This window comes from Butyrivibrio sp. DSM 10294, assembly GCF_028539135.1.
Lineage (GTDB): Bacteria > Bacillota > Clostridia > Lachnospirales > Lachnospiraceae > Butyrivibrio.
Genome location: NZ_JANSWL010000088.1, coordinates 1 through 230,686 on the forward strand (window position 1 = coordinate 1; position 230,686 = coordinate 230,686).

General features: G+C 42.9%; 182 protein-coding genes, 1 tRNA gene, 1 riboswitch and 1 other annotated feature. Of the genes, 167 read left to right on the forward strand and 16 right to left on the reverse strand.

Annotated elements, in window-relative coordinates; translation table 11 throughout:
• The 49 genes from NXH67_RS16170 to NXH67_RS16410 all read left to right on the forward strand — a co-directional run.
• Window positions 1–1,239 (forward strand): hypothetical protein (locus NXH67_RS16170; RefSeq protein WP_272798057.1); only part of this gene is annotated, 1,239 nt, incomplete at its 5' end.
• 25 nt (window positions 1,240–1,264) lie between these two features.
• Window positions 1,265–4,885 carry a hypothetical protein gene (locus NXH67_RS16175; protein ID WP_272798058.1) on the forward strand — a complete coding sequence of 1,207 codons (3,621 nt, stop codon included), beginning with the start codon at window positions 1,265–1,267 and terminating at the stop codon, window positions 4,883–4,885.
• Window positions 4,886–4,902: 17 nt separating this feature from the next.
• Window positions 4,903–5,748 (forward strand): CIS tube protein, encoded by an 846-nt coding sequence (locus tag NXH67_RS16180; RefSeq protein ID WP_022777301.1) that lies wholly within the window; start codon window positions 4,903–4,905, stop codon window positions 5,746–5,748.
• A gap of 21 nt (window positions 5,749–5,769) precedes the next feature.
• The gene (locus NXH67_RS16185) at window positions 5,770–6,216 is read left to right on the forward strand and encodes a hypothetical protein (RefSeq protein WP_272798059.1); all 447 of its coding nucleotides are present in this window, start codon (window positions 5,770–5,772) and stop codon (window positions 6,214–6,216) included.
• A gap of 21 nt (window positions 6,217–6,237) precedes the next feature.
• Window positions 6,238–6,651, forward strand: coding sequence for a CIS tube protein (locus NXH67_RS16190; RefSeq protein ID WP_272798060.1), 414 nt, complete (start codon window positions 6,238–6,240; stop codon window positions 6,649–6,651).
• Window positions 6,652–6,672: 21 nt separating this feature from the next.
• A complete protein-coding gene (locus tag NXH67_RS16195) occupies window positions 6,673–7,827 on the forward strand; it encodes a phage late control D family protein (RefSeq protein WP_272798061.1) in 1,155 nt (384 codons plus the stop codon).
• A gap of 19 nt (window positions 7,828–7,846) precedes the next feature.
• Entirely contained in the window at window positions 7,847–8,659 is an 813-nt protein-coding gene (locus NXH67_RS16200) for a phage baseplate assembly protein V (protein WP_022777298.1), read from the forward strand.
• A 17-nt stretch (window positions 8,660–8,676) separates the two neighbouring features.
• Entirely contained in the window at window positions 8,677–9,126 is a 450-nt protein-coding gene (locus tag NXH67_RS16205; protein ID WP_022777297.1) for a GPW/gp25 family protein, read from the forward strand.
• A 3-nt stretch (window positions 9,127–9,129) separates the two neighbouring features.
• Window positions 9,130–12,198 carry a hypothetical protein gene (locus NXH67_RS16210; RefSeq protein WP_272798062.1) on the forward strand — a complete coding sequence of 1,023 codons (3,069 nt, stop codon included), beginning with the start codon at window positions 9,130–9,132 and terminating at the stop codon, window positions 12,196–12,198.
• A gap of 20 nt (window positions 12,199–12,218) precedes the next feature.
• Window positions 12,219–14,309: a baseplate J/gp47 family protein gene (locus NXH67_RS16215; protein ID WP_272798063.1), complete on the forward strand. Its 2,091-nt coding sequence runs from the start codon at window positions 12,219–12,221 to the stop codon at window positions 14,307–14,309.
• Between the two features lie 14 nt (window positions 14,310–14,323).
• A complete protein-coding gene (locus NXH67_RS16220; protein WP_272798064.1) occupies window positions 14,324–15,379 on the forward strand; it encodes a phage tail protein in 1,056 nt (351 codons plus the stop codon).
• 49 nt (window positions 15,380–15,428) lie between these two features.
• Complete coding sequence (locus NXH67_RS16225; RefSeq protein ID WP_272798065.1) at window positions 15,429–15,728, forward strand: STAS domain-containing protein; 300 nt, start codon at window positions 15,429–15,431, stop codon at window positions 15,726–15,728.
• On the forward strand, window positions 15,725–16,405 hold the full coding sequence (locus tag NXH67_RS16230; protein ID WP_272798066.1) for a cell division ATP-binding protein FtsE: 681 nt from the start codon (window positions 15,725–15,727) through the stop codon (window positions 16,403–16,405). Before NXH67_RS16225 ends, NXH67_RS16230 begins: the two co-directional genes overlap by 4 nt.
• Window positions 16,395–17,270: a sensor histidine kinase gene (locus NXH67_RS16235; RefSeq protein ID WP_022777291.1), complete on the forward strand. Its 876-nt coding sequence runs from the start codon at window positions 16,395–16,397 to the stop codon at window positions 17,268–17,270. Before NXH67_RS16230 ends, NXH67_RS16235 begins: the two co-directional genes overlap by 11 nt.
• A gap of 35 nt (window positions 17,271–17,305) precedes the next feature.
• Entirely contained in the window at window positions 17,306–17,923 is a 618-nt protein-coding gene (locus tag NXH67_RS16240) for an SH3 domain-containing protein (protein ID WP_022777290.1), read from the forward strand.
• Between the two features lie 20 nt (window positions 17,924–17,943).
• Window positions 17,944–18,165, forward strand: a complete 222-nt coding sequence (locus tag NXH67_RS16245) for a hypothetical protein (RefSeq protein ID WP_022777289.1) — start codon at window positions 17,944–17,946, stop codon at window positions 18,163–18,165.
• A gap of 20 nt (window positions 18,166–18,185) precedes the next feature.
• The gene (locus NXH67_RS16250; protein ID WP_022777288.1) at window positions 18,186–20,585 is read left to right on the forward strand and encodes an ATP-binding protein; all 2,400 of its coding nucleotides are present in this window, start codon (window positions 18,186–18,188) and stop codon (window positions 20,583–20,585) included.
• A 32-nt stretch (window positions 20,586–20,617) separates the two neighbouring features.
• Entirely contained in the window at window positions 20,618–23,203 is a 2,586-nt protein-coding gene (locus NXH67_RS16255) for a hypothetical protein (RefSeq protein WP_272798067.1), read from the forward strand.
• Between the two features lie 17 nt (window positions 23,204–23,220).
• Window positions 23,221–24,942 (forward strand): PP2C family protein-serine/threonine phosphatase, encoded by a 1,722-nt coding sequence (locus tag NXH67_RS16260; protein WP_272798068.1) that lies wholly within the window; start codon window positions 23,221–23,223, stop codon window positions 24,940–24,942.
• A 59-nt stretch (window positions 24,943–25,001) separates the two neighbouring features.
• Window positions 25,002–32,588 (forward strand): hypothetical protein, encoded by a 7,587-nt coding sequence (locus NXH67_RS16265; protein WP_272798069.1) that lies wholly within the window; start codon window positions 25,002–25,004, stop codon window positions 32,586–32,588.
• 132 nt (window positions 32,589–32,720) lie between these two features.
• Complete coding sequence (locus tag NXH67_RS16270; protein ID WP_272798070.1) at window positions 32,721–35,468, forward strand: hypothetical protein; 2,748 nt, start codon at window positions 32,721–32,723, stop codon at window positions 35,466–35,468.
• 15 nt (window positions 35,469–35,483) lie between these two features.
• The gene (locus NXH67_RS16275) at window positions 35,484–36,083 is read left to right on the forward strand and encodes a hypothetical protein (RefSeq protein ID WP_272798071.1); all 600 of its coding nucleotides are present in this window, start codon (window positions 35,484–35,486) and stop codon (window positions 36,081–36,083) included.
• Window positions 36,084–36,088: 5 nt separating this feature from the next.
• Window positions 36,089–38,107, forward strand: a complete 2,019-nt coding sequence (locus tag NXH67_RS16280; RefSeq protein WP_272798072.1) for an ATP-binding protein — start codon at window positions 36,089–36,091, stop codon at window positions 38,105–38,107.
• Window positions 38,108–38,169: 62 nt separating this feature from the next.
• Window positions 38,170–38,685: a hypothetical protein gene (locus NXH67_RS16285; RefSeq protein ID WP_272798073.1), complete on the forward strand. Its 516-nt coding sequence runs from the start codon at window positions 38,170–38,172 to the stop codon at window positions 38,683–38,685.
• On the forward strand, window positions 38,682–39,491 hold the full coding sequence (locus NXH67_RS16290; RefSeq protein WP_272798074.1) for a response regulator: 810 nt from the start codon (window positions 38,682–38,684) through the stop codon (window positions 39,489–39,491). The genes NXH67_RS16285 and NXH67_RS16290 overlap by 4 nt, the downstream gene beginning before the upstream one ends.
• A 112-nt stretch (window positions 39,492–39,603) precedes the next feature.
• Window positions 39,604–41,550 (forward strand): beta-L-arabinofuranosidase domain-containing protein, encoded by a 1,947-nt coding sequence (locus NXH67_RS16295; RefSeq protein WP_272798075.1) that lies wholly within the window; start codon window positions 39,604–39,606, stop codon window positions 41,548–41,550.
• Between the two features lie 82 nt (window positions 41,551–41,632).
• Window positions 41,633–42,718, forward strand: a complete 1,086-nt coding sequence (locus NXH67_RS16300; protein ID WP_272798076.1) for an HD-GYP domain-containing protein — start codon at window positions 41,633–41,635, stop codon at window positions 42,716–42,718.
• 182 nt (window positions 42,719–42,900) lie between these two features.
• A complete protein-coding gene (locus NXH67_RS16305) occupies window positions 42,901–44,376 on the forward strand; it encodes a DUF6937 domain-containing protein (protein ID WP_272798077.1) in 1,476 nt (491 codons plus the stop codon).
• Window positions 44,373–45,740 (forward strand): MFS transporter, encoded by a 1,368-nt coding sequence (locus NXH67_RS16310; protein ID WP_272798078.1) that lies wholly within the window; start codon window positions 44,373–44,375, stop codon window positions 45,738–45,740. Before NXH67_RS16305 ends, NXH67_RS16310 begins: the two co-directional genes overlap by 4 nt.
• 147 nt (window positions 45,741–45,887) lie before the next feature.
• Window positions 45,888–46,577 (forward strand): anaerobic ribonucleoside-triphosphate reductase activating protein, encoded by a 690-nt coding sequence (locus NXH67_RS16315; protein ID WP_272798079.1) that lies wholly within the window; start codon window positions 45,888–45,890, stop codon window positions 46,575–46,577.
• Window positions 46,578–46,761: 184 nt separating this feature from the next.
• The gene (locus NXH67_RS16320; RefSeq protein ID WP_022777274.1) at window positions 46,762–49,167 is read left to right on the forward strand and encodes a ribonucleoside triphosphate reductase; all 2,406 of its coding nucleotides are present in this window, start codon (window positions 46,762–46,764) and stop codon (window positions 49,165–49,167) included.
• A gap of 172 nt (window positions 49,168–49,339) precedes the next feature.
• Window positions 49,340–49,666: a zf-HC2 domain-containing protein gene (locus tag NXH67_RS16325; protein ID WP_022777273.1), complete on the forward strand. Its 327-nt coding sequence runs from the start codon at window positions 49,340–49,342 to the stop codon at window positions 49,664–49,666.
• 22 nt (window positions 49,667–49,688) lie between these two features.
• Window positions 49,689–51,890: a DNA polymerase I gene (gene polA, locus NXH67_RS16330; protein ID WP_272798080.1), complete on the forward strand. Its 2,202-nt coding sequence runs from the start codon at window positions 49,689–49,691 to the stop codon at window positions 51,888–51,890.
• 6 nt (window positions 51,891–51,896) lie between these two features.
• Window positions 51,897–52,523, forward strand: coding sequence for a dephospho-CoA kinase (gene coaE / locus NXH67_RS16335; RefSeq protein ID WP_022777271.1), 627 nt, complete (start codon window positions 51,897–51,899; stop codon window positions 52,521–52,523).
• Window positions 52,520–54,688, forward strand: coding sequence for a cell division protein FtsA (locus NXH67_RS16340; protein ID WP_272798081.1), 2,169 nt, complete (start codon window positions 52,520–52,522; stop codon window positions 54,686–54,688). Before coaE ends, NXH67_RS16340 begins: the two co-directional genes overlap by 4 nt.
• Window positions 54,689–54,781: 93 nt before the next feature.
• The gene (locus NXH67_RS16345; RefSeq protein WP_272798082.1) at window positions 54,782–55,579 is read left to right on the forward strand and encodes an MBL fold metallo-hydrolase; all 798 of its coding nucleotides are present in this window, start codon (window positions 54,782–54,784) and stop codon (window positions 55,577–55,579) included.
• Between the two features lie 103 nt (window positions 55,580–55,682).
• Window positions 55,683–56,768, forward strand: coding sequence for a hypothetical protein (locus NXH67_RS16350; RefSeq protein WP_272798083.1), 1,086 nt, complete (start codon window positions 55,683–55,685; stop codon window positions 56,766–56,768).
• Between the two features lie 15 nt (window positions 56,769–56,783).
• Window positions 56,784–57,572, forward strand: coding sequence for a hypothetical protein (locus NXH67_RS16355; RefSeq protein ID WP_272798084.1), 789 nt, complete (start codon window positions 56,784–56,786; stop codon window positions 57,570–57,572).
• A gap of 30 nt (window positions 57,573–57,602) precedes the next feature.
• Window positions 57,603–58,265, forward strand: coding sequence for a hypothetical protein (locus NXH67_RS16360; protein WP_272798085.1), 663 nt, complete (start codon window positions 57,603–57,605; stop codon window positions 58,263–58,265).
• Between the two features lie 67 nt (window positions 58,266–58,332).
• Window positions 58,333–58,605: an ACT domain-containing protein gene (locus tag NXH67_RS16365; RefSeq protein WP_022777268.1), complete on the forward strand. Its 273-nt coding sequence runs from the start codon at window positions 58,333–58,335 to the stop codon at window positions 58,603–58,605.
• Between the two features lie 41 nt (window positions 58,606–58,646).
• Window positions 58,647–60,011: a PFL family protein gene (locus NXH67_RS16370; RefSeq protein WP_272798086.1), complete on the forward strand. Its 1,365-nt coding sequence runs from the start codon at window positions 58,647–58,649 to the stop codon at window positions 60,009–60,011.
• Between the two features lie 347 nt (window positions 60,012–60,358).
• A complete protein-coding gene (locus NXH67_RS16375) occupies window positions 60,359–60,745 on the forward strand; it encodes a GntR family transcriptional regulator (protein WP_272798087.1) in 387 nt (128 codons plus the stop codon).
• Complete coding sequence (locus NXH67_RS16380; protein ID WP_022777265.1) at window positions 60,742–61,647, forward strand: ABC transporter ATP-binding protein; 906 nt, start codon at window positions 60,742–60,744, stop codon at window positions 61,645–61,647. The genes NXH67_RS16375 and NXH67_RS16380 overlap by 4 nt, the downstream gene beginning before the upstream one ends.
• Window positions 61,619–63,793: a hypothetical protein gene (locus NXH67_RS16385; RefSeq protein WP_272798088.1), complete on the forward strand. Its 2,175-nt coding sequence runs from the start codon at window positions 61,619–61,621 to the stop codon at window positions 63,791–63,793. The genes NXH67_RS16380 and NXH67_RS16385 overlap by 29 nt, the downstream gene beginning before the upstream one ends.
• 84 nt (window positions 63,794–63,877) lie before the next feature.
• Window positions 63,878–64,687, forward strand: coding sequence for a carbohydrate ABC transporter permease (locus NXH67_RS16390; RefSeq protein WP_242830329.1), 810 nt, complete (start codon window positions 63,878–63,880; stop codon window positions 64,685–64,687).
• Between the two features lie 29 nt (window positions 64,688–64,716).
• The gene (locus NXH67_RS16395; protein ID WP_272798089.1) at window positions 64,717–65,634 is read left to right on the forward strand and encodes a carbohydrate ABC transporter permease; all 918 of its coding nucleotides are present in this window, start codon (window positions 64,717–64,719) and stop codon (window positions 65,632–65,634) included.
• Window positions 65,635–65,648: 14 nt separating this feature from the next.
• Window positions 65,649–67,226: an HlyD family efflux transporter periplasmic adaptor subunit gene (locus NXH67_RS16400; protein WP_022777261.1), complete on the forward strand. Its 1,578-nt coding sequence runs from the start codon at window positions 65,649–65,651 to the stop codon at window positions 67,224–67,226.
• Entirely contained in the window at window positions 67,226–68,509 is a 1,284-nt protein-coding gene (locus tag NXH67_RS16405) for an ABC transporter permease (protein WP_272798090.1), read from the forward strand. The genes NXH67_RS16400 and NXH67_RS16405 overlap by 1 nt, the downstream gene beginning before the upstream one ends.
• Window positions 68,484–70,946: an ABC transporter substrate-binding protein gene (locus NXH67_RS16410; protein ID WP_272798091.1), complete on the forward strand. Its 2,463-nt coding sequence runs from the start codon at window positions 68,484–68,486 to the stop codon at window positions 70,944–70,946. The genes NXH67_RS16405 and NXH67_RS16410 overlap by 26 nt, the downstream gene beginning before the upstream one ends.
• A gap of 97 nt (window positions 70,947–71,043) precedes the next feature.
• Here the strand turns inward: NXH67_RS16410 and NXH67_RS16415 are convergent.
• Window positions 71,044–71,114: transfer RNA gene (locus NXH67_RS16415), tRNA-Gly, on the reverse strand.
• A gap of 119 nt (window positions 71,115–71,233) precedes the next feature.
• On the opposite strand from NXH67_RS16415, the gene mscL reads away from it, so the two are divergent.
• From mscL to NXH67_RS16480, 13 genes are all read left to right on the forward strand, one after another.
• Window positions 71,234–71,722: a large conductance mechanosensitive channel protein MscL gene (gene mscL, locus NXH67_RS16420; RefSeq protein ID WP_022777258.1), complete on the forward strand. Its 489-nt coding sequence runs from the start codon at window positions 71,234–71,236 to the stop codon at window positions 71,720–71,722.
• Between the two features lie 112 nt (window positions 71,723–71,834).
• Complete coding sequence (locus NXH67_RS16425; protein WP_272798092.1) at window positions 71,835–72,434, forward strand: flavin reductase family protein; 600 nt, start codon at window positions 71,835–71,837, stop codon at window positions 72,432–72,434.
• Entirely contained in the window at window positions 72,431–74,950 is a 2,520-nt protein-coding gene (locus NXH67_RS16430) for a response regulator (protein ID WP_272798093.1), read from the forward strand. The genes NXH67_RS16425 and NXH67_RS16430 overlap by 4 nt, the downstream gene beginning before the upstream one ends.
• The gene (locus NXH67_RS16435) at window positions 74,940–75,866 is read left to right on the forward strand and encodes an HAD family hydrolase (protein ID WP_272798094.1); all 927 of its coding nucleotides are present in this window, start codon (window positions 74,940–74,942) and stop codon (window positions 75,864–75,866) included. Before NXH67_RS16430 ends, NXH67_RS16435 begins: the two co-directional genes overlap by 11 nt.
• Window positions 75,867–75,887: 21 nt before the next feature.
• Entirely contained in the window at window positions 75,888–76,280 is a 393-nt protein-coding gene (locus NXH67_RS16440) for a pyridoxamine 5'-phosphate oxidase family protein (protein ID WP_022777254.1), read from the forward strand.
• A gap of 32 nt (window positions 76,281–76,312) precedes the next feature.
• Entirely contained in the window at window positions 76,313–77,920 is a 1,608-nt protein-coding gene (locus tag NXH67_RS16445) for an Mbeg1-like protein (protein ID WP_272798095.1), read from the forward strand.
• A 26-nt stretch (window positions 77,921–77,946) separates the two neighbouring features.
• Complete coding sequence (locus tag NXH67_RS16450) at window positions 77,947–80,007, forward strand: SpoIIE family protein phosphatase (RefSeq protein WP_272798096.1); 2,061 nt, start codon at window positions 77,947–77,949, stop codon at window positions 80,005–80,007.
• A 239-nt stretch (window positions 80,008–80,246) separates the two neighbouring features.
• On the forward strand, window positions 80,247–81,332 hold the full coding sequence (gene mnmA, locus NXH67_RS16455) for a tRNA 2-thiouridine(34) synthase MnmA (protein WP_272798097.1): 1,086 nt from the start codon (window positions 80,247–80,249) through the stop codon (window positions 81,330–81,332).
• A gap of 26 nt (window positions 81,333–81,358) precedes the next feature.
• Window positions 81,359–83,263, forward strand: coding sequence for an alpha-L-arabinofuranosidase C-terminal domain-containing protein (locus NXH67_RS16460; RefSeq protein ID WP_272798098.1), 1,905 nt, complete (start codon window positions 81,359–81,361; stop codon window positions 83,261–83,263).
• Between the two features lie 12 nt (window positions 83,264–83,275).
• A complete protein-coding gene (locus tag NXH67_RS16465) occupies window positions 83,276–84,226 on the forward strand; it encodes a type I phosphomannose isomerase catalytic subunit (RefSeq protein ID WP_272798099.1) in 951 nt (316 codons plus the stop codon).
• An 11-nt stretch (window positions 84,227–84,237) separates the two neighbouring features.
• Complete coding sequence (locus NXH67_RS16470; RefSeq protein WP_022777249.1) at window positions 84,238–85,146, forward strand: ROK family protein; 909 nt, start codon at window positions 84,238–84,240, stop codon at window positions 85,144–85,146.
• A 5-nt stretch (window positions 85,147–85,151) separates the two neighbouring features.
• Complete coding sequence (locus NXH67_RS16475; RefSeq protein WP_272798100.1) at window positions 85,152–86,117, forward strand: radical SAM protein; 966 nt, start codon at window positions 85,152–85,154, stop codon at window positions 86,115–86,117.
• 237 nt (window positions 86,118–86,354) lie between these two features.
• Window positions 86,355–87,194 (forward strand): AraC family transcriptional regulator, encoded by an 840-nt coding sequence (locus NXH67_RS16480; RefSeq protein WP_272798101.1) that lies wholly within the window; start codon window positions 86,355–86,357, stop codon window positions 87,192–87,194.
• Window positions 87,195–87,278: 84 nt separating this feature from the next.
• Here the strand turns inward: NXH67_RS16480 and NXH67_RS16485 are convergent, their stop codons facing one another.
• A complete protein-coding gene (locus NXH67_RS16485; protein ID WP_022777246.1) occupies window positions 87,279–88,301 on the reverse strand; it encodes a LacI family DNA-binding transcriptional regulator in 1,023 nt (340 codons plus the stop codon).
• A gap of 4 nt (window positions 88,302–88,305) precedes the next feature.
• Complete coding sequence (gene uxaC / locus NXH67_RS16490; RefSeq protein WP_272798102.1) at window positions 88,306–89,724, reverse strand: glucuronate isomerase; 1,419 nt, start codon at window positions 89,722–89,724, stop codon at window positions 88,306–88,308.
• A gap of 285 nt (window positions 89,725–90,009) precedes the next feature.
• Between uxaC and NXH67_RS16495 the strand changes: the two genes are divergently transcribed.
• The 11 genes from NXH67_RS16495 to NXH67_RS16545 all read left to right on the forward strand — a co-directional run bounded on the left by NXH67_RS16495 (window position 90,010) and on the right by NXH67_RS16545 (window position 102,828).
• Complete coding sequence (locus NXH67_RS16495; RefSeq protein WP_022777244.1) at window positions 90,010–91,512, forward strand: UxaA family hydrolase; 1,503 nt, start codon at window positions 90,010–90,012, stop codon at window positions 91,510–91,512.
• 298 nt (window positions 91,513–91,810) lie between these two features.
• The gene (locus NXH67_RS16500; protein WP_272798103.1) at window positions 91,811–93,493 is read left to right on the forward strand and encodes an ABC transporter substrate-binding protein; all 1,683 of its coding nucleotides are present in this window, start codon (window positions 91,811–91,813) and stop codon (window positions 93,491–93,493) included.
• A 156-nt stretch (window positions 93,494–93,649) separates the two neighbouring features.
• Entirely contained in the window at window positions 93,650–94,606 is a 957-nt protein-coding gene (locus NXH67_RS16505) for an ABC transporter permease (protein WP_022777242.1), read from the forward strand.
• A gap of 12 nt (window positions 94,607–94,618) precedes the next feature.
• On the forward strand, window positions 94,619–95,494 hold the full coding sequence (locus NXH67_RS16510) for a carbohydrate ABC transporter permease (protein WP_022777241.1): 876 nt from the start codon (window positions 94,619–94,621) through the stop codon (window positions 95,492–95,494).
• Window positions 95,495–95,608: 114 nt separating this feature from the next.
• Window positions 95,609–96,331, forward strand: a complete 723-nt coding sequence (locus NXH67_RS16515; protein ID WP_022777240.1) for a rhamnogalacturonan acetylesterase — start codon at window positions 95,609–95,611, stop codon at window positions 96,329–96,331.
• Window positions 96,332–96,341: 10 nt separating this feature from the next.
• Window positions 96,342–97,985, forward strand: coding sequence for a glycoside hydrolase family 43 protein (locus NXH67_RS16520; protein WP_272798104.1), 1,644 nt, complete (start codon window positions 96,342–96,344; stop codon window positions 97,983–97,985).
• 3 nt (window positions 97,986–97,988) lie between these two features.
• On the forward strand, window positions 97,989–99,848 hold the full coding sequence (locus NXH67_RS16525) for a family 43 glycosylhydrolase (protein ID WP_272798105.1): 1,860 nt from the start codon (window positions 97,989–97,991) through the stop codon (window positions 99,846–99,848).
• 22 nt (window positions 99,849–99,870) lie between these two features.
• Window positions 99,871–100,710 (forward strand): sugar phosphate isomerase/epimerase family protein, encoded by an 840-nt coding sequence (locus tag NXH67_RS16530; protein ID WP_272798106.1) that lies wholly within the window; start codon window positions 99,871–99,873, stop codon window positions 100,708–100,710.
• A 124-nt stretch (window positions 100,711–100,834) separates the two neighbouring features.
• Entirely contained in the window at window positions 100,835–102,124 is a 1,290-nt protein-coding gene (gene dinB / locus NXH67_RS16535) for a DNA polymerase IV (RefSeq protein WP_022777236.1), read from the forward strand.
• A gap of 14 nt (window positions 102,125–102,138) precedes the next feature.
• Window positions 102,139–102,402, forward strand: a complete 264-nt coding sequence (locus NXH67_RS16540) for a hypothetical protein (protein ID WP_022777235.1) — start codon at window positions 102,139–102,141, stop codon at window positions 102,400–102,402.
• Between the two features lie 39 nt (window positions 102,403–102,441).
• A complete protein-coding gene (locus NXH67_RS16545; protein WP_272798107.1) occupies window positions 102,442–102,828 on the forward strand; it encodes a hypothetical protein in 387 nt (128 codons plus the stop codon).
• Window positions 102,829–102,847: 19 nt separating this feature from the next.
• On the opposite strand, the gene NXH67_RS16550 is transcribed toward NXH67_RS16545, so the two are convergent.
• Both NXH67_RS16550 and NXH67_RS16555 read right to left on the reverse strand, forming a co-directional pair.
• Window positions 102,848–104,950 (reverse strand): cyclic nucleotide-binding domain-containing protein, encoded by a 2,103-nt coding sequence (locus tag NXH67_RS16550; protein ID WP_022777233.1) that lies wholly within the window; start codon window positions 104,948–104,950, stop codon window positions 102,848–102,850.
• A gap of 118 nt (window positions 104,951–105,068) precedes the next feature.
• Entirely contained in the window at window positions 105,069–106,280 is a 1,212-nt protein-coding gene (locus NXH67_RS16555; protein WP_272798108.1) for a nucleotidyltransferase, read from the reverse strand.
• 164 nt (window positions 106,281–106,444) lie between these two features.
• Between NXH67_RS16555 and NXH67_RS16560 the strand changes: the two genes are divergently transcribed.
• The 36 genes from NXH67_RS16560 to NXH67_RS16735 all read left to right on the forward strand — a co-directional run bounded on the left by NXH67_RS16560 (window position 106,445) and on the right by NXH67_RS16735 (window position 140,592).
• Window positions 106,445–107,638 (forward strand): acetate/propionate family kinase, encoded by a 1,194-nt coding sequence (locus NXH67_RS16560; RefSeq protein ID WP_022777231.1) that lies wholly within the window; start codon window positions 106,445–106,447, stop codon window positions 107,636–107,638.
• A 217-nt stretch (window positions 107,639–107,855) separates the two neighbouring features.
• Entirely contained in the window at window positions 107,856–108,716 is an 861-nt protein-coding gene (locus tag NXH67_RS16565; RefSeq protein ID WP_022777230.1) for an AraC family transcriptional regulator, read from the forward strand.
• A gap of 153 nt (window positions 108,717–108,869) precedes the next feature.
• Window positions 108,870–109,052, forward strand: coding sequence for a 50S ribosomal protein L32 (rpmF, locus tag NXH67_RS16570; RefSeq protein ID WP_022777229.1), 183 nt, complete (start codon window positions 108,870–108,872; stop codon window positions 109,050–109,052).
• Window positions 109,053–109,185: 133 nt separating this feature from the next.
• Window positions 109,186–110,187, forward strand: coding sequence for a phosphate acyltransferase PlsX (gene plsX / locus NXH67_RS16575; RefSeq protein WP_272798109.1), 1,002 nt, complete (start codon window positions 109,186–109,188; stop codon window positions 110,185–110,187).
• Window positions 110,188–110,245: 58 nt separating this feature from the next.
• On the forward strand, window positions 110,246–110,482 hold the full coding sequence (gene acpP / locus NXH67_RS16580) for an acyl carrier protein (protein WP_022777227.1): 237 nt from the start codon (window positions 110,246–110,248) through the stop codon (window positions 110,480–110,482).
• A gap of 115 nt (window positions 110,483–110,597) precedes the next feature.
• A complete protein-coding gene (gene rnc, locus NXH67_RS16585) occupies window positions 110,598–111,287 on the forward strand; it encodes a ribonuclease III (RefSeq protein ID WP_022777226.1) in 690 nt (229 codons plus the stop codon).
• A 6-nt stretch (window positions 111,288–111,293) separates the two neighbouring features.
• Window positions 111,294–114,851, forward strand: a complete 3,558-nt coding sequence (gene smc, locus NXH67_RS16590) for a chromosome segregation protein SMC (RefSeq protein ID WP_272798110.1) — start codon at window positions 111,294–111,296, stop codon at window positions 114,849–114,851.
• On the forward strand, window positions 114,851–115,765 hold the full coding sequence (gene ftsY / locus NXH67_RS16595) for a signal recognition particle-docking protein FtsY (protein ID WP_272798111.1): 915 nt from the start codon (window positions 114,851–114,853) through the stop codon (window positions 115,763–115,765). The genes smc and ftsY overlap by 1 nt, the downstream gene beginning before the upstream one ends.
• A gap of 54 nt (window positions 115,766–115,819) precedes the next feature.
• On the forward strand, window positions 115,820–117,043 hold the full coding sequence (ilvA, locus tag NXH67_RS16600) for a threonine ammonia-lyase (RefSeq protein WP_022777223.1): 1,224 nt from the start codon (window positions 115,820–115,822) through the stop codon (window positions 117,041–117,043).
• 7 nt (window positions 117,044–117,050) lie between these two features.
• Entirely contained in the window at window positions 117,051–117,929 is an 879-nt protein-coding gene (locus tag NXH67_RS16605; protein WP_022777222.1) for a YitT family protein, read from the forward strand.
• 3 nt (window positions 117,930–117,932) lie between these two features.
• A complete protein-coding gene (locus tag NXH67_RS16610; protein WP_272798112.1) occupies window positions 117,933–119,021 on the forward strand; it encodes a glycoside hydrolase family 25 protein in 1,089 nt (362 codons plus the stop codon).
• A 22-nt stretch (window positions 119,022–119,043) separates the two neighbouring features.
• Window positions 119,044–119,910 carry an AraC family transcriptional regulator gene (locus NXH67_RS16615; RefSeq protein ID WP_022777220.1) on the forward strand — a complete coding sequence of 289 codons (867 nt, stop codon included), beginning with the start codon at window positions 119,044–119,046 and terminating at the stop codon, window positions 119,908–119,910.
• A 129-nt stretch (window positions 119,911–120,039) separates the two neighbouring features.
• Window positions 120,040–120,384: a YlxM family DNA-binding protein gene (gene ylxM, locus NXH67_RS16620; RefSeq protein WP_022777219.1), complete on the forward strand. Its 345-nt coding sequence runs from the start codon at window positions 120,040–120,042 to the stop codon at window positions 120,382–120,384.
• A 3-nt stretch (window positions 120,385–120,387) separates the two neighbouring features.
• Complete coding sequence (gene ffh, locus NXH67_RS16625) at window positions 120,388–121,761, forward strand: signal recognition particle protein (RefSeq protein ID WP_022777218.1); 1,374 nt, start codon at window positions 120,388–120,390, stop codon at window positions 121,759–121,761.
• A 102-nt stretch (window positions 121,762–121,863) separates the two neighbouring features.
• A complete protein-coding gene (gene rpsP, locus NXH67_RS16630) occupies window positions 121,864–122,109 on the forward strand; it encodes a 30S ribosomal protein S16 (protein WP_022777217.1) in 246 nt (81 codons plus the stop codon).
• A 62-nt stretch (window positions 122,110–122,171) separates the two neighbouring features.
• Complete coding sequence (locus NXH67_RS16635; protein WP_026515957.1) at window positions 122,172–122,399, forward strand: KH domain-containing protein; 228 nt, start codon at window positions 122,172–122,174, stop codon at window positions 122,397–122,399.
• Window positions 122,400–122,464: 65 nt separating this feature from the next.
• Window positions 122,465–123,322: a tRNA (guanosine(37)-N1)-methyltransferase TrmD gene (trmD, locus tag NXH67_RS16640; protein WP_272798113.1), complete on the forward strand. Its 858-nt coding sequence runs from the start codon at window positions 122,465–122,467 to the stop codon at window positions 123,320–123,322.
• Complete coding sequence (gene rimM, locus NXH67_RS16645) at window positions 123,319–123,831, forward strand: ribosome maturation factor RimM (protein ID WP_272798114.1); 513 nt, start codon at window positions 123,319–123,321, stop codon at window positions 123,829–123,831. Before trmD ends, rimM begins: the two co-directional genes overlap by 4 nt.
• Before the next feature lie 130 nt (window positions 123,832–123,961).
• The gene (udp, locus tag NXH67_RS16650) at window positions 123,962–124,738 is read left to right on the forward strand and encodes a uridine phosphorylase (RefSeq protein ID WP_272798115.1); all 777 of its coding nucleotides are present in this window, start codon (window positions 123,962–123,964) and stop codon (window positions 124,736–124,738) included.
• A 53-nt stretch (window positions 124,739–124,791) separates the two neighbouring features.
• Window positions 124,792–126,036, forward strand: a complete 1,245-nt coding sequence (locus NXH67_RS16655; RefSeq protein ID WP_272798116.1) for a BMP family lipoprotein — start codon at window positions 124,792–124,794, stop codon at window positions 126,034–126,036.
• 148 nt (window positions 126,037–126,184) lie between these two features.
• Window positions 126,185–127,729 (forward strand): ABC transporter ATP-binding protein, encoded by a 1,545-nt coding sequence (locus NXH67_RS16660; RefSeq protein WP_022777211.1) that lies wholly within the window; start codon window positions 126,185–126,187, stop codon window positions 127,727–127,729.
• Entirely contained in the window at window positions 127,729–128,892 is a 1,164-nt protein-coding gene (locus NXH67_RS16665; protein ID WP_022777210.1) for an ABC transporter permease, read from the forward strand. Before NXH67_RS16660 ends, NXH67_RS16665 begins: the two co-directional genes overlap by 1 nt.
• Window positions 128,892–129,833 carry an ABC transporter permease gene (locus tag NXH67_RS16670; protein ID WP_272798117.1) on the forward strand — a complete coding sequence of 314 codons (942 nt, stop codon included), beginning with the start codon at window positions 128,892–128,894 and terminating at the stop codon, window positions 129,831–129,833. Before NXH67_RS16665 ends, NXH67_RS16670 begins: the two co-directional genes overlap by 1 nt.
• A 5-nt stretch (window positions 129,834–129,838) precedes the next feature.
• Window positions 129,839–130,261, forward strand: coding sequence for a cytidine deaminase (locus NXH67_RS16675; protein ID WP_022777208.1), 423 nt, complete (start codon window positions 129,839–129,841; stop codon window positions 130,259–130,261).
• Between the two features lie 145 nt (window positions 130,262–130,406).
• Window positions 130,407–130,757 carry a 50S ribosomal protein L19 gene (rplS, locus tag NXH67_RS16680; RefSeq protein ID WP_022777207.1) on the forward strand — a complete coding sequence of 117 codons (351 nt, stop codon included), beginning with the start codon at window positions 130,407–130,409 and terminating at the stop codon, window positions 130,755–130,757.
• A 69-nt stretch (window positions 130,758–130,826) separates the two neighbouring features.
• On the forward strand, window positions 130,827–131,423 hold the full coding sequence (lepB, locus tag NXH67_RS16685; RefSeq protein ID WP_272798118.1) for a signal peptidase I: 597 nt from the start codon (window positions 130,827–130,829) through the stop codon (window positions 131,421–131,423).
• A gap of 31 nt (window positions 131,424–131,454) precedes the next feature.
• Complete coding sequence (ylqF, locus tag NXH67_RS16690; RefSeq protein WP_022777205.1) at window positions 131,455–132,327, forward strand: ribosome biogenesis GTPase YlqF; 873 nt, start codon at window positions 131,455–131,457, stop codon at window positions 132,325–132,327.
• 36 nt (window positions 132,328–132,363) lie between these two features.
• Window positions 132,364–132,900 (forward strand): signal peptidase I, encoded by a 537-nt coding sequence (lepB, locus tag NXH67_RS16695; protein WP_022777204.1) that lies wholly within the window; start codon window positions 132,364–132,366, stop codon window positions 132,898–132,900.
• On the forward strand, window positions 132,897–133,658 hold the full coding sequence (locus tag NXH67_RS16700) for a ribonuclease HII (protein WP_022777203.1): 762 nt from the start codon (window positions 132,897–132,899) through the stop codon (window positions 133,656–133,658). The genes lepB (NXH67_RS16695) and NXH67_RS16700 overlap by 4 nt, the downstream gene beginning before the upstream one ends.
• Complete coding sequence (gene fliK, locus NXH67_RS16705; RefSeq protein ID WP_272798119.1) at window positions 133,655–135,421, forward strand: flagellar hook-length control protein FliK; 1,767 nt, start codon at window positions 133,655–133,657, stop codon at window positions 135,419–135,421. Before NXH67_RS16700 ends, fliK begins: the two co-directional genes overlap by 4 nt.
• A gap of 16 nt (window positions 135,422–135,437) precedes the next feature.
• Window positions 135,438–135,728, forward strand: a complete 291-nt coding sequence (locus tag NXH67_RS16710) for an EscU/YscU/HrcU family type III secretion system export apparatus switch protein (RefSeq protein ID WP_022777201.1) — start codon at window positions 135,438–135,440, stop codon at window positions 135,726–135,728.
• A gap of 52 nt (window positions 135,729–135,780) precedes the next feature.
• The gene (locus NXH67_RS16715; RefSeq protein ID WP_026668543.1) at window positions 135,781–136,146 is read left to right on the forward strand and encodes a YraN family protein; all 366 of its coding nucleotides are present in this window, start codon (window positions 135,781–135,783) and stop codon (window positions 136,144–136,146) included.
• A 17-nt stretch (window positions 136,147–136,163) separates the two neighbouring features.
• On the forward strand, window positions 136,164–137,030 hold the full coding sequence (pgeF, locus tag NXH67_RS16720) for a peptidoglycan editing factor PgeF (protein WP_272798120.1): 867 nt from the start codon (window positions 136,164–136,166) through the stop codon (window positions 137,028–137,030).
• A gap of 35 nt (window positions 137,031–137,065) precedes the next feature.
• Window positions 137,066–137,761 carry a response regulator transcription factor gene (locus tag NXH67_RS16725; protein ID WP_022777198.1) on the forward strand — a complete coding sequence of 232 codons (696 nt, stop codon included), beginning with the start codon at window positions 137,066–137,068 and terminating at the stop codon, window positions 137,759–137,761.
• Window positions 137,758–139,284 (forward strand): sensor histidine kinase, encoded by a 1,527-nt coding sequence (locus tag NXH67_RS16730; protein ID WP_272798121.1) that lies wholly within the window; start codon window positions 137,758–137,760, stop codon window positions 139,282–139,284. The genes NXH67_RS16725 and NXH67_RS16730 overlap by 4 nt, the downstream gene beginning before the upstream one ends.
• A 117-nt stretch (window positions 139,285–139,401) precedes the next feature.
• Window positions 139,402–140,592 (forward strand): InlB B-repeat-containing protein, encoded by a 1,191-nt coding sequence (locus tag NXH67_RS16735; RefSeq protein WP_272798122.1) that lies wholly within the window; start codon window positions 139,402–139,404, stop codon window positions 140,590–140,592.
• Between the two features lie 77 nt (window positions 140,593–140,669).
• On the opposite strand, the gene NXH67_RS16740 is transcribed toward NXH67_RS16735, so the two are convergent.
• On the reverse strand, window positions 140,670–141,869 hold the full coding sequence (locus tag NXH67_RS16740) for a ribose-phosphate pyrophosphokinase (protein WP_022777195.1): 1,200 nt from the start codon (window positions 141,867–141,869) through the stop codon (window positions 140,670–140,672).
• 177 nt (window positions 141,870–142,046) lie between these two features.
• Between NXH67_RS16740 and NXH67_RS16745 the strand changes: the two genes are divergently transcribed.
• The 4 genes from NXH67_RS16745 to NXH67_RS16760 are packed head-to-tail and all read left to right on the forward strand — an operon-like array spanning window position 142,047 to window position 146,483.
• Window positions 142,047–143,396 (forward strand): DUF512 domain-containing protein, encoded by a 1,350-nt coding sequence (locus NXH67_RS16745; RefSeq protein ID WP_272798123.1) that lies wholly within the window; start codon window positions 142,047–142,049, stop codon window positions 143,394–143,396.
• A 26-nt stretch (window positions 143,397–143,422) separates the two neighbouring features.
• Window positions 143,423–144,751 (forward strand): ribosome biogenesis GTPase Der, encoded by a 1,329-nt coding sequence (der, locus tag NXH67_RS16750; protein WP_022777193.1) that lies wholly within the window; start codon window positions 143,423–143,425, stop codon window positions 144,749–144,751.
• Window position 144,752: 1 nt separating this feature from the next.
• Window positions 144,753–145,430 (forward strand): glycerol-3-phosphate acyltransferase, encoded by a 678-nt coding sequence (locus tag NXH67_RS16755; RefSeq protein ID WP_022777192.1) that lies wholly within the window; start codon window positions 144,753–144,755, stop codon window positions 145,428–145,430.
• Between the two features lie 27 nt (window positions 145,431–145,457).
• Window positions 145,458–146,483 carry an NAD(P)H-dependent glycerol-3-phosphate dehydrogenase gene (locus NXH67_RS16760; RefSeq protein ID WP_022777191.1) on the forward strand — a complete coding sequence of 342 codons (1,026 nt, stop codon included), beginning with the start codon at window positions 145,458–145,460 and terminating at the stop codon, window positions 146,481–146,483.
• Window positions 146,484–146,555: 72 nt separating this feature from the next.
• Here the strand turns inward: NXH67_RS16760 and NXH67_RS16765 are convergent, their stop codons facing one another.
• A complete protein-coding gene (locus tag NXH67_RS16765; RefSeq protein ID WP_272798124.1) occupies window positions 146,556–147,116 on the reverse strand; it encodes a folate family ECF transporter S component in 561 nt (186 codons plus the stop codon).
• Between the two features lie 66 nt (window positions 147,117–147,182).
• A riboswitch (THF riboswitch) is annotated at window positions 147,183–147,284 on the reverse strand.
• 198 nt (window positions 147,285–147,482) lie between these two features.
• On the opposite strand from NXH67_RS16765, the gene NXH67_RS16770 reads away from it, so the two are divergent.
• The 19 genes from NXH67_RS16770 to NXH67_RS16860 all read left to right on the forward strand — a co-directional run bounded on the left by NXH67_RS16770 (window position 147,483) and on the right by NXH67_RS16860 (window position 174,697).
• On the forward strand, window positions 147,483–148,121 hold the full coding sequence (locus NXH67_RS16770; RefSeq protein ID WP_022777189.1) for a DUF4867 family protein: 639 nt from the start codon (window positions 147,483–147,485) through the stop codon (window positions 148,119–148,121).
• Window positions 148,105–149,133, forward strand: a complete 1,029-nt coding sequence (locus tag NXH67_RS16775) for a LacI family DNA-binding transcriptional regulator (RefSeq protein WP_272798125.1) — start codon at window positions 148,105–148,107, stop codon at window positions 149,131–149,133. Before NXH67_RS16770 ends, NXH67_RS16775 begins: the two co-directional genes overlap by 17 nt.
• Before the next feature lie 163 nt (window positions 149,134–149,296).
• Complete coding sequence (gene xylB, locus NXH67_RS16780; protein WP_272798126.1) at window positions 149,297–150,820, forward strand: xylulokinase; 1,524 nt, start codon at window positions 149,297–149,299, stop codon at window positions 150,818–150,820.
• 91 nt (window positions 150,821–150,911) lie between these two features.
• Window positions 150,912–152,390 carry an L-fucose/L-arabinose isomerase family protein gene (locus NXH67_RS16785; RefSeq protein ID WP_022777186.1) on the forward strand — a complete coding sequence of 493 codons (1,479 nt, stop codon included), beginning with the start codon at window positions 150,912–150,914 and terminating at the stop codon, window positions 152,388–152,390.
• Between the two features lie 162 nt (window positions 152,391–152,552).
• Complete coding sequence (locus NXH67_RS16790; RefSeq protein ID WP_272798127.1) at window positions 152,553–160,028, forward strand: leucine-rich repeat protein; 7,476 nt, start codon at window positions 152,553–152,555, stop codon at window positions 160,026–160,028.
• A gap of 69 nt (window positions 160,029–160,097) precedes the next feature.
• Window positions 160,098–160,380, forward strand: a binding site (T-box leader).
• A 77-nt stretch (window positions 160,381–160,457) separates the two neighbouring features.
• Window positions 160,458–161,684, forward strand: a complete 1,227-nt coding sequence (gene tyrS, locus NXH67_RS16795) for a tyrosine--tRNA ligase (protein ID WP_272798128.1) — start codon at window positions 160,458–160,460, stop codon at window positions 161,682–161,684.
• A 195-nt stretch (window positions 161,685–161,879) separates the two neighbouring features.
• Window positions 161,880–162,239, forward strand: coding sequence for an ArsR/SmtB family transcription factor (locus NXH67_RS16800; protein WP_022777183.1), 360 nt, complete (start codon window positions 161,880–161,882; stop codon window positions 162,237–162,239).
• 24 nt (window positions 162,240–162,263) lie between these two features.
• Window positions 162,264–162,479 carry a cation transporter gene (locus NXH67_RS16805; RefSeq protein ID WP_022777182.1) on the forward strand — a complete coding sequence of 72 codons (216 nt, stop codon included), beginning with the start codon at window positions 162,264–162,266 and terminating at the stop codon, window positions 162,477–162,479.
• A gap of 81 nt (window positions 162,480–162,560) precedes the next feature.
• Window positions 162,561–164,459, forward strand: coding sequence for a heavy metal translocating P-type ATPase (locus tag NXH67_RS16810; RefSeq protein WP_272798129.1), 1,899 nt, complete (start codon window positions 162,561–162,563; stop codon window positions 164,457–164,459).
• 21 nt (window positions 164,460–164,480) lie between these two features.
• Complete coding sequence (locus NXH67_RS16815) at window positions 164,481–166,553, forward strand: serine hydrolase domain-containing protein (protein ID WP_272798130.1); 2,073 nt, start codon at window positions 164,481–164,483, stop codon at window positions 166,551–166,553.
• A 113-nt stretch (window positions 166,554–166,666) separates the two neighbouring features.
• Window positions 166,667–167,497, forward strand: coding sequence for a purine-nucleoside phosphorylase (locus NXH67_RS16820; protein WP_272798131.1), 831 nt, complete (start codon window positions 166,667–166,669; stop codon window positions 167,495–167,497).
• 24 nt (window positions 167,498–167,521) lie between these two features.
• Window positions 167,522–168,823: an amidohydrolase family protein gene (locus tag NXH67_RS16825; protein WP_272798132.1), complete on the forward strand. Its 1,302-nt coding sequence runs from the start codon at window positions 167,522–167,524 to the stop codon at window positions 168,821–168,823.
• A 27-nt stretch (window positions 168,824–168,850) separates the two neighbouring features.
• The gene (locus tag NXH67_RS16830; protein ID WP_272798133.1) at window positions 168,851–170,521 is read left to right on the forward strand and encodes a MutS-related protein; all 1,671 of its coding nucleotides are present in this window, start codon (window positions 168,851–168,853) and stop codon (window positions 170,519–170,521) included.
• A 24-nt stretch (window positions 170,522–170,545) separates the two neighbouring features.
• On the forward strand, window positions 170,546–171,034 hold the full coding sequence (rnhA, locus tag NXH67_RS16835; protein WP_272798134.1) for a ribonuclease HI: 489 nt from the start codon (window positions 170,546–170,548) through the stop codon (window positions 171,032–171,034).
• A gap of 18 nt (window positions 171,035–171,052) precedes the next feature.
• A complete protein-coding gene (locus NXH67_RS16840; protein ID WP_272798135.1) occupies window positions 171,053–171,682 on the forward strand; it encodes a metallophosphoesterase family protein in 630 nt (209 codons plus the stop codon).
• 95 nt (window positions 171,683–171,777) lie between these two features.
• Window positions 171,778–172,431: a fructose-6-phosphate aldolase gene (fsa, locus tag NXH67_RS16845; protein WP_022777173.1), complete on the forward strand. Its 654-nt coding sequence runs from the start codon at window positions 171,778–171,780 to the stop codon at window positions 172,429–172,431.
• A 110-nt stretch (window positions 172,432–172,541) separates the two neighbouring features.
• Window positions 172,542–173,042, forward strand: coding sequence for a hypothetical protein (locus NXH67_RS16850; protein ID WP_272798136.1), 501 nt, complete (start codon window positions 172,542–172,544; stop codon window positions 173,040–173,042).
• Window position 173,043: 1 nt separating this feature from the next.
• Window positions 173,044–174,159 (forward strand): DUF6765 family protein, encoded by a 1,116-nt coding sequence (locus tag NXH67_RS16855; protein WP_272798137.1) that lies wholly within the window; start codon window positions 173,044–173,046, stop codon window positions 174,157–174,159.
• Between the two features lie 4 nt (window positions 174,160–174,163).
• Window positions 174,164–174,697: a DUF308 domain-containing protein gene (locus tag NXH67_RS16860; protein ID WP_272798138.1), complete on the forward strand. Its 534-nt coding sequence runs from the start codon at window positions 174,164–174,166 to the stop codon at window positions 174,695–174,697.
• Between the two features lie 201 nt (window positions 174,698–174,898).
• On the opposite strand, the gene NXH67_RS16865 is transcribed toward NXH67_RS16860, so the two are convergent.
• A complete protein-coding gene (locus NXH67_RS16865) occupies window positions 174,899–175,627 on the reverse strand; it encodes an ion transporter (RefSeq protein WP_272798139.1) in 729 nt (242 codons plus the stop codon).
• 3 nt (window positions 175,628–175,630) lie between these two features.
• Window positions 175,631–175,792: a hypothetical protein gene (locus tag NXH67_RS16870; protein WP_022777167.1), complete on the reverse strand. Its 162-nt coding sequence runs from the start codon at window positions 175,790–175,792 to the stop codon at window positions 175,631–175,633.
• 127 nt (window positions 175,793–175,919) lie between these two features.
• Between NXH67_RS16870 and NXH67_RS16875 the strand changes: the two genes are divergently transcribed.
• From NXH67_RS16875 to NXH67_RS16890, 4 genes are all read left to right on the forward strand, one after another.
• A complete protein-coding gene (locus tag NXH67_RS16875) occupies window positions 175,920–176,801 on the forward strand; it encodes an aldose 1-epimerase family protein (protein ID WP_022777166.1) in 882 nt (293 codons plus the stop codon).
• Between the two features lie 116 nt (window positions 176,802–176,917).
• The gene (locus NXH67_RS16880) at window positions 176,918–178,465 is read left to right on the forward strand and encodes a sodium:solute symporter family protein (RefSeq protein ID WP_022777165.1); all 1,548 of its coding nucleotides are present in this window, start codon (window positions 176,918–176,920) and stop codon (window positions 178,463–178,465) included.
• Between the two features lie 81 nt (window positions 178,466–178,546).
• On the forward strand, window positions 178,547–179,389 hold the full coding sequence (locus NXH67_RS16885; RefSeq protein ID WP_272798140.1) for an amidohydrolase family protein: 843 nt from the start codon (window positions 178,547–178,549) through the stop codon (window positions 179,387–179,389).
• Window positions 179,390–179,521: 132 nt separating this feature from the next.
• On the forward strand, window positions 179,522–180,337 hold the full coding sequence (locus NXH67_RS16890) for an esterase/lipase family protein (RefSeq protein WP_272798141.1): 816 nt from the start codon (window positions 179,522–179,524) through the stop codon (window positions 180,335–180,337).
• 55 nt (window positions 180,338–180,392) lie between these two features.
• Here NXH67_RS16890 and NXH67_RS16895 read toward each other — a convergent pair whose 3' ends face one another.
• The 4 genes from NXH67_RS16895 to iorA are packed head-to-tail and all read right to left on the reverse strand — an operon-like array spanning window position 180,393 to window position 184,546.
• Window positions 180,393–180,827 (reverse strand): ACT domain-containing protein, encoded by a 435-nt coding sequence (locus tag NXH67_RS16895; RefSeq protein WP_022777162.1) that lies wholly within the window; start codon window positions 180,825–180,827, stop codon window positions 180,393–180,395.
• 49 nt (window positions 180,828–180,876) lie between these two features.
• On the reverse strand, window positions 180,877–182,178 hold the full coding sequence (locus tag NXH67_RS16900) for a phenylacetate--CoA ligase family protein (RefSeq protein ID WP_022777161.1): 1,302 nt from the start codon (window positions 182,176–182,178) through the stop codon (window positions 180,877–180,879).
• Between the two features lie 32 nt (window positions 182,179–182,210).
• Window positions 182,211–182,789, reverse strand: a complete 579-nt coding sequence (locus NXH67_RS16905) for an indolepyruvate oxidoreductase subunit beta (RefSeq protein ID WP_272798142.1) — start codon at window positions 182,787–182,789, stop codon at window positions 182,211–182,213.
• 2 nt (window positions 182,790–182,791) lie between these two features.
• Window positions 182,792–184,546, reverse strand: a complete 1,755-nt coding sequence (gene iorA, locus NXH67_RS16910; protein ID WP_272798143.1) for an indolepyruvate ferredoxin oxidoreductase subunit alpha — start codon at window positions 184,544–184,546, stop codon at window positions 182,792–182,794.
• A 196-nt stretch (window positions 184,547–184,742) separates the two neighbouring features.
• Here iorA and NXH67_RS16915 point away from each other — a divergent pair, with 196 nt between their 5' ends.
• Both NXH67_RS16915 and NXH67_RS16920 read left to right on the forward strand, forming a co-directional pair.
• Entirely contained in the window at window positions 184,743–186,377 is a 1,635-nt protein-coding gene (locus NXH67_RS16915; protein WP_272798144.1) for a class I adenylate-forming enzyme family protein, read from the forward strand.
• A 100-nt stretch (window positions 186,378–186,477) separates the two neighbouring features.
• Window positions 186,478–189,633 (forward strand): response regulator, encoded by a 3,156-nt coding sequence (locus NXH67_RS16920; RefSeq protein ID WP_272798145.1) that lies wholly within the window; start codon window positions 186,478–186,480, stop codon window positions 189,631–189,633.
• A gap of 50 nt (window positions 189,634–189,683) precedes the next feature.
• Here NXH67_RS16920 and NXH67_RS16925 read toward each other — a convergent pair whose 3' ends face one another.
• Both NXH67_RS16925 and NXH67_RS16930 read right to left on the reverse strand, forming a co-directional pair.
• Window positions 189,684–190,814, reverse strand: a complete 1,131-nt coding sequence (locus NXH67_RS16925) for an alpha/beta hydrolase (protein ID WP_272798146.1) — start codon at window positions 190,812–190,814, stop codon at window positions 189,684–189,686.
• Window positions 190,815–190,930: 116 nt separating this feature from the next.
• The gene (locus NXH67_RS16930; RefSeq protein ID WP_272798147.1) at window positions 190,931–193,405 is read right to left on the reverse strand and encodes a beta-mannosidase; all 2,475 of its coding nucleotides are present in this window, start codon (window positions 193,403–193,405) and stop codon (window positions 190,931–190,933) included.
• Window positions 193,406–193,561: 156 nt separating this feature from the next.
• On the opposite strand from NXH67_RS16930, the gene NXH67_RS16935 reads away from it, so the two are divergent.
• The 4 genes from NXH67_RS16935 to NXH67_RS16950 all read left to right on the forward strand — a co-directional run bounded on the left by NXH67_RS16935 (window position 193,562) and on the right by NXH67_RS16950 (window position 200,082).
• Entirely contained in the window at window positions 193,562–196,129 is a 2,568-nt protein-coding gene (locus tag NXH67_RS16935) for a heavy metal translocating P-type ATPase (RefSeq protein ID WP_272798148.1), read from the forward strand.
• 13 nt (window positions 196,130–196,142) lie between these two features.
• Complete coding sequence (locus NXH67_RS16940) at window positions 196,143–196,580, forward strand: dUTP diphosphatase (RefSeq protein ID WP_022777153.1); 438 nt, start codon at window positions 196,143–196,145, stop codon at window positions 196,578–196,580.
• Window positions 196,581–196,670: 90 nt separating this feature from the next.
• Window positions 196,671–198,140, forward strand: coding sequence for a glutamate--tRNA ligase (gene gltX, locus NXH67_RS16945; RefSeq protein WP_272798149.1), 1,470 nt, complete (start codon window positions 196,671–196,673; stop codon window positions 198,138–198,140).
• Window positions 198,130–200,082: an ATP-dependent helicase gene (locus tag NXH67_RS16950; protein WP_272798150.1), complete on the forward strand. Its 1,953-nt coding sequence runs from the start codon at window positions 198,130–198,132 to the stop codon at window positions 200,080–200,082. The genes gltX and NXH67_RS16950 overlap by 11 nt, the downstream gene beginning before the upstream one ends.
• Here NXH67_RS16950 and NXH67_RS16955 read toward each other — a convergent pair.
• Window positions 200,013–200,375 carry a DUF1292 domain-containing protein gene (locus NXH67_RS16955; RefSeq protein ID WP_022777150.1) on the reverse strand — a complete coding sequence of 121 codons (363 nt, stop codon included), beginning with the start codon at window positions 200,373–200,375 and terminating at the stop codon, window positions 200,013–200,015. The two genes, NXH67_RS16950 and NXH67_RS16955, sit on opposite strands and share 70 nt — an antisense overlap.
• A gap of 132 nt (window positions 200,376–200,507) precedes the next feature.
• Here NXH67_RS16955 and NXH67_RS16960 point away from each other — a divergent pair, with 132 nt between their 5' ends.
• The 25 genes from NXH67_RS16960 to NXH67_RS17080 all read left to right on the forward strand — a co-directional run bounded on the left by NXH67_RS16960 (window position 200,508) and on the right by NXH67_RS17080 (window position 230,279).
• Window positions 200,508–202,478, forward strand: a complete 1,971-nt coding sequence (locus tag NXH67_RS16960) for an alpha-amylase family glycosyl hydrolase (RefSeq protein WP_272798151.1) — start codon at window positions 200,508–200,510, stop codon at window positions 202,476–202,478.
• The gene (pepT, locus tag NXH67_RS16965; RefSeq protein ID WP_022777148.1) at window positions 202,459–203,709 is read left to right on the forward strand and encodes a peptidase T; all 1,251 of its coding nucleotides are present in this window, start codon (window positions 202,459–202,461) and stop codon (window positions 203,707–203,709) included. Before NXH67_RS16960 ends, pepT begins: the two co-directional genes overlap by 20 nt.
• A 36-nt stretch (window positions 203,710–203,745) precedes the next feature.
• Window positions 203,746–205,200: a tRNA (N6-isopentenyl adenosine(37)-C2)-methylthiotransferase MiaB gene (miaB, locus tag NXH67_RS16970; protein WP_022777147.1), complete on the forward strand. Its 1,455-nt coding sequence runs from the start codon at window positions 203,746–203,748 to the stop codon at window positions 205,198–205,200.
• Window positions 205,201–205,281: 81 nt separating this feature from the next.
• The gene (gene mutS, locus NXH67_RS16975; protein WP_035787746.1) at window positions 205,282–207,924 is read left to right on the forward strand and encodes a DNA mismatch repair protein MutS; all 2,643 of its coding nucleotides are present in this window, start codon (window positions 205,282–205,284) and stop codon (window positions 207,922–207,924) included.
• The gene (gene mutL / locus NXH67_RS16980; RefSeq protein ID WP_022777145.1) at window positions 207,924–209,978 is read left to right on the forward strand and encodes a DNA mismatch repair endonuclease MutL; all 2,055 of its coding nucleotides are present in this window, start codon (window positions 207,924–207,926) and stop codon (window positions 209,976–209,978) included. The genes mutS and mutL overlap by 1 nt, the downstream gene beginning before the upstream one ends.
• Window positions 209,978–210,907 carry a tRNA (adenosine(37)-N6)-dimethylallyltransferase MiaA gene (gene miaA / locus NXH67_RS16985; protein WP_272798152.1) on the forward strand — a complete coding sequence of 310 codons (930 nt, stop codon included), beginning with the start codon at window positions 209,978–209,980 and terminating at the stop codon, window positions 210,905–210,907. Before mutL ends, miaA begins: the two co-directional genes overlap by 1 nt.
• Entirely contained in the window at window positions 210,897–212,195 is a 1,299-nt protein-coding gene (locus NXH67_RS16990; protein WP_022777143.1) for a methionine gamma-lyase family protein, read from the forward strand. The genes miaA and NXH67_RS16990 overlap by 11 nt, the downstream gene beginning before the upstream one ends.
• A 94-nt stretch (window positions 212,196–212,289) precedes the next feature.
• Window positions 212,290–213,006, forward strand: a complete 717-nt coding sequence (gene radC / locus NXH67_RS16995; protein ID WP_022777142.1) for a RadC family protein — start codon at window positions 212,290–212,292, stop codon at window positions 213,004–213,006.
• A gap of 10 nt (window positions 213,007–213,016) precedes the next feature.
• Window positions 213,017–214,021: a rod shape-determining protein gene (gene mreB, locus NXH67_RS17000; RefSeq protein ID WP_022777141.1), complete on the forward strand. Its 1,005-nt coding sequence runs from the start codon at window positions 213,017–213,019 to the stop codon at window positions 214,019–214,021.
• The gene (gene mreC, locus NXH67_RS17005; protein WP_022777140.1) at window positions 214,021–214,890 is read left to right on the forward strand and encodes a rod shape-determining protein MreC; all 870 of its coding nucleotides are present in this window, start codon (window positions 214,021–214,023) and stop codon (window positions 214,888–214,890) included. Before mreB ends, mreC begins: the two co-directional genes overlap by 1 nt.
• Window positions 214,891–214,899: 9 nt before the next feature.
• Window positions 214,900–215,424, forward strand: a complete 525-nt coding sequence (gene mreD / locus NXH67_RS17010) for a rod shape-determining protein MreD (protein WP_022777139.1) — start codon at window positions 214,900–214,902, stop codon at window positions 215,422–215,424.
• Window positions 215,417–218,275, forward strand: a complete 2,859-nt coding sequence (locus tag NXH67_RS17015; RefSeq protein WP_272798154.1) for a penicillin-binding transpeptidase domain-containing protein — start codon at window positions 215,417–215,419, stop codon at window positions 218,273–218,275. Before mreD ends, NXH67_RS17015 begins: the two co-directional genes overlap by 8 nt.
• A 15-nt stretch (window positions 218,276–218,290) precedes the next feature.
• Window positions 218,291–219,415 (forward strand): FtsW/RodA/SpoVE family cell cycle protein, encoded by a 1,125-nt coding sequence (locus tag NXH67_RS17020; protein WP_022777137.1) that lies wholly within the window; start codon window positions 218,291–218,293, stop codon window positions 219,413–219,415.
• A 4-nt stretch (window positions 219,416–219,419) separates the two neighbouring features.
• Window positions 219,420–219,815: a methylglyoxal synthase gene (mgsA, locus tag NXH67_RS17025; RefSeq protein ID WP_022777136.1), complete on the forward strand. Its 396-nt coding sequence runs from the start codon at window positions 219,420–219,422 to the stop codon at window positions 219,813–219,815.
• A complete protein-coding gene (locus NXH67_RS17030) occupies window positions 219,799–220,761 on the forward strand; it encodes a D-alanyl-D-alanine carboxypeptidase family protein (protein ID WP_022777135.1) in 963 nt (320 codons plus the stop codon). The genes mgsA and NXH67_RS17030 overlap by 17 nt, the downstream gene beginning before the upstream one ends.
• Window positions 220,762–220,908: 147 nt before the next feature.
• Window positions 220,909–221,328: a hypothetical protein gene (locus NXH67_RS17035; RefSeq protein ID WP_022777134.1), complete on the forward strand. Its 420-nt coding sequence runs from the start codon at window positions 220,909–220,911 to the stop codon at window positions 221,326–221,328.
• 105 nt (window positions 221,329–221,433) lie between these two features.
• Window positions 221,434–222,987 (forward strand): HlyD family efflux transporter periplasmic adaptor subunit, encoded by a 1,554-nt coding sequence (locus tag NXH67_RS17040; protein WP_272798155.1) that lies wholly within the window; start codon window positions 221,434–221,436, stop codon window positions 222,985–222,987.
• A gap of 81 nt (window positions 222,988–223,068) precedes the next feature.
• Complete coding sequence (locus NXH67_RS17045) at window positions 223,069–223,581, forward strand: cell division protein SepF (RefSeq protein WP_022777132.1); 513 nt, start codon at window positions 223,069–223,071, stop codon at window positions 223,579–223,581.
• An 86-nt stretch (window positions 223,582–223,667) separates the two neighbouring features.
• Window positions 223,668–224,771, forward strand: coding sequence for a 3-dehydroquinate synthase (gene aroB / locus NXH67_RS17050; protein WP_022777131.1), 1,104 nt, complete (start codon window positions 223,668–223,670; stop codon window positions 224,769–224,771).
• 19 nt (window positions 224,772–224,790) lie between these two features.
• Complete coding sequence (gene lspA / locus NXH67_RS17055) at window positions 224,791–225,330, forward strand: signal peptidase II (RefSeq protein WP_022777130.1); 540 nt, start codon at window positions 224,791–224,793, stop codon at window positions 225,328–225,330.
• Window positions 225,330–226,262 (forward strand): RluA family pseudouridine synthase, encoded by a 933-nt coding sequence (locus NXH67_RS17060; RefSeq protein WP_022777129.1) that lies wholly within the window; start codon window positions 225,330–225,332, stop codon window positions 226,260–226,262. Before lspA ends, NXH67_RS17060 begins: the two co-directional genes overlap by 1 nt.
• 45 nt (window positions 226,263–226,307) lie before the next feature.
• Window positions 226,308–226,943 carry a cytidylate kinase-like family protein gene (locus NXH67_RS17065; protein WP_272798156.1) on the forward strand — a complete coding sequence of 212 codons (636 nt, stop codon included), beginning with the start codon at window positions 226,308–226,310 and terminating at the stop codon, window positions 226,941–226,943.
• 235 nt (window positions 226,944–227,178) lie between these two features.
• Complete coding sequence (locus NXH67_RS17070) at window positions 227,179–227,769, forward strand: DUF6033 family protein (protein WP_022777127.1); 591 nt, start codon at window positions 227,179–227,181, stop codon at window positions 227,767–227,769.
• Between the two features lie 62 nt (window positions 227,770–227,831).
• Complete coding sequence (locus NXH67_RS17075; RefSeq protein WP_272798157.1) at window positions 227,832–228,185, forward strand: cupin domain-containing protein; 354 nt, start codon at window positions 227,832–227,834, stop codon at window positions 228,183–228,185.
• A gap of 687 nt (window positions 228,186–228,872) precedes the next feature.
• Window positions 228,873–230,279, forward strand: a complete 1,407-nt coding sequence (locus tag NXH67_RS17080; RefSeq protein WP_272798158.1) for an MATE family efflux transporter — start codon at window positions 228,873–228,875, stop codon at window positions 230,277–230,279.
• Window positions 230,280–230,686: the final 407 nt, after the last annotated feature.

Below are 230,686 nucleotides of genomic sequence, written 5' to 3' on the forward strand. Positions count from 1 at the left end.
GAAGAAAAACCTCAGTATGAGATGAGCAAGGACGATACGTATAACAAATATGCGGAAATGTCCAAGAAGGATCCGGAGAAGCCTGAAGAGAAGCCTCAGTATGAGATGAAGAAGGATCAGGCAACAAATAAATATGCTGAGAAGTCCATAAAGGATTCGGAAAAGCCTGAAGAAAAACCTCAGTATGAGATGAGCAAGGACAATGCAACTGCCAAATACGCAGAGAAGTCCAAGAAGGATCCCGAGAAACCTGAAGAGAAGCCTCAGTACGAGATGAGTAAGGATAATGCAACTGCCAAATACGCAGAGAAGTCCAAGAAGGACTCGGAGAAACCAGAAGAGAAGCCTCAGTACGAGATGAAGAAGGACAACGCAACTGCCAAATACGCAGAGAAGTCCAAGAAGGATTCCGAGAAGCCCGAAGAAAAACCTCAGTACGAGATGAGTAAGGATAATGCAACTGCCAAATACGCAGAGAAGTCCAAGAAGGATTCCGAGAAACCCGAAGAAAAGCCTCAGTACGAGATGAGTAAGGATAATGCAACTGCCAAATACGCAGAGAAGTCCAAGAAGGATTCCGAGAAACCCGAAGAAAAGCCTCAGTACGAGATGAGTAAGGATAATGCAACTGCCAAATATGCAGAGAAGTCCAAGAAGGATTCCGAGAAGCCTGAAGAAAAGCCTCAGTACGAGATGAAGAAGGACAACGCAACTGCCAAGTACGCAGAGAAGTCCAAGAAGGATTCCGAGAAGCCTGAAGAAAAGCCTCAGTATGAGATGAAGAAGGATAACGCAACGGCAAAATATGCAGAGAAGTCCAAGAAGGATTCCGAGAAGCCCGAAGAAAAAGCTCAGTACGAGATGAGCAAGGACAATGCTAATGTCAAGTATGCGGAGAAGTCCAAGAAGGATTCCGAGAAGCCCGAAGAAAAAGCTCAGTACGAGATGAGCAAGGACAATGCTAATGCCAAGTATGCGGAGAAGTCCAAGAAGGATTCCGAGAAACCGGAGCAGAAGCCTCAGTACGAAATGAAGAAGGACAATACTTCGGCTAAATATGCGACTAAGTCCAAAACAGATTCGGAAAAGGCTGAACAGAAACCTCAGTATGAGATGCAAAAGGACGGCACCAAGAATAAGTACGCCAAAGTTTCTCCAAAGGACAGCGAGAGAGCTCCTCAGGTCATCTGGCCACCCACGAGAAGAGCGCTGATGGCAGAAGCTCTTTCCAAAAAATAAAACAAAAACGATAAGGACATAACCTATGTTGACGATCAAGGCTCCATTAGAGATTACAGCGAAAACTTCATACGTCAAATGTTCAGAGAATTTCTATCACAGGATCATGGGCAACTACTCTCTGATGGAGACCCGCGTCGACGAAGAGGACCTGCTTCATATCACTAACACTCCTCCTGAGATCTATGTAACTGAGGGGGAGGGAATATCAAGTGTCCTTAATCAGTCCGTAAGAAACGAGAACAACTACAACAAGGTTGAGATTCTAAACAATGTTTTGAACCGCATAGTTGCCTCTGCGTCAGTTAATCTTACTTACCAGGACAGAGTATTTATCACGGATTCCTTATACAGACTGGGCATAAGAGACGATCACAAATTCATGAACGCTTTTTATGAGATGTCACAGCAGACAAGGGATGTAAATGCTCTGATCAATCTATATCTGGAAAAAAGCGAGAATCTGCGCACTATGCTGGAGGCGGTGAACAACTACAACGAGAGCCGAAGGACCACGGAAAGACAGCTCCTTGACAGAGAAAATCAGAAATATGTCACTGATGTATCTGTTTCCAATAATGAATCAAGAGCTGAAAACATCAGCGTAACTAATGTAAGAAACGCAGAGATTCGCTACGAAGGCAGCGAAGGAGAAGGCGAGACAAAATCCGGTGAAACTGCTTTAAACGCCCTTGAGAGAGAAAGAATAAGCGAGAGGGAAAGACTTCAGAAGGAAAGGGAGAATTACCTCTTCAACACAATTTTTGACAGATTAAGCACGGGTGCTATTTATCAGATAGTTTCCAATTTCAACCGCTCCGAGAACTACAATGAGATGGAAAAGGCAGAGTACTCCATATCAGATCAGACCTACGCAGCCCAGAACCTTCTTCTTTCAGTGATGAGAGAAAGGGTTTTCCCCGGAGACAGCAATCTTGTCCTTCTTAATACCAATACCTATGAGGAGGAGCTTGAGAGCTTTATAACCTCTGCCGAGAATGTGAGAAATGAGATCAGCAGCGCAGTTCTCATGAGACTTCTGCAAAATATATACAGAACCGGTTTTGACAAGTTCTACTTTGACAGGAATACATATTTTAAGTTTGAGGATACCTTCTATAAGGCCTCCGATGAGATTGTCACCAAGCTGATAACCAATATCGGAGCATCACAGATAAAGAACGAGATATCCAGGCAGGTTATCAATGTAAATGAAAGTCAGATCAGTAACGAGTTCCGTCTCTTTGACTATGCCACTATGAATGAGCTCTCCAGAATTGACATAGAGAGCATTCAGGAAATGATCGATCAGCTCACCGTTTACAGCAGCAGAACCGGCCAGCTTCTTGAAGAATATAACAGCGCTTCCTTCAGCTACAGAACCGGTGAAGTCACATCTGAGAAAAAGGAGCTTACAAGGCTTCAGCTGGAGGTCTTAAGGATACTGGGACAGGTGTCTGACAGCGAGACCATAAGGACTATATCGGAAAAGATCCTGGAGACCGCAGGACAATCCGGTGACATATATAAAGTCCTCTCCGAATATATTGAGTCCATGAATAGCACGGATATTATAAACGAGTTTATCCGAAAGCTGATAACGGAAAATAACATTCAGGGACTTATCAGCAGCGGCGAAGCCGGAGAGAGCAGCGAAGAGATCAGAAATGCAGTCACCTTCCTTCGAAATGAGATCCACGAAGATGAAGAGACCAGAGAGATTCTTAACCGGTATCTCAGTCTCTACGGCGGCAGCAAAGAGCAGTACAGTTTAACACAGAGCAATAGCTTTAGTAACAGCGTGATTCAGCTCATAAACCTCATTACGGGAAAAGAAGCTGTATCAGAGCAGATTGAAAATCCCGAGATCATCAAAAATTTCATCATTGGTGACAGCAACGTAACCATAGAAGAAATAAGGGGAGCTGAGGAACTCAAAAAAGCAGCTCTCTTCCTCAGAGATGAGGTTGCGGCAGGCAATAATATACAGGAGATACTAAACAGATATTCCAATATCATCGAAGGTGCTGCACCTTCCGGGGACATATTTGAGAATACCGTGCTAATGAGTGAAAATCTTCAGCTGATCCAGCTTCTTGGAGGCGAAGAGAGCGCAGATTTTTCACTGGAGAATCTGGAACTTATAAAGAACTATATTCGAAGTTCCATGGAGATAACAAATAAAGATAAGAAATACTACCTTGATACCATAACCTTCCATGAGCTGGAAGCATTGGAAAAGCTCACTACTACAGTCAAGGCCGAAACCGACAGGAAGCAGGAGCTTATCAAGCTTTTAAAGGAAAGTAAGAAGGTTAAGGTTTCCGAGGAAAAAACGCAAAGAATAAAGGAGATTATCACAGAGCTGGGAATTACTCCCGAGATGGTCACTGTTTTCTTTGAAGAAGATCAACGGGAACTACCGGGAGCAGGTGAGTCCGAAGAGATTTCTTCTTCCGGTAAAAATACGAAGGCGCCTTTCGAAAGAGCAGAGCTTATTTTCGAAAGAGTCACTGAGGAAGAAGGACAGGCCGAAGGAAGTAACCTTTTTATAAACAGGAACGAGCTGATAGCTCTTATCAAAGAAAACACCAAAGAGATGCAGTCCCTGACTATGACCAGGGAAAACGTCAGAGACTATATCCGGCAGATAAGAAGTGAAGGTGAAAAGAGGACCTCCGGCTATGTGGAGAGCGGCTCAGGCTATGAGTTATATAAACCTGTAGCTGAGAGCGATACTATCCCTTCTTCGGAAATCTCGGTGGAGCCGTCAGAGACAGAGAACCCTCCGGTAAAGGAAGGCGATAATGTTACAGATGCCGATATCAGGAAGATAACCGAGAGTGTCAACAGGATTGAGGCCCTGAATGAGCAGAGAAGGACCAAATACATAGAGGAGATCAGCAAGATAAGGGAGAGCCTTGAAGAGAGCGGACCAAGAAAGCTGCCCTTCGAAAAGACAAGACAGGTAGCAGCTCTTACACTGGAGTCCCCCGAGAAGCTCATGGAGACCCTGAATCATGAGAAGGAGATCCGAAGCACCAGGGAAAAGGAAATCCTCTCCCGTATAAAGGATATTTTCCCGGAGCAGTCCTACGAGATCTACAGACTTCTTGAAAAGTATCAGAGAAATGAGGAGAACCCGGAGACTCCTGAGGGCCTTAGAACCGCAGAAGTGGGTGAGCTCATCTACGACATCAACCATGCGTCGGAACCTTCTCCGGAGCCTGAAAAAGAGGGTAAGATCGAAGCTTCTGAGGAGATTAAGGCTGAAAGAGCAAGAGTAAGACTTGACAGAGGCGAGGTTCTTACTGAGGAACACGCCAATATAAGGCCCGTTGAGACGATTCATAAATATCAGGAGAGCCTTACCAGCGATGAGATCAACGAACAGCTTCAGCTCATGCAGCATAATATCTCAAAGCAGATCAAGGAGGACGTTAAGTCCGACGTGATAACCTCCAATAATTACATAAACTCCAGAGAGGTTATTACTAACAGTAATGTCTCTGAACAGATAAATGCAGTGAATATTCAGAGAATGATAGACAGCAAGATCCAGTCAGAAATGAATACCATCAGCAACCGGGTTATGAACAAGATAGAAAGACAGATGAGAAATGAGAAAGCAAGGCGCGGCTATTGATAAAAGGAGGTATGTGAATGGGATTACTTCAGGATGCTACGGGAATTCTTTCCGATAATGCGACACAGAAAGCAGTTCTATATATCCTAAAGCCCGATCTGTACAGCCAGGTGACCTTGACAGATATCGGCAATGAAGCGAATAAACTGGTGGAGAAGCTCAGTAAATCAGACAAGGTTGCGGCAAGTGCCGGCGAGATGCTCAAAAAAGCATCCGGCTGGGGCAGCAAAAAAACCACTGACAAAATATATGAAGAGTCTTCCGATACTAATAAATTCATAAAAATGTCAGTTCAGTACAATCCTGCTACAATAAGACTTTATTCTCTTACCGGTAAACAGCAGAATTTCAATAACGCAAGTGGTCTGAATCACATGGAGGTTGCAAATTTTACGGGAAAGAGCAAATTGTCATTTGACCTGGTCTTTGATGACATGGATCCGGCGGATGCCTTCATGCTGGAGAATCTTACTCCCAATGTGGGAAATGTCTACAACAAGGCCAAGGATCTGACCACCCATGGACTTGATGGGCATTCGGTGAGAAAGAGAATGGATGCTCTTTTATCACTCATTTCAAGCTGTCATGCGCAGCAGGTGATCTTTAGCTGGGCGAAGATGCATTTTCGCGGAACTCTTACGAACGTAAACAATCATTTCACCATGTTCAACACAAGAGGCAATCCTGTCAGAGGAACTGTGCATCTGGAGATAACTCAGGAAGCCAGCAAAAACGGTGAGCTGGTCTACAAACAGGATTACTGGGATAAGGCATTTTATGCAAAATTTGATAAGGGCGCGGTTGGCAAGAGAAGTACTTTTGATGCTCTGACCAACAACAACTTCCTCAATTTAAATCTTTAAAAAAGATAGGATGCAGAGTCTATGGATTTTTTAGGATACGCGGCAGACTCCGTTAAGGGAGCTATAGGAATAAATGAAAAGGCTGTTCTTGAAATATGCGATTTTTCCGGAATAATGCCCAAGGAAGCAAATGCTCCCAGACCAAGTAACGGCACGAAAACTGGCTTTTCCGGCGTCGGTAAGTTCAATATTGATACGGTCAAGGATGCCGTAAATAATGCCAAGGGCAAGCTTAAAGATGCCGTCGGAGAGGATAATGCTCAGGAAGGCGAATTCATCGACGTGGAAAAGGTTCAATGGTACAGATACCATGTTCAGTTTAATCCTGAGGACATCACCATAAACGGCTATGGCGGTGAAGAAGTGCCTATACAGGATTTCGGAAAAAAGAGAGAGGACAAAGCGCCGAAGGAGATTCCCAGAGATGCCAATAATATCCCCATACCTCCAAAGCTTGGTAAATACTGAAGGCCAAAGCCATCAAGCCGTATGGCGGCAGCCAACTCCCGTATTGATATGAACCTCAAGCTTGTATTGGATAAAGCTGATGTAAAGGAAGCTTTTTTTGCTGAAAAATACACTCTGGGGCAGACTTCACTTGTTAAACAGGGGCTTAAGATGGCCTTCAAAAATGATCCCGATGCGTACTCGGTGCAAAAGGACGTGGAGGCTCTGACAGCAATAGTAAGAGATAAGAGCAAACGTCTTTGCAGATTTGTCTGGGGAGACATGATCTATGAAGGGCTGGTCCATAGTGTAAATGCGGAGTATACCATGTTTAATGTGGACGGGACTCCCTGCAGGGCAGTGATCAGCATAGGAATAGTACTTTTGGATAAAGAAGAATTGCCATCCTCCGAAAAGCATTGGAGAAAAGTATATAAAAGCAGTTTCGGAGAATAGCATTTGTGATTGTGGGGGAATATGGCAGCACTTGATTTTGAAAGCTTATACAAAAGATATAAGAATTTTTACTATCCTTCCGTAAGGATTTATCTTGGTGATCAGGATCCGATACAGGATAAGAAGATGAATCTTTCCATAGTGGATGTGGATGTACAGATCACCAGCGATCTGAAGGCAAGCATTGCTTCCTTTTCAATTGCGGGCATGTACGATCCGGATACAGGAGCCTTTTCGGTGGGAAAGACCAAGAAATACCTTATTCTGGGGATCCCTGTGAAGATTCTCATGGGTTACTCCGCAGATATGACGGAGGTGTTCAGGGGCTATGTAGCAAGAATTGAGTTTTCCTACAACGATGAGTCGCCTATGGACATTAACGTCAAGGTAACGGCCATGGATGTCAAGGGAATCATGATGGCCAACAACAGTTCAAAGAGGCTCAAAGCAAGCTATTACAGCGATGCCGTCAAGGAGATACTGAATCAGTCTCCTTATCAGACTCTTCAGAACAATGAGGTCATTACCAGCATCGATGTCACCGATACTCCGGATAAGCCGCCGGGAGGTACACAGCAGGACAATTCAGTGGACCTTAGGATCGAGATGGTGGCTGAAAGCGACTATGATTTCGTCTGCAAGGCGGCCAAGAAGTTTAATTATGAGTTCTTCTCGGTGGGCGGAAATATTGTATTTCGAAAGGCCAAAGCCAACACGCAGGAGCTGGCGGAATTCTTTCCCTCAAATATTATTATTACCTACGATATCAGCTATGACATAACGGGACTTCCCGGTGAAGTTAAGGTAAGAACCCTTGATATAGGTAAGGCCAGCAAGATTGAGGTCAAAAAGAAAAACAACGGAAAGTTTTCACTGGGAGGCAAGGCAAAGCCCATTGTTTCGGGACAGTCCTATGTGTATATAGATTCCACAATAAACACTCAGGCCGATGCTGAGACGAGAGCAAATTACCTTTTGGAGGAAATGTCCTACAGACTGGGAAGTATCAGAATGACCATCGTGGGAATTCCGGAGATAGTACCGGGAAGATTCATCACCCTCAAAGGTTTCGGAGATGCACTGTCCAACAAGTATTACATAACGGATGTGCACCACACCTACACCTTGGGCGGAAAGTTTTTGACAGAAATAGAAGGAAAGGCATCAACATTATAAGTAACCGGGGGAAGACAAAATGCCGTTTTTTGATGTGGTCGACGAAGTAGCCAGGCACCAGGTAGAAAAAAGTGCCATGGGCGATAACAGAATAATGGGAGCTCTGGTCTGTACCGTGACCAAGAACTATGAGAAAGAGAAACAGGGCTTTGTTCAGGTAAACATCACGACCAGGGACTATGAGGAAAACAAGCTGGTGTGGGCAAGGATGGCCCTTCCCTACGGCGGACAGAAGTGGGGAGAGTATTTTATTCCCGAGGTTGGGGATCAGGTGATCGTCATCTTCGAGCAGGGGAATATCGAGAGGGGCTTTGTGATAGGGGCGGTTCCAAAGACCAATTCCACCTTCATGAGCAAGGCTTTTGATGAGAATAATGATATAAAAAGGATACAGTCCAGAAACGGCAACAAAATAGATATTATCGACAATCACGAAGGAGAGGGAGATAACGACAGGATAACCATCACAACTGCCAAGGATAATCACAAGTTCCAGATGGACAATGAAAAGAAGTTGATCCTTCTCTCCGATAAAGATGGAAACAACAAGATAGAGATTAAGACGGAAGACGGCCAGATGACAGTACTTGCCGCACAGAAGCTGACCGTTAGGGTGGGAGACAACATTAAGCTCTTCATGAACGGAAGTAATGGAACCGTTACACTTGAAGCCACCAAGGTCAAGGTAGAAGCCACCAATACCGCAGAGCTCAAATCAAACAACAGAGTTACTATTGAAGGCGGTAACGTCTCGGCAAACGGTAATTCAATGCTTAAGCTTTCAAGCTCCGGTCCCGTATCAGTTGAGGGAACACCGGTTAAGCTTGGCTAGTGATATGGAGGAAATGTATGGAACAGACATTTTTGGGTACCGGAGTTACTTTTCCAATCCAGATAGACCCGGCAACGGGGCGCTTTAAGATGAGCGCAGGGAAGCAGTCGGTGAAGGAATCGGTGTATCTGATACTGATGACGCAGGTTACCGAGAGACTTACAAGACCCTCCTTCGGTACAAGGAGCGCCTCTTACGTATTCATGGACATGAATCTCACAGAGCTTACTATTATGAAAAGAGAGCTTGAAGAGAGCGTCCTGACACAGGAGCCGAGAATATCGGATGTTAATATCACAACCGAAATGCAGGCACAGCAGGGATATATTCTGATAAATATCGACTATACACTTGCAGAGACCAATCAGACTGACAATATGGTATTCCCCTTCTACATGAATGCGGAACCTGAACCCTCTGAGGAAGAAGAATACTACGAGCCTCTAATAATCGACATGGAAGAGTAACCTATGAACAATGCATTCAAACCACAATCTATCGAAGAGATTGAAAACAGAATAGAAAGACTGGCAAAAAGCTATACACCTGAGTGGAGATTTAACAGATACAATCCCGACGCAGGCTCCGTGATAGCACAGATATTCGCAAGGCAGCTGGAGGAGAACAATCGTCTCATGAGTCAGATGCCTGAGCGATATCACATGGAGTTCGTAAATATGCTGGACTCCAACTTAAGACCGGCACAGCCTGCAGCCAGCATGGTCATCTTTAACCTTGACGGCAATTCCATTATGGGAACCCAGGTGCCGAAGGGGACAAGGCTTACCGCGGATTCGCCCTATACCGATTCGGGTTTTGTGATATATGAGACAGAAAGAAATCTCTATGTCACCGAGTCCAGGATCAAATGCGCATTTATGACAGATGCGGAAAAAGGGTCTCTCACCCCTATCTACGGAGACATTGCGGTACCTCAGATAATCCCGACTCAGGACATAATAATGGAAAAGGATCTGACGGAGGAGCCCCAGGAAGGAGAAAGCCAGAGCACCCATACATTGGAACCTCTGGATGAGAGCTTCAAGATCAAGCCTTTTACACTTTTTGGCGAAAAGCAAAATGTCGGAAAGAGCGTACTCATCATATACCACGACAGACTTCTGGAAGGTGTGAACGAACCGATATATGTAAGACTGGAAGGAGCAAAGGCTCTTATAGAAAGAATCGAGAAAAAAGAGTTTTTGTTTAAATATCCCGAGAAAAAGAGTTTTACGGAATTTGACAGTGTAAAGCTCCTTGAGGACGGAATGACCTATGAGCTTATAAAGAGCAAGCCCTCCAATAAAGTCAGGGTGGGAGGCACTGAGATGTCGGCGGTGATCCTGGAGTGTCAGGAGATAATGACCGATTATCTGGAGATTGAGAACATTCAGATTTCAGCGGCCGGTGACAGCAGAGCTCCTGAGTATGTGGGAGACGGAGCTGTTGAATTAAATTCCGAGAAATTTGAGCCCTTCTCGGACACACTCTCTGTGTATAACGAGTGCTACATAGGCCACAATCCCTGCTTTTCCAAGAGAGAAGCTAGAGTATTTCTGGATTTCAGGGTGTCCTTTAAGGAAAATCATATAAGACTTACACCGGAGCAGGAGGACGCAGAGCTTGCCATCATCAAGTTAAAGCCAAAGAAGACTCCTCTTGATGCCCAGGCAGCGGCGGTTGTGGATGAGATTTCCATCGAATACTTCAACGGAATCGGCTGGAAGAAGCTTAAATGCGACTCCGAATACGAAGGACTGTTCGTAAACTGTGAGGATGGAAATTACAAGCTCTCCTTTATCTGCCCCTCGGACTGGGAGGAATCAGAGAGTGGTCCCTACAGCGGAAGATGTCTTCGAATGAGGATAACCAAATCCGACAACTGCTACCTTCGCCCGGCGCTTCATACTTATCCGACAATAGAAAAGCTAAAGATAACATATTCCTATGAGGGTAAGTTTGTATCACCCAGTAAACTGGAGAAAATAGCAGGAACCACCAAGGAAGACATTACCTACGCACTTACATCAAATAAGCCCTTCACGGCTTTTTCGGGGATAGATTACCATGAGGATGCACTTTTTATCGGACTTGATAAAAAGCTCACCGACGGCCCCATAAGCATCTATTTCCAGCTGGCAGATTCCAGCAATCAGAACGCGGTGAGATGCAACCTTGAATACTATAGTCCCACAGGCTTTGCCCAGATGAGGTTTACGGATCTCACAGAGGACTTCACAAGGTCCGGAACATTGATGTTTCTTCCACCCTCCGATATGCAGGAGTGCAGCCTTGAGGGCAACAATCTCTACTGGATCAAGCTAAAGAGGAGCAGGGCCCAGAAGAGTGATTTTAGCGATATTTTCCTTCCGCATATCGTAAGACTCTGTCTTAATGCAGTGATAGTCACCAATGTGCAGACCAGCGATGAGAACGATTACTACATCGAAGAGGTCATGCCCAATATGACGGTGGCTCTGGGGGCTCAGAATATCCTTGACGCTTATGTATGGGTCAATGAAAGAGGTTATACAAGAAAAGAGGAAATGGACAGACTAATGGCCCAGGAGCCGGAAAGAGTAAGGGCCGAGTATGATTTCCTGGGAAGAATATCCGCTTTTTACGTACTGTGGAACGAGGTTGAAAGCTTCGACGACGCCGTGGACAGAAGAAGCTATCGCATAGACAGAATGCGGGGCAATATAGTCTTTTCCGACGGAGCCAAGTGCGATATTCCAAGAGTTACCGACGATATAGCCTTTAAGGCAAGAATCAGAAGTACCGACGGCGAATACGGCAATCTCGCTGAAGGAATGATAACGGATCTGGTGGGTGCAGCGCCGTTTATAGATTCCGTGTCCAATCCCATAAGAGCCCATGGCGGCAGCAATCTGGAGACTATGGACCACGCTCTTATGAGGTGCGCAGGCATCATGAATTCCAGATGGCGCCTGGTATCCGAGAATGATTACATCAGATTTGTAATGGAGTACTCGGACAGCATAGACAAGGTTAAGGTAGTGGTGGGAGAGACCATAGACGGTGTGGTTAATCCTTCGGATATCTCTGTAGTTCTTTTGATGAAGGATTTCGCAGACGGAGCCTTTTCCTATCACAGGATCGCAGGGGGGCTTAAGAAGGAAATACTTAAGAACTGCGAGCTTACGGTCACTGAAGAAAACCTCCATATCGTGGAGCCTATATTTGTGGATATTTCAGTAAATGTCTGGGCTATGGTCATGGATATGGATGACAGCTTTGAGGTTCAGAATGAAGCCAAGAATGTGTTGGCTGAATATCTGAATCCCGTATCAAGTCCGGAGCATGAGGGCTGGGCCATTGGAACGCTCCCCAAGCAGTCACAGATACTTATGAGACTGGGAGTACTGAGGAGCAGAGCGGTTATCCAGAGAATCACCATCACGGCCAGGTACGTGGACTGCGAAGGGGAACATGAAGTGGATGCCAAGGATATCAAGCTGACACCCTTTATGGTTACAAGAAGCGGCAATCACAAGGTTATTGTTACCAATAAATAAAAGATGGGCAGGACGAAAGAATGCTGAATGTTGAGGATTTAAAGGGCAGAACCTATGAAGAGAGGATGGAAGATGTGATGAGGGAGCTCCCCATCAGGTCTTCCGAATGGACCAATTATAATGCCTCCGATCCCGGTATTACCATAATTGAGAATCTCACGGCTTTTTCCGCATTGCAGGGAGCTGAGATCGTCAACTTAAGCTACAGAGCAAAAATGGCACTGCTTAAGATGGCAGGTTTCGTTCCCGCCAGAGGAAAGTGTGCAAGAGTGCTTCTCTCGGATGAAGAGATCACACGGCCCGGGATCCTCAGAGCCGGACAGAGGTTCCATATAGGCGACCTTTGCTTCGAAACAAATAAGGATATTTCCGTTGGCTGCGGCAGGATCACAGATGTATTCGCATGTAGCGGCGGAGAGTTCAGGGATATAAGCTATGTGTTGGACAAAGAGATCAGCGTTCCCGCCAAGCTCTTCGGGGATTCGCCAAAAGCCGGAAACAGTGTGTATTTCATTATTGACGGTGATATAGCAGCTCTTAAAGAGATAATCCTATATATAAAAATGGTGGAGAAGTCCTATCGAAACAAGACAGTGGACAGACTTGAGCACATATTCGCCGACCTTGAATGGGAGTGCTACACCGCAGAGGGGTTTGTAAAGATAAGTGCAAGGGATTTTACCAATGCCTTTGTAAACAGCGGTGAGATCAGAGTTGCCCTTCCTGACAGGAAACCGGAGATCTGTGATGAAGCGCCGCAAAAGGGCTATTGCATAAGGGCCACCTTAAAAAGAGCCGACTATGATATTGTCCCCAAGATAACAAATGTGTTCGGATTTTTGTTTGAGGTCTGGCAGAAGGATACCAGGTCCTTCAGCACCACCTCCAACAAAAACGATCTTATAAAGGTTACATCGCCCATTGGTGAGGATGTACATTACCTCATCTTCGGAAAGGAGAACAAGGGCTCTTCCTACAGAAGATACGAGCTCACAACCGAAGATTACAGAAATGGACGATTTGTTAACTACGAAAAAAACGATGACGGAAGCGTAAGTTTTACTTTTTCGGAAGAAAAGCACGGCTACGCTCCCATAAAGGTAAAGGACGCAGTCAGAGTAATCCTCTACAGCGAAGAGGTAATGCGGCGCTATAACGTAGGTAAGGTAATAGGTTACGATGATCAGGAGATACAGCTTCCGATAAAGAAGATTGTTCACGAGACCTTTTTCCTGATAGCACGAAGAAAGGATGAGAACGGCTATCTCTACGATTTTGTAAGACCTGAGAAAAAAGCTGACGGAGCCCTCTATTATCACCTTCTTGAGGGAGATGGGAGAATAATCATAGAGGATGCCGGAGATTTCATAGATGCGGATCTCTTCATGGGTGGTGTTTCGGTTACCGCCGGCAATCTGGGAAACATAACCGCCGGAAACAGACTGTCCATCGAGGGTGACAGCGGTATTCATTTCTATAATCCCGGTGCTGCCACAGGCGGGTGCTTCAGAGAGAATCTGGATCAGGTGAGGGAGAGGTTCCTTATGGATATGAGAACTCCCTACAGGGCAGTCACCGCAGCGGATTACGAGAAGCTGGCCATAACAACCCCGGGCCTGTGCATCAAAAAGGCCAAGGCAATCATGTCAGAGAACGAGAATCTGGTAAGACTGGTGATCCTTCCGGAGTCCGATGAGACTTTTCCGAAGCTGTCCAATATCTACATTGACAGGGTAAAGGCAAGACTTGAGGACAGGAGGCTTATCACCTCCAAGTTCATGATAATCAAGCCCTCCTTTGTTCCGGTGGGAGTCAAGTGCACAGTCTATGTTAAAAGACATTATTTGGACTGCAGGAAGCAGATAATCGAGAGAATACGCACTATTCTGGATTATATAAACTCCGATCACAACTTTGGCGATAAGCTGCAGTTTGAGGATGTATTTCACGGTATCGAGGATCTTGAATGCGTGGAATACGTGTATGAATTATCTCTGTTTTCGGAGAACAATAACCTGGCACAGCTAAAGGAATTTGATATTTATCCGCGTCAGGATGTGCTATGTTATCCGGGAGAGATAAACCTTGAGATAGTATCATCTGACAGATAAGACGGGGAGAATTAATGGCTAACGACATTTGGTATTCAATCAGGAATAACAGAATAAAAAAGAGTCTGGTGAAGGGCTTCACCCAGGGAGCAGACGGGGAGCTGATCCTTGATGAAAATGAGCTGGAACACAGTGTTTTCCTGCATCCTCTGGATGGAGTGGAGCCCGGCTCAGAGTGGGGGCGGTTGTCCTGCGAACTACTTTTGGCAGAGCAGATAGTATGTTATATTTATGTTATAGCATTTGATAATTTGGATTATTACGTAGATAAAGACCATGGATCACTGTGGGATTATCTCAAGGATCCTTCCGAAAACAGCTATTCCAAGTTTAAGCTCCTTCAACAGCTAGGCGCCAAGAGGTTTGTCAACACAAAGGACGGACTTCTGTATGAACTCTCCGGCAGGTATTTGTTCATAGCGCTGGAGATGATAGGAAGCGGCAGCGCCTGTGTTGGAAAAATGAGAGTCGGAGTCAGGGGAGATGTGTTTATGGACACCTTCCCGGCGGTATATCACGACAGGAACAGTTTTTTCCACAGATATATATCCATTTTTTCAAGTGTTTACAATGACTACAGCGATCAGAACGAGAAGCTCTACGAGATTCTGGACCTGGACAAGTGCGATGCCTCGCTTCTTGAGATGTACGGCTCCTGGTTCGGAATAGATCTGAAGGGAGGATTTCTTCCGGAGAAGACCCTGCGTCAGATTGTAAAGGAAGCCTATCAGCTGAATCGCATGAAGGGCACCAAATGGGCTCTTCAAAGAATCGTGGACATACTGGTGGGCGAGGATTCGGTAATTGTGGAGAACAGGCTTCAGGACGGCGGCATTTTTGATGTTACAGTGATGATAAATCAAAAGCTGTCGGAGGATCTGAGGCACCAGCTGATGTTTTTGCTTGATCAGTTCAGGCCTCTGCGAACGAGAATAAGGCTTCTTCAGATGGAGAAAGAGGCTGTTGTGGATGGCAACAGCTATCTTGATATGAATGCGGCAATTCCGAAGCAGAAGCATGTTGTACTGGACGAAGAGGCTATCTATGACGGAGCAATCACTCTCATGTAAGGCTTAAAAGAAGCCGGATAATAAACTATCGCTTATAGAGGAGAAAAATATGACAGTTGAGGAAGTAAAGTTTGAGGATAAGCTTCAGCTTAATGTCAAGGGCAAGGTTGATGCCATATCTGCGCCGGAGTTTCAAAACGCTGTTTTGAAGGCGTTTGTAAAAAGCTCCAATATCATCATCAATTTCAGCGAGACCACCTATGTATCCAGCGCGGGGCTTCGTGCACTGATCATCGGGCAAAAGACCGCTCAGTCCAAGGGTGGCAGCATGTCCATAATCAATGCCAATGAAGGTATCGTTGATGTGCTTCGGGTCACAGGACTTGAGAAAATTCTGAGTGTAAGATGATAAATATTTCTAAGGTTTCTAAAAACTATATAACCGATCATGGCAGGATCGATGTATACAACGATTTTTCCGAGGTGATAAACGACGGGGAATTCATTGTGCTTACGGGAGAAAGCGGTTCCGGAAAGACCACGCTTCTCAAGATGCTTCTCAAGGAGGAAGAACCGGACCTTGGCAGCATCTATGTGGACGGTGAGAACCTCAAGGGAATTAAGCGAAGAAACATTCCCTTTTACCGGAGAAAAATCGGTGTGGTCTTCCAGGATTACAGGCTTATTCAGGAGCTGTCGGTATACGACAATCTTCTGACTGCGATTCTTGCCACCGGCGGTGCGGCCACCGGGGCGGAGAAGAAGATTGTGGATGTGCTCACGATGCTGGGAATCGACAGCCTTCATAAAAGACTTCCCAAGGAGATGTCGGGTGGGCAACAGCAGAAGGTATGTCTTGCAAGGGCCATGATAAACAATCCAAGGTATCTTCTGGTGGATGAGCCAACAGGAAATCTTGATCCGGCATCCTCCGCAGAGATACTGCGGCTCTTAAGTGTGATACACGACCATGGAGTGACAGTTATAATGGCAACTCATGATATGAGTGCACTTTCAATAAAAAACAAGAGACAGATAAGTCTTGATAAAAATATTACTGGTGGGGGTAAGTTATATGTCTCGTGAACAAAAGATCGCTTTGATTTTGGCATGTGTGTTTTACGCAGCAACAGTATTCGGATTCTTTTATTTTTCACTTACGCTGATAGTGCTGATGTTTATGGCAGCGACCATCAGCATGACCTACTTCGCATACCTGTGCTACAAGGCCCACAACGATTACACGGGTGCTGAGCATCTGCAGCAGGAGATAGGTCTTCTGAAGGCGGAAATCGAGCAGAAAAACAAAGAATTTGAGGCAGTGATCAATGACAAAAATGAGGAGATTGAGAGAGCAAAACAGAGCATAGAAGAGCTTACGGAGAAGGCGGAAAGCGCTGAGAAATCATCAAGAGAAGCACAGGAGGAGCTTTCCAGAAATGTAAAGGCACAAAAGACAATGGATAATCTCTATGAGAGTCTTCTTCCGCCGGATGACGAGGACGCAGCGGATGTGGACATCATTGCAGTGGCAAGAAGGGCCATTGCAGAGCTGGACGAAGACGCCAAGGCAGTGGGACTTAAAGTCACCATTTCCAGTGCTGTGGAGAAACTGATAGTTCACGCCAGTGCCAAGAGACTTCTTATCATGTTCAGGAATATCATCGATAATTCAATCAAGTACATGAAGAAGGCAGGAACACTGGTGGTTACTATATCCACCATCGAGGATGACATATTTATAGTTCTCAAGGATACCGGCAACGGACTTCCCGAAAACGAGACCAAGCACATATTTGAGCTTAATTTCCAGGGCTCCAACCGAATCAGCGGAAACGGCCTCGGACTTACTCAGGCCAAGGCAATTGTGGAACACTACGGGGGCACAATCTACGCCAGAAGCCCGCAGGGCAACGGAATGGGAATCTATATTCAGCTTCCTACTACCTGATAATTGGTTTCGGACTAAACATTGAGGGGATAGATATGAAACATACTTCCAGATTATTTATGGCCTTATTTGCTTTCTTTGTTGTGGTGGCATTTGGGGCACTGTACATGCTAAGCGATACCGGTTCTGTTTTTAACAAAGACAACAGAACTCCGGGGGCTTCGCCTGCCGTAATGAGTAAGACAATTGTCGGAGATGAATCAGCAACCTCTTTATCAATTAAGGATGATTTCAGTGATGAAGAGACTGTGGAAGCATCGGAGCTGTTATCGGATGCGGATGCCGCGGCAGATGAAGGAACAGTTCCTGAGGCAGCTGAGTCAGATGCCGGAGCTTCAGTGGAAGATACTTTGGCAGAAGCGGAGAATACAAGAGAAAAGAGATATTTTACCTTCACCACGGGAACGAGATATACGATCTTAAGGCTTCGCTCTGCACCGTCATTAGATGCGGATATTTTGGCCAAGTTGAATAAACGTACTCCCGGCTATGTAATCCTTCCGGGAAATGAGTGGTGTAAGGTTGTTATGTCCACAGGCACTGTTGGATATTGTGCCACAGAGTATCTGAATATGGTGGAAGTAAGCGAGGAGGAATTTCCTGCGGAATTTATCCAAATGGTTGAGCCTCCACAGGAAGACCTTGATTATTAAATCCCATGGAGGTTTGTTATATGAACCTGGATGATATGATCAACAAGCAGAACAGACGACAGGATGAGATAAGAAAACAGCCTTCGCCCGATGAAGAAGAGGAGACCTACACCTACGCCGTTAGGAAAAAAACTGGCTTTATTAACGATTCGGAAGGCGGAATTTTTGACATAAAAAAACAGACGGGAATCAACACGGCAAAAAGCGTTTTTGATAAAGGAACATTCAGAACAGGCAATTAGCGATTTTGAGGGGAAGAGCTATGGCTAGTTTTAACAATGATCTTAACGTGCAGCCCTTTGAGAGCTACAACGAATACATGCAGTATATCTTTGACTGTGTAAACGGCTCTCTGGACGGCTACATTGGAAAGTTAAAAGTTTTATATGCCAATGGCGAAGGCGGATACAAAAACATTTTGTATCCCGATATTGAGATGGCTTCGGATGCCTGTAAAAACAGACTGATCGAATCTTATAAACACAGAATGGGAGTCAATGATTCCGAAGATGACGAAGAATCGGAATCAGAAGGCTTTAACGATGAGGAAGATCAGGATTCTTCATCGGAGGAAGACGAAGAAGAGGAGGAACTGGACAGCGATCTTCTTAATCTTCTGGGAAATTTTGCTTCGGATTATTCCTCGGAAGGAGAGGATAAGGAAAAAGAAGAAGTTGAATCCAATGTATGGACCGAGATAAACAAAGATATCAAGATCCCTATTTTGGAGAGGCTCAGAGTAATAGACGAAAGAGCAGAGCTTACGCTTAAAAAGGGTATTGAACTTCCCTTTTACGAGCTGTGCAAGAGACTGTCCTATGAGCCTTTTACCAAGTTTTGTTTCGCCTGCGGAATCCTGGCTTCCACCCAGACTGATTACGCCGGTGTATTTCATATTGTAAATGAAAACGGCAATCTCTCGGCACCTACGATTGAGTCTGCAGCCAAGGTGTTTTATGGTGATGCCTTCTCAATCACCAATGCCTATGGTGATATGAGTGCCGCTCTTGAGCAGCTTTTACCCATCCTGCCGCTGCAGGTTGCGGGAAGCATGCCTTTTTCCACAATTATTTCCCCAGACAAGAGAATAATAGACTTTCTGTTCGGCCGAAATCCTCTGCTTTTGGATGAGAATTACAGCCGTTTTATGTATATGCTAACAGACGACAAGGAGCTGGATCCCATAATGGCCAACGTAGGAAGGCTTGAGGCTATGAAGACCTCCTATGAGGACGGAGTAAGGATCTTTTATTACTACGGAGATGACGGCAGCGGAAGGCGCTTCTTCGTAAAGCATTTCTGCAGAGAAAAGGGACTGAGGGCCATAGCCATGAACTGTAATAAGCTCTTTAACTATGATTTCCAGTTCGTGGACAGGGCGCTGTGGTCGGTGACAAGAGAATGTATATTGACCAAGAGCTGCTGCTGCCTCACGGAGCTTAATTACAGAGATGAGGAAAAAGAGAAGTTCTTCGGATACATGGATCTTGCCTTTTCCAAGCTTACGGAGAAGGACGTTCTTGTTTTTGCCATGAGTAAGCTCTATATCGATTTCAGAGAAGTTACCAAGAGTCAGTTCACAGATTTAGAGCTCCCGACACCCAATACCGGTGAGAGGCAGGCCTGCTGGGAGTATTTTGCAAAAGCTTATGATCTGGCGGAGGATGTGGATCTTTTGGAGATGTCAACGAAGTTTCTGTTTACTTCCGGCAAGATTCACGACGCCCTTGTAAAAGCCAAATCCCTTTCAAATATGGACAGGGAGGACAAGATATCAAGGTCCAACCTCTTTAAGGGGTGCTACGCCCAGATGAGCTCCGAGCTGTCTCAGAAGGCAACGAGAGTAGAGGCCAAGTTTGGCTTTGACGATATCGTTATGAACGAAAGCCAGCGAGAGACCATATCCCATGCCATTGAGCAGATGACCTACAGAAAACAGGTCTATGAGAACTGGGATTATACCAAGAAGTATCCCTACGGCCGAGGACTTACAGTTCTTTTGTTCGGTGCTCCCGGTACCGGTAAGTCAATGATGGCACAGGTTATCGCCCATGAGCTTAACCTTGAGCTGTACAGAGTAGATATTTCAAAGGTTGTGGACAAGTATGTCGGTGAGACCGAGAAATCACTGTCTATGATATTCAGAGAAGCCAAGAAGTGTAATGTCGTCCTTTTCTTCGATGAGTGCGATACCATTTTTGCAAAGCGTTCCGATGACGGTGGCTCCAACCAGGCCTCCGCCAACAACAAGACGGCCCTGCTGCTTCAGGAAATGGAAGCTTATGACGGTGTCTGTGTACTGGCAACTAACTACAAGCACAATATCGATCCGGCGTTCTTCAGACGTATGAAGTATATCGTCGAGTTCCAGTTCCCGGATGTGGATACCAGAGAAATGCTCTGGAGAACAACAATACCGAAGAATACGCCGCTTGCTGAGGATGTTGATATCAGATTCCTGGCGGAGAAGTTTGAGTTTGTAGGTGGTAATATCAAGAACTGCATTTTGAATGCGGCTTTCCTTGCGGCAGCGGATCCCAATGCCGGAGGTCAGGTACATATGAAGCATTATCTGAACGCCATTAAGTACGAATTTGTTAAGGTTGGCAAGGTATTTACCAAGTCCGACTTTGAACCCTATTCGGAGGACGTGGGGCTTTGATCATAGGATGAATGCCTTCGAGGAGTGAGCTTATGAAACTTGTGAAAAAATTCAAGAACTTAAAAGCAGCGGCAAAGAGAGTATTCATAGGGCTTATGGCACTATGTCTCATTTGCACTGCGACGGGTATTGGAAGCATATTTGCTTATGCGGATGATGAGGGAAGTTTTTTGACAGAACCTGAGCCGGAGCCCGAGCCGGAACCTGAGCCTGAACCAGAGCCTGAGCCGGAACCTGAACCTGAACCCGAGCCTGAGCCTGAACCAGAGCCTGAGCCGGAACCTGAACCTGAACCTGAACCAGAGCCTGAGCCCGAGCCTGAGCCGGAACCGGAACCCGAGCCCGAACCGGAGCCTGAGAATCCTGATACTCCGGAGAACCCTGAGAATCCTGAAAATCCTGAGAATCCGGAGAATCCTGAAAATCCTGAGAATCCTGAAAATCCCGAAGACCCTGAGAATCCTGAGGATGACCCGGAGCTGGATGATCACGATCATGAGTATGTATACACCTCCAATGAGGACGGGACCCATATAAAGGAGTGTAAGGTAGAAGGCTGCACCGAGGAGAAGGTAACCGAGGACTGTACCTATGAAGATGGCTATTGTATCTATTGCCATTTCAAGGAACCCAAGAAGCAGGAAGAGCCGGAGAAACCCCAAAAAGGAGAGCTGGATGATTCGGTAGTCATCCGTTACAACGGCGAGGATCTAAGGGACTGGTATAACGTCTCAGTATCAATAACCGCCGATGGATATTCAATTTCCGAAAAGGACAAGGATGATTACGAGGATAGCTATGATGTCCACGATCCGGGAAGGAATGTACTGGAGCTGGATTTCAGGAACAACGAGACGGGAGATGAAAAGACAGGGACTCTCTATGTAAATATCGACTATGATTCTCCCAAGGGCTCAATAATCTCCGACAATTATAAGTCAAGCAGCTTCCAGAAAAAGAACAATGTGGCTTTCTATGCCAATGAAAATGGCAGGATCACTATATCAGCCAAGGATGAACTCTCCGGCGTTGATACCATAAACTACTATGTTTCCGAGGAGCTTTTTACTTCGATAGCCGATCTCAATAATGTTATGAGCGTGGAGCAAAGGGCCTGGAGAATCTATTCCAAGGGCGATTCCATAATCGTCAAGGTTGACAGGAACAACTATATCTATGCAAGAATAACGGACAATGCTGGAAATGAGACCTATATTTCCACGGGTAAGATAATTTGCGATACAGTAGCCCCTGAGGTTAAGAGCATTGTACTATCTTCGCCCAGAAGCGGTTCGGGGACTCTTGTGCTCCTGGTGGGAAAGGACGAAGAGAGCGGTGTGGACAGATTCAAGCTTATCTGCCGAGAGACCTCCAAGGATCCGGAGCCGAGTAAGAAATTTATACAGGACAACGGTGTGCTTATAACAGTTTCGGAAGAGGATGGAAGTAATTACGGAGGTATGTACACCTTCGATAATCTTGCAGCAGATAAGGAATATGACTTCTTTGCCATTGCCATAGACAAGGCAGGGAATGTCAGCAGTGTAAGAAGCCTTACAGGAAACGGCAAGTCCGGCGCCGCCGGTGATGTATCAGGCAACGACGCCAAGGACTCAGGCGCAGGCTCCGGAGGAGCGGGACTTACTCCCGCACCTAACGGCATAGCAGGCTCGGGACCTGCCTCCGGTCAGGGAGGCGGAAGCGGCGCTGCCGGTACCGTATACGGAAACAGTGCCGGAAGCATCACCTTCGAAGAACCTTTAACCGGAAGCACTGCCGCAACGGAACCGCTTTCCAGGGAGATAAGCAGAACTCCCTATATCAGCGACGCAACAGGAAGCACCAAGATAGGAATTGCCGCAACAGGCGGATGGGACAGGATCACCGGCGAGATCAGTAAAGCCGATTATGATTCCACCATAGAAATCGAGATGAGCGGCCTTTCGAATATTCCCTACAAGGTTTTTGAGACCATGAGGGATAAAAAAATATTGGTAAAGTTCAAGATGCCGGAAAATGTCATTTGGAGTGTAGACAGTCAGACCCTCTTTGAGGAAGATTTTACTGACAGGGATCTTGGGGTAAAGGTTGGAAGTAAGGCCATACCTGACAAAGTATTAAATGATGTTACAGATACCAATCCCCATTTTGAATTTGATGTTAACTACGACGGTGACTTCGGCTTCAAGGCCGGTCTGTCATTTCCTGTGGGAAGCGCATACGCAGGACTTTTCGCCAATCTTTATCATTATGACAAGGATGACGGCGAGCTTAAGCTGTTGGCATCGGATACCGTCAGCTCAGAGGGAGTGGCCACCTTTGAACTTGACCATGCATCAAGCTATACGATTGTTCTGACCTCCATTCCTCTTATGCAGGCGCAGGAAGAGATCCAGATATCCAAAAAGCAGAGCATTACCGATGATGATGCTTTGGAAACGGAGGATATTTCGCTTAGAATGCCAGATCTGTTCGGCCTTAAGGGAAGAGTCAGAGTATATCTTTTCATTATCGCTGCCATAAGCGCTGCACTGTGTGTTGCAATACTTTTCCTTCCGGAGCTTCAGGAGAAGCTTACTCAGGAGGATGATGACAGTGCATTCAAGGGACTACTGTAGGGGGATTTTTGTAACTTATGTTCAAAATCGATAAGGATCGGATTTTCAGAAAGTTTAAAAGAAAGCTTCGTTTTACTTTGGGAAAAAAGGCAAGTCTTGCAGTGATCCTTATGACTATAGCATTTACAGTTTTTTCAATCATGGCCATAAGAGTACTTTTTCTTGTCGTTACTGTAAATGAACAGATAGTTGATCTTTACGCTGTCGGTGATACCGCCTTCGGAGTGGTGGGAAGTGCCAATTCCGAGAAGGCCTGCGATTATGTCAGAAGAGTATACGAAGGTATACCGGAGGAGGACAGGAAAAATCCAGCAGATCCCGATTACCTTAATAATTTCAGTAAAAAGGATTTTGAAAAAAACGAGATTGATGAGTTAAAGATAAGTCATGTATTTAAAGTAATTAAAGAAAAAAATCCCAATGTGACAGATGTGGGACTATGTCTTTTTGATGATAATAAAAGCCGGATAATCCAGGTTCAGGACCTGTGGGATAAAAGGATCGGATTCTGGGAGGACTTTGATGAGTCGCCTCCGGTTTTCTTTAGCGCGCGAGGCGCTTCCATGATATATAGTTCCAGGATAGGCAAAAGCGATGATGGCTTCACAGATCTGACTCTCAAGGTCCTGATCCCGGTAAGCAGTAATTACAAAGGTGAACTGCAGGGATGTATGTACATTGACTGCTACAACGAAGAAATTGGCAGATATCAGTACATTTTCACTATTATTTACATGCTGTTCTTTGCCTTTATCGCACTGCTTGTCATGTTTGTCATTAACTCTTACATAAACAGGAAAATCATAAGACCTATCAAAAAGCTGTCGGATGCTGCAGATGACTGGAGCGCTGCGGGAGATATCATTGAGGATAAGTATTATTTCCGACATCTGCGGATAAAGAGCAATGATGAGGTAAAAGACCTTAAGGATGCCATGGAAGGCATGGAGTCCAAGCTTCATGAGTACATCAAAGATTTTGAAGCTGTGACAAAGGAAAAAATGAGGATGTCCACGGAGCTGGAGATCACCGCCAAACTACAGGCAAATATGCTTCCGGATAAGCTTGAAAACCCGGAAAATGATTTTGGGCTGTTTCCTTTTATGAGGCCTGCCAGATTAGTGGGTGGCGATTTCTACGACTTTTTCATGATTGATGCACATAAGGTGGGGCTGGTGATTGCCGATGTCTCCGACAAGGGAGTACCGGCTTCTTTGTTTATGGTGGTTTCAAGGACAATCCTGAAAAATGAGATGAAGGAGAATCCCGCCAATCTGGAGCAATCTGTCAAAAAAGCGAACCGAAGACTCTGCGAAAACAATAAGGATATGATGTTTGTCACGGCGTTTGTGGGGATATATGACTCGGAGAGCAGAACCTTGTCTTATATAAATGCAGGACACGAAGATCTTATCGTTTACGAGAGGGAAGCGGACAGATACAGAATACAGGATGAAGAGCACGACGTCATGCTGGGAGTGTTTGAAGACGCACAGTTTAACCATAAGGAACTTATGCTCAAAGCCGGAGACAGGCTTTTTATGTATACCGACGGCATTACAGAGGCCATGGACAATCATGAGAATCTCTTTGGTATGGACAGACTCCTGAATTCTCTTAACGAGGATACGTCCCTTGAGGGAGATGGGATCATCGGCAAGCTCTGGGACGATATATCACAGTTCCAAAACGGCTGCAATCAGGCAGATGATGTGACAATGCTTTTATTGGAAGTCTGATGCAGATGAAGCTTTGAATATTCAGATATAACAATTTTTCGATAAAGAGGGGTTATACAATGGGCGGCGATCAGAACCTGATGCAACAAAAAAAGGAACAAAAGCAGAGTGCGATAAGGACTCAGACTTCGGAAATACCGGTAAACGCAGGTGCTGCTGCGGTTATAAATGAAGAACTTGAGAGGCATTCGGATAAATCCGCTAAGAAAAAAGTGCCTCTTTTTCCCCTTGAGACTCTCACCTTTAATGAAATAGTGGGAGGAGCGATTGGAAAATATGAGAAGATCCTTAAGGAGGATCAGGACGAAAAGAAGGCTGTTGATGTCAAATATGACAAATTTGAGAACATGACCATGAAGGAAGTGCTGAAGGCCATGGAGGATGATACCCACCTTAAGCACAAGGAATTTATGGAAATGGAATCCGCCTTCAGATCCCTGGTAAACTATGGCGAGAATTATTCCAAGGCCAAAAAAAGCGGCAATATCCCCCTGGATATTAACGATGTATTCAGAATTGCCGAGACCACTGCCAGATATTATCAGGTGAGCCACAAAAAGATACTGTATGGTCATGACTACGGCAAAGAGAGATACAAGCTCAGCTGCAGGATCCTTGATATCATCAAAGGTCTTAAGAGTTATACCCAGCAGAATGTAACGAATGTGATAAACACAGCTCAGAAAAAAGTTGATGATGCCCAGGTTAATCTTGTCATAGATGAGCAGAGCTTTTCCGACAAGGAAAAGGGTATCGTTATCGGTGACTGGTTAAAGAGCGGAAAGGAATACAAATCTGTCCTTAAGAAAATTCTCAAGGATCAGAAGCTCCTTGAGAAGGACAAGCTGACTCTTGCAAGAATCGTCGCTGATAAAAACAGAAGACTTATCGCCAACAAGGTTACCCTTAAGCTGGTCTGCGATGAGCATCCTGATCTTACATTACAGCTTTCATCCATGAAGGATAAGCTCAATGACTATCTCTCCAAAAAGATCAATACCGATGATGAGAGCAAAAAGATAATTTTTGAGGAGATCGATGATTTCAGAGCCCATATAGATAAGCTCCTTAAAGACTATAAGAATGACAACAAGGATCTTATTGAGAAAGTTACGGCCAGAAAAAAGAAGTTCACGCAGGAGCTGGGAATTGACGAAAATGACCAGAGATACTGGAGCAAAAGTGATATCAACGATCTTCTTGTAAGATCAGAGGACGACGGCTTTGCCGACAAGCTGCAGGCCCTTAAGGCCCAGAGCGCAGATAATCTTGTTATTATCGATCAGTTCGTGCAGGAGCTTGGCTACTCCTCGATATCAGCGGAGAGCATCAAAGAGAAGATTAAGAGCTTTATTGGTCCTGTTCTGGTCTACGGAGGAGAAGTTCAGGTCGCAGCCATGGTCAAGGACAGCATCAGGAGGATCAAATATATTGCTGCTGATGAATATGAAGCAGAAACCAGGATTGGCCATCTTATGAACACTTTGCAGATCCCCAAGACCGACAGAGACGTATTTGCCAAATTCCTGTCTGAAGATGGCACCGTAGGCGGTGTTCTTAAGCAGAAATCCTCTGAGCTAAGGAAGAGGGCCGATACCTACTATGCAAATCTCAAGGGAGTCCGTGAGGCAGAAAAGGTCAGCAGGAACAAGAAGCTCAGGCTCACTGCCGAAAACTGGGGCAAGCTCGAAGAGCTCAAGAACAACATGGGAACCTATGACAAAAAGAGCTTTAAAAAAGAGCTCGATAAAATCCTTAAGTCCGGCAAGAACGGCAGGATAGATGTCAGCAAGCCCAATATTTCCTATGCTGAATACTACAAGAGTCTTGGCAAAGAAAGAGTGAGACATGACGTGGGCTTTACTGCCAGGATCATGGGAGAGTTCTTTCTTGACAGTAAGGATATAAAAGCAGTCCTTAACAAAGATGAGATTGAATACTTCAGGCAGAATCTTATAAGTAAGTTATCAAACGGCGGAAAGGATATCGGTGATCTTGAGTTCCTGCCCACAGGTGCCATCAGATCAATCTCTGTGATGCTCAAGAAAAACCTTGTAAATAACAAGGAATTTGTCAAGGACCTCAGGGAACAGCATAAGGACAACAAGGCCATAGTCAACGAAGTGCTTATGGAGATGACCATGTCTCCTGAGCTTTTGGATGTTTCTGACCTTAATGGCATTGTCACTCAGGTCCTTGAAAAACATGCCTTTGACGGTCATGTGACCGAGGAAAAGGATAAAATGATGGAAGCCCTGAAGGCTGGCGGCTCCAATGATGCAACCCTTTCCAAGGAAAGATATACGCACTTTATCAAGCAGCTTGATTTTCTGAAGAAATGGGGGCTTGGTAAGTATGAGCTTTTTGCTGAGAAGCTCATTTCAAAAAATGAAGTGTTCAAGGTAATGATGGACGGCGATCAGAAGACTCTTGAGAAGTATCTTAAGAGTGAAGTGGACAAAAAGCTCGGCCGTTACATCGATGCGATTAATGCCTCGAAGATGCAGAAGGCTTTTAAGCAGATCTACGTAGACCGGAGATTCGATCTTATCTATGACGGCAAGCTTGAAGGCGAAATATCCCATATCAAAGAGGATATGCTGCGGGAGCAGAAGAATTTTTTTGGTCAGAGCGGCTACAATGAAGGTTCCATAAACAAAACCATATCCGAGGCAACAGACTCTGTGGTGAAGGATGTAGTCGGAAAGGATAAGAGCAAGGCAAAGAAGATAGGAGCTGTCTATAGCTGCGCCGAGGCGGTGATTTCCGACTGTTACAATGACAAGTCCAAACTCAGTGTTCTTTCGTCCAAAATGGCGCTAAAGGATGAGATAAAGAAGACCTACGAGAGATTTGACAGCAACAAAGATATTGTTGACAGGAAGATCAAGGAGCTTGGAAATGAAGCGGGAAGCATCTTCTTCGGCTATGGAAAAGTAGGAAGAAATGTACCCACCTCCGGCTATCTCAATGCCGCAAGCTTCATGAAGACTCTTTCCAAAAAGATGATGTTCACAGCCAGGGAAGATTTTTTAAACGAACTTCCTGCTCTTATCGAGAACTATGAGAAAACCTACAAAAAGACCGCTGGCAGCACACCCGTTATCTCCGATGAGATGAAGGAAAAAGGCAAGGAGATTATTGATAAGAAGGCTGACAGGAAGACCATCAGAGAGGGCAGGGATAAGTTCATCGGACTTGATAATGTATCGGATGAGCTGGAGGATATCTTCAAGAGAAAAGCCCTGGTCACCATCGGAACAGATAAGGGCACATCCCTTTCCCACACCAACTGGCAAAAGAGCAGGGACTATATCAAAAAAGAAATATCAAAGTACTATGACCTTGATCCCTTCCTGACGGATCTTATTGTGGAAAAAAATGTAAATGGCTTTTTTTCAGCAGAGATCAAGAAGCACGCGAAATGGCTCTATGACATGGCGGGGGTTCTTGGAACCGCGGATGAAAAGGAAGAAAAGATCAGTCAGGACGAGCAGAGGCTCCTTCTTGTTAATGCCTACAGGAACATGAAGAACTTTGAAAATAAGGATATAAAGGGCGTTTACAGGGCAGAAAGAAGCTTCGTCAAAGGAACGTGGTACAAGACCTTCAGAAAGAACTACAAGGAGCTTAAAAAGATTGAAGATCTGAAGATCGGCTATGCTCCCCTTGAGCAGGAGAGAATCAATATCACCAGGGATCTCAGAGCTCTTTTGTCAACGGGAATAGGAATAAAGGATCAGGATGAAAAGGCTAAGGAGACCTTCGAGGAGAAGGCCAAAAAGGCCTATGCCTATATAGATTATGTTAACAGATTCATGAAGTGCGCAGATGAGGCCCTTGATACAGATGCGGATTACAAGAAGGAAAACAGGGTTATCAAGAATAATTATCTGCTGGCACTAAGGCAGTATTTCCATGAGAAGATCATAAGTGAAGTGAGTGTGGGAAAAAGCTCCGGCTTTGATGAGAATGCATGGAAAGAGGAACTGTCAAAGTTTGCAGCAGACAAGACGGCTCTCAGATACATCTGCAGGGATGCCATCAATGATTCCGTCAGCAGCAAGGTCTATAACAAGAGCAACAGGAATTTCTCCGAGCTTATGGGAAGAGACAGCATAGAGAAGCTCATCAGGGAGAAAGGAAGTCACGGCTGCGAGAAGAAGTATAACAAGCTTACCGAGGAGGAAAAGGAACTCTTTGCTCTTGGTCTTATGCTTATGGAAAAAGGAGCCATCGGCTTTGATGCCGGTTCTGTTTCCGTGCTTACAAGCAGCACACTTCGCGACAGGGAAGTGGAGCCAAGACTTAAGGAACTGACCAGGTACATGGCAGGTCAGGACTATGACTTTAAGATTGATTATGCCCTTGGTTATTACAAGCTTACCAATACAGGTCTTGATTTCTTCGGCGACGAGAAGGAGGCCTTCAGCAGCTCTGCCTTTGAAAAAGCATGGGTATTTGCAAAGTCCATAACAGGCAAGATGAAGTCACAAAAGGATCCTATCACCAAGGAAGACAAGACCCGAATGGGAGACGGTATCTCTTCCATCTATGAGGCTGCCCTTTTGGGCAAGGGAAAACAGATGGATGAGGTGGACAAGCTCAGAAAGGACAGATTTGATACCGTTGCCGTCAAGGACAAGCTCCTTGAGTATGCGAAGCTTGATAAGGAGGCGCTGTCAAAATACGAGAAAGCCATTGATTATTCCAAGACCGCAGCCAAAGTGCCCCTTACCATGGGAGCACCTCTGCTGGCAAAAGTTGCCCTAAAGAAAGCAAACAGGGAGATCGAGGACAGGAAAAAGGTAGCCAAGAGGCTTGAGAAGATGGACGCCATTGATATGTACCGACTTATCGCCATTCTTCAGAACAGAGCTGTTCTGGATGACAGTTCCAAGGAGTCGGGCAAGCATATCGATGAGGATAAGAGGGAAGAGCTTAAGCTTTTGTTCTCCGAAGACAATCATGAGAAGGCTTTGGAGAAGTTTGGAAGCGGAGGAGCCTGTATGCAGGCTCTCATCACGGCTCTCAGCTTCAAGGTAAAGGACAACAGGTCCCTCAAGGACAGCAGACTTGGCAAGAAGGATTTTGACACACAGAGCTATGAGAGAAAGAGCCTGGTGGACTGGCACATACTCAGCAAGGCCATCGACCTTCTGGATGAGCTTGATAAAGACAGGCTTACAAGGTATGCACTTCAGAATGCACCTAAATATATTGAGGCCACCGGTAACAAGAAGGCCATTGAAGCCTACAGAGAGCATGTAAAGGACAAGGATCCGGCCTCCATAACGAGAGATTCACTGGAGGAGTTTCTCAAAAAGGAATCGGAAAAAGACAGAGTCTCCGAGGATTATGAGGATGCCAAGCTGGCTCTTTCCGGTTATGTCAGACTTAATGAGAACCAGAAAAAGCTCTTCATCAAGGTCCTGGCAAGAAGAGATTTCCTTGATATATCAAAGAAAAATCTTTACTTCAATATTTTCCGTTCCTCCAAGGAGAGATGCTTTGCCAATGAGACCGGAAGATTCAGACTTATGGATGAGTACATAGATCAGACCATGAGCGGCAACAAGGGTGTGACCCTCTCCGAGACGGCGTATGCCGATGCCTTTAAATCTCTGCTGTCAACGCAGGTTGATGACACTGCGGACTTTAAGAGTGCCAAAACTGTTGAGGATGTGCTTGCCAAGGAGAAATACTACATATTCAAGAGAGATACGGCTGTGGACTGGAAACTGTTCATTCGTGCACTTCAGTTTGTCAACAGAGCTACCTACGAGCTGGATCTTCGCGAAGGTAACGAAGAGCTGTATCGAAGCGCCGGTGATATCACAAGGCACGGACAGTTATCCATGGATTACAGCATTCTTCGCCAGAACATTCATAATACCGGCAATCAGTTCTTCAGAGCCGGTGTTCAGCAGGGCAAGAAGCTTATCACCAAGGATGCCCTGGGAGATCTGGCCACTGTCGGCGGAGTAAACATTTTTGATATTAAGAATGGAATAAAGGATGTCACCAAGCTTATCTGCCCCAGCCTCTACAGAAGGATGGATAAGCTGGATGAGATGTTAAAGCTCGATGAGGAGAAGAAAGAGAAGAGGATCAAGGATCTTCCGAAGATACTCACCACCGATCCAAGGAGCTACGACATCAAGGGAATGGTCACGGAGCAGCTTGTGGGAAAGCTGTACACCAGCGGTTCCTCCCTAGGCAACGAGATAAACGAGCTTATTGTGGGAGCCTTCTCCGAGGGCATCAAGGTTGACAAGATAGGTGACCTTATCAGGAAAAAGATGGAGGAAAAGCCTGAGCTTGCCAAGGATAAGAGACTTGATGCGATAATCGGCGATTATAAAGTGGAGCAGCAGTACGGCGATATCAGGGATGAGATTCATGCCATCACCGGCAAGTACAACGAGCTTCGGGCAATGCCTGAGGAGATGAAGAAAAAGATCTATGCCAAGATACACATGGATGACATCGATTCGGTGGTCAAAATAGCCCTTTCCACTTCAATCAAGGAGACCATTGAGAATAAATATTCCGAAGCCATCGCCTATGTCCTGTCCAAGGTGGATCCGGACACGGGAGAAGTTGAGGAAGATAACGACACCAATCCTTTTGTTAAACAGACTTTGGATGTGGTGAAATCTGCCATCAGCAAGTACAGAGAAGCCAACGGGAAAGTTGATGAGCTGCTTAAAAAGCCTCAGGAATTCGTGGATCTTATACAGGATAAGGCCAAAGAAGTCACTTCCGGCATTATAGAAGGCGCCATAGGCAAGGAGGGCGTGGAATTTATCAAGAGTTCCACAGAGCTCTTTACAGGCTTCGCAGAAAGTATGCTGGATAAGGTATCCTGGGTTGTGGGAAAGGTAAATAAATACAAGGTATATATCGACGGCTTCAGGGATATTGCCCTTAGTATCCAAAATAAGAGGCTTCTTAACAAGGCTGAGAACATGTCAAACAGCCAGGAGACAAGAGATAAGGATAAGAAGACCCTTAAGGATGCGGAGGCCTTCGAGAACGAGAGACAAAAGAAGATAAAAGAAAATGTTGTGGAGGAGCACAGAGACCTTCAGCACATGTCCAAAGAAACCGCCAATACCATCCAGAACATGGCTATTGCCAAAGATGTCATTGATATGAGCATGGCCCTTGGCGAAGAAATCTTTGGAAAGCTTGATGCAGGTGTGGCCACCAGCCTTGTTAAGAGCGCTGTGGACGCTGGAGTTCAGTTTGCTTTTTACTGCATAAGATGTATCAAAGACAGAAAAATGCTCAGGAGCTATTATACCGAGACAGATAAGGGACAAAAGCTCGTGTCCGATATCAAAGGCAGCTATGAGCAGCTGTCGGGCTCTAAGGAGGTTATGCAGGCAGAGCTTATGGACCGGGATGTTCTTGATATCGTTTGCAAGGGCAGTGGATATGAAAACGAGGATGAGCTTGTCCGGGATACGGGTATGAAGATGGCAACTTCCATTGCATACTGCGCCAGCAAGTTCAATCCCGTAAGGGAGACCAAGGTAATGGCAACGACAGTTATGCTGGTACTGGGACTTAAGGATCAGATTGGTAAGACCGATGCATCTGCCATCACCGGAATTTTTGACAAGATGAAGGCAGCATGATTACTGCTTAAACAGCTTAAAACCTCATTCACTGCCCAAGGTTGAGAGAGTATGATTGCTATGTTACACTATTAATAATCGATATATCAACTATTCTGCGAAGAATGATCTATTCGACACGGAGGTTATATTATGCCACCTGAAGTAAAAGAAGCAGCTCCGAAAAAAATGTCTTTTGAAAAGGGTCTTGTCAGTGATGTTGGCACCCTGAACGGTAATGCTCTTGTTAACAAACACAATTTTATGGATTCAGGGGAAAATGCACTTGCCGGCGGCGCTGCTGATAGAGAAGATGTAGCTGTTGGCGTAAGAAATACTCTGCGGGCCCGTATGGCACAGGAAAACCGACTGTCAGCTGAAGAGGCAGCGGAAATGGCAAGGCAGCACCAGGATCACAAAAATAATCAGATGCTTCCTGCGGCAGCTTTAGCCAAGAGAAAAATTCGTGAGTCAAAGATCAGGTACGGAGAATATCTTCTTGCCCGCAGTCGCATGAGTGTAGCAGATGCTAATGCTATGGTGGCAACAATTGATAATCTGATAGCCAGTGCCCAGAATGAGGATGCGGATGAGCTGAGGCGTCTGAAAGTCCGGATTCAGGCCCATCAGGCAGAGGACCCGGGTTTTCTTAAACGAGTATTCGGAAGGTATGAAGGTAAAACAAACAGTGCTCTCGCAACTTATCAAAAGTCTCGTGTTGAAGCAAATAATGCCGTTTCCCAGATTGCTTCTTTGAATGAAAGCTGGAATAATTATCTGGCAGATTATAAGAGGAACACTTTTAAGCCCAGATACAGAGCTTATGACAAGCTTATGGCAAATTATTACATGATGTCCAGGGAGAAGACCGAGGATCAGTTAAAGACCGGTTTTGAACGACCTGATGCTGCTAATCCGGCACCGCAGGAAGTTGTTGCCAAGAATATATCTGAGTATATAGGTGTATATAACATTGAAAACATCAACAACTTTGCCAATGATGCCCGCAATAATCCATATAATGACAGCAATTTTGAATTCAGTGTTTCCAGAGCTTTGAATGAAAATTCAAATAACGTCCTGGAGGGCATGGTCAAGCGTCACACAATGGCCAAATTCGAGGCCTTCGCTGCAGGAATCAATAACCTTGGAGATGAGCAGGAAGGGAATGCTCCCAGAAGAATCGTTAAGATCGACAACAATTTCAAGGGATATCTGGCAAGACATCAGGTGGGCCCCGGCGGAGCTATGGTTGAAAACGAGGTGAACAAGGACGAGCGACAGGCAATGAATGCCTTCAATCTTGTGGCGGATGAGCGTGCCTCCAACGGAAGTCTCCTCTTTTCTCAGAAATCTTCCAAGATCTATACTGCCAAATCCAAAAGAACCGGCAACAGGGTAAGGGGATTTTTTATCAATGATGAATTTTTCTCCGAGAATAAAGACGATATTCTGGATCAGTCCCAGACGACGTATTTCGGAACCCCTAACTGGAAAAAGACCAATGAACAGGAGAGACTGAGAAGAGCCATCAGAAGGTCTGACTTTTTTAAGCATGTCAACAGCGCCAGCATCCAGTACTATCTCAATTATAACGAGAATCCCGGTGTGGTTCAGGACCAGCATGTTAAGAGGAGCTTTATGTCCAGAAGAGAAGGCGTTTTTTCCTTTACCAATCTGGGACAGAGCCTTCTTGACGGATCACTTATCGACACGCTGGGTGGAATTACAAGCGCTGCTTTGGGTGATTCAAAGAATTTGCCCGGAGTTAACAAGGAACTCATGGATAAACAATATATTAAATATATTGGTACCACCAGCAGTCTCATGGAATTTGACAAAAAGTACGGCTTTGGAATTGCGGGAGGTATTTCCGCTGCGGCTTTACCTGTCATGGCAATGCTGGGGGATGCTACCCTTGGCGTTAGCATCAGCAATGTGATCAACACTGTAATTTTGATGATAAAGAATATTTATAACGCCATTGAGTCACTGGGAAAGCTCAGAAAGATCAAGCCCGGGGATGACAAATGGCCTCATATATCCAAGATTATTGACAATGTCCTGGGATTTATTTCCGGCGGAGCGGACATACTCGATTCTCTCAAATGGATTCCGGATCCCGTCAAGGGTATTGTTTCAATTGTAAAAGATCTGTTTGGAGTTCTGAAAGATGCAATTTCGGTAATCGCATCCTGGGGTTCCTTAAACAGACTTGGCAGTAGTTCCGAACGAATTAATACAGCTATGCAGACAGCAAAGCGGGTAATTGTCAATCCCAGTAATGAAGAACGTGATGCCCAGCAATTGGGAAATGCTGCCAATCAGAATTCCCAGGCGGCATTTTACTTAAGACTTGCAAAGCAGAAATCAGGAAGGGAAATTCCGAATTCTGTTATTGATGGTATTGCCAAGGGACTGAATATCACAGGAACAACTATGGGACTTGGAGAAAAAATGTCCTGGTTTAACCCGATATCGTTTCCTTTTAAGCTTGCCAGCAAGGTAACAAGTTTTCTTGGGAAAATTGTTAACGCCGCCATCGGAAAAGGGCTTAGAAAGAGTAATGTGGGTTATGTCCTTGGAGACAGCGGACTGGACAGCGTTTCCGGATTTAATGATATCTTAAAGGAAGAGACCGGTATAAATAATAAGCATTACCTGGCTCCACTGATGCGCGTTTTCATGGCTGTGGATACACATGCTCTTTTGATGAATTCTAAGGCCTCACCAAATGAAGGTGACAGGAGGCTTGCAGAAGAAGTGGTCAGCACATTCTTTAAGAGAAACGAGGGCGAAACCTACAATCAGTTTGTTCAAAGAGTAAGCTTTAAAAAGCTTCTTGATTCCGTAGGCGCACCATCTGATTGGAGAAATGTACTTCTTGAATCTATTTCATAATTGAAGGGGGAGAAAATGGGAACAAACAATGAGGATGTGTCAGGATTTAACGAGATAAGAAAAAATCTTAAGGAAGATTTTGAGCTGCTATTTGGGGAATGCGAGGATAGTGAAGGCGTACTGAGGGCAGTTGCGGAGCACATAGGAGTCAATGACGCCGAGGCAATAATTGAAGCTGCCATTGAGGCAATCCCAAACGGGGAGGACTATCCCTACCCGGCGGTGCATTTTAATATTACTCTGGCTAAGGAAGTTGAACTTGAAAACTTCGGAATCGTGGCATCTGCCATCAACGATATCAATGTGATACTGTCGACAGGCGAGTTTCCTTCCTTCGGAAATTTCTGTCTCTACAAGCCCCTGAGACAGATCTTTTACGGCTACAGAAAGCCCATAAACATCGGAGCAGCAGAGTATGAAAGAGAGAATATCAGATTTTTCCTGGCCACTGTATTGGACCAGCTGGACGTTTTTATCGATCTGATATTGTATGTGGCAGGGGGAAATCAGATCACGACTCTGGATTCCTACCTGAATTATTTAAGGGATATTTCTGAACTGGGTGAACTGGAAGAGAAAATAAGACAGCTGGATCAATTTTTCGGAAAAGAGTAAAAGACATGACTTACCTGGAGACCAACGTAAGCTTCATCCTGATGCGCTGTGATGAAGTACTCAGACAAAAGGGCTATGAGGATTCCGTTGCGGAATATCCTCAGCTTCTGGATGCGGTTTCGAGAGGGGACAAGGACGCCATTGACAACTGGGCGCAGCAGGAAAGACAATTGTCAGACCATCAGGCCGTAAGATATTTTGCTCTTCTTGATATGCTGGGAAAAAGTAATGTGATGAGATCACTTCTTGATCTGTCACTGGCAGCTTTTTTCTATTCCGATCTCAATGATTATATTCAAAAATACTTTAAATGCGGAGTATGCCTGGGACTGGCTTATGCAATCGAGGGTGTTCCTTTTCCCTCCGAGAAGGAGGTGCTGGAATATGCCCTCCCTTTGCGTGTGTTCTTTAACCTTGATTCCACCGCCTCTCCCATAATGTATCAGCAGCTTAAGCTTGATGACAGGCTGGTCTCTTTCCTTGAAGGAAGTGATGAAATGACCGGTCTTTTATCAATGTATTGTGAGCTGTTTGATAAAGACACAGATCTCCATGAGCCCTTTATTAACCTGGATATTCTCAAGGAGGGCTCGGAATTTTTTGATAAGGGCGGCAAGGTAGTTCAGCTCTCAAGGCAGGGAGGCAGAAGGTTTCTGGCAAAGCATATTGCCAAAAGCATAGCCAGGGATTTTCTGTTTATCAGTCTTAAAGACCTTACGGGCTCCGGGCGTGAGCTTTTTTTAAGACTACGAAGTGAGCTTGTGAGAGAAGCAATGCTGCAGAATGCGGGCATCTGCATATACGGCATTACGGATGAGCTTACAAATGATAATGATGAGAATATACTTGAGGCCTTTGAGAGGGATGTGGCGGATGTCATTGTTGACTATGAGGTGCCGCTTATCATCTGCTGCGACACGTCAGCTGCTCTGATCAAGAAAAGACGAAGGAAAGATGCGCTCATTCTGGAGCTTCCCGAGAGGCTGTCTTATGATGAGAGAAAGCTTTTATGGGCAGGCTTTTCAAAGCTCTATGATATTGATGTTGATCCAAATGAAGCAGCCATGCGCTATCACCTTAATGCCAGCGAGACCATGAGCGTTATAAGAGGCCTGGAAAGCATAAAGAAAAGAGACGGTGAAGACAGGAACATGTTCCTGTCAAGGCTTGCACTGTCTGCGGGTGGTATGGAGAAAAACCTTAAGCTGGGAAGGATAATCTATCCCAGGACCAGGCTTAAGGATGTGAAGCTCAATGTGGATATAAAGGAAGTTATTGAAAATGTCATCAAGAGCGTGAGGATAGGCAACAAGGTATTCGATGAATGGGGCCAGAAGGAGAATTACATCTACGGAAGCGCCATGAGTCTTCTTCTAAGCGGCCCTCCGGGAACCGGTAAGACCATGACCGCCAATGCCATAGCAGGAGAGCTTGCCATTCCTTTATATCAGATCAATCTGTCAAATGTAGTGGACAAGTACATAGGCGAAACCGAGAAGAACCTGGAAAAAGTGTTCTCTTTTGCGGAAAAAGCCAATGTGGTTCTGTTCTTCGATGAGGCGGATTCCATATTTGGAAAAAGAAGCGAAGTGAAGGATTCCAAGGATAAGTATGCCAACAATGAGATCTCTTATCTTTTGCAGCGCATAGAATCCTACAGCGGGATCGTCATAATGGCGACGAATATAAAGGGAAACATTGATCCTGCCTTTATGCGAAGGATCAGATATGTGGCTCATTTCGACAATCCTGATACAGAGATGAGGAAGGAAATCTGGGAGAGCCTTATTAATGACAGGATTCCCCACGATGAAATCGATATCGATTTTCTGGCGGAGCAGTTCAAGGATTTCACCGGCAGCGTTATCAAGACTGTGTTCCTGAATGCCTGCTCAATGGCTGCTGCGGAGGGTGACAGGCTGACCATGAGACACCTGATGAAGGCCCTTAAAATGGAGCTTTCCAAGGGGAGCAGTGTCGCCTTTACCTTTGATCTTCTGGGGAAATATGCTTATCTGATCTAGTGTACTTTCCGATGCACTTTGGTGATAAGATAGAATAATAAAACATTTTATGAGGAGGACCAATGGCATCATTAGCTAAAGATATCGACATCAGAAAGTTCTACGATGCGATTGTGAGTTTTGAAGAAAGTGAGGAGTCCCAGGACTTTTACTACGAAGTAATGGACACTCCTACGGGGAGAAAAAATAAAAATGGCAGCGATGAAACTGTAAGGGACAGGATTCTTAAGGCCTACGGTGTTCTTTTTTGTGAGGACGCCGGATTGGAGCCCGGGGAAAAGGCAGGGGTTCAAGAGGTTGCTGATACCGCTGACAGGCTCTACATCGGCGACGCCGGCTACGATCCTGAGCACTGGTATCGCATGAAATACCATTTTCCTGTTATCGACGATGATAATTATGACAGGTTTGCTGCACTGGTACTGGCAGACATGAACTCGGGGCCACTTCATGAGGCGGCTCTTAACGACGGAGAAACCCTGGTGGTGGGAGAGGCAGATCCTCTTCACATGACACCGGAGCAGAGGAAGAATCAGCAGGTCAAAAGCGTATCCCTGCCGAAAGGAGGTGCGCAGTGAGAGTACTTGCAGTAGACAGTGACAGCGCATCCCTGAAAAAGATTAAGGGATTATTATCCAAGACCATTCCCGATGCAACCTGCTATTATTATGACAGTTCTCTGGCAGCTCTTGCCAAGGCCAGGGAGGAAGAGATAGATGTGGCATTTCTTGATGTGGAGATGCCCGAGCTGACGGGGCTTGATCTCGGCAAGTATCTGAAGGACCTGAATCCCTTTGTAAATCTGATTTATCTCACGGATAAAACCGACTATGCCTTCGAAGCCATGAAGCTTCATGCCAGCGGATATCTCAAAAAGCCCGGTTCCGGGAATGAGGTAAAAAAGGAACTGGAGCAGCTTCGTTATCCCGAGACCAAAAAGAGATACAAAAGAGTTTTTGCCCAGACCTTCGGCAATTTTGAACTATTTGTTGACGGGGAGCCTGTGGCCTTTAAGTATACAAGGACCAAGGAAATAGTGGCACTTCTTGTAAATAACAGAGGCGCCCAGACCAGCAACGGTGAGATCATCGCATCCCTCTGGGAGGATGACGGAGATCCGGAGAAGAAACTGTCATATCTGTGCAACCTTCGGCAGGATCTTCAGAATACTTTCACCAGGCTTAAGCTTGACGGTATCATTCTCAAGCAGCGTGGCAGTATGGCAATTGCCAAGGACAAGATTGAATGTGATCTCTACGACTGGCTTGACTACGGTAATGATTCCAAATACAAATATGTGGGCGACTATATGAATCAGTACAGCTGGTCCGAATTCTACCATGCCGAGCTTGATGAGATCAGCTATGATTTGGAGGAGGAATGATCCATCTTCCAAATTGATACCATTTCAAACTTTATAACATTCTAATCATAAAAATGTGATGTTATTCTTAGACAATAAGATATGACATCACATTTTTTTAGGAGAATCATGTATGAAAAACAATTGGATTGACATAGGATTTTTTAATTCAAAGATTACCGACAGATACTTTGAAGAAGCCTTTGAAAAAGAAGTAAGTAACCTGCTTCTTCTTGATCCCGACCGTCTTCTTGCGGGCTTTCGTGAGACGGCAGGCATCATCGCCGGAATGGAAGGCGAAGAACTCAATGCTTTTATGAAGCACAAGGAGCGCTACGGCGGAATGTGGGAAGACGGGCTCATAGGAGGCCATACCATGGGACATTACATCACAGCGCTGTCTCAGGCCTTTGCGTACCCCGGAATAAGTGCTTCCGACAAAAAGAAGGTGAGTGAAAGACTTGACTATATAATCGATTCCCTCGCTAAGTGTCAGGAGAAGACAAGCGGAACCGTCTATGAGGGATATCTGTTTGCGGCTACATTGCCGTCAAAGGAATTCAAAGACAATCCGGCCCTTCAGTTTGACAATGTGGAGAAGGGACTTGGGGAGATTTTTACAGAGGCTTGGGTTCCGTGGTACACAATGCACAAGATCATGTCCGGCCTTAACGCTGCCTATAAATTCGCAGGCAATGAGAAGGCGCTTAAGATCGACAACGCTCTGGGGCTTTGGATCGCAGCCCGCTGTGAGAGCTGGTCTGAGGAAACAAGAAAGACTGTTCTTTCCATTGAATATGGCGGAATGAACGACTGTCTCTACGAGCTTTATCTCATAAATAAAGAGTTGGGCGAAAAAGGAAGCCCCCTTGCCATTGAGTTCCCGGGAAGGATAATGGATGCTGCTCATGCCTTTGATGAGGAGCCTTTGTTTGAGAAGATCCTTGCGGATGGAACGGATCTTTTTGACAACGTTCATGCCAATACCACAATTCCAAAATTCATCGGTGCTCTGGCAAGATATGAAGCAGACAATAATGAAACAAGATATCTTGAATATGCCAAAGCCTTTTTTGATATGGTGATCCAGAGGCACACCTATGTAACAGGCGGAAACAGCGAGGATGAGCACTTCGGAAAAGACAATATCCTTGACGCCGAGAGGACCAATGTCAATAATGAGACCTGCAATACCTACAATATGCTGAAATTTGCCAGAAGACTCTTTGCGGTGACGGGAGATAAGAAGTATCTGGATTATTCCGCCAATACTTTTCTGAATGCCATTGCAGCGTCCTTTAATCATGACACCGGTTTTACCACCTATTTCCAGCCTATGGCCACTGGATTCCATAAGGTCTTCAATACACTGGATGGCAACTTCTGGTGCTGCACCGGCACGGGCTATGAGAATTTCACCAAGCTTCAGAGAGGCATCTACTTCAGGTTCCGCAGAAAGCTTGTGGTGGCAATGTACATTTCATCGGAGCTTGACATGGATGATTACAGACTGGTTCAGAGCTGTGATTTTGATAAGAGCGATGTTGTCAGTTTTGAGATCATTCCTCATGAGGGAAGAAATGCGGAAGATGATATTTACTTCAGAAAACCTCAGTGGCTTAAAGGCGCTGCTCAGCTTACAATAAACGGCAAGGAGGCTGAGATCAAAGAGGCGGACGGTTTCTTTATCGTGCCCGGAAGTGCTGTCAGGGAAGGCGCAAGTATCACTTTGAAGCTTCCTATGGGAATATGTGCTCACAATCTTCAGGACGGGAAGAACACCTACGCATTCTGCTATGGACCTTACCTTCTGTCTGCAAGACTTGGAACAGCTAAGATAAGCGAGACAAGCCACGGCGTGGCTGTTCGTGTTGCAGCAGGAAAGAGCTGTGAATCCGATGAACTTAAGATCACCACTGGTGAGACGGTAGATGATTTTATCGGCAATATCGGTCAGCATCTCATAAAAAGAGAGGAAGGTACAGAGTTTGATCTTACCGGAGTGGAGACACCTCTTGTGTTCACAACCCATTTTAACCAGTATAAAGAAAGCTACGGAATCTACTGGAAATTCAGCTGAAACATGCGGACGCAATACCGTCAACTGTATGCTATAATATAGTTGGAAAGTTACATTATTTTAAGCTGACAGGGTGGCGTTTATGAGACTGGTATCAGTAGATAAGTTAGAGCCGGGGATGGTTGCCTCGGAAAATATTTATACTATCGATGACAGACTTGTTCTGCCTAAGGGTACGATTCTGGATGAAAAGGACATAGCCAGGATCAAGGCCTATTCCCTTTATAATGTCTTTGTGGAGGATGTGAAGAAGGAAGCGCCGGCAAGGCCCAAGAGCGCTTCCGGATCATCTCCATCCTATGCCGAGCGTGTCAAGAGCTCGGAGGAATTCATCAGATTTAAACAGAACCTGGAGGAATATGCCGAGGAACTTGAGGAGGCCTTCAGGATGATCGTGAACGAGTCCATGGAGCTTGATGTGGATAAGCTCACTGAGCCGGTTTATCATCTTTTCGTGGAAGCGGGGGGAACAGCCGGCATTTTTGACATGCTCCATAACCTAAGGGACAACAGCGATGCTGTATATGTTCATTCCTTGAATGTCTCACTTATCTGTAACACGCTCGCTACCTGGATGAGACTTCCGGAGGAAAAGATACAGGTGGCCACAGCGGCAGGGCTTTTGCATGATATAGGTAAGCTCTATGTTCCGGAGGATATTCTTAATAAGAAGCAGGAACTTACCGAATATGAGCAGCGCGCAATGAGAGAGCACGTTACCAAAGGCTATGAACTTGTTAAAGGCCTGGACATTGACGAGCATATCAAAAAGAGCATTCTGATGCACCACGAGATGAGAGACGGCTCAGGTTACCCTCTTCATCTTAAAGGTGAGCAGATAGATGAGATAGCATCTATAGTTGCTGTTGCTAATACTTACGACGACCTGACCTCCAAGAGAACCTACAGGGAGGGAGTCTGCCCCTTTGACGTTATTGCCAGATTTGAGGCTGAGGGCCTCTATAAATATGATCCAAATGCAATAATGACGTTCCTTAGTAATATCGTTAACACCTTTATAGCCAATAGAGTTATGCTCAACAACGGCAAGACCGGAGAGATCATCTTCATCAATCCGGTGCATCTGTCACGACCTGTTGTAAAGAGCGGAAATCAATTTATTGATCTTGCGGCCAATAAGAATCTGGCCATCGTTGCAGTCATATAAAACATCCCATAAAAAGTAAAAATGCACAAAAGCAGGAAACGAAAATTGTAAAAAGCGTTTCTTGTTTTTTCGTGCATATTACGCTAATATTTCAATGTGGAAACTTGAAAAATAAAACATGGTTTCCTCGATAGAGATGTTATGAAAAGCCGATAGGGTTAGTCGGCGGAAAAGGGAGTGCGATGACTGAAAGATCAAAAGTGATATTTGGCAACAGGGTTAAGGACAGCGATTATAAAGCCGCTTTGAAGTCGAAAAAAAGTTATATCAAAAAGTTTGGGGATGATTCTAATGTAGATTACAAGATAAATGTTACCGAAAACCAAGTGATTGGACCTATTATGGGTGTCCGGAATATTGTCGTGTCTGCCAATTCTTCAGGGGGGGAAATTGATAAGGACAAGGGTATTATCGTAGGTAACATCCGCATGGGCTTTGGCCATTACCGTATCTCAATGGCGATTGCATCCTATGCTCACCATCTTGGCTACACTCCTTACTGGATGGATCTCAATTCCTATCCGGAGACCACCTGTACCAAGGTAATAGGACATCAGAATGATCTCTATTCATTAGGTTCAAGGCTCTCCAAAAATCCTATTTTCAATAAGCTTGTTTGGGAGCCTACGAACTATGAAGGCTTCAGAGCTCTTTCATATAACGCCAAGGATCAGAAGAATGCCGAACTTATGGCACCTGTTTATAAAAATGTTCCCAAGGAAGTGCCTGTTGTAGCAACACATGTATGGCCCGCCCAGGCAGCCATTCACGCAGGAATGAAGAATGTTGTCAATGCAATTCCCGACAACTGGCCTATGGCCCTTCACCTCTCCGAGGGCTCACTTCATACAATACAGTGCAGAAATGCATATATGGGATATCGTATTCTCAATGGAATGAACAAGAAGAATGTCTGCAAACCCATGCCTCAGAAGGACCTTGTTTATACAGGCCACTACATTGATTATGAGCTGGTAAGCAACATCGAAGCTGATTGTCAGGCAAGACTTAATCGCAGGAAAAACGGCAAGCCCATGAGATTCCTTCTCACCATCGGTGGAGCAGGAGCTCAGAAAGAGATCTTTGCCGAGATAATTAAGCACCTCATTCCTTACATCAAAGAGAAGAAAGCAGCTCTTTATGTAAACGTAGGTGATTACCGCAATGTCTGGGATGAGCTCGTAAGAGAGATTCCCGAGATGGCAGCTCTTAAGAAGGAGCATATGGATGATTGGGAGGATACACTTAACTTCACCACCAATGCTCTTGACGAGAATAAGGAAATAACCGGAATTCACGGTTTTTATCACAAGGACATTTTCCAGGCTGTATATGCCACCAACCTTCTTATGAGAAGCGCAGATGTACTTGTAACCAAGCCAAGTGAATTGGCATTTTATCCTGTACCCAAGCTCTTTATCAAAAGAGTAGGAAAGCATGAGATGTGGGGGGCTATCCACTCTGCTGAAATTGGTGACGGAACACTTGAGTGCAGGGATATACCGCATACAATTCAGATGCTTGATCAGTTCCTTGAGACAAGCCTTCTGGATGAGATGTGCGAAGCAATTGTCGCAAATAAGCAGGCGGGAATTTATGATGGGGCGAAGAAAGTGATTGAGCTTGCAATGAAGCTTAAGGAGGAAAACAAGAAATGAAACAGCTAAAACCTATTACAAACGCATTATTATGGATCTTCGCACTGGGACAGTTCGGATGGAGTCTTCTTTCCGGAATCGTAAGTAACTGGATGGTTTACTATTATACAGGTGAACCAAGTGATCTTAATCCCAACACGGGTATTTTTGCAGCAGGGATCACACAGAATCCTATTGTATTCAAACTTACTCTGTTTGGCCTTGTTCTTGCCTGCGGACGTATATTTGACGCTATAACAGATCCTCTTATTGCAGGATGGTCTGACAGAAGTAACTATAAGGGTGGAAGAAGAATTCCTTTTATGCGCGTAATGGCTATTCCTTTTTCACTTTGCACTATCGCACTTTTTGTTCTTCCCCAGACAGGAAGCATAGTATTTAACGATACACTTTTATTCATCCTTCTGATGGTGTTCTATCTCTTCATGACAATGTTCTGCACACCTTATAACGCACTTATTGCAGAGCTTGGAGATACGCAGCAGCACAGGATCAACGTATCAACCTTTATTTCATTCACCTTCATCGTCGGACAGAGTATTTCATTCCTTCTTCCTAACGTTGCAGGTGCTCTTGAGAGCAGCTTTGGACAGGCAGGCGGGATCAGAATGGCTGTTGCTATTATGGCAACTATTGCATGTCTTGCAATGATTTTCCCTGCGTTCTACATCAACGAGCGGGATTATATTGACAGCAAACCCAGTCAGACACAGCCCTTCAAGTCACTTATCAGCACCTTCTCAAACGGACAGTTCAGACGCTTTGTATACAGTGATGTTATTTACTTTTTTGCCCTCACACTTTTCCAGACAGGTCTTGCCTTCTATGAGACACAGCTCATGGAGATCGAGGATTCATGGACATTCCTGCTTACAGCAACAATGACTTTTATCAGTGTTTGCCTGTATCCTTTTGTTAACGTTTTTGCCAAGAAGATAGGCAAGAAGCCACTTATCATTATCGGTTTCTTTTCATACTGCGTTGTATTCCTTATCACATCCATCTGCGGTAAGGGACTTCACTGGGGCTTTATAGTTGCTGTGGTGGCAGCTGTTCCTATGGCTATCCTTGGAATTCTTCCTCAGGCCTGTGTTGCAGACGTAGCTGAGTGCACAAGACTTGAGACCGGTGAGGACAGATCCGGTATGTTCTTTGCAGCTCGTACCTTTGCATTCAAGATGGGTCAGGCTCTTGCACTTGTAGTATTTACTTCAATCACAGTGGACAAGACACCTGCAAGCTACAGAACAACAGCTGTAGTAGCTCTTATTACCTGCTTTATCGGAGCTGTATTATTCTTTGCTTACAATGAGAAAAAGCTCCTTGGCAGAATCAAAGAGCTCAAGGGAAGCGAAGAGATCTGATATATACAGATTATTGACTAACATTTCGGATTGGGGTGTTATATTAAATAACAGAGAAAAGACTCGGCTTTGTCCGGGTCTTTTCTCTGCTCCAATATTTTCAATCTGCTATAATTAGAGTGATTTTTGAGAACGGAGACTTAATTCATGAGGATATACGGACTTCAGAAAATGACATTACTGGACTTTCCTGAGCATGTGGCCTGCACCGTCTTTTTGGGCGGCTGTGATTTCAGATGCCCCTTTTGCCACAACTTTGAACTCGTTGAGAATCTGACTGATGACTACATGGAAGAGGAGGAGTTCTTTACTTTTTTGGACAAGAGAAAGGGCATTTTGGACGGAGTTGCCATATCCGGCGGAGAGCCTTGTATTCAGAAGGAACTTAAGAATTTTATCATTAAGATCAGGGATAGAGGGTTCCTTATCAAACTGGATACAAACGGCTATCATCCTGGGCTTTTGGCTGAACTTACAGATGAAGGCCTTGTGGATTATGTCGCCATGGATATTAAGAACAGCCTTGATAAATACGGCATGACCGTTGGCGTTAAGGATCTGGACACCAGGCCTGTTGAGGAGAGCATAAGGATTCTTCTTCAAGGCAAAACGGAATATGAATTTCGAACCACACTTGTGAAGGAGTTTCATGACATTTCCGACATTGCAAAAATTGGTGAATTGATAAAAGGAGCGAATAAATATTTCCTTCAACAGTACGTTTGTCGGGAAAACGTGCCGGATAAAACGCTAAATCCGCCATCCGAAGAGGACATCAAACAATATCTTGTGGTTCTTTCCCAAAATGTACCAAATGCCCAAGCCAGGGGCATTTGAGAATGAATTCTCATTTATTTTAGCGGCTTTGTGAACCAATTTTCTGAATATAAACCACAATATATAGTATTTTATATTTAAATGTTTACTATATATTGACGATGATACGTATTAATGTTACCCTATTATTAACACAAAATATGAGAGAGAAAATGTGTTGTTTTTGAAATAGAAGGGGGTTCATATGTATCAGGTGGTTAAGCGTGATGGCAAGGTCGCTGACTTTGACATCAGTAAGATTTCTGCGGCTATTACCAAGGCATTCGTTGCTTTGGATAAGGACTATCATTCAAGTGTTATAGATCTTGTAGCACTTCGCGTTGCTTCCGATTTCGAGAGCAAGATTTCCAATGGAAAAATTACAGTTGAGCAGATTCAGGATAGCGTTGAGAAGGTTCTTTCAGAATCCGGCTATGCTGATGTTGCCAAGGCATATATTCTGTATCGTAAGCAGAGAGAAAAGGTTCGTAACGTCAACTCTGCGCTTCTTAACTACAAGGATCTGGTGGACGATTACCTCAAGATCAATGACTGGAGAGTTAAGGAGAATTCTACAGTTACATATTCTGTAGGCGGCCTTATTCTGTCCAACTCCGGCGCTATCACAGCCAATTACTGGCTTTCCGAGGTCTATGATGAGGAGATAGCCGGAGCTCACAGAAGCGCTGCTATTCATATTCATGATCTTTCCATGCTCACAGGTTACTGCGCAGGCTGGTCACTTAAACAGCTTATTCAGGAAGGACTTGGCGGAATTCCGGGCAAGATAACTTCATCACCTGCATGCCATCTTTCAACTCTTTGCAATCAGATGGTCAATTTCCTTGGAATCATGCAGAATGAGTGGGCAGGAGCACAGGCTTTTTCATCCTTTGATACCTATCTTGCACCCTTCGTTAAGATAGACAATCTGTCTCAGCATGAGGTTAAGCAGTGCATTCAATCCTTTGTCTATGGAGTGAATACACCGAGCCGTTGGGGCACACAGGCTCCTTTCTCCAATATCACTCTGGACTGGACTGTGCCTAACGATCTTAAGAACCTTAATGCCATTGTCGGAGGCAAGGAAGTAGACTTCACCTATGGCGATTGTCAGAAGGAAATGGATATGGTCAACAAGGCCTTCATCGAGATCATGATTGAGGGCGATGCCAACGGAAGAGGCTTCCAGTATCCTATTCCCACTTATTCCATCACAAGGGACTTTGACTGGAGTGAGACAGAGAACAACAAGCTTTTATTCGAGATGACTGCTAAATACGGAACACCGTATTTTTCAAACTATATCAATTCAGACATGGAGCCCTCCGATGTGCGTTCCATGTGCTGCAGACTCCGTCTTGACCTTAGAGAGCTCAGGAAGAAATCCGGTGGATTCTTCGGCTCAGGTGAGTCTACAGGTTCTATCGGTGTTGTTACCATCAACATGCCGAGAATTGCTTATCAGGCTGCTGATGAGAAGGACTTCTATGCAAGACTTGATCATCTTATGGACATTGCGGCAAGAAGTCTTCATACCAAGAGACAGGTTATTACCAAGCTCCTTGACCAGGGACTGTACCCTTATACCAAGAGGTATCTCGGAACCTTTGCTAATCACTTCTCAACCATCGGCCTTATCGGCATGAACGAAGTGGGACTTAATGCAAAGTGGATCGGCGCTGATATGACAGATGCAAGAACCCAGGAGTTCTCCAAGGATGTTCTTAACCACATGAGAGAGCGTCTTTCCGATTATCAGGAGAAGTACGGAGATCTCTACAATCTGGAGGCAACTCCCGCAGAGTCCACAACCTACAGATTTGCCAAGCATGACAAGGAACTTTATCCCGATATCATCACAGCCAATATGGACGGTACACCTTATTACACCAATTCATCACACCTTCCCGTTGGCTACACAGAGGATATTTTCTCTGCTCTCGATATCCAGGATGAGCTGCAGACACTTTATACATCAGGAACAGTATTCCATGCGTTCCTGGGTGAGAAGCTCCCTGATTGGAAGGCAGCTGCCAGCCTTGTAAGAAAGATTGCCGAGAACTACAAGCTTCCTTACTACACAATGTCTCCTACATACTCAGTATGTAAGGAACACGGTTATCTCTCCGGAGAGCAGGCTGTATGCCCTCACTGCGGACAGAAGACCGAAGTCTACAGCAGAATTACAGGATATTATCGTCCCGTTGCCAACTGGAACGACGGTAAGGCTCAGGAATACAAGGACAGGAAGGTCTACAATATCGGAACCTCAGTCCTTACACATGAAGGCCCCAAGGCATCAAGCTTTGTAGAGGCTGCAGTTAAGAAGGCCAACAAGGAAGCCGGAAACAGCCTTGATAACATCACTGCTGAGTCCGTAATGCTGTTTAAGACCCAGACCTGTCCCAACTGCAAGATAGCAGGGGCAATGCTGGATAAGGCCGGAGTAGTATACAAGACTCTCGATGCTAACGAGAATCCCGAACTTGTAGAGAGATTCGGAATCATGCAGGCACCTACCCTGGTAATTACTTCTGAGGAAGGCTATACCAAGCTTCATGGTGTATCTGACATCAAGGCATGGATTAAGGACAGCTTCGCTTCATAAAATGAACTTTCAGAGACGGAGGTAGTAGGTCATTTTTCTAAATGATCTAGCACTTCCGTCTCTTTTGAACAGTGCCAAACCATTGTAAAACAGCGTGTTTTGTTGTATTCTATATATTGTAGAAATAGATACTTTGAACGCTTTATAATATACAAGATGTTGGGATTTCATTATGAACTGTAAAGATGCGGAAAAAATGATATCGCCGTTTCTTGAGGACGACCTGGACAACAAGGATCTGGCTCAGTTCCTGGAACATATGGAGAGCTGCGATGAATGCAGGGAGGAGCTCACCATACAATTCCTGGTGCTGGTAGGTATGAAGAGACTTGAGGACGGTAATACTTTTAATCTTAAATATGAACTGGATAATATGCTAAAGGATGCCAGGAAGAAGCTCAAGGCCAGAAGATATCTTGTGGCCACCAGCATTGTTCTTGAGCTTTTGGTGGCAGCGATGACGGTGGTTACCGTTATACTTGCAATGACCCTTAGCTGACACGGATGACAAAAGAGGATTTATGACTAAGCAGAAACTGATTATCAATGGTAACGAACTTATAAAAGATGCTTATTATTCTCTTCCCATTTTTTATGATGGAGAGGGTAACCCGATTAACGGAATATACGGAGCATTGTACAAACTTTCCGGGATGGTTAGATCCGGCGACTACGAAGCTGTATATGTGAGCATCACCGAAGCTGAGAATACGCCGGTTGCTGTGGAATCTCAGGTGGAGAATTTTAAGGCTTCTCTTTCACAGCTTGATGCTTCCCTTACAGGTAGTGAAGAGGAAGGCAGCGGAGTTGCAATTACGGAGGAATTTTCGCAGGGACTTCTGGACAAGCTCTTCGAAATATCACCTCTTAACGATGCAAAAAGCTCTGTTTCCTTAAGCCTTAAGATACAGACAACCTCAGATCTGAATGAGGTTGAAGATATATTCGCAAGGGCACTTGAATACGGCAAAAAGTCCATCGACAATTTTGTCGCCTATTTCCCATTAACAGAATATAAGAGTAAGGATACCAAGCAGAAGGACCTGTTGGGGCTTGGGCTTTGCTTTGACAAAGAATGCGCGTATTTTATACAGCCTCAGGGCTTTATTACAGAGAATTATCTGGGGCAGAAACTTGCAGAGCTCAGTAAGAGCGTATCTCTTGCCACCTTCGATATCAAGGACAGCTTTGGATTTTTTACTCCTTCTGAGATCAGCGAGAGAGTAAGGGGCTATTCCGAAGAGGATGAGAGCTACAAGACTTCTCCGAGAGCCTTCGATACTCTGATCGGCGCTTATGTGAACAATCCCATCAAGAACGACTACAGGATTGAAGATATCTCCGGTGAATATCTAAAGCTCCCTTTGAAGAAAAAAGAGGACTACTTCGGCAAGGAATCGCTACGAAATGCAGATGACAAGCTCCTTTCCGAATATGCTGCCAAGGCTGCCTACACCTGCTTTGCAGCGGCACCTGCGATTAAGAAAAAGCTTGAGAAGACCGGAATGGACAAGCTCTTCTATGAGATTGAGATGCCTCTTTCCTATATCCTTTTTGCCATGGAAAAAGAAGGAATCATAGCCAGAAGGGACGAACTCAAGTCCTACGGAGACAAGCTCCAGGTAAGAATCACAGAGCTGGAGAAGAAGATCTATGAAGCGGCCGGTACTGAGTTCAATATCAATTCTCCTAAGCAGCTGGGCGAGATATTGTTCGAGAGACTGGGGCTTCCAGCTGAGAAGAAGACCAAATCGGGATATTCCACAGCTGCAGATGTACTGGAAAAGCTGGCTCCCGATTATCCCATTGTTGCTGACGTTCTGGAGTACAGAGGACTTGCCAAACTTAAGTCCACCTATGCGGATGGCCTTTCTGCCTTCATAGAGGAGGACGGAAGGATCCACACCAGCTTTAATCAGACCATAACAGCTACAGGAAGAATCAGCTCCACAGAGCCCAACCTTCAGAATATTCCCATGAGAACAGAGCTTGGAAGGCTTATCAGAAAAGTATTTGTTCCAAAGGAAGGGTACGTTTTTGCAGATGCGGATTACTCCCAGATTGAGCTTCGTATTCTGGCTCATATGTCTCAGGATCAGGGACTTATCAGTGCTTATCACGAAGGTGAGGATATTCATAGCATTACAGCTTCCAAGGTGTTCCATGTGCCCTTGAATGAGGTTACACCACTTCAGAGACGAAATGCCAAGGCTGTAAACTTCGGTATCGTCTATGGTATCAGTTCCTTCGGCCTGTCCCAGGATCTGTCGATTTCAAGGGGCGAAGCCAAGGAATATATGGATAAGTACTTTGAGACCTACCCCGGAGTCAGGGAGTATCAGGACAAGGTCATCAGCGATGCCAAGAATACAGGCTACAGCGTGACATTGTATGGCAGAAGAAGACCTATCCCGGAGCTTAAGATGAGCAACTTTAACCTCAGACAGTTCGGAGAACGTGTTGCAATGAATGCACCTATTCAGGGAACCGCCGCCGACATCATGAAGATAGCAATGATCAATGTCTACTTCAGAATTAAGAAAGAGGAGCTTAAATCCAGACTCATCCTTCAGATTCACGACGAACTGGTAATAGAGACTGCGCCCGATGAGAAGGACAAAGTAACAGCTCTTTTACAGGAAGAGATGGAGAATGCAGCGATTCTTGCAGTACCGCTTGAGGTTGAATGCCATACCGGCACTGACTGGTATGAGGCTAAGTGATAGGGGATGAAAAAAGTGCTTTCTAAGGACAGAACCAATATTATCGGGATAACAGGGGGAATCGGAGCTGGCAAGAGCACAGTCCTGGATTACATAGATAAGCATTATAACTGCCTGATAATCTATTCCGACGACGTGGCCAATGACATCAAGAAGAAGGGATATCCCGCTTATGACGAGTTGGTGGCCTTTTTGGGAGAAGAGATTTTGGGATCTGATGGCGAAATAGATAAGGCAAAAATGGCTTCTGCTATTTTTAATGATAAAAATAAACTAAAAACAGTAAATAATATTTTGCATCCTGCAGTAAATACCTTTATTATTAATAATATAGACAGGGAAAAAGAGACGAAGGAGCATGACTTTGTTTTTGTGGAAGCAGCCCTTCTTATCGAAAACGGCTACGACAGAATAGCCGATGAACTCTGGTATGTTTATGCCGACGAAGATGTGAGAAGGCAGAGACTTAAAAGTTCCAGGGGCTACAGCGATGAAAAGATTACGGATATCTTCAGCAAGCAACTGGACGATGAAACCTTCAGAAAACACTGCGAATTTGTAATAGACAACAGCGGCGATCTTTCTTACTCGGCTAAACAGATAGATGACAAAATCGGGGATTGGAGAGAATGATGGCTAGTTTGGAACAGGCAGATCAGAAAATTGTATTCGGACTGGATATCGGAACAAGAAGTGTTGTCGGGACTGTGGGATTTATGAGTGACAACCGGTTCAATGTCATTGCTCAGACTGTAGAGAAGCATCAGACAAGAGCTATGCTGGACGGTCAGATCCATGATATCGGTAAGGTTGCCATGACGGTCAGGATCGTTAAGGAACGCCTTGAACAGCAGACGGATGTACATCTTACCGATGTATGTATCGCTGCAGCCGGACGTGTCCTTCGCACGGTCAGAATTAACTATGACTATGAATTCCCTGATGGACATACCATAACCGATGAAGATATCTACAACCTGGATTCCTCGGCGGTTGAGAAGGCCTATGCCGAGTTCCTTGAGAAGAATACTTCTGAGCTGAAGTTCTATCTGGTTGGTTATTCTGTAATGCATTATTATCTGGATGGATATCAGATAGCCAATCTGGAAGGCCATAAGGCCGGTAAGGTAAGCGTTGAACTGATTGCAACCTTCCTTCCCGATGACTGCGTAGACGGTCTGTACAAGACCTGTGAGAGAGCAGGCCTTAACGTTGCCAATCTTACACTCGAGCCTATTGCGGCAATGATGGTTGCCATTCCCGACAGATTCAGAATGCTGAATCTTGCTCTTGTGGACGTGGGCGCAGGAACATCCGATATCTGTGTCACAGATGATGGTTCTATTACAGCCTACGGAATGCTTCCAATTGCAGGCGACGATATAACAGAGATAATCGCCCAGCATTGTCTGGTTGATTTTAATACAGCGGATGAGATCAAGATAGCCGCAAGCCATAATGACAAGGTTGAATATGTTGACATTATGGGACTTAACAAAACTATTTCCGCCAAGGAAATAGCCAAGGTCATCAAGCCTAAGGTTGACGAGATGGCCAAACGCGCCACAGAGGAGATTAAGAAGCTTAACGGCGATAAGCCTGTCAGCGCTGTCTTTGTTGTCGGCGGAGGCGGTTGTGTTCCCGGTTACACCAAGGCTATAGCCAAGGATATGGATATTCCGGAGGAACGTGTTGCTCTTAGAGGTGAGGAAGTAATGAAGAATATTGTTTTCCTCACCAATGACGAGATTGAGAAAGATTCTCTTCTTGTTACACCGCTTGGTATCTGTATCAGCTACTACGAAGAGGCCAACAACTTTATCTTCGTATCCTTTAACGGAACACAGACCAAGCTCTATGACAACGGAAAGCTCCAGATTGTGGATGCTGCCATGCAGGTGGCATTCCCCAACGAAGATCTTTTCCCGAAGAGAGGAGAAGAGCTAAAATTCACTGTTAACGGCAAAGAGAGAACAACCAGGGGAGAACCCGGTGAGGCAGCTGTTATTTCCCTCAACGGTCAGCCTGCGGATATTCACTCCAAGATTCATGCCAACGACATAATAAATGTAACGCCATCTACCGCAGGAGCACCCGGTAAGGCTACCATAGAGAGTATCCCTGAGTTTAAGACCAAGTTTAACGTCAATGTTAACGGCAAAAACGTAGAAGCTTCAAGATATGCCACAGTTAACGGCGAAACTCAGACCGGTTTTTACAATATCAAACCCGGAGATGACGTCAAAGTACTTGATTATAATACCGCTGCTCAGATTGCCGAGCTAATGGATATTGAGCTTACGGAAGATACTGTTATAATAGTAAACAATGAGCGCGGCGATGCAGGGACACCTGTATATGAGAACTTCAAGGTAGAGTTCAAGGATCCCGAGGAAACCATTATGGATTACTACGAGGACTTCCCCAGCGCAGATGAGGTGGCAATCAGTCAGGAGAATGAGGAATCCTTTGAAGACCTTGACGAGAGCCTCAAGCTTACCACCGATGAAGAAGGCCAGATGACTCTGAAGGAAGAGCCTGAGGAGAATGTATACGAGAAAGCAGAGCAGGAGCCCGTCAGGAATATTCTTGCCCATGATCTTCACCTGATGGTCAACAATGATCCGATAACCCTTCATGGCAAGGCAGATTATATTTTCGTTGATATCTTCGATGCCATAGATTTTGATCTGTCCAAGCCAAACGGCAGGAGCATTGTTACAAGCCTTAACGGCGGAACACCGGATTATATGGAGCCTATACATGAAGGCGATAAGATAGAAGTTTATTGGAAATAATTAAAAGGTAATTGGAATTTAAGACTTATTTGTGCTTGTTTTCCGGTGCAAATAAGTCTTTTTATGAATAAGTTTTTGGGAGAGTTTTGTTTTATGCGTTTTACAAGTATTGCCAGCGGTAGCAGCGGGAACTGCACCTATGTGGGATCAGACAACACCCACATCTTAATTGACGCGGGAGTCAGCAAGAAGAGAATCGAAGAAGGTCTTAAGGGCCTGGATCTTGGGCTTTCCGATATCAGCGCCATTTTTGTGACCCATGAGCATGTGGATCACATATCGGCACTTCATACCATTTTGAAAAAATATGATATTCCGATCTATGCCACTGCAGGAACCATACAGGGCATCAGAAACAGCGACAAAAAGAGCGAGATGACACAATCCCGCTTTATTCCGGTTGTGGCCGACAAGCAAGTCAGCGTAGGAGATATGATCATAGATCCCATGACAATTTCTCACGACGCTCTGGATCCCTGCGGCTACCGCGTATATTGTCAGGGTAAAAAAGTCGGAGTTGCCACCGACCTTGGCTGCTATACAGAATATACTGTGGATTGTCTTACAGACTGCGACGCGCTTCTTTTGGAGGCTAACCACGACGTTCGCATGCTTCAGACAGGACCTTACCCATATCAGCTTAAGAGACGTATTCTCGGCGATAAGGGACATCTTTCCAATGAGAAGAGCGGTGAGCTTCTCTGCAGACTTCTCAATGATAAGATGAAGGGTATTTTCCTTGGCCACTTGTCACAGGAAAACAATCTACCTGAGCTTGCTTATGAAACTGTCCGCGTGGAAATAGAAATGGGCGACACTCCCTACAGAGGAAATGATTTCCCTCTTATTGTAGCCAGCAGGTCGGAATTATCACCGATTTTGGACTTTTAATGTCATTCGTCCTATTTCAAGTGTCATTCGTCAGAAAATCAACATTTCTATTTGCATTTATGGTATAAAGGATTATAAAAAATATGAATCGGAGAGAAATTCTATGTTTTCAATTAATCCTACAAGCTGCAAAAGTAATGTTGCAACTTTTGACAGTGTACAGTCTAAGCTCAGGCAATACAGTGCTGAGATTGAAAGCATCAGAAGCGAACTGCCTATGAATATCCGTGCAAGCGCTTCCATCGATGCTGCTCTTTCAGCATGTGCGGCCAGTGCCTTAAATAATGCTCTTGGTGTTGAAAAACTTAGCGCAGCTCTTAGTGCAATCTGTGATACATATTCCAAGACGGAAGAGGATATTGTATCTAATCTGACAGGAGAAGGTGGTACTAAGTCTTATGCACCGAGCGGTTCTGATAATGCTGTATGCGTTTCTGATGGCGGCGGTGGCGGTGGTACAGTACAGCCGGGCACAAATACACCATTTGATGATAACGGTCAGTACGGTGGTGATCAGGGACATCCCAAAGAAACTGATAAGAAAGATCCTCATTTTAAGGAAATGGCAGATATTATCAAGAAATATTATCCGAATATGACCGATGATGAAATCATGGAATACCTTGAGAAAATGAACAAAGAAGGCTGCGGATATGTTGCGATATGCAATTCCATTTTTTCTGCGTATGTTGGTAATGAGGAGTTGTTTGAAAAGACTTTTGGTTTTCCTATGTATGATAATCAGGGCGAACTTAATTATGATCTACTGCTCTGTGATTTATACGCAGATACGGATAACCATCATAAAGGGTTATTTGGATCTGACTATAAGAATCCTTTTGCAATATTCGATAAAGGTACAGATGAGGCTTCCAGGAAATATCGTACCGAATTGTATTTGAAGGATAAAGGTGTTGATGTAAAGATTGATAATGATATAGTATTTGATCCTCAAAATTTTGATAAATATTCAGATGGCTCCGTTATCATGCGTGCTGAGAATTTTAAGATGTATGATGTAGACGGAAAAGAATATACTGTCAAGGGCGGCCATGCTATGACAGTTACCGGTGTAACTGAGGATGGAAGGCTGATTGTTTCCTCATGGGGCAGGAAATTCTATCTTGATCCGGCGCAGAAGGGTATTGATATAGATTTTGCATATTATGAGTATGATATTCACAAATAAGGATGATAATTTAAGATGAATAAAAGGTTTTTTATAACAATTATTGTAATGGGAGTTGTATTATTTTCACTTGTTGCTTGCAGTCACGCAAGAACATCATTTGACTTTGAAAGAGCGAGTATAATTTCCGTGTGTATAGAGGATGCGGTTCCCGGGTATTATGCCGATACCTTAAAAATTGAACTTGATCAAAAAGAAATGTCTAATCTCATTCAAATAGTTCCTGAACTACAATTGAAAAAAGGACAATCCGGACAAAGCAATGGCATAGGAAGTGATTACAGTATTGTATGTTACGGCGAAAACGGTAGCAAACTGTATAAATTTGATGTGGATTCAAGCCATAATCTAAATATGGAAGATTCATATCTTGAACATAACACTAAACTTGATGAATTTCTTGGTAATCTCGAAACAACTTATGGTTTTCTTAACTATGATAATGGAGAGAGACTTCCCGGACCGGAGTTTCTGAAATTTACTGATATTATATCAAAAATTAAGTTTGTGGAGCATACAGAGACAAATTTCGATGATGGAGTAAGCTATATTCTTAAGAAAGATGAAGTAGACAGACTTAAAGGGGGTATTAGTAAGGCTGTATATTCAGAAGGTAAAGAGCTCTATGATGGTGATATGATGTACAGAATAAATGCTTTCGACAAGTGGGGGAGCTTTGTTTACAGTATTTTTGTAACACCTGAGTACGATGTGTACATCAATGGCAGACCTTATGAATATGATTCTATAAAAGACTGGCTTGATGAGATGGAAGAAGTCAGCGGCTTTGCAGATAAGCACTAAAAAGATAATTAGATGAGGACTATTATAACGATGAATAATGATATTGGATTGAAAATCCCCAATATGGATGAATTTCAAACTGAATATAAAAAAGGAATCTTTGATGATAAACAGATTGATTTAACTGCTGAGGATAATTATCTTTGCCAGTTTTACAAGTTCCTTCTTAATGATTATTTTCATTCTGTTATAGTATTTGATGAAGCAGAGACCTATTTGAAGGAAAACGGACTTCGTGGCAAAAATGAAGAAAGAAAAGATTACTATGAAAAGTATAGCCCGCTTCAATTCGACTTTTTTTCACTCAGATCTCCTGTAAGGATTGACCGTATAGCTGATGATGCAAGACAGGAATTGTTATCCGCTATGGAAGATTATAACGATATTGCAAAAAGGGAGAATGCTCAAAAACTTGCTGTCAGCTCCATCAGCGATGTGCTTATGATTGATAAGACACAGGAAAACAATTACTATCTTCTTTTTAATTCAGTTCATGGAGAGGGCGCTGTTCCTGCCAATTCAATTGTAATGGTGTTATCAAGTGCACCGACAATTGACGAAAATGGTAGTGATGATTATTTTGAAAAGGAAAAGAAGCGTTTTCAAGTGCTTAATGAACAAAAAGATCATGTTGAAAAAGCTTTTTATGAAACGACAGGATTAAAACTAAATATTATTGTAAAAAGAAGGTGAAACTATTTGACTTTTCCCGGATATCTTGCTAACTTTGATTGAAATAGGTTTTTTTCTGGAGGGAATTATGAATAAGACAATAATTACTGTAGTAGGAAAAGACACAGTCGGCATTATCGCTAAGGTATGCACATATTTAGCAGATTCCGGGATCAATATTCTTGATATTTCCCAGACTATCGTAAGTGGATACTTTAATATGATGATGATTGTTGATATGTCAGGCTCAGCCAAGGAGTTCAACGCGGTAGCGGATGATCTTGATGCTCTTGGACAGGAGATCGGCGTAGTCATTAAGTGTCAGAGAGAAGAGATTTTTGATTCAATGCACAGAATCTGAATGATAGCGGCACATGAAATGACAGTTTTGAGGAGAGAGCCATGATAAATGTATCTGAGGTCGTTGAGACCAATGAAATGATAGAAAAAGAGAATCTTGATGTCAGAACCATCACCCTTGGTATCAGCCTTTTGGACTGTATAAGTTCTGACCTTGATCAGCTTAACAAAAACATCTACGATAAAATCTACAACGCAGCTAAAGATCTAGTAAAAACCGGAGATCAGATTTCCAGAGAATTCGGTATTCCAATAGTTAACAAAAGAATATCAGTTACACCCATAGCTCTTATCGGAGGCGCAGCCTGCAAGAGCCCTGAGGATTTTGCAAGTATTGCAAAGACTCTTGATAAAGTAGCCAAGGAAGTGGGAGTTAACTTCATCGGTGGTTATTCAGCTCTTGTTAGCAAGGGTATGACAGAGGCTGACAGGCACCTTATTGAGTCTATTCCTTTGGCTCTTTCAACAACCGATGTGGTATGTTCTTCAATAAATGTAGGTTCCACCAAGACCGGTATCAATATGGACGCCGTAAGACTTATGGGAACCATTGTCAAAAAGACTGCTGAAGCAACCAAGGAGAATGATTCTCTGGGCTGTGCCAAGCTGGTAATATTCTGCAATGCACCTGATGACAATCCGTTCATGGCAGGAGCATTCCACGGAGTAACTGAGGCTGATAAGATCATCAATGTTGGTGTTTCAGGTCCCGGAGTCGTTAAGACAGCCCTTGAGAAGGTCAGAGGCGAGAACTTTGAGGTTCTCTGCGAGACTATCAAGAAGACCGCCTTCAAGGTAACAAGAGTTGGACAGCTTGTTGCACAGGAAGCTTCCAAGAGACTGGGAGTTCCTTTTGGGATTATCGATCTGTCCCTTGCACCTACACCTGCGATCGGAGACAGTGTTGCTGATATTCTTCATGAGATTGGCGTAGAGCACGCAGGTGCTCCCGGAACAACAGCTGCTCTTGCACTTTTGAATGACCAGGTCAAGAAGGGCGGCGTAATGGCTTCTTCCTATGTAGGTGGACTTTCCGGAGCATTTATCCCCGTCAGTGAGGATCAGGGTATGATCAATGCAGTAGAGGCAGGTGCCCTTACAATAGAGAAGCTTGAGGCCATGACCTGCGTATGCTCAGTTGGTCTTGATATGATCGCTATTCCGGGAGATACCAAGGATACCACAATTGCTGGTATTATCGCTGATGAGATGGCAATCGGTATGATCAACCAGAAGACTACAGCAGTTCGTCTTATCCCTGTTATCGGTAAGGGTGTAGGTGAGACAGTTGAATTTGGTGGCCTTCTCGGATATGCACCTATAATGCCTGTTAACCAGTTCTCCTGCGATAACTTCGTTAACAGGACGGGAAGAATTCCCGCACCTGTTCACAGCTTCAAGAACTGATTTTATTTGTATTATTCCAATATGAATGATATGGGTGTCAAAAGTCAAAAATGCGTACATGCTTGCATGTTAAGCATTTTGACTTTATGACCCGAACAAATATGAGGAATAAGCAATTTACGCAGTAAATTAGCGGTTTCCGAATATTTGCAGAATTACGAAAATGACGATAGTCATGGAGCAATTCGTATATCATATGAATGTATAGGACTTTGATCTCGTAGGAGAGAAAAGTCCTATTTTTATGTAAAAGCAAAAAAATTCGTGACATAGTATTGCATTATGATATACGGGGTGATATAACTGTATTAGTTGTGACAGTACACTTAATGTATGGGTGGGAAAATATGAAACTAATAGACTATCAGGATAGCAGACCTATCTACGAACAAATTGTTGAAAATTTCAAACTGCAGATGTACAAGGGGATTTTGCAGCCGGATGATCAGATGCCTTCCGTCAGAAGCCTTGCCATCGAACTGTCCACCAATCCCAACACGGTTCAAAAAGCCTATGCGGAACTTGAGCGCCAGGGCTTTATTTACACTGTTAAGGGAAGGGGCAACTTCGTAAAAGGTAATGATGCGCTTAAGGACAGCAAGAAGGAGGAACTTATTTCCGCCGTTCTTGAGCTGTTTAAGGAGGCTGATGATATTGGCATACCTCTGGAGGAGCTTTTTGCAGAGATTAAGCTTCGGCTTGCAAACTACTACAAAATGGGAGGCAACGCATGATTGAATTAATTGACCTTGAAAAATCATTCGACAACATAAAAGCTGTCAATCGTGTTTCGCTTAATGTGTCCGATGGGGAAGTATTTGGACTGCTTGGCACCAATGGCGCCGGTAAGAGTACCATACTCAGAATCCTTGCGGGAGTTATCAAGCCGGATGAAGGAATAGTTCTGGTGGATAACAGACCTGTTTATGACAACCCTGAGGTTAAGAAGGATATCTTCTATATTTCCGACGACCAGTATTTTCTTCCTAATTCCACGCCTGAAGAAATGGCTGATTATTACGAAGGAATCTATGAGAACTTTGACAAACAGAGATTCTTTAAGTTCTGTGACGGCTTTGGCCTTGAGAAGGGCCGCAGGATCAATACTTTTTCCAAGGGTATGAAAAAGCAGGTATCGATTCTTCTTGGCCTGTGCGCAGGAACCAAGTATTTATTCTGTGACGAGACCTTTGACGGCCTGGATCCTGTGGTAAGACAGGGCGTTAAGAGCCTTTTCGCAGCAGATATGGCAGACAGGGGACTTACACCGGTTATCGCTTCACATAACCTGAGAGAGCTTGAAGATATCTGTGATCACGTGGGACTTCTTCACCAGGGCGGAGTCATCCTTTCCGAGGATATTGCTGATATGAAGCTTCAGATGCAGAAGGTTCAGTGCGTCTTCAGAGATGAAGAGGATGAGAAGAAGGCTCTGGAAGGCCTTAAGGTCCTTATTCATGAGAAGCGCGGAAGACTTCATACAATAACAATGAGAGGTGAGAGAGAAGAGATAGAGACAGCCTTCAAGAGAGGTAATCCTGTGTTCTTCGAGGTTCTTGCACTTTCACTTGAAGAGATATTTATAAGTGAGACGGAGGTAGTGGGATATGACATCAAAAAATTTGTCCTTGACTGAGAAGCTTAAAAACCACAGAAAATACGTATCCAGAACACTTTGGACATCGTTTATAGCTTTGCCCCTTATGGCTGCTTACAACATTCTGATGCTGATCATTTTCCTTTCAAGATCGGTTAATTATGCCAGGGTCTACAAGCAGAGTGCAGAACTTTTGTACCATGAAAAATTAAGGGCTGTATCAAGTATTATGGGTATGGAAAATTTGGGCTGGATCCTTACAACTATTATCGCAGTTATGTTTGCTTTCCAGGGCTTTTCCTATCTGTTTAATCAGAGCCAGCTTGATTTTTATCTGAGTCAGCCCACCACCAGAAGAAATAGGGTAACAAGAAACCTTCTCATATCCATATCAACATATTTGATAATGGATATTTTTACCAAAATTCTTGGCCTTATAGTGGCTGCTGCCTATGGAGCGGTTAACGGACCTTTGCTTTTAATGGTTTCTATTGAGCTTGTCAGAAATCTTGTTTTCTTTATCGCAGTATATAGCGTTACTGTTCTTGCCATGATGCTCAGCGGAACAATGCCTATGGCTGTGCTTTTGACCATGTTCTTTTTCTTCATTACTACAGTCATTGGTGGCGAGATACTGGGACTTAAGAGAATCTTCTTTGATACAGTAAGCTACAGAGAGAGCATTAAGGTCATTGCGTCTCCTTTCTATGACAGGGTTGCTGTTTTAGGCGGTTTTGCAGATCTCGTGAAAATGGACGACTATCTTCTTAACTGTGAATCGATTTTTAGATTCTTTGACGTATCTCACAGACGAGATCTTGATACATTCCTGGTGGCGCTTATAAGCCTCATTCTTGTTGGAGTTGCCAGCAGAGGAAGAAAGTCTGAATGGGCAGGTAAGACCATAGTTTACAGACCCTTTAGATGGGTGGTTAAGATAGTAGCTTGTGTTGTTGTTGGCCTTGGTACCGGAATCATTGTAAAAGAGATCTACGCAATGGTCTGGAATACAAGAATCTATGTTATGATGTTTGTACTGATGCTTCTTGCGACTCTGGCAAGCTGCATTTTTGCCGAGATAATTCTCCAGGGAGATATCAAGGCCTTTGCCAAGGGAAAAGGACAGACAGTTATAGCACTGTCATTGGTAGCACTTGTATTTGTAATATTCAGGGGAGATCTTCTTGGATATGACAGCTATCTTCCGGCTGCTTCAAGGCTTGAAAGCTGCGCACTTCTTGAGGGTTATAATTCGGAAATGCAGCTCTTTATCGGCAATCGGGATTATTATGAGGATTATTCCGAAGAAAATATGTATCTTACGAATATAGATGATGTTCTTAAGCTGGCCAAGCTTGGCATGAAGGCCCAGAATGAAGCGGGAAATATCCAGAAGAACAATGAGGATACATATATTACCGGCTATGATTTTACCGTACTTTACAGGTTTAAGGATGGAAGAGAAGTATACAGAAATATCCTTATACCAAGGGATGTTGATCCGGCTCTGATGGACAGCGTGTTCTCAGGAAAAGAGTATCTTGAGGGTTATTTTGCGGTGTTTAATGATGAAGCCTTCAGGCAGGAGGATAAATTAAACACAAGGCGCGAACTTACCTACAGGGTAAACATTGAGGAATATACCGAAAAGATCGAAAGCTATGATGAACTGAGCGATGCTTTGAGGAAAGATATCTCAGCTAATTATGGTTTCGCTAAGACCAGAGATAAGCTTCCTATAGGTCAGATCAGCTATCAGATCAATACAGACAGCTATGGCAGCCTTGATATAAATATTTACGATACCTACACCAATACCATTGAACTACTTAAGAAATACGGGCTGTATCATGAGAATAATATTACTCCTGATATGATAAAGAGGATAGAAGTTACCGACTATTATCCCGGATATGATGTTGAGAGTTTCCAAACAGGGGATGCTGTTCCTGATACGGAATCCTATACAGTGACCTATGAAGACAGTAAGGATATTAAGAGAATCCTTGAAGCATCGATTATGACAGAGTATTATGGTACTTGGTATGACTATGATGAGCTTACTTCAGATAAGTATTACATATCCGCTTATCTGACAGACAAAGGCAATAATGACAGCTATATTTCTTATACATTCAAGAAGGGGCAGGTTCCGGATTTCGTGATAGCGGACACTAATAAGTAATTGAAAAAGTTTTGTTTCTTCCAAAAAGTACAATTTCATAAGAGAAAGAGCCTGGTATCATGGCTCTTTCTACTCCCTTCGCTTTTGGGCGTTCTGGTTTTCTTTGTGGCGCCGTTTTTTGTGGTTATCTATTATTCGCTTATAGACAACCCGATACAGAACAACTTTGTAGGTTTTCAGAATTACGTAAATGTTTGGAATAATGCCGCTTTCAGACTGGCAGGACTAAATACACTTAAGTTTTCCTTTGTGGCTGTTCCGCTGGCGGTGCTGCTTTCATTGTTTCTTGCGGCGGTTATGGAATCAAGGATACCTTTTAAGAGCTATTTCAGATCGTTTTTCTTAAGTCCTTTGATGGTACCGACTGCATCCATTGTGCTGATATGGCAGGTTATGTTCCACCAGAACGGTCTTGTGAATAACGCACTTGCGATATTCGGTGGCGGCAGAGTCGACTGGCTCAAATCGGATCAGGCACAGATTGTTATCGTTGCACTGTTTCTGTGGAAGAACCTGGGGTATAACATGATACTCTTTATGTCAGCCCTGGCAAGTATTCCCAAGGATCTTCTGGAAGTTGCAGCCCTTGAGAATGCTAACAAATTTCAGATATTCTGGATGATCAAGTTAAGATATCTCTCGTCAACGATATTGTTTGTGGCGATAATGTCTCTGATCAATTCCTTCAAGGTTTTCAGAGAGATATATCTGATGACGGGAGATTATCCCTATAATCCGCTGTATATGCTGCAGCACTTTATGAACAATACATTTACTTCTCTTGATTATCAAAAGCTCTCATCGGCTGCAATAATTATGTTTATTGTAGTTACAGCCCTGGTTTTTGTCATGTTCAGGGTGGAGAACAGATATGGCAAGGATGTGGAAGGGTAATAGCCTTATGGCTTAAGCTTATGAGAGTTATGAATAAATACACTGCGAGAATACGCAGGAAGAAAAAGAGAATAGACAACCTTAAGACCTTTTTGGTCACGGCCGCGGCACTGTTTTTCGCAATACTGTTTATCATGCCGATATTTTTGACAATAACCAATTCCTTTATGTCGGCATCTGAGATAAGTGCCAATTACGGAAGCGTTTTTGCCACAACCAAGCAGGGCGGCAAGGTTTTTATATCAAAGACTGTTAATCTTAAGTTTATTCCGGATATTGTCAGCTTTTATCAGTACTATACGGTACTATTTAAGAGCCCGGAGTACTTGTTCAAGTTCTGGAATTCGATCATATATACCGTTCCTATAGTGGTGCTTCAGCTGGCTGTTGCCACGCTGGCATCCTATGGATTTGCAAGATATGACGGTAAGTTTAAAAGAGTGATCTTTTTTTCTTACATTATCATGATGCTGATGCCTTATCAGGTTACTTTGGTTCCCAATTTCCTGGTTTCTAAGGCGATTGGGATATATGGGACCAGGTGGTCCATATGGCTTCCGGGTATATTTTCACCCTTTGCCGTGTATCTTCTTACCAAGTTTATGAAGAGGATACCGACTGAAGTTATTGAGGCGGCGCAGATTGATGGGGCGGATGAATGGTACATCTTTTCCAGAGTAAACATGCCGCTTTGTAAGGGCGGTATAGCTGCCATATCAATCCTTGTTTTCTTTGATTATTGGAATATGGTTGAACAGCCGCTTATATTATTACCGGATTCGGATCTGCATCCGTTATCGGTATTTTTGTCCAAGATTAATACTGGGGAAATCAGTCTTGCTTTTGCAGTTGCAGTAATATATCTGGTTCCGCCGATGCTGATCTTTTTGTACGGCGAGGACTATCTGGTTGAGGGAATCTCATACCAGGGAGGAATAAAGGGATAAGAGGGAGAAATAACATGTCAGATTTTTTTGATGAAAAGAATGAACTCAGCGGAGAGTTCACCAAGGAACAACTGGAGGAGAAGAAACCGCAGAAAGGGCCTTCTAACAGAAAGGATACGATCAAAAACGTAGCTATTGCCTTTTTGTCAGTTATGCTGGTTCTTACCTTTTTTTCCAACACCATAATGAATTTCTCACTTCCGCAGGTGGCAACCCAGATGATAGAGAGTGGTTCCATAAGCCCACAGGTAAGAGGTTCAGGAACGGTATCTGCTGAGGATCCTTATAATATCACAGTTAAGGAGACCAGGAAGATCTCAGGCGTTGCTGTTAAAGAAGGTGCTCACGTCGAGATCGGAGATATCATCTACTACCTTGAGGATAAGGAATCACAGGAGCTCAAGGAAGCAAAAGAGAATCTTCAGACCCTGGAACTTTCTTACGAGCAGACTCTTTTCTCGGGAGATGTTCCGGACAAAGTTATCAGCAATGTAAGAAGTGGCCGTAATACTACTTATGATACCTATCAGGCAGAACTTAAGGCTGCTGACGATAAGTATGATGCCGCCAAGGCTGCGGATGAAGCTGCCCAGGCTGAGATAGATTATCTCACTCAGCTTGCAGCATATGATGCGGCAGGAACCTCCTACAATGCTGCTACACCTGCATATACAACTGCGCAGGCAGAGCATGATCTTCTGATCGCACAGCAAAACGGAGATACGGAGAAAGTTGAGGAGCTTGAGAGATTCATTTCCGAGAACAACAAGGATACTGCTCAGCTTACCAACTACGGAACCCAGCAGGGACTTAGCTATTCCCAGAAGCTTGCCACCGCAACTCAGAAAAAGAACAAGACAGCACAGGATCTGGTTGTCGCTGAAAGAGAAAAGACAGAGCTGTTAAAGAGTATAAATACCGAGATAGGCCTGTGCCAGAGCCGTGACAAGATCAAGGAACAGAAGGAGAAGATCGCCAAGCTGGAGGAAGAATCCGTTGGTGCTTCTGTTAAGTCTCCCGTTGCAGGTATCGTATCCGAAGTATCCAAGGTGTCAGGAGAATCAACCTCTGCGGACGAGACAATTGCTGTTATTCAGGTGGATGGCAAGGATATGACCACCAGCTTTTCCGTTACCAATGCCCAGGCTCAGAAGCTTAAGATAGGCGATGCCGCTCAGCCTCAGAACGCATGGCAGTTCGGCTCTGATTTTAAGGCAACTCTCACAGGAATAAGAAATGATAAGTCCGATCCTTCAAACAGAAAGCTTCTTACATTCAAAATCGAAAGTAAGGATGTAACTCCCGGACAGAGCATTTCACTTACTATAGGAGAGAGGGCTGTAGACTACGACATGATCGTACCCAACAGCGCCATTAAGACTGACAGCAACGGCAAATTCATACTTGCTGTTGTAAGTAAGTCAACCCCTCTTGGAAACAGATATATTGCCAGCAAAGTTGAAGTGCAGGTTGTGGCTTCCGATGACAAGAACAGCGCCATAAGCGGAGCGCTTGACGGAGATGAGTATGTTATAACAACTTCAACACAGCCTATTAAATCGGGTGATCAGGTGAGGCTTGCTAACGGATAATGAAGCTATTTAACTTTGAGATAAATATAGACAAACAGAATATTGCGGCATTCTTTTCCAACAGGAAACGCAACATCATACTGATTGTTCTTGCGGCACTCTTTGTTATAAATCTGATTCTTGGTGCGGTTTCAGAGCATATAGTAGCGCTGATGCCTGAAATGAACGGCGCCGAGAGATGGTCCGAGAATCACAGAATGGCTCAGATAAGTCTTTATTTCACTGAGGATCAGATGGTGGAAGAAGACGGTATCAAAAGGCTTGAGTACAATCTGGAAAAGAAAATGACAGAAGTGGGTATTACCGTTGAGACCTATTATGACCTTGATGAATTACCGGCTAATGAAAACAATCAGCAGGTAATTGAGACCATCAGAATCGAGGACATGGGGGAGGAACCTAAGGGAGAAGAAAAGGGTCCCAAACTGTCAGATCTCTACGCAAGTTGCTATAGCGCTCAGGGCCTTGTAACAATCAGCTTTGAGAACAGAACAGCTGAAAATGTTAATGCCATCGGCGTGGGAGGTGACTTTTTTATAATCCATCCCCTTACACTGGTTGCCGGATCCTTTTTTGACAAAGACAGTCTGATGAAGGACGCAGTCATTATTGACGAGGAGCTTGCCTGGCAGCTTTTTGGATCCAGCGATGTCATTGATCAGATGGTTAGCATTGGTGGAATTCCACATTATATCAGAGGTGTTGTCAAGAAGGACACCGGAAGGATGAGAAAAGCGGCAGGTCTTGATGAGAGCTATGTGTATCTGTCCTATGATTCCCTTAGCAGATACGGCGAGATACTGAGCGGAAGAACTCAGTCCAAAGAAGCATCTGAGGATGGGAATACAGCTCTTACAGGAGGCATTAATTGCTATGAGGTAATAATGCCCAATCCCGTTGACGGAATAGCCCTTAAGAGTGTCAAGGAGAGTACCGGTGTAGATGATAAATATATCTATGCAATTGATAACACAGACAGATTCTCATTCTTTTCAATCCTTAAGGTAATAAAGGAGTTTGGAACAAGAAGCATGTGGGGGAAACCCATCTTTTATCCTTATTGGGAAAACACGGCAAGAGGCTGGGAGGATGTTCTTGGTGTACTGCTGTTTTTCAGAATACTGTGCGTGATGATACTTGTAATCAGTTTGGTGATCTGGATCGTTCATCTGTACAGGCATAAGACATGGGGGTCAAGGGATATTATTGAATATCTGGCTGATAAGAAATATGAGTTTGAATCGAGGAGGAGACATTATGAGAAAGAAAAGGACCTTCTATAAGAAACCTTTGTGCGCTATACTGGCAATTTCACTTATGGCAGCTTCTTTATCAGGCTGCGGCAAAAAGAATAAAGATAATGAAAGCAACGTGATCGAGGAAGCTTCCAAGCCTTCCAAGGATTATGTGTTCAGGGCCGAGGAATTGGATATTGGCATTAAGACCGATAATTTCAGAAGCTTAGGTCTATATAACGGCAGAATACATGCCGTTTCAGGCGATACTAATATCCTTCGTTTTATAAGCTTTAATCCCGACGGAAGTGATGTGAAGGATTTCACTGTTCCTGAGACTGAAAATGAGGGCCATAACGAATTTGCATATGATTCTGAGGGTAATGTTTACAGCATATACTATCAGTATTCCTATGATGAGGGAGATGTCCAGACCTACGAGGATGGCGAAGAAGCTGAAGGTAATGAAACTGCTGAAGGTGATGAAACTACAGAGGAGTCAGCAGATGATAACGCTGTAAATGAGGAATCATCAGAAGCAGCTGAGGAGAATTCGGTTCAGAATGAAGACGGAGATTCGGATATCATTTCTGACGATTCAGATAATATGGAAGATAGTTCCTCAGACGAATTTCAGTATCTGGTTGAGTATGATGCAAACGGAAATCTTGTAGACAAGGTTTCTCTTGCAGAGTATTCTACCGACGGATATTTTTCCTGCGGAGGAATGGTGTATCTTGAGGGTAAGGGACTGTACATCTTTTATGATGGCGGCATCCTGTCCTACAGCAAGGATGAAGGCTTCAAGTCGGTACTTAAGACTGAGACCAAAGAAGATGTTTACATGTCCTATTACACACCGCATCTTGGCTCAGACGGCAAGATCTATGTTACCAACTACGGTGATAAGGGGCTGGAACTGCATGAATTTGATCTGGAGAACGGCAAGGTCGGCGATGCTATAGAGATACCGGTGGCATCACGTAATTCAGATTATTATATTCTTCAGGGAAATGGGTATCCTCTGTATGTATCCGATGAAAGTGCTGTTTACGGATATGATATTGCTAACAACAACATGGTCAAGCTTCTGGATTATATTGACTCAGACCTTCAGGTGGGATATGCGTTAACCGAGCTGGTAGCAATGAGCGATACAGAGTTTATTACTCTTATTCAGGATGAGGATTATTACTATCACCTGAACAGACTCACCAAGGTTCCGGCTGACCAGGTCAAGGATAAAAAGATCATCACACTGGGCGGCTATTATGTTGATTATGACATCAGAATGAATGCCATCAATTTCAATAAGAACAGCGATGAGTACAAGATCAAGATTGTAGATTATTCATCTCTGGACACTGATGAAGACTATGAAGCGGGGATGAATCAGTTTAACCTTGATATAGCCTCCGGAAATGTACCTGATATTATGGTATTCAGATCTTCATCGCCGGTGGACAGTTATATTAACAAAGGCCTGTTTGAAGATCTTACGGGATATATGGAAAAAGAACCCGATATGTCCCAGGGGGATTTCCTTCCCAGCGTAATTGATGCGCTTAAGACAAATGGCAAACTGTATCAGATCGTACCTGCTTTCTATGTAGCCAGCGTTACAACCAAGACCAAATATCTTGAAGGCAAAAATGTTCTTACTTTTGATGACTGTAACAAATTGATCAAGGCTACAGGTGCAAGTTATGAGTTTGCCTTTGGCATAGCTGACAGAAATGAACTTTTAAGCAATGGACTTGCGTTATCCGGTGATAAATACATCGATTGGGAAAGTAAGAGCTGCAGCTTTAACAGTGAGTCCTTTATCAATTTCCTTGAGTTTACAGCAAAGTTCCCTCAGGAATACAAGGACGATGCCTGGGAGACCTACAAGGAGACCTTCTACAGAGATGGACAGTCCCTTTTTAATATGACATATCTATCTGATTTCAGAGGATACAAGAGGTACAAGCAGGGTATTTTCGGAGAGGACATTTCATTTATTGGCTTCCCGAATGATATGGGAGCAAACTGCTCTGTAATCTACCCCGAGTGCAGGATTGCCATCAGTTCCAAGAGTAGTTCTAAAGACGGAGCATGGGATTTTGTTAAGACCTTCCTTACTGAGGAATACCAGGATAAGCTTGGAGAATACAATTTCCCTATAAGACAGTCCTCCTTTGACAAGATGGGCGAAGCTTCAATGCACAAAGAGTTCTATATGGAAGGTGACGAGAAGGTAGAATATGATGACAGCTACTATGTAGATGATATGGAGATCATCATAGATCCTCTTACTGCTGAGGAAGTTCAGGAAGTAAAAGATTTTATAGCTTCAATTACTCTGGTATACAGCGTTAATGAAAGTGTTAACGCCATCATCCAGGAAGAAGCATCGGCCTTCTACAGTGGACAGAAAACAGCCAAGGAAGTAGCTGATATCATCCAGAGCAGAGTAAGCATCTATGTAAATGAGAACAGCTGATAATACCTGATTTACATCATTTTGAATAAAAAAATAATCGTAGAAAAAGTAATAGGACCGAAGGGATATAACCTTCGGTCCTATTGCTATAAAAAGAAGCAGATGACGGGAGTCGAACCCGCCTTTCAAGCTTGGGAAGCTTGCATTCTACCGATGAACTACATCTGCGTAAAAACCGTGTTTTTTAACCGGCGACATGTATCATTTTACAGAATCTGTGGTATAATTTCAAGTGTATTGTTGGAGTTTTTTGAATAATAAATACTATTCAGAATGGGAGAAAATGTATGACGGAGAAAATGAAAAAAGCAGCAGGTAAGGGCAAGAGCTTTGCCGGGGAATTCCGTGAGTTTATCATGCGCGGAAATGTAATGGACATGGCAGTCGGCGTTATCATCGGCGGCGCATTCCAGAAGATCATCTCATCACTTGTTGATGACATCATTATGCCTGTTATCAGTCTTCTTACAGGCGGAATCGACTTTAACAACAAATTTGTGGTTCTTGATGGTGGCTCCTATGCTACAATTGATGCAGCCAAAGAGGCAGGAGCAGCAACTCTTAACTACGGAACCTTTATAACTGTAGTTATCAACTTCATTCTTATGGCACTGGTTATTTTCCTTCTTGTTAAGTTCATGAACAGTGTCAGCAACAAGTTTGCCAAGGAAGAGGCTGAGGCACCTGCAACCACCAAGATCTGCCCTCGTTGTAAGAGCGAGATCAACATTGAGGCAACAAGATGTCCTCATTGCACATCCGAGCTTGGGGACTGAGCCTTTGGTAGGTGAACCTATTTTTATAATATGATTTGTGTGTCGGATGGGATATAATTATTATATCTCATCCGTTTTTTATAAGCGGAATCTGAAAGGAAATATAAGTTATATGGCAAAAGAAGTTTGGCGGCCGGGCAATATGCTTTATCCCATTCCTGCTGTAATGGTTAGCTGTCAGAGAGAAGGGGAGAAGCCCAATATTATTACGGTTGCCTGGGCCGGGAATGTATGCAGCAGTCCTGCGATGCTGTCAATCTCTGTAAGAAAAGAGAGATATTCCTATGACATAATCAAAGAAACGGGAGAATTTGTCGTCAACCTCACAACCAAGAAACTGGCCAAGGCTACCGACTGGTGCGGAGTAAGGTCCGGTAGGGATTATGACAAATTCAAGGAGATGAAGCTTACACCGCTTCCTTCACAGAAAATATCAGCTCCCGGAATCGCGGAATGTCCCGTCAATATTGAATGTAAGGTTCACAGCATTGTAGAACTTGGAAGTCATGACATGTTCATCGGAGAAGTTGTCTGCGTAACGGTGGACGATGCCTACATGGATTCCAAGGGAAAATTCGATCTTACCAAATCGAATCCTATCACTTATTCTCACGGTGAGTATTTCACACTTGGCGAGAAGATTGGCAAATTCGGATATAGCGTAGTTAAGAAGAATAAGAAGGACAAGAAGGGTAAATCCAAAAAGAAATGATTGAAGCACTTAAACAGATACAACTTAGCGTCATGCTGTATTTAAGCGGCAGCTGCGGCGTACTCATAGTGTTATCTCTTTTCACCGGAACTCTTTCTCCAAGAAGGAAACAGGCTCTCGTATCTATGGAAACGGAGGCTATGTTTCTGCTCTTGGCGGATTATTTCGCATATATTTACAGGGGAGATATGTCTGCAACAGGATACTATGTTGTAAGGATATCCAATTTCCTTGTTTATTTGCTGTCTCTTTTTATCACCCATGCATTTAATCTGTATCTGATGGACCTGTGCAGGAACGAGGGCAAACTGGACAGGCTTCCCAAGAGACTTATTGTTTGTGAAGTGCTGTTTCTGAGCGGGATTATCATGCTGATAATATCACAGTTTACTGGGCTGTATTACTATTTTGATGAGTTTAACAAGTATCACAGGGCTCCCGGAATATTGCTCAACTACTTTTTCCCTCTTACCATGACACTTCTTCTGATAACAGTTATTTTTGATTGCCGCAAAGTGCTTGAGAAGAGAGTTATTATTCCGCTGGTTCTGTTTTCCATACTCCCTTATATGGCCACGATCCTGCAGATGTTTCTTTACGGATTGTCACTTACCAACATAACAATCGTGGGTGTGATAGTGCTTCTGTATCTTTTTGAGATCAGAAATATGAACCTGATCCAGAAGGCAAAACTGGCTGCTGAACAGGCAAGTAATGCCAAGTCAAGGTTTCTTGCCAACATGTCCCATGAGATCAGAACACCTATCAATACAATTATGGGCTCTGCAGAGCTCCTGCTTCGGGAAGACCCTGCAGGTGTACCTAAGGGGTATTTCCTTTCAATCATGAATCATTCCTTTGATATCATGGGAGCATCCGAGAATCTTCTTGAGCTTATCAATGATATTCTTGATATATCCAAGATTGAATCCGGTAAGATGCATCTGGTTCAGCAGGAGTACGAGCCTTTTGACAAACTTCACAGCACTGTTTCGCTTATAAGAGGAAGAAGTAACCAGAAGGGACTTTCTTTCGACATTGAGGTTGATGAGGATATTCCTTCCAAGCTGTATGGAGATTCCGGTAAGATCAAGCAGGTGATTTTAAACCTGCTTACAAATGCGGTAAAATATACTGAAAAGGGTGGCTTTTCCCTTAAGATTAAAGTTTTGGAGACTAATGGTGATAAATGTCGCCTGCAGTTTCAGGTAAAAGATACCGGCATAGGCATTAAACAGGAAAATATAGGGAATCTGTTCAATGCTTTTGAAAGATTTGATGAAAGCAGAAACAGCAGCATTCAGGGAACAGGCCTTGGACTTGATATATCAATGCAGTTTGCACTTCTTATGGGCGGCAAACTCTGGTGCGAGAGTGTTTATGGTGAGGGTTCTGTTTTTTACTTTGAAGTAGAACAGAAGATTATAGATGCAGCACCTTCAGGTGAGTTTGTAGAAAAGACTGAATTTGAATTCAGAGGCCCATATATTCCGCAGTTTACGGCGCCTGAGGCAAATATTCTGATCGTAGATGACAATCCTGTTAACCTCAGCGTCGAAAAGAACCTCCTTAAGGATACCAAGATGCAGATTGTAACCTGCAGCTCCGGTGAAGAGTGCCTTAATCTGCTGGATAAAATGAAGTTTGACCTGGTTCTTCTGGATCACATGATGCCGGGAATGGACGGAATTGAAACTGTGGGAGTCATCCGTGAAAAGAATAAGGAACTTCCGGTTATAGCGCTTACAGCCAATTACTTCGACGGCGCTGAGCAGTTTTATAAGAGCAAAGGCTTCGATGGATTTTTGACCAAACCAATAGATATTAAGGAAATGGAGAAGCTGCTTCTTGAAAAACTAGATAAAGAGCTGGTCACTATAAATACATTCATGGAAGATGCACCTATGGATACCGAGCTTGCGCCTGATCTTAAGTGGCTATATGAGATTGATGATTTATCTGTTCCTGGCGGCATCAAGGCCTGCGGAGGAGCTAAGATATACATTTTTTCATTGCTTCTTTTCCTTGATACCATTGATGAGAATGCCAAAGCAATAGGCAGTGCTTATGAGGCGAAAGATCTTCATCTCATGGCTGTAAAGGTACATGCCCTTAAGACTTCAAGCAGAATCATAGGAGCGGAAAGGCTTGCTGCAATCGCAGGCAAAATGGAAGCAGCTGGCAAAAATAATGATCTGAATTATATTACTGCCCATTATGATGAGCTTATTGAGAAATATCTTTCTTTCAAGAACAAGTTGGCACCTTTGTCAGCACTTTCCGGAGAAATCGGTGAGGATATCAAAGAACCGATGCCTGAAGAGGAACTTAAGGATGCCTATGTAGCCATTTCCGAGTATGCCGGCAGCATGGATTATGACTCTGCACAGATGGCTTTGGATGAGATCGGTAAATACAGACTGCCTCCCAAAGAACAGGACAAGGTAAGCAGTATTGCCAAGGCACTTAAAAATCTTGATTGGGATAAAGTAAAAGAGATACTAAATGAGAAATAAACAGGAGGAACAATTATTGGAGAAGGACACATTTGTAAGAAAATATAAAACAGGTGAACCTGTCGTGGCTATCTGCTATGACTTTGACAAGACGCTTTCTCCTGATGATATGCAGGCGCAAGGGTATATTCAGTCGGTAGGCTATGATGTTCCCAAATTCTGGGAGGAATGTACTCGGCTTGCGAGAGAAAATGACATGGATCAGAACCTGGCCTACATGTACAAGATGCTTCAGGAATCTGAAGGGAAGCTCATTCTCAATCGCAAGACCCTGGAGGAATATGGCAGCAAGGTTCAGCTCTTTCCGGGAGTTGAGGACTGGTTTGAGAGAATCAGAGCATATGGCAAACAAAAAGGAGTAATCGTAGAGCATTACATTATTTCCTCCGGTCTTAAAGAGATGATAGAAGGAACAATCCCGGCAAGAAACGGGGCCTTCGAGAAGGTATATGCAAGCTGTTTCTACTATGATGACAAGGGTGTTGCCAGATGGCCTGCCCAGGTTGTCAACTATACGAATAAGACGCAGTTCCTTTTCAGAATAGAAAAGGGAGTTCTTGATATCAACGATCCCGGAGTTAACGATTATTGTGCACCGGAGGACAGAAGGGTTCCTTTCAGGAACTTCGTATACATAGGCGACAGCGACACTGATGTGCCTTGCATGCGACTTGTTAATGCCTACGGAGGTCATTCGATCGGTGTTTATAATGATGAGACCGGAGATAAGACCAAGGTTTACAAAATGATGTATGAGAACAGGATCAAGTATTTCGCAGCCGCCAATTATGAGGAAGGGAGCGAACTCGATTTCCTGGTGAAATGCATTATCGACAGAACAGCAAGCAATGAGAAACTTGAAAATTTCCATTACAAGGATAAAAAAGAATTCACTGCCAAAATGAATAATAAATGATCATAAGGAGGAGAAAAAAAGATGCAGAGAGTAGAGAAGTTTTTGAAGGAAGCAAACACATATTATCTGGCAACTGTTGATGGAGACCAGCCCAGAGTAAGACCCTTTGGAACTGTAAATATTTTCGAGGGTAAGCTCTATATCCAGACCGGAAGAATGAAGGACGTATCCAAGCAGATTCATAAGAATCCCAAGGTTGAGATATGCGCATTTAACGGCAAAGAGTGGCTGAGAGTCGCCTGCACACTTGTTGCGGATGACAGAAGAGAAGCCAAGGCCAGCATGCTTGATGCCTATCCGGAGCTTCAGAATATGTACAGTGCTGATGACAGAAACACTGAAGTTTTCTACATGAAGGATGCAACAGCTACCTTCAGCTCCTTTGTTCATGAGCCCGAGGTAGTTAAGTTCTGATTTTGTTTATGATGATCTGTCAGAGGTAAATCATGGCAAATATCGATGATTATGTTAAGTGGCGAGGGGATCTTTCTTTTAAGGAAAGGTCCTTCAAAATAGAGGACAATCTGGTCCTCTCGGAACTTGCATATGTTGATTTCAAAGAAGTGATCTCTTCAGATGAAAAGATCACTCTTTGTGATGCAGTTGAAAGGGCAAAGCGAAAAGGTCCCATACATGTTACAAGAGCCGGATCTACCAAAGAGGATGAGGACTTTATTATTACCTGCGGAGAATCCATTAGATTTGGCAAAGCGATACTTGAGGATTATCAGGATATAATCGATTATTCCGACAAACAGTTTGCTGCTGTGACCTATAACCTGGATGACGGAACAACGGTGATAGCTTTTAGGGGAACAGACAGTACCATCATAGGCTGGAAGGAAGATTTCATGATAAGCTACACGAATGTTCCTTCCCAGGAACTTGCTCTTGAATATGCCAAGAAGCATGTGGCGAAGGCACAGGGCAAGGTTATTATCTGCGGCCATTCCAAAGGTGCCCATCTGGCTCTTTATGCTGCGGCCCATCTTCCTGATGAAAGTAAGGACAAACTTACAAGAGTTTATATGAATGATGGCCCGGGCTTTTGCGATGATGTTCTGGATAAGAGTCTTATTGATACCATAAGGGATAAACTCACCACCACAACACCGGAATACTCCATCATCGGAAGGCTCTATGAGACCAAAGGCAAAGAAAATTACATCGTCAGAAGCTCTGCCATGGCTCTTATGCAGCACAGCATGAAGAACTGGGAAATATCCGAATCCGGGCTGGTTACCTGCGGCGACCATTCTCCGGAGAGTTATCTTTTGAATGACCTCATAAAGAGATTTGTTGAAGGAATGGATCTTGGGGCCAGAGAGAACTTTGTTGATACGCTCTTTGATTCCATGGCCGAAGGCGGCGTTACAACTATCAAAGAATTTGCTGTTCAGGGACCTGCTGCCTTTGAGAAAATTCTTGTAAAAATGGCAGGCAATGATGCTCTGAATATTAAGAATAAAGCTGCCAATATCAAAAAAGAGGACGATAAGTCCAAAAACATATTCACCAGGATATGGGGACTTGTTAACAGAAAAAAGGTTGTAAGAATTGCAGTATCACTGGTACTGTCCACTCTGTGCTTTTTGTTTCCGGATTTCGCAATGGAGTCGGTTATATCATTCCTTTTGGTGGCCTTGTGCATATATGAGGTTGTTCTAACCATAAGACATCTCAAGGAATCGGAATGGAATTTTAAAAAGGAAAGGCCCAGGGTATCCATATGTATTGTTTTGTGGGTTGGCGCCTGTGCTGTACTTGTCAAACATGACGCTCTGTTCGTTATTTCAAGTATGGTTGTCGGAATAGTGCTTTTGACTCTGGCATACCAGAATGTTATTAATTTCAGAATCTATAACGATAAATATTTTGAACGTTTCAGATATTCATTTGAAGGAATAGTAACACTTATTCTTGGGGGATATATACTTGTTGTTCCGGAGATCGGAAATAGCTGGTATATGTATTCCTGCGGTTTTTTACTTCTCATTGATTCCATCTTTGAGATATTAAAGGTCTTCAGGGATCGGGGAAAACAAAGTAGATAATATGTTTTACTTTGGAGGTTACTTCTATGATTTCAATGATAATCAAGATGTCCCTTATCGTTCTGGCACATGTGATACTTACCCTTTGTCTGTGGAAATACAGGGGAGATAAGAAGGTCACAGCTTTATGGCGCATATTTATAGGCATCATTTACGGATGCTGCGCTGTATTATCTACCCATTTCGGCGTGGCCTACAGCCATATGGTTCTTAATGTCAGGGATCTTGGTCCTCTTATCGCAGGCCTGTATTTTGATCCCGTATCCGGTATAATTGCCGGCCTCATAGGAGGTATCGAGCGTTACATCGCAGGTACCTATTTCGGAGTGGGCTCCTATACCAGGATTGCCTGCAGTTTATCCACTTGTCTTTCCGGCTTTGTTGCTGCTGTTTTGCACATATTCATATTTAAGAAAAAGAAACCTTCCGCTACCTATTCCTTCTTTATGGGCGCGGTAATGGAAGTTTTCCATATGTACGTGGTATTCATTACCCATAGAAATGACATGGAAATGGCTTTCTATGTGGTAAAGATATGCTCAGTTCCAATGATAATTTTCTGTGGCCTTGGCCTTGCTATTGTTTCATTGGCCATAAGGCTCCTTTCTGAAAAGGATTACAAGCCCTTTATAAGGCTTAAGGACGAGGAGACCAAGGTATCACAGCAGTTTCAGTTCTGGCTTTTTATTGTCACAGGGACCATCATTGTTCTCAGTTTTCTATTTGCCTTCGCGATTCAGACAGAGACTGCTCTGCAGCAGACAAGAAGTCAGCTCAGGACCCAGGCAGACGACATCAAGGCAACCTATACCAAAGTAAAAAAATACGGCGACGATACCAGCATCATACACTTCCATGTGGGACAGGAGGGTTCCTTTGACATTATTCAGAAAAACGGAAGCATTCTTGCCGGAGATCACAAGGGAAATCTGATAAAACAAAAGGACCTGGAGAAGGTATGGAGTTACAAAAAGAATGAGTTTGTCACAGAGACCTTTTTTGAGAACGTGAGCTTTTGCTATATCGAACAACTTTCCGATGATGAGATACTTCTTGTAAGACTTCCTGCCTCGGAGGTATATGAAGACAGAGATGCGGCCTCCTATGAGAATGCTTTTGCTGATATTTTGCTTTTTGCAGTAATATATGTTCTGATCTCTATGCTGGTAAAAGCGATCGTGGTGGACAATCTTGATCTGGTGAATCAATCACTGTCCAAGATAACTAACGGCAATCTCAATGAGACGGTTTCTGTATACAACTCCTCGGAGTTTGCTTCCCTGTCCAATGATATCAATCAGACTGTTGCCGTACTAAAGAGCTATATTGAGGCTGCAGAAAAAAGAATTGCCCAGGAGCTTGAATTTGCCAAGACCATTCAGGAATCGGCGCTTCCCAAGAATTTTGATTTTCAGGGGGGAAGATTTGAGATTTATGCAACAATGAATCCTGCCAAGGAAATAGGTGGTGATTTCTATGATTTCTTTTTTACCGGTCTGGATAAATTCTGTATCGTGATCGCAGATGTATCGGGTAAGGGAATACCTGCGGCCCTCTTTATGATGCGAAGTAAGACTGCCATAAGAACAATGGCCGAATCGGGGCTTGCGCCTTCCGAGGTTCTTGAAAGAGCCAACAATACGCTCTGTGAAGGAAATGATGCGGATATGTTTGTGACGGTGTGGATTGGAATTCTTGACCTTAAGACCGGCATAATGAAGTGCACAAATGCAGGACATGAATATCCAATGATCAGGAAAGCTGCCGGTGACTTCGAACTGTTAAAGGATAAGCATAGCGCCGCCGTTGCCATAATGGAGGACATGAAATTCAAGGAATACGAACTCCGGCTGGAAAAGGGAGATACCATTTTTGTATACACTGATGGTCTTCCGGAGGGTATCGATAAAGAAAAGGAACAGTTTGGTACAGACAGAATACTTGATGCACTGAACAAAAATAAGGATGTTTCCATGGAAAGACTGCTACCACGAATCTCCAGAGAACTGCATGTGTTTGTCGGTGAAGAGGAGCAGTTTGATGATGAGACTATGGTGGGCTTTAAGTTCATTGGATATGAGAATTGATCAAAAATCATACAAGAAAGAGCCACCACGTATGTGATGGCCCTTTTCTTATGAGATGCAGGGCATATGAACGCCCCACATGAAGGTAAGTTTATGTTAACATTACTTGATTGAAATTACTATTAAATCGATATAAAATATAATGCTTAAACTTGCGTTTTACGTTATACTATTCTATGGGTATGCGGGGCCTTTCGGTTCTGCATTTTTGTAATTATATGAGTATAAAGGATTAAACTATGCCGGATAATAAATCTGCTCTTATTGCTATGAGCGGCGGAGTGGACAGCTCGGTTGCAGCAAGGATCATGGCTGACAGAGGCTATGACTGCATGGGCTGTACCATGAGACTATATGAAAACGATATGATAGGGGAGGACCTGTTCGGGACCTGCTGCAGCCTCAAGGATACTGAGGATGCAAGGGCAGTTTGTGACCGCATCGGTATTCCCTATAACATTTACCATTATGAAGCTGAGTTTCGTGACAAGGTCATAGAGCCCTTTGTCTGCAGCTATGAGAAGGGTGAGACCCCCAATCCCTGTATAAGATGTAACAGGTATCTTAAGTTTGACAGTCTCTATAACAAGGCAAGGGAACTGGGATATAACTATATTGTTACAGGGCACTACGCAAGGATTCAGGAGAAGGATGGAGTGTACTATCTGCTGAAGGCGGCAGACCTTAATAAGGATCAGAGCTATGTATTGTATGACCTTACTCAGGAGCAGCTTGCCCACACAGTTTTTCCTCTCGGAGAACTTACCAAGACTCAGGTCAGGGAGATCGCTGATTCAAACGGATTTGTAACCTCCCATAAGAAGGAAAGCCAGGATATCTGCTTTGTTCCTGATGGTGATTATGCCGGTATGATCGAAAGATACCGCGGAAAGAAGTATCCTAAGGGCAATTTTGTTGACCTTGAGGGCAATGTTCTGGGAACTCATGACGGAATAATCAATTACACCATCGGTCAGAGAAGAGGCCTGGGTATTCCTGCTGACAGAAGGCTCTATGTAACAAGGCTCAAGGTGGAGGACAATGAGGTTGTTCTTGCCGATAATGCCGATCTTTTCAAAAAAGAGCTTATTGTCAGGGATTTCCATTATATTTCCGGAGATGTTCCCTCAGAGCCTTTTAAGTGCTCAGCCAAGATACGATACAGACACAAGGAGCAGCCCTGTACTGTAACTGCCCTTGAAAATGGATGTGCGAAAATTGTGTTTGATGAACCACAGCGTGCTATAACCGCAGGACAGTCAGCTGTTTTATACGACGGAGAAATTGTTCTTGGCGGTGGTATCATCGACAGAGTTATAGACTAAAAAATATTACATAATAAGGAGTTTTTATGGCTAAACAGATTAGCAAAGGAATGTTCGGACTGTTTTTTGAAGATATAAATTATGGCCTGGACGGCGGACTTAATGCCGAAATGCTTGAGAACAGGGCATTTGAGTTTGTTGAGGGGCATGGCTACAAGGATCATTATTATCAGAAGGGTGCTTATCTCTACGGATGGAATGCTTACCCTAACGAGGGTGGAGCCAAGTTAACTGTTCTTGATATTGAGCCACTTAATGAGATTAATCCTCATTATATGTGCCTTAGAACTGTCTCTGAGAATGCAGGCTTTACCAACAAGGCCTACGATGGCATCTATATGAAGGCGGGGGTTCCTGCTCATATCAGTTTCTATGCCAAGACAGTAGGACAGAGTTCTGTTTGCATCAAGCTGTTTGACACTGATGGTAAAGAAATCTGCTCCTCTAAGTACCTTACTGTAACAGGAGCTGACTGGACTAAGTATGAGTGTGATATCGTATCTGAGACTTGTGTAGAGAAGGCTGTTTTCACAGTTGTTGCCTCAGAGCCTTCCGTAATATGTTTTGACCAGTTCAGAATGATTCCTGATGACGCTGTACTTGGTCTTTTCAGAAAAGATCTGGCAGAGCTCCTTAAGGATATTCACCCCGGCTTCATGAGATTTCCCGGAGGATGCATTATCGAAGGAAATGAACTTACCAACAGATATCAGTGGAAGAAGTCTGTTGGCCCCTCTGAGGAGAGGAAGTCTAATTGGAACAGATGGGCAGTTCACGGCAATGACGATGGCAAGAAGGATATTGGAAATTACCCCTATTACAACCAGACTCTCGGAATCGGATATTTTGAGTATTTCCTTCTATGCGAATATCTTGGTTGTGAGCCCCTTCCTGTAATGAATGTTGGCCTTGCGTGCCAGTATCAGTCAAGCGAGCTTGTTTACAGCGACAGCCCTGAATTTAGCGTATTTGTTCAGGACGCTCTTGATCTTATTGAGTTCGCCAACGGCGATGTGAGCACAAAATGGGGCGCTGTAAGAGCTAAGATGGGACATCCCGCACCTTTTAATATGAAATTTATCGGAATCGGCAATGAGCAGTGGGAGACAGACAAGGTTGATTTCTTCCACCGTTATGAGGCATTTGAAAAGGCGATTCATGAGAAATATCCTGAGATCAATTGCTGCGGAAGTGCCGGCCCCGATGTTACTTCGGAGCATTACAGGGATGCCTGGGATCATTTTGCACCCAGAATGAAGGCAGACCCCAATTACAGTGTTGCTGTGGATGAGCACTATTATGTTTCTGATAAGTGGATGTATGAAAACGTCCACATGTATGACAACTATGAGAAGCACAGAAAGGTATTCGCAGGAGAATATGCCTGCCATATAAATGGAGACAGGAAGCCCGAGGAGCGCAACAGCTTTGGGGCTGCTCTTGCAGAAGCAGCCTTCATGACAGGCCTTGAGAGGAATGCCGATGTTGTACTGATGGCTTCCTATGCACCTTTGTTCGCAAGACTTGGCTATGCTCAGTGGCATCCTGATCTTATCTGGTTTGATGGTAAAACAGCTTACGGCTCACCCAGTTACTATGTTCAGAAGATGTATTCTGTTTTCACAGGAACAGAGGTTATAGAAGCAGATTTCTCTGCTTATGAAAATGATAAAGTATATATTGCAGCATCTAAGGATAATGAAAAGATCTATATCAAGGTCATCAATGCCGGAGATAAGGATGTAACTGTAGATATTTTAGCTGTTACAGACAAAAAGTCTGACGAAGTCTATCTGATGGAAGGCGATGTGGATGACTGCAATAGCATCAAGGAGCCTCAGAAGGTATCTTTGAAAAAGACTGACGCTGTTGTTTCAGGGTCTTTTGATTCCGGAAAGAAGACAATAGCTGTTCTGGTGTTTAAGATTTAACGGAGTAGATTTATGGAAATGTTCAAACTGATACCTGCCTGCAAGGATTATCTGTGGGGAGGAAACAGACTTGCCACTGAATACGGCATTAAATATGACGGTGACATCCTGGCAGAAGCCTGGCTACTGTCCTGCCATAAGGATGGCTGTTCGGTAATAGAAGGCGGTGAGTACAATGGAAAGACATTGCCTGAGCTTATAGAGCTTATTGGCAGTGATTTTCTTGGAGCAAATTGCAAAGGCCTTCAGGATTTTCCAATCCTGATCAAGTTTATTGATGCAAAAAAGCCTCTGTCAATTCAGGTTCATCCTGATGATGAATATGCCCTTGAGCATGAGAATCAGCTTGGCAAAACCGAGATGTGGTATGTGCTTGATGCCAAAGAAGGAGCTTTTTTGTATCAGGGCTTTTCCCATGAGATAGGAAGGGAGGAGTTCAAAGAAAGAATTGAGGACAACACGCTGGAAGAGGTTCTTAACAAAGTATATGTTAAAAAAGGTGATGTTCTCTTTATTCCGCCAAGAACTCTGCATGCCATAGGTGAAGGTATACTGATCGCCGAGATACAGCAAAATTCCAATGTTACCTACAGGATTTATGACTACGGAAGAGTTGGCGCTGATGGCAAGCCAAGGCAGCTCCATATCAAGGAGTCACTTGATGTTACAGAGCTTACAAGACCGGAGGCTTTTAGTAGCGGTGCTGAGCATCTTGTCAGCTGCAATTTCTTTGATGTTGATCATGTTGATGTATCAGATGGAAATACTTATGAATCTGTAGCTGATGAGAGATCTTTTGTAAGTATCATCGCGATTGAAGGAAATTCAGTAATTACCTGCAGGGGCAAGAGTATCGAACTTAAGAAAGGGGAATCTCTTTTTGTACCTGCTGCATCAGGGGATTTTGAGATTAGCGGTAATGCACAATTTTTGATAACAAGGATTCCGGATAAGATAAAGTAAGGGGGGATAATATGTTATTTGGAGCGCTTGAAGCCGGCGGAACCAAGATGGTGGTCGCAATTGGTGATGGAAACGGCAAGATTTTGGATAGGAAGTCTATTCCTACAACAACTCCGGAAGAGACAATGCCTCTTATCGAGGAGTATTTCAGGGAATGGAATCAGAATAAGGATCATGAGATTAAGGCTCTTGGAGTTGCCTGCTTTGGCCCGATCGATCTTGACAGAAATTCAGATACCTACGGCTACATTACTTCCACACCCAAAACAGCATGGAAGAACTATAATATAGTCGGCGAACTTAAGGACAAGCTTGGCATTCCGGTTGGATTTGATACGGATGTCAACGGATCGCTTCTGGGAGAGGCTACCTGGGGATGCGCACGGGGGCTTACAGATGCGATATATCTTACAATAGGCACCGGAATCGGCGGAGGAGTTATGTCTAACGGTAAGCTCCTTCACGGCATGCTGCATCCTGAGCTGGGACACATCAGAATCGGTAAGCTCTCTTCAGATCCCGGCGAATGTGTATGTCCTTACCACAAGGACTGCTTTGAAGGTCTTGCGGCCGGTCCTTCCATCGAAAAGAGGTGGGGGAAAAAGGGTGTTGAGCTTAAAGATGAAGCAAAAGTATGGGAGCTTGAAGCTGAATATATAGGCATTGCTCTTACTGATTTTGTTATGACGCTGAGTCCTCAGAAGATCATTCTCGGCGGAGGCGTTATGCATCAGGAACAGCTTTTTCCTATGATAAGACAAGCTTTTGAGAAGTATAATGCAGGATACATCAATGCTGACAGACTTAAGTATCTTGATGAGTATATAGTACCTGCCAGTCTCAATGATGATCAGGGCATAATGGGAGCAATCAAGCTTGCGATAGATGAGCTGGACTATCAAAGTCATATTGGTTTGTGAAAATTATGAGTGAAATTATACAGGAGTATTCTTCCTGCACTCTGTGCCCGAGAATGTGCAGGGTAGACAGGAATAAAACGATAGGATATTGCAGAGAAGGCAGCACGCTTCACGTAAGCAGGGCTGCCCTTCATTTATGGGAAGAACCATGTATTTCAGGTTACTCCGGCTCCGGCACGGTATTCTTTTCCGGCTGTAATATGGGCTGTGTTTTCTGCCAGAACAAGAAGATCAGCAGAGGAGAAGTGGGGAAACACATAGATATTCCAAGGCTTACGGAGATTTTCTTTGAACTCAAAGAAAAAGGAGCCAATAATATAAATCTTGTAACCGCAGATATGTTTATTCCTTCGGTCAGAGAAGCTATTGTTTCTGCCATGGATCAGGGCTTTGATCTTCCTTTTCTTCTGAATACTTCATCATATCTTAATGTAGATGTGGTAAAGAGTCTGGATGGACTTATAGACATTTATTTGCCCGATATGAAGTATATCAGAGAACGGGATGCAGTGAGATACAGTAATGCTCCCGGGTATGTTGAGGCGGCCAAAGCAGCCATTGATGAGATGGTGCGTCAACAGCCTGAGTGTCTGTTCCGCGATGCTATAAATAATCGCAGGTACTATGAAAATGCTTCTAATGATAAAGATGATTCTGACGATGAGCATATATTATCAAGAGGAGTAGTGATAAGACATTTATTGATGCCTGGAATGCTGATCCAGGCCAAAATGATAGTTAAATATTTATATGAAAAGTATGGAGATAAGGTTTACATCAGCCTTATGAATCAGTTTACTCCCAACGGAGAACTGGATAATTACCCTGAAATAGACAGGAAGGTTACTGATCGTGATTATAACAGTCTTATAGATTATGCTTCAGAACTGGGTGTATCAAATGGTTTTATGCAGGTAGGGGAAACGGCAGAAGAGAGCTTTATCCCGGATTTTGACTGTCAGGGTGTGTAAATACTTAAGATTTATTAGCATAGTAAAAGAAGCCGGTTGGGGACCGGCTTCTTTTGTTGGGGGGTTATACAAATGATATATAAAAAGGTAAATGAATATGGGGTAGCAAATTAAATGTATTTTTATTACTTCCTGCTCACATATTGTACTTTACCATCTGGCACTGTATAATACACGTCATAAAAGATTAAAAAGTAGCCAAATCTTGCGCGGACTATTTTAAAGGAGAAAACATACATGCTACCTATATATAAAGATACCGGTTTGGGTCTTACAATATATCAGCGAAAGAGCACTCACAGTGCGCCTCATCTCCACAGAGCAATCGAATTTGTTTATGTAACCCAGGGTAGTCTTGCGATTGGAGTTGGGCAGAACCTGTATCCCATGGAGAAAGGGGACTTTGCGGTGGCGTTCCCGGAGATGGTTCATCATTATCAGGTTTTCTCTGAGGAAGAGAGCAGAGCAATTTATATTTTGGCATCGCCAAATCTTGCACAGGGATATATGAATGAGATATCGAATCTAAGTCCAAAGGAGCCGGTCATAACCAAAAAGAAGGTGCATAAAGACATCATTTACGCAGTTAAGGCCATCTGCAGCGAATTTGCCGACGGACAGGAGAGCCAGGATATAGCGCAGCTGTCCAAGGATGAGAATGCCTTGGCCCTTTCCTATATCCACATATTACTGGCAAGGTCCCTTCCGCTCTTGGAACTGGTTCCCAAGGCGGAGATTGGTAGCACGGATCTGATCTACAAATCTGTATCTTATATATCCGGACATTTTGCTGAGGATGTATCACTTGGATCCATGGCCCATGATCTTGGTATCAGTCAGTTTACTTTATCAAGGCTGTTCTCCAAGACCTTTCATAGAAATTTTAACCAGTACCTTAATGAAGTCCGGCTTGACTATGCGCAGACGCTACTGCGGCATACGGATAAGTCAATTACCGATATTTGTTATGATTCCGGATTTGAGAGTCAGAGGACTTTTAACAGATGTTTTTCTGCCAAATATCATGTTTCTCCAAGGGAATATCGAAGGAATATGGATGTTATCAAGGAAGAGTAGGGAACTGAACAGACATATAAAAAGAGGATTATGTAAAGCAATAATTGCATTACATAATCCTCTATATTTTACTTCAAACTGTTATCAGAAACGGGTTGAACCTCTCTTTACCAGCTCTCCGGAGAAGATAGTCTTCTGAGGCATTTCGCTCTGGCTTAAGGTTCCGATAAGAGTCTTAACAAGCTGTATACACATATCCTCCAGACGGTTGTCAACGGAAGAAATATCAGGCTCTGAACACAGTGTAAGGATAGAATTGTTATATCCGATGATCTGAAGATCATTTGGAACACTGATGTTGTTAGCTCTTGCGAAATTCATGGCACCAATGGCAAGGAAGTCATCACTTGTTACGATACCGTCGAACTTGATTCCTTTTTTATAAAGGTTCTCAACAAAGTTCTTAACTCCATCGATGTCTTCGTGACTTCCCTTGAAGCACTGCTGCATCTGTTTCTTCAGTGGAATGTCATGTGTAAGAAGAGCGTTCTGGAAACCTGCCAGCTTCTTAAGTCCACTGTAAGAATTACTGTTATACAGATAAAGGATATCCTTAACTCCAGATGCAATCATCTTCTCTGTGGCGTCCTGAGTTGCCTTGTAGTCATCGCACAGTGTGCAATATACATTGGGGCAATCAAAATCAGCATTGAGGAGCATGATGGGCACTGTTGCAGCTGCATCTCTTACATACTGGTTGTCCTCGGAGTTGTTCATGATGAAGTTGGAACCAACCATTACAACTGAGTCAACATGCTGAGAGAGCAGGAGATTAAGGGACTCTTTTCTTGGGTGCATCTCGTAACCTGTGCAGCAAAGAACTGAATGATAGCCGTTCTCGCGAAGGTTCTGCTCGATGTAATAAATAGCTTTTGCAAGATAAAGGTCAGAGGCATCGGCACAGAGGATACCGATAGTCTTCATTGAATTAAGACCAAGGCCCCTGGCAAAAGCGTTGGGTTTGTATCCGTATTGCTCAATGATGTCCATAACCTTTTTTCTGGTTCTGGGCTTAACATTGGTGCTGCCGTTAAGCACCCTGGAAACAGTGGCTATAGACACACCGGCTTTTTTGGATATGTCGTAAATAGTCATCTGGCCGCTCATGGGCTTATACCGTCTCTAAAGGAAAACCGAAATATCTTACAGCGTTGTTGTAGGATATATCCTTGGCAATCTCTCCGAGAATATCCATATCCTCAGCAGGATATTCACCGTTCTCCACCAGTGATCCGAGGTAATTGCAAAGGATACGGCGGAAGTAATCATGTCTTGTATAAGAAGTAAAGCTTCTTGAATCTGTAAGCATTCCTACAAATCCTGAAAGGTTGCCGGACTCTGCAACAGAAGCCAGCTGCTCCTCCATACCAAGCTTGGTATCATTGAACCACCATGCGCTTCCTTGCTGAATCTTGGCAACAACGGGAGCCTCGTTAAATGCATTTAGGGTGGTGTTGATGATCTTGTTGTCGTTAGGATTCAGGCTGTAAAGAATAGTCTTTGGAAGAGTATTCTTGCAGTGCAGAGCATTAAGGAAGTCTGCAAGTTCAGCCATAGGGTAGTAAGCTGCGATAGTGTCATAACCTGTATCAGGTCCGAGCTTCTCATACATAGGTGTATTGTTGTCGCGCTTGCAACCAAAGTGAAGCTGGAGTACCCAGTCTCTCTTCTTGATCTCTTCGCCCTCAAAGAGCATGAAGGCTGTTTCGTATTTAAGTGAATCCTCATAGCTGATCTCTTCGCCGGCCATACGTCTTGCGAAGATCTTCTCAATCTCTTCATCAGAAGCAGGTCTGTACATTACATACTCAAGAGCGTGATCTGTAACATTGCAGCCCTTGGATGCGAAGTAGTCGAGACGAACTCTGAGAGCTTCTTTTAATGAAGCAAAGGAGTCAATCTTAACTCCGCTTACCTCTGAAAGAGTAGCGATGTAGGATGTGAATTCGGGTTTAGTGATATTTTTGGCCTTGTCAGGTCTCCATGCGGGAAGAACCTTAACATCGAAGGATGCGTCTTCTCTGATCTTGTCGTGCCACTCAAGAGTGTCGATAGGATCATCTGTAGTGCAGATAAGAGTTACTCCTGACATCTTGATGAGTTTACGTACACTCATATCAGGTGACTGAAGAACCTTATTGCAGATATCGTATACTTCCTCTGCGGTCTTCTCGTTAAGAACACCGTTGTAACCAAAATATTTGCGAAGTTCTAAGTGAGCCCAGTGATAAAGTGGATTGCCTACGGCCTTGCCAAGGCATTTTGCGAACATTAAGAATTTCTCCTTGTCAGGAGCATCCCCTGTCATAAACTTTTCATCGACACCAAAGGCACGCATCAAACGCCATTTATAATGGTCCCCACCAAGCCATACCTGTGTGATTGTGTCGAAATGACGATCTTCGGCGATCTCCTTGGGGCTGATGTGACAGTGATAGTCAAGAATAGGCATATTTTCAGCGTAATCATGATATAAAGTCTTGGCAGCATCAGACTGAAGAAGGAAATCTTTATCCATAAAAGTCTTCATTTACATACCCTCCCAATTATTCCTATTTTTATTTTGTAAAATGTTAAAAATACATGTAAGCATTTTCATATTTTTTACAAAGGTATTATACAAGACGTGAATACTAAATACAATAGCAAAAATTTATTGACGTTACCGGACTTTAAATATATGATTTAAGTGTAAACGCTTACATGGCACTTTTTAGTATGTTTGATAATTTGATTTTTCAGCATGTAAAAAATGTAAGCAGATGTAAATAAAAATGTAAGAAAACTTCTGTTTTCGTAAAAAGGGGTAGGTTAAATGAGTAAATTTTTACAGATTCATCCAACAGACAATGTAATTGTATGCCTCGAACCCATGGCAAAGGGCGAGACTGTAAGTCTTTCAGATGGAAGAACAATAACTGCTGCAGAGGAAATCCCTGCAGGCCACAAGATGGCTATCAAGTCTATTTCTTCTAATGATAATGTTGTTAAATATGGATATGCCATCGGACATGCAACTGAAGATATTTCCGAGGGAAGATGGGTACACACCCACGACATCAAGACCAATCTTGAAGGAATCCTTGAGTATAAATATGAGCCTGACACTGCAGACATCGAGAAAAAGAAGACTCTTATGGGATCTAAAAAAGCATCCTTCAAGGGTTTCGTAAGAGCTGACGGACGCGTAGGAATAAGAAATGAAGTATGGATCATTCCTACTGTAGGTTGTGTCAACAATATCGCGACAGCACTGGCTAATAAGGCAAATAAGCTTGTAAAGGGCAGCGTTGATGAAGTTGTGGCATTTACACATAACTATGGCTGTTCTCAGACAGGAGATGATCAGGAGCACACAAGAACCATACTTTCTGATCTTATCAAACATCCAAATGCCGGCGGCGTGCTGGTTCTTGGTCTTGGTTGCGAGAATAGCAATATAGATGTTCTTATGCCATATATTGGAGAATATGACAAGGATAGAGTGAAGTTCCTTGTATGTCAGCAGTCTGATGACGAGATGGCAGATGGTCTTGAGCTTCTTTCAGAGCTTATTGAGACTGCTTCTAAGGATGAGAGAGAAGAAGCCTATGCTTCCAAGCTTATCATTGGCCTTAAATGCGGTGGATCCGATGGATTCTCCGGAATTACTGCCAATCCGCTTGTTGGAAGAATTTCCGACAGGATTGTTGAATGCGGCGGTACATCTATTCTTACCGAGGTTCCCGAAATGTTCGGAGCAGAGACTATTCTTATGAATAGATGTAAGGATGAGAAGACCTTCAATGATACCGTAAATATGATCAACGGTTTCAAGGATTATTTCACAAAGCAGGGCGAGCCCATTTATGAGAATCCTTCACCCGGAAACAAGGCAGGCGGAATCACAACACTTGAGGATAAGTCTCTTGGCTGCACCCAGAAATCCGGTGATTATCCGGTTATGAATGTATTGGAGTATGGTGAGAGAACCGATGTTACAGGACTTAATCTATTATGTGCACCCGGTAATGACCTTTGCGCTGCAACCGCACTTGCCAGTGCAGGAGCGCAGATCGTGCTCTTTACAACAGGAAGAGGAACACCTTTTGCATGCCCTGTTCCTACTATGAAAATAGCTAGTAACAATACAATTGCCGAGAAGAAGAGCAACTGGATCGATTTCAGAGCCGGTCAGATCCTTGAAGGAAGAAGCTTTGATGAACTTACTGATGAATTATTCGATAAGATCCTTCGTACCGCTTCAGGAGAGAAGCTTAAGAGCGAGGAAGCCGGCTTCCACGACATGGCCATCTGGAAGAGAGGCGTAACACTGTAAATAACAGATAGACAAATTGCACATTGGAATGTATTAAATTCCGATGACAATTTGTCTATTTTTTTAGTTCGAGGAAATGTAAGTGTTATTTTTGCAAGATTTTTTTGTAAATTTTTGATATGTAAGCACTTACGGAAATACAGTAAAAACGGCACTTCACGGAAAAAATCACCAATACTGGCAGAAATTTAACAAAATTCATGCTTGCAATGGTTTTCAATACATGTTAAAGTACGTACATAAGCAATTGAAAACGCTTACATTTAATTTAAATAATTAACTGGGAGGAACAAATTAAATGAAAAAGAAAGCTTTATCATTACTTCTGTCAACAGCAATGGTGGCTTCTCTTGCTGCTTGCGGCAACGAGACAACACCTGCTACAACTGACACACAGACTGCTGACAACACAACAGCAACAGAAGCTCCTGCAACAGAAGCTCCTGCAACAACAGATGCTGAGACACCTGCTGCAGCTGAGGACTTCACACTTGAGACTCTTAACATCGTAGTAGACGGTACACTTACTGCTACAGTTGAGAACGGCCAGGATGCATTCAAGGAGCAGTGGGAAGCTGCTGTATCTGAGAAGCTTGGTCACCAGATAACACTTAACATCAACCAGCTTGATCACTCTGACTATTCAGGAACAGTTTCACGTCTCCTTACAACTGGTCAGCCCGGTGATCCTGATTATCCTGATGCTCTTATCATGAGCGCTACAATGCTCAGACAGTATCAGACAACAGGTCTCCTTTGGGATATGGCTGATGCTTATGCAAACGCTGAGTTCCAGTCAAGAGTAACTCTTCCTTCAGTAAACGAGAACATGAAGGACAACCAGGGACACCTTTACGGCTTCGCTCCTACATACGGAAACGGATGCGTAACTTATGTTAAGAAGTCATGGCTCGATGCAGCCGGAATGTCAATCGATGACATCAAGACTTTCGATGATTACTATGCAATGCTTAAGGCATTCCATGAGAAGGAGTCAGGCACATACGGTGTAATCGCTGCTGGTTACGGTAAGCTTGACGAGGCTCCTTACATCAACTACATGCCTGAGTTCTGGCAGGGTGCATATCCTTCATTCTATCAGAAGGATGGTGTATGGGTAGACGGATTCCAGGAGCAGGCTACAATCGATGCTCTTGCAAGACTTGCTCAGGGTTATGCTGATGGCGTAATCGATCCTGATACAGAGGAAGCCGGAACAAAGCAGGCTCGTGAGAAGTTCTTCTCAAACGACCAGTCAACATCAGAAGGTGTATTCACATACTGGGCTGGTACATGGCTTAGAACACTTACAACAAACATGGAAAAGCAGGAAGTTGACAACGATCTTGGCGATGACAGACTTGTACAGCTTGCTCCTATCCAGGAGATCAAGGATACATGGGGCGGCTACATCAACAGAGAAGCTCCTGTATGGGTAATCACAGACGATCAGGATGGCTCAAACGCTCGTGAGCAGGCTATCTTCGATGCACTTCTTGAGACAATGCTTGACGGTGACAAGGTTCAGACACTTTGGACATATGGTGCTGAGGATGTTCACTGGTCAACAAAGGCTGAGTCCTTCACAACAAACGCTGATGATCCTGAGAAGAAGAAGGATTATGAGTACGCTGATGGTGAGTTCCACCTTAAGCAGGCTCCTAACGATCCTAACTCTGTATGGAAGAAGAATCACCTTGATCCAGTACTTGTAATCGCTCCTCTTACAAACGGTTTCGTAGATAACGACGAGCTTGTACAGGTTGGTAACAAGTTCTTCACAGAGAACTGTGTAGATGCTCCTGCAGCTGCTTCTTGCGATACTCTTACAGAGAACGAAGCAACACTTGTAGAGCTTAAGACAACTCTTATGAACCAGGCTGTAACAGGTGAGATCACACCTGAAGAGGCTATTGCTCAGTATCAGGCAGAAGTTGGCGATCTTGCTCAGCAGATCGTTGATGAGCTCAACGCTCAGTAATTTCTGAAATAAAATAATTTTTGATTAAGTTCCCACCCCTGAGGGGTATACGATATCTTCATTGGGGGTGGGATTTTTATGAAAAATTCACGATTTATCTGCTATAATATAGCTGTAATATGAACGTTATTTAGATAATAAAGGGAGAGGGTTGCTATGAGTAAGAAACAAAATGCTGTTACGACATCCACCGGCGCTCCTATAAACAAAAAACCTCTTAGCACACGAATCAAGAATAATCTGGGTTATTACCTCATGTTCTTACCTGTATTGGTTTTCGTAATTATTATTTATTACTGGCCAATGCTTGGTGTACGTTATGCGTTCTATGAGTACAAGCTCAGAAACATTAACTGGGTTGGTCTTAAGAACTTCCAGACAATGTTTGCTAAGAAGGAGTTCTGGACTGCCTTTAGTAACACTTTACAGATTTCCATTACTAAGCTTTTAATTACAACTTTTGCATCGGTACTGGTTTCAGTTTTCCTTAATGAGATGCACAACATGTTTGCAAAGAAAACACTGCAGACAATCATCTATTTGCCACACTTTATGTCTTGGGCAGTAGTTGCCGCTATTTTCCAGTTATTCCTTTCTAAGTCTTCAACAGGTTTCGTTAATGAGACATTGAAGTCCTGGGGAGTTCTGTCAACAAGTATCGACTTCCTGCACACCAAAGCAATGTGGAGACCGATCTTCTATATGATCAATATCTGGAAGGAAACAGGTTGGGGAACAGTTATTTTCCTGGCTACACTTTCCGGAATCAACCCTGAGCTCTATGAGGCTGCCGACATTGACGGAGCATCAAGACTTCAGAAAATCTGGTATGTAACAGTACCTGCACTTATGAATACGGTAATTATCGTACTGATCCTTAATCTTGCTAAGGTTCTTAACCTGTTTGAATCAGTATTCGTTTTATATAACAACCGTGTATTCGACGTATCCGATGTAATTTCAACTTATATCTATCGTCAGACATTCCTTACTGCTATACCGGACTATGGATATACAACTGCGGTTGGTTTGTTTAAGTCCCTGGTTGGTTGCGTACTTGTTCTTGTATGTAACTGGGCAAGTAAGAAGATCCGCGGACGCGGAATTATTTAAGGAGGAGATATTATGGCACAGGCTAAACAGGCTACAATGCATGTCCAGGCTAAAAAGCCCAAAATACATGTATTTGATGTGGTTAACTACATAGTATTCGTTATAGTTGCTTTAATAGTTCTCATTCCTATTTGGAAGGTTCTTGTAGATTCCTTCAACTCTGTAGGTGTATATCAGTTCAGATTCTGGCCTGAGGACTTTACATTTAACGGATACCTTACAATTTTTACAACGGTTAGACTTTACAGACCATTCCTTAATTCAGTTATTACAACTGTTTTGGGTACACTTCTTGGTCTTGTACTTTCAACACTCGGTGGTTATGTACTTACACAGCAGGATATGCCCGGAAGAAACTTCTTGTCCTTCTTCCTGCTCTTCACCATGATCTTCAGCGGTGGTATGATTCCTGAGTACCTTGTTATGAAGCAGCTCCATCTTGTAGATACAATCTGGATCCTGGTTATCAAACACGGTATGAACGTATATAACCTGGTTCTTATGAAGAACTTCTTCGAGGGAATTCCCGGATCACTTTTCGAGGCTGCCAAGATCGATGGCTGCACTCCTATGGGAATCTTCTTCAAGATCGTGCTTCCGCTTTCCAAGGCAGCTCTTGCATCAATCGGTCTTATGTATGCGGTAACTGTATGGAACGATTACAGCACAGTACAGATCTATATCACTAACCCTGACAGAGTTAACTTCCAGTACAAGCTGAGAGTTATGATCATGGACGGTGATACGCCCACAACAGCTTATAAGGTTTCACAGAACACACTGTATTACGCAGCTATCGTATGTGCGATTCTTCCTTTCATGATCGCATATCCTTTCCTGCAGCAGTACTTCGTTCAGGGTGTTAACGTTGGAGCTGTTAAGGAGTAATTACTCCTAAGGTTATTTTAGAAATGATAAAAGACAATCTGCTTTATTTTTCATGAAAAACTATTAGCAGGTTGTCTTTTTTTATCCATATTTGGAATTATAAGAGGAGGCTTTATGAGACATATTTTCTGGGCGGGGGATTCTACCGCAGCAAGCAATAAATATATAACTTACCCTCAGACGGGAATCGCGCAGGCTTTTGACAGATATACAAGAGAGGATGTAGTGGTATTTAATCATTCCGTGAACGGAAGAAGTACCAAGAGCTTCATTGATGAGAGCAGACTTGCGTATATCTATAATGATATTTCAAAGGGAGATTATCTTTTTATTCAGTTTGGACATAATGATGAAAAAATCAATGATCCTGCCCGATACACTGACCCTCACGGTGAGTTTATAACTAACCTGGGGAAATTTGTGAATGTAGCCAGAAATAAGGGAGCTTATCCTGTTTTCATTACTTCGGTGGAGAGAAGGCTTTTTGATGAAAACGGAAAGCTTAAGCCTTCAGAGCATACTGAGTATGTGAAGGGGATGAAGGAGGCTTCTGAGAAATTTGAGGTGCCGGTGGTGGATCTTTTTACTATGAGCAGAGAATTCCTTGAAAAAACAGGAGATGAAGCTTCTAAGAAATATTATATGAATCTGGCTCCCGGCGAGGTCCTCTGGGCTCCTGAGGGAAAGAACGACAACTCACATCTAAGATATGAAGGCGCCATGCTCTATGCGGGAATGGTGGCTAGAGGACTGATAGGACTGGGAGAGCCTTATTCCAGCCTGATCATTGAAGATGAAGCTCTAAATGAAAGCAGCAGAATTGAGATAAACGGATAAGGGGGATGCTATGCATTATTCGGATCAAGGAAACGGAAGATTCAGGAATCCGATATTGTTTGCGGATTACAGTGATCCTGATGTTATAAGAGTCGGTGATACTTATTATATGACTGCCTCCAGCTTTAACTATACGCCGGGGCTACCGATACTGGTGTCAAAGGACCTGGTGAACTGGAAGCTGGTTAATTATGCGCTTAAGAATATCCCGGGAGAGAGATTCAACATTCCTAGGCATTCGGAGGGAGTTTGGGCGCCTTCAATCCGCTATCATGAGGGGATGTTCTATATATACTATGGAATGCCGGACGAGGGCTATTTTGTGGTTAGAACTAAGGACCCTTACGGAGAATGGGAGGAGCCTGTATGTGTTTTGGAAGGAAAAGGGCTTATTGATCCCTGTCCGATATGGGATGATGACGGACGGGCATATGTGATCCATGGCTATGCCAAGAGCAGGATTGGCTTTAAGAGTATTCTTGGTGTTTTTGAGATGAGTCCGGATGGACTTAAGGCTATATCTGAGGATCATTTTATTTTTGACGGCAATGATCCGAAGCACCCTGCGGTAACCATTGAAGGACCCAAGGTTTATAAAAGAGATGGTTATTACTATATCTGGGCACCGGCAGGCGGAGTTAAGGACGGCTGGCAGGTTGTGCTCAGATCAAGAGATATTCATGGACCCTATGAGATAAAAGAAGTAATGCATACCGGTAATACTGTTATAAACGGTCCTCATCAGGGCGGCCTTGTAGATACTGTAAATGGTGATGAATGGTTTATTCATTTCCAGGACAGGGGGCTGTATGGCAGAATCTGTCATCTGCAGCCGGTCAGTTGGGATAATGGCTGGCCAATCGTGGGCGTTAATCCCGATGAGAATAAGGTTGGAGAGCCTGTGTTTGAGCGTGATAAGCCTGATACGGGAGCAGGGGATGAAGAAAAGATGTATCTTGAGTCCTCAGATGATTTCGTAGGAGGCAATTATGGACTTTGCTGGCAGTGGCTCGGTAATCATACAGAAGCTTTCTGTCAGCAGAAAAACTTCCGCAGAAATGGATTAAGGCTAAATGCACTTAATGTTTCCGGTGAGGAAAACCCCATTATATGGCGAAGTGCCAACGTACTTACTCAGAAACTTGTTTTTCCTGTGTTTGAAACCGAGATTCAGGTTGATATTTCGGGGCTCAAGGCCGGAGAGAGAGCCGGCATATGTATGACGGGAGGACAGTATGTCGCCGCATATTTTGAAAAGGGCGATAATGACGAGTTTGTTTTGAAAATTGCAGAGTCCGAAGGCGGAGATGCTGATAAAATTGAGGTAGTTAAAAAGGTGATAAGAGCTGAGAAAATCGGAAGAGGATCCCTTTTTACGTTCCTTCTTACTTTCTCTCTTAATGAGGAGGCAGAATCTGAGCAGTTGTATTATCAGAATGTGCATAGTCCTCTTACGGGAGAGAATCCTGCCCTTAAGATCAAGGTAAAGGGTGATGGCTTAGACTACACCGATCTTGGAGTTAACTACACTCCTTCGGATCATACCTGGGTTGGAGCAAAAATCGGACTTTTTGCGATTTCAAAAAGTACTGATATGACAGGAAATTCAAATGGCTATGCTGACTTTCTTTTTGTTAAAACAAGGGAGCTGTGAGAGATGGATGTAGGACCGATCAGTTTGTATGAAGCAGCAAGAATGGGCGATTATAAGCTTGTTAGATGGATCGTGGAGTATTCAAGAGCAAGTCTTAATGAGTTTGATGATGACCATAGAACAGCTCTTCATTATGCCGCCGAGAGCGGGAACCTTCAGGTGTTTGAATATCTGACGGACAGGTGTGGCCTGGACCCGCTTCAGGGTGATGCGGGGCTGGTAACACCATGGGATATTGTTCATGAGAATGCTACAAGGGCTGAGTTGAATGGGACCGCCGAAGGCTATAAACAGATTGAGAGCTATCTTGAAGGAAAATATGGGCATTGCTACAACGATTTTTATCGAAATCCCATAAGAAGCGGATTCTTCCCGGATCCTTCAATCTGCAGAGTGGGAGAAGACTATTATATGGTCAATTCTTCCTTTATATTTTTTCCGTGTATTCCAATTTCCCATTCAAGGGACCTTGTTCACTGGGAGATAATTGGGCATGCCATCACTGAGCCGAAATGGGCTTATCTTGAGGGACTGGAAGGCGGAAGAGGATACTGGGCGCCGGATATTTCCTATTATGAAGGGCGATTTTACATCGCTGCAACATATAGACTTAACGATACGGGGCCAGTGTACAGAAGGCAGATGGTGGTTTCTTCGGACAGGCCTGAGGGACCTTATTCTGAGCCGGTCTTTATCGATGAAGACGGTATAGATCCTGGCTTTTTTAATGATGAGGACGGCCGCAGATACATGCTGCTTAACAGAGGAGCCAGGATATTTGAGCTTGATAGATCCGCATCGAAGAAGATATCAGAACCGGTGCTTTTGTATTACGGAAGTAACAAAAGAGCACCTGAAGGCCCACATATATATAAAAAAGACGGATATTATTATCTTTTGCAGGCTGAAGGCGGAACCGGGCCGGGACACAGAGCTACGGTTTCAAGAAGCAGGGAGCTGATGGGGATATATGAGCCCTGTCCCTATAATCCCATAATGAGGCAGACGGATGAAGGAGCCGTGATTCAAAGATGCGGTCACGGTTGTCTTGTAGATACGCCTGATGGACGATGGTATATGGTATATCTCTGCGGAAGGAAACTGGGAGATGGCTACAGCATTCTGGGAAGAGAAACTGCCCTTGATCCTGTGACCTGGACTGCAGATGGCTGGCCAATAGTTAACGGACTCAAAGGACCCTCATGTATGCAGGTTAAGCCTTTTGCTGATGATAGGGATGATTGCAGTGATGAAATTGGTGTTTCTCCTTGCGGGCTTCCTTTTGATTACATGACGCCGCGGCCCTTTGAAAAAGGAACTCTGGTATATGAAGCTACTGAAGATGGACAGATCTTTACGATAAAAGGCTGTTCTGCTCCTTTGTCATCAATTGATGCCCGGAATATTGTGCTCAGAAGGCAGACGAGTTTTTCTTTTGAATATGACGTGAACATGGAGATTCCGGAACTAAAGGATGGGCAGAGCGCAGGAATAACCGGGTATTATGATGAGAATACATATTTTACTTTTGGTCTAAAGAGCGCTGAGGGAAAAATACATGTTTTTTCCCATGAACATATTGGAGATGAGGACAGATGGACGATTTCCGAGGAAGCCTTGGAAAATGCATCCGGAAGCATTAAATTATCCATGAATACAGTGGATTTTGTCAGAACCCTCAGCTATAGTATTAATGGCGAGGAATGTATTTGGCATACTTTGACAGATGTGTGTTATCTGTGTGATGAGGGACTTTCCAAGGGAAAGCGATTTACAGGCGCAACTGTAGGAATGTTCGCATACGCCGGTACAGAGAATGATCTTACGGTCAGATTTACAGACCCGATTTATACAGAGATATAACAGAGATATTTAGGAGGATGATATGCAGATAGGAATCAGATTTCATGATACAGTGGAGCTTCCTTTTGAGGAGAGGCTTCAGGAGATTAAGAGACAGGGATTTAGCTGTACTCATATTGCTCTTTCCAAGGTGCCGGGATTTACGGCTGATACAACGGCGCTTACACCGGGATATGCTATGTACATGAGGGATGCTTTCAGAAGAGCAGACCTGGATGTGGCAGTTCTTGGGTGCTACCTTAATCTGGCTAATCCCAATGAGGCTTCGCTTCATGCTATCCAGGAGAAGTATAAGGCTCATATTCGTTTTGCTTCCCTTATGGGTGCAGGAATGGTGGGAACTGAGACCGGCGCACCCAACGAGACCTATTCATATGATAAGGAGGCATGCCATTCGAAGGAGGCCCTTGAGACCTTTATCACCAATCTTCGTCCTGTGGTTGATTACGCTGAAAAAATGGGTGTGATTGTTGCCATTGAGCCTGTTTACAGACATATTGTATGGAATCCCAAGAGAGCAAGGGAGGTTCTTGACAGGATAGAGTCTCCGAACCTTCAGATCATTTTTGATCCGGTCAATCTTCTTTGGACTGATAATTATGCTCAGAGATATGAAGTATTTGAGGAGGCAATGGATCTTCTTAAGGATGATATCTGCATGATACATCTTAAGGACTGCGTGTGCGAAAAAGACAGGATCGTCAGCATGGGGTGCGGTCTTGGAGAGATGGATTATACAAGCATTGTGGAGTTTGCACATAAGTACAAGCCCTATATTCATGCGACTCTCGAGGATACCAAGCCCGATAATGCAGTAGCAGCAAGAGAATGCATTGAGGGCTACGAAGCAAAACTTAAATAATTTGTATTTATAATTTAATAAGGTACTATATATAGCGGTTGCATTTCAGAACATACATTCGTATAATAAGAATTAATCCAAGAACAAATGTTTGCAACATATGTTTGCGTGGTAAGGTGGGTGTATGGAAGACAGGATTATTCTTCATTCTGACTGCAACTGTTTTTATGCGGCAGTTGAGATGCTGCATAATCCTAAACTTAGAGACGTTCCAATGGCGGTAGGGGGAGACCCCGAGGCCCGCCATGGAATTGTTCTTACAGCCAATTACATAGCCAAGAGGCGGGGCGTCAAGACGGGAATGGCACTGTGGCAGGCCAGACAGGTATGCAGGGACGTGGTATTTGTCGCTCCCAGCTATGATGAGTACATCAGATTTTCCGGGAAGGCCAGGAAGATATATGGCGACTATACCGATCTGATCGAGCCCTATGGCCTTGACGAATCCTGGGTTGATATCACGGATTCCGCAAGGATGCTGGGAACTTCTGATGGCATGCGTATAGCCGGGGAGATTTCCGACAGGGTTAAGAAGGAACTTGGGATTACTGTTTCCATAGGTGTTTCCTGGAACAAGATCTTTTCCAAATTTGGCTCTGATTACAAGAAGCCTGATGCCATTACTCAGATATCCAGGGAGAATTACAGGGATATAGTCTGGAATAGCCCTGTATCGGACCTTCTCTATGTTGGCAGACGCACAGATAATAAGCTCAGGAAATACGGGATCCTTACTATAGGAGATCTTGCCTGTGCAGATCCGGAGTGGCTTCATCAGATATTCGGCAAGGTGGGATATATTCTGTCTGCTTTTGCCAGGGGCGAGGATCAGACTCCGGTTGCTGCAGAAGCGGATGCGGCGCCCATCAAGAGTGTCGGTAACAGTACCACAACTCCAAGGGACCTTGAGAATGATGAAGACGTCAGAATGGTTATCTATCTTCTTTCGGAGAGCGTGGCTTCAAGACTTAGAGATAATCACTTCAAGGGAGATGTCATAGGACTAAGTATCAGAGATAATGGCCTCTATAGTTTTACAAGACAGCACAGGGTCAAGATTCCCACCAATATCTCGGAGGAGATAGCGGGATATGCCTGGCAGCTTTTTAAGGCCAATTATGACTGGGAGCATCCGATAAGAAGCGTGGGAGTAAGGGTGTCAGGTCTTATCCCCGATACTTCGCCTTATCAGACCGACCTGTTCATGAGTGAGGCGGTCAGGGACAAGCACCTCAAGGCTGATATTGCGGTCGATGATATCAGGAGGCGTTTTGGATATAATTCCATTCTTCGTGGCCTGATGTATTTTGATAAGGAGCTGTCCGGCCTTGATGCCAAGGCTGACGATCACATGATCCATCCTGTGGCTTATTTTCAGAATGGCAACAATGTTCTTGGGGATAACGATTTATAGAACAGGAGCATGCTATGGCGATTAGGATAGGTCATAAGGTCTATGTGGATACGGTTGTGGAATATTCGGATGAGGGCGCTGTAAGGCCTCTGTCCATAGAATGGGAAGACGGCAGGAAATACATGATCACCAGAGTCAAGGATTGTGTTCCCGGAGCCAGCAGGAGAGCAGGCGGAGCAGGACTTGTGTATACCTGCATTGTCGATGGCAAGGAGATTCATCTGTATTTTGAGGATTCTCCCTCCGGAGCCAAATGGTTTCTTGAATCCAAGTCGTGATATGTTATTCCTTTTTGTAATTGAAAGTGAGGCCGGGTTATGGTTTATGCAGTTGATTTTGACGGTACACTTAGTATGGGCGAATGGCCGGAGGTTGGCCCCGCCAATACGGAGCTTATAGATTATCTGATAAAGAGACAGCGAATGGGAGATAAGCTTATTCTCTGGACCTGCAGGGCAGGAGAACCCCTTGACAGAGCGGTGGAGTTCTGTAGGGATAACGGCCTTATTTTTGATGCAGTCAATGATAATCTTCCTGAAACTATCATAAAATATGGCTCTAACTCAAGGAAGATCACCTGTGATGTGTACCTTGACGATAGAGCCATGCATGTTGATGAATATGCATGCAGTACGGAAATTGATATCAATAGGATAGAGAATGCTCTTTTGCGCTATGCTGAAAAGATAGCTATGGCTGGCTGATAGCTGCAGTATTTGGCTGTTATTTCTTCAGATGCTCGATCTGCCCCAGGATAACCTCCGGTACTTCAATCTCTTCCTTCTGAAGTCTGTGAACAATGTTTACAAGAGGCTTGATCTGGCCTCCGATATGAGCGTTATAGTGGTTGATCAGTTCTCCATATTGAGGGTTATCTGCAATCTTTTCCCTGAGCTCCTTGGCGAAGGGGCAGAAGGTGAAGAGAATCTCACGGGCTACCTTGTTGAGTCTTGGAGAGCTGGCTGACTCAAACTTTATATATGCAAGATAGTCGGCAATAAATACGTTTTTGTAGTTATTGCTGTATTTCTTAAGGTCAGTTCTTAGTTTATCCTTCTGTTCCGTTGACAGTGCAGAGTTCTTCTTGAAGAACTGCAGGTAGTCGCAGTACATGGAAGTAAGAGAAGGATCTGTTACGTCGTTCCAATGAACGCCCTGCTCGGTCTTGCACATTTCCCATCTGAACTCTCCGAACAGCTTGATCATACAATCTTCGGTGTTCTCTGTGTTGAAGATGGAGACCAGCATACGGGCCTTGGAACTTCTCTTTTTTCCTTCAATTTCCTGCCAGAGGCAGGCTCTGCTTCCGGCATTGGGCATCAGGATCATATATGGTGTGATGTCGTCCTGGTAGTGAACCTGAGGGACACCTATCTCAACATTTGAGAACAGTGCATTTCTGCAGAATACACCGAAATCAACGCTTCTGATATATCTGAAATATTCATTGACCTTGGCGGTATTTTGATACGCCATGTCAAGAGGCCTTAATACGTTCTGAGAATCAAATACCGGAACGAAAGAGGAGATCCTTCCGAAGGTCATTCTGTTTCCCAATGCAAAGAGGTTGTGGATCTCAAATTTCAGCCTGGCTTCCGGATCGTTTATCATGGCTTCCATCTGCTCTTCCCTGATATCACCGCTGAGCTTCTGATCACGCAGGTATGTGAGCCAGTCCTGATCAAACTCGTTTCGTGAAGGCTCAACCTCAAGATTATATATCTTAACAAGCCACTCATAGAGAAGGACTACGTTATCGTCGGGGTCAGGCATGTAGGATCTGGCGATATTGGCAAGGGCCATAGTGTATTTATCACCGGCCAGCTCTTCGTCAACGAAACCGAACATGAAGAACATCTGAACCTCAAGGGGAAGATCCTCATCATCCAGGCTCTTTAAGAAGGCTGCGGTGTAGATGTCATAGAAGGTTGAGGCAATGCTTCTTCTGAGGGCTCTTGCCTCATCGGAGGAGTCGTTTCTATTCTCGTTTGATTTGAATTCGTTTACCTGCTCCTCGAATTTCTCTGCAAGCTCAGGAGATACTTCAGCATAGTTAATGATGGTGTTCAGGGCATTTACTATTGCAATTCCGCCAATAATGCCGCTGTCCAGATTGCTGAGCTTGGCGTTTATCATCTGCATAGTCGCCTGGAATTCCTTGGTTTTTTGCTTGAGCGCTTTTCTGTATACGGTAAGAGCCTGAGACTCTTTTGATACATTCTGATATATTTCGTAGGTTGTCATTACCATGCCTGTGGCAATATCAAGGCCCAACGGATAGAAGGTCTTTTTGAGGCTTGCACTGTGGGTTCTTAAGGATCTTGCAAAGGAGATGGCCCACTCAGGCAGATTGACGCTTCGCTCAGGAGGAGTGAGGTCATCCAGTTCAGGGAACTGTTTGGGCACTTCACCAACCTTGATGCACAGATTTGGATAATCAGCATAGTCTGCCTTGATTTTCTCATATTCGGTAAGAGCCTCATTATATTCCTGTTCAAAAGCATCGCAGCACAAAGCGGCTGCTTCAGCGGACTGAGCGGCCAAAATCGGTGCAATCTTTGGATTGGACATTACTACTTTGGGAATATCATCTTTGGAACTGAAGGGGTATGAATATACGGCTCCTTCTTCAAGGGCCTCTATGTTGTACACATAGGGCTCACCGGGGGTTTCAACTATTCCCACGAAGCCGCCTACACCCAGGGTTATGGAGGAGAAGGCATTGGATATTTTGATACTGCCCTTTACAATAACCTCTACGGTTTCGACAATATCTTTACCAGCTTTATGCAGAACCTGACCTTTTTCGAGTTTAACAAGTCCCATAGTATTCCTCCATGAGAATCCTAATACCGTATACATAATAATGGTATCACGTTCATAAGGCTACTTCAATGAAATGGGGCTGTCAAAATATTAAAAGATAATTAACGCAAAATGGATATCATATCACGATGTTTCTAAGGCTGTATTCTGAGGTTACGCCGTTTTGGGCAAGGAGATTATATACTGCTCCTGCTGACAGAGTTTCGCTTAAGAGTCTCATCTGTAGGGGATTCAGTAAATGCTCTGCATCTTTCAATCTGTCCAGAACAGGAAGAGAGGAGTTGTCATGGATCAATGACAGAACCGCGGAGGAATCCTTTTTTAGGCCGAGGATCCTGACATAGCCGGTATAGTCATCGGCTTTATATTGAGCCATATTTTCATCGGTGATCCCAAGGAGAATATGGAAAAGGCTCCTGCTGATACGGGAGTAGGACAGATCTTTTGTCTTTAATTTCTCGCACAGACAGGTAATGGTATCTCCCGGAGTGAACGAATTAATCAGTTTGTTTGACAGATCCCCGGAGACATCAAGGTATTTGTCATAGCCATTTTCTTTATCACAGATAAGTCTATAGTTTAGAAGTGTCGAGAAATCGTTGGAATCAAGCAGATGACCACTGTATTCAACAAATTCTTTCATGGCGCTTGCCGGGATGGAAGCAGATACAGCCTCTTTTTCAGTGTTTCCTGCAAGAACCTTGCGGATAGCTGTAGCGCTGGCATAATCCGATAGGGCAGTGGAATGAAAGGATTCACCTATGCGAGGGATGGTAAATGGACGGATGCTGCTGTTTCTTTTGATAAGTGCCTTGATATATTCAATTGCAAGGATATTGTTGGGACTTTGAAGTATCGGTCTTATGCTTTCGCCGTCAAGCTCTGAGGCAAGTGCATCTTCTCTGGCTGCAGCGAAGCTTTTGCCTGCTTTGAGGCTGGCTGCGAGAACTGATCTGAAATTCTCAGGTTCATTGGCAAGTACTGTGGCAATCTTCTCAAGAGAGGAGATATCTCCTGACTCACTGCCAAAGCACAGATAATCCAAGGCTCCGATACGGTCAAGTATGGAAACAGCTCCGAATGCGAAATATTCAGCGCTTCCAAGGCTGTAGTATACAGGAAGTTCCAGCACCAGATCTGCTCCTGACTGCAGGGCCATTCTGGTTCTGGTAAATTTGTCTGCTATGGCAGGGGCACCTCTTTGGACAAAATCTCCGCTCATAATAACAATGCAGAAATCCGCGCCGGTTTCCTGCATGCTTTTTTCAATTAAGTATTTATGCCCGTTGTGGAAGGGGTTGAATTCTGCGATGATTCCTATAGTTTTCATAAATTGTAAGCGCTTTCAAAAAATGCTGACTTTTGTACAATTTTTTCCTTGCGAATAAAAAGAACGTTGTTAAAATATTAATGTAACTTTGTATATTATCTTTACATACAGATTCTGCAAAGTCAAAGTACTTTATTTCAGAGAATTCCAAAGAGAGGTATATCATGAAAATTCTTGTTATTAATTGTGGTAGTTCATCACTTAAATTTCAGCTTATTGATTCAGACTCAGAGCAGGTAATCTGCAAGGGTCTTTGCGAAAGAATCGGCATTGACGGAAGTCAGATAGTTTATACACCCGAAGGTAAGGACAAGATCACCAAGGTTGAGCCCATGCCTGATCATAACAGAGCTATCGAGCTTGTTATCGAGGCACTTACAAACAGTGAGAACGGCGTAGTTTCTCTTGATGAGATCGGAGCTGTAGGTCATAGAATCGTACATGGCGGTGAGAAGTTCACCAAGTCTGTTGTTATCGATGAGGAAGTAATCAAGGCTATCGAGGATGTTTCAGATCTTGCACCTCTACACAACCCTGCCAACCTTATCGGAATCAGAGCTTGCCAGAAGGCTATGCCCGGTGTTCCCATGGTTGCTGTTTTTGACACTGCTTTCCATCAGACAATGCCTCAGGATGCTTATCTGTATGGACTTCCTTATTCATATTATGAGAAATACGGTATCAGAAGATACGGTTTCCACGGCACCAGCCATTCTTATGTAAGTAAGCGCGCAGCAGAGATCCTCGGCAAGGATTATTCTTCACTTAAGACTATCGTATGTCACCTTGGTAACGGTGCATCTGTTTCAGCTGTTGATTGCGGCAAGTGTGTAGATACTTCTATGGGACTTACTCCTCTTGAGGGACTTATCATGGGTACCAGAACCGGTGATATCGATCCTTCAGTTGTTGAATTTATTATGAAGAAAGAAAACTCTACTGTAGCTGAGGTTACCAATCTTCTTAACAAGAAGTCAGGTGTATTCGGCCTTTCAAATGATCTTTCATCCGATTTCAGAGATCTCGAGGATGCATATGTTAAGGGAGATGAGGCTGCCAAGAGAGCAGTTGATACCTTCTGCTACAGAGTTGTTAAGTATATCGGCTCCTATGTTGCTGCCATGGGCGGCGTTGACGATATCTGCTTTACTGCAGGTGTTGGTGAGAACAGCGGATTTGTTCGTAAGCTTATCTGTGAGAGACTTGGCTTTATCGGAGCAACTCTCAATGAGGAAGCTAACAAGGTTCGTGGCAAAGAGCAGAGAATTTCAGGTGATGACAGCAAGGTAACACTTCTTGTAGTTCCTACAAACGAAGAGCTTGCAATTGCCCGTGATACATATGCACTTTGCAAATAATCAGGAATACGATCATTTTAATAATGTAAATTCAAAGAATAAGGACTCGAGAGGGTCCTTATTTTTTTGACCTTTAGTCTTTTGTTAAAGTAATATCAAAATTTTCTTTATTTGAACGGCGCTTAATAAAAATATTGCAAATTTTGAAGGCGCGGGTTAAGATATAACATGTTGTTTGTGTTTTTGGGGAAATATGTATTGGGAAAGAGGTTAGGTTATGAAAGAATTAAATTCATGTAAGGATGCCATGGCTGCAAGCATTGAGAACAAGTATTTTGCCGTGGCTCATCTTTATAAGGATGAGAAGGCTATGGAGATGCACATTCATGACTGCTATGAGGTGTATTTTTCCATTTCGGGTGGTAAACAGTTCCTTATAGACAATAAAGTTTATGATATAGAACCGGGCGATCTGTTTCTTATTAATCAGTATGATTCACATTATCTTACACAGATTGATAAAGAGCTTCATGAGAGGATCGTCATTATGATCGATCCGGATTATATGCGCAGTATTTCCAGTAATGAGACTGATCTTGATGCGTGTTTTCAGGACAGAGGAGAGAAATTTTCACACAAACTCAGTTTGAATCAGGAACAGCAGGGAAGATTTCTTTATTTTATAAACAAGATACTTACCAGCAACGGCTACGGACATGATCTTCTTGAGAGGGCTACTTTTACAGAGCTTTTTGTCATGATCAATCAGATCATTTCCGACAAGAAGAACAACAAGACTTCAGAGAAACCAGCAACTTATAATGAGCAGGTGGATGCGATCCTGTCATATCTGAACAACAATATTCAGTATCCTATCAGCATAGGGGATCTTGCCAAGCATTTCTATATAAGTGAGTCATATATTTGCAGAATATTTAAGTCTGCCACCGGCACAACCATCAACAAATACATGACGGCCAGGCGCATTTCCATAGCCAAGTCGCTCCTTGCTGAAGGAACAGGTGTCAGTGAAGTCTGTGACAGATGCGGCTTTACTGACTACAGTAATTTCCTTAAGGCTTTCACTAAGTCCGTTGGTATATCGCCTAAGAAGTATTCGCAATATTGCAACAGATAACCTGTTCAATCGGGAAAAAAAGTATTGTTAAAAAAAATGTTGACAAATACTGCGGCTATTAGTAAAATATCAAGGTATGCTAATGAATAAACGTAAACAATTGCCTGTATACGGCAGTTTCTTATACGGATACGGTAAGGAGGTGTTACTGAAATGTCAATCTGCCCAAAGAATAAGTCATCAAAAGGCCACAGAGATCAGAGAAGAGCTAACTGGAAAATGACAGCTCCAACGCTGGTTAAGTGCAGTCATTGCGGAGCTCTTATGCAGCCTCACATGGCTTGCAAGAAGTGCGGCTACTACAATAAGAAGAGCATCGTTGAAGTTGATGCTTAATATGATGAATAGTCATTGATTTTAAGGCTTTCCGAGATTTCGGAAAGCCTTGATTTTTGCCTTTTACTCTTGTATATTAATTTTTAGCGGCTGCGAAAGCAGACAATAAAATGATCATATATGGGGGAAGTTTATGGCTGAATTAGTCAGAGTTGCGGTTGATGCAATGGGCGGCGACAATGCACCTTTTGTTACGGTAAAGGGAGCAGTCGACGCAGTTAATGAGAGCAGTAACCTCAAGGTGTTCCTGGTAGGTAAGGAAGATAAGGTTAACGAAGAGCTCTCAAAATATACCTACGACAAATCACGAATTGAAGTTGTTAACGCAACTGAAGAGATTGAAATGGCCGAACCACCTGTTATGGCCATCAGAACCAAGAAGGATTCGTCTATTGTCAAGGCTATGTACATGGTTAACCATGGTGAGGCTGATGCATACGTTTCAGCCGGAAGTACAGGAGCTACACTTGTAGGCGGCCAGGTAATAGTAGGAAGGCTTAAGGGCGTGGACAGAGCACCTCTTGCTCCGCTCATTCCCACAGAGAAGGGGCAGTCACTTCTTATCGACTGTGGTGCCAACGTGGATGCCAGATCCAATCACCTGGTTCAGTTTGCCAAGATGGGAACCGTTTATATGGAGAATATCATGGGCAAGAAGAATCCTACGGTTGCCATTGTCAATATCGGCGCCGAGGAAGAGAAGGGTAATGCACTTGTTAAGGAGACATTCCCACTTCTTAAGAATTGTCCGGATATTAACTTTATCGGAAGTATTGAGGCCAGGGATATACCTGCAGGATATGCTGATATCATTGTATGTGAAGCTTTTACCGGAAATGTTATCCTTAAAATGTACGAAGGTGTAGCCAAGTCTTTGATGCATGTCATCAAGGCCAGCCTTATGAGCAGCTTGAAGACCAAGATCGGAGCTCTTTTGATCAAGAAGGATCTGAAGGCGACTCTTTCCAATTACAGTATGGATAAGTACGGCGGAGCTCCTATGCTGGGACTTAAGGGACTTGTAGTTAAGACTCACGGAAGCGCTAATGATGTTGAGGTCAAGAACTCAATAATTCAGTGCGTAGATTTTACTGAGCAAAAAATTAGCGAAAAAATCAGTGAAAAGCTTGCATAAAGATAATTTTACTGATACAAATATATAAGCAAAACGCTTAAAAGGAACGGAGATTATTATGGAATTTGAGAAGATGAAAGAAGTTATAGCTAATGTACTGAATGTGGATCCTGAGGAGATCACCCTTGATACTACATTTACAGAGGATCTTGGGGCAGATTCTCTCGATCTTTTCCAGATCATCATGGGACTTGAGGATGAGTTTGACGTTCAGATCGATCCTGAGAAGACAGAAAATATCACAACAGTTGGCGAAGCCGTTGAGCTTTTGAAGACTGCAATCTCAGGCAAATAATAAACTATAATAATTGACTTTGGGATGAGGCAGGGGTGACTTGCCTCATTTTCTTTATTATGGATAGCGCAAGGCTGTATATAATAAAGAAACATGCAAAGCGGAAAGGATAATTATGCTTAGCGAACAGGAAATCAGAAGCTTTGAGGAGAAAATCGGCTACACCTTCAAGGACAAGGCTCTTTTGATACAGGCCTTTACCCATAGCTCTTTGGTTAATGAGCAGAAGATCAACAAGAAACCGGATTATGAGAGGCTTGAGTTTCTTGGGGATGCGGTACTTGAGATGCTCTCCAGCGAGTTTCTTTTCAAGAACTATCCGGACAAAAAAGAGGGACAGATGAGCAAAATCAGAGCTTCTCTTGTGTGTGAACCGGCCCTTGCTTACGACGCGGAGGCCCTTGACCTTAAGAGCTACATTCAGCTTGGAAAGGGAGAGGAGGCCACAGGTGGAAGAAATAAGGAGTCTATAATCGCCGATGTTATGGAAGCGGTCATAGGTGCGCTTTTCCTTGATGGCGGAATCGAGCAGTCCAAGAGATTTGTGGACAGCTATGTCCTTACAAACGTAGAGAGCATGCAGATGTTCAGCGACAGCAAGTCTATATTGCAGGAACTTGTACAGGGGGGAGACCTGGGACAAATCCGTTATGAAATTTGTGGCGAAAGTGGTCCTGAACATGATAAAATATTCAAGACGTGCGTTTATATCGGAGAAAAGAATTTTGGAGAGGGGACAGGAAAAACCAAGAAGGCAGCTGAGCAGAAGGCTGCTTATCAGGCGATTCTTGCATTGAAGAAGTAAAGATTAATGTATTTAAAGAGTATTGAAGTGCATGGGTTCAAATCCTTTGCAAATAAGATAAAATTTGATTTTCACAATGGTATCACCGGAATCGTTGGTCCTAACGGCTCCGGTAAGAGTAATGTAGCGGATGCTGTTCGTTGGGTATTGGGCGAACAGCGTATCAAGCAGCTTCGAGGCGGCTCTATGCAGGATGTAATCTTTTCAGGCACAGAGCTGAGGAAGCCTCTTGGCTATGCTTACGTTGCCATCACTTTGGACAATTCAGATCATTCCCTGGCAATTGATTATGATGAGGTGACCGTATCAAGGCGCCTGTACAGATCCGGCGAGAGCGAGTACATGATTAATGGTGCTTCCTGTCGTCTTAAAGACGTTAATGAGCTTTTTATGGATACAGGTATCGGTAAAGAGGGTTATTCCATCATCGGACAGGGCCAGATCGATCAGATCCTTTCCAGTAAGCCTGAGGACAGACGTAACCTTTTTGACGAGGCTGCCGGAATTGTTAAGTTTAAGTCCAGAAAAGAGACAGCTATCAAGAAGCTTGAGGAAGAGAAGATCAACCTCACACGTCTTAGCGATATTTTATCCGAGCTTGAAAAGCAGATAGGTCCTTTGGAGAAACAGTCCGAGGTGGCTAAGGAGTTCCTCAAATACAGAGATCGTCTTAAAACCCTCGATGTTAACATGTTTCTTTTGGAGAATAAGAATCAGAATAAGCTCCTTGAAGAGACTTCCGCCAATCTTGAGAATGCAACTGTAGAACTGGAAGAAGCCAAGGCGGGCTATGAGAAGGCAAGGGAAGAATATGACAGTATTCAGACCAAGCTGACAGAAGTAGATAAGGGTATTGATGAAGCGAGGGCCAAGATTACGGATTCCTCTGTTCAGAAAGAAAAGCTTGAAGGCCAGATAGGTATCCTTAATGAGAAAATCAAGGCTGCATCAACCAATGATGAACATTTCAGAACCAGACAGAAGGATGAAGAAGCCAAGATCGAGGCAAGAAACCTTGAGCTTGATAAATATCTCGAGGAAAAGGAGGAGATTGACAAGGAAGCAGCATCTCTTTCCGCAGATCGTAATGAAGCAAGAAAAGAGCTGGACAGAGTAATTGGTCAGATCAGTTCCATAAACGACGAGATTGAAGAATGCAAGAGCACAATTATCGAAACCCTGGGGTCAAGGGCTACAATCAAGTCTAAGCTCAGTTCCCTTGATACCATGACCGAACAGGTCAAGATCAGAAAGGCAGAGCTTACGGGCAAGCTCGTAAGAGCCCGTTCAGACGAAAGCAAGCAGGAAGAAACCATCAAGAAACTCAGAGATGAATTCGACAAGATAACTGCCGAGATTTCTGAGATGAACAAGAAGCAGAAGTCTACCGATGCTGAGATTGTTTCAATCAGAGAGGAAATGACCAGGAAGGATACCGAGCTTCGTAAGACCCAGGAGCTCTATCAGATGGAGAAGGCCAAGCTTGCATCCATTTCCAACATTACAGAGCGCTACGAAGGTTATGGCGGCAGCGTCAAGAAGGTCATGGAGAGGAAGGATGACACCAAGGGAATCATAGGTGTTGTTGCCGATATCATCAAGACTGAGAAAAAGTATGAGACAGCTATTGAGGTGGCTCTTGGCGGAAACATCCAGAACATCGTTACCGATGATGAGGATACAGCCAAGAAAATGATCGCCTATCTTAAAGAGACCAAGGCAGGAAGAGCAACATTCCTTCCTCTTACAGCCCTGGATAATCCTCCGGAGCTTAAAGCCAAGGAGGCTCTTGAGGAACCCGGAGTTCTGGGTATGGCTGATGAGCTTGTTACCACGGATCCCAAGTACAAGGCTGTTGCCAAGGCTATGCTGGGACGAATCGTAGCAGTAGATAACATTGACAATGCGGTTAAGATCGCAAGGAAATACAAATATACCGTCAGAATGGTAACTCTTGAAGGTGAACTTCTTGTTCCCGGCGGTGCCATCAGCGGCGGTGCCTTCAAGAACACCAGCAATCTTCTCAGCAGAAGACGTGAACTGGAAGAGCTTGAGAAGCAGGTTAAAGAGGCCAGAGACAAAATAGAATCTCTTCAGAAGGAAATAGCTGACCTCAAGGAGAAGAGAAATTCGCTCAGAACTCTTTCGGAAGAATTAAGATCTGAGCTTCAGGGCAAATTCATCGCTCAGAACACAGCCCGTTTAAATGTTGCTAACGAAGAGGCAAGACAGGAAGAACAGAAGGGTAACTACACTGATCTTAAGGCTGAGAGTGATGAGATTGAAGGCAAGATTCAGGAGATAAACAAGGACAGAGAAGAGGCGCTTGCTTCATTATCAGAGTCCGAAGAGCTTGAGAAGAGCTGTGCCGAGAAGGTAGAAAAATTCCAGAAGGAACTTGAGGGACTTCATGTTATTGAAGAACAGGAGAACGCCAAGGTTTCCAAATGGGATATCCAATATGAGAAGGTTGCTCAGAATCAGGGCTTCCAGCAGCAGAATATTGATCGTGTTAAGGAAGAGATTGCCAATGAGACCAAGGCACTTCAGGAAATCATAGAGTCCTTAAAGAGCAATGAAGAAAGCCTTAATCAGAGCAAGAAGGATATCGAGCAGATAAGACTTACCATAGAGGCTTCCGTAGATGCTTCATCCGCTGCCAACAAGGAACTGGATGCATTGAAGGAGGAGAAGCAGAAACTCTCCGAGGCCCAGAAAGAATTTTTTGACAAGACCCAGAAACTTAACGAGCAGATGTCATCACTGGATAGAGAGGTTACAAGACTTACCTCCAAGAAAGAAAAATGCCAGGAAAACATCGATGGCCAGATCAATTACATGTGGAGTCAGTATGAGATCACACTATCCGACGCCGCAGAGATGAGGGATGAAGAGATGGATGATGTTCCCGCTATGAAGAGGGAAATCGGATCTCTTAAGGAATCCATCAAAAAGCTGGGCGACGTCAATGTCAATGCGATTGAGGACTACAAGAACCTTATGGAGAGATATACCTTCATGAAGACTCAGCATGACGATCTCATTGCAGCTGAGGAGCAGCTTAAAGGTATTATTCAGGATCTTGATGAATCCATGAGGAAACAGTTCAGGGAACAGTTTGACAGGATAAATGTGGAATTCGACAAGGTATTCAAGGAGATGTTCGGAGGCGGTAAGGGTACTCTTGAACTCAACGAAGAGGAGGATATTCTTGAAGCGGGCATCAGAATCAATGCTCAGCCACCGGGAAAGAAGCTTGTTAATATGATGCAGATGTCTGGTGGAGAGAAGGCTCTTACGGCAATAGCGCTTCTTTTTGCGATTCAGAACCTTAAGCCTTCGCCCTTCTGTCTTCTGGATGAGATCGAGGCGGCCCTGGACGAAAACAACGTCGTTCGTTTCGCTAAGTATCTTCACAAACTTTCCAGTACGCAGTTCATTGTAATTACACATCGTCGTGGTACAATGGAGAGTGCTGACAGACTGTATGGTATTACCATGCAGGAAAAGGGCGTATCAACTCTGGTTAGTGTTAATCTTATAGACAAGGAGCTGACAAACTAATGGCAGGTAATTTTTTTGCAAAACTCCAGCAGGGACTTTCCAAGACCCGTGACAATATAGCTAAGGGAATTGACAATGTATTCAGCGGATTTTCCTCTATTGATGATGATTTTTATGAGGAGCTGGAAGAGACTCTCATAATGGGAGATATCGGAATCAATGCCACCAGCAAGATCATGAACAGGCTTCGCGAGCAGGTCAAGGAGGAGCATGTTAAGGATCCCGCTTCCTGCAAGGAACTGCTTATTAAAAATATCCGTGAGCAGATGAAAACCGCTGAGGATGCTTACGATTTCGAAGATAAAAAGAGCATTATATTTGTAATTGGTGTAAACGGAGTAGGCAAGACCACTTCTGTAGGCAAGCTTGCAGCTATTTTTAAGAACAAAGGTAAAAAGGTTCTTATAGCTGCCGCTGATACTTACAGAGCGGCTGCAACAGAGCAGCTTCGTGAGTGGGCTGACAGAGCCGGAGCACCAATCATCACCGGCAAAGAGGGCGGAGATCCTGCCAGTGTTATTTATGATGCTGTTGGTGCCTTCAAGGCAAGAGATTGTGACATTTTGATCGTTGATACGGCAGGAAGACTCCATAACAAGAAGAATCTTATGGAAGAACTTGCCAAGATGAACAGGATTATTGATAAAGAACTTCCGGGTATCTGCAGAGAGAACTTCATAGTTCTTGACGGCACCACCGGTCAGAACGCCATTATGCAGGCAAGAGAATTTGGTGAGGCTGCGAGCCTTACGGGAATTATTCTTACCAAGCTGGATGGAACGGCCAAGGGCGGAATTGCTGTTGCAATAGTGTCAGAGCTTAATATACCCGTTAAGTACATTGGAGTCGGAGAGGCTATAGACGATCTGGAGCGCTTTGATTCCGAGCAGTTTGTAGACGCACTTTTTTCCTGAAAAATGGAATTGATATAGTGGAATAAATTACAAATAGGAAATGGGGAGTAGAAGATGTCGCAGGATAAAATGACTTTGGAAAAATTTGAAGAAGCATACGAAGATGTGAAAAAAGTAACTCTTGAGACCAAGCTGATTTTCAGTGATTACTGGTCAAATATGACCGGCAACAAGGTGTATCTTAAGCCTGAAAATCTTCAGAGAACAGGTGCTTACAAGGTTAGAGGCGCTTATTACAAGATAACGACTCTTTCCGATGAAGAGAGGAGCAAAGGCCTTATTACCGCTTCTGCCGGCAATCACGCCCAGGGCGTTGCGTATGCTGCTAAGTGCTACGGCGTTAAGGCTACTATTGTTATGCCTACTTCAACACCTCTTATCAAGGTTAACAGGACCAAGGCTCTTGGAGCAGAGGTGGTTCTTCACGGCAATGTTTACGACGAGGCTTATGAGAAGGCTCTTGAACTGGCCAAAGAGCATGGCTATACTCTGGTTCATCCTTTTGATGATCTTGATGTTGCCACTGGTCAGGGAACCATCGCAATGGAGATAATCAAGGAACTTCCCACCGTTGATTATATTCTTGTTCCCATCGGAGGAGGCGGACTTGCTACAGGCGTTTCCACACTGGCCAAGCTCCTTAATCCCAAGATCAAGGTTATCGGTGTTGAGCCTGCCGGTGCTAACTGCATGCAGGAGTCGTTAAAGGCAGGTCATGTTGTGACACTTCCCGGAGTTAATACAATTGCAGACGGTACAGCTGTTAAGACACCGGGTGAGAAGATATTCCCCTATATATCCAAGTATATTGATGATATAATTACAGTACCCGATGAAGATCTCGTGGTTTCTTTCCTGGATATGGTTGAGAATCACAAGATGGTAGTTGAGAATTCAGGACTTCTGTCTGTTGCAGCTCTCAAACAGCTTAATTGCAAGGATAAGAAGATCGCCTGCGTCCTTTCCGGCGGCAACATGGATATTATCACCATGTCCTCCGTAGTTCAGCAGGGACTTATCATGAGAGACAGAATCTTTACTGTTTCCGTACTTCTTCCCGACAAGCCGGGAGAACTCTCAAGAGTTTCCGGTATTATCGCCAAGGTCAACGGAAATGTCATCAAGCTTGAGCACAACCAGTTCGTTTCAATTAACAGAAGCGCAGCAGTTGAGCTCAGGATTACACTGGAAGCCTTTGGTACAGAGCACAAGAATCAGATTCTTGAGACTCTCGAGGTCAACGGCTTTAAACCAAAAATTGTAAGGACAAATATTTAATTTTTTTATGAATAACAATAGAATAAGCGCACGGAAAAGAGTACGAGAGTACGTTATCATAACCTTTGCAGCAATCCTCTACGGCTTTGGGACCAGTTTGCTGATTGATCCCAACAATCTGGCGCCGGGAGGCATGACTGGTCTTGCTATCTGTCTGAACAGGCTTTTTAACATTGGAACAGGTATGTGGTTTCTGATTATGAATATACCGCTTCTTATCATTGCAATCTGGAAGTTTGGCATTAGATTTACTCTTTCCACTATTTATGCTACTTCAATGATCTCAGTGGCCACGGATTTTTGCACGAAGTTCTTTTCGGATTATGTAATTTACGACAAGATTCTTGCAGTGATCTTTGGGAGCGCTGCTACCGCAGTGGCCATTGGCCTTATTTTTAAGTGTCATGCCACCAGCGGCGGTACGGATATCATTATTAAGCTCCTGAGGCTCAGATATCCGCATATCAAGACCGGAGCGCTGTATGTGCTTACTGATATGGTGGTTCTTATCATAGCGGCCATTGTATTTGATGATATAGCAGCTGCGCTTTATTCATTTATGTCTGTGCTAGTAACGTCTGTTGTGGTTGATTTTGTATTATACGGCAGAGACGGAGCCAAGCTCATCTACATCATTTCAGACAAACCCGATATTATCACCGCAAGACTGCTGGAGGAACTTGATGCCGGCGTAACCCATGTAATCGGCAAGGGCGCTTACAGCGGTGAAGACAAAAAAGTAATCATGTGTGCAATCAAAAAGAGACTTTCACCCATGGCTGAGGATATCGTCAGAGATGAGGATCCCAACGCATTTATGATAGTCTCCAGTGCAAGCGAAATATTTGGTGAAGGCTACAAGAGTTATTTTGACGAGAGAATGTAAACTATGAGTAATGTTTCACTGGAATCAAGAGAACGCAGAGGCGTTAGAAATACACACAATATTATTTCCATAATCTTTCTTAGCCTGGTGGCGCTTTTGGCGCTGTCCTTCAGTGTTGTCCTTCTTATCAGAAATGCTACGATCCAAAGAGAAGAGGACGCTGTAAAAAGTGAACTTGAAGCCATCACTGCGGAGGGCCATTATACCACCGCTGAGACTGAGAAAATGGTTGAAGAGGCTAAGAATCTGGGCGCTGAAGAGGAAGCCAGGACCATAAGAAAGAGTATTCAGGAGAAACTTGAAAACGGGGATGGCACCACATCTGCCATAAGATCTCTTTTCCCTGATCAGATGGTTGTGGCAAGCTCCGGAAGATACTACTTTTTCCCAATTCTTGATTCTATTGAAAAACACGGCTTTTCTGCCGATGATTTCGAGATCAATGATAGAGGCCTTCTGGAATACAAGGGGAGTGATACTTCTTTTTCTTTCAAAAGTGGCATTGACGTATCCAGGTTCCAGGGCGAGATTGACTGGGAAAAGGTTAAAAACGCCGGAGTTGACTTTGCTTTTATCAGGGCTGGACTTCGCGGAACAACTGAAGGTAAGCTCCTTGTAGATGATTATTTCGAATATAATATCAAGAATGCTACCGAGAATGGCATAGAAGTAGGAGTTTACTTCTACTCACAGGCAGTCAATGCGGAAGAAGCAAAAGAAGAGGTTCAGATGGTTCTTGATCTTATTGAGCCCTATAAGGTTACATTCCCTGTAGTTATCGATATAGAATCGGCTGATTCTGATTCTGCAAGGACTGTTGATATGACCAGCGATCAGTACGAACTGGTTGCAAAGACATTTTGCGACACCGTAAGACAGGCAGGATATGAGCCAATGATATACGGCAATGTCAAATCGTTTACCTTGTTGATGGACGCTGCCGATGTGGATGAATACGGAATATGGATAGCATATTACGGAACACCGCTGTATTATCCCTATCACTTTGATATCTGGCAATACTCATCAACCGGACAGATTGATGGAATTGACGGAAATGTTGACCTTAATATTTGTGTGACTGACTATTGATAACAATACTACTTAGAATATTATGAGCAAAAACAGGGAATTTGATTCATCCTTAAGCTTTGAGGACTATGAGCAGAAGGGATATCTGAATCAGGACTTTAGGTTCTTTCATATAAAGAATCGTGAAAAACTGGATATACCGTACCACTATCATGATTTTGACAAACTTATTCTGGTACTGGGCGGCAAAGTTAAGTATCTTATCGAAGGGCGAGAGTATGAGCTCTTGCCCTTCGATTTTGTGCTGGTTAACAGAAATCTGATCCATAAACCTGTGGTAGAGAGCTCCGATGACGAATATGACAGGATAATTCTTTATCTGAATCATGATTTCCTTAGTAAGTATGAGCTTACCGATGCTTTCAAGAAAACCAGGGAGCTTGGCAGCTATGTGGTAAGATTTCCCGCAGCTATCAGTACGGAAGTGCTTGAACTCTTTTCCAAGATTGAGGAAGATATAGCGGTTGAGGATAGTTCTTATGCAGGCAGGTTAATGACAAGACTTGATGTTCTCAAGGCACTTATATGTTTTAACCGTGCATGTATCCAGGAGGATTTCGGGTTCAAACCGGAGGCAAGATATAACAGGAAGGTTATAGAGATTATCGAATTTATTATGGATAACCTCGGAAATGACCTTTCGATAGATTTTCTTGCAGATCATTTTTATATGAGCAAGTATCACATGATGCGAATATTCAAGAATGAAACGGGATATTCCATTCATCAATATATTTCGGAAAAGAGGATTCTGAAGGCCAGAAACCTTATAATGTCCGGAACTCCGGCAACAAATGCATGTGTGGACTGTGGCTTTAGGGATTATTCCACCTTCAGCAGGGCTTTCAAGAACCAACTCGGAGTTCTTCCTTCTGAAGTGAAAATATAAGAAAATCCAGTAAATACTGCAATTTGCAAGTGTCAAGAAAAAATACTTGACACTTGTTTTGGTTTTATGTAATATATCATTTGTGTTATTTGCGGAATGAATGATTTTTAGTTTGAGGCATGCAACTATATGAAACAGATCGTAGAGCAGGGCCTGCTGTATGATTTTTATGGCGAGCTGCTGACAGAACATCAGAAAAAGATATATGAAGCCGCCGTATATGAGGATATGTCTCTTACTGAGATTGCTGATGAGAACGGTATCAGCAAGCAGGGAGTACATGATCTTATCAAGAGATGTACAAATACCTTGCAGGGCTATGAGGACAGACTTCACATGATCAGACGCTTTGAGGCAATCAGGCTAAAGGCACAGGAGTTATCCGCACTTGCCGATGACCGGAATATATCCGACACGGAATTCAGGAACAGACTTAAGAACATTTCGGGCGTTATTATAGAGGAGCTTACATAACAGATGGCTTTTGAAAGTCTTACAGATAAATTACAGAATGCGTTTAAGAACCTTAAGAGCAAGGGAAGGCTTACTGAAGATGATGTTAAGCTTGCCCTCAAGGAAGTCAAGATGGCTCTTTTGGAAGCTGACGTAAGTTTCAAGGTTGTTAAACAGTTTATTTCAGCCGTTCAGGAGAGAGCAATAGGCGAAGATGTGCTTAACGGACTCAATCCTGCACAGATGGTTATCAAGATAGTTAATGAAGAGATGGTCAAGCTCATGGGATCCGAGACCACAGAGATCACTCTTCAGGACAGTAAATATATCACTGTTATCATGATGTGCGGTCTTCAGGGTGCCGGTAAAACTACCACAGCAGCCAAGCTTGCCGGCAAGTTTAAACAGAAGGGCAGAAAACCTCTTCTTGTTGCTTGTGATATATACAGACCTGCCGCTATCGATCAGCTCGAAATTAACGCCAAGAAACAGGAAGTAGAGTTCTTCTCAATGGGCACGGATGTGAACCCTGTTAAGATTGCAACTTCCGCTATGGATTATGCCAAGGAAAAAGGATTAAATATTGTGATTTTAGATACCGCCGGCCGTCTGCAGATTGACGAAGCCATGATGAAGGAGCTTCGCGATATCAAGGATGCCATTGCGGTTCATCATACAATACTTGTTGTGGATGCTATGACCGGTCAGGACGCAGTCAACGTCGCTGAGGAGTTTAATGAGAAGGTCGGCATCAATGAGATCATCCTTTCCAAGATGGATGGTGATACCAGAGGCGGTGCTGCTCTTTCAACCAAGGCAGTTACCGGCAAGCCCATTGTATTTGTGGGTATGGGAGAGAAACTTTCAGATCTTGAGCAGTTCTATCCCGACAGAATGGCCAGTCGTATCCTGGGAATGGGAGATGTGCTGAGCCTCATTGACAAGGCTGTTGAAGCCAATGCAGAACGCGACATCGAAAAAGACCGCGAGATGGCCCAGAAGATGAAAAAGGGCAAGATCGACTTTGAGATGTACCTTGAGAGTATGAAGGCTATGCGCAATATGGGCGGCCTTTCATCAATAATGGGAATGCTCCCCGGAATGGGCAAGATAAGTGATGACCAGCTTCCTGATGAGAAGCAGCTTGCAAGAATGGAAGCAATCGTTCTTTCCATGACACCACAGGAGAGACAGAATCCCAAGCTAATGTCACCTCAGCGCAAACATCGTATTGCTAAAGGCTCAGGTAATGATATCGCTGATGTTAACCGTTTTATCAAGCAGTTTGAGCAGATGCAGAAGATGATGAAGCAGATGCCCGGACTTATGGGCAAAAAGGGTGGCCTTGGAAGACTTGGCGGTCTTGGTAAGTTCCCGGGAGGCGGAAGATTTTTCTAAATCCCATATATATTCATAACGATATGTTCGCAGCTTAATCGCTGTTTCATACATATAAAAACTATTATCTATCTTATATTTATTTAATGGAGGAAATTTAAAATGGCAGTAAAGATCAGATTAAAGAGAATTGGTAAGAAGAAGGTTCCTTTCTACAGAATCATCGTTTCTGATTCAAAGTTCCCTGTACAGGGTAAGTTCATCGAGGAGATCGGAACTTATGATCCTAACACAGATCCCAGCACTGTAAAGGTTGACGAGGAGCTCGCTAAGAAGTGGCTTTCAAACGGTGCTCAGCCTACAGAGTCTGTTGCTAAGCTTTTCAAGCAGGCCGGCATTCAGAAGTGATAAATACTTATTCTGAATAAGTATTATTCTTTTTTCACTAATAATTTGTCGGAGGATGAGCAATGAAAGAATTAGTCGAAGTAATCGCTAAGGCGCTTGTTGACAATCCTTCAGAAGTAGTAGTTACTGAGAAGACTGATGGGCGCAATATTTTGATCGAGCTTCATGTTGCACCTTCAGACATGGGCAAGGTAATTGGCAAACAGGGCCGTATCGCAAAAGCTATACGTGCAGTTGTAAAGGCAGCTTCAACAAGAGAAAACTTAAAGGTTGACGTTGAGATTGTCTAAATAAGATTTTCAGAGTCGAATAGGGCAACAGCTTTATTCGGCTCTTATCACATAAGAGATTATTTATGAATTTTCATGTTATGACACTTTTTCCCGAGATGATAGAACAGGGGCTTTCCAACAGTATTACCGGAAGAGCCAAGGATAAAGGATATATATCCTTTAATGCGATCAATATAAGGGACTATTCAGCAGACTATAAACACCATAAGGTGGATGATTATACATATGGAGGCGGTGCCGGTATGCTTATGCAGGCACAGCCTATTTATGATTGTTTTCAGGCAATAAATGAAGAAATTAAAAAAAACTCCGATACAGCGCCCAGGGTTATATATGTAACTCCCCAAGGCAGTGTTTTTAACCAGAGCATGGCTCAGGAGCTTGCCCGGGAAGAGAATCTTATCTTTCTCTGCGGACATTATGAAGGCGTTGATGAGAGAGTACTGGAGGAAATTGTAACGGACTACATTTCCATTGGTGATTATGTACTGACGGGAGGGGAACTTCCTGCAATGGTAATGATAGATGCTATTTCCAGACTTGTTCCCGGAGTTCTTAATAATGACGAATCCGCTATGACAGAGAGCTTTAATAACAATCTTCTGGAATATCCACAGTATTCAAGACCGGAGGAATGGATGGGCAAAAAAGTGCCTGCAATTCTTCTGTCAGGGGACCACAAGAAAGTAGATGAATGGCGACTTGAGCAGTCGATTATTAGAACAAAAGAAAGACGTCCTGATCTATATGAAAAATGGCTTGCGGAGAACCCGCCAAAGCCCGAGAAACCTAAGAGGAAAAGGCGCAAGAAGTCAGCTTCGGCTGAGACTACAGATAATGCAGATATAAATTCGCAGACAAAAGCCGGCGGTATTGCGGCAGAAGCTTGTGAGTCAGAGAATAATGAGGAAAAGAAATGACAGAGAGATTTCAGGTTGGAGTAATTGCATCAACTCACGGACTTAAGGGAGAAGTTAATGTATTTCCCACAACAGAGGATCCCGAAAGATTTAAGAAGCTCAAAAAGGTGACTCTTACTACACAAAGAGGTGAAAACATAGAGCTTGATGTGGAGAGTGCCAGGTTTTTTAAAAAGTTTGTTATTGTAAAGTTCAAACAGTTCAACGATATCAATGAAGTTGAAAAGTTCAAGAGCTGCGAACTTACAATCGATCGCAAGGACGCTCTTAAACTTGAACCCGGTGAATATTACTGCGCTGATCTTATCGGCCTTGATGTTGTGGATGAAGAGGGGAAGGTACTTGGTAATATCACAGATATTCTTCAGACAGGCGCCAATGATGTGTATGAGATGACAAGGGATGATAACTCTGAGAAGGTATATATTCCTGCCATTAAGGATTGCATCAGGGAGGTATCTCCCGATGAGGGCAAGATTGTGATTCATGTGATGGAAGGCTTGATGTAATTTAATATAATTTCGTAGTAATATTAATACTTTAAGAATTAATGACATTTATTGTTAAATGAATTATAATTAATGTTGCGAGTTATTTGAAAATATCGGCAAATAATTAAAAATATTACGGAGTTTAGATATGGTTGATTACACAGAAGGGGCTGGATATCAGTACCATACTCATGTCAAGAAGGGGGATGTTGGACGTTATGTCATTCTAACCGGCGATCCCGGAAGATGTGAGTCTATTTCACATCTGTTTGATAATCCCAGATTTGTAGCATATAACAGAGAGTACAATACATATACAGGAACTCTTGACGGAGAGCTTGTTACCGTTATGTCTCATGGTATTGGCGGTGCTTCAACTGCAATTGCTGTTGAAGAGCTGCATAAATGCGGTGCGGACACTTTTATCAGGATGGGAACTTCCGGAGGAATGCAGGATGATATTGTAGGTGGTGATATTGTTATCGCCTCAGGTGCTATCCGTGCGGAAGGAACCTCCAAGGAGTATGCACCTATCGAGTATCCTGCAGTAGCATCCTTTGAGGTTGTTAATGCGTTGGTTCAGGGAGCTCAGACAGCCGGTGCCAACTATCATGTAGGCGTTGTACAGTGTAAGGACTCATTCTTTGGACAGCACGAGCCTGAGACCAAGCCTGTGGGACACGAGCTTTTGTGGAAATGGGATGCATGGATCAAGTGTGGAGCCCTTTGCTCTGAGATGGAATCATCTACACTTTTTATTGTCGGTAATTATCTCAGATGCAGAACCGGAGCGGTAATGCTTGTTGTTGCCAATCAGGAGAGGGCCAAAAAAGGACTTCCCAATCCTCAGGTCCATGAGATGGATATGGTCTACAAGACCACAATAGACGCAGTAAGACGTCTGATAGCCATGGATAAAGCCTGAAAAGGTTTTATTATACAAGTCAATCTGACAAACCAAACAAATGGAGGGAAATTATGAAAAAGAAAATTTTAGCAGTTCTTATGGCTGCAACAATGGTTTCTTCTCTCGTAGCATGCGGATCATCTGACAATACCGCACCTGCTACTGAGGAAACTGCAACTGAGGCACCTGCCGCAGAAGAGGCTTCCGCAGCCGAGACACCTGCAGATTCTGCAGACGCAACAGCAGCTCCTGCTGATACAGCAGCTGCTTCAGACATGAAGGTAGCAATGGTTACAGACTACGGCGATATCACAGACCAGTCTTTCAACCAGTCTACTTACGAAGCTTGTAAGGCATTTGGTGAGGCTAACGGCGTTGACTTCACATACTACAAGCCAGAAGGCGATTCTGATGCAGAGCGTGTTGCCATGATCGACAAGGCAGTTGCTGACGGATACAATGTAATCGTTATGCCCGGTTATGCATTTGCAGGCGCTATCAAAGAGACAGCAGAGATTTATCCTGATGTTAAGTTCGTTGCTCTTGATGTTTCTGAGTATGACCTTGAGGGTGATGATTCAGACTTCAACAACCAGACATACGCTAACGTATTCTCAGCTGTATACCAGGAAGAGCTTCCCGGATACATGGCTGGTTACGCAGCAGTAAAGATGGGCTACACTAAGCTTGGTTTCCTTGGTGGTATGGCAGTTCCTGCTGTTATCCGTTATGGATATGGTTTCGTACAGGGTGCTGACGCTGCAGCTGCAGAGCTTGGCGCTGATGTAGAGATTAACTATGCTTACGGTAACCAGTTCTATGGTGATGCTGATATCACAGCTGCTATGGATACATGGTATCAGGGTGGCACAGAAGTAGTATTTGCTTGCGGTGGCGGTATCTTCACATCTGCTGCTGAGGCTGCTGCTAAGGTTGATGGTAAGGTTATCGGTGTTGACGTTGACCAGGCTGCTACAATCGATGGTCAGTTCGGCGCAGGCATGACAATCACATCTGCTATGAAGGGCCTTCAGGCTACAGTTCAGACACTTCTTTCAGCCATCAGAGATGGTCAGTGGGATTCTTATGCAGGACAGATCCAGAACCTTGGTCTTGTATCAGCTGATGATATGAGCCTTAACTATGTTGGACTTCCTGAGGCTACTACAGTTTGGACAGATACATTCTCTGCTGATGATTATAAGGCACTTGTTGCTGATATGGTAAACGGTAAGGTTTCTGTATCTAACGATTCTTCTGCTGAGCAGCCTTCAGCTACAACAGCTAAGATCAATTTCCAGGGCAACATTAAGTAATTTAAGTTGTTAATACGCGCATATCTGCGCTTGCAAGGGCCGGCGGATTCATAGTCTACCGGCCTTTTTTCCAAATATATGGGCATGCGAAGTTGCAAGGCCATGTATTTATTTTGAGTTTAAGAAAAAAAGTATGGAGGGTTAATCAATGGCAGATAACAGTACGTATGCTATTGAAATGCTGAATATTACCAAGCGTTTTCCCGGCATTATTGCCAACGATAACGTTACTATTCAGCTGAAAAAGGGTGAGATTCATGCTTTGCTTGGGGAGAACGGAGCAGGAAAATCCACTCTTATGAGTGTCCTCTTTGGCCTTTATCAGGCAGAGGAAGGTGTCATCAAGAAGGATGGCAGAGAGGTCAAGATCAACAACCCCAACGATGCCAATGATCTCGGTATCGGAATGGTTCATCAGCACTTCAAACTGGTTCAGTGCTTTACGGTACTGGACAATATTATCCTTGGTGTAGAGACAACTAAATATGGATTATTACAGAAGGAAGAGGCAAGAAAGAAGGTTCTTGAACTCTCAGATAAGTATGGCCTTAAGGTAGATCCTGATGCCAAGATTGAGGATATCACTGTAGGTATGCAGCAGAGAACTGAGATTCTCAAGATGCTGTATAGGGATAATGAGATCCTTATTTTTGACGAGCCTACAGCTGTTCTTACTCCCTCTGAGATAGATGAGCTTATGGATATTATGAGAAATCTTGCTAAGGAAGGTAAGTCAATCCTGTTTATTTCTCATAAGCTTGCCGAGATTATGGCAGTTGCCGACAGATGCTCGGTTCTCAGAAGAGGAAAATATATAGGTACGGTTAATATCGCAGATACCAACCAGGACGAACTCAGCCGAATGATGGTAGGCCGTGATGTTCAGCTTGTTGCAACCAAAGAGGATAAGGTTCCCGGCGATGTTATTCTTCATGTTGAGAACATGACAGTACCCTCCAAGCTTCATCATAACAACGCTGTCAAGAACGTATCCTTTGATGTAAGATCCGGTGAGATCGTTTGTATTGCAGGTATTGACGGAAATGGTCAGACAGAACTTGTTTATGGCCTTTCAGGACTTGAGAATTGCACTACCGGTAAGATTACACTTTCCGGTAAGGATATCACTCATGCCTCCATTAGAGAGCGTTCAACCAGTGGAATGAGCCATATTCCCGAGGACAGACATAAACACGGACTTGTTATGGATTATTCACTTGCCTATAACCTGGTACTTCAGAGATATTTTGAGCCTGAGTTCAGCAATAAGGCAGGCTTTTTGAAAAAGTCAGAGATCAATAAATATGCCGACAAGCTGATTAAGCAGTACGATATCAGATCCGGTCAGGGTGCACCCACAATTGCCCGTTCAATGTCCGGTGGTAATCAGCAGAAGGCTATTATTGCCAGAGAAATTGACAAAAATCCCGATCTTCTTATCGCAGTTCAGCCAACAAGAGGTCTCGATGTCGGTGCCATAGAGTATATTCACAAGCAGCTTATAGCTCAGAGAGATGCAGGACATGCTGTACTTCTGGTATCTCTTGAGCTTGAAGAGGTTATGAGTATTTCCGACAGAATCCTTGTTATGTATGAAGGCGAACTGGTGGGAGAGTTTGATCCCAAAAAGACAACACCTGAAGAACTCGGCCTTTACATGGCAGGTGCGAAGAGAAAGGAGATTGGAGCATAATGACTGGTCAGGAAAAAAACAAAAAATCCGGAGGACTCCTTTCAAATCCTGCAGTGCAATCTATTCTTGCAGCACTTTTATGCATTGTGATCGGACTTCTCGTAGGTTATATCGCATTACTTATTATCAACCCCGGCGGCGCAACAAACGCTATCATCACTATTTTAAAGAATTACTTTACCTACCCTTCAAAGCAGGCTGCTATGAAATACCTTGGAAACACCCTTGTTAAGGCAGCACCACTTCTTATGTGTGCTCTTTCCATTCAGTTCTGCTACCAGGCAGGTCTTTTCAACATCGGTGCTGCAGGTCAGTATGTAGCAGGCGCAGGCGCAGCTCTTTTCTGTGCACTTCAGCTTAAGCTGGCATGGCCTGTATGTCTTCTGGCAGCGCTTATTGCAGGTGGCGTTTTCGGAATAATCGTTGGCATTCTCAAGTCATATCTCAATGTTAATGAGGTTATTTCCGGAATTATGCTTAACTGGATCGGACTTTACACTGTTAATATGCTTCTTTCAGGAGTAAAGGAAACCGCCAGCCCTTATACTGTGCAGATTGCCAGCGTTAATAAGAGCGCGCTTCTTCCTTCACTTGGAATGGAGAAACTTTTTACCAACAATAAGTATGTGACAATAGCTATTCCATTGGCTGTTATCATTGCAATTGTTCTTAAGATTGTACTTAGCATGACCGTTTTTGGATATGAGATCAAAGCGACAGGTATTGCCAAGGATGCTGCCAAATACAGCGGAATGAAGGAGAAGAAGAATATTATTCTCACTCTTTTCATAGGCGGCGCTCTTGCCGGCCTTGGAGCTGCATTCCTTTTCCTGACAGGATATGAGCAGTGGTCTGTAACCCAGTCATCTGTTCCCGGTATGGGCTTTAACGGAATTGCCGCAACCTTCCTTGGAGGACTTGATCCTATCGGAACAATTTTTGCCTCCTACTTTATTCAGCATATTACAAGTGGTGGTTCTTATCTCGATAAGAATATTTATCCATCACAGATTTCGGATTTCATCTCCGCAATCATTATCTACCTTTGTGGTTTTGTTCTTTTCTTCAAGCTTTATCTTAACAGTTATCTGAGTAGAAGGCAGGAGAGGGACAAAAACAAGACAGTGGCTTCAACAAATAAAGAGGAAGGAGGTAACAAGTAATGGTACTGCTTCTTCAATATACACTTTTATTTGCGTCTGTTCTTATCCTTGTAGCCCTCGGTGGATGCTTTTCTGAGCACTCAGGTGTTATTAACCTGGGACTTGAGGGAATTATGGTTATGGGAGCGCTGGGAGGTGCTTTGACACTTAAATATATTTCTCCCAATACTCCTGCGCTTGTGATCGTTCTGGCGGTTCTTATTGCATCGATTATCTGCGGAGTTGTCTATTCGATGCTTCTTGCAGTTGCATGTATTAACCTTAAGGCAGACCAGACCCTGGTAGGTACAGCGCTCAATATGCTTGCTGCAGCTGCCGCAACTGTTATTGTTAAGTCAATCAACATCGCTGAGAACCCTGACAATGTATCCTCAACAGTGCAGTATGTTCAGACTAAAAAGGCTCTTGTAGTGTCTATCGGAAGCTTCCAGTTCAACTGGTTTATGCTGGTGGCACTTATTCTGCTCATCTGTGCATATGTTATACTTTATAAGACCAAATTTGGCTTAAGACTTATGGCCTGCGGTGAGCATCCTCAGGCTGCTGACTCCGTAGGTATCAATGTATACAAAATGCGCTGGGCCGGCGTTCTTATTTCCGGAATGCTTGCAGGTATCGGTGGTATTGTATATATTACCGCAGGTGTTAGTGAGTGGAAGTTCGAGGTTGGTGTTGCAGGATTTGGTTTCCTGTCACTGGCAGTTATGATCTTCGGACAGTGGAAGCCTTTAAACATCGGGCTTGCAGCTTTGTTATTCGGATTCTTCAGAGCTCTGTCCAACGTTTATTCAGGATTCGATTTCCTGGCAGCTCTGAATATTCCGGGATCAGTTTATAATATGATGCCTTATATTATTTCTCTTGTTGTGCTGGCATTTACTTCAGCTAATTCAAGAGCTCCTAAGGCAGAGGGAATTCCTTACGATAAAGGATCAAGGTAATTTTTATGGAAGAAAGTAAGATTAAAGAGTTAATTGGCAAAGCAATGGAGATGAGAAATTTCTCCTATACCCCTTATTCACATTTTAATGTAGGGGCAGCACTTCTTGCTGCCGACGGTAGGATCTACACCGGTTGCAATATTGAAAATGCATCATTTACGCCTACCAACTGTGCTGAAAGAACAGCTTTTTTCAAGGCTGTCAGTGAAGGGGTTAAAGAGTTCACAGCCATCGCTATTGTAGGCGGCCCGGACGGAGCAACAGAGCTTGATTACTGCGCTCCTTGCGGAGTGTGCAGACAGGTAATGAGCGAATTCTGTAAGGATGATTTTTTGATCATCACCGCCAAATCGGTGGACGAATACAGAACAGAGACTCTTGTGGAGAATCTGCCCTTCAGATTTGGGCCAAAAGACCTCTTAGACTGACAAATATTAGTATTCAATCTTCAAATATATTTGCCTTGACTTATTCCATGGGGGTATGGTATAGTATAGTACGTTGTGACAATCAGACGGTCCTCTGTTACAGAACCTATGTATTAAGAACGTCCATGGAATAGGAGAAAGAATTATGAGTACAATTATCGAAGAGCTCGAGAAAGAGCAGCTGAACGCTAATGCACCTGAGTTTCACACTGGCGATACTGTAAGAGTACACGCTAAGATCAAGGAAGGTAACCGCGAAAGAGTACAGGTTTTCGAGGGAACTGTTAAGAAGATCCAGGGCGGCAGCAACCGTACAACATTCACAGTAAGAAAAGAGTCTTACGGTGTTGGCGTTGAGAAGACATGGCCCCTTCACTCACCTATCGTTGAGAAGGTTGAGGTTGTTAGAAGAGGTAAGGTAAGAAGAGCTAAGCTGAACTACCTTAAGGGACTTACAGGTAAGAAGGCTAAGGTTAAGGAGCTTGTTACCAGATAATTTGTTATTTGAGAGGCAGTTACTTTATAGTAATTGCCTCTTTCTCGTTAATGGGGACTTTCGGGGATAATGTTTAGAAAAAAGAAGAACACATTCACATTTCATCAGAAGAAAAAAATAATAACACCTAAGCTTATTCAAGAGATTTTTTCCTGGATCATGGTCTCTGTTCTGGCTGTGTTCATGGCATTTGTAATTGTTACTGCTTTTGGAATGCAGGTTAAGGTCATCGGCGATTCCATGGAACCTACGATTGGTAACGGACAGGGAGTATTGGTCAATCGCCTTGTTTTTAAGCTGTTTGGGCCCAAAGAAGGGGATGTGGTAATCTTTTTACCTAACGGCAACACCAATTCTCATTACTATGTAAAGAGGGTTGTTGCGTGTCCCGGTGATAAGGTTCAGATTATTGATGGTAGTTTATATGTAAATGGCCAGCAAACTGAATCTGAGAAGGACGAATATGATAAAATGGAAGATGCAGGGATCGCTGCTTCTGAGCTTAAGCTTGGGAGCGGAGAATACTTCCTATTGGGGGACAACAGGAATAGCAGCGAGGATTCCCGCAGTGCCAACATAGGTGTTGTGACTACCAAAATGATGGTGGGAAAAGCCTGGTTCAAGCTGGGCGGACAACAAGGCAGCGGCGGTTTTATCCTTAACTGATGATCAGTTTTATGAAATATGAGGTGAACAGATGAATTATCAGTGGTATCCCGGGCATATGACCAAAGCGATCAGAATGATGCAGGAGAACATCAAACTGATAGATATTATTATTGAGCTTACAGATGCCAGAATTCCTGCCTCCGGCAGAAATCCGGACATTGATGAGCTTGGTAAGAACAAATATAGACTAATTGTATTAAATAAGGCGGATCTGGCTGATCCTGCCGTGACAAAGAAATGGCGTGAATTCTATCAGACACAGGGTAACTTTGTTATGGAGATGAACTCCAAGACAGGAAATGAAGCCGGCAAGGTCAAAGAGCTGATCACTTCAGCCTGTGCTGAGAAAATAGAAAGAGACAAAAAGCGGGGAATAGTCGGAAGACCCATAAGATGCATGGTTGCAGGAATCCCCAATGTAGGAAAATCCACCTTTATCAATAAACTTGCCGGTAAGGCTTCAGCCAAGACAGGTAATAAGCCCGGTGTCACCAAGGGCAAGCAGTGGATTACTCTTAGCAAGAACATGCAGCTTCTTGATACTCCCGGTATTCTATGGCCTAAATTTGAAGATCAGACGGTTGGACTTCACCTTGCTCTAATAGGTTCTATGAACGATGAGAACCTAGACAGTGTTGAGCTTGCATGCGAGCTTATAAATATTCTCAAAGAAAGCTATCCAAACGCTGTTTATGAGAAGTATAATATAACTAAGGAGCAGGTTGATGAGCAGATGGAAAAAGAGTATTCAACGCCCCTTAGCGCTGTCCTTTCAGCTATAGCCATAAACAGGAAATGCTATAAGCAGGGAGCAGAACCCGATATGGACAGAGCAGCAGCCCTTCTTCTTGACGATTTCAGAAACGGAAGGTTGGGCAGGATTTCTCTGGAACGACCATAAAAAAAGCGCTTAGGCGCGGAAATTAGGTGTGACTTTATGAGTAAGGCTATTAAGGAAATTCTTAATACGGTACTTTATCTTGCGATTGTGTTTCTTCTTACATTTTTGTTTATTACCTTTGTTATGCAAAGGACAGATGTAAGTGGGCAGTCCATGGAGCCTACGCTTCATGACAAAGATTCACTGTTGGTTGATAAGATATCCTACAGATTCAAGGCACCGGAGCGTTTTGATGTTATCATTTTTCCATATAGATACGGAAACGATGAATTTTTCATCAAAAGGATAATAGGTCTTCCCGGTGAGACGGTCAGAATTGATTATGACGGAAATATTTACATCAATGACGTGATACTCAATGAGAACTATGGTGCAGAGGTTATTCTTGATCCCGGAAGAGCTGTTGAGGAGGTAACTCTTGGCAGCGATGAATTCTTTGTTATGGGAGATAACAGAAATCATAGTATGGACAGCAGAGATGTGTCTGTTGGGAGCATCAAAAAGGCTGATATATTAGGCAAGGCCTTTATTAGAATTTATCCTTTTGACAACTTCGGAGCGCTTAGAAAATGACATCAATATCAGAAATAAAGGCCTGTTTGCAGAACTCAGTCACTGGTAGTGATCTGCAGTGTTTTATCGATACTTTTTCAGGTGATGAGCGTGCGGGTGTTATTAAACTGGTTGAAACCGCCCGTAAAAAGCTTGATAATCTTTCCAAAGAAATAGAACGAATCTATAAGATGAGCGAATATGAGAGGCAATATGCTGATTATGGTCTTTTGTGCGGCATTGATGAAGTCGGAAGAGGACCTCTGGCAGGCCCTGTTTACGCCGCTGCAGTTATTCTGCCCAAGGACTGCGACATCTTATATCTAAATGATTCCAAGAAATTATCCGAAAAAAAGAGAGAAGAATTATATGACGTTATCATGGAGAAGGCTGTTGCTGTCGGAATCGGCAGTAATGAAGCTGAGAGGATAGATGAGATCAATATCCTTCAGGCTACCTATGAAGCCATGACCAAGGCTGTTAACAGTCTGAATCCTAAGCCGGATGCTCTTTTGATTGATGCTGTGCATATTCCTCAGCTTGAACAGTACAAGCAGGTCTCTATAATCAAAGGCGATGCTAAGAGCGTTTCAATAGCAGCTGCAAGTATAGTTGCTAAGGTTACAAGAGACAGGCTTATGAAGGAATATGCTCTTAAATACCCTCAGTACGGATTTGATTCCAACAAGGGGTATGGAAGTGCAGACCACATTGCGGCGCTGAAGAAATACGGACCATGTCCTATTCACAGAAGATCCTTTATAGGTAATTTTGTATGAGTAATATCTCCGGTGTAACACAATCAAATGCTCCCATATACGTGAATGGCAGTAATCAGCAGGAGCAGGTGACTAGTCAGCCCCTGCAGCTAAGAAACGGTTCTGCCATTCAGGGAACAGTTGTGTCTGTTACAGACAGTGAAGAGGGTAAGCTTATAAATATTAACGTTGGCGACAACGTGCTCTCCGCCAAACTGTCGGAGGATATGAACCTTAGGGAGGGGCAGACCCTTAGTTTTACTGTTAAGAGTTCCGGAAACGGAACGGTATCAATAACACCTTTGTATGAAAATATGTCAGTGGATCAGAGCACTCTCAAAGCTCTAACCGCTGCCGGCATAGAAATCAATAACGACACTGTTCAGATGGTCAGGGATATGATGAGTGCATCCCTTCCCATTGATAAGAATTCTCTTCTGGAGATGAACAGAAATCTGTCGACTTTTCCAAATGCATCCGTAACGACTCTTGTTGAGATGAAGAGCCTTAATATACCTATTACGGAGAACAATATAGAGCAGTTTACCAATTACAAAAACTATGAGCACCAGGTTCTTAATGAAATGGAAAGCATCATGGACGAGCTTCCTACAGCCTTCAGTGAACTGGTGGACAGTGGCAATGTTAAAGGTGCCATGGATCTGTACGGATCCGTTCTTAAGCTTTTTTCTGATGTACAGGAACCTGCTTCTGCAGATACAGCCACCTTGGCGCAGGTAAGCGAGAACGCTGCAGAAACAGAAAATGCAGAAATCTCCGCTGAAGGAAAATCTGTTCCTATACAGCAAGAAGTAGCAGACGTTAAAAATCAGGCCCTGCAATTCATCCCCGAAGAAGGAAATGAAGCTGCTAAGATCCCGGGATCGGTTAGTGATAAAGAAAACCCGTCACAAGTTACTGCGAAGGATATCCCGGATAATTCATCATACCTTAAAGGTGATTTAAAGGGCTTTGATGATGCATTAAGAAATATAGGAGTATCAGAGAAAACAATAAGTAATCTGATGACAGCAGCCCGCAAGGAAGGAATATCTCTTGATGAACAGAGTGCTGTCCTTAAGGAACTCAGTACTCTTTTTGACGAAGCCGATATGTCCAATCCGGCAGAGGCTGCATCCTGGAAAAATCTGTTTTCTAATGATAATTACAATAAGATCCTTAAGAATTCTATAGAATCCCAATGGCTTCTTAAGCCTGGAGATGTGCTTAAAAAGGAAAATATAGACAATTTGTACCAGCGGCTTGGAAACCAGGCCAAAGCCCTTGCTGAGACAATAAACAATACACTTGGAGATGGCTCAAAACTTGCTCAGTCTGCCAATAATTTAAGCAACAATCTCGACTTTATGAATCAGATCAATCAGATGTTTCAATATGTACAGCTGCCGCTTCAGATGACTCAACAAAACGCCCACGGCGATCTGTATGTATACAGAAATAAGAATAAGCGGATGAGCGAAGATGGCTCTGTCAGTGCGATTCTTCATCTTGACATGGAAAATCTGGGACCTGTAGATGTATATGTAAAAATGACAGACAATAAGGTGAATACCAATTTCTATGTGGCCGATGACAGTGTTATTGATCTGATCAACGATAACATCCATATCCTTAATGAAAGACTTGAGAAAAGAGGATATTCAATGACAGTCAGGATGCATCTTCAGGATGAAATGGACGGAGAGGATTCTGCTGTGGATGAGATGTTTGAGGTAAACAAAATGCCTATTATTTCAACGGCTTCTTTTGACGCCAGGGCATAAATGAATGAGGTGAATTATGCCTGATAATCAGAAACAAAAGATCAAAACCGCCATTGCGCTGGGCTATGATCCCAATGAAGACGGAGCTCCCAAAGTAATTGCCTCCGGCAAAGGCGCGCTGGCAGAAAAAATCATAGAGCAGGCAAGAGATAACAACATCCCTGTCCATGAAGACGATAAGCTCGCAGATACTCTTTCCAGACTCGAAATCGGTGAGATGATACCTCCTGAGCTCTATGAAGTTGTGGCTGAAATCCTTGTTTTTGTAGATGCCATGGACAAAATTAAGGCAAAAGAGAAAAAATAGCAGATTTTACACAGAATGAACACAAAATTATGTTAGATTGGTTGATAATATTATGAATAAAAGAACTGAAGGCACCTGGTATGAGGACATAGCCGCTGATTATATCAAACAGATGGGTGCCCGTATTATTAAGCGGAATTACAGAATCAGAAGCGGTGAGATTGACATAATAGCAAGGGATGGCGACTACTATTGCTTTATAGAAGTTAAGTATCGCAAGGATGATAAATGCGGAGAACCGGAGACAGCCGTGGATTTTCGCAAACAAAGACAGATTTCCAGAGTTTCGAGATATTTTCTATATTCTTTTCTTAAATCCGAAGATATTCCCATTAGATACGATGTAATAGCTATTAGCGGAGAGCAGAGCGCAGTTACCTTAAGGTGGCTTAAGAATGCTTTTGATTATATGGAATAAATGTATGGGGGCAAAATATGGATATTCAGGTAAAAAGGTGTGAAGGCAAGGACAAAATGATCGTTCAGACGGTTAAAGGAGTGACTTATCTTACCTTCCCGAGACTTCAGGAAATTGATTTTATCGATCATCTTTTCAGCACCAGACTGGGCGGTGTCAGTAAGGGCTGCTACAGTGAGATGAATCTCAGCTATACAAGAGGCGATGAGAAGGATGCTGTTGATGAGAATTACAGAAGAATAGCGGATGTTCTCGGTCATGGTCGGACTCTTGATGACTTTGTTCTGACTTTCCAGACTCATACAACCAATGTGATGGTTGTTAAGGAGAAAGATAGAGGAAAAGGTCCTGCCATTGCCCGCGATTATACCGATATAGACGGCCTTGTGACCAATGTTCCCGGAATTATTCTCGGAACATTTCATGCGGACTGTCCACCGATCTATTTTGTGGATCCTGTTCACAGGGCAATAGGGCTGTCCCACTCCGGATGGAAGGGGACAAAAGGAAATATTGCAGCAGCAACTCTTGCAAAGATGAAGGAAAACTATGGGACTGAGCCTTCTGACTGTATTTGCGCCATTGGACCGTCAATCTGCGGACCTTGCTATGAAATTGGTGAGGACGTTGCTAAAGAATTTTCCGAGGCATTTACAGAGAAGGAACTTATGGATAATTCCATTCTTGTGCCATATCCAAATAATAAATACAGATTGTACCTATGGAATGCTATCAAGCTGTGTCTTATGAAGGCAGGAGTTAAGGAAGAAAATATCAGTGTTACTGATGTCTGTACAAGATGTAATCCCGATTTTCTGTTTTCCCATAGGGTGCATCATGACGAAAGAGGCAATTTATGTGCCTTTTTATCTATAAGAGAGTAAATTGATCTATAAAGTTTAGGGAGTGTAGTAGTGTAATGGACAATATTCTGATTGTTGACGATGATAAGGAGATCGTCGATGCTATTGAGATTTATCTTGAGCAGGAAGGATACATGACTTTGCGAGCCTATGATGGGGTTGAGGCTCTGGAAGTACTTAAGGGTGTCAGAGTACAGCTTGCCATTGTTGATGTAATGATGCCCAGAATGGATGGAATACGGCTTGTTAAGGAGCTTAGACAGTTCAGCAAGATACCGATCATATTTTTGTCCGCCAAATCAGAGGATGCGGACAAAATTCTTGGTCTTAATGTAGGAGCTGATGATTATATATGCAAGCCTTTCAATCCTCTTGAGCTTGTGGCAAGGGTTAAGTCCAGCCTTCGAAGGTACAAAGATCTTGGCAGCTATGAGCAGAAGCAGAACGTGTACAGCGTAGGCGGTCTTATGGTGGATGACAATTCCAAGGAAGTAACGGTATTTGGTGAAATGATAAGACTGACTCCGATTGAATATAATATTCTTTCTTTCCTTATAAGGAACAAGGGAAAGGTTTATTCAATTGAACAGATATACGAGAATATCTGGGATGATATTAACGGTCGCGGAGACAATACAATTGCAGTGCATATCAGACATATAAGGGAAAAAATAGAAATAAATCCCAAGGAACCCAAGTATCTTAAGGTGGTGTGGGGCGTAGGATATAAAATTGAGGATGAAGTGCGATGATTGTTTTTTGGGGGAAGAATGTCAGAGCACTGAGAGTTTCGCAGCATGTGCTGGCAGCCGCTATAGCTTTTTTGATCACTCTTATTGCTGCAGGTGATGGAATTATATTATCGAGAAGGCAGTTTTTTATACTTATTGCGATTGCTGCAGTATTATATCTCTTTGTATTATATTCAAATTTACGGACTATACAGCCTGAGCGGGATGGTGACACCGGTCATAGGATGTTTACTGAAGTTATTGTTTTTATGGGAAGCGTTGTGATGGCAGTTCCTGTGATCGCACTTTTTACCTTTAGTTATGTTAGCGGAATCGGTATTGGAAGAATAATGCAAACTCCCTTGTTCCCGTTTGCTGTGGCTGTGATGTCAATGATTATGGATGCCGGATTGCTGTTCATCGAATTTTCTCTTATTGCCAAGCTTAAGGGTGGCAGATTGTGGAAGGATAGCATTCTAAGCTTGATCGGCAGTGCTGCCGGAGATATTATTATGCGGACAACCGATAATGGCAATGTCATAGCTCGCACCTGGATACCATATCTTACTTTTGTAGTGCTGAATATACTGCTGGTGAACCTTGGGATAACCGGTATTGTTTTGGCCTGTGTTATGGACGCTCTTGTGGGGATATATAATTACAGGCAGAATCTTCACAGAGCAGGGATAATTCAGGTTATAGAGAATATTCAGAACGGCGATATAGATGACAAGGTTAATTTAAATATGCTTCATGCTGATAATATACCTCTTGCAATAGCCGTTAATTCTATAGGCGATGGAATTAAAAAAGCAGTCAATACCAGCATGAAAGACGAAAAATTAAAGGCGGATCTTATAACCAATGTTTCTCATGACATCAAGACTCCGCTTACATCGATCATTAACTATGTAGATCTGATGAAAAGAGAAAACATTGATAATAGGCGTGTCAGAGAGTACATTGAGGTTCTTGACGTCAAGTCAAACAAGCTGAAACAACTTACGGAAGACCTGGTGGAAGTATCCAAGATTACATCAGGAAATATAAACATTTCCTTGACGAGAATAAATTTCGTGGAACTCATTAACCAGACCCTGGGAGAATTCCATGAGAAGCTTGAAAAAAGCGAACTTCATGCCGTATTTCGCTATCAGGAACCAAACATGGAGGTAATGGCTGATCCCAGGCACTTGTGGCGAGTAATAGAGAATCTGATCAACAATATTTGCAAATACTCGTTGGCAGGTACCAGAGTTCACATGGCTCTGACCTATCGAAACGATGAAAATACCGGCAAGAAACAGGTTGTTTATTCTGTAAAAAACATTTCAGCCTCAGAACTTAATGTTGACGAGCTTGAGCTTACAGAGAGATTCATAAGAGGTGATGTGTCAAGGACAACGGAAGGGAGCGGTCTTGGCCTGTCAATTGCCAAGAATCTTACCACAGCCCAGGGCGGAAAGTTTGAAATAAGGCTGGACGGGGATATGTTTACGGTTATGCTTTTCTTTGATGCGGCTGAGGCTCAGGAACAAAATTGATTTTATACAATATTAATTGACCGGCCGCTTTTGTTTGCTTTATAATCAAACTAAGTATATGCTTACATCTGGCACAGAAAAGGATTTCGCCGCCAAATCTATTTATACGGAGGAAAAATGATGAATGGATTCATCTACAGAAGAGCCGGGGTTCTTCTTTCAACCATATTAGCTTTTAATGCTTTCGGAATATTTGCCAATGCTTCTGAGACAGAGCTGGAGACAGCATCCTTTGAAGAGGAATTGGAGATTTCCGATGAGCTTTCATATGACGATTACGGTGCTGCGGATGAGGAAATGATAGATATTATCGAGGAATCTGAACCTGAATCCGAAGATTATTCCGGGGATACCTATCCTGATGAACAGGAGGATGTGACCCCTGACGATGAGTATGAGGAACCGGCAACTGATGATACGGACTATATTATAGATTACGATGATTCCGATTGCCGTGAGGAAGAAAACAGTCAGCCTCAGGAAGATAATAATACCGGCAGATCAGCAGGTAATAAGATCAATAAAGAGAGTGATCCGGAAGAGTATTTTACGGTAAGATATGTCTGTGAAGAGAATGATGTTACTGACATTCCAATGGACGATAATACCTATAAAAAAGGCGATATCGTAATGATTTCCTACCTTGAACCCATAAGAGAGGGTTATTCTTTCTGGGGCTGGAGCTTTACCGGAGATTCTTCCTGCGTTTATTCAGCAGGATACACCTTTGAGATCACTGAAGATGTGACCTTGTACGCTACATGGGCGGTCGATGAGTATTTTTATGAAAATGAGAGGAACTTGGAAATTGATGATTTCAGGGAATCCAATCCTATAGTCAATGCCATCAATTCCTATGTGAACTCTCTTAAGGGCAGATTCAAGCCGACCTATAAATATAAGGGCAAAGTCAAATCAATACAGTGCTGTGCCTTTACAGACCAGATATGGGAAAACGCACTTGGCATCGGAAGATACTCAACTCCCGGCAATTATAAGATAATAGATTCCAAGAAAAAGCTTGGAAAATCTCAGATATTTGAATTTCTTAAGGCTAACAATGCACAGCCCGGCGATATTATCTGGTGCCATGATCCTGTAAGCGCCAAGAAGTATAATATTACCCATTACATGATACTTATGGGTTATGACAAAAATGGAATAACGATAACCGATGGATATGAGAGAAACGGCAAAGGTATTATCTGGAAGAATAATCAGAGAGTATCTTATACCGGAGACCATGCCAAATATTTCTCAGGTAAATGTTACGTCAGAATATATCATGTGACTAAGACCAACAAGTAATGCGATAAATAACGAAATGCAAAACAAAAGCCAGAGCAGCAGTGCTCTGGCTTTGATAATGTTTGAAAATGTAAGGATCAGTCAAAGAGTTCTTCGGGAGTCTTACAACCGGAGTTGTATTTGCCGACAATCTCGTGAATCTTGTCTGTGGGCATGTTAACCGTTGACATTGATGCATCATGATTAAGGAAATCAATGATGGTTGCAAGGAATTTGCCCATATCTGCAATGTACAGATATTCTCTGGACTTAACATCCTCGTTCATATAAGTAAGATTGGTGGTGATAACGGCATCGAAATAGTGTTTCTCATAGCCTTCATCAAACTTGCTCATTCCATCGGTGAACAGACCGAAGGTAGTGCAGATAAATACTCTCTTGGCACCCATGTTCTTAAGTTGCTTGGCAGTATCGATCATGGAAGATCCTGATGAGATCATGTCGTCGATGATAATTACATCGCGGCCTGAGATATCCGAACCAAGGAATTCATGTGCTACGATGGGGTTGGTTCCGTTAACCACGTGTGCATAGTCACGTCTCTTGTAGAACATACCTGTATCTGCGCCGATTACGTTGGCGAAATATACAGCTCTGTCGAGAGCTCCCTCATCGGGAGAGATAACGGTAAGATGATCCTTATCTACAATAAGATCATCAATATGTGACAGAAGAGCCTTCATGAACTGATAGGAAGCCAGGAAGTTATCGAAACCTCCAAGAGGCTTGGCATTGGAGATTCTGGGATCATGGGCATCAAAGGTGATGAAATTGGCAATACCCATGTCGTGGAGCTCCTTGAACATCTGGGCTGCATCCAGAGATTCCATTCCGTTTCTCTTGTGCTGTCTTCCTTCATAGAGGAAGGGCATGATAACATTTATTCTCTTGGCCTTACCGGTTATGGCACCGATAACTCTTTTTAAATCCTGATAATGATCGTCGGGTGATTTGTGGTTGAGGTAGTTATACATTTTGTAGGTGATACTGTAGTTGCAGACATCTGTAAGAATGTAAACATCATTTCCACGAACCGACTCCTTGATGGTAGCCTTAGCTTCACCGCTTCCGAAACGGTCAAGATTGTAGCTTATTTTATAATTGTCCTTAACGTAACCGTGGAAAGCCGGGTCGTTCTCCGGCATTTTGTAGAGTTCATGTCTGAACTGGGAAATGTATTTGTTAACACTTTCTCCAAGTTCCTTGGCTGACTCCATTACGATAAGATTGAGCGGCGCTACGGGAATAGTGCCCTCAAGAGAGTGAAAATCCGGCATAGTTGTCCCCTTTATATTTGAAAATTCAAATCTTTACCATATACTGTTTTATCATTACAGCTACTGACACGTCAAGGAATTTCATGTATAATGGAAGAAATAGCGGGTGAATTGGGGTGCTTTGTGCTGGTACAGTATGCACCCTTATTTTAGGCGTTTAAAAAGAGGAATAGGCTATTGAAAAAATATACAGGCCATGTCATAAGCATGGTAATGCCCGGCAGTATTGCCGAAGAAATGAACATTGAACCGGGTGATGTTCTTCTGAAGATCAATGATGAGATCATAGAGGATATCTTCGACTTCCAATATATGGTTCAGGAAGACCACCTGGATATTCTTATAAGAAAGAAAGACGGAGAAGAGTGGCTTCTTGATATTGACAAGGATTTTGACGAGGATCTGGGAATAGAGTTTGAAAATGGACTTATGGATGATTACAGATCCTGCAGCAACAAATGTATCTTTTGCTTTATTGATCAGATGCCCAAGGGCATGAGAGAGACCTTGTATTTCAAGGATGATGATTCAAGATTGTCTTTTTTGCAGGGTAATTACGTTACACTTACCAATATGTCCGACAAGGATATAGACAGAATCCTTAAGTATCATCTGTCTCCGATAAACGTTTCATTCCAGACCACCAACCCGGAACTGCGTTGCAAGATGCTGGGGAACAGATTCGCAGGGGACGCTCTTAAGAAGGTTGACAGACTCTGTGCTCCCGGCACAGGAATCGAAATAAACGGCCAGATAGTTCTTTGCAAAGGTGTCAATGATGGAGAGGAACTCACAAGATCCATTTCGGATCTTACCAAGTATATTCCTAATCTTCAGAGTGTATCGGTTGTTCCTGTGGGACTTTCTAAATACCGCGATGGGCTCTATCCTTTGGAACCCTTTAACAGCGAAGATGCAGCTAAGGTCATAGATGAGATTGAGAGCTGGCAGAAAAAGGTCTATGACGAGCACGGCATTCATTTCATCCATGCCAGTGACGAGTGGTATTTCCTGGCAGGAAGGGATTTCCCGGAGGAAGAGCGCTATGACGGCTATATACAGCTTGAGAACGGCGTTGGAATGATGAGACTTCTGATAAATGAGTTTGATGATGCTGTAGAACGCATAAAAGAACGCTATGGTGATGAAGTTAAGAGCTTTAGCCAAGAGATATCACTGGCTACCGGAAGACTTGTTTATCCTTGTATTAAAGAGCTGGCGGAAAAAGTCACAGAAATTTCCCCTGGCATAAAGATACATGTTTATGAGATAATAAATGAGTTTTTTGGCGAGAGGATAACAGTATCGGGACTGTTGACAGGTCAGGATATAATTAAACAGCTGACCGGCAAAGAACTGGGAGAACGGTTGTATCTTCCTGAGAACCTTCTTAGAAGCGGGGAGGATTACCTTCTCGATGATGTGACCATCGGAGATATTTCCAAGGCTTTGTCCGTGGATGTGGGCATATCAAAATGTGACGGATACTATCTGGCTTGTGCTCTTTTTGGAGTAGAGCCTGAATAATTGTTTTATTAAGTAAGGGAATTTTTATGAGTAGAAAAAATATTGTAGCTGTAGTCGGAAGACCAAATGTCGGAAAATCAACACTATTCAATGCTCTTGCAGGTAGCAGAATTGCCATTGTGCAGGACACACCCGGCGTAACAAGAGACAGAATTTATCAGGACGTGGAATGGCTTAATCACAGCTTTACCCTGATAGATACCGGTGGTATTGAGCCTGATTCCAAGGACATCATCCTTTCTCAGATGAGAGAGCAGGCACAGATTGCTATTGATACCGCGGATGTCATTCTTTTTATGGTGGATGTTAAGCAGGGACTTACCGATGCAGATGACAAGGTTGCCGATATGCTCAGACGCTCCGGCAAGCCTGTGGTTCTGTGTGTTAACAAGGTAGATAATTACAACAGAGACAATCTTGATGTATACGAGTTCTACAATCTAGGTATTGGCGAGCCATTTCCAATATCAGCAATAAATAAGCAGGGTATCGGTGATCTCCTTGAGGAAGTTGTAAGCCATTTTTCCAAGGATTCAACCAGCGAGGAAGAGGATGAGAATACCAAGATCGCTATCATTGGTAAACCAAATGTTGGCAAATCCTCTATTATCAATAAGCTTATCGGAGAGAACAGACTTATTGTATCTGATGTTGCCGGAACCACCAGAGATGCCATTGATACTGAAGTTAAATACAACGGAAAGAAATATACCTTTATCGATACCGCCGGCCTTCGCAGGAAGAATAAGGTTAAGGATGAGCTCGAGCACTATATGATCGTAAGAACTGTAGGCGCAGTTGAGAGAGCGGATATCGCCATCCTTGTTATCAATGCCGAGGAAGGTGTTACCGAGCAGGATGCCAAGATTGCCGGAATTGCACATGAGAGTGGTAAGGCAGTTATCATAGCTGTTAATAAATGGGATCTTATTGAAAAAGACAATCATTCCGTCAAGGAATTTACCAAGGATATCAGAAATACCCTTTCCTTTATGAATTATGCGGAGATAATTTTCATTTCCGCTGAGACAGGGCAGAGACTTGTTAAACTCTATGACATGATTGACATGGTCAGTGAGAATCACGCTATGAGAGTGGCAACCGGTGTCCTTAACGAGATCATGACACAAGCTGTAGTAATGCAGCAGCCACCAAGTGACAAGGGCAAGATGCTCAAGCTCTACTATATCACTCAGGCTGCAGTTAAGCCTCCGACCTTTGTTATCTTTGTTAATGACAAGAAGCTGATGCACTTTAGTTACACAAGATATATCGAGAATCAGATAAGGGAAGCCTTTGGTTTCAAGGGAACACCGCTTAGATTTATAATCAGGGAGAGGAAAGAGGATAAGTGATATGAATTTGTTGGGAGAGAGATTTTTTTGTATTATTGTGGGATATGTTTTCGGCCTTTTTCAGACAGCAATCCTTTATGGCAAAATAAAGGGTGTTGATATCAGGAAGGTCGGAAGCGGAAATGCCGGAACCACCAACACCTTGAGAGTTCTGGGACCTAAGGCTGGAGGCATTGTTCTTCTTGGCGATATTCTTAAGTGTATGGCTGCTATTTTAGCCACATACCTTATGTTTGGCAGGAACAATCCGGATTACATCATTCTATACATGACATATACCGCACTTGGAACCATTTTGGGACATGATTTTCCCGTTAACCTTCATTTTAAGGGCGGAAAAGGAATTGCATGTACCGCAGGATATACAATTTACCTTGGAATCCAGTTTAACTGGCTCTTCATATTGATGGGAGTTCTTTCTTTCTTTGTTCCCTTCAATCTTTTCCATATCGTGTCTGTATGCAGCCTTTTCTATTATACTGCGCTGCTGGTAATGACCATTATTTATGGACAGATGGGTCTTTTTGGTGCAATTCCTCAGGGAGAGCTTATTGAGGTCTACATTATACTTGCTCTTCTTGCAGCACTTGCTTTTTATCAGCACAGAGGAAATATCAAAAAGCTCCTTGCTGGTCAGGAGAGAAAAACCTACGTATTTAAGAAGAACAAGGTTGACTGATAACATAATTATTTCTGGAGGGAAAATTTGGGCAAACAGGTAGGAATAGTCGGAGCCGGAAGCTGGGGGATAGCATTGGCATACCTTCTTTCCAATAACGGACACGACTGCATCATTTGGAGCAGAACACAGGAAACGGTTGATAAGCTTACTGCTTATCATGGAAATGAGGACAAGCTTCCCGGAGTTATTTTGCCGGACAGCGTGAAGTTTACTTGTAATATTGAAGAAGTTGTAAAGGATAAGGACATAATTGTGCTGGTTGTTCCTTCAGCGCATATGAGGGAAACAGTACAGAAAATTGCACCTTACATTGATCTTGATAACGAGGAACATAAGCAGATCATTGTTAATTGCACCAAGGGAATAGAAGAGAGCACCCTGATGGTGATGTCGGATGTTATCCTGGATGAGATTCCCGGATGCAATGTTTGTGTTCTGTCCGGTCCTTCACACGCTGAGGAAGTTGGCAAGGGATTACCGACTACAATTGTCGTAGGTGCCTTTGATAAGGAAATAGCCAGATATATTCAGAATGCATTCATGAGCAATGTTTTCAGAGTGTATATCAGTCCGGATATGCTTGGTATTGAGATTGGAGCTGCCCTTAAGAACGTAATCGCGTTGGCTGCCGGAATGGCCGATGGCTACGGCTGTGGAGATAATGCCAAGGCTGCGCTGATAACAAGAGGAATTGCTGAGATTGGCAGGCTTGGAATGGCTATGGGAGGTAAGTTTGAGACTTTCAGCGGACTCTCGGGAATAGGTGATCTGATTGTTACCTGCGCCTCGATGCATTCAAGAAACAGAAGAGCCGGAATACTGATCGGACAGGGCAAGTCAATGCAGGAAGCCATGGACGAGGTTCACATGGTTGTGGAAGGTGTCTACAGTGCCAAGGCAGCGCTTAAGCTCGCTGAGAAATATGATGTTGAGATGCCTATAGTTAAGGGCGTCAATGACATATTGTTTAACGGCAAGTCGCCCGAAGAAGTTCTTAACGAACTGATGATGCGTGACAAAAAAGCTGAGAGCAGTCTTCTTGACTGGTAATAATCTTAAATTACATAATGTACAAAAACAAAGCCGGAGCTGTTGATAGCTCCGGCTTAATATTTGCCTTCATTAGTTATCAAAATGAGGTTTGATAACATTTTTCACAAATTGAAGCATGATATACATGATAAATGAATCGATAGGAAGCATTACTGCGTTTGATATGCATCTTGCGGGCAATATTGCTTCAATAGCCTTGCCGTACAGAAGGTTAAGCCAAAGAGTGTTAAGAAAGATGTTGCAGAAAATCTTAACGCAAAGCTGAGATAATACGACTCTCCATACTGTAACAGGCTTCCTGAAGGTGAAGAGGCCATAGATAATAGCGCCTGCCATTGCTGTAAAGGTAAAACCGATGAAGAAATCGCCGTCACCGCTTATAAACCACTTAACTATATCCATTACACCGCCGAATATTGCGCCGACCCAGGGGCCGAAAAGGTAATCGATAACCTGATTGGGAAGTCCTGAAAAACCAATTCTGACATATTGTCCGAATTTAATAGTTGCCACATAGCCAAGAACTATGGCAAGTGCGCCCATCATACCGCAAAAGGTGAGGACTTTGGTTTCTTTGAGTCTGCTCAGTGAAGAGTGTTTGATTGATACTGTTTTTGTACTTTCTGACATAAAATTACCTCCTTTGCAGTTTTTCCTTTAACCACATCGGAGGACACAGTATAAGCCTTTTGATGTAGCAGCGGGATGCGACCAAAAAACCGCGGAATAATCATTTCCTTCGTCCGAATGACAACTCCCTGTTCACTCGGCACTTGACGCTTCAAGGTCTACTCTGCATTCATAATAGTTATTTATCGTGTAAATAATACTTTATTTGCTTATGGTTTGCAAGATGATTAGGCAATATTTGTTGTGATAATAGCAAAATATTGGAAGATTTTTTTGTGCAAAACACAGTAGAATGATAATTACTAAAAATGTATGATAAAAATCGGGCTACAAAAACTATATAGATTCATACAGATTGGAGGAGTTATGAAGTTTATTAATGTTACAGATCCTGAGTTCAAGACCTATGGAAGAGTAGTTGAGGGCTACGAGGTAGATCAGATCCTTAAGACTCTTGACGAGTGCTCACCCCTTCCTGATGATGTCGTTTACAAGCCTGAAGAGGAAGAACTCCATAAGCTTGCTCAGACTGAGGAACTTGGAACAAGCCTCTTTGGTGGCATGCCTTTCCAGTTCGGTTATTGCAACGGTCACAACACCAAGCTCAACTGCCTAGAGTATCACAGAGACAGCGAGTTCAACCTGGGTACTGAGGACTTTGTCCTTCTTCTTGCAAGACTTTCAGATCTTGAGGACGGCAAGCTTGATACATCCAAGGTTAAGGCATTCTTCGTGCCTAAGGGAGTACTTGTAGAGGTTTATGCAACAACTCTTCACTATGCACCTTGCCATGCAGATAAGGCTAAGGGCTTCAAGGTACTTGTTGCACTTCCCAAGGGAACCAATGTTGGCAATGCCAAGACAGCAGGTAAGAACCTGGATGACAGAACTCTTTTCGCAACCAATAAATGGCTTCTGGCCCACAAGGATGCTTCCGAGATCAAGGATGGAGCATATGAGGGTCTGTTCGGAGAAAATATTGATATAGATGGCGACAATAATTGAAATTGCTAAGATGGCCGGTGTTTCAATAGGTACTGTCGACAGAGTCCTTCACAACAGAGGTTATGTGAAGGATGAGACCAGAACCAAGGTTGAGAAGGCCATGGAACAACTTAATTATGAGCCTAACAGGGTGGCGCAGGGCCTTGCGGTTATGAAGAAGAAACTCAAGTTTCTCTATATGATGCCCAAGACTCTGCACAATCCCTTTTTTATCCCGGTAAGACAGAGCGCTGAGAAGAAAATTCAGGAACTCAAGGCCTACGGAGTAGAGACTGATGTTTTTGATTATCCTGAAAAGACTGCTGATGAAGAGAAGCTTCTTAAGGAATTATCAGAGACTATAGGCCACTATGACGGTGCCTGCATTCTTGGCAAGGATTCATCTATCAATAAGCTTATTGCTGATGAAGCAAGGAAGAGACCATTTCCGATAGTATTCTATAACAGTAAGATTGAGGGTATTGATTCCATAGCTTATGTGGGCTGCGACTATGTGTCTTCAGGAAGATTGGCAGCCGGACTTGCCGCTATGACAGGCGGGGCAGATTCGAGAGTATGTTTCTTTTCGGAGTTCGGAAGCATTCGTGAAAGTGCCGATGAGAGAATACACGGCTTTTTGAATGAAGCAGATATGCGTTATCCCGAGATGAAGATTTTGGGGAAATGGGATATTACCTCCGATAAGGCCCAGAATAAGAGAGCTGTAAGGCAGATGCTCAAAAAAGCTCCCGAGACAAATGTTGTATATGTGATCAATCCTATGGATTACAGCATATGCAGGATAATCGCCGCCGAGGATAAGGAAAATAAGATCAAGATAATCACCAATGACCTTGTTCCTATCCAATATGATATGTTCAGAGACGGTATCATAAGCGCTACGATCTGTCAGGAACCGGAGAAACAGGGAGAATTGCCGCTGGAGCTGTTATTTAATTATCTTGCCTATGGCATACAGCCAAATAAGATTAATTACACCGAGCTTAGCATACATATTGAACAGAATATTTAAATTTGGAAAAAAGGAATTATTATCAGTTTTTGCCCCTGATTTTTGTTTATTTTTATGGGGGCTGTTCTCTTGACAAACACTGGGTTCCTTTTTAATATTTTAAGTGATGTGTTAACGTACACACATCAGGTTTTAAGGGTAAATACAAGATTGGAGAAAAGGTATGAGATACTTATTAGGAATTGATGTTGGAACATCGGCTACTAAGACTGTACTTTTTGATGAGAACGGAGTAGCACTTGGTTCCGTATCCAAGGAGTACGATCTTCTTACACCTCATAACGGTTGGGCAGAGCAGAGACCTGAGGACTGGAGAGATGCAGTTTTATTCACTGTTAAAGAGGTGGTTAAAAAGGTTGGCGCACAGCCCGATGAGATCAAAGGTATCGGTATTTCAGGACAGATGCACGGTCTCGTAATGCTGGATGAGAATGGTGAGGTTATCAGACCTTCAATTATCTGGTGTGATCAGAGAACTGGCGCAGAAGTAGAAGATATGCTTAAGATCATGCCAAGAGAGAAATGGATTGAGATCACAGCCAATCCACCTCTTACAGGTTGGACCGCTGCCAAGATTCTCTGGGTTAGAAAGAATGAGCCCGAGAATTACAAGAGATGTAAACACATCCTTCTTCCTAAGGATTATATCAGATATATTCTTACAGGCGAGTTTGCTACTGAGGTTTCAGATGCTTCAGGTATGCAGCTCATGGATGTAGCCAAGAGAGACTGGTCACAGGAAGTTCTTGATAAGCTTGAGATTGACAGAGCACTTCTTGGCAAGATGTATGAGTCCTGCGAAGTTACAGGCAAAGTTAAGGCTGACGTTGCCGCAGATCTTGGTCTTTCAACTGAGACTGTAGTAGTTGGTGGCGCCGGCGATAATGCAGCAGCTGCTGTCGGAACCGGTGTCGTTAAGGAAGGTACAGCATTTACTACAATCGGTACTTCCGGAGTTGTATTTGCTCACACAGATAAAGTAAGCATCGATCCTAAGGGACGTGTACATACCTGCTGCTGCGCTGTTCCCGGTGCATGGCATATCATGGGGGTTACACAGGCTGCAGGTTTCTCACTTAAGTGGTTCAGAGATAACTTCTGCCAGAGCTATATTACCAAAGCACAGGAGCTTGGCGTAGATCCTTATGATCTTATCAACGAGGATATTGAGAGCGTTCCTGTAGGAAGTGACAGACTTGTATATCTGCCTTATCTTAACGGTGAGAGAACACCTCATCTCGATGCAGAGGCAAGAGGCGTATTCTTCGGACTTTCAGGCTTCCATTCACAAAAGCACCTCTTGAGAGCAGTTATGGAAGGTGTTTCCTATTCACTTTGTGATTGCAATGAGATTCTTAACGAAATGGGTGTTAAGGTTAATGATATGATGGCTTGCGGCGGCGGTGGTAAGAGCAAGATCTGGAGACAGATGCTTTCTGATCTCTATGGCTGCAACGTAGCTACTATCAAACAGGAAGAGGGTCCCGCACTTGGCGTTGCTATTCTCGCCGGTGTAGGAAGCGGAATATTTGAGAGTGTTCAGGCTGCCTGCGACAAGATCATTACCAAGTCAGCTGAAACAGCACCTGTAGCAGAGAACGCTGAGAAGTATGCTAAGTATCACAAGCTTTATCAGAAACTCTATACAGATCTTAAGGATGATTATAAAGAGCTTGCACAGTTATAATGATATTTACTTGTTAATGACATAAATAATTTAGTTAACCGGGCGAAAGCCTACAAATATAGTTTTAAAGGGTTTAGAAAGGGGATTTTTTATGATTAACATTCCAGAGGTAAAAATTGGACTTGTTGCTGTAAGCCGTGACTGCTTCCCAGCTTCACTTGCAGTAAACAGAAGAAAGGCACTTGTAGAGGCATACAAGAAGAACTTTAACGATAAGGACGTTTATGAGTGTCCTGTTTGCATCATCGAGAGCGAGACTCAGACACTTGAGGCTCTTGAGGATGTTAAGAAGGCAGGATGTAATGCACTTTGCGTATATCTTGGCAACTTCGGACCTGAAATTTCAGAGACACTTCTTGCTCAGAAATTTGATGGACCTGTAATGTTCTGCGCAGCTGCAGAGGAGTCACAGGGTGACCTTATCGACGGCAGAGGTGATGCTTATTGCGGAATGCTCAATGCTAGCTACAACCTTCACCTTCGCGGCGTAAAGGCTTATATTCCTGAGTATCCTGTTGGAACAGCAGAGGAGTGCGCTAAGATGATCAACGAGTTCGTTCCGATCGCAAGAGCACTTGATGGACTTGCTAACCTTAAGGTTATTTCTTTCGGTCCTCGTCCTATGAATTTCCTTGCTTGTAACGCACCTATCCAGCAGATCTACAACCTTGGTGCAGAGATTGAAGAGAACTCAGAGCTTGATCTTTTCGAGTCCTTCAACAAGCACGCAGGTGATCCCAGAATCGCTGAGATCAAGGCTGATATGGAGAAGGATCTTGGCGCAGGCAACAAGAAGCCTGAAATCCTTGAGAAGCTTGCTCAGTATGAGCTTACACTTCTTGATTGGATCGAGGGACACAGAGGCGGCAAGAAGTATGTTGCAATCGCCGGTAAGTGCTGGCCTGCATTCCAGACACAGTTTGGTTTCGTTCCTTGCTACGTTAACTCAAGACTTACAGGAAGAGGAATTCCTGTATCCTGCGAGGTAGATATTTACGGTGCTATTTCAGAGTTCATCGGAACTTGCGTATCTGATGACGCTGTTACACTTCTTGATATCAACAACTCTGTTCCTGCAGATATGTATGAGCAGTCCATCAAGGGCAAGTTCGACTACAAGCACACAGATACATTCATGGGCTTCCACTGCGGAAATACCTGCACAAGCAAGCTTTCAAGCTGCGAGATGAAGTTCCAGAGAATCATGGCTAGAAACCTTCCTGAGGAAGTAACACAGGGAACACTTGAGGGTGACATCATCCCCGGCGATATCACATTCTTCAGACTTCAGAGCACATCTGACAATCATCTTAAGGCATATGTTGCACAGGGTGAGGTTCTTCCTGTAGCTACACAGTCCTTCGGTGGTATCGGTGTATTCGCTATTCCTGAGATGGGAAGATTCTACAGACACATTCTCATCCAGCACAACTTCCCTCACCACGGAGCAGTTGCTTTCGGACACTTCGGCAAGGCTCTTTATGAGGTATTCAAGTACGCAGGAGCAGAAGTAATCGGCTACAACCAGCCTGCATCACTTCCTTATCCTACAGAGAATCCATTCGCTTAATCATTACTCGGCATAATTTACAGGCGCTCACAGAGATTGTGAGTGCCTTTTTTTGCCCTCAAATATGTTTTTTATCTACGATTTTAATTAGTGAATATGGAGTTAAGTTATGCTATAATATTGACCGGTTTTCACTAAATTACCAAGGAGGAGCTTTCAGTAATGAAAGGAAATGTATTGAAAAGAGTGCTGGGGTTGGGCCTTGCATTCATGACAGCATTTTCCGCTTTGCCGCTTCAGGCTGTGGCATCTGAATCTTACGATGATGCAGCTATGATTGAGACTGAAGATGCGCAGATCGAAGAAAATGCGCCCGGGTATGTAGAATACTCGTATGATATTGAAGAGCCTGAATATGATACCGGTGAGGATTATTCATGGCATGAGGATCTGTATCCTTTAGATCTTCTCATTGTTGAACCTGAGACCCCGGAGAATCCAGATGAAGAGTACTGGGAATATGAGGCTGAGGAAGAAGCTGAGTTTGAAGCTGAGATGACTTCCGGTGACTTCACCTACACAGTTTCCGGAACCAATGCCACAATTACCGCATATACAGGATCTGACGAAAAAGTTGATATACCTGCTGTAATTGACGATCAGTATACTGTTACAGCAATTGGAAATAACGCATTTAAATCAAATGCGACTATAAAGAGTGTAAATATTCCGGAAGGGGTAGTTTCTATCGGAACTTACTCTTTCCAGAATTGTAAAGCTCTTGCAGATGTAGAGCTTCCTGATTCTCTGAACAAGATTGGAAACTATGCATTTGATGGCGCAACAGCTCTTGTAACCTTGAGCATTCCTTCTAATGTAGAAACTGTAGGAAACTATGCATTCAGAGGTTCAGTAAAGGAAATTACATTTGAAGAAGGTACTGTTAGAATCCCTTCCTATGCTTGCTCTAACGCTACAGTACTTGAAAAAATTATTTTTCCAAATACAGTTACCGAGATTGGCAATCATGCATTTAATTACTGTTCTAAGCTCGTGAAGGTTGTAATTCCTGAAAGCGTAACTAAGATAGAGTCTAATGCTTTCTATAACTGTTCACAGCTTGAAGAGGTTAATATACCTACAGGTCTGAGTTCAATGGGCACCTATGCTTTTGCTTATTGTAAAACGCTGACACAGATAGTGCTGCCTTCTTCTCTTGAAACAGTTCCTAGCAGTGCATTCTATGGATGTAACAATCTGGCAGAGATTGAATTTTCTAAAGGAATTACAACTATCGGAAGCAGTGCATTCTATGGATGTGAAGCACTTTCACAGATAGTACTTCCTGAGGGACTTACAAAAATCGACCAGAGTGCATTTTATAATTGTAAGAATCTTGGAACAGTTCTTATTCCATCAACTGTAACAACTATGGGAAGAAGTATTTTCTATAATTCTGCTTCTTCCGTTATCTTTGCGGACGGAATGGAGGTTATTCCTGCTTCTGCCTGCGACGGTGCTACAAGTCTTAAGGAAATAGCTATTCCTTCAAGTGTTACAACTATTGGAAAAAGAGCTTTCTACGGATGTACAAATCTTGAGAATGTTATTATTCCCGATAGTGTAACAACCATCGAAAGTGAGGCTTTCTATGGAGACAAGCTTCTTAGAATTAATGTTCCCGCAAGTGTAACATCTATTGGAAGCAATGCTTTTGCAGGCTGTACAGTATATGGTAACTGCGGAAGCAATGCTACCTGGGAGCTTGATCAGGAGTCTGCTACCGCAGTAATTACCGGTTCCGGAGAGGTGTCAGGAGCTGGTGCTAATATCTTTGGTGCATTTGAGGACACCATTCAGTTCGTTGAATTTGATGAGAATATTACAGTAATCGATGACAACAGCTTTAAAGACATGGATCAGCTTATGGGCGTTGTCATGGGAGACAATATCACTGAGGTTGGAAACAGTGCTTTTGACAGCTGTGACAGCCTCGAGAGAGTAGAGTTTTCCAAGAATCTTGAAAAGGTAGAGGAGAAGGCTTTTGACGGCTGCTCCTCAATGGATACCATTATTTTCACAGGAAGCCTTCCTCAGATGGAGGATTCAGCGCTTCCTTCAGTTACAACCAAAAAGATTACAGCCTACTATCCAAAGACAAATACAAGTTATAAGGATGCCGGCAACCTATACAAATCCTTTGAATGGAAACAGTGGGATAATACACTCCCTCAGAGAGATGTTATCCTTGTTCTTGACGTATCCGGAAGTATGTCCGGCAACAGAATAAAGAACTTAAAGACAGCGGTATGTGCTTTTGCTGATAAGGTTGGCGGACGTGTTTCCAACACCAGAATCGGTATTGTTTCATATGCAAGTGATGCCAAAAAAGTTCTGGGCTTTACTACAGATGTAGGAAGAATCAAGGCAAGTACCAACAGATTGAGCGCCAACGGCGGAACTTACTATCTCAAAGGCTTTGATGCCGCTCAGTCAATGATGGCTGAGTCAAAGGCAGGAATCAAGACTCTCATCGTATTCAGTGACGGTGAGCCCAGCGACAACAGAAATACCATTGTATCAAGCTCTGAAGCATTCAGAGATAAGGGTTATTACACCTACAGCGTTGGTCTTGCTCCCAGCGATTCCAACAGACAGCTCCTAATCAACGTCGCAGGTGATGAAGACAATTATTTTGAAGCTGATGATATCGATGCACTTATCAACCGCTTTGTCGAGATCTCAGGCGGCGTAGGTAGAACCGGCAACTGCGGTGAGAACGCCAAGTGGAAATATGATTCCGAAGGAAATAAACTTGTTATCTCTCTTGTAAATAAGGCAAACGGTACAGGCAGAATGAAGAACTATACCGGTTCTGATATTCCTGCCTGGAATACATATACTGAGACAATTGAACAGGTCGTTGTTGGGAAAGGAATCACCTACATTGGTACCAACTCCTTTGACGGACTTACAAACGTTACAAAGGTATATATTGATAAGACTGTGATCGAGATTGGTGCAGGTGCATTTGCAGGCTGTAAGAATCTCAAGGAAGTCAACTACTCCGGAACAGAGGCTGAGTGGAAGAAGATAAGTATTGGCGCAAATAATAAGCCTTTACTTAGCGCCAAGAAGAATTACAAGGTTTCTGCTCCCGATGATGAAGACAAGGATGCATCCAAGGTTACAGGAGTAACTGTAACTCCCGCTAACGTTACGATGAATGTTAACGACAGTACTAATCTCAAAGCTCAGGTATTCCCCAAGACTGCAGCCAACAAGTCTGTATCCTGGAGAAGTAGCAATGAGAAGGTGGTTACTGTATCCAAAACAGGTAAGCTCAAGGCTGTAGCAACAGGAACAGCTGTAATTACCTGTACAACTTCAGATGGCGGCTTCAAGGGAACAAGCACCGTAACTGTTACAAATGCTGTTCCTGTCATCAGCAAACTTGATCTTGGCGGATCTGCCTCAGGATTTAAGGTAAGCGATGATATTCCGATCCTCGGAGGTCAGGAATACAGTATTTCTCTTCCTGCTGCGCTTCCTGTAAACTGCGTTCTGGAAGAAAACAAGATCAAGATCGGTATCAATATCGACAAGGATGAGCTTTATTCATATAACTCAACTGAAGGTGTAACAACAACCACCACAGGTGAAAAGAAGTCCATTAAGGAACAGTTTGAGGAGTTTAAAGCAGACGCCTATAAAGCTAACCTTATGCGTAAGGATAAGGACTGGCTTAAGAATGTTCAGGATGAGAAGTTCCTTAAGGCAAATATGCCGGGTGTTGAGTCTTCTGTAGATATCAACTGCGTTGGTTACCTTGAGGGTGCCTGGAGCAACAGCGTAACTTCCATTGAAGGCTGCGTTATTGTTACGATTGAAGGCTCAGCAACACTTCAGAAACAGCTTGTTGTCTGGGTTATTCCTGTTACAGTTAACTGCGAATTTACTGCTGAAGGCAGCATTTCCACAACTGTAGGTTATAACTTCGAAGATGCTAAGTGGTATGGAGATATCAATCTTGCCTTTGGATTCGGAATCGAGCCCTATGCAGGTGTAGGATTTGGTCAGTGGGTTTCCGCAGGTGTATACGGTAAGGCAAAGACTGAATTCAACATCATTGCCAAGACAATGACAAACAAACCGCTGGGTCTTGATAAGTGGTCAATTGCCGGCGAAATGGGCGTTAAAGGATATTTTGCGAAAAAGTCTGCCAGCATCGCTCTCATTTCCGGAGACTATGTGATCTATGACAGATCAAAGGGTGGATTCCAGAAGCTCTCCGTAGATGAAAACGGATTTTTGGAAGAGACTCCCATTGAAGACGAACTTATAATTGAAACACTGAGTGCAATGCCTTCATTACAGTCATCTGTGGCTGCAGCTGATGGAACGCTCGTTTCTGATGTGTATAACGCTGCAAAACCGCTGTTTGTTTCTGCAAATGGCACAACAATGCTTCTCTATGTAACAGATGATGCACAGAGAGGAGCGCTTGACCAGACTAAGCTGGTATACAGCATATATGATGCCAACACTGATTCATTTAGTGATGCCAAGGCAGTTCTTGATGACAACACTGCTGACTATGAGCCTGAAGTATACACAGATGGCAAATACATCTACGTTGTATGGCTTGATTCTTCCAAAACATTTGGTTCAAAGGATGCAGAACTTGTTGATTACATGAAGACCTTCCGTACACATGTAGCAAGATTCGATGCAGGAACAGGTGAGTTTGTAGATCTTGGATCCCCTCAGACTGAGGATCATTACACATATCTTCCTAAGCTCTATATGGATGGTTCCAAGCTCTCACTTGCATACGTTGTAAATAAGGATGATGCAATATTCGGAAGCTCAGATGGAAATGTTGTTTATCGCGCTGAGTACGCAAATGGAAACTGGTCTGTTGCCGGCGAAGAAGCAGGCTATAAGGCAGTTACTTCACTGGCTTTTGGGAAGTCTGATTCAAATGGTGTTTCTGTAGCTTTTGCGGCAGACATGGACAATGATCTTACAACTTCCGATCAGGAGCTTTATATCTGGAACACAAATGGAAGCAAAACTAAGATCTATGAAGGAAACATATCAGCACTTTCCTATACCAAGATTCCGGGTAAATCGGGCAACTTCCTTGCGGCCAACGTTAGCGGTGGTCTTTACTACGTAAACGGCAGTACTTTGACAAATGTTCTTCCTGATGGAACTATGAACAATGACACAAAGTTCGTAGTAAACGGAAATAATGTATATTATCTTCTTAGCAGTTCAGAGAGCAGAAACATTGCGGTTTCCAACTATGACAGCGGTAATTGGGGAACAGCTCTTTTAACACATGAGAGCGCATATGTTGATTCCTTCAGCCTTATAGATGGAAAAGTCGCATATCTCTACAGTGAAGCTAAGAGCGGAAATAAGGGCGTTTGGAACGTAACAAGTTCAATTAAGGTTCTTAAGTCAACAGGATACAGCGATGTAGAACTCGAAACAGCTGATTATGCAATATCAGATGCATATGCCGGCGCTAAGATGCCTCTTAGCCTCTATATCAAGAACAACGGAACCTCAAGACTCAGGAAAGTTACTGCTACAGCAAGCTACAATGGAGAAGAACTGGCTTCATCAACTCTTTCTGTAGATATTATGCCGGGTGATGTTAAGCCCTACGATTTCTCTTTTGACATTCCAAAGGATCTTAGTAAGGGCGGAGATTTCGTGATTTCAGTATCTGCTGAAAATGACAGCAATGAAGCAAATAACAGCCGGACAATTTCACTCAAGAAAGCTGACCTTGAGGTCAGAGCATCTTATGATTACAACGGTGATACACCTTACGTGATCGTTACAGTCCTGAACAACGGTGTATGTGATTCCAACATGAAGCTCACTGTTACCGATGAAAAGGGTAAGAAGTTCCTTGAGGAGAAAGCTCTTATCAAGGCAGGAGAATCAAGCACTTTCTATGAGCCCTATGAGGAAGGAATCACGCAGACTCTTACCGCCACAGTAACAGGTGATGCACCTGAATTCTATGAGATGAACAACACTACCTGGGTAAGAGTTGGAGAAGAGGATGATGACCTGACTGCAGGCGCATTTAACGTTAAGTTCAAGGATATTGTTTCAGATCCATACATGGGCCTTACATATAATTCTGAAAAGAACAGATTTGAGACAGTATACACAGGAAGCGAGATCAAACCTGAGATTGTTGTTTCGGGTCTTAACGGAGTTCTTAAAGAAGGCGTAGATTATACTGTTAAGTATGCGGGAAATGTAAATGTAAGTGCCAAGAATAAGACAGCTACCATAACTGTAACCGGTAAGGGTAATTATTCCGGTAAAAAAGTTCTGAAAGTAACTATTTTACCTGCTGATCTTGAAAAGGCCATGAACACCTACAAGACTCTGGAAGTTCCTAAGGTGATCAAGGTTCAGTCAGGCAAAAAGGCAGCTCCTTCAATTTACTATAACGGATCCTATGCACTTAAGGCATCTGATATGACCTTGAGCAAGACTTCTGCGATAAAAGCAGATACTACTGTAGATATTGCCGGAAAGGGCAATTTTACCGGTGTGCTCAAGGATGTGCCCGTAGCGGTTCTGACAGCACAGGAGATTAAGCAGCTTACGATCAAGGCTCAGGTTAAGCCCGGCGAGCATGTTTATAACGGCAAGGAACAGAAGGCAGAACTTATTGTTACAGCCGGCGCTTCCACAACTGCGCTTACTGAGGGAACTGACTATGCTGTTATCTACAGAAATAATGTAAATGCAGGCACAGCGACAGTTACAGTTAAGGCTCGCGGCGAATATATTGGCTCTGATACCAAGACTTTCAAGATCCTTCCTGACAGAGTCAGCGATATTAGTACAAGCATTAAGGGAACTGTATACTATTCACCTGACGGAGCTAAGCCGGAAGTTGTTGTCACCAAGACCACCGGTGAATCCGAGGTTCTTGTTGAAGGAAAGGATTTCAAGCTGTCCTTCACAGGAAATAAGAAGATTACAACCGCTAAGTCTAAGGCTAAGTATACAGTTACCTTCATCGGTAATTACAAGGGACACGCGCCCAAAAAAGACGTGAAGTTCAGTATCAATAGAGCAAGCATCAGTAAGGCAGATGTTGTGGTTTCGGATATGGTATATTCCAAGCCCGGTACTTACATGTCCAAACCTGTTGTTTCACTTAACGGAAAAGCCCTTTCTACAAAGGACTATACTGTAAAATACTATGTTAATGGCAGTCTTGTTACAGCAAAGAATAAGGTGAAACTTGATGAAGTTAACTCTAAGGAAATTAAGGTCACCATACAAGGCACTGGAAATTACACAGGATCTGTAAGTAAGACCTATAAAGTAGTAAAAGCCTTAAACAACATAGATCTTAGCAAAGCAAAGATTGTCGCTAAGGCTAAGAAGGGCAAAAAGGATGTAGCTGTTGGTAATCAGCAGTACACAGGTCAGGAAATTCAGCCAAGGATCAGAGTTCTTGTAAAGAGCGGAAACTCCTGGATCAAGGTAAGTCCTGAGTATTACACAGTAACTTATGTCAATAATATCAATCCTGGAAAAGCCACCATTCTTATAACCGGCGACGGCAAGAATGCGGTAGGCGGCAAGACTGCAGAGTTCAAAATAGTAAACAAAAAGCTTGATCTTATTAAGTTTTTGTTTGGATGATGAGGTCTATACCGGAAGTATATTGACATATAGAAGGTTTGTTAATAAAATAAAACGTGTTTAAATAAAGAAAAGGCTTTGATCGGAATAAGTAGGACCTGTAGTCTGACCACAGAGAGTTGCCGGTTGGTGAGAGGCGCTGGTTAAGGATAGATTCGAATACCTCCGTGAGCTGCACAGAAGAATGGTAGCTTTATCTAGTAAGCTGTGACGAGACCGATGCGTTATATCGGAAGAGTATGAACTTAGTTTATAGGCTTTGACAGTGTATGAACGACAGGAGTACCCTATGAGGCGTATGGTGTGAGCTATGCGCGAATGAAGGTGGTAACACGATTATATCGTCCTTCGTGATCAATAACTGATTGCGAAGGACGTTTTTTATTGATTAAGATTTCCTTCCAATCAACATTTTTAGGAGGTGCAGATATGCAGATTTTTGAGGAACTTAAGGCAAGAGGACTTATTGCCCAGGTTACAGACGAGGAACAGATAAGAGAACTTGTTAACGCAGGTAAGGCCACATTCTACATCGGCTTTGACTGTACAGCAGATTCACTTACAGCAGGACATTTCATGGCTCTTACACTTATGAAGAGACTTCAGATGGCCGGAAACAAGCCAATTGCTCTTATTGGTGGTGGTACAACCATGATCGGTGATCCTTCAGGAAGAACCGATATGAGAAAGATGCTTACAAGAGAAGACATCGATCACAATGCAGAATGCTTCAAGAAGCAGATGGAGAAGTTCATCGACTTCGGTGAAGGCAAGGCTATGATGGTTAATAACGCTGACTGGCTTATGAACCTTAACTACATCGAACTTCTTCGTGAGGTCGGTGCATGCTTCTCGGTTAATAACATGTTAAGAGCTGAGTGCTACAAGCAGCGTATGGAGAAGGGACTTAGCTTCCTTGAGTTTAACTACATGATCATGCAGTCCTACGACTTCTATTACATGTTCCAGAAATACAACTGTAATCTTGAGTTCGGCGGCGATGATCAGTGGAGTAACATGCTGGGCGGCACAGAGCTTATCAGACGTAAGCTTGGCAAGGATGCTCACGCTATGACAATCACACTTCTTACCGATTCACAGGGCAAGAAGATGGGTAAGACAGCAGGTAATGCTGTATGGCTTGATCCCAACAAAACATCACCTTTCGATTTCTATCAGTATTGGAGAAATGTAGGAGATGCAGATGTAGATAAGTGCATCAAGATGCTTACATTTATTCCTATCGAAGAGATTCTTGAGATGGAGAAATGGGACGGATCAAGAATCAACGAGAAGAAAGAAATCCTTGCATTTGAGCTTACAGCTCTTGTTCATGGCAAGGAAGAAGCACAGAAGGCTCAGGACGCAGCAAGAGCACTTTTTGCAGGCGGCGGAGACATGTCCAATGTTCCTTCTGTATCTCTTAAGGCTGAGGATTTCAGAGACGGTGTTGTTGATATCCTTCAGGTTCTTGTATCAGCAGGCCTTTGCGCAACCAGAAGTGAAGCAAGAAGAGCTGTTGAGCAGGGCGGTGTTACCTTCAATGAAGAGAAGGTTTCTGATGTTAAGACAACTTACACCAAGGACGTATTCGGCGAAGGCGTAATGGTCCGCAAGGGCAAGAAGTCTTACAAGAAGGTTACAGCAGAGTTTTAATAATTCTGTAACTGAATAATAATGATCTATTAAGCGCACATGTCCGGGATAGACCGGGGATGTGCGCTTTTTGCAAAATAATATTATTAAGGCAGTTATTGTGAAAAAAGTATTGACATATTTTAGAACAGGGGATATATTAAACATATGAACAGACATTCATATGTATCATAAAACAATGAAAGGAATAACCCAATGGCGATAAATGATGTAGAGTGCTGTGATGAGTTTTGTGTACACAGCGACGTTGTAGAAGAGATTCATAATCTTATGCCCGATGATGACAAGCTGTATGATCTTGCAGAGCTGTTTAAGGTATTCGGGGATTCAACCAGGATAAGAATACTTGTAGCTCTTTTTGCATCAGAGATGTGTGTATGCGATATTGCTGAATCACTCAATATGACACAGTCCGCAATATCACACCAGCTTAGAATACTGAAGCAGAGCAAGCTCGTTGGTAATAAGAGAGATGGCAAGTCAATTATATATTTCCTTGCAGATGAACATGTGAGAATGATCATCGCACAGGGAATGGACCATATAAATGAATAATAGAAGGAAAGAGAGGGAATTGTAATGAAGAAGACTTATAAGTGTGAGGTTGATTGCGCTAACTGTGCAGCCAAGATGGAGGATGCCATCAAGAAGATCGAGGGAGTTGTAAATGCCAGAGTTAATTTCATGACTCAGAAGCTTTCACTTGAGGCTGCAGATGATATTTTTGATGAAGTTCTTGATAAGGCAGTTAAGGCTTGCAAGAAGGTTGAGCCGGATTGTGAGATTGAGATCTGATATTTGAATGAATATGGTCTGTGGTGAGAATGTTCACCACAGACTTTTCTATAAACTAAGGTATACAACAGGAGATTACTTATGACTAAGAAACAGAAAAAAGTAAGAAACAGAATAATAATCACGCTTGTGATGTTTGTGATTCTTTTGACTTTAGATAAGCTTGGATATTTTGATAATATTCCATGGTTTGTTCAACTTCCGATATACGCAGTTCCTTATGTGATCATAGGCTATGATGTTGTTAAGAAGGCTGCTATCAATATTTGTCATGGACAGATTTTTGATGAGAACTTCCTGATGATGATCGCTACATTTGGCGCCTTCGGTATAGGTGAGTACTCAGAAGCTCTTGCGGTAATGCTTTTTTACCAGGTAGGAGAGCTGTTCCAGAGCGTAGCTGTAGGTAAGTCAAGACAATCCATAAGTGATATGATGAGCATTGCTCCTGAATTTGCCAATGTGGTATCAGGCGATGGAACTGTAAATGAAGTTGATCCTGAGGAGGTATCAATCGGTGATATTCTCCTGATCAGAGCAGGGGAAAAGATTCCTGTTGACGGAACTGTTGTTGAGGGAGAATCCTTCCTTGATACTGCTGCACTTACCGGTGAATCTGTTCCGAGGCGCGTAGCGGTTGGAGACTATGTCATAAGCGGCTGTATAAACGGCGAGGGAATACTTAAGATAAGAGCCGAGAAGGCTTATGAGGATTCAACTGTTGCCAGAATCCTTGAACTGGTTGAAAATGCCAGCAACAAAAAATCCAGAATGGAGAATTTCATAACAAGATTCGCAAGATACTATACTCCGGTTGTTACTATAGGCGCAGTGCTTCTTGCGATAATTCCTCCAATTGTTGGAAATATGGCGTTTGCGGACAGCATCAAGAGAGCATGTATTTTTCTTATAGTTTCCTGTCCCTGTGCACTTGTTATTTCTGTTCCGCTTGGGTTCTTTGGCGGAATCGGCGCTTCTTCCAAGATAGGAGTATTGGTCAAGGGAAGCAATTTCCTTGAGGCTGCTGCCGGAATTAAGACCATCGTATTTGACAAGACCGGAACTCTTACCAAGGGTGAATTCAAGGTTACTGAGATTATACCTGCCAAGGACGGAAATGTTGATCAAAATGAGCTTCTAAGGATTGCTGCTGCAGGTGAGAGCATGTCCAATCACCCCATAGCCAAGTCTGTACTTGCTGCATTCTATGAGAAGGCAGGCGAAGGAACTGCTTTTGACGCACTTAATGAATCAGAGACAAGGGAAATTGCAGGCCGCGGCATCAGAACCGTTTATAACGGCAAGGAGCTTCTTGTAGGTAATACAAGACTTCTGGAAGATAATAACATCGCATACGATGTCGTAGAACAGATTGGAACCATAGTATATGTGGCTCTCGATTCAAAATACCTCGGAGCTATTATTATCTCCGATGTTATAAAAGAGGGAACCAAAGAGGCTGTCAGTTTAATGAAGAAGGCCGGTGTCAAAAAGGCTGTTATGCTTACCGGTGACAGAAGAGCTGCCGCAGAATATGTTGCCAAAGAGATCGGTATTGATGAGGTTCATGCTGAGCTACTTCCTGCGGACAAGGTCAGCAGGGTTGAAAATTTACTTTCTTCATCGGATAATAGTAATAATAAGCTTGCGTTCGTTGGAGACGGCATCAATGATGCCCCGGTTCTTATGAGGGCAGATGTTGGTATAGCAATGGGCTCTCTTGGCAGCGATGCTGCTATTGAGGCTGCAGATATAGTGATTATGGACGATGATATCAGAAAGATCTCATCAGTCGTTAAAATAGCAAGAAAGACTCTTAGAATCGTCAAAGAGAACATCGTTTTTGCCTTGGCGGTGAAACTGATAATTCTTGTACTTGGTGCCCTGGGCCTTACTACTATGTGGCTTGCGGTATTCGGTGACGTGGGAGTTGCGGTAATTGCTATACTAAATTCCATGAGAGCGCTTAAGGCTGACTGACTTATGGAGGGAATAAAATAAATGGCTAGAGCAGGACTTGACGTTGGAGAACTTCTTTTAAAGCTGGTTGCCAAAGAGACAGGTGAGATAAGTAAGGTTGATTACACACCTCAGAAACCTGCCTTTATGGAGTTTACCCCTGTGGGGGAGACGCATCTTGAGAGAAGTTCGCCGGAATCCCAGGGCGTCAGTTCTGCTTTTTTTACTGAACTGATAAGGCGCCTTTCAGAGGATAAAAGGTGCAATATGCATAAGTTTATGGCCTTGAGACATGGAGTTGTCATAGCGGAATGCGCTTTTGAACCATTTGATATGGATATGTGGCATGTTTCCTATTCGATGTGCAAGAGCGTTATCGGAATGGCTATCGGAATCCTTGTGGGGGAGGAAAAGCTCTCAACAAATGATAAGCTCAGCGATATATTCAGTTCAAGAATGAGTCCCTTCGGATTCCTGAGGAAAAACGTAACAGTTCACAATCTTCTCAATATGACCAGCGGCGTTGATTTCAGTGAGGCAGGAGCAATTTCGGGAAATGACTGGAGAAAGAGTTATCTGGAGAGCTCTTTTAAATTTGATCCCGGTACACAATTTGAATATAACAGCATGAATACTTACATGTTATCCGCTATTATCACTGAGATAACAGGGCAGTCTGCTTTTGATTTTTGCAGGGAGAGAATCTTTAACCCGTTGGGAATCAAAAGAGTCTTTTGGGAGAGCTGTCCCCAGAGTATCACAAAAGGCGGATGGGGACTGTTTATCCGCGCTGAGGACATGGCCAAGCTGGGACAATTATATCTTAACTACGGTATGTGGGAAGGTCAGCAGATCGTTCCCAGGCAGTGGGTTGAAGAGTCGATTAAAAAGCATGTTGAAACCGGACGAGAAGACAGTGGCTTTTACGGATATCAGCTTTGGATAAACGATGACAGGCCCGGTTCCTATGCCTATAATGGTATGCTGGGACAGAACGTTTTTGTTTATCCCGATATTGATATGGTAATTGTGACCAATGCCGGAAACAGTGATATATTCCAGACTAGTCCAATGGCTGTCATGATTAGAAAGGCAATGCAGTATGAAATAGTTGTACAAGATAAACCTCTTCCGGAGGACTTTGCCGCCTTATCTGATCTTAAGGCAATTGCCAAGTCTGTCAGCGGAAGAACAGCTGCTCATCCCGTAATAAGCGCAGGAGGCTGGAAACAGCGAAACGTCACTATGACAACGGGAAGACCCAGGAAGAAGGTTGCAAGCTTTGAGACAAGAAGAGCCGGTTTTAAAATGCAGGTCAATTCCTATAATGTCAGGAATGAGAACAGTCTTATCAGAACCTGGTTTAAAAAGCTCGACGGCAAGACATATGATCTGGATGTGTCCGCTGTAGGCGTCTTTCCTCTGATGATGCAGATAGTACATAATAATTTTACTGATGGAATTCACAGAATCGGATTCAGGATTGGCCACAATAATTCTTTCTGGATAGATCTGTATGAAGGTAGTGCTATATATAAGCTAAGGTGCGGCTTTGGCGGTAAAAGATATGTAAGCGACGTCAACATGCATGGCGAGATGTATAAGGTATCTCTGGCGTCCTTCTGCAAAACTGATGAATATAACAGGCTTGTTATAAGAAACGAGATAAGCTTCCTTGAAGAAGCCTGCAAGAGGACTTTGAATATCTGCTTCGAGGATGATGCTTCCGACAGACCTGACAGAAAGGGGACGTTTATTCATCCCGGAGTACCTTCGGGCATCGAGGTTAGATTCCTTGAAACCCCCGGAACAGATATGCTTATGGAAGCCATGAAGAGCATGGGCACAGATAACCTGGGCGGAATGCAGGGCATGCTCATCAACAAGTTTTACAAGGGCGGGGTAAAAGAAGCATTTGGTCATGCGGTAAAGAATACTTTGCAACCTGTGATCCATGGTAAACTAACTGTCCCTGAGTATGTAGACTATGAGGCACTAGAGAATTTTGCTGATGATACCTTCGTAACCCAGGAAGTGGCCGGTGAAACCATCGAGATTGTCGGAACATCCAAGACTATAGAAGATACGGTTAAAGAAACAGGCTCAAACTTATGAATTATGTGTTAAAAATAGGCTTTTGGGGCATTTTTATGGGCTTTGTATGATATACTAATTGTTGTTTTGTAAAAGAAATATAGTAATTATTTTAAATTTGGAGAGGGTAGATTATGAGTAATGCGATTTATGAGAAGATCACAAAATGCGTCGAGGCTATAAGAGAGAAGACTTCTTTTGAGCCTGATGTTGCTCTTGTTCTGGGATCAGGACTTGGCAACTACGCAGAGAATATAAAGATTGAGGCGGAGATTTCTTATAACGATATCCCCGGATTTCCCGTTTCAACAGTTCCCGGACATGCCGGAAAATTCATCTTCGGATACGTTGGAGATGTTAAGGTTGTATGCATGAAGGGAAGAATCCATTTCTATGAGGGCTACAACGTAAGCGATGTTGTACTTCCCGCAAGAGTTATGAAGATGCTTGGAGCTAAGATCCTGTTCCTTACCAACGCTGCAGGCGGACTTGGTCAAGGATTCGCTGCAGGCGATCTTATGCTTATAACAGACCATATTTCAATGTTTGCACCCAATCCTCTTATCGGCCCCAATATCGATGAGCTGGGAGCACGTTTCCCTGATATGTCCGAAGTTTACAAAAAGGATCTTCAGGAAGTTATCAGAAGCGTAGCTAAAGAGAACGGTATCAAGCTTCAGGAAGGTGTATATGCTCAGCTTACAGGTCCTTCCTTTGAATCTCCCGCTGAGATCAGACTTCTTGGCAATCTTGGAGTTTCTGCAGTTGGTATGAGTACCGTCAATGAGGCAATAGCCGCCAACCATATGGGCATGAGAGTGTGCGGTGTATCCTGCATTTCCAATCTTGCAGCAGGTCTTTCCGAGAATCCTCTTTCCCATGAAGAGGTTCAGGAAGCTGCAGATAAAGCAGCACCTTTGTTTACCAAGCTGGTAACAGAGTCAATCAAGAAATTTCAAATCTGATATTTAAAAAGTTGGGTGGAGTTTATGAGAACACGTTTTTATAACGCAAGAATTCTTACCATGGAGCCCGGAAGAGAGGTTTTCGAAGGCGAGCTCTGGGTAATAGGGGACAGAATTGTCTTCGTGGGGACTGAGGAAGAAGGAAGACATTACTGTGACCATCACAAGAATACGATCTTAGTCTGGGATGAGGAGATTGATTGTCAAAAAAATCTCCTTATGCCGGGCTTTAAGAATGCACATACTCATTCAGCTATGGCTCTTATGAGATCCAAGGCTGATGACATGCCTCTTTCTGATTGGCTTAACAAGCAGATTTTCCCCATTGAGGCGAAAATGACTCCCGAGGATATCTATCATCTTTCCAAAATATCAATAATGGAATATCTGACAAGCGGTATGACTGCTGCCTTTGAAATGTATCTGACACCTTTTTCCGTGGCAGATGCCTTCAGAGACTGCGGCTTTAGATGCGTACAGACCAGCTGTGTCAACAATTTCAGTCAGTCTGTGGAGCTTCTTGAGAAGTATTATACCGATATCAATAAAAGGGACGAATACAATTCCTTTATATTAGGCATTCATGCTGAATATACCTGCTCAAAAGAGCTCCTTGAAAAGACTAGTGAGCTGGTTCATAAGTATAAGGCTCCTTTCTGGGCACATATTTCCGAGACAGAAAGCGAAGTTAATGAATGCAGACAGCGCTACGGTATGTCACCCATAGAATTCTTTGACAGCCTTGGACTGTTTGATTACGGCGGAGGTGGATATCATGTTGTATGGACCGATGAAAAGGATCGTGAGATCCTCAAAAACAGAGGTCTCTATGTTGTTACCAACCCCGGATCCAACACCAAGCTGGCCAGCGGAATTGCTCCGATTACAGATTATATCGAGAGGGGAATTCCCGTTGCTATAGGAACCGATGGCCCTGCCAGCAATAACTGTCTTGATATGTTCAGGGAGATGTTTCTTGTTACAGGACTTCAGAAACTTCGTAATATGGATGCCTCCAGTATGGATGCTGCAGAAGTCCTTAGAATGGCAACCGTTAATGGCGCTCTTGCAATGGGACTTAATGACGCTGATGTACTTGCTGAGGGTAAGTTGGCTGATATTATTATGCTTGATCTGACTCAGCCCAATATGCAGCCTATTAACAATATAGTCAAAAATATCGTGTACAGCGGAAGCAAAGCCAATGTTCTTATGACCATGATTGGCGGAATAATACGTTATAACAGAGGTAAGTTCAATATAGGAGCCGAGCCTTCGGATATCTATGAAAAGGCAAAGGAAATCTCGGCAAGACTTTACGCATAAAATAATTACAGAATAGGAAAAACTTACATGGAAGTATTGATTTTTTTAGGAACACTCACAGGAATCTGCTTTTTGGCATATCTGCTTGGGCTTAGGGATCAGAAACGTCTCGACAGGCTTTTGGATAATAGGCTCAAAGCAGACTTTGGCGAAGCACCCAAAAGAGAATACAAAGCTGACGATCTTGACCATCTTCAGGGCTTTTATCTTAAACACAGAGATGAGTTTCAGATTGACGATGCAACCTGGAACGACCTTAATATGGACGGCGTTTTCGCCAGGATGAATTACTGCTACAGTGCATCGGGAGAAGAGTATCTGTATTATCTTCTTAGGACTCCCATGCAGAGTGATGATTTCGATGAAATGGAGCAGAAAGTTGAATTCTTCAGGGAAAACGGTGATAAGAGAAGGGCTTTTCAGATTCTCTATGCACACATTGGAAGAAGAATAAGGTACTCCATTTACGAATACATCGATTATCTGGATAATGTCAAGAATGTAAGTAACAGCAAGCATTATCTGATGTTAGGACTTATGGGACTGGCATTATTGTCATGCATATTAAATTTTACTGTGGGCTTTAGCATATTTGTGGCTCTGATGGTTGCTAACATTTTTATGTATTTCAGGGTTAAGGACGATGTTGAGCAGTATCTTACCAGTTACAGATACATAATGTCTGTGATCCAGAGTGTTGATGATTTCGCTAAATTAAGTGATCCCGATATCGCAGATGATATAGATGCGCTTAAGACTTCTGCTTCCCACTTCAAATCCTTTTTGAGAGGTTCATCCATACTGATGTCCTCTTCAAGAATGAATTCAGGCAATCCTGCGGAGGTTCTTCTTGACTATCTCAGAATGGCAACCCATCTGGATATCATCAAGTTCAATCAGATGTATTCTGAGCTCATGGAACACAAGGATGATCTTGATACAATTCTTACCATCACGGGTAAGTTGGAAGCCTATATTTCCATTGCCTGCTATAGGCAATCCGTCAAGGACAACTATTGCATTCCTCATTTTACAGGTAGAGATTATGAGGCCAGGGGATTGTACCATCCGCTTATAGAAAATGCAGTGCCTAACGATATCGCAGCTGACAGAGGAGTGCTTATTACAGGCTCAAATGCATCAGGTAAGAGCACATTCCTTAAGACCTGCGCTCTTAATGCACTTCTTGCCCAGTCTATACATACGGTTCTGGCTAAAGAGTACAAGGCCCCTCTTTACAGGATTTATTCCTCAATGGCGCTTAAGGACGACATCTTTGAGGGAGACAGCTACTACATTGTTGAAATCAAGTCCATCAAGAGAATCCTGGATGCAGCAAACGCTGAAGGTAACCCGGTTCTTTGTTTTGTGGATGAGGTTCTTCGAGGAACCAATACTGTTGAGCGAATCGCAGCATCCACTGAGATTCTTAAGAACTTTGCAAAGAGAAACATTATGTGTCTGGCAGCTACTCACGATATAGAGCTCACCACTCTTTTGAAGGATTACTTTGGTATCTACCATTTCGAAGGCGAGATTACCGACAATGATGTTCATTTTGATTATCTTATCAAAGAAGGCCCCGCCACTACCAGAAATGCCATTAAACTGTTGAATGTACTTGGTTATGATGAGAATATCGTCGATAATGCTCAGAGCCTTGCAGAGAAATTCCTTGCAACGGGGCAGTGGATTTAATAAGAACTAATTTACGGAGAATATATGAAAGTAGAGATTTATTCAGACGGTTCAGCCAGAGGAAACCCGGATGGACCCGGAGGCTATGGAGTAGTCCTTAGGTATGTGGATTCCAAAGGCATAGCTCATGAAAAAGAGATAAGTGCCGGTTACGATAAGACCACCAATAACCGCATGGAGCTTATGGGAGCCATCAAAGGTCTGGAAGCACTAAACAGACCATGCGAAGTTGAAATGTACTCAGATTCCAAGTATGTTATCAGCGCTTTTAATGAAGGCTGGATTCCTAAGTGGATCATGAACGGCTGGAAAACAGCGGGTAAGAAGCCTGTTAAAAATGTGGAGCTCTGGAAGAGACTTCTTGCAGCCGCAGAGCCTCATAAGATTAAATGGAACTGGGTAAAAGGCCATGCAGGCCATCCTGAAAACGAAAGATGCGACCAACTGGCAACAGCTGCTGCCGATGGTAATCCTGCCACACTTCTTCATGATGACGGCGGCGACCTTAAGTGATTTTAGAAAGATATATTTATGATTTATTATATTGCTGATTGTCATTTCTTCCATGAAGCCCTTAACACCAAGATGGACTGCAGGGGCTTTGCGAATGCAGAAGAGATGAATGAATACATGATAGCCAAATGGAATGATAAGGTTACAAGAGCTGATACGGTGGTAATCCTGGGAGATCTGTCAGTTGGTAGAGCACCTGAGACCAACGAAGTATTGAGCAGACTTAAAGGAAAGCTTTGCCTTATAACCGGCAATCATGACAAGTTCGTTAATTCTCCGGATTTTGATGCTTCAAGATTTGAGTGGATAGACAGCTACCGCGAGATAACAGATTCTCAGAAAAAGGTGGTATGTTGTCACTATCCGATACCGTTTTATGAGGGCCAATACAGAAAAAGACATAATGGAGAACCTAAGGTTTACATGATGTATGGACATGTGCATGAAACAAGGGATGAAGTACTTATGCAGAAAATCATAGGGATGATCAGGGAAACACCTTATTATCCTATTGGCAGCGAACATGAGAGCACCATTCCCTGCAATATGATAAATTGTTTTTGCATGAAATCAGATTATACTCCACTTACCTTAGGTGAATGGATTAAACATGAAAGTAAACATGAGGAAACGATAAGCATAAAATGAACAAAAATGAGCAATTTATGTCTATTTTTGGAAACGAAATGGTGTTAGTATAGTTACTGGTGTTTTAATTCAAAATATTTATGAGGTGAATAATTATGAAACTTTTTGTCGACACAGCCAATATCGAAGAAATCAAAAAAGCAAATGACATGGGTGTTATTTGTGGTGTTACAACCAACCCTTCACTTATCGCTAAGGAAGGCCGCGATGTTTACGAAGTAGTTAAAGAGATCGCTTCTATCGTAGACGGACCTATCTCAGGCGAGGTTAAGGCTACTACAACAGACGCTGAGGGAATGATCGCAGAGGGTCGCGAGATCGCTAAGCTTCATCCCAACATGGTAGTTAAGATCCCTATGACAGTAGAAGGTCTTAAGGCTTGTAAGGTTCTTTCACAGGAAGGCATCAAGGTTAACATGACTCTTATCTTCACAGCTAACCAGGCTCTTCTTTGCGCAAGAGCAGGCGCTGCTTTCGTTAGCCCATTCCTTGGAAGACTTGATGACATCAGCGTTCGCGGAACAGATCTTATCTCTGAGGTTGCTGAGATCTTCAACATCCACAACATTGAGACAGAGATCATCGCTGCAAGCATCCGTCATCCTATGCACGTAACAGACTGCGCTCTTGCAGGTGCTGACATCGCAACTGTTCCTTACAAGGTAATCGAGCAGATGACACATCATCCTTTAACAGATGCTGGTATCGAGAAGTTCCAGAAGGATTATCTCGCTGTTTTCGGTGAATAATTATCTGCAGATAACTACTTATTAAGATAATTACATAATATAATACTTAATCATGGTAAAATATTGTTAGTATTACGATATTTTGCCATGATTTTTTTATGGGGTTTTATATGGAAACAAAGCAGAAGCTACGAAAACTAAAGCATACACTATATAACGACGGCCTTGGGGTTATAATGCTGGGAGGCTGGTCTGTTCTTAAGCTTGTGATGAGCGTAATCGGAGATGGGAACATATTTGATTACGCTAACGCAGAAATCGATGAAGACAATCTGATGCTGGTAAAGATATTTACGTATATTTTTCTTGTTTTGGGTATAATTATTATCTTTTTTGTGCATTATTACATCGGAAGCAGGGCAATGAGAGTAGGGAAAAAAGATTCAAAGAAGCGTTTCTTTTTGATACCAACAGGATTTATCTGTATTATCACGTTGCTATCAAGTATGCTCTCAATTGCTGCGCTTAAGGATAACATCGATGATCTGGATACGCTGTCGATTTCTCTTATACTTGATATTATGCTTTCTTTTCTGCTTCTGGATATTATAGTTTCAACTATAAGAGTAGGAAGGCTGCAAAAACAGATTATTGCAAAAGAGGGGGAATGATATGCAGGAAGATTTTCATTATTATGCAACCTATTGCGCAGCATTCCTGGCGGGATATTCCCATGAGGAGAGCCTTGATATTGCGTACAGTGCCCAATTTGTAGACCTGTGTTCAAGAACCTTTTTGTCAACGATCGGAGCTCCTTTGGATGCGGCAACAACGCAGCTTCAGCTGGAACTGATGGATGCCAGGACGGATATTATCGGACTTCAGGATATAACAAGGATATGGGCTTCGTTCCATTTTTTACCAAAGGATCTATATGCCATAAAGCAAAGAAGGACGAGGCGTTATCTGAACAAATACCGCCTTATATGCGGCCCGAACGGAGAACTGGTAAGGAAAACCATTGAGCTTGCCAAAGATAAGCATCTTCAATCTGTAGGTATTGCAATGCATGTACTTGCAGATACCTGGGCTCATTCTTATTTTGCCGGCACTCCTTCACTTGTAATAAACAATACAGATTATGATTTCTATGAGATTTTTGAAAGCGAAGACGACTATTCAGAAAGGATAATAAAATTCCGTCATAGCGCTTCGGCTCCGGATGATCTGGATAACAGTATTTATACCAACAGCCTTTCACAGAGTACCGAGAATTCAATAATGAATCTGGGGCATGGCAGAGCAGGTCATCTGCCGGATTACAGCTTTGCAAGATATAAGTATGTTCCCGCCTGGGGAGAATACAAGGTGATAGAAAAGGACAATCCATCGGATTATTTTAAGGCTTTTTGCCAGATGGTATATGCTATGAGATTTCTAAGGGGAAAAGTGGCTGAATTTGTGCTTGATACCTATGCCTTTGAAGAAGTGCAACAGCATGAGGACATAATAAAAGAGATAATTCATAAAAGGCAGCTGAATGCCAGTGAGGACTGGAAAAAATTTGGCGAGAGTCTGTCGGAAATGGAAATCGATGATTTTGACCTGGGCAGGTATTCGGAAGAATACAAAAATGCTTCTCAGGATATGAAGGATAACACATTTCTCGGGAAGTTTATTCAGGGGGCCATTGTTCACAAAGGCATGGTCACCAATGAAATCTATAAATCCAAGAATATTCTTGCGGGTTTTTCGAAAGAAATATTTACATTTAAGGAACAAGAGTAGACATATGACTAAATTTCAGCGGATACAAAGTTTTATATTTGGAATAATAGGGATTATTTTCGGCTTTACACTTGTGGCTTTCCCTGAGGGAACAAGCGAAGTTGTGCTAATTATATTGTCTTTTGTTCTGACCTTTTCAGGGATAAGTACGCTGGTATATTATTTTTCAATGGCTCAGTTTATGGTAAACGGTAGATATATTCTGATCAAAGGCCTGATCATTCTTGATTTTGGACTTTTTTCGGGGACGCTTATAAATGTGCCGAACATCTATATGCTCCTTTACCTGGCTATTCTTCATGCGTTTTCAGGTCTGGTGGAGGTATTAAGATCCATGGAGTCCAAAAAGTACAGCGCCAAAAACTGGAAGCTGAAACTATCTCATGGCATTGTGGATATAATAATTGCTGTATGCTGCATAGTTTTTTTTAAACATGAAGAAACAGTTGGAATCGTTTATGGAATAGGACTAATGTATTCCGCATTTATGCGCATTATCACAGCCTTCAGAAAGACCACCTCCGTCTATATTCAGTGAGATAAATTTACTGCATTTGGATTTGAGACTGAGGAAGCTTTTTTCCAGAATGACATAGAACGGTTCAAAAAGATGATGAAGGGCAGTAATATTGAGATTTCCTGCGGCGCTGTTTACTGCATATACGGAACGAAAGATGTAAATATGGTTATTAACAAAGCTAATGATTTTCTGTGCAAAGAAACTGAACAGAAGAATAGATTATAACTCATATTTGGATTTTTTCTTGTTGATCTCATTCATATATGCTGCTGTTATGATACCTGTTGGAAGAGCAATAACTGCCATGCCCACCAGAGCAGATACCATGGTGATCATTCGTCCCAAGGTCGTGACAGGTGAGATGTCGCCGTAACCGATAGTGGTTATGGAGATGGTAGCCCAGTAGAGTGCGTCAAAGAAATTATTAAAAAGATCAGGCTCTAGCTGGTATATCATCATCGCTGAAACAAAGATATATATCACGATAAGTATCAGAACCGCAAGGAGCTGAGATTTAACTTTACGGATAACATTTGCGATTATTCGCATCGTTTTGGAATATCTCACAAGTTTAAGAACTCGGAAGGTCCTGAATAGCTTAAGCAGCCTTATCAAACCGGATACCGGAATAAACAGTGAAATAACCGGAACTATAGATAAAAGATCAAAGATGGCAAGGGGCGTGAAAATATAGGCAATATAAGCCTCTACACTTTTATAACCCATTTTATAATCTGCTGTATATACCCTTACACAGTAATCAATAAAGAAGAGCAGGCTTGTGGAGAACTCGATGATACGAGTGTAGATGCTCTCAGACTTAAGCGTCATGGGAAGAAGACCTACAATAACCGCAACAGTGATCATTACGTCATAGGCTCTGCTGGAATCATCTCCTATATTCGATACTTCTATTACTTCATAGATTCTCTTTTTTCTGTTAGTCATATCCTAGATATTACCTACTATCAGTGCAACAAGTCCGATTCCGATAAGAAACAGAGTAACTAATCTGCAAAACAGAATAAATATTGTTGCATGGGTGTGTTTCATATTGTGATGAACACCGTTGTCGTCTATAAGATGTTTTGGCGTATTCGATTTACCGTTCATAAATTATCCCTCTAATATATCGTAACATAGTAGAAAAATCGTTACAATTACGTAAATATAAATAAGCTTGAAAAAGGACTTCTTTTGATGGAGAATAAGAATGTTGATAAGAAAGGGAGGAACTTAAATGGCTGAACATACTATTTCCAATGATAAATTATCACTTACAGTGTCTGAGCACGGTGCAGAGATCAGATCAATCATAAGAAAAAGAGATAATAAGGAACTGATGTGGCAGGCAGATTCTGCATTCTGGGGAAGAACGTCACCGGTACTTTTCCCTCTTGTAGGTAACTACTACGAAAAAGAATCAGTATATGCAGGTAAGACTTACACTATGTCACAGCATGGTTTTGCAAGGGATATGGACTTCCATCTCGTGGCTAAGACTGATAATATGCTTAAATTTCTTGTGCGCGATAATGAGATGACCAAGGAAAAATATCCGTTTTCTTTCTATCTTACAATATCCTACGAGCTTGAAGGCGATACGGTTAAGGTTGGCTGGGCTGTGAAGAATACCGATATTAAGACCATGTATTTCTCAATCGGTGGTCATCCTGCTTTCAACTGCGATTTAAACAAGGATAAGCTATTATTTGAAAAAGAAGGTAAGCCCGTAAAGAACAGCCTCACATCCGGAATTATTGAGTCAGACGGAAGCGGTTGCCTTTCTTCAAGACAGAAAACGCTTAAACTTGATAACGGAATTTTATGCCTTAGCGAAGAGATGTTTGATGAGGACGCACTTATTTTTGAAGACCTTCAAAGTGACTGCGTGACCCTTATGGATGAACATGAGAGAAAAGTATTATCTGTTTCCTTCGACGCGCCTCTTTTCGGAGTATGGTCCCCTGCAGGTAAGCATGCTCCTTTTGTCTGCATCGAGCCCTGGTATGGCCGCTGCGATAAGGTTGGGTTCTCCAAAAAGATTGAAGAACGTGAATACGGCACTTCACTTGAAATGGGAGAGGAGTTTATCACAAGCTACGACATAAAGTGCTATTAATACTGATGAGATGGTGGGTATTTTACAAAAGACCGCATAAATACTAGATTTATAGTTGACTTTAGCGATTAAAAGCGTTAAAGTAGTAAAAGAATAATGTTGGTAAGGGGGTAGTTATGTTCATCAAAATTCTTTTACTTGTAGTATTTTTTGCTATGATGCTCACCATCGGTTTCATCTGTCGCAAGAATTCCACCGACGTAAACGGCTTTGTCCTTGGCGGTCGAAGCGTAGGCCCATGGGTTACGGCCTTTGCTTACGGAACTTCCTATTTCTCCGCGGTTATCTTCGTAGGATATGCAGGACAGTTCGGTTGGAAATATGGAATAGCATCAACCTGGGTCGGAATCGGTAATGCGCTGATTGGCTCACTTCTTGCGTGGGTAATCCTCGGAAGAAGAACCAGGATCATGACTCAGCATCTTGATTCAGCAACAATGCCGCAGTTCTTTGCAGCAAGATTCGGCGGAAGATCTCTTAAGATCGCTGCATCTGTTATAACCTTTATCTTCCTGATTCCTTATACAGCTTCTTTGTATAATGGTCTTTCCAGACTATTCGGAATGGCATTTAACATTGACTATTCAGTCTGCGTTATTGTTATGGCCGTTCTTACCGGAATCTATGTAATCGCAGGCGGTTACATGGCTACAGCCATCAATGATTTCATACAGGGTATCATCATGCTGATCGGTATCTGCGCTGTTATCGGTGCAGTACTTAACAGCCAGGGCGGATTTATGGCAGCTCTTGACGGTCTTGCCAGGATTTCAGATGAGAGCGTAGCATCAACACCGGGTATTTTTGCATCCTTCTTCGGACCGGATCCGCTTAACCTTCTTGGTGTTGTAATTCTTACATCCCTTGGAACCTGGGGACTTCCTCAGATGGTTCAGAAATTCTATGCTATTAAGAGTGAGAGAGCTATTGCCAAGGGAACTATCGTATCTACATTCTTTGCATTTATCGTTGCCGGTGGATGCTATTTCCTTGGCGGTTTCGGAAGACTTTTCTCCGATAAAATCGATATTGCAGCTGACGGATATGATTCAATTGTTCCTACAATGCTTTCAGGACTCCCTGATTTCCTTATAGCAATAGTTGTTGTACTTGTATTGTCAGCTTCCATGTCAACTCTTTCATCTCTGGTTCTTACAAGTTCATCTACACTTACTCTTGATCTGATCAAGGGCCACATAGTTAAGAAGATGGATGAGAAGAAGCAGGTGCTTATCATGAGAATTCTTATCGTGGTATTTGTAGCAATTTCTGTTGTTATCGCCATTATTCAGTACAAGCAGAATGTTACCTTCATTGCTCAGCTCATGGGTGTTTCATGGGGAGCTCTCGCAGGTGCATTCCTGGCACCTTTCCTCTATGGTCTGTACTGGAAAGGAACAAGCAAGGCAGGTGTATGGTGCAGCTTCGTATTCTCAACTGTTGTTATGCTTGCTAACATGATTGTAAGATCCAGCTTCCCGAAACTTCTTCAGTCTCCGATCAATGCCGGTGCTTTCTGTATGATTGCCGGACTTGTAATAGTTCCGGTGGTATCATTGTTCACCACGAAGCCTGACAAGGCTCTTGTAGACGGTGCATTCGCATGCTATGATAAGGAAGTTATGGTTCACCAGAGTACATCACTTCAGGATGATACAGAGTAATTTGAGATAGAATATTAAAGTGGTGGTTTGCGTGTCTGACAGGTCAGATGCAGCCACCATTTTTTTATGCAAGAGGATGTTATGATAATTGATATTCACACACATACTTTTCCTGAGAAAATAGCTGCGAAGGCAATAGAGAGCCTTAGCAAAGAGGCACATATACTGGCAAATACCGATGGCACCAATGCCGGATTAAAGAAGTCAATGGAAGAAGCCGGAGTCGATATTTCTGTTATCATGCCCGTTGCTACCAGTGGTTCTCAGGTTGTCAAAATAAACGACAGAGCTGCAAGAGTTAACGAAGAAGAGAGGTCTCTTATTTCCTTCGGCGGAATTCATCCTGATTTTGCGGATTACAAGCAGGAGTTTAGAAGACTTAAGGAAATGGGAATAAAGGGGATTAAGATTCATCCTGTATATCATAAAATGGATATTGATGATATAAGGTATCTTAGGATAATTGAATGTGCTGCTGAGAATGAACTGATCGTTTTAACTCATGCAGGGCTTGATGTAGGATTTCCGGGAGTAGTTCATTGCTCACCAAAGATGTGCAGACATGTATGGGATGAGATAGGTCCATTTAAGTTTGTGCTGGCTCATATGGGCGGCTGGGAGAACTGGGAAGAAGTACCGGAGTACTTTGGAGGCTCGGGAATTTATATCGATACTTCGTTTTCTACAGAGAAGATAAAGCCTCTTAACGATGGCCACTGGGATGGTAAGAATCTGTCTATGCTTGGTACAGAGCGCGTAATGAGGATTGTAGAAGCTATTGGCACTGACAAAGTCCTTTTTGGTTCTGACAGTCCGTGGACCTCACAAAAGGAGAGTTCAGAATTTATCAAGAAACTGCCTCTTTCCGAAGCGGATAGGAATAAGATTCTCGGAGAAAATGCAGCCGCATTGTTGAACCTATAACAGGACGATTACTCTATATTTTGTAGAAAAATACTGATTTTCCTATGCTAATTCACTTATGTGATGAATGTAAGATCAGCTTCGAAAAGTTATACTATGGACTATAAGACGAGTTTTATCGGAGGTATGAGTATGGATGAGATTAATCTGAAGTATCCGATTCTTATGGTCCATGGTATGGGATTCAGAGATCGCAAATATCTTAATTATTGGGGAAGAATTCCGGGAATGCTTGAAAAAGCCGGTTGTAAAGTGTTTTATGGCAACCAGGATAGCAATGCATCAGTTGAAACCAATGCAGAATACCTTTCTTATAGGGTCCAAAAGATATTAGAAGAGACCGGAGCAGAGAAGCTCAATGTAATTGCTCATTCCAAGGGAGGTCTCGATATCAGGTGCGCGATATCTCAATATAATCTGGGCGACAAAATCGCATCTGTAACAACTATTAATTCACCACATCACGGTTCTGCCACAGTTGATAAACTTCTAAGACTACCGGCTTTTCTTGTAAAGTTTGCAGGAAAATGCACTGACATTGTATTCAAAATATTAGGCGATAATAAGCCTGATTCTTATAGTGTCTTTAAGCTGTTTACCACAAAAGAAGCGGAAAAATTCAACGAAGCCAATCCTGATGATCCGAATACCTATTATCAAAGTTATGCATTTGTCATGAAATCACCTTTTGGAGATATGTTTTTATGGTTCCCAAGCCTTGTGGTATGGCTACTCGAGGGACCAAATGATGGACTTCTTACTCCGGATTCTGTAAAATGGGGGAACTATAAAGGCGAGGTTAAGAGTAACTCCCGTCGAGGTATTTCCCATTGTGATGAAGTAGATATGAGGCGTATGAGATTTACCCGCAAGCAGGGTGAAGGAGTAGCTGATATAACAGATTTTTATCTTAATGTGGCCGGAGAATTGGCTGCTATGGGATTCTAAATAAATACACCGCATTTTGATGTGAATTCATCAGAATGCGGTGTTTTGTTTTATATTAGATATTTGCGATGTCTTCCTGTGTAAGAATCTTAAGGCCTTTGCCGGTAAGCTTGGCTTCAGCGGCCTTGGTATCAGCAACACGGAAGATCATGTAAGCATTGCCTGCAGCTCCTCTGCTGGGGAAAGCATACATATACTCGATATTAACTTCTGCCTGGGCAAATACATCAAGGAGCTTGTCCAGTCCACCGGCTTCATCGGGAATTTCTACCGCAAGGACAGGAGTGAGGCTTGCAACAAAATCATTGTCCTTTAAGACATTAACCACATCAAGAGCATCATCTACAATGATACGGGCAATTCCGAAATCCTTGGTTTCAGCAAGAGAGGTGGCACGCATGTCGATATTGTTCTGGGCCATAACGCTGGTAAGCTTCTTAAGTGTTCCTGGTTTGTTTTCAAGAAATACAGAGATCTGTTTTATGCTCATAGCTACCTCCGATTATATGTTGGATTAACTGTCAATAATATTATACACGTCAGATCTTTCTCTTATCAATAACTCTGACAGCCTTGCCTTCGCTTCTTGCGATGGATTTGGGAGCCATAAGAGAGATCTTGACCTTGATTCCGAGCATGGACTTCATGTCCTCAACAAGTTTCTTCTGGCGCTCCTCAACTTCACCAAGGTTGTCGGTGAACATCTCAGGAGTCATCTCAACCTGAACATCCAGGGAATCGGTGTTGTTCTCTCTGTCAACAACAATCTGGTAGTTGGCAGGATAACCGTTGTTAAGAAGTACCGTTTCAATCTGGCTCGGGAATACATTAACACCTCTGACAATAAGCATATCATCTGATCTGCCCATGGGCTTGGCCATTCTGATATGAGTACGGCCGCAGGAACATTTTTCTCTGCTAAGTCTGCAGATATCTCTTGTACGATAGCGAATCATAGGAAATGCTTCTTTGTCAATAGCTGTGAAGACAAGCTCACCGGTTGAGCCTTCAGGAAGTACTTCCTCGGTTTCGGGATCGATGATCTCTGCTATAAAGTGATCCTCGTTAATATGCATTCCCTGCTGCGCTGAGCATTCGAAAGCAACGCCGGGGCCGGAGAGTTCTGTAAGGCCGTAGATGTCATAGGCCTTGATTCCAAGCGTGGACTCTATTTCAGAACGCATTTCTTCACTCCAGGCTTCTGCACCGAATATGCCGGCCTTAAGTGGTATATCATCGGGACCGTAGCCTTCCTCTTTGTATCTTTCGGAAAGATAAGCGGCATAGCTGGGAGTACAGCAAAGGATTGTAGCCTGCAGATCATTGATGAACATGATCTGTCTGTCGGTATTACCTGAGCTGATCGGAACTGTAAGACAGCCTACCTTGTGGGAACCACCGTTAAGGCCTGCACCACCTGTAAAGAGTCCAAAACCGTAGGCAATCTGGCATACATCATCTTCTGAGCCACCTGCTGCCACGATGGCACGGGCACAGCATTCATCCCAGAGGTCGATATCATGCTGGTTATAAAACGCTATAACTCGCTTTCCGGTTGTACCGGAAGTAGAATGGATTCTTACGCAATCCTTTTTGGGTACACCCATAAGTCCATAGGGATAAGCATCTCGCAAATCTTTTTTTGACAAAAACGGAAGCTTATGAAGGTCATCAATTGACTTGATGTCATCGGGTGTGACGCCTTTTTCTTCCATTTTTTTGCGATAATAAGGAACGTCGTTCCATACATGATTAACCTGCTTGATGAGCTTCTCATTCTGGATTTTCCTTATTTCTTCAAGTGGGGCACATTCTATTTCTTTTTGAAAATACTTTTCCATTACCGCTAATCCTCCTGGCGTTGACCTTATAATCAGCCTTTAGCCTGTTTGCCGAGTTCAAAAGCCTTCTTGTTCATCTCAAGGAATTTGGTAGGAACATTGGCTTCAAGTGACTTCATCCATTCTTCCTCGGGAAGATCGAAGTAGTGAGAGAGTCTTCCGAGAAGGACGATATTAACAGCCTTGGCTGATCCGGCTTCTTCTGCCAGTGAGAGGCAGTCAAGAGCATCAACCTTTGCGCCTGTTGCTTTTAATTTGGATACAAGGTCTTCGGGATACTCAGCGGCGCCGGTAATGACAGGCATAGGATCAATCTGCTGAGTATTTGTAACAATCTGTCCATCCTTTTTAAGGAATGGAAGCCATCTTGCAGCTTCGAGAATCTCGAAGGAAACAATGTAATCGGCTTCGCCCTTGTCTATAACAGGAGAGTACACCTTATCGCCGTATCTTACATAGGTAACAACGCTGCCACCTCTCTGGGACATTCCGTGGACCTCTGAGACTTTTACGTCATAGCCCTGGGACATGAGAAGGTGTCCGAGAAGCTTACTTGCAAGAAGTGAACCCTGTCCGCCGACACCTACAATCATAATATTCTTAGTTTCCATCTTCAGGCCTCCTTTCCGGGTGCTTCAAAAGCACCTACGCCGCACATCTGTGAGCAGACGTTGCAGCCAACGCAAAGAGTTGTGTCGATGGTTGCTTTGCCATTTTTCATGGAAATAGCGGGACAACCGATTCTCATACAGCTCTTGCAGCCAACACATTTATCTGTATTGACCTTGAGAGGCGGATTGTGCTTGACGTATTTAAGAAGTGCGCAGGGGCGTCTTGAGATGATAACTGAAGGTGCCTCAACTGCAAGTTCTTCCTTAAGAACTTCATCACACTGCTTGAGATTATAAGGATCAACAACTCGAACTCTTTCAAAGCCCATAGCTTTGCAAAGAGCCTCCAGATCGATCTTGCCGGCAGGGTCACCCTTGATATTGTAGCCGGTGGTAGGATTCTGCTGATGACCTGTCATGCCGGTGATTGAATTATCAACTATAACTACAGTTGAATTGGATTGGTTATAGGCTATGTTGGCAAGACCTGTCATACCTGAGTGCATGAAGGTTGAATCCCCGATGACAGCAACGGTCTTTTTCTCACTCTCAGCTCCGCGTACTTTGTTGAAACCGTGAAGTGCTCCGATGGATGCACCCATGCAGAGAGTCATTTCAATTGCACCAAGGGGAGGAACGGCGCCAAGTGTATAACATCCGATATCTCCAAGTACAGTGCAGTTATTTTTCTTGAGAGTATAGAACAGTCCTCTGTGAGGGCAGCCTGCGCACATTACTGGAGGGCGTCCGGGAATCTGCTCATCAATAGCAAAGCTGTCAGGCACTTCTTTGTCAAAAGCCTTGGCAAGAAGAGCCTGAGAGAATTCATCAACAAGGGGCAGTTTGTCCTTGCCGGATACCTTAAGGCCAAGAGCCTTAACGTGATTCTCGATAATTGGATCAAGCTCTTCAACAACTACAAGATCATCAACCTTGGATGCAAAATCCTTAATAAGCTTCTCGGGAAGAGGATTGACCATACCAAGCTTAAGTACGGAAACAGTGTCTCCGAATACTTCCTTAACATACTGATATGAAGTAGAAGAAGTGATGATGCCGAGCTTAGTGTCTCCCATTTCTACACGGTTGACGGGAGAGGTCTCTGCGTAAGCTATAAGATCAAGAGTTCTCTGCTCAACGATAGGATGACGCTTCTTGGCATTGCCGGGCATCATAACATATTTGGCAATATTCTTCTCGTAGGGCTTGTCGGGAACGGTGCGATCTCCGCAAGATACGAGAGACTGGGAATGTGCTACTCTGGTGCACATTTTAAGAAGTACGGGAGTGTCAAACTGCTCGGATATTTCATAGGCGAGCTTGGCAAATTCAAGAGCTTCTGCGGAATCTGAAGGCTCAAGCATAGGAACCTTGGCAGCGATTGCGTGGTGACGGGAATCCTGCTCATTCTGTGAAGAATGCATGCCGGCATCATCAGCGACAACGATTACAAGTCCTGCGTTAACTCCTGTATAAGACATTGTGTAAAGAGGATCTGCGGCAACGTTGAGTCCAACGTGTTTCTGTGCGCAAAAAGCTCTTCTGCCAGCAAGAGATGCACCAAAAGCAGATTCCATGGCAACCTTTTCATTAGGTGCCCATTCACAGTAGATTTCATCATATTTGGCAGCTTCTTCGGTAACTTCTGTACTTGGGGTTCCGGGATAACTGGAAATAAAGCATACACCGGCTTCGTAGAGACCGCGGGCAACAGCCTTGTTTCCAAGCATGAGCTGCTTGTTTGAATTGTTTTCCATCAATAACCTCCTACCAATATATATAGCCGTAGGGATCAGCTTTATGATGATTTAAAGCGATAAAGCGGCTACTATTTAGAATAATGTAAAAAGTGCATAAAATCAAGTGCTTTTGCAATTGACCGTTTGACCTTTTTTACAAAAGCTAGTATACTTTACTTTAGCACTTTTGTGTGCTAAAGGAGGTTAACAACAAATGCCAATTACAGACTTACTTGAGCGTAATAGCAAATTGTATGGGGATGAAGTTGCTCTTGTGGAGATCAATCCTGAGATCCGTGAAGAGCAGAGGGTTACCTGGAAGGAATATGAGCTGATACAGCCAACTTCCACAGCTTATTACAGAAGACAGATTACCTGGTCGGTTTTCGATGAGAAGGCCAATCGAGTAGCCAATATGCTTATTGAAAGAGGAATCAAGAAGGGACAGAAATGTGCGATCCTTCTTATGAATTGCCTTGAATGGCTTCCTATCTATTTCGGAATTCTTAAGTCCGGAGCCATTGCAGTTCCGCTTAACTTCAGATTTACGGCTGAGGAAATTGATTATTGTCTTAAGGCTTCCGATTCCGACGTTTTATTCTACGGACCTGAGTTCATTGGTCGAATCGAGGATATAGCTGAGAAGATCAAGAAGGACACTCTTATTTTCTTTGTTGGAGATCAGTGTCCTTCTTACGCAGATGACTATTACAGACAGGTTTCCAACAGCTCATCTGTAGCTCCAAGAGTTCTTATTGAGGACAAGGATGAAGCCGCTATTTATTTCTCATCAGGAACAACAGGCTTCCCTAAGGCTATTTTACACATTCATACAGCTCTTATGCAGTCAGCCAAGATGGAGGCTATGCACCATGAGACAACACATGAGGACAATTTCCTCTGCATACCGCCGCTGTATCACACCGGAGCCAAGATGCACTGGTTCGGTTCACTGTACACAGGTAGCAGAGCAGTCCTTCTTAAGGGCAATTCACCCGAGTCCATATTCAGAGCCGTTTCTGAGGAAGAGTGCACTATAGTATGGCTCCTGGTTCCGTGGGCACAGGACATACTTGCTGCTTTGGATAGTGGCAAGCTTAATCTTGAGGATTATCATTTAAGCCAGTGGCGCCTTATGCACATCGGAGCTCAGCCTATTCCGCCGAGCCTTATAAGAAGATGGCTTGAGTACTTCCCTCATCACAAATATGACACCAACTACGGTTTGTCAGAATCCACAGGCCCCGGTTGTGTTCACCTCGGAATGGAGAATGTACGCAAAGTCGGTGCTATCGGCGTTCCGGGATATGGTTGGAAGACCAAGATCGTTGATGAAGATGGTAATATCGTTAAGCAGGGTGAGATCGGAGAGCTCTGTGTCAAGGGACCGGGCGTCATGGTTGAATATTACAAGAACCCTGAGGCAACAGCAGAGATCCTTAAGGATGGATGGCTCTTTACCGGTGATATGGCAAGACAGGATGAGGAAGGCTTCATTTTCCTTGTTGACCGTAAAAAGGATGTTATCATTTCAGGTGGTGAGAATCTGTATCCTGTTCAGATTGAGAGCTTCCTTGCCAAGAATGACAAGATTCACGATGCCGCTGTTATAGGACTTCAGGATGCGCGTCTTGGAGAAATAGCAGCAGCCATTATACAGGTTAAAGAGGGCATGACGCTTACAGAAGAGGAAGTTGAGCACTTCTGCGTTGACCTTCCAAGATACAAGAGACCCAAGAAGATCATTTTTGCAAATGTAATAAGGAATGCAACAGGTAAGATCGATAAGCCCAAGCTTCGTGAGATATATTGCGGAGAAAAGATTGTAGAGAAACAGAATCAGTCATGATTAACTGCAAGCAGTGTGGCGGGAACATTAACACAGTTCCCGCCATTTGTGTTATACTAAAAAAAGATATACTTAATAACGTGATGACAAGGAAGCTTTTATGGGGGATAGGGGAGAGAAGAAATTCAAATTAAATAAGATTACGGTTGAATGTCTTTTGATAGCTCTGATCGGTGTGTTTATTAATGTCGCCGGCATGGAGCTTAACTACAGCTACAATCTTCCGCTTTATTTTAATACCATAGGTACCATTGTCGTTGCTCGCGAATGCGGATTGTTCTATAGTATTCTTACGGCGCTGATCTCCAATCTGGTAACCGGTGCTTTCGATGATTATTCACTATATTTTGCAATAGTCAATGTTCTTGTTGCTATTATCACCTCTATGTTCTATTACAGACGAAGGGATAAGGCAAAAGTAGGTAAACTACATTATTATCTCGTATTGTCGGTTACCACGGGAACAGTTGGGGTGTTTATTGAATGGGCACTTACAGGTTATCCTGTTCATACAACTGTTGAATCTATGACAGACTATTTCTCTAAGATTATGGGAATGGAAGGGCTTGTACCATTTCTGATTGCCGGTAATATCTTCAGCTTTATCGACAAATTCTTTTCTCTTATGATCGCGGTTCTGATTTTCAAACTTATTCCCAAGAATCTGTCTAACGAGATCTGGCGTAATCATATGGGACTTGATCTGGAAACTGACATTTGGGATATGTCCAGCAGGAAAAAAGTAAGATCAAGGCTCTTATGGCTTCTTGCCCTTATAGCTCTTGTTCTTACAGTCGCAATATCATGGATAAGTGTGTCCTTATATACCATCAGATCAAGGGAGAATATTAAAAATGTAGCCATTGGTGCTGCTAAACTTGTAGCCAGGGCGGTTCCGGCCGAAGAGGTAGATCGCTATATAAACGGCAACTTTGATCTTAACAGTGCACCTCGAGATTACAAAGACGCCTTTGATACAATGCAGGCGATAATGGATAATACCCCAAATGCCGTATATGTTTTTGTTTATCGTATTGAGGAAGATGGGTGCTATATTGTATTTGATACGGATCCTTCTTTCATGTCTGCCGGCAAGACAGGTGAGTATTTGCCTGTGGATGATGTTCTGAAGGATAAAATGGATCAGCTGGTCAGAGGTGAAAGTGTTAGTGTTATTGAGAACAAGGACAGCTATGTTCTTACGGCCTATGAGCCTGTTTATGACTACCATGGCAACTGTGTAGCTTATGCCGGAGTAGATATCAGTATGCTTGGAATTCTTGAGTATTCCAGAGAATTCTTATTAAGGATCAGTTTGATCTCTTCGAGCTTTTTGATACTGGCTATAGCTTATGGTCTGTGGATGGCTTCAGGATATCACAGAATCATCGACAAGCATTATGAAATGGTTGTGGCAGCCAAGGAAGAAGCTGACAGAGCTAATACTGCCAAATCCAGATTCCTTGCAAACATGTCCCATGAGATCAGAACGCCTATTAATACGATCCTCGGAATGGATGAAATGATTCTCAGAGAAGATACAGAAGGTGTTCCTGTCAAATATTCCGAGTCTGTTATCGGATATGCCCATGATATCAAAAATGCATCCTTGCATCTGCTTGGCCTTATAAATGATGTACTTGATGTGTCCAAGATAGAATCAGGTAAGATGACACTGCTGGAGGAGAACTACGATACCCGTGACTTCCTCTTATCAATAATCAAGATGTTTGGTGTAAGAACCAAGGAAAAGGATCTGTTATTTGAAACGGACATTGATCCACAGATTCCTTCAGAGCTCAAAGGTGATGGCAGTAAGATAAAGCATGTGCTGATCAATCTGCTATCAAATGCCATAAAATACACCAACTCCGGCAAGATCAAACTGACTGTATCTCTTGTCGACAGGGGAGAGAGCAAATGTAAGGTATATTATTCCGTAGAAGATACCGGAGTCGGAATAGAAAAAGATAAGCTTGATAAGATATTTGAAGCCTTTGAGAGGCTTGATGAAGACCGAAATTCATCCATTCAGGGCACAGGCCTTGGTCTTCACATTTCACATCAGTTCTGTCACCTGCTTGGTGGTGAGCTCTTAGTTGAAAGTGAGATCGGAGAAGGATCAAGATTTTACTTCGTTCTTGAACAGGCGATAGTTGACAATACTCCAATAGGAACAATAAAGGACTGTGTCAACAAGGAAAGGGAAGAGTATTATCCTGCGTTCTTTGCGCCTGAAGGAAGAGTTCTGGTTGTAGATGACAACGATATGAACCTGAAAGTTATTGAAGGACTTCTTAAAAAGACGGGACTTAAGCTCACCCTGGTCCAGAGCGGTAAAGAATGCCTCTGCAAGCTGGAGAACAGTGCCTATAACTTGATTATTCTGGATCATATGATGCCCGGAATGGACGGAATCGAGACACTTAAGAAGATACGGGAAAAAAATATCCAGATTCCTGTAATAGCCCTTACAGCCAACGTAATGAACGGAGGAGCTTCTTTCTACAAAGAAGCTGGTTTCGATGACTATTTATCCAAACCTGTAGAAGGAAAAACTCTTGAGGAAACTATCCTCAAATATCTGCCGGTGGGACTACTCAAGAATTTTGATGACTATGAACATCCCGGAGATGAGGCTTTTGATCAGCAGGATGATGAGGAAAACAAGGAAGTTGTTGAGGCCCTTCGAAACATTGATGGAATCAAGCTTAATGATGGCATAAAATATTGCGGCAACCTGGATGCTTACCTTAAATTCCTCCATTCCTTCGAACTTGGAATAGATGATAAAGCTGCGGAGATTGAAAATTCTTATAAAAATGGCGATTATGAGTTCTGTACCATAAAGGTTCATGCGCTAAAGAGTACAGCGAGGATTATCGGCGCAACTCATTTGTCTTATCTTGCGGAACAGCTGGAGAAGGCAGGCAGAGGAGATGATATTCAGTTCTTTGACGATCATATAGCTGAGCTTCTTGAGATGTACAGGGAATACAAAGAAAAGCTTAAGACAGTTCCTGAGAAGAAAAAAGTCGAGAAGAAGCCGCTGATATCCCGGGAAGAACTGGGAGGAGCCTATGAAGCCTTAAAAGATTTTGCTCCAAAAATGGATTATGATGCGGTTGAGATGATTCTTGAGGATATTAAGCTCTATAAGCTTCCGGATGAAGATAATGAATTCTTTGAAAAGCTTGAAAAGCTTCTTAAGAATCTGGACTGGGACGAAATAGAAAAAATACTTATGGAAAAATAATCCAAAAAAACAGCTTGCAGTCTAAATTATGGCTGCAAGCTGTTCTTTGCTTATTTAAATGCAAGCTGAGCGAAATTGTAGAATCCAAGGTACCAGATCCGGAAATCATGCTGACCTGCCAATTCCTGCCACATATAATTCTCGCCATCAACAAATTGATCACAGACAGCGGGGAGAGTCTTTGCCGCAGCTGAAGCTGCCTGGTAAGCAATTCTGTCCTGAAGTCCGCAGATATTGTAGAAGTATTTGATCGGATACTGATTATCCTTGAGAATTCCGGCGGTCTTGGAAGCGGGATTACTTGTGGGAGCAGCGGAGAAAGCACCAAAATATGCAAAGAGATCTACACATTCTCCGATACCGATATTGATGGTCTGCATACCACCCATTGATAAGCCGGCCATTGCGCGATGTTCCCTGCTGGCAGTCATGTCATAGCCATTCTCATCATAATCCGCGTAAGTGCTGTAATGTGATTCAATATAGGGAATCAGATCGTTACGAAGCTCCTGGCCAAACAGGTAGAAGGCATCAACGCCGTTACCTTCAGCGCTCTCAAGATCGCAGGCTCTTCCGTTGGGAGTAACTATAATGAAGCCTTCGATATCGCCGTAGTAAGCAAGATTATCCATGATAGCTTTGACCCTTGAGGTGTTCTTGTTCATTCCCCATTCATCCTCATTGCCTCCTATACCATGCATGAGATAGAGAACGTTGTATTTTTTGTCTTCGCTGTAACCGTAAGGAAGGTAAACATTGGCTTCTTTGGTGATCTCGTGTCCATCTCCGGCATAATCGTGTGCAGGATAGGTGATTCGTTCGATAACGCCGCCTTCATCTGTACGAAGGGCAGTGTATTTGGGATGAACCATTTCTCCGATTTCAGCAGTGGCTTCTCTTTCTTCTGTAGTGCTATCAACAGATGCATCTGTTGATGCGGCCTCTGTGGCTTCTTCCGTATATGAGGTCTCCTGGTTGATTGCCTCTTGGATCCCGTCTGGAACTGTTTCTTCACTCGCCTCTGCTACAGCTTCTGAAACAGCCTCGGAACTTGTATCTACTACTTCCTGTGTTGCGGTGGATGCTCCTTCGTTATCAACTGGCGCAGCAGGCGAAGAGCTTGAACAACCTGTCATTAATGTTGCCATTATCATTACCCCCATGAGTATTTTCTTTTTCATAATTACTATACCTCCAAGTTATTCCCCAAAAATAAAAGGGTAAGAATTCATCTTACCCTTTTAACATAATAGTATTATGACTTGTATTGTGCTTATCACATATTATCCAAAATCAGTCAAAATTTGCGATAAACGCTGCGAACTTTGATGTTTTCAGCCTTGCCTCCAAGGATCTTAACGGTTTTGGATTCGCCGTTAAGGTCAAAATAGTTATCGGAGAGTAGCAGGTCATCATTGTCATTCATGATCTCGACGCTCTTAGCATAGGATGCCGAATTAACTGTTATCTCATCACCGTTTACTTCAAAGGTAAGCTCCGGGTCAACAAATTCGAAGTGTTTAGGAGGACAGAAGAGGACGGTTCCCTCAGAAAGGATTTCCTCGGTATCGTTATCCATAAGTGAATAGCTTACATAATTCTTGTGAATATCGATGTCTTCGAAGTTTTTCTCACAGACAAATTCTGACTTCAGAGCCTCAACTGTAAGGAGTGCGCTTTCATTTCGGATAATCTTGGAAGTATTGTCCCTAAGCTGCCAGATAGCTATAACGTCACGATCCTCCATTGTCTCATTACTTACGTAGAGTTTAATCGACTTAACAAGCTCATCTATCTCATCGTTAACGCTTACGCACTGATCAAGGAAGCCTCTTTCCTCACAGGAAATAAGAAGAGGGGCAAAAAATCTCTTTGCGTAGTACTGAAGCGCCTTCCATCTGCCATAGTAGTCAATGGAGGCCCAGGAAGCCACAGGCCAGCAATCATTCAGCTGCCAATAGACAGTACCCATGCAGCGCCCCCTGTTTCTTCTGAAGTGTTCAACGCCGTATTTGATGGCTTCTGCCTGAAGGAGCTGCGAATAATATACTACATCGCCAATACTTTCGGGATAGAGATAGGTCTGACTCATGTAGTTCATTATTTTGCCGTTAGCCGCATTGTTACGCTGATGCTTCTCCATTACATATGAGAAAATGTTCCTGTCCTTGGGCTTTGTAAAAGTCTCAATGGTCTTAAGTGAAGGGAAGGACTGGAATCCAAATTCTGAAAGATAACGGAAATGGAACTGCCTGTAGGCTGTAAAAGGCTGATTGCCGTGCCATACCTCCCAGTAATGCGCATCACCACGATTTTCATCATTGGGGTCATCAAAGCCGCCGCCTGAAGAAGGAGATGCACACCAATAGAAGGTCTCAGGATCAAGGTCCTTCAAGAGTTTCGGGAAAAGATACTCATACATCTTCACATAATCGGATTTAAGCGTATTTTTAGCTCCCCAGTGTTCCTGTCCAACAAAGAGCTCCATCTCGTTATTGCCGCACCATAGACCTAAGGATGCGTGATTTCGGATCCTTTTAACGTTCTGAATTATTTCTTCGGTGATATTGTTTTCAAATTCTTCAGTAAGTCTGTATACTGCGCAGGCAAACATAAGGTCCTGCCATACCACAAGGCCCAGCTCATCACATATATCAAAGAAATCATCCTCGGGATAATAGCCGCCTCCCCAGACTCTTATACAGTTAAAATGTGAATCTGCGCAGTGCTTAAGAAGAGTTCTTGTTCGCTCCTTGTTGACTCTGGATAAAATGTTGTCCTGAGGAATATAGTCAGCTCCCATGGCAAAGATCTTGACGCCATTTACCTTGTGGGCAAATTCACTGCCGTATTGATCCTTATCTGTAGATATCTCCATTGTACGAAGACCAATGCGCTTAGTTACTGAATCAAGCACTTTTCCGGTGGAATCATCAGACAGGGTAACCTCCACAGTGTAAAGGGGCTGCTCGCCATATCCGTTGGGCCACCACAGAAGCGGAGATGTAATGTCATAAGATTCACTCAAAAGAATGTCCTTTACAAGAATTGTGCCATCAGGAGCTGTGACGGTATATTTTATTGTGCTTTTTTCTTCGGTATTGCCGGTGAAAATCTCTTCACAGGCAGATAATTTCAGAGTTACGATATTATTAAGCGGGTTATCCACTGCTGAGTGGTATTGTCTTATGTAAACGTCGGATAGTCTTGCTTTTTCCACGCAGTCAAGATAAACACCCCTCTGAAGGCCGCAGTCAGCAAGCCTTGGACCCCAGTCCCAACCAAACATATAGTGTGCTTTTCGAAGATGTGGGAAGCCTCTGGTGCAGTCCTCGGTTCCAAGCAGGGGATCCTTTTTGAACTGCTCCTTAATATAATTCACGGGAGAATGGAAAACTACTTTGAGAGTATTTTTTTCTTTTAAGAGTTCCTTTACAGGAAACTCATAGGTTCTGTGCATGTTCATGACGTTTCCGAGAAGGGCGTCATTGAGATAGATATCTGCTACGGTATCAATCATCACAAATCTAAGGAAAATCTGAGAAAAATTCTCTGAACTTCCATAGATGTCAGAAGTAAAGTCAGTTACGTATTCGTAATCATACTTCATAAGCTCACGGGCCTTATCCTCATTATCACGATAATAAGGATCCTCCATGAGTCCATTGTCAATCAGATCCTGGAAAACAGAGCCCGGAACAGTAGCATCATAGAATTTGCTCTCATCGGTTCGTCTGAATTTCCAGTTGTCATGTAATAATAATTTAGTCATTTGTATACCTCATAGGTTATAATTATAAGAAAAAGGGCTTCTTTCTAATTCTACAGTAATTCTTTTTAATTTGGTATTGTAAAATAATTAACGATGGATTATTATATTTAAGTTGTATGCGATTTATTTGTGTAATAAATGATAGAGGTAATCTTAATGGAAAAATATAGTATCACCGGGATGAGTTGTGCAGCATGTCAGGCAAGGGTAGAGAAGGCCGTAAGCGCCGTTCCCGGAGTGACAACCTGCAGTGTAAGTCTCCTTACCAATTCCATGGGAGTTGAAGGAAATGCCAAAAAAGAGGATATCATCAAGGCTGTGGAAGATGCAGGTTACGGCGCATCTGTTTTTGCAGGTAGTATTACAGACGAGGAAGATATTCTCGCAGACAAGGAAACTCCGGTATTGAAAAGACGTCTCATTCTGTCTGTTGGATTTCTACTGGTTCTAATGTACTTTTCAATGGGGCGTATGATGCTGGGACTGCCGCTTCCTTCATTTTTGGACGGAAATCATGTGGCTATGGGTATCATACAAATGATTCTTGCCCTCATAGTTATGTTCATCAACAGAAAGTTCTTTATAAGCGGCTTTAAAGGCGCTATTCATGCAGCTCCCAATATGGATACACTGGTAGCCCTTGGTAGTGGAGCATCCTTTATTTACAGTACCGCAGCTCTTATCAAAATGGCCGGATATCAGTTAAAGGGCGATATGAGCGGAGCAATGGAACTTATGAATGAGTTCTATTTTGAAGGAGCAGCTATGATCCTGACACTGATCACTGTGGGCAAAATGCTGGAAGCGATCAGTAAAGGAAGGACAACAGACGCCATAAAGAGTCTTATGAAGCTGGCACCTCAGACAGCGACTATCGTTGACAGCGAAGGAGAAGAGAAGGAAGTTCCAATAACTGAGGTTAAACAGGGCGATATATTTGTTGTTAAACCCGGAGAATCTGTTCCGGTTGACGGATGGGTAATCGAGGGTAACAGTGCGATCAATGAATCTGCCCTGACCGGTGAGAGCATTCCCGTGGACAAGGCTCTCGGCGATGAAGTGTCCGCCGCTACAATCAATCAATCAGGCTATATCAAGTGTAGAGCCACCAGAGTTGGCAAGGATACGACTCTTTCACAGATAATTCAGATGGTCAGTGATGCGGCGGCCACTAAGGCTCCAATTGCAAAGGTTGCGGATAAGGTTTCTGCAGTATTTGTCCCTGCGGTTATAATAGTTGCGCTTTTTACATTGTTTATCTGGCTGCTGGTGGGAAAAGAGTTCGGTTTTGCCCTCTCAAGAGCCATTGCGGTTCTGGTTATCAGCTGCCCTTGCGCACTTGGACTTGCAACTCCCGTTGCAATTATGGTTGGAAATGGTAAAGGTGCCCGAAACGGAATAATGTTCAAGACCGCTGCAGCACTTGAAAATGCAGGTAAGACCAAGATAGTCGCAATAGATAAGACCGGAACCATTACTAAGGGTGAGCCTATTGTTACAGATATTTTCCCTGCCGAAGCACTGACAAGCAGTGGTTATTCTCTTTTGAACAATCTTGAGGATGAGCTTGTCAAAATAGCCGGAATCCTTGAATCAAGAAGCGAACACCCTATTGCCAAGGCGATCAATTCCTATATCAAGGAACTTCATCCCTTTGAGGATGACGAAGATGAGCTTATGGAAATAACTGATTTTGAGGCTCTTCCGGGTAATGGACTTACAGCTGTTTATAATGGCCACAAGATTTACGGAGGCAATCTTGAGTTTATTGAAAAGCATGCTTATGTTCATTCTGAACTCAAAGAAAAGGCTGAAGGACTTGCTTCCACAGGCAAGACTCCTGTATTCTATGCAATAGACAAGAGGCTTCTTGGAATAATAGCTGTATCCGATACAATTAAAGAAGATTCGGCTGCTGCCATTAAGGAGCTTAAGGGTCTTGGAATACGTGTGATAATGCTCACCGGCGATAACGAAGGAACGGCAAGAGCAATCGGAGAACAGGCAGGTGTAGATGATATTGTTGCAGGTATTCTTCCGGGGCAGAAAGAGAGTGTTATCAGATCTCTTCAGGAATATGGCAAAGTAGCAATGGTAGGAGACGGAATCAACGATGCCCCAGCTCTTACAAGAGCAGATACCGGAATTGCCATAGGAGCAGGAACTGATGTTGCCATTGATGCTGCAGATATCGTGCTCGTCAGGAACAGCCTGATGGATGTCGCTTCTGCAATAAGGCTTTCCAGAAAGACACTCAAGAACATACATGAGAATCTGTTCTGGGCATTCTTTTACAATGTCATTGGTATTCCACTTGCGGCAGGAGCTTATATAAGCCTGTTCGGTTGGGCACTGAGCCCAATGTTCGCTGCAGCGGCGATGAGTTTATCAAGCTTTTTTGTAGTAACCAATGCCCTGAGACTTAATCTTTTTGATATACATGACAATTCAAAGGATAAAGCAATCAAGGATCCGGTAGCGGATATCACAATTAACGAAAGGAAAAATATTGCTATGACTAAAACAATCACTATTGAAGGAATGATGTGCGGACACTGTGAGGCCAACGTTAAAAAGGCTCTTGAAGCTCTTGAGGGAGTGTCTGAAGCTGTAGTAAGCCATGAGAAAGGTACAGCGGTTGTTACACTTTCAGGAGATGTTGATAACACAGTTCTTACCAAGGCTGTGGAGGATAAAGATTATAAAGTACTAGGAATTCAGTAAGGGGAATTAAGGTATGGAAAAAAGTATTAAGATCAAATATTTTGACGAGAAACTGGAGAAGCTTACCTATATTGACGGTAAGTCAGACTGGATTGACCTTAGGAGTGCAGTAGACGTTGATCTGAAGCAGGGAGAGTTCAAACTGATTCCTCTGGGAGTAGCTATGGAGATTCCGGAAGGCTATGAAGCTCATGTTGTACCAAGAAGCTCTACATTCAAGAACTTCGGCATTATCCAGGCTAATCACATGGGAGTTATCGACCACTCATATTGCGGCGACAATGATCAGTGGTTTGTACCTGTAATTGCAATGAGAGATACACATATTAGCTTCAATGACCGCATCTGCCAGTTCAGAATAATGGAGAATCAGCCCAAGATCATTTTTGAGGAATGCCAGCATCTCGAAGGCGCTGACCGAGGCGGCTTCGGCTCTACAGGTACCAAATAATTATACTAATAAATACATTGAAAAAATAATCTATTGTGCTAGAATAAGAATTCGGTTTAATAAATAGTTTTATTTAAGATTGGAGTAATTATGGTTAAGATTCGTACCAGATATGCGCCGAGCCCAACAGGCCGTATGCACGTAGGAAATTTAAGAACAGCACTCTATGAGTTCCTTATCGCCAAGCACGAAGGTGGTGACTTCCTTCTTAGAATCGAGGATACAGACCAGGAACGTTATGTAGAGGGTGCTACTGAGATCATATACAGAACTCTTGAGAAAACAGGTCTTATTCACGATGAAGGTCCCGATAAGGACAAGGGCTATGGCCCCTATGTTCAGAGTGAGAGACAGAAGGCCGGAATCTACATGGAATATGCCAAGAAGCTCATCGATAAGGGTGAGGCATATTACTGTTTCTGCGATCAGGAGAGACTTGCTACTCTTGTTCAGGAGGTTGATGACGGTAACGGTGGCAAGAAGGAAATTAGCTTCTATGACAAGCACTGTCTCCATCTGTCTAAGGAAGAGGTTGAGAAGAACCTTGCAGAGGGCAAGCCCTTTGTAATCAGACAGAACAACCCCACAGAGGGCACAACAACCTTCCACGATGAGTTATACGGAGATGTTACAGTAGAGAACAAGGAACTTGATGACATGATCCTTATCAAGTCTGACGGCTTCCCTACATACAATTTTGCCAATGTAGTTGACGATCATCTTATGGAGATCACACACGTTGTTCGTGGTAATGAGTATATTTCTTCATCACCTAAGTACAACAGACTCTATGAGGCATTCGGCTGGGAGGTACCTAAGTACATCCATTGTCCTCTTATCACAGATGAGGATCACCACAAGCTCTCTAAGAGAAGCGGACATTCATCCTTCGAGGATCTTATCGAGCAGGGCTTTTTGACAGAGGCAGTAGTTAACTTTGTAGCTCTTCTTGGCTGGTCTCCTGAGGATAATAACGAGATCATGAGCCTTGAGGATCTTATCAGGAAGTTTGACTACCATCGTATCAGCAAGTCCCCTGCGGTATTTGATTTTACCAAGCTTAAGTGGATGAACGGTGAGTATCTTAAGGCAATGGATGAGGACAAGTTCTTCGAGCTTGCTAAGCCTTACCTTGAGAAGGCTGTTACCAACAAGAATCTTGATCTTAAGAAGATCGCCGCTATGGTTAAGACCAGAATCGAGATTTTCCCTGATATTGAGGGAATGGTAGATTTCTTCAACGAGCTTCCTTCCTATGACACAGCTATCTATGCTCATAAGAAGATGAAGACGAACGAGGAGACTTCCCTTGAGGTTCTTAAGGAGGTTCTTCCTATACTTGAGGCCCATGAGGATTACACCAACGATTCACTTTACGAGCTTCTTTCCGGATATATCAAGGAGAAGGGCTATAAGAACGGCTATGTACTCTGGCCTGTAAGAATCGCCGTAACCGGCAAGGAGATGACTCCCTGCGGTGCAACCGAGGCTATGGAGGTTCTTGGCAAAGAAGAGACAATAAACAGAATCAAAAAAGGAATTGAATTGCTTGAAAAATAATAACCCATCACGTAATGGCGTAATGGGTAATGCTGCTCAGATGGATGCTATCATGCATCACAAGGGACCTGCGATAGTTATCGCGGGCCCCGGGAGTGGCAAAACCTTTGTAATTGTGCAGAGGCTTAAATATCTTATAGAGGTAAAAAAAGAAGACCCTGCCAAGATTCTCGTCATTACCTTCACAAAGGCTGCTGCCCTTGAAATGCAGCAAAGATTCTACAAACTGACGGATAGCTCTTATCCTGAAGTAAACTTCGGAACGTTTCATTCTGTTTTTTATCAGATAATTCGTCAAAACAAATCCAACAAAGAAAAATTCAGTATTGCTGATGAGAACTTTAAAAACAGGCTAATCAGAGATATTCTGGGAGAACCCGGCATAAAGGATATTCTTGTCCGGAACAAGATTGATATTAAAAACATATCAGATGAAGATATAAAGGACATTATTACCGATATTTCCAGAGTAAAGAACACAGGAATTGACCCTGCAAACGCCAATGCGCTTAATATCTGCAAAGACGCATTTTCTGATATATTCGATCTGTATAATAAGAGACTTCTGGAATTTGGCAAAATTGATTTTGACGATATGATCTGCAGATGTCTGGAACTCCTTCAAAGTGACAGTGAAGTCCTGGATTATTGGCAGAAGAGATTCTCTTTTTATCTGGTAGATGAGTATCAGGATATAAATTCCATTCAATTTAAAATATTGAGGCTTTTATCAAAGCTTTGCGGTAATGTATTTGCTGTGGGAGATGATGACCAGTCGATCTATGGCTTTAGAGGGTCTGATCCCGGGATCATGCTTTCCTTTGAGGAAAGCTTCAGGGAATATAGTCCGGTGAGAATTATTCTCAAGCAGAATTATCGCTGTGGCAGAAAGATCATAGAAAATGCATGTCTCCTCATTAATGATAATAGCATCAGGTTTAAGAAGGATATTACCGCAGGAACGGATAATGGGGACGGGTATGTAATAACAAGAAGGTTCAAGGACAAAGCTGCACAATATAAGGCAATTGCGACATATCTTGGCAGCGGAGAAGTTGAACTGTCAAGAGTTGCCGTCATTTACAGAACTAATCAGGAAGCAATGCTGCTGGCTGCGAATCTTAAGGATTATGGAATAGCGACTAACCTTGATTCTGTATGTAAGACATATATAGAAGATGAGGCGGTGGGGCTTGTACTTTCCTATATTTCTTTTGCCTGCAACGGGCATAAGAGGAGCTATTTCCTAAAAATCATGAATAAGCCCATGAGGTTTATTTCCAGGGATGCATGTGACAGTGATACCATCAGTGAGAAAAAGATTCTTGATTACTATATGGGGAATACAGCTAAACAGAAGGATATCAAGCGACTTTTTGTTCAGATAAATATGGTTGCACATCTGAGACCTTCACTGGCTGTGAGATACATAAGGCGTGATATTGGTGTTGAAAAACTGTATCCTTCATCTGCGGAAGCGCTGGACAAACTCCTTGATAAGGCGAAAAGCTATGAATACAGCGAAGAGTTTCTAAAGGCCCTTGCACTGGAACTTGAGAATTCCAGAAATAACAGTGCAAAGCAAAAGAAAAATATTAATAACGGGAACTGTGTTAAACTTCTTACAATGCATGGCGCAAAGGGACTTGAATTTGATGTGGTGTGGCTTCCTGACCTAAACGAAGGTATTATCCCTTCAAGAGGAGCAGAAACAAAACAGCAGATAGAAGAAGAGCGCCGAATGCTCTATGTCGGAATGACCAGGGCAAAATCAGCGCTCATAATGTCATATATTGCGGGAACAGAGGATAATCCAATGCTTCCCTCAAGATTCTTAAGGCCAATAAGACATCTCTGGGAGAAAAAAGAGAATCATTCTTCTCCGTCAAGTCCCTCTTCGGGAAGCTCAATGATCTCATCGAACTCTACGTCATCGAGGTAGAGGTTGAATGCTTCAGCTACTTCCTCATACTCCTTATCATCAGCTATATAACCAAGCTCAGGCTCGTCATCTTCGCCGTGGTAGATAAACTCATAGAACCATACGTTTCCATCATTGTTCTGGCCGTTCTTATCAAGAGGAAGAAGAACTATATAATCCTTGGAATTAACGGTGAGAACGATGATGATGGCGCAGGTAACGGTTTCTCCATTATCAAGCTCGACATCTACGGTCATCTGCTCGTCGTTTTCGATTCTGGTGTTCATTTCTGTTGCAATCTTGGAAAATTCCATTAAATACGCCTCCTATACAGGGTTAAGATTATTTGATAGCTTTATAATACCATATTCTTTTAAGTTAGCATATAAAGGAATTATGTGATAGAATAAAAAGACGTATGTATTTATAAGGATTCAGGAGAAGAAATGCTGGGGAAAACTACAATAATCAAGGAAAAGCCCTATCCTTTGGGCTGTTATATAGACTACGACAAGTCACTGGTTGTCCGGGCTGTTTTTGAAGAAGGCAAGCAGTGTGGTGTTACGTTATATTCTGCGTCCCAAAAAGACGTTCTGTCAATAACGCTTAACAAGGATGTAAAACGAGGCAGAATATATTCCGCAAGGATTTTTGGAATCGAAAACATAGATGAATATGATTCCTACAATTTCTTTGATGGAAGTAATATCTTTTGTGATCCCTATGCCAGACATGTTCTTGGACTTGAAGTCTATGGTAAGGATGTGAAAAACAGTCATATCAGGGCCAAGCTCGATAATAAAAGCAAAAACCGTGCATCCCGAAATGAATTTGACTGGGGCAGTGAAAAGTCCCCTCAGATTCCTTATGAAGACAGTTTTGTTTATCTTATGAATGTAAGAGGCTTTACCCAGAGTTCTTCCAGTGGAGTTCCGTCATCAAAAAGAGGAACATTTTCAGGTATTCTGGAGAAACTGCCTTATTTTAAATCTCTTGGAGTTACAACTCTTGAGCTAATGCCCGTTTATGAGATGAACTGCATTGAAAACTCGCTAAAAGAGCTTGCAAGCGGTATTTATTCCAAGGATGGACATATAGTAGACAAGGATACTATTAAGCCCAAAATAAACTTTTGGGGTTATAAAAAGGGTTACTATTTTGCCCCCAGAGCTTCTTACTGCGAGAATCCTTCCGATGCCGAAAATGAATTCAAGCATTTTGTAAAAACTTTGCATGATAATAATATTGAGGTGGTCCTGCAATTCTTTTTTGAAGAAAACGAAAGCGACAGCATGATTCTTGATGCCTTGAGATTCTGGAGATGCAATTATCATGTTGACGGTTTCCATCTTAAGGGAGCCCGATTACCACTTTCGCTGATTACCGGTGAGCCATTGTTTGATGATGTTAAGATCTGGCACGAGTGGTTTGACTATGGACAGATTTATGGATCCTCCAAACCCAAATACAGACTTTTATCAGACTATAATAATGGATTCCTTTATGCATCGAGACGTTTTTTAAAAAGCGATGATAATTCTGCTGCCGATTTCCTGAAGGCTATGACTGCCAATTCTCAGGAACATGGAGTTATTAATTATATCTGCAATTACGAGGGCTTCAGATTATTCGATCTTGTCTCCTATGAACACAAGCACAATGAGGAAAATGGTGAGAATAACAAAGATGGCACTGACAATAACCTGAGCTGGAACTGCGGTATTGAAGGAAGAACAAGAAAACACGCAATTCTAGAGCTTAGAAAGAAACAGATTAAGAATATTCTGACTATGTTGTTTATGGCACAGGGTACGCCGATGATCTTCAGTGGAGATGAATTTGGCAATTCTCAGGCAGGAAATAATAACCCCTACTGCCAGGATAACGAGACCGGATGGGTTGACTGGAGAGCTCTTGAGAAAAACAGGGATATTTTAGAATATGTTCGTTTCCTTGTAGAACTGAGATTTTCTCACAGAGTGCTTCATAACAAAACTCCTTTCAGACTCATGGATCATTTATCCTGCGGCTATCCTGATCTTTCATGCCATGGTAACGATGCATGGAGACCGGATCTGTCAGGCTACAGTCATATTTTGGGAATGCTCTACTGTGGCCTCTATGATGAGACAGATAAGAACAAGCCGTTCATCTATATTTGCTATAACATGCACTGGATGAAGGCTGATTTTGCGCTTCCCAAGCTCCCTGAGGGACTCAGGTGGAAAAAAATATCGGATACAGCAGGTGACCAGGAAACGAGTATTCCTGCAGGCAAGATTAAGACCGATACTTCAGAAGTTGAGAAGGATACATTGCCTGAGAGAAGCGTTCGCATTTACATAAGCGAAAATGACCCTGATTTTAAAAAGAAAAAGGAAGTTAAGAAAAAGAAAAATGAGAAAAAACAACATTGATGTAATCGAAAAATTTTTAAGATATGTAAAAATTGATACACAATCTGATGCTACTACCGGTACATCGCCTTCGACAATGAAGCAGCATGACCTTGCAAGGCTTCTTAAGGATGAGCTTACAGCAATTGGAGCTTCCGATGTATTTTATGATGAAGAGCATTGCTATGTTTATGCATCTATTCCTTCAAACATGAATGACGGTAAGGACAGACCTGCCATTGGTTTCATTGCACATATGGATACTTCTGATGAGGTCAGTGGCAAAGATGTTAAGCCTCGTATCGTAGAAAGCTACGACGGTAAGGATATTACACTTAGCGATGATGGCAAAGTCATCCTTTCTCCTAAGGATTTCCCGGAGATGTTAAGCCATATCGGCGAGGATCTTATAGTTACAGACGGAACCACTCTTCTTGGCGCAGATGACAAGGCTGGTGTTTCCGAGATCATGACAATGGCTGAGTTTCTGATTCAGAACCCTGATATTCTTCATGGGGATATCAAGATTGCCTTTACTCCCGATGAGGAGATTGGTGAAGGAACAGCACACTTTGATATAGACAGATTTGGTGCTAAATTTGCTTATACCGTAGACGGCGGCAAGCTGGGCGAATTCGAATATGAGAACTTCAATGCCGCTGAAGGCGTTATAACCGTTAACGGCAGAAGCGTTCATCCCGGTGATGCCAAGAACAAAATGGTGAACGCAGCGCTTCTTTGCTATGAGTTCCATTCTCTTTTGCCTGTATTCCAGAATCCTATGTATACCGAAAAGAGAGAAGGCTTCTTCCATCTGACTGAAGTTAATGGTGGAACTGAGAGTGCAACCGCATCTTACATAATTCGCGACCACGACAGAGCCCTTTTTGAAGAAAAAAAAGAGATTTTCAAGGCTGCAGCTGATTTCCTTAATAAGAAATACGGTGAAGGCACAGTTAATGTCAGCTTAAGAGACCAGTATTACAACATGGTTGAGCTGATCAAGCCCCATCAGCACCTTATTGACAATGTCAGGAAAGTTATGGCTGAGCTTGATATTGCATTTATTGATGTTCCGATAAGAGGTGGTACAGACGGCGCAGCCCTTTCCTATAAAGGACTTCCTTGTCCCAACCTATGCACCGGTGGCTACAACTACCACGGCAAATACGAATATGCTTCAGTTCAGGAGATGAAAAAGGTCGTTGATATCCTTCTTGGAATCGTTGAAGCATATGGTGAGAAATATTGATTTATAGTTTTTGATTAGAAAGAGTTTTATCAGGTAATGAGTAAAGAAATTAACATTTTAAACAGTTCAAAAGAAGAAGTAACCGATGCTGAGAGCTTAAGACAGCTTGAATTCATTGAAAAGGCTAAAGGCTATGTAGAAGATATGAAGAAGGAGCTTGGGAGGACACCCAGAGCCTGCGTAGTAACCTTTGGCTGTCAGATGAATGCAAGGGATTCCGAGAAGCTCCTTGCAATTCTTAAACTTGTCGGCTATGAGGAGTCTGACTCAGAAGATAGTGAGTTTGTAATCTATAACACCTGTACTGTCAGAGATAATGCAGATCAGAGAGTATACGGACGTCTTGGGCAGTGCAGTAATTTCAAGAAAAAAAATCCTTATATGAAGATAGCGCTCTGCGGATGCATGATGCAGGAGCAGACAGCTGTAGATAAGATTAAAAAGAGCTATAGATTTGTTGATCTTATTTTCGGAACACATAATATCTACAAGTTTGCAGAGCTCTTATGTACTTGCCTCGAATCCGACAGAATGATAATTGATATCTGGAAGGATACAGACAAGATTGTTGAGGATCTTCCCGTATTCAGAAAGTATCCTTTCAAATCAGGCGTAAATATTATGTTTGGCTGTAATAATTTCTGCACCTACTGTATCGTACCCTACGTAAGAGGCAGAGAGAGGTCAAGATCTCCAAAGGATATTATCAGAGAATGTGAGAAACTTGCTGCTGACGGCGTTAAGGAAGTAATGCTTCTTGGACAGAATGTCAATTCCTATGGACTTGATTTTGAGGATGGCAATCCCGATAAGATTTCCTTTGCTCAGCTGATAGAGGAGGTTTGTAAGGTAGAGGGACTTGAGAGAGTAAGATTCATGACACCTCATCCAAAGGACTTCTCGGACGAGCTTATTGAGACTATTAAGAACAATCCCAAGATTGCAAGACATATACATCTGCCACTTCAGTCCGGTAACACCGAAATACTTCGCAGAATGAACAGGAAGTACACCAAGGACAGCTATCTTGCTCTTGTTGACAAGATAAGAACAAAGCTTCCTGAGGTTGCCATCACCACAGACATTATTGTTGGCTTCCCCGGTGAGACCAGAGAAGATGTGGATGACACCATAGATGTTGTTAACAAGGCACATTTTGACAATGCCTTTACCTTTATTTATTCAAAGAGAACAGGAACACCTGCTGCCGGATTCCCGGATCAGGTTCCGGAAGAGCTGGTTAAGGAGAACTTTGACAGACTTCTTCTGGTGGTTCAGGAAAATGCCAGGAAGCAGGCAGAAAAGCTTCAGGGCAGAATAGAAGAGGTGCTTGTGGAGGGAGTAAACGAGCACGATTCATCTCTTTTGACAGGAAGAATGTCTAACAACACTCTTGTACATTTTCCGGGAGATGAACAGCTTATCGGAAGCCTGGTTAAGGTTTCGCTGGATGAGTGCCATGGTTTCTATTACATGGGCAAAATGGTATAAAAAAGTTTAGAGAACAGGGGATATATAAACGTGGAAAATCTTACTACGTTTAAGGATGTTGATATAGAAAAAGTTTCGCCGATGATGCAGCACTACCTTAGAACTAAGCAGGAGAACGGCGACTGCATACTGTTTTACAGATTGGGCGATTTTTACGAGTTGTTTTTTGATGACGCAGTTGTTGCATCCAAGGAGCTGGAGCTGACGCTTACAGGTAAGGCCTGCGGACTTGAAGAGAGAGCACCGATGTGCGGTGTTCCGTATCATGCAGTGGATTCTTACCTTACCAAGCTGGTGTCTCGTGGCTACAAGGTTGCAATTTGCGAGCAGACGGAGGATCCCAAGCTTGCCAAGGGTATCGTCAAAAGGGAAGTAACAAGGATAGTAACTCCCGGAACCAACCTGAATATGCAGTCACTGGAGGAGACCAAGAATAATTATCTTATGTGTATCCTCTATGCATCAGACAGGATCGGAATCTCAATTGCCGACGTGACAACCGGAGATTACTATCTCACAGAGGTAGACAATCTCAGAGCAGTATCTGATGAGATTGGCAAGTATTGTCCCAGCGAGATCATTTGCAATGATGCTTTTACCTTAAGCGGAATTGATATAAACGAACTCAAGGAGAGACAGCAGATCTTTGTCAATCCTTTGGAAGCCAGATATTTCGATGAAGAAAACTGTAAGAGGCTTTTGCTTAAGCATTTCAAGGTTTCTTCTCTGATAGGTCTTGGAGTGGACGATTTCCCTAACGGCATTGTCGCTGCCGGTGCGCTTCTTCAGTATCTTACGGATATGCAGAAATCGGATATTTCCAATATAACTCATGTCTATCCGTATCTTACCAGCAAGTACATGCTTCTTGATTCTTCCACCAGAAGAAACCTTGAGCTTGTAGAGACCATGAGGGATAAGCAAAAGAGGGGAACTCTTTTGTGGGTACTTGATAAGACCAAAACCGCTATGGGCGCAAGAACCTTAAGGTCCTTCATAGAGCAGCCGCTTATTGATAAGGAGCTTATAGTTCAGAGACAGAGCGCGGTTGAGGCTCTTTTTAAGAACGTAGTTACAAGGGAGGAGATCAGAGAGTATCTGGGCCCAATCTATGATCTTGAGAGACTTATGTCCAAGATCATCTTCAAAACAGCTAATCCCAGAGACCTTCTTGCATTCAGGAATTCCATCAAAATGATTCCTGCAATTATAACTTCTCTTTTGGATGTACAGGATGATAAGGAACTTCATGCTCTTATGGATCAGCTTGATCCTTTGACCGACATTTACCAGCTGATAGATCAGGCCATTGTTGAGGAGCCGCCACTTACCATCAAGGAGAGCGGAATCATCAAGGAAGGCTTTGATAAAGATATCGATCATTTCAGAGAAGCCGGAACCAAAGGCAAGTCCTGGCTCGCTGAGATGGAGAATGAAGAGAAGGAAAAAACTGGCATCAAGAACCTAAGGATCAAATACAGTAACGTATTCGGCTATTCCTTCGAGGTTACCAATTCCTTCAAGGATCAGGTGCCTGATTACTTCATAAGAAAACAGACTCTTACCAACTGCGAGAGATATACCACAACTGCTCTTAAGGAGCTGGAGGACACTATTCTCAATGCCCAGGACAAGCTCAATAACCTGGAATACGAGATGTTCTGCAAGATCAGAGATTCAATTGCTCTTGAGATCGATAGGATACAGGCAACAGCCAAGGCTATAGCTCTTCTTGATGTATATTCTTCACTTGCACACGTGGCTGAGAAGAACCATTATGTTAAGCCTTCCATGAATGATAAGGGAGCAATTAACATAAAAGGCGGCAGACATCCTGTAGTAGAGAAGATGCTTGATACCTCGGATATGTTTATCTCCAATGATACGTTCCTTGATAATAAAAAGCATTGTATTTCAATAATCACAGGTCCCAACATGGCCGGTAAGTCCACCTATATGAGACAGGTTGCGCTTATCGTACTGATGGCTCAGATAGGAAGCTTTGTCCCTGCTTCAAAGGCCGATATCTGTGTAGTAGACAGGATTTTCACCAGAGTAGGAGCTTCGGATGATCTTGGAAGCGGACAGTCCACTTTCATGGTAGAGATGAATGAGGTTGCTAATATCTTAAGGAATGCAACTCCCAACTCACTTCTTATTCTCGATGAGATCGGACGAGGCACTTCGACCTACGACGGACTTGCAATAGCATGGGCTGTAACTGAACATATCAGTAACAGGAAGATACTTGGCGCTAAGACACTTTTTGCAACTCACTACCATGAGCTTACAGAACTTGAAGGCAAAATGGACAACGTCAACAATTACTGTATTGCCGTCAAGGAAAATGGAGACGACATCGTCTTTTTACGTAAGATCATTAAGGGCGGCGCCGACAAGAGCTACGGTATTCAGGTAGCCAAACTCGCCGGAGTTCCCGATATGGTTATTGATAGGGCAAAAGAAATCGTGTCAGAGCTCACCGACAATGATATTACCGAGAAAGTACAGAGTATTGCCAAGGATAGCAAGGATCTTAAGAAAACCAAGGTTACTCATTACGATGATGTGGATATAGACCAGATGTCATTGTTCGATACAGTTACCGATGAGGATGTTCTTAAGAGATTAAAGGAAATTGATATTACCACGTTGACACCGATGGATGCACTTAACACGCTCTATAAGCTTCAGAGCGATCTTAAAAACAGGTGGAAAAGCTAATGGCCTTTATAAACGAGCTTGATAAAAATACCATAGATCAGATTGCTGCCGGAGAAGTAGTGGAAAGACCTGCAAGCGTTGTTAAAGAGCTTGTGGAGAATGCTGTAGATTCCGGCGCCAGCGCTATAACCGTTGAGATCAAGGGCGGCGGAATCGACATGATAAGGGTTACCGACAACGGCTGCGGCATTGAGAAGAGTCAGATAAGAAAGGCCTTCAAAAGACACGCCACAAGTAAGCTCAAGGATATAGATGATCTTTTTAATATTCATACCCTTGGCTTTAGAGGAGAGGCTCTTTCCAGCATTTCTTCCGTGGCTCAGGTTGATATGATCACCAAGACTGCCGATGATATAACAGGTACCAGATATTCCATCAATGGCGGTGAAGAAGCGGGATTTGAGGAAATAGGTGCTCCCGACGGTACAAGCCTTATTATCAGGAATCTTTTTTATAACACACCGGCAAGAAAGAAATTCCTTAAGACGCCTCAGACCGAAGGAAGCTATATCGGCGATGTGATGGAGCATCTTGCTCTTGATAATCCTACGGTATCTTTCCATTACATCAATAACAGAGAGGATAAATTCTCTACTTCAGGTAATGGAGACCTTAAGGAGCTTATTTACAGGATCTACGGAAGAGATATTTCCGTAAGCCTTGTGCCAATAAAAGCAGAGAAGAACGGAATGACTCTTGAAGGGTATCTTGGAGAGCCCTCCATCAACCGTTCCAATCGTAACTTCGAGATCTTCTTTGTGAACGGCAGATACGTTAAGGATAAGATTATTTCAAAGGCACTTGAAGAGGGGTACAAGCAGTATCTTATGATGCACAAGTTCCCTTTTGCGGTCCTTCACCTTCGCATGGATCCTGAGATGGTGGATGTTAACGTTCATCCTGCCAAGCTTGAGGTTCGCTTCAATAATCAGACTGCGCTATATGATTTCATTAAGACAAGTGTAGAAGAGGTGCTTAGCAGAAAGGAAATGATCCCCGATGCACTTCTTGGAGATGATCTTAAAGAAGCTAAAGCGCAAAAGCAAAAGGAAGCTCAGGCTGAGAAGAAGCAGGACAATGACAGCACAGCGGTTGTCATAACCCCTGTAAAAGTTGATCCGAAGGATGATGTTTTCTTCGATGACAGCGAGGCACCAAACAAGCCTAAGGCTTCACCTGAACAAGCACCGCAACGTGCTCCGGAGCCTTTTGAAAAGCTTCGCTTTGAAGAAAATCGTGTAATGGAAGAAAAGCCTGTTTATGCCACAGGCGTTAAGGAAGAGCCAATCAGAATACAGGATCCTTCCAAATCTGCACTTTGGACCAGAATATTCGGAGATTCTGACGGAAGAAAGGCAGAAAGAAGCGAGCATCCATCACCAATCATCAAACAGGAAGAGGCTATTGTTGTTGAAAAGCCAATGCAGCTCAATCTTTTTGATGAAAAGGTTCTTACCAAGGATAACGTCAAGGAATATGAGATTCTTGGTCAGATATTCGGAACTTACTGGATAATCGGATTTAAAGATAAGATGTTTCTTGTGGATCAGCATGCTGCACACGAGAAGGTTAATTACGAGAGACTTATAAAACGCTACAAGTCAGGCGATATTCTTTCTCAGATGGTTAATCCTCCGGTTATCGTTACTCTGACTTCAGCTGAGGAAGAGATGTTTTTATCCTACAGACAGTATTTTGAGAAACTTGGCTTTAACATTGAGAATTTCGGCGGCCATGAATATGCTATGAGAGCTATTCCCATCGATCTTTTTGGCTGTGAGAGCGAAAAAGTGATGTTTACTGAGATTCTGGATGAACTGTCTCACGAGACCGGACTTGACAGAACTCCTGATGTTATAAATTATAAGATTGCAAGCATGGCCTGCAAAGCTTCCGTCAAAGGAAACACAAGAATGACAAGGCAGGAGATGGAAGCACTTCTTGATGAACTGTTGACCCTTGACAATCCCTATAACTGTCCTCATGGAAGACCTACCATTATTTCTATGAGTAAGTATGAGATTGACAAGAAGTTTAAGAGAGTTGTTGAATAATGCAGAAACTTATCATTATCACAGGTCCCACTGCGGTGGGAAAGACCAAATTATCAATAAATCTTGCAAAAGAAATTGGCGGAGAGATAATCTCCGCTGATTCTATGCAGGTATATAAATACATGAACATCGGAACCGATAAGATAACACCTGAGAAAATGGCTGGGGTGCCCCATCATCTTATTGATTTTCTTGATCCAAAAGAGGATTTTAATGTTTTTCTTTTCCAGAAAATGGTCAAAGAAGCTATCGAAGATATTTCTTCAAGGGGGAAGATACCGATAATCGTTGGCGGAACAGGATTCTATATCCAGGCGGTTATCTACGATATTGATTTTACCGAGACCGATGAAGATGATTCCTACAGAAAAGAACTGGAGGAAAGAGCAAGGACTGAGGGAGTTCATGTTCTTCATGAAGAACTAAGGGCTGTTGATTCTGAATCTGCAGAAGCAATTCATGAGAACAATTCCAAACGAGTGATAAGAGCCCTTGAGTATTATAAGAAGACGGGCAAACCTATATCCCGGCATAACAGCGAACAGCATGAGAGAACCTCTCCCTATGACTTTAAATGCTTTGTATTGACAGATGATAGAAATACGTTATACTCACGCATAGACAAAAGAGTTGATCAGATGATAGAAGAGGGACTTGAAGAAGAGGTAAGAAAACTCCTTGAGATGAATATTCCAAAGACTGCAACTTCCATGCAGGGCCTTGGCTACAGGGAAATGATAGGATATCTTGAAGGAGAATATGATCTTGATAGGGCAATATATCTGATCAAGAGAAATACCAGGCATTTTGCCAAGAGACAGCTTACCTGGTATAGAAACAGGGATGATTCCATCTGGATCGACAAATCCTTGTTTGACAGAGACGACGATAAAGTTTTGAAAGAGATTTTGAGGATTTATGAACAGTAATATTTATGAAGCACTTGGTATATCCAAGGAAGTATTTGAATTTGGAGAGAAAATTTTGGAAGGACTTGCTCCGCGTTTTAAGAAAATCGATGAAAACGCAGAGTATAATCAGCTTAAGGTCTTAAAGGCCATGCAGGATAACAAGGTATCTGAGGCCTGCCTTCTTGGTACTACAGGTTATGGCTACAATGATATAGGAAGAGAGAAGCTGGAAGCTGTATATGCATCGGTTTTCCATACAGAGGATGCTCTTGTGAGACCTCAGATTACCTGTGGAACCCATGCACTTGCTCTTGCGCTTATGAGTAATCTTCGCCCGGGTGATATGCTTTTTTCACCTGTAGGTAAGCCCTACGATACCCTTGAAGAGGTTATCGGAATCAGAGATTCCAAGGGTTCTCTTAAGGAATACGGAATTGAATATTGTCAGGTGGACCTCTTAGCTGATGGCGGTTTTGATTTTGATAATATTAAAAAAGCTCTGCTTGAACATGACAATATTAAGCTTGTGACAATTCAGCGTTCAAAGGGATATCAGACCAGACCCACACTTTCCGTTGAGAGAATCGGAGAACTTATCTCATTTATCAAGTCTGTAAAGAAAGATGTTTACTGCATGGTAGACAACTGCTACGGAGAGTTCGTTGAGACGATAGAACCTACCGATCTCGGAGCAGACATGGTTGTGGGATCTCTTATCAAGAACCCCGGCGGCGGACTCGCTCCCATCGGCGGATATATTGCAGGCAAGAAGGAATGCGTTGAGAATGCTGCATTCAGGCTTACTTCACCCGGACTTGGCAAAGAGGTTGGTGCATCGCTTGGAATTCTTCCTCAGTTCTATCAGGGATTCTTTTTAGCACCGACTGTAACAGCTTCCGCGTTAAAAGGAGCTATTTTTGCTGCTAATATATATGAAAAGCTGGGATTTTCGGTTCATCCTAATGCAACCGAGGATCGTTTTGACATAATTCAGGCTGTGACCTTTGGTAAACCTGAAGGAGTAATTGCCTTCTGTGAGGGTGTACAGGCAGCTGCGCCGGTTGATTCCTTTGTTGCTCCTGAGCCTTGGGATATGCCCGGATATGATGCTCAGGTTATTATGGCTGCAGGCGCGTTTGTCTCCGGTTCATCAATTGAGCTTTCGGCTGACGGTCCGATCAAGCCTCCTTATTCAGTATTTTTCCAGGGAGGACTTACCTGGCCCCACGCCAAACTTGGTATTCTCAAGACGCTGCAGAGCCTTGTAAATTCCGGGCTTGTGAATCCTGCTGATTTAAAAGCATAAGTTTATAAAGGTTTTTATACCATACCTTTGATTTTGTGATAATATATTTAATGAGTCTTTTTGTGATCGTCCGGAAACGTACAGAGGGACTTAGATGCTTAATTCGTTTAATACGATGCTGGCAGAGGGAAGTGTCTACAGAGATATGCTTCCTTATGAAAGATTTTTGAAATTCGGTCCGGAGAGTCTGACAGACGTTGAGCTTCTCGCTATCATAATCAGAACCGGAACGAAGGATGCGTCACCTGTTGATATTGCAGGAAAGATTTTGAATATGGGTACAGGACGGGAAGGCGGACTGAACAGTCTTTTTTCCCTGTCAGTTGATGAACTCAAGAAGGTACACGGAGTTGGCGAGGTTAAGGCTGTTAAACTTAAGTGTATTGCGGAGCTTTCCAAGCGCATGGCCTGCAGTATAACCAGAAATTCTCTGGATTGCAGTTCTTCTTCACAGGTTGCGACTTTTTACATGGAGAAAATGAGACATGAGGATAGTGAGAAAGTAATTCTTCTATGTCTCAACAACAGATTGAGGCTTATTGATGAGTCGGTATTATCCATAGGTACTGTCAATTCATCTGCTTTATCGCCCAGGGAGGTGTTTTTGAAGGCACTCAAATGCAGTGCTTCCAACGTGCTTCTTTTGCATAATCATCCCGGCGGCGATCCCACCCCCAGCAGGGCGGATATAGTAATAACCAATAAAATCAGAGAATCAGGGAGTATGCTGGATATTAACCTGATCGATCACATAATAATCGGAGATAATACCTACACGAGCATAGCCGAGAAGGGGCTCATGTGGAATTAAGGAGGAAGTTTTGGCTAATATTTTCGGAATCGATCTTGGAACAAGTAATATTAAGATTTACAACAGAGATGAGGATAACCTCACAGTTGAGAAGAATATGATCGCCATCGAGAACAAGACAAATGTTTTTGCTTATGGCAATTCTGCATATGAGATGTATGAGAAGGCTCCCGATAAGATCAAGATCTCTTATCCGCTTAACAGCGGAGTTATTGCTGATATTGAGCATATGGAGACTCTGGTTAAGCTTTTCCTTACAGATCAGATGAAAGGTAATGTTAAGCCCTGCGAAGTATATATCACTGTTCCCAAGGACGTAACAGAGGTAGAGAGAAGAGCTTTCCATGATCTTATCAATGATGCAGGAATCAAAGCCAAAAAGATCATGATGGTTAAGAAGCCTCTTGCAGATGGCCTTGGAATGAATATTGACGTTATGAATTCACAGGGTGTTCTTGTTGTTAATGTAGGCTATGATACAACTGAGATCTCTATTCTTTCTCTTAGAGGTATTGTTGTAAGTAAGCTTATAAAGGTCGGTGGCAAGAAGTTTGATGAGTCCATCAGAAACGTGATTCGTAAGGAATTTGGACTTCTTATCGGTGAGAAGACCTCCGAAAATGTTAAGATTTCTCTTAAGGAACTTGAGAAAGAGGGTAAGGAAGCTGTTGTTTACGGAAGAGATATTGTAACAGGTCTTCCTGTTGAGCGTAAGATTCCTACAGATCTTCTTAATCAGGCACTTATCGAGAACTTCGATGTTATCCTTGATAACATCAAAGCTGCACTTGAGAAGACTCCTCCGGAGCTTGCTGCTGATATTTTCAAGCACGGACTTTACCTTACAGGTGGTGCTTCTCAGGTATGTCATCTTGCACAGAGACTTTCAAACGGCGTAGGTCTTAATGTTAATATCGCTGAGAATCCAATCGGCTCAGGTGCCCTTGGACTTGCCAAGATCATAAGAGAAGATCAGTACAAAGCTCTTGCATATGGAATTGAAGAGGATAAATAATGAGTCCCATTATCAAGAGAAGAGGAGACAAATTTACTCTGCCAAGTAAATATCTCCTCTTTATTTTAACAATAGTATGTACGGGAATGATTGTCATAACCTTTAATACAAGCCTGTTTACCGGACCTTTGAATTCGTTTACAGGTATTTTTATTGTGCCCTTTCAGAAGGGTATAACCACCGTTGGCACATTTCTCAAACAGTCAGGAGACAGGCTCTCATCAATTACTCAGCTTCTTTCTGAGAATGAACAGCTAAAGGAACAGATTGATGAACTAACTATAGCCAATACCAATCTTGAACAGGAAAAGTATGAGCTCACTGAACTTCGCGAACTCTATGCTCTTGATGCTCAATATGAGAACTACAAGAAGACCGGAGCCAGAATAATCGCCAAGGATGCCGGTAACTGGTATTACTCCTTTGTGATTGATAAGGGAAGCGACGATGGCATTGCCGTTGATATGAATGTTATTGCCGGCGCAGGTCTTGTGGGAAGAGTAATGGATGTAGGACCTGATTGGGCCAAAGTACAGTCTATAATCGCAGATAATTCTTCTGTTTCAGGTATGGTTCTGTCTTCCTCGGATAATCTGATTGTATCCGGTGACCTGGAATTATACAGCCAGGGACTTATAAATTTTTCCAAGCTTGTTGACGAAGCAGATAAGGTTAAAGTGGGAGATAAGATTGTTACTTCCAATATCAGTGATAAGTATCTTCCCGGAATCCTTATAGGTTATATTTCCACGCTTGATGATGACTCCAACAATCTTACCAAGTCAGGAACACTGACACCTGCAGTTGATTTTGAGCATATGAATGTTGTTCTTGTTATTTTGGAACAAAAGAAAGACACCAATCAGTAAAGGTACCCGATGAATATCAGAAGAGTATTAACGAACTTCATCTTAATAATTCTTTCATTTATAGTGCAGACAACGGTATTCAGAGTTCTGGATTTCGGTGATATAGCACCTAATCTTCTGATGATCCTTACGTCAGCCACAGCCTTTATCAAAGGTGACAGACAAGGCCTGATCTGCGGTTTTTTCTGTGGTCTTTTGGTTGATGTGTTTTTTGGCACATATATAGGCTTCTTTGCTCTGATCTATATGTATATAGGGTTCGTGGTAGGTAAATTCCATGAGATATTCTATACTCAGAATATTGCGATTCCCATTGTCATCATAACAATCTCGGATTTTGTTTTTGGATTTGTCTGCTATGTTCTCATGTTTTTGTTCAGAACAAAGTTCAATCTTGGTTACTATATGATGAATGTGATTATTCCTGAAATGGTCTACACGGCCATTGTTGCGATATTATACTATCCTTTGATTCTGCGGATAAATAACGATATAGATGAGAAGGAAGAAAAGGAAGCAAAGAAATTTGTTTGATGAATTTAAAGAGAATCTGATTAAATTCATAACGTCCAGAGCTGTGATGGTCTGTGGAGTATTGATCCTTCTTGCATCGATCATGATCTATAGACTTTTTTCGCTACAGATAATTAATGGTGAGTATTATCTTGATTCATTTAAACTGCGAATCAAGAAGGAAAAAAGCATTCCTGCAGCCAGAGGCAATATCTATGACAGAAACGGCAATCTTCTTGCTTACAACGAGCTGGCCAATTCTGTCACTATTGAAGATGTTTATAAATCCGGCTCCGGTAAGAACAAGAAGATCAACGCTACGCTTGATAAGCTTATTGAAATAATTGAAAAGAACGGCGACAGTGTCGATCAGGATTTCAATATTATTATCAACGATAGCGGTAATTATGAATTTACAGTTGAGGGCAATTCACTTCTTCGTTTTCTTGCGGATGTTTACGGCCATGCTTCCGTTAATGACCTCAAATACGAGGAAAAAACAAAGTCAGCAACAGAGGTTGTGGATGATCTGTGCAAGACCTATGGAATAGGTTCCAACGAAGTGGAAGATGACAACTCTACTTTTACCCCAAGACTTGGCTATACGCCTGACAGGGCACTTAAGATACTGAATGTCAGATTTAACATGGCGGCAAATTCGTATCAGAAATACATTGATACTATAGTAGCTTCTGATGTCAGTGACAAAACAGTAGCTGATGTTATGGAGAATTCCGAGAGCCTTACCGGTGTCTCAATCAATGAGAGCACTGCAAGAAAGTATGTTGACTCAGTATATTTTTCACAGGTACTGGGTTATACAGGCAAGGTATCTGAAGATGAACTTGCCGAGCTTGTTTTGACTAACCCTTCTTACGGAATTAACGATACTGTTGGAAAGTCCGGTATCGAACAGGCCATGGAGAGTGTTCTTCAGGGCAAAAAAGGTTCAGAAACCGTATATGTAGATAATACAGGTCAGGTAATTGAGACCAGTAACTATGTGGATTCTGTTGCCGGTAATGATGTATACCTTACAATTGATAAGGATCTTACTGAGGCTTGCTATAACATTATTGAGCAGTCCCTTGCCGGTATTCTTGTTTCAAAGATACAGAATGTCAAAACTTATACTTATACTTCAGCCTCCAGCTCCAGTAACATCGTAATACCGATTTACGATGTCTATTTTGCTATGTTTGACAATGATGTAATTAACATCAATCATCTATCCGCTAAGGATGCCAATGAAAATGAGCAGGCAGTGTATGCAGCCTTTGTTGAGAAAAATGAAAATGTTCTTGAGCAGATAAAGACTGAGCTCAATGAGAAGAAAACTCCTTATGATCAGTTATCCAAGGAATACCAGTGGTATATGAGTCATATTGCTGCCATGCTTTATTCCAATGGTATTTTGGACACATCCAAGGTGGATAGAGAAGATTCCATGTACATTGCCTGGACTACAGATGAGACTATTTCACTTGCAGAGTACCTGAAATATGCCATTGCGATGAACTGGATCGATGTTTCCAAACTGGAAATTGACAATCAGTATGCGGATTCTGAACAGATTTTTAATCAGATCGTTACGTATACCTCTAAGGTTCTTGAAACAGATTATGATTTCCAGACAAGAATGTACAAATACCTTCTTCTTGACGGATATATTAGCGGAACACAGGTATGTGATGTACTTCTTGAACAGGAAGCCGTTACTCTTGATGAAGACGAGCTTTCTTTATGGCAAAGAAGCGGTGAGAGTGCATACAGCTTTATGATCAACAGAATTCAGAAGCTGGATATCACCCCTGCGCAGCTGGCTTTGGACCCTTGTACCGGATCCATGGTTATTACGGATGTTAATACCGGTGATGTGCTTGCGCTTGTTTCTTATCCCGGATATGACAACAACATGATGGCCAACGGTGTTGATGCGGCCTACTATGCTAAGCTTCGAAGTGATAAGTCCAATCCGCTGTATAATTATGCTACGCAGCAAAAAACTGCTCCGGGTTCTACTTTCAAGATGATATCATCAACAGCCGGCCTTAACGAAGGAGTTATAACAACCGACTCAATCATATACTGCAACGGTATTTTTGATAAGCTTGATCATCCGCCAAAATGCTGGGTTTATCCCAGAGCCCACGGAGGACTTAATGTGACCGGTGGAATCAGGAATTCCTGTAACGTATTCTTCTACGAAGTTGGTTACAGACTTGGTATTTCGGGAGATTCCTACAAATCAGATGTCGGTCTTGAAAAGATTGCGAAATACGTTGACCTCTACGGACTTACTGAAAAATCAGGTATTGAGATAGCTGAATCAGAACCTCAGATATCCAATCAGGACTCTGTAAGAACAGCGATTGGTCAGGGTAATCAGGCCTATACAACAGTAGGTCTTGCAAGATATGTTACAACTGTAGCTAACAGCGGAACCTGCTACAATCTCACATTGGTAGATAAGACAACGGATTCCAACGGTAACCTTCTCGAAGAGAATTCTGCAGAGATAAGAAGCACCATCGATATGCCTGATTCCTACTGGAATGCGATTCATCTTGGAATGCGACAGGTGGTTCAGGATAAGCCTTATTACACCAATCTTGGCGTAAATGTTGCAGGTAAGACCGGTACAGCCCAGGAATCAGCCAACAGGCCTAACCATTCCCTTTTTGTATGCTATGCTCCTTATGAAAAGCCTGAGATTGCCATTGCTACCAGAATAGCTAATGGTTATACATCCGCTTATGCGGCTCAGATTACCAAGGATGCGCTGGTTTATTATTTTGACCTTATGGATGAGGATGAGATCATTTCTGGAACAGCACAGACCTTGCAGGATGGCGCTATTAATGCTGATTAAAAAGGAAATTTTTTTATGATAAAGAAGTACAAAATAATCAATTATGATTTCGCACTGGCTGCGATGTCCATAGCGCTCACGATAATAGGGTTGTTTGCCATTAGTTCGGCTCAGCCTTCCTTTGTGACCAAGCAGATAGCCGGACTTGCCGCAGGAATATTCCTGATGGTATTCATTTCCTTATTGGATTATTCTTTTTTGATTAAATTGTATATTCCCTTTTATATTGTAAATGTGGCACTTTTGGCATTGGTTAAATCTCCGCTGGGAAGTACCACAAACGGTGCCCAGAGATGGATTAATATTTTGGGAATCACCTTCCAGCCTTCAGAGACAGCCAAAATTTTATTGATTTTATTTTTTGCGCAGTTTATTATGAAATATAAAGATAAAGTTAAGCATTTGGGTTTTGTTTTAATCTGCCTTATTCTCTTGGCGGTGCCATTGGGCCTGATTGCAAGTCAGCCGGATCTTTCTACCTGTATCATGGTAATGACAATCTTTAGCTGCATCATGTTTGTTGCCGGAATCAATTGGAAGATAGTTGCGGCGGTACTAACTGTATCCATACCAACAGTTTTATTTGTAATTTATAATGCTGTACAGGGTGAGAGCAGTATCCTTGAACCTTATCAGCAGAGGCGTATTCTTGCGTGGCTTCATCCCGAGGACTATGCCAATTCCGAGGCTTATCAGACTATTAATTCAATGATGGCCATAGGTTCCGGGCAGCTCTACGGCAAAGGTTACAATACCAATGAGATCAGTTCCGTTCTAAATGGAGGATTCATCTCAGAATCTCAGACAGACTTTATTTTTACTGTTATAGGCGAAGAATTGGGATTTATTGGAGCTTTTATTGTTATTCTCCTGATTCTTTGTATCTCAGTTAAATGCTTTTTGATATCACTAAAAGCCAAAGACAGAGCCGGTGAGGTAATTGCTGCCGGTGTAGGAGCCTGGGTCGGATTTCAGGGGTTCATCAATATTGGTGTTGCAACGGGAGTTATTCCCAACACCGGTATTCCGCTTCCGTTCGTAAGTTATGGTCTGACATCGCTTCTTTCTGTCTATATGGGAATCGGCTTTGTTTTAAATGTAAGACTCCAAAGTAACAAATATAACCTGGGGAGGGTGTAAGTTAATGAACATCGCACTTATAGCACATGACGCAAAAAAGAGACTTATGCAAAACTTCTGCATTGCGTACAGAGGTATTCTTAGTAAAAATGATCTTTTTGCTACAGGAACTACCGGAAGACTGATAGAGGAAGTAACCAACCTTTCAATTCATAAATATCTCGCAGGACATTTGGGCGGCTCACAGCAGCTCGGTGCAGCAATTGAACATAATGAAATTGACCTTGTGATCTTTCTTAGAGATCCTCTTACTGTCAAATCTCATGAACCGGATATCAATAATGTCATGACTCTTTGTGATATGCACAATATACCTGTAGCAACCAATCTTGCGTCCGCAGAACTGCTTATTAAATCACTTGACAGAGGAGACCTTGAGTGGCGTGAAATGTATAAATAAGCTGACAGCTGTTATACTGAGCCTTGCTGTTAGCGTTTCTGTATCCGGTTGTGCCGGATTCTCTTATTCATCTAAATACACACTTGATTCATCTGAGGCAGGCAATAGGCAAAACATGTTTTATCCTACATATGCCTCAGAGATTTGTGTTGTTAATTCTGATATTACTGAAGCCGGAATTTCTATCGATGAGGGCCTCAGTGCCGGTCTTTTTGACTTAAAAAACAAAGAAACCCTATATGCACTTAATGTAAATGAAAGAGTGATGCCAGCCAGTCTTACCAAGGTAATGACGGCTTATTGCGCGCTCAAATACGGAAGCCCGGATCAGGTTCTTGTTGCAGGCAGCGATGTTGGAGTAACAGAGAGCGGAGCGCAGAAGATCGGCCTTAAGCAGGGAGACAGAATGACTCTTGATCAGGCTCTTAGGATCCTGCTTATCTATTCAGCAAATGACGTAGCTAATCTTATTGCTTCAAATATTTCAGGTTCAGTGGATGAATTTGTGGAACTAATGAATACTGAGGCTAAGAAGCTTGGCGCCACCAATTCTCATTTTGCCAATCCGCATGGTCTTACCGCTGATGAGCATTACGTCACTGCTTATGACATGTATCTGATGTTCAATGCTGCCATGCAGTATGATACCTTCAGTGAAATAATAAATATGACTGAATACAATACCACATATCTGGATTCGGCAGGAGGAGTCAAAGAGGTATCCATCGGCACTACCAATGCTTATCTTGCCGGCAAGAGCTCCGCGCCTACAGGCGTTACCGTTATCGGTGGAAAGACCGGTACAACTCAGGCTGCAGGCCATTGTTTGATACTTCTTGCAAGAGATACCAGTGGCAATCCTTATATTTCCGTTATCATGAAGGATAGTGACAGCGGAACCCTTTATTCTGACATGACCAAGCTCTTATCAGTTATCACAAAGTAGCATGAATACTGATAATTCGAGCCATTTTACATAAATTTAATAACGTTTGTTTTAATTTAATAATTCTTCATTTTAGGTTGTGTTTTGACCCTGCATAACTTATAATTAATACATCAATTAAATCTTTACTTGATGGAGGGTATGCCAATGGTTCAGTTAATAGTTGGGAAAAAGGGAAAAGGAAAGACCAAATGCTTATTGGACAGGGTTAATACCGAGGTTAAGAACGTACTCGGCAGTATTGCTTTCTTGGATAAGAACACTAAGCACATGTATGAGTTAAACAACAAGATCCGTCTTATAGTAGTTTCTGATTTTATGATTTCAACACCCGATGAGTTCATCGGATTCGTAAGTGGTATTATTTCTCAGGACCATGATCTCCAGCAGATGTATTTCGATAGTTTCCTTAAGATTGCATGTCTTGAAGATACTGACATGACAGAAACAATTGAAAAGCTTGAAAAGATTAGCGAGAAGTTCAAGATTGACTTCGTGCTCAGCGTTTCTATGGATGAATCAGAACTTCCTGAGGCTGTAAGATCAAAGGTAGTTGTATCCCTTTGATAAGTTATTTTTAATATGATTATTCTGATAAGCCGCGGAATTACCGCGGCTTATCTTATGAGGAGTAAGGGGCACATGCCCTGTGAAAGAAAAAAGGATTGGGGAATGGCACAGAATAAAAGCCGCAAGATTACCAAATATCCCGGCAACTTAAATAATCTCAACATCGGTATGATCTTTTTTGCCGTAATAGCCATCTATGTGGTCATAAGTGTTGTGACTTATTTGAGAAAGGATCATATAATCGGCTACGAAGTTAAGGAAGGCTCACTTTCAAGTAACAATATTTACGAGGCGATAGCTCTTCGAAATGAGAAGATCATTGAAAGCGACAGCGCCGGAAATGTTAACTATTTTGCCTCTGAGGGCGGAAGAGTTGCGGTCGGCAATCTGATTTATACAGTTGATGAATCCGGCAAACTTCTTGATTATCTTAAGTCTCAGGGAACAGAAGAAGCTGCGCTGTCTGATTCAGACATGTCTGAACTAAGATCTCAGATAGTAAGCTTCCATTCGACTTTTGATGAGCATTCTTTTTATACAGTATACGATTTCAAGATAAGTCTCGACGGAACTGTACAGAAACTTGCCAATAACAATATTTTACAGAATATCCAGTCCCTCAATAACACGGGATCCGCACTCAATTCCATAGGATACAAATATTCACCGGATACCGGAATTGTAATCTATTCTATTGACGGCTACGAACAAAAGAGCCTTCATGACCTCAAGGCAGAAGATTTTGATCAGGAAGGTTATGAGAAGAAACAGCTTATTAATAACGCCCTGGTTAAGCCGGGAGACCCTGTTTTCAAGCTCTGTACCAGCGAGGAGTGGTCGGTAGTCATTAACGAAAATGACGAGAAAAAGGTTCAGGAACTTCTTGATCTTGAATATGTTAAAATCAGATTTATCAAGAATCAGGATGAATCCTGGGGGAAAGTATCGAGCTACACGGATGAAAACGGCAATACCTTCGTAGCATTTACTTTTACCAATTCGATGATAACTTTTTGCAGAGACAGGTATCTTAGCATTGAACTTATAACAGAGGATCAGAAGGGACTTAAAATTCCTAATTCATCTATCGTGAATAAGACTTTCTATCTTTTGCCCAAAGATTATGTTATCAAGAATAACGATAACACTTCAGGAGTTCTACGCAGTAAATATGACGAGCAGGGCAATGAAACCTCTGAATTTGTGAATCTCACTATTTATAATGAAACTGAAACGGAATACTATGTCGACACATCTCAGCTAAGATCAGGAGACAGGCTTATCAAGACTGATTCTAATGACAGGTTTACGGTAAGCAAAACGGATACTCTTGTTGGCGTATACAATATAAATAAGGGCTATGCCGATTTCCGACAGATAAGGATTCTGTACAGTAACGAAGAGTATTCTATTGTAAGATCCAATACCATGTATGGTCTTAACGTATATGACTATATAGTTCTGGATGCTTCAGCAGTTGATGAGAATGGTACATCCAGGTATAGTGGTTCCGGGAATGACGATGATGTTACCGACGCTGATTCAGTTAGCGGCGATGCCACTTCTGAAGCCTCGGATGAAATATCTTCAGAGGAAGAAATCACAGAAACGTCAGAAGAAGGCAATTCTGAATCTTCCAATGAAGCTTCTGAGTGATTAAAAGTTGACAGATTGTGTAAAACTACGTTAATATTATATGGGTTTTTGTTGGGAAATTTAATTGAGGAGTAAATAGATATGAGCGTAATGGATAAGTTTTTAAAAGCAATTCAGCTTAATGGGGATGACGGCGAATATTACGACGACGACTATTATGATCCAGGTTCTAAAATAGAAGCTATCAACAATCAGGCTCCTATCGGAAAAGATGATCCCAGTATCGAAGTAACGGAAGAGAAGAAAAAGACAGCGCCTAAGGTTGTGCCTGCAAGATCCAAGAAAGTCAGCACAGCCGGTATGGAAGTTGTTGTTATCAAACCTACATCTGTTGAGGATGCAAGGGAGATCACAGAGACACTTCTTGCTAACAGGACAGTTGTACTTAATCTTGAAGGCTTAGATGTAGATATAGCACAGAGGATTATTGATTTCACATCCGGTTCATGCTTTGCTATATCCGGTAATCTTCAGAAAATTTCAAGATATATATTTATTATCACACCTGCAAGTGTTGATATTTCAGGTGATTTCCAGACAATGCTGGGAGCCCTTGGCGGCGGAATATCAGATGGTCCGCAGCAGATCGACTAATAGTATATTTTAAGGCTGTTGACATTAGATTGATAGTCAACAGCCTTTTTGTATTATCATATTTGACAAGGAAGTAAACGAACATAATGAGCAGAACACTTACAGTTAATTACGAGAACAAGCCTTGCTATGACATTATTATTGACAACAGTTTTGATGGTCTTGCAGCTGCAGTTGAACAGATTGGCAAGAAAGGGCGCAAGATTGCAATCATAACAGATACTAATGTCGAGCCGTTATATGCAGATGATATCGCAGCTAAGCTTTCAAAGATCAGTGACAAAGTTATCATTCATGCAATTAGTGCCGGAGAAGAAAATAAGAACCTTGAAAATATCAACAAGATTTACAAGATCCTTATAGAGAATCATTTTGACAGACATGACCTGATTGTTGCACTGGGCGGAGGAGTAGTCGGAGATATGGCGGGATTTGCCGCAGCTACTTATCTTCGCGGAATAGCCTTTGTTCAGATTCCGACAACACTTCTTAGTCAGACTGATTCAAGTATCGGAGGCAAGACCGGAGTTGATTATGAAGGCTACAAGAACATGGTTGGAGCTTTTCATATGCCAAGCCTTGTTTACATTAACATTTCAACACTTAAATCACTTGATGGAAGGCAGTATGCTTCAGGTTTTGCCGAAGTCATGAAACATGGTCTTATCAAAGACCAGAAATTCTATGAATGGCTTCTTGATAACATCTATGAGATCAATGACAAGGAAGATGACACACTTCTTGAAATGATTGAGAGAAGCTGCCTGGTCAAGAAGGCGGTAGTTGAAAAGGATCCCACAGAAAAAGGGGAGAGAATGCTCCTTAATTTTGGACATACTCTCGGGCATGCAATAGAAAAAGCCAAGAATTTTACACTTTTCCATGGTGAATGTGTAGCTCTTGGAGCTATCGCAGCAGCTTATATCTCCTGGAAAAAAGAGATGATCTCTATGGAAGAGTATTATGAGATAAGGGATATGTTTGTTCCGTTTAACCTTCCGATTTCCATTGAAGATATTGACCCGGAAGAAGTTATACGTCTTACCAAGTCTGACAAAAAGTCTGATTCCGATAAAGTCAGATTTATTCTTCTAAAGGCAATAGGTAAGGCAGTGGTTTCCATGGATGTCACGGACGAAGAGATGAGAGCTGCTCTTAATGAGATCATCTATGTTGAAACAAATGATTAAATAATTTACAGAGGTTTTTATGAATACAATGTCTAAGAAAAAGAAGATATTTCTTGTTGTGGATGTTCTTCTTATAGTTTTATTGACTTTTCTTGATCAGTTTACCAAGCATCTGGCTGTAATGCATCTGCAGGATAAGCCACCGATCAAAATCATTAACGGTGTGTTGGAACTGAATTTCTTAAAAAACAGCGGCGCAGCATTTGGAATGCTTCAGAATCAGAAGGTATTTTTCGTTTTGGTTGCAACGCTGATACTTCTTATTATCGGATACGTTCTTTTCAGGATTCCTGATGACAAGAAGTACAATATTTTGCATATACTGCTGGCCATGATAGCCAGCGGCGCAGCGGGAAATATGATTGACAGGGTAAAGCAGGATTATGTAGTTGATTTTATTTATTTTGTCCTTATCAATTTTCCTATTTTCAATGTAGCTGATATTTACGTTACTGTTTCAACCTTTTTCTTTGTAATCCTTTTCCTTTTTTATTACAAAGAGAGCGACTTCAGTTTTTTGAGCTTCAGACAACAGAATAAATTCAGGGAATTCAAATAATGGATCATAACAAAGAAGTATTTGATTTTTATGTGACTGATGAATATGAAGGTATGAGAATCGATAAGCTTATCAGTGAGCTTATTGATTCTCTTTCGCGTTCTTATATTAAAAAGCTTATTGATGACAAGAAGGTCTTTTGCAACGATAAGAATGTGAAGGCCAGCTTCAATGTCAGCGAATCCGACCATATTGTAATGGAGATTCCGCCCTTGCAGATTCCGGAGATTCTGCCTCAGGATATTCCGCTGGACATTCTATATGAAGATAATGATGTTATTGTGGTAAATAAGCCCAAAAACATGGTAGTTCATCCCGCAGCCGGTCATTACAGTGATACTCTGGTAAATGCCATTATGTATCATTGTAAGGAAAATCTGTCCGGTATAAACGGTGTTATGAGACCGGGAATTGTTCACAGAATTGATAAGGACACCACAGGCTCTGTTATTATTTGTAAGAATGACAAAGCTCATCAGATAATTGCCAATCAGCTCAAGGAGCATAGTATTAACAGAGTATATCATGCTATATGCTATGGAATTATTGAGGAAGACGAAGGTTTCGTGGATGAGCCTATAGGAAGAAGCCCTGCTGACAGGAAGAAAATGGCAGTAGTAAAAAACGGAGGGAAAGAAGCCTATACCGGATATCGCGTTCTAAAGCGCTTTTATGAGGATGGATTTACATATATAGAATGTAAGCTCAAAACCGGCAGAACTCATCAGATTCGCGTTCATATGGCCCATATCGGGCATCCTCTTTTGGGAGATGATGTATATGCCTCCGGAAGAAAGAGCAAATTTAAGCTTGAAGGGCAGTGTCTTCATGCCAAGACACTTGGATTTATTCATCCGACAACCGGAGAGTACATTGAGACGGATGCACCGTTACCTCAGTATTTTTCGCATTTGCTAGATATTTTGAAATAGTATAAAATAAAACTATAAAATATTTGTGTAAAGGGGACTGCAAATATGAATACTATTATAACAATTGGTCGTCAATTTGGTTCCGGCGGAAGAGAAATTGGGGAAATGGTGGCCGAGCATTTTGGTATTAGATGCTACGATAAAGAGCTCTTATCACGAGCTGCCAAGGAGAGCGGATTCTGTGAGGAAATGATCCAGAATCACGATGAGAGGCCCACTAATTCTTTTTTATATAATCTTGTTATGGATACTTATTCATTTGGATATAATTCATCGAGCTTCGTTGATATGCCTATCAGCCATAAGGTTTTCCTGGCTCAGTTCGATACTATCAAGAAGATTGCTGATGAAGGTCCCTGCGTAATAGTTGGTAGATGCGCTGATTATGCTCTTGGTGATTATGATAATGTGCTGAACATTTTCATTCACGCAGATGAAGAGTTCAAGATAAAGAGAATAAAAGAGCGCTTTGACGATGTTAATTCCGATGATAAAGCCAGAGATATGATGAACAAGAAAGACAAACAGCGTCAGAGCTATTATAACTATTATTCTTCCAAGAAATGGGGCAGAGCAGATAGCTACGATTTATCTATCAATTCCAGCATTCTTGGTGTAGAAGGTACCGTTAAGTTCATAATTCAGTACATTGAAGATTTTGAACAGTTGAGAAAAAAATAATTTTATAATTGCCTTATGAAAAAAACTTCCTAATTCTATTTTAATAGTGTGGAAGTTTTTTTCATTTTGGATATTATTTAATTCTTATTTAATAATATTTTTGACCTATCGATGTTACAATGGCCTCAACTAAAACTAGATTAATTAGGGGTAGTCTGTTACATTATGCCCCACATTGCAAGTTAACCGGTTTATGCAGAAAGGATTCTGCTTACAGTTTTCAAGGAGGAACGCTATGGCTAATAACATAGGTGGCAACATCAACCAGTTGTTCAGACCGTCTGAAGCCAATTCAAGAAACGGCCCTGTTTCCGGTGCCAAATCACGCAGCCAATCACAAAAGAGTAGTACGACAAAGGAAAAAGCTTCCGCAACCGATAAATTGTTCGGAGAGAGCGCAAAGCTTGAATTTTCTCCTGAAGCTGAGATGTTTGGAAAAGTTGCAGACATGCTTCAGAAGAAATATGATAATGCCGATGTATTTGTGGCAGGACCGGATGATGACCTTTCACAGATTGGTGGTGATCTCGAGTACAGTATTATCTTATCAGAGGATGAAATGAAGCTTCTTGCATCAGATGATCCAAAGGATAAGAAAGCCAAAGATAAGCTTATGGGGCAGATAGATGATGCTATGAAGTCTATCTCCGATATGAGTCAGAAAATCGGTGAAAACACAGACGAGACTGATGACATTGCAAACTTTGGTATCAAGGTAGATAATAATGGCAAGATTAACTTCTTTGCAGATATAAACGGAAATAGCTACTCAGATACGTCGATGGATTCACTGATAAATTCAATTGTAGGATCAAAAGCTAAATGAACGTGATATAATATTACTCAGGGTGAGACTAAGATAAGGTTTCACCCTGTTTTTATTGGCATATGAGAAAGGATGTTTACTCCATGGAGTTTTACGCAGATTCTAATAAGATTATTGATGAGATGAAAAGAGATAAAAGACACAGCTGCGATGTGTTAACTGCAGAAAACGGCTGCGTCGCCGGCTGTAAGGCAGGATTTACCTTTTATGAAAGTACAGAATATGGAAAAGGTGGTGTTCACGCGGATCAGGAAGGTTTTCTTGTGCTGGAAGGAATGGGAAAGGCCAGATTTGATGATAAGGAATTTGATGTATATCCTGGGCTTGCAATGATAGCGCCTGCCGGAACGGTACATGCTATTAAAAGAAATGAGGATAGCGAGGCGGTTAAGGTATTTTGGTTTCATAGTGCTTAAATGAAATAGTTAGCAAGCCCTGCTAAAGCAGGGTGGCTGGGTATAAGCGCCTCAGGATCAGAATCCAGGAACAGCAGGATTTGGAGCTATGGCTCTGCCTAAAAGACATACGAAAGTAATCAAATAGAGGTCCTTAATATGCCTTTAGATGAGTATAATCCCTAATATCTATACCATTTTGCATTCTTGTGCATATGAAAGCTTCATTATCATTCTCTTTCGTATGCTTTTTCATCTTTCTCAAGACTATTAGCAACAACTTCATGCATACTAAACGTCTTACATTTGACGCTCTTCATATGCACTTATGCAACGAAGCAGCCATAATCTATTCGGCTTAGACCGTGAAATGCATATTAGAAGCAAGTTTCATGAGTGGTTCGTATGCTGCATCCAGAGTTAGGGGTGTCAAGGATGGCGTATATAGCCATAGCACGCTATATTTGAATTAAATCTGCTTTGGAAGCTTTAATATATTATTACTTATTGGCGCATGGAATTTTCAAAAAAGCTAATTTTTTTGTCAAATCTGACTATTACGTGAGTTCAAAAAAATCTGTATCATAACCGAGTAATTGAATGCCGCCCGGTGGGCAGGCGATTTATGAATACTGGGTTGTAACCGAACACGTGTAAGTGAAGACTCGCTTACCGTGTTCTTTTTTTACGGATTTTAAGGAGGTAAAAATGAATCAGAACACAAATAACTATCTAGTTGAAGAGAGGATAGGAAAGCTTCTTCTCAAGTTTTCAATTCCCTGCATTATGTCGCTGCTTGTATCGTCACTTTATAACATAGTGGACCAGATTTTCATTGGAAGAGGCGTAGGATATCTTGGAAATGGTGCAACAAATGTTGTTTTTCCAATCACAGTTATATCACTTGCGATTGCTCTGATGCTTGGGGATGGCGCTGCTGCATATCTTAGTCTTTGTCAGGGTAAAAAAGATGTGAAGTCCGGAAATAAGAGCATGGGCAATGTTGTAATGCTTCTTGTGGCATTCGGAGTTATAATGGCAGTTCTTTTTGCTGTATTTAAGTCACAGATCCTTACAGCGTTTGGAGCTACTGAGAACAACCTTCCATATGCAAATGAGTACTTTGATTACATCATTTTGGGAATTCCTTTCTTTGTTGTCGGTAATGGCCTTAATTCCATTATAAGGGCTGATGGAAGCCCAAAATTTGCCATGATTACTACTCTTGCAGGATGTATCATCAATGTGATTCTTGACCCTGTTGCAATTTTCGCCCTTCATATGGGAATGAAGGGCGCTGCTATCGCGACTATAGCAGGTCAGATTGTTACAGCAATCTGCGGAATTGTGTACATTCTCTTCAGGGCAAAGACCTTTAAGCTCACTTTAAAAAACATGACTCCTGATTTGGTCGTAATAGGCAAGTTTGTCCCTCTTGGAATAAGCAGTTTCTTAACACAGCTCTCTATTGTGGTAATCATGGGTGTAATGAACAATGTTCTTGTTAAATATGGAGCAATGAGTAAGTATGGCGCTGATATCCCACTTACAGTAGTAGGAATTGTTATGAAGGTATTCCAGATAGTAGTATCGGTATGTATCGGAATTGCCGCAGGTTCTCAGCCTATCGTTGGCTACAACTATGGAGCAGGAGAATACAGAAGGGTAAAAGAGCTGTTTACAACAATCATCAAAGCTGAAGCAATTGTAGGGCTGGTTTCAGTGCTTTTATTTGAGCTTTTCCCTCTTCAGATTACATCAATATTTGGAAGTGAGGACGGTCTTTATAATGAATTTGCGGTTCTTTCATTCAGGATTTTCCTTTCAATGATCATTCTGACATGTATTCAGAAGTCTACTAGTGTTTTCCTTCAGTCTCTTGGAAAGCCAGTAATGTCTATGGGACTATCATTACTCAGGGACTTTGTATTAAGTGTTCCGCTTGCCATTTTTCTTCCTATGTTCTTTGGCGTTGAAGGAGCTCTTTTATCAGCTCCTGTAGCGGACATAGTAACTACATTAGCTGTTGTTCTGATGTCCATAAATGTTGTAAAAGAGCTTGACTCCAAAATCAACATCGATGAAGATGACGCTAAAGAAGCACAAGTGGCTTGATTTGCATATTCGATAATATCTGAATATATCTGCACGATTCAATTTTATACATGATTATTTCGCAATAATAGCACCGGGGTCAATTGTGCGTGAGCACCTTTGATACGGTTTTAAAACCACCGATTCCATTTAGACCAAATGAGGGAGCCGGTGCTGAAACAATTAAGATGGTGCTCAAGCGTGAATAGGTTGTGCTCATGCAGCGAAATATTCAATACAAAACAGAAATAAGTATGGCCTCTATACCTATCAAATTGGTATAGAGGCCATTGTTTCATAATTGTTTCATAGTGCTGTATAATCCAACTATTCGTTAAACATGTGTTTTGCGAATAGTTAGCATGCAGTTATAGGTATACATAACCGATAATATATTGAGTATGCTAACTAATTTGTTAAACATGAGG

Coding starts and splice junctions, on each gene's coding strand:
- NXH67_RS16555 (WP_272798108.1), bottom strand. CDS start 106,280: ATGAAAACTATAGGAATCATCGCAGAATTCAACCCCTTCCACAACGGG.
- NXH67_RS16430 (WP_272798093.1), top strand. CDS start 72,431: ATGATTGAAGCACTTAAACAGATACAACTTAGCGTCATGCTGTATTTA.
- NXH67_RS17045 (WP_022777132.1), top strand. CDS start 223,069: ATGAGCGTAATGGATAAGTTTTTAAAAGCAATTCAGCTTAATGGGGAT.
- NXH67_RS16715 (WP_026668543.1), top strand. CDS start 135,781: ATGAATAAAAGAACTGAAGGCACCTGGTATGAGGACATAGCCGCTGAT.
- NXH67_RS16920 (WP_272798145.1), top strand. CDS start 186,478: ATGGGGGATAGGGGAGAGAAGAAATTCAAATTAAATAAGATTACGGTT.
- ilvA (WP_022777223.1), top strand. CDS start 115,820: ATGTCGCAGGATAAAATGACTTTGGAAAAATTTGAAGAAGCATACGAA.
- NXH67_RS16675 (WP_022777208.1), top strand. CDS start 129,839: ATGGAAGAAAGTAAGATTAAAGAGTTAATTGGCAAAGCAATGGAGATG.
- NXH67_RS17070 (WP_022777127.1), top strand. CDS start 227,179: ATGGCTAATAACATAGGTGGCAACATCAACCAGTTGTTCAGACCGTCT.
- NXH67_RS16560 (WP_022777231.1), top strand. CDS start 106,445: ATGAAAATTCTTGTTATTAATTGTGGTAGTTCATCACTTAAATTTCAG.
- NXH67_RS16875 (WP_022777166.1), top strand. CDS start 175,920: ATGGCTGAACATACTATTTCCAATGATAAATTATCACTTACAGTGTCT.
- radC (WP_022777142.1), top strand. CDS start 212,290: ATGCTTAATTCGTTTAATACGATGCTGGCAGAGGGAAGTGTCTACAGA.
- NXH67_RS16260 (WP_272798068.1), top strand. CDS start 23,221: ATGTTCAAAATCGATAAGGATCGGATTTTCAGAAAGTTTAAAAGAAAG.
- NXH67_RS16730 (WP_272798121.1), top strand. CDS start 137,758: ATGATTGTTTTTTGGGGGAAGAATGTCAGAGCACTGAGAGTTTCGCAG.
- rnc (WP_022777226.1), top strand. CDS start 110,598: ATGCTTAGCGAACAGGAAATCAGAAGCTTTGAGGAGAAAATCGGCTAC.
- NXH67_RS16505 (WP_022777242.1), top strand. CDS start 93,650: ATGAGTAAGAAACAAAATGCTGTTACGACATCCACCGGCGCTCCTATA.
- NXH67_RS16815 (WP_272798130.1), top strand. CDS start 164,481: ATGGCTAGAGCAGGACTTGACGTTGGAGAACTTCTTTTAAAGCTGGTT.
- NXH67_RS16810 (WP_272798129.1), top strand. CDS start 162,561: ATGACTAAGAAACAGAAAAAAGTAAGAAACAGAATAATAATCACGCTT.
- NXH67_RS16300 (WP_272798076.1), top strand. CDS start 41,633: ATGAGACTGGTATCAGTAGATAAGTTAGAGCCGGGGATGGTTGCCTCG.
- NXH67_RS16660 (WP_022777211.1), top strand. CDS start 126,185: ATGGCAGATAACAGTACGTATGCTATTGAAATGCTGAATATTACCAAG.
- mreD (WP_022777139.1), top strand. CDS start 214,900: ATGAATATCAGAAGAGTATTAACGAACTTCATCTTAATAATTCTTTCA.
- NXH67_RS16670 (WP_272798117.1), top strand. CDS start 128,892: ATGGTACTGCTTCTTCAATATACACTTTTATTTGCGTCTGTTCTTATC.
- polA (WP_272798080.1), top strand. CDS start 49,689: ATGACTAAGCAGAAACTGATTATCAATGGTAACGAACTTATAAAAGAT.
- NXH67_RS16270 (WP_272798070.1), top strand. CDS start 32,721: ATGCCACCTGAAGTAAAAGAAGCAGCTCCGAAAAAAATGTCTTTTGAA.
- acpP (WP_022777227.1), top strand. CDS start 110,246: ATGGAATTTGAGAAGATGAAAGAAGTTATAGCTAATGTACTGAATGTG.
- fliK (WP_272798119.1), top strand. CDS start 133,655: ATGAGTAATATCTCCGGTGTAACACAATCAAATGCTCCCATATACGTG.
- NXH67_RS16220 (WP_272798064.1), top strand. CDS start 14,324: ATGGCTAACGACATTTGGTATTCAATCAGGAATAACAGAATAAAAAAG.
- NXH67_RS16275 (WP_272798071.1), top strand. CDS start 35,484: ATGGGAACAAACAATGAGGATGTGTCAGGATTTAACGAGATAAGAAAA.
- NXH67_RS16340 (WP_272798081.1), top strand. CDS start 52,520: ATGATGGCTAGTTTGGAACAGGCAGATCAGAAAATTGTATTCGGACTG.
- NXH67_RS16825 (WP_272798132.1), top strand. CDS start 167,522: ATGAGAACACGTTTTTATAACGCAAGAATTCTTACCATGGAGCCCGGA.
- NXH67_RS16395 (WP_272798089.1), top strand. CDS start 64,717: ATGAATAAATACACTGCGAGAATACGCAGGAAGAAAAAGAGAATAGAC.
- mnmA (WP_272798097.1), top strand. CDS start 80,247: ATGCCGGATAATAAATCTGCTCTTATTGCTATGAGCGGCGGAGTGGAC.
- NXH67_RS16830 (WP_272798133.1), top strand. CDS start 168,851: ATGGAAGTATTGATTTTTTTAGGAACACTCACAGGAATCTGCTTTTTG.
- NXH67_RS16525 (WP_272798105.1), top strand. CDS start 97,989: ATGGATGTAGGACCGATCAGTTTGTATGAAGCAGCAAGAATGGGCGAT.
- NXH67_RS16225 (WP_272798065.1), top strand. CDS start 15,429: ATGACAGTTGAGGAAGTAAAGTTTGAGGATAAGCTTCAGCTTAATGTC.
- mreC (WP_022777140.1), top strand. CDS start 214,021: ATGAGTCCCATTATCAAGAGAAGAGGAGACAAATTTACTCTGCCAAGT.
- NXH67_RS16215 (WP_272798063.1), top strand. CDS start 12,219: ATGCTGAATGTTGAGGATTTAAAGGGCAGAACCTATGAAGAGAGGATG.
- pgeF (WP_272798120.1), top strand. CDS start 136,164: ATGGATATTCAGGTAAAAAGGTGTGAAGGCAAGGACAAAATGATCGTT.
- fsa (WP_022777173.1), top strand. CDS start 171,778: ATGAAACTTTTTGTCGACACAGCCAATATCGAAGAAATCAAAAAAGCA.
- NXH67_RS16250 (WP_022777288.1), top strand. CDS start 18,186: ATGGCTAGTTTTAACAATGATCTTAACGTGCAGCCCTTTGAGAGCTAC.
- NXH67_RS16500 (WP_272798103.1), top strand. CDS start 91,811: ATGAAAAAGAAAGCTTTATCATTACTTCTGTCAACAGCAATGGTGGCT.
- NXH67_RS16235 (WP_022777291.1), top strand. CDS start 16,395: ATGTCTCGTGAACAAAAGATCGCTTTGATTTTGGCATGTGTGTTTTAC.
- NXH67_RS16855 (WP_272798137.1), top strand. CDS start 173,044: ATGCAGGAAGATTTTCATTATTATGCAACCTATTGCGCAGCATTCCTG.
- aroB (WP_022777131.1), top strand. CDS start 223,668: ATGAGCAGAACACTTACAGTTAATTACGAGAACAAGCCTTGCTATGAC.
- NXH67_RS16445 (WP_272798095.1), top strand. CDS start 76,313: ATGGCAAATATCGATGATTATGTTAAGTGGCGAGGGGATCTTTCTTTT.
- smc (WP_272798110.1), top strand. CDS start 111,294: ATGTATTTAAAGAGTATTGAAGTGCATGGGTTCAAATCCTTTGCAAAT.
- NXH67_RS16410 (WP_272798091.1), top strand. CDS start 68,484: ATGAGAAAGAAAAGGACCTTCTATAAGAAACCTTTGTGCGCTATACTG.
- der (WP_022777193.1), top strand. CDS start 143,423: ATGAGTAGAAAAAATATTGTAGCTGTAGTCGGAAGACCAAATGTCGGA.
- mscL (WP_022777258.1), top strand. CDS start 71,234: ATGACGGAGAAAATGAAAAAAGCAGCAGGTAAGGGCAAGAGCTTTGCC.
- NXH67_RS17020 (WP_022777137.1), top strand. CDS start 218,291: ATGATAAAGAAGTACAAAATAATCAATTATGATTTCGCACTGGCTGCG.
- NXH67_RS16305 (WP_272798077.1), top strand. CDS start 42,901: ATGACTGAAAGATCAAAAGTGATATTTGGCAACAGGGTTAAGGACAGC.
- lepB (WP_272798118.1), top strand. CDS start 130,827: ATGTTTAGAAAAAAGAAGAACACATTCACATTTCATCAGAAGAAAAAA.
- mutS (WP_035787746.1), top strand. CDS start 205,282: ATGATGCAGCACTACCTTAGAACTAAGCAGGAGAACGGCGACTGCATA.
- NXH67_RS16840 (WP_272798135.1), top strand. CDS start 171,053: ATGATTTATTATATTGCTGATTGTCATTTCTTCCATGAAGCCCTTAAC.
- NXH67_RS16610 (WP_272798112.1), top strand. CDS start 117,933: ATGAGTAATGTTTCACTGGAATCAAGAGAACGCAGAGGCGTTAGAAAT.
- NXH67_RS16860 (WP_272798138.1), top strand. CDS start 174,164: ATGACTAAATTTCAGCGGATACAAAGTTTTATATTTGGAATAATAGGG.
- NXH67_RS16465 (WP_272798099.1), top strand. CDS start 83,276: ATGGAAATGTTCAAACTGATACCTGCCTGCAAGGATTATCTGTGGGGA.
- NXH67_RS16990 (WP_022777143.1), top strand. CDS start 210,897: ATGAACAGTAATATTTATGAAGCACTTGGTATATCCAAGGAAGTATTT.
- ffh (WP_022777218.1), top strand. CDS start 120,388: ATGGCTTTTGAAAGTCTTACAGATAAATTACAGAATGCGTTTAAGAAC.
- rpsP (WP_022777217.1), top strand. CDS start 121,864: ATGGCAGTAAAGATCAGATTAAAGAGAATTGGTAAGAAGAAGGTTCCT.
- NXH67_RS17065 (WP_272798156.1), top strand. CDS start 226,308: ATGAATACTATTATAACAATTGGTCGTCAATTTGGTTCCGGCGGAAGA.
- NXH67_RS16880 (WP_022777165.1), top strand. CDS start 176,918: ATGTTCATCAAAATTCTTTTACTTGTAGTATTTTTTGCTATGATGCTC.
- NXH67_RS17080 (WP_272798158.1), top strand. CDS start 228,873: ATGAATCAGAACACAAATAACTATCTAGTTGAAGAGAGGATAGGAAAG.
- NXH67_RS16480 (WP_272798101.1), top strand. CDS start 86,355: ATGCTACCTATATATAAAGATACCGGTTTGGGTCTTACAATATATCAG.
- NXH67_RS16510 (WP_022777241.1), top strand. CDS start 94,619: ATGGCACAGGCTAAACAGGCTACAATGCATGTCCAGGCTAAAAAGCCC.
- NXH67_RS16550 (WP_022777233.1), bottom strand. CDS start 104,950: ATGGGACTTGTTAAACTCGAAAAAGGTCAGGTTCTGCATAAAGCTGGT.
- NXH67_RS16475 (WP_272798100.1), top strand. CDS start 85,152: ATGAGTGAAATTATACAGGAGTATTCTTCCTGCACTCTGTGCCCGAGA.
- NXH67_RS16765 (WP_272798124.1), bottom strand. CDS start 147,116: ATGTCAGAAAGTACAAAAACAGTATCAATCAAACACTCTTCACTGAGC.
- rimM (WP_272798114.1), top strand. CDS start 123,319: ATGACAGAGAGATTTCAGGTTGGAGTAATTGCATCAACTCACGGACTT.
- plsX (WP_272798109.1), top strand. CDS start 109,186: ATGGCTGAATTAGTCAGAGTTGCGGTTGATGCAATGGGCGGCGACAAT.
- NXH67_RS16175 (WP_272798058.1), top strand. CDS start 1,265: ATGTTGACGATCAAGGCTCCATTAGAGATTACAGCGAAAACTTCATAC.
- NXH67_RS16425 (WP_272798092.1), top strand. CDS start 71,835: ATGGCAAAAGAAGTTTGGCGGCCGGGCAATATGCTTTATCCCATTCCT.
- NXH67_RS16210 (WP_272798062.1), top strand. CDS start 9,130: ATGAACAATGCATTCAAACCACAATCTATCGAAGAGATTGAAAACAGA.
- NXH67_RS16865 (WP_272798139.1), bottom strand. CDS start 175,627: ATGACTAACAGAAAAAAGAGAATCTATGAAGTAATAGAAGTATCGAAT.
- dinB (WP_022777236.1), top strand. CDS start 100,835: ATGGAAGACAGGATTATTCTTCATTCTGACTGCAACTGTTTTTATGCG.
- tyrS (WP_272798128.1), top strand. CDS start 160,458: ATGCAGATTTTTGAGGAACTTAAGGCAAGAGGACTTATTGCCCAGGTT.
- NXH67_RS16545 (WP_272798107.1), top strand. CDS start 102,442: ATGGTTTATGCAGTTGATTTTGACGGTACACTTAGTATGGGCGAATGG.
- NXH67_RS17060 (WP_022777129.1), top strand. CDS start 225,330: ATGGATCATAACAAAGAAGTATTTGATTTTTATGTGACTGATGAATAT.
- NXH67_RS16240 (WP_022777290.1), top strand. CDS start 17,306: ATGAAACATACTTCCAGATTATTTATGGCCTTATTTGCTTTCTTTGTT.
- udp (WP_272798115.1), top strand. CDS start 123,962: ATGGTTGATTACACAGAAGGGGCTGGATATCAGTACCATACTCATGTC.
- NXH67_RS16470 (WP_022777249.1), top strand. CDS start 84,238: ATGTTATTTGGAGCGCTTGAAGCCGGCGGAACCAAGATGGTGGTCGCA.
- NXH67_RS16485 (WP_022777246.1), bottom strand. CDS start 88,301: ATGAGCGGCCAGATGACTATTTACGACATATCCAAAAAAGCCGGTGTG.
- coaE (WP_022777271.1), top strand. CDS start 51,897: ATGAAAAAAGTGCTTTCTAAGGACAGAACCAATATTATCGGGATAACA.
- NXH67_RS16635 (WP_026515957.1), top strand. CDS start 122,172: ATGAAAGAATTAGTCGAAGTAATCGCTAAGGCGCTTGTTGACAATCCT.
- NXH67_RS16400 (WP_022777261.1), top strand. CDS start 65,649: ATGTCAGATTTTTTTGATGAAAAGAATGAACTCAGCGGAGAGTTCACC.
- NXH67_RS16770 (WP_022777189.1), top strand. CDS start 147,483: ATGAAGTTTATTAATGTTACAGATCCTGAGTTCAAGACCTATGGAAGA.
- NXH67_RS16405 (WP_272798090.1), top strand. CDS start 67,226: ATGAAGCTATTTAACTTTGAGATAAATATAGACAAACAGAATATTGCG.
- gltX (WP_272798149.1), top strand. CDS start 196,671: ATGGTTAAGATTCGTACCAGATATGCGCCGAGCCCAACAGGCCGTATG.
- ylxM (WP_022777219.1), top strand. CDS start 120,040: ATGAAACAGATCGTAGAGCAGGGCCTGCTGTATGATTTTTATGGCGAG.
- NXH67_RS17075 (WP_272798157.1), top strand. CDS start 227,832: ATGAGAAAGGATGTTTACTCCATGGAGTTTTACGCAGATTCTAATAAG.
- NXH67_RS16890 (WP_272798141.1), top strand. CDS start 179,522: ATGGATGAGATTAATCTGAAGTATCCGATTCTTATGGTCCATGGTATG.
- NXH67_RS16725 (WP_022777198.1), top strand. CDS start 137,066: ATGGACAATATTCTGATTGTTGACGATGATAAGGAGATCGTCGATGCT.
- NXH67_RS16900 (WP_022777161.1), bottom strand. CDS start 182,178: ATGGAAAAGTATTTTCAAAAAGAAATAGAATGTGCCCCACTTGAAGAA.
- NXH67_RS16360 (WP_272798085.1), top strand. CDS start 57,603: ATGAATAATGATATTGGATTGAAAATCCCCAATATGGATGAATTTCAA.
- NXH67_RS16515 (WP_022777240.1), top strand. CDS start 95,609: ATGAGACATATTTTCTGGGCGGGGGATTCTACCGCAGCAAGCAATAAA.
- NXH67_RS16365 (WP_022777268.1), top strand. CDS start 58,333: ATGAATAAGACAATAATTACTGTAGTAGGAAAAGACACAGTCGGCATT.
- NXH67_RS16355 (WP_272798084.1), top strand. CDS start 56,784: ATGAATAAAAGGTTTTTTATAACAATTATTGTAATGGGAGTTGTATTA.
- NXH67_RS16375 (WP_272798087.1), top strand. CDS start 60,359: ATGAAACTAATAGACTATCAGGATAGCAGACCTATCTACGAACAAATT.
- trmD (WP_272798113.1), top strand. CDS start 122,465: ATGAATTTTCATGTTATGACACTTTTTCCCGAGATGATAGAACAGGGG.
- mgsA (WP_022777136.1), top strand. CDS start 219,420: ATGAACATCGCACTTATAGCACATGACGCAAAAAAGAGACTTATGCAA.
- NXH67_RS16790 (WP_272798127.1), top strand. CDS start 152,553: ATGAAAGGAAATGTATTGAAAAGAGTGCTGGGGTTGGGCCTTGCATTC.
- NXH67_RS16850 (WP_272798136.1), top strand. CDS start 172,542: ATGGAAACAAAGCAGAAGCTACGAAAACTAAAGCATACACTATATAAC.
- lepB (WP_022777204.1), top strand. CDS start 132,364: ATGAGTAAGGCTATTAAGGAAATTCTTAATACGGTACTTTATCTTGCG.
- NXH67_RS17035 (WP_022777134.1), top strand. CDS start 220,909: ATGGTTCAGTTAATAGTTGGGAAAAAGGGAAAAGGAAAGACCAAATGC.
- NXH67_RS16285 (WP_272798073.1), top strand. CDS start 38,170: ATGGCATCATTAGCTAAAGATATCGACATCAGAAAGTTCTACGATGCG.
- NXH67_RS16380 (WP_022777265.1), top strand. CDS start 60,742: ATGATTGAATTAATTGACCTTGAAAAATCATTCGACAACATAAAAGCT.
- NXH67_RS16740 (WP_022777195.1), bottom strand. CDS start 141,869: ATGCCGGATTTTCACTCTCTTGAGGGCACTATTCCCGTAGCGCCGCTC.
- NXH67_RS16205 (WP_022777297.1), top strand. CDS start 8,677: ATGGAACAGACATTTTTGGGTACCGGAGTTACTTTTCCAATCCAGATA.
- NXH67_RS16370 (WP_272798086.1), top strand. CDS start 58,647: ATGATAAATGTATCTGAGGTCGTTGAGACCAATGAAATGATAGAAAAA.
- NXH67_RS16185 (WP_272798059.1), top strand. CDS start 5,770: ATGGATTTTTTAGGATACGCGGCAGACTCCGTTAAGGGAGCTATAGGA.
- NXH67_RS16195 (WP_272798061.1), top strand. CDS start 6,673: ATGGCAGCACTTGATTTTGAAAGCTTATACAAAAGATATAAGAATTTT.
- NXH67_RS16870 (WP_022777167.1), bottom strand. CDS start 175,792: ATGAACGGTAAATCGAATACGCCAAAACATCTTATAGACGACAACGGT.
- NXH67_RS16460 (WP_272798098.1), top strand. CDS start 81,359: ATGGCTAAACAGATTAGCAAAGGAATGTTCGGACTGTTTTTTGAAGAT.
- NXH67_RS16440 (WP_022777254.1), top strand. CDS start 75,888: ATGCAGAGAGTAGAGAAGTTTTTGAAGGAAGCAAACACATATTATCTG.
- rplS (WP_022777207.1), top strand. CDS start 130,407: ATGAGTACAATTATCGAAGAGCTCGAGAAAGAGCAGCTGAACGCTAAT.
- NXH67_RS16935 (WP_272798148.1), top strand. CDS start 193,562: ATGGAAAAATATAGTATCACCGGGATGAGTTGTGCAGCATGTCAGGCA.
- NXH67_RS16930 (WP_272798147.1), bottom strand. CDS start 193,405: ATGACTAAATTATTATTACATGACAACTGGAAATTCAGACGAACCGAT.
- NXH67_RS16495 (WP_022777244.1), top strand. CDS start 90,010: ATGAGTAAATTTTTACAGATTCATCCAACAGACAATGTAATTGTATGC.
- NXH67_RS16800 (WP_022777183.1), top strand. CDS start 161,880: ATGGCGATAAATGATGTAGAGTGCTGTGATGAGTTTTGTGTACACAGC.
- NXH67_RS16915 (WP_272798144.1), top strand. CDS start 184,743: ATGCCAATTACAGACTTACTTGAGCGTAATAGCAAATTGTATGGGGAT.
- NXH67_RS16895 (WP_022777162.1), bottom strand. CDS start 180,827: ATGAGCATAAAACAGATCTCTGTATTTCTTGAAAACAAACCAGGAACA.
- NXH67_RS16530 (WP_272798106.1), top strand. CDS start 99,871: ATGCAGATAGGAATCAGATTTCATGATACAGTGGAGCTTCCTTTTGAG.
- NXH67_RS16925 (WP_272798146.1), bottom strand. CDS start 190,814: ATGAAAAAGAAAATACTCATGGGGGTAATGATAATGGCAACATTAATG.
- rpmF (WP_022777229.1), top strand. CDS start 108,870: ATGTCAATCTGCCCAAAGAATAAGTCATCAAAAGGCCACAGAGATCAG.
- NXH67_RS16655 (WP_272798116.1), top strand. CDS start 124,792: ATGAAAAAGAAAATTTTAGCAGTTCTTATGGCTGCAACAATGGTTTCT.
- NXH67_RS16940 (WP_022777153.1), top strand. CDS start 196,143: ATGGAAAAAAGTATTAAGATCAAATATTTTGACGAGAAACTGGAGAAG.
- NXH67_RS16180 (WP_022777301.1), top strand. CDS start 4,903: ATGGGATTACTTCAGGATGCTACGGGAATTCTTTCCGATAATGCGACA.
- NXH67_RS16325 (WP_022777273.1), top strand. CDS start 49,340: ATGAACTGTAAAGATGCGGAAAAAATGATATCGCCGTTTCTTGAGGAC.
- NXH67_RS16190 (WP_272798060.1), top strand. CDS start 6,238: ATGGCGGCAGCCAACTCCCGTATTGATATGAACCTCAAGCTTGTATTG.
- NXH67_RS16905 (WP_272798142.1), bottom strand. CDS start 182,789: ATGGAAACTAAGAATATTATGATTGTAGGTGTCGGCGGACAGGGTTCA.
- lspA (WP_022777130.1), top strand. CDS start 224,791: ATGAATACAATGTCTAAGAAAAAGAAGATATTTCTTGTTGTGGATGTT.
- NXH67_RS16885 (WP_272798140.1), top strand. CDS start 178,547: ATGATAATTGATATTCACACACATACTTTTCCTGAGAAAATAGCTGCG.
- NXH67_RS16700 (WP_022777203.1), top strand. CDS start 132,897: ATGACATCAATATCAGAAATAAAGGCCTGTTTGCAGAACTCAGTCACT.
- ftsY (WP_272798111.1), top strand. CDS start 114,851: ATGGCAGGTAATTTTTTTGCAAAACTCCAGCAGGGACTTTCCAAGACC.
- NXH67_RS16230 (WP_272798066.1), top strand. CDS start 15,725: ATGATAAATATTTCTAAGGTTTCTAAAAACTATATAACCGATCATGGC.
- mutL (WP_022777145.1), top strand. CDS start 207,924: ATGGCCTTTATAAACGAGCTTGATAAAAATACCATAGATCAGATTGCT.
- NXH67_RS16540 (WP_022777235.1), top strand. CDS start 102,139: ATGGCGATTAGGATAGGTCATAAGGTCTATGTGGATACGGTTGTGGAA.
- pepT (WP_022777148.1), top strand. CDS start 202,459: ATGAGAAAAAACAACATTGATGTAATCGAAAAATTTTTAAGATATGTA.
- uxaC (WP_272798102.1), bottom strand. CDS start 89,724: ATGAAGACTTTTATGGATAAAGATTTCCTTCTTCAGTCTGATGCTGCC.
- rnhA (WP_272798134.1), top strand. CDS start 170,546: ATGAAAGTAGAGATTTATTCAGACGGTTCAGCCAGAGGAAACCCGGAT.
- NXH67_RS16315 (WP_272798079.1), top strand. CDS start 45,888: ATGAGGATATACGGACTTCAGAAAATGACATTACTGGACTTTCCTGAG.
- ylqF (WP_022777205.1), top strand. CDS start 131,455: ATGAATTATCAGTGGTATCCCGGGCATATGACCAAAGCGATCAGAATG.
- NXH67_RS16345 (WP_272798082.1), top strand. CDS start 54,782: ATGCGTTTTACAAGTATTGCCAGCGGTAGCAGCGGGAACTGCACCTAT.
- NXH67_RS16605 (WP_022777222.1), top strand. CDS start 117,051: ATGAATAACAATAGAATAAGCGCACGGAAAAGAGTACGAGAGTACGTT.
- NXH67_RS16960 (WP_272798151.1), top strand. CDS start 200,508: ATGCTGGGGAAAACTACAATAATCAAGGAAAAGCCCTATCCTTTGGGC.
- NXH67_RS16565 (WP_022777230.1), top strand. CDS start 107,856: ATGAAAGAATTAAATTCATGTAAGGATGCCATGGCTGCAAGCATTGAG.
- NXH67_RS16955 (WP_022777150.1), bottom strand. CDS start 200,375: ATGGAATTTTCCAAGATTGCAACAGAAATGAACACCAGAATCGAAAAC.
- NXH67_RS16385 (WP_272798088.1), top strand. CDS start 61,619: ATGACATCAAAAAATTTGTCCTTGACTGAGAAGCTTAAAAACCACAGA.
- NXH67_RS16805 (WP_022777182.1), top strand. CDS start 162,264: ATGAAGAAGACTTATAAGTGTGAGGTTGATTGCGCTAACTGTGCAGCC.
- NXH67_RS16665 (WP_022777210.1), top strand. CDS start 127,729: ATGACTGGTCAGGAAAAAAACAAAAAATCCGGAGGACTCCTTTCAAAT.
- NXH67_RS16615 (WP_022777220.1), top strand. CDS start 119,044: ATGAGCAAAAACAGGGAATTTGATTCATCCTTAAGCTTTGAGGACTAT.
- iorA (WP_272798143.1), bottom strand. CDS start 184,546: ATGGAAAACAATTCAAACAAGCAGCTCATGCTTGGAAACAAGGCTGTT.
- NXH67_RS17040 (WP_272798155.1), top strand. CDS start 221,434: ATGGCACAGAATAAAAGCCGCAAGATTACCAAATATCCCGGCAACTTA.
- xylB (WP_272798126.1), top strand. CDS start 149,297: ATGAGATACTTATTAGGAATTGATGTTGGAACATCGGCTACTAAGACT.
- NXH67_RS16755 (WP_022777192.1), top strand. CDS start 144,753: ATGAATTTGTTGGGAGAGAGATTTTTTTGTATTATTGTGGGATATGTT.
- NXH67_RS16710 (WP_022777201.1), top strand. CDS start 135,438: ATGCCTGATAATCAGAAACAAAAGATCAAAACCGCCATTGCGCTGGGC.
- NXH67_RS16520 (WP_272798104.1), top strand. CDS start 96,342: ATGCATTATTCGGATCAAGGAAACGGAAGATTCAGGAATCCGATATTG.
- NXH67_RS16200 (WP_022777298.1), top strand. CDS start 7,847: ATGCCGTTTTTTGATGTGGTCGACGAAGTAGCCAGGCACCAGGTAGAA.
- NXH67_RS16735 (WP_272798122.1), top strand. CDS start 139,402: ATGATGAATGGATTCATCTACAGAAGAGCCGGGGTTCTTCTTTCAACC.
- miaA (WP_272798152.1), top strand. CDS start 209,978: ATGCAGAAACTTATCATTATCACAGGTCCCACTGCGGTGGGAAAGACC.
- NXH67_RS16280 (WP_272798072.1), top strand. CDS start 36,089: ATGACTTACCTGGAGACCAACGTAAGCTTCATCCTGATGCGCTGTGAT.
- NXH67_RS16310 (WP_272798078.1), top strand. CDS start 44,373: ATGAAACAGCTAAAACCTATTACAAACGCATTATTATGGATCTTCGCA.
- NXH67_RS16350 (WP_272798083.1), top strand. CDS start 55,683: ATGTTTTCAATTAATCCTACAAGCTGCAAAAGTAATGTTGCAACTTTT.
- NXH67_RS16785 (WP_022777186.1), top strand. CDS start 150,912: ATGATTAACATTCCAGAGGTAAAAATTGGACTTGTTGCTGTAAGCCGT.
- NXH67_RS16320 (WP_022777274.1), top strand. CDS start 46,762: ATGTATCAGGTGGTTAAGCGTGATGGCAAGGTCGCTGACTTTGACATC.
- NXH67_RS16265 (WP_272798069.1), top strand. CDS start 25,002: ATGGGCGGCGATCAGAACCTGATGCAACAAAAAAAGGAACAAAAGCAG.
- NXH67_RS16295 (WP_272798075.1), top strand. CDS start 39,604: ATGAAAAACAATTGGATTGACATAGGATTTTTTAATTCAAAGATTACC.
- NXH67_RS16775 (WP_272798125.1), top strand. CDS start 148,105: ATGGCGACAATAATTGAAATTGCTAAGATGGCCGGTGTTTCAATAGGT.
- NXH67_RS16245 (WP_022777289.1), top strand. CDS start 17,944: ATGAACCTGGATGATATGATCAACAAGCAGAACAGACGACAGGATGAG.
- NXH67_RS16435 (WP_272798094.1), top strand. CDS start 74,940: ATGAGAAATAAACAGGAGGAACAATTATTGGAGAAGGACACATTTGTA.
- NXH67_RS16255 (WP_272798067.1), top strand. CDS start 20,618: ATGAAACTTGTGAAAAAATTCAAGAACTTAAAAGCAGCGGCAAAGAGA.
- NXH67_RS16450 (WP_272798096.1), top strand. CDS start 77,947: ATGATTTCAATGATAATCAAGATGTCCCTTATCGTTCTGGCACATGTG.
- miaB (WP_022777147.1), top strand. CDS start 203,746: ATGAGTAAAGAAATTAACATTTTAAACAGTTCAAAAGAAGAAGTAACC.
- NXH67_RS16820 (WP_272798131.1), top strand. CDS start 166,667: ATGAGTAATGCGATTTATGAGAAGATCACAAAATGCGTCGAGGCTATA.